Here is a 230,686-nt window from a genome sequence, read left to right as displayed (position 1 = left end):
CTTGCGAAACACAAAGGGATTGAACCTAAAACTCTGTTCAGCGATTTAAAAATTGCTGGCTATATAGTGCGCTCACAAGAACGTTGGGTGCTCACAGAGCGTGGAGAAAGCTTTGGTGGAGAGTATGTAGAACACAAAAAGTTTGGTGTCTTTATAGTATGGCCAGAAAAACTGCTCATCGACTTAGACTCATTCTCAGGAAAAACGCTAACCGCGACTCAGTTGGGTAGTGCCTTTCAGCTCAGTGCAAAGAAAATCAACTTATTGCTCAATGAGCTTGGCTGGATAAAGAAAGAAGAAGACGGCTGGCACGTCACCTCAACGGGACTGAAGGCCGGTGGGGAGCAGAGAGAAGATAAAGCGACTCAGAACTTATTCGTGGTGTGGCACGATTCGTTAGTCCGCAATAAACGATTAAAGCAATCTGTTGTCGAGTTTTTAGGACACGATGCTGAAAGCCATTCTACTGATGTATCGTTTTCTAGCTTTCGCCAGAAGTTTGAAGCGAAACACCGAACCTTAGATGGGCACTATGTTCGTTCAAAAGGAGAGCTGATCATCGATAACTGGCTTTATATGGCGGGAGTGGTTCATGCATACGAACGTCCACTACCGATATCCAAACAAGTGATTAGTGATTTTTATCTGCCAAGTGGCAAGGTGTACATCCAGTTTTGGGGAACCGATTCAGCTCCCATAGCTGAAGAAAAACGCATTGAAACGAGAGAAATATACGGTGAGCATGGCTTTAGCTTAATCGAACTGACACCGGAAGATATCCCGAACCTAGATAGCGTACTTCCACCATTATTGCGTCAACATGGCATAAAGGCGTACTAAGTCACTGATCTTAGCTTTCCACTGTACATCAAGATCACACTTAATCACTCATTATGGACATTAAATTCCATAGTGATTTGATGTGTTCGCTATTTTTCCCGAGCCAATCTTCTATTATCTTACACCCATCGACTTGAGCTACCGCAGATACTCGATTTATTGGGGCATGTTCGATAGCCATTTAAGCGTTCAGCCTTTTAGAGGCTGACTGTTCTAGAAACGACTTCTATAGAGATATAGCCTAAATGCGTTATCCGTTTATTGTTGACGTTACCGAACATTAAACCCTACAACATTTATATTAATAGATATTAGGATTCAACATGACTCATCCAATCATTTCAGATCTAAACACTCGCTACACAGCTAAAAAATACGATGCAGAAAAACGCATCTCTGCGGAAGACATGGAAGTAATCAAAGAAGCACTTCGTTTGTCAGCTTCTTCTATCAACTCTCAGCCTTGGAAATTCATCATCATTGAGAGTGACGCAGCAAAACAACGCTTCCACAATACTTTCGAGAACATGTTCCAGTTTAACCAACCACATGCGAAAGAAGCGTCACATACGATCTTGTTTGCTCACGATCCTAAGTACACGAAAGAGAAATTCGCTAAGCGTGCTGACACAGAAGTAAGCTCTGGTCACCTACCCGCTGAAATGTACGAGCAATTCTTGGGTGCTTACGCATTCGCAGAAATGAACACAGACGAAACGGGTTTTAACGGTAACTGGACTAAGTCTCAAGTTTACATCGCGCTAGGTAACACACTGCACACACTAGCTCGTCTTGGCATCGCTTCAACACCTATGGAAGGCGTAGACGCAGCTCTGATCGGCGAAGAATTTGCTGACGAACTAGAAGGTCACGTTGTTGATGTAGCACTAGCTATCGGCTACCACAAAGACGGCGAAGACTATAACCACGGTAAACCAAAAGCACGTCTAGCGCTTGATGAGGTGGTTACTACACTGTAATAAATCCAATACATATGCATTATGTACTGATAGCTACAACGCTTTAATTTTTAAAACGCTTTTTCGTTTTACAAAAATATAGTTTTAACAGCACTTTAGACTGTTAGATTACACTGCCTTGTTTTGGCCAGACATTCGTCTGGCCTTTTTTGTATCTGTTATTTATCCAAGCAACTACCAATTACCAACCATCAACAACTTAGTCATAAAGACACGTTAAGTTTATTTTGATTACACATATAGCAGTGTCATAAAGACACATCATGACAATTAAAAACCAAACAAACATCATAAAAACAAATACTTAAAAACATGGCACAACTAGTGCAATAGGAGCCTTAGATATTTAAATAAGGTATTATCATTATGACTATTCACGTTAAATCAAATGTTCATTGGGTCGGTGTCCACGATTGGGAAACCGAGCACTTCCACGGTAAGGAATACCACATGAACAAAGGTACGAGCTATAACTCATACCTGATCCGTGAAGAGAAGACAGTGCTTGTCGATACTGTCGATCATCGCTTTACTGAACAATTCCTTGCAAACCTAGAGATGGAAATCGATATCAACGAGATCGACTACATCATTTGTCAGCATGCAGAAGAAGATCACTCAGGCGCCCTCTCTGCGCTACTGGCTAAAATTCCGAACACACCCGTCTACTGCACAGAAGCTGGCGTTAACTCTATTGTTGGCCATCACCACCAGCCTGACTGGAACTTCCGAACCGTTAAAACAGGCGACACGCTCGATGTCGGTAACGGCAAGCAACTCATCTTTGTTGAGATGAAAATGCTGCACTGGCCAGACTCAATGGCGACTTACCTAACCGGTGATGAAATCCTGTTTAGTAACGATGCTTTCGGACAACACTACTGCGACGAGAACCTATTCAATGACCAACTAGACCAAGTAGAGCTGCATGACCAATGTCTGCGTTACTTCTCAAACATCCTCACGCCTTTCGCGCCTTTGGTGAAAGCGAAGATAGAAGAAGTCTTGAGTTTAGGCGTGCCAATCGATGTTATTGCTACTTCTCATGGCTGTATTTGGCGTGACAACGCGACTCAAATCGTTGAGCAATATTACGAGTGGTCAAAAGCCTACAAAGAAGATCGTATCACCATTGTCTACGACACCATGTCCAATAACACTCGCATGATGGCAGACGCGATCGCAAAGGGTATTCGTAAAGGCAGCCCAGAAACAGCCATCAAGGTCTTCAATATCTCTAAGCACGATAAGAATGACATCCTTGCCAATATCTTCCGTTCAAAGGGCGTGCTTGTTGGATCATCGACCATGAACAATGTGATGATGCCGCAAATCGCCGCACTACTTGAAGAAGTACACGGCCTGCGCTTTGCAGAAAAAAGAGCCGCAGCATTTGGCTCTTCAGGGTGGACTGGCGGCGCAGTAAAACGCATCGATGCTCGCTTACGTGAAGCTAACTTCGAAGTGAGCGCACCTCAGCATATTCACTGGAAACCAGATACAGACGCACTTCGCCAATGTATTGATTACGGAATGACACTTGCTGAAGTTTGGCGTGTAAATCCAGACGAAGTCAGCGCACCAAAGCAAGTATCACGCAATGTTACACCGCTTGAAGCCACACCAGCACCGGCAAACACCACTGCCGAGCTCAAAGACACGACAGAGCAAGAAACAGAAGTAGCTCAAGATAAGTCAAACCACAGCGCAGACTGCACTTGCTGGCGCTGCACTGTCTGTGAATGGGTGTACGACCCACAATTGGGTGAACCCTACCAAGGCGTTGAACCAGGAACACCTTGGGCACAAGTGCCGGATGACTTCCTTTGCCCAGAATGCCATTTAGGCAAAGAAGTGTTTGTGGAGAAGTAATATGGAAAATATTGTCATTGTGGGTGGCGGTTTTGCTGCCCTACAAACCATCAAGATGCTCCGTAAAGCTGACCAAAATATCGCGATCACTATGGTCACAGCTGATGCGGGTATTGAATACAGTAAGCCGAATCTTTCGCATGTGTTTAGTCAGGCTCAAACACCTCAGCAGCTTGCGATCAATACTGCTCAACAATTAGCTGAGCTGCATAACGTTGTCATTAAAACCAACATTTGGGTAAACGAGATTAACACCGAGCAACAGTTTATTGTCGCTGGCGATGATGTCATCCCATACTCAAAACTAGTGCTGGCGACCGGTGCTACGCCTTTCATACCTGCTGCTGAGGGGTTGAGTGTTCAGGCAACGATTACTCTCAATAGCTTGGAAGAGTTCGAAAAACACAAAGCTCAGATCGACGCTGCGCAACGAATCACCGTTATCGGTGGCGGGCTCATTGGCGTCGAGTTAGCTTTCGACCTTCAAACTGCGGGGAAAAGTGTCACGATCATTGAACCAGCAAGTTATCTATTAGGTAGTTTGGTGCCACCTTTTATCTCTTTAGAACTGGAACGAGAGCTTCGTAAAGCCGGTGTGACAGTTGAGACGGATGCAATGGTAAGCCATGCCACCTATCTCGCTGACGGAGTAAGGTTACAAACGACCTCTTCTCGATTAATCAAAACCGATGTGGTCATCGCTGCAGCTGGGTTAATGCCAAATACAGCACTCGCGCAACAGACAGGAATGGCAGTAAACAGAGGTATCATCGTTGATGAAGCAATGAGAACTAACATCAAAAATGTCTATGCCATTGGGGACTGTGCTGAGATTCAAGGACGAGTAATGGCTTACCTGCAACCCGCGATATTAGCGGCCAACGTATTAGCGAAACAACTCACTACGGGTGAAGGAAAGCTAAGCTTGCCGCATATTGTGACTAAAGTGAAAACGCCTAGTTATCCGATTCAACTGGCAGGCCGTGATATTCAAACTGCTCAGAGTTGGGAGACTCGGTTTGATCCAAAAGGGATTGTCGCCAAAGGTTTTAATGAGGCAAACCAACTCGTCGGATTCATTGTCACAGGGGAACACACTAAAGCAGCATTTCCTCTGCTTAAAGAACTACAGACCAGCTCACCGGCATAAGATAAAATCTATAAGTTCGTATACGCTAGACAATAAAAAAGCCAGTCAACAGACTGGCTTTCTTGTATTCATCTTAGTGCGATTAGCTCATCGCATTTAAGCAAAGGCGAACATTAACCGATAAACGAGATGTAACCTTGAAGGATGATCAGGTTAACGATATCGATAAAGAAGGCACCAACGATTGGCACAACCATGAAGGCTTGTGGCGACGGACCGAATCGGTTCACCAAAGAACCCATGTTCATTACCGCTGTTGGTGTTGCACCTAGGCCGAAACCACAGTGACCACCCGCCATAACCGCTGCGTCGTAGTTAGAACCCATTACTTTGAACGTCACAAAGTAAGAGAAGATACCCAACACCACAGCCTGAACCGCAAGGATAACCAAGAACGGAATCGCAAGGTCAAAGATGTTCCAAAGCTTAAGGCTCATTAGCGCCATAGCTAAGAACAGCGACAATGACACCGTACCAAGAATATCGACCGTTTCACTGTCGGTTTTATGCAGCTTAGTCACTTCAAAAACGTTAGTGATGAACACACCGATAAACAACGCGTAAACGAAGTCAGGAATCATCAACCAAGAAATTTCAAAAGTCGCTACCCACTCTTCTAAGTATTTCGCCCCCGAGATACAGATTAGAAGAATGAACAATACTTCAATCACCTTCTTCGCTGTTACTTTGTCTTCTTCATACTCGTTGTAAGTAACAAGTTCAGGAAAACGCTCGTGGGTTTGTGTGCCAGTGCCGTACTCAGATTCAAGCTGGTTTTTATCAATCAGCTTTTGTGCTACTGGGCTACCGATAATACCACCGATGATCAAACCAAACGTCGCTGAAGCCATCGCGATTTCTAGAGTATTGGCAATGCCAAACGTGTCTGAAAAAGTTTGAGACCAAGCTGCGCCTGTGCCGTGACCACCCGAAAGCGTGATAGATCCAGCAATCAAACCCATCAAGGGTTCAAGGCCTAGTGCCGTTGCAAGTGTTACACCTACACCGTTTTGGATAATGATGTAAACCGAAGCCACCCCTAAGAATAGGAATACCTTAGCGCCACCTTTTATCAGCTGCGTGTAGTTAGCCGCAAGACCGACCGTTGCAAAGAACATCAACATAAAAGTGTTCTGCAGGGGCAAGGAAAACTCAAGATCAAGGCCGTTAAAGTGCAGGGCTGTAATAGCAAAAGCGACAATCAAGCCGCCGACAATGGGCTCTGGAATATTGTACTTTTTGAGAACCGGAAGCTTTGCATTGACGAAATGACCTAGAAACAAAACACTAATCGCGATTAGGAAGGATTCTAGTGGTCCAATTGAAATTAATTGATTCATATAACCTCTATTTTTTTACGTTCTCATCTTCCTTAATGAGTCTAGTTTTATCTGTAATTATCTGTGCTGCTCTACCTATATTTATACAAACTGGAGAGAAATTGTAGATTCGAAAAGCGAACACATTACTGCGTTCACTTGGTGCCATGTTAGTGACACGTTAACTTTTATAGGAGATAAAAGGATTTGTGACAAAAATCACCTCCAAAAAGTTGATAACGGCGTGAGTATCCTTGCCGCTGACTCTGCTTTTTTAATACCTAAAAAAGCAAAAAGGAGCTATTACTAGCTCCTCTTTCATCACCATCACTGGTAATTAGAATTTTTTCGGTGCGTAACCAGTCATAACCTCAATGCGAAGCTCTTTACCGATCTTCGTCATTGGGTGAACAATTACGAGCCCTTTTACAGACTTCTTAAGTTTACCCATATCCGCTTGCTCAGCTTTTGTAATCTCACGGCTAAATGGCATATCAACCAAAGACTTACGCTCTTGATTTACATCGAAGCTTTCTTTGTGTTTCAACTGAGCAATTTTCTTGGTTAGCTTCTTAATCTCGTCTTCAAATTGACGAACAACAGGGCGATCATTACGAGTTTTAGCAGCCGCTAACTTGTTGCGACATTTGTCTAGACGGTTGTTAATTTGTTGAAGTTCGTTTTTAACACTCATAATAATTTCCTAAGATTTAACAAGCCAATTCGGATTGGGGCGCGGAGTATAGCACAAGGGTTCACTTGAACCGAAATTTATCTATCAATTACCAACAGAAACGAATCACATCACCGCTGGTCATTCAGCTCGCCAATTCTTTGTAGCCGAACCTCAAAGCGGATCACTCATTAATCAGCTCGTGTCGACTTCAAAAATTGCTGTCCTCGATGCTTCAAAATTCAGTCTAAACTTGTAATCTAACCACAGTAAATAACTCAATTAACTCAATTAACTCAATTAACTCAATTAACTCAATTAACTCAAACAGCTTAAACAGCTTAAGGTACATAACTTAGATCGCGTAACTTGAGTTACATGACTTAGGGGGATCACCTTAACACCGAGCCTGAATCGCAGCATAATCACAAGGATAGCCGATGACATTATTGAAACGAACACTGAGCTACAGCCTAGCCCTTAGCTCAGTGTTTGCCGCCACTTATGCATCTAGTGAACAAACAACCCAAAATAACCTGATCGTTGAGTTCTCTTCACCACAAAATACTGAAGAAGAGCAGCTCAAACGTGAAATTCAAAACAGTGGCGTCAATGACACTGTGATTGACCTGTCAAACCAACTCTTCATGTTTGAAAAGCCATTAACCATTCAATACGGCGGGGAAGAAGGTCCACTCTACGATCCACAAACGCATCAAGTGCTTATCCCGTATAGCTTCTACTCTGAGTCGCTTAATTACTTTGAAAAGAATCAATACGAAAAAGAGTATGGGAAGACCGCGCAAACTGGTGCTATCGATACCTTGCTTCATACTCTACTGCACGAAGCTGGGCACGCTTATATCGAAGACCAGAATATTGCCATACTGGGCAAAGAAGAAGATGCCGTTGATAACCTCGCGACAATGCTTTTACTTAACTACGTAGAACATGGAGGTGATGCCGCAATCAGCGCCGCTGACATGTTCGCTTTCGAGTCAGAAGACCGCCCTGAGTATTACGACTTGGGTGAATACATTGATGAGCACAGTTTTGATCTACAGCGCTACTTCTCCACATTATGCTTGGTGTATGGCAGCGATCCTGATGCCTACAAGAACTTGCTCGATGAAGTAGAAAACGACTATTTGAAAGATAGGAAAGAGTTCTGTGTGGAGCACTTTGATGTCATCAATGCCAACTGGCACCGTTACCTAAAAGAGAACGACGAGAGCTAATGGTTTAACCTTCTCTATTGGTCTTCTTCAATAACAAGCGGCTTAGTGTTTTTCTAAAGCCGCTCTCAGTAATCTATAAATCCAAGATTTGAAGTGGAATATATCTTAGTCCTGCGACCTTAGACCTTCACTTTATACTTCAGGTCTTGGGCTTCATCACCGGTCATGCCTCGAAATCCCCAACAGTGTGCAGGCTGTTCCTTGATGGTTATTTCAATATCAATCGGAGAGATAGCTAACTGCTTCTCTATTTCAGAGAATATCTTCTTAATTAAGCGCTTCTTGGTGTTGACCGCTCGACCTTCCATCATATTGATCTCTATAACGGTATAGGCTTCTGTTCTTCCTTCTGGATAAAAGAAATCATCTCGCTCCAATGGTACAAATCGATGCGCTCGCTTGTCATCGGGTAAACCCATTTCACTGTTTAAGCACTGTTGCAACACATTAGAGAGCTGCAACTTAATTGGATTCAAGCACTCTTTGATACCATATATAACAATCATGACCATTCCTTTGATGCGATGTCAGGTAAAGAAGAAGGATAGATAGAAGCATCGTTTGGCGACCACCCATCCGCTTACTATTCGTACATATATTACCTAATGACGCGTATGAAAGAAGGTAAAAACAATGAATTTATGAGCATGTGCAACAAAAAACAATCTGCTTTGGCTCATGTCTGTAGCTCATCACCCAATAACAACAACCACAATCAATTGATCGAACACCACCGACTCCGCGTATATCTTCTCAAATTACATTTGAACTAAGGAGTGCTATGTGCCGAATTCATCGAGCCAGACCACACGGACAGACGCCGAACCAGAGGCACTCGTAAAGTCTTCTTTCGAGCTCGCCGTATTTCCTCTTCCGATATTTCTTCTGCCCGGAGGTCGTCAGAGGCTACGCATCTTTGAACCAAAATATCTTGCTATGGTTGCACATGCGGCCCAAGGAGATGGGTTCATTATTGCCACCCAAGACAGCACCAACTCTGAACATCTCAGTTCTTGGGGAACCAAAGTGTCCATCGTTGATTTCAATATGTCTGACGACCAAATTTTGGAAATCGATGTCGAAGGTCAACAACTGGTTCAGCTTCACGGGTCATTTCGAGACGACGATGATCTGATAAAAAGCCAATTCAGGTTATTACCTCATTGGCCAGATCTAGAATGCAAAGTACCGAACGTATTTACTGCATTCTTAGTACAGCTGTTTCGAGAGCACGATTCAATCAGAACGCTCTACCCCACTCCAGACTTCGAAAGCCCACGATGGATTTGTGCGCGATTACTCGAAATGATGCCTATCCCATTGGAAAAGAAAACAGAATTTACCGAACCCGCTAGCTTTCCTTCTTTAGTTCCTTTTTTGAATCAAATCATTACGGGGCAATAAGCACTTTTCTTCACTATAATTTTGTATAGTGGAAATTAATTTAAATTAAAGTGATCCCGACCTTCTCCTTTCACGTAGTGCCACTCAAATTCGCATGATGGTTAAGTACTATGCAAGTCGAAAGCAGAAGTTCAGGGAACGGCAAGGAGCATGTCATTATTCCCGACAACAAATTACCTAATGAAAATAAGGTACCTACAGAGCTCTCAAGTTGGTTGATTTTGGTTGGTTCAGACCGAGACAAACAAGCCTTCACCTGTTTGTTCAAGTTCTTCGCACCCAAGATCAAGCGTTTTGGAATCAGCAAGTTGGGCGGCGAGGCAGCTGCAAACGAGCTAGTTCAAGACACAATGACTAACGTTTGGAAAAAAGCACACCTCTACAACGAAGAGAAAGGCGCTGCGACTACTTGGGTCTATACCGTGATGCGAAATGCGGCCTTCGACATGCTACGAAAGGTGAAAGCAAAAGCAGAACAAACCATCGCTGACGACATTTGGCCAATAGATGCAATGGTCGCGGAATCTCAAAGTGATGAATTACCGTTTGGTGATCATTTGATGAGCCGCCATGTAATGACTCAAATAGAGAAGTTGCCTTTGGCTCAGAAAACGATTGTTAAAGGCGTTTACTTTCAGGAGTTGTCACAAGAGCAACTCGCTCAACAACTTGGCGTCCCACTTGGAACCGTGAAATCACGTCTAAGACTCGCTTTAGCCAAACTTAAGGTTCACATGGGGGAACAAGATCATGATTAAACATCACCCAAATGCCGCAATTTTGACAGATTTTGTCGATGGCACACTCGCAGACTCAGTTTCTTTGATTGTCTCTAGCCATGTTGAACTGTGTGAACACTGCCAACAACAAGTAAACATGCTGACGGCGCAAGCTGCTGACTCAGTCTTTGAAAGTGATACACCTATCTTTAAAAGTGATACCTCAGGGCTTCAACTTTCTGACAGCGAAATGGATGCGTTCCTATCCGATGATGGGGAGTTTGATTTTGATGCGATTGCTCAAATCACTGCTGATTCATCTCAAGCTATCGAAGTGACACCCGAAGTTCAGCAAGTTACGGTTGCAGACACCACATTCACTATTCCTCGCGCGTTGAACTCAGTGGCGAGAAAAGACTGGATGAACTTAGGCAAAATTTCACGCGCAAGACTCGATTTTGACGACGAAGCACACCACACCAGCTTGCTGCACATCGACAAAGATGGACAAGTGCCTTGCCACACCCACAAAGGCTTTGAGATTACGCTTCTCTTGGAAGGCAGTTTCGAAGACGAAATGGGCGTCTACAACAAAGGCGACTTCATCTGGCTAGATGGTGACCACACCCATCAACCAGCTACCAAAGAAGGTTGTGTGTGTTTAACTGTTTCAAGTGATGCGCTTTACTTCACAAAAGGTGTGAGCCAGTTATTCAATCCACTCGGTAAATATATCTATTAACCCAGTTGCACGCTATAAATATACAGGATGGCATGAAGTTATCCTGTATATCGTCAAATACATCTGGCTTAAAACATCAACGGTGTTGAGACTTAAAACACACCCGGCTCTGTAAGTACGATTAGCAATGTTGAAATATAATAAATAGCTCAAAGCAAGAGCAAAGGAGTTGGCCAATGGAAAAGAAAATTAAAATAGGTATCAGTGCTTGTGTTGCAGGACATAAGGTACGCTTCGATACAGGTCACAAACGCTCTCGTTTTTGTACAGATGACCTTGCAGATTATGTTGAACTAGAACCAGTATGCCCAGAAATGGCAGTGGGTCTTCCAACACCTCGCCCAACCATTCGCCAAGTTCGTCAGCTAGACAATATCATTCACGTTTCTAGACCTGACGGTTCTGGTGATGTGACCAATGATCTGATCGAGTTTGGACAAAACTATTCAAAGAGCAACCAGCACATCGCAGGATTCATTGTGTGTCAAAAAAGCCCAACCTGCGGTATGGAAAGAGTAAAAGTGTACCACCACCACGGTCGCGGCTCTGAATCGACAGGCGTAGGCATGTTCACCAAACAAGTGATGGAAGGCAACCCATTACTTCCTGTTGAAGAAAATGGTCGCCTCAATGACCCTATTTTGCGCGAAAACTTCATGACACGTGTCTTCACTTATCAGAAGTGGCTCAACCTTGTTGACGAAGGCGTAACTAAACACAAGCTGATTCAATTCCACAGCGCTCACAAGTACTTGGTAATGTGTCACCACATTGAAGGCTATAAGAAACTTGGGAAATTATTAGCAAGCAACGATCTTGAAATCGATGAGTTGGCAAAACAATATATTGAAGGCTTGATGACGGCATTATCTCACCACGCGAACCGTGGTAGCCACGCCAATACTCTGCATCATTTGCAAGGTTACTTTAAGAAACAATTGAGCAGCGCGCACAAGCAAGAGCTTACCAATCAGATTTCATCATTCAGAGAAGGTCTTGTTCCTCTGTTAGTTCCACTAACACTGATCAACCACTACTTGATGGAATACCCAAACGAGTACCTTGAATCACAGGTTTACCTAAACCCGCACCCACAAGAACTTAAGCTGAGATACGGATATTGAGCGACATTCTATGGATAAGACGAGACCTGCGGATTCACGATAACCCTGCGCTCGTCGCGGCAGTTGAAAACGGTGTGACGACCGCCGTTTTCATTTCAACGCCACAGCAATGGCAGCAACACCACCTTGCGCCAATCAAAGCCGATTTAATCTATCGTCACCTGCAGCAACTTGAATCCCAACTCGCTGAATTTGGGATCGATCTTCTGCACCTCAAAGCCACAGACTTTAACGATCAAGCCACTCAACTCATCAACTTGTGCAAACAGGTCGATGCGACATGTGTGTATGCCAATTCAGAGCCGGAAGTGGATGAGCAGTTAAGAGACAAACGCTTAATCGCTACTGGTATAAAGCTGAAAATAACCGACTGCGATACGATTCTGCCATTAGGTAGCGTGCTGAATAAACAAGGTGAGATGTTCAAGGTTTTCACACCTTTCAAAAACGCATGGTTAAAAGAAGTGCAAGCGAAAGGCATCATTTGCAGTCGCGCTCCAGTGCATTCAACAGGATCAGCGCAAGCAGGTTCATCTGAAACGGATTCGCTTCAGAATCCATCACAACTGAAACAATCGTTAAGTGGTTTTTCTGGCGAGTACGATTTCGACTTTCCGCATGTTGATTCAAGCCGTTGGCCATTAAGCCAAGATGTGCTTGAGAGCGTGATCCCCAATTTCTTAGCCAATAAAGTTAACGACTATTCTCGCCTTAGAGACATTCCATCAGTGAAGGGGACATCAGGCCTATCTCCTTACTTGGCTATTGGTGCAGTCAGCACTCGTTGGTTAGCGATTCAATTGATTCAGCAACAGCCTGACTTGTTGTTTGATACTCAGTTGCCAGCCTTTTCTTGGCTTAATGAATTGATTTGGCGAGATTTTTATAAGCATTTGATGTTCCACCATCCTAAACTGGTTAAAGGTGCGAACTTTCAGCAGAAATACAACGGCTTAGATTGGTATCACGACAACCCTAGCTTCAAGGCGTGGTGCGAAGGAAAAACCGGATATCCATTGGTTGATGCAGCAATGCGTCAATTAGTTGAGACAGGCTGGATGCACAACAGGCTCAGAATGGTGGTGGCAAGCTTCCTAACCAAGCACCTGCTGATCGATTGGCGTTGGGGTGAGCGTTTCTTTATGTCGCACCTTATCGATGGTGATTTCAGCGCGAATAATGGTGGCTGGCAGTGGGCCTCAAGTACTGGCTGTGATGCTCAACCCTACTTTCGAATTTTCAATCCAATCACTCAGAGTGAAAAGTTTGATCCAAAAGGAATTTTTATTCGTAAGTACATACCAGAGCTGCAAAACATTCCTGATAAGCATGTGCATTTCCCACATGACTACATCGAGAAAAACGGAATAGACAGTGAATACTGGCAACCCATCGTTGAACACAAACAAGCACGATTGAGAGCCTTAGCCTTTTTCAAATAATTAGAGTGAAGATTATGGATAACTCTCTCTGGCTTAATAACTTTCTCAACATGTATCAAGAGCTCGGAACCGACAATTTCGACGTGTTAAAAACGGTTTATCACTCTGATATTGAATTCCAAGATCCGCTGCATCACGTCAGCGGCATTGATGCATTGACTCATTACTTTGAGAACATTTATACCCAAGTGACAAGCTGCAACTTTCACATCGAACACGCCTTCGAGGCGAATAACGAAGCATCGGTTTATTGGACCATGCAGTTTGCTCATAAACAGCTTAACGCTCAAAAGCCTATCGAAGTGCAAGGGCACAGCCACCTTAAAATGCTCGATGATCAAGTGGTCTATCACAGAGACTACCTGGACGTTGGCGCTATGTTGTATGAACACATCCCAGTGTTAGGCTGCGCGATCAAATCCATCAAAAAAAGAGCGAGCCGATAATGCGTATTATGATAACCGGCGCGACCTCTGGTATCGGCCAATCACTCGCTCTAGATTATGCTCAGCAAGGGCATCAAGTGATTGCTTGCGGGCGCAGCCCAGAAAAATTACAGGCGCTCGTTGATTCGCACGAGACAGACTTGTCTCACTCATCAATTACACCACTCTGTTTTGATTTAACTGACTACCATAATTTTCCAGAACTTAACCAAGATGAGCCTCTCGACCTACTGATCTTGAATGCGGGTGATTGTGAGTACATCGACGACCCGGTGAATTTTGACGCTGAGCTTTTCGAGCGCGTTATCAACATTAACCTGATCTCAATTGGCTACGCGCTTAAATCGTGGTTAAAAAATATTAAGCCCGGTGGCCGCTTGGTTTTAGTAAGTTCTAGCGCCAGTTTTTTACCGCTACCCAGAGCGGAAGCTTATGGCGCTTCAAAGGCGGCACTCACGTATTTAGGAAGAACACTCTCGGTTGATCTGGCCGAGCACAATATTCATGTCTCAATTGTGCATCCAGGCTTTGTTGAGACACCACTTACCGAGCGAAACTCTTTCTCTATGCCTATGATTATTAGTAGCGAAGCTGCAACTCAGCGAATCGTAACGGGTATTTCTCAAGGAAAGAGTGAAATCGATTTTCCAAGACGATTCATTATGTTGATGAAGCTACTCAGAATGCTTCCAACTTCAGTTTGGCAAAAACTCGCTTCAAGGATGGTATAACAATGAAGAAAATCGCCATTATTGGGTCAGGTATCTCTGGACTCACTTGCGCACACATATTAGACAAGCACCACGACGTAACAGTATTCGAAAAAAACGATTATGTTGGGGGCCACACCGCCACCGTTGATATTGAACATCAAGGCTCGGCGTTTTCGATAGATACAGGTTTCATCGTATTCAACGATCGAACCTACCCGAATTTCAATCAGCTTCTAGAACAACTCGGTGTCGAAAGGCAACCGACTGAGATGAGTTTCAGCGTCCACAACACCACGACTAAATTCGAATACAACGGCCACAGCATCAACTCTCTGTTTGCTCAACGAAGTAATATTTTCAAACCTCAATTTTGGTCTTTAGTCTCTGACATTCTCAAGTTCAACAAACTGTGTAAGGCTCAGTTTGAAAGTAATGAATTCACACCAGACGTAACCCTTGGCAATTTCCTACGTGAAAACCAGTTTTCCGACTTTTTCAGCCAGCATTACATCCTACCGATGGGCGCAGCTATTTGGTCGACAAGCTTAGAGGAAATGGAAGAATTTGAGCTTAAATTCTTCATTCAATTCTTCTACAACCACGGGCTACTCGACATCGCGAACCGCCCACAATGGTATGTAATTCCTAAAGGGTCGCGCTCTTACGTTGAAATCATCCTTTCACGCTTGAACAAATCCGTTGCTGTGAACACATCGATCAAACAAGTGACTCGTCAAGAAACGGGCGTCACGATTGAATTTGAAGATGGCGCTACACAAGACTTCGACGAAGTGATATTTGCTTGTCACTCAGACCAAGCGTTACGTTTACTTGGCGATGCGACCGAGCAAGAGCAACAGGTTCTAGGCGAGATCCCATACAGCCGCAATGAAGTGGTTCTGCACACTGATACCCGATTGTTACCAGACAGAAAGCTGGCATGGGCAAGTTGGAACTACATGTTGGATGGCGACAGTAAACGACCTGCCTGTGTGACTTACAACATGAACATTCTGCAAGGCATCGAAAGCCAAGACACCTTCTGTGTAACCTTGAATCAGAGCGAAGCCATCGACCCAGAAAAAATCATTCGCAGCTTTGTTTATCATCACCCGGTACTTAACTCGAACACGGTAGAAGCTCAGCACAAACGCGAACAGATCTGTGGCAAAAACCAGACTCACTTCGCCGGCGCATACTGGTACAACGGGTTCCATGAAGATGGCGTCCACAGTGCACTCGACGTGACCAAACGCTTCGGTTTAGATTTGAGTACGAGTTCAGCGCTATGAACAGTCAAACTCTGACATCCGAAATGGAGATCGCATCTGAAAAGAGTGAAGAGCTCAGCGGTATCTATTGGGGCAACGTCAGACACCGCCGCTTTGGCGACATCACTCATGAGTTCAGCTATCAGCTGTATATGATGGGGTTAGATCTCGATGAACTGCCCCAAACCACAGCGCGTAGTGTGCTGTTCGGAACTCGATGGTACAACCCGATTCGCTTCGTCGAATCGGATTATCTCGCTGAAAAAAAAGAAAATGCCACCACGGATGAACCAAAATCACTTAAACAACGTATAGCTTCCAAAGTGCAAAAACTTGGTGGGGTTTGGTCTGATTCAAACCGTGTGACGATGCTGGCTCAGTGCCGCTGTTTAGGTATCTATTTCAGCCCAATCAACTGTTTCTTCTGTTACGACGAAACAGGAGATTGTAAGTACATGTTGGCTGAAGTGAGTAACACGCCTTGGCGAGAAAGACACTACTACCTAATCGACATGCACCAAGAATTAAAGGTTAAGAAAGAGTTTCACGTTTCGCCGTTCATGGATTTGAATATGACTTATTTTTGGAAGATTAAGCCACCAGCGAAACGCACCTTGGTCCACATTGAAAGCCGCCGAGAAGACAAGCTTTTCGATGCGACACTGGCCTTGACGAAACAGTCAGTAACCAAGACAAACATTAGACAAACGGTATTCAAGATTCCGGCGATGACGATAAAAGTCGTGATGGGCATTTATTATCAGGCTCTCAAATTATTCCTGAAGAAAGTACCGTTTGTGGGGCACCCAGACTCAACGTCTTAAGTGTCTTCACAGCAACTAAATAATAGAACTCGACCTTAGCTTGGGTTCGCTCCAACCAAGGGCATAACCCAGCTTAGTTGGCACAAAATATTAGAATGAGTTATCAGCGAGGTTTACATGGAACAGCTTGCCAAACAAAACAACAACATTGAACAACAAGCTAAAGCCGTTGCTGTTTCAAGCAACTGTAAATATCGAGCTTTAATCTTTAAGGTTCTAGAAAGCCTGCAATTCGCGACGCTTGAGATCATTGAGCGCGACCAGCATTCGGTGTTCGGCGATCGAGAAGCCGACTTGAAAGGTCGAATCGTGATTCACGATGCAACCTTTTTTAGAGATGTCGTGATTGACGGCAGTATTGGCGCATCTGAGGCCTACATTGATGGAAAATGGACAAGCCCAGATCTCACCAAAGTGATTCAAATCATGGCTCGAAATCAATCTCAACTCGACGAGCTTGACGATAAAACACAATGGATTTCTCGCATCAAAAACCTATTGCTGCGTCGTAAGAATGCCAACACCGAGCAAGGTTCTAAGCGCAATATTCTTGCGCACTACGATATTGGCAATGAGTTGTACGAGCGCTTCCTAGACAGCTCGATGCAGTACTCTTCCGCTATCTACAGCGAAGAAGCAGAAACCCTATCCAAAGCTCAGCAAAACAAAATGAAAACCATCTGTGAGCGATTAGAGTTGTCAGAGAAAGATAACGTGGTCGAGATAGGCACAGGCTGGGGTGGCTTAGCGATATTCATGGCGCAACACTACGGATGCCATGTCACCACTACCACAATCTCAGATGCCCAACACGCGCTTGCAGAACAGAGAGTAAAAGCGCTTGGCTTAACAGACAAAATCACCCTGCTTAAAGAGGATTATCGTAACCTCACTGGTGAGTATGACAAGTTGGTCTCTATCGAGATGATTGAGGCGGTCGGTCATGAATATCTCCAGACCTTCTTTGAGAAATGTTCATCGCTACTTAAACCTTCAGGCAAGATGCTGATCCAAGCGATTACTATTGCCGACAGCCGTTACGATAAATACCGTAAAGGTGTCGACTTTATTCAAAAGTACATCTTCCCCGGCGGTTGCCTACCTTCGGTTTCAGTGATGACCCAACACCTTGCGACCAGTACAGACCTTGTTGTCCAAGAAATCGATGACATTGGCCTGCACTACGCTCGAACGCTTAATGATTGGAATGTTGCCTTTGAAAACAGTTGGGAAGAGTTAGAGTCTCTCGGCTATTCAGAAGAGTTTAAGCGCTTGTGGATCTTCTACTTCTGCTACTGTGAAGGTGCATTCAAAGAGCGCGTGATCAGTACTCATCACTTAGTTGCTAGAAAACCTCGTTACTTTGGAGCAAAAGATGAAACGGTTTTGGATTATTAATCTCGTTCTGTTTCAAGCGACCTGGGTTTGCAGCGCGTTCTTTACCGCGCAAGCCCCGTTCGTGGCGCCACTGATTGTGGCCGTTCACTTCCTTCTCTCCCCTACTCGTAGTAGCGATCTGAAAATACTCATTTTATTACCATTAGGGCTGTTGCTTGATAGCCTCTTTCTTCACTTCGGTGTGTTTGCCGTCGACTCTGAAATTTCTAATCAATCGTGGTTCCCGGTGTGGCTTGTTTGCCTGTGGATCATGTTTTTAATCAGTTTTAACCACAGCCTAAATTGGCTTTTAAAATGCTCGAAAGTGATCTTGTTTGTCATAGGGTTCGTAGCAGGTACTAGTAGTTATTGGGGAGGCATCAAAGCAGGCGCCCTTCTGACTACTTGGCCAGACGCATCGGTGTTAGCTGCCCTTGCAATAAGTTGGGGGATTTTGTTGCCCTTACTGGTGGCCGCTTACTCCAACTTAGTACAACCCAAAATGGCAACAACGAGGTGACTTATGGCTTTTCCACGCAACCCTACGCAAGCGTTCAAATCTGAGAGCAATGTTAGTCGCGTTCGCACTCAAACAAGCGAGCAATCAAGAAACCGACTATTTAGCTTAGTCACCCTAACCCTCATTTGCGCAGCACTCCTATTTACCGGGAATGCCAAAGCTTCTGCTGTCGATGATCTAAACAAGCGTGGCCAAGGTGAGATGAGTTACTTGTTTTGGACTTTGTATTCTGCAGAGTTCTACACCACTCCGTCTAACTCTGAGCGTGCTTTGAAACTTGAGTACTACCGAGCAATTGATAGCAAAGACCTTGTAGACGCAACCAAAGACCAGTGGAGCAAACTTGGTTACTCCAGCAACAATATCCAACGTTGGTTGAAGCCTTTGTACGCAATGTGGCCCAACGTTGAGGAAGGCAGCACGCTGACTATCCGAGTTGCTGAAGACAACGTAAGTCGGTTCTATTTCGATGAGCAACCCATCGGCACCATCCAAGACAAGCAATTTGGTGAAGCCTTTCTCGCGATTTGGTTATCTGAAAACACATCCGAGCCTGGTCTACGCAAGCAACTATTAGGTTTGAACAAATGAATCCAAAAACAACAATAATAAAATTTGCTTTGGCACTGTTTTCACTCACTTGGCTGACGGGGTGTGGCTCTGCGAGTTTAGAAAACCACGTAGACACTACGCCAGAGCTCAAGCTAGAAACCTTTTTTAATGGCGAGCTAATGGCTTACGGCATGGTACTAGACCGCTCTGGTAACCTACTACGCCGTTTTGACGCCAAGCTTGTCGCGACTTGGGACGGTGACAAAGGAGAAATCAAAGAGTGGTTCTCTTTTGCTGATGGCGAGCGCTCAACACGCGTTTGGAACCTGATAAAAACCGGCGAAAACACCTATTCAGGCACTGCTAATGATGTAGTCGGTACCGCTTATGGCGAGACTCTAGGTTCTGCTCTGTATTGGAAATATGACTTAGAAATAGAAGTCGACGGCAGCACCTATGAAGTCGTATTAGACGACTGGATGTTCTTGATGGACGACAAACGCCTGTTCAATAAAACCGAGATGTCTAAGTTCGGCTTTAAAGTCGGAGAGGTCATCTTATACATAGAGAAGATTTAATTTAACCGCTCTTTCATGTTCCCATTTTCATCAACGTTAACCGTTACCCCAAAAGACACTTTCAGCCCACCATATAATCTCAGCCCGCAAACAATCTCAGCCCACAATGCAATCTCAACCCACAACAGAAAATTGTGGGTTGTTCTGTTTAATCCCTCGAATAGCATACCTGCATGCTCAAGCCTTTGTGCTAAGATGCGCCACCAGCATACAAATGGGCTAAACTCAGTTGAGCGGATGTGATACACAGTTCCACCAATTCAGAGCTCTTCCCCATTGTTTCGCTAAGCGTAGATTCCCTACCATGAATAATTGAAAAGGCTTTAAAGCATGAGCAAGTTGACCTCAGCGGAGCGTAAAGCTCGCGACAATGAACGTTTCTCACAACGTGTAAACGACCGCAGAGAAAAAGGCGAAGACGTAGTTGCTTACGCACTGACCAACAAGAAAGCTGTAAAATTCCTGACTAAGTCGGAAAAGAAACGCTTCAATGAAGCGAAAGTCATTCGCCAAGAAGAACAGCGAGTGAAAGATCAAGAAGAACTCAACAGAATCGAAGACTCATTCACGACCAAACAGTTCGACGAAGAGTAATCTGATTTCAAAAGCGCTGGCTCTATGCCGGCGCTTTTACCTTACGCGCTTTACCTTTAGGCATTTTTTCCTTTCTGATTATCTTCCTATCTTCCTATCTTCCTACGACTTTCTCAAACCTCTGTTTTATCGATCTTACTCATGGATCTCTGCATCTTGGTCTTAGATCTCAGCAAACAGATATTCAAAGCCTTACTATCTCGATTCAATTCAACAATTCCGAGTCACCATGATTTTAATCACCGGATCAAGCAGCGGTTTAGGCGCAGCTTTAGCCAAGCAATATGCGAACACATCAAACAGCCGTCAGCGCTTGATGATCACTGGCCGCAGCTCCCAACGTTTAGCTGAATTAGCGAAAAGCCTGCCAGCGAATACTGTTAGCCAAGCCTGTGACTTGTGCGATCCACAATCAGTGAGCGAGTTATTGGATGCGTTGCCTGAAACACCAAAACTGGTGGTTCATAGCGCAGGCAGTGGGTACTTCGGTAAAATTGAACAACAAGATCCCGCCGCCATCAGCGACATGCTGAAAAACAACATCGAGTCTTCCATCTTTTTGATTCGCGAGCTTGTGCAGCGCTACAAAGATCAAGCCGTCACCATTGCGGTCGTGATGTCGACCGCGGCTCAAGGCGCTAAAGCAGAAGAATCCACCTACTGCGCTGCAAAATGGGCCGTTAAAGGCTTTATCGAATCGGTAAGGTTGGAGCTCAAAGGTCATCCGATGAAGATCGTTGCAGTTTACCCCGGCGGGATGGCAACCGAGTTCTGGGGAACCAGCGGCAAAGCGATGGATACCTCAAGCTTTATGACCGCACAAGAAGCCGCTCAAATGCTGCAGCAGGCGTTAACCAGCACCGAGCATGGATATGTGTCAGATATCACGATAAACCGCGGTTAACGGCTAATGAGAGCAGCGAACAGGTAAACCGAGCTATTCCGCTAATTATTTGTGAGGGTGAGCACGAAAGTGTGCGACAATGCTCGGCGTAAATTCATATTCAAGGTTTATTATGAAACTTCTAGTTCGTAACCTATCGCGCTCTACTGCAGAGCAAGACATCCGTGTTCTATTTTCTGAGTTCGGCTCAGTAAAAGAGTGCAGCCTAGTTTTAGACCAAGAAACTGGCGAATCTAAAGGCTTTGCTTTTGTTGAAATGCCAGAGCACGAAGAAGCTAAGGCGGCACTAAACAAGCTCAACTTGTCAAAGCTTGGCAAAAACACGATTCGTGTAAAAGTGGCTAACTCTTAATCGAGTAAACGCTTTATAAGCCACATGGCTTAGCTTAAGCAGCACAAGCACAGATGATAAAGCCCGTAACGATATTGCGCTGAAAAACGTAATATCGTTACGGGCTTTTTGCTGCTCGCAATTCTTTTTTACAACATTTCACAACACAACCTATTCACTTATAGTTTGCGCCTACAGCCCTTCATGTTCATCAATGGCACGCCTTGCTTCTGCCATTGAACATCCAGACTCCATCACCAGTTGAGCGACGGTCATTGAGGGTGTAGCGGCCAACAGAGATGCCAAACACACAACAGGTTTAGGCAGCACTTTATCGATTGCGATTGCTATCCAACCGTCTTTTTCGTGAGTTAACATCGTTTTAAATTCAACGAGTTGATGCTCTTGAGCGACCAACAGCCAATTGCGTGAACGACGAACTCGCTTCAACTGGCATCCACATTCTGCAGCATGCGCCATCACTTGGCTTTTATCACTCACACGATGTACAAAACTATTCAGTGGGACGCTAAACATAACTCTCTGCTAACCAATCTATTCCTACCATTCAAGAGATCGCTACCTATCTCTCAGTACTTTCTAACTGTCACTCAATAAAACCGTACGTAGGATTACACAGACATAAAAAAACCGCCAGTGATGCACTAAGCAGCCTCGCGGTTTTTTGTTCTTTAGAGCCTAACGCTCGATATCAGCAGCAGCTTTTTGAAGTACCGTTATCGCAACGGTTAGAACTCCCCTCACTTCCTCGCTCAAAACCGTCAATCGCTTCGGCTAAAGCCGTAAACGACTTCTCAATATTATAGCGCGAAGTGGCGATATTCATTCGCATAAAGTTAGGATTCTCAGCACCAAACCAACCGCCCGGCGTTAATCCCATTTTAGCCTGCTCAAACACCACGTTTTTCAATTCATCTTCCGAAAAGCCTAAGCCTGAGAAATCAAACCACACTTGGTAAGTCCCTTGCGGCTGAAAGACTTTTAACTGAGGAATTCGCTGCTCTGCAAACTCGGTAATCCACTTAACCGTGTCTTGCAGGTACACCAACATGCCATCTAACCACTCTTCACCCTTTTCAAAGGCCGCCACGGTTGCAAACGTGCTGAATGCATTCCCGTGATCAAGATACATTGCGACCACATTAGTTTTGAACGCTTCAAATAGCTCATCATTGTTGGTGTACACATAGCCGTTTGAGATGCTGTGCATGCCGAAGGTTTTCGCCGGAGAGCCAATCAAGGCAATGACCTTATCGTAGTCAAAACTGGTCAAGCTCGTAAAAGAGTGACCTTCAAAGATAATGTCTGAATGGACCTCATCACTGATGATCAATACATCATGGCGCTTGGCGATTTCGATGACTTGTTCAATTTCTTGAGGTGTCCACACTCGGCCTGTTGGGTTGTGTGGATTACAGAAAAGCATCGTCTTCACTTTTTGCTCGATGATCTGTTGCTCCATACCATCGAAATCAATCTGGTAACCCTGTTCATCATTGAGCAATGGGCTTCTCACTACCTGACGTCCTGCTTTATTCACCAAGTTAGCAAACTGGTGATACGCCGGCGTATGGATAAGCACGCCATCGCCTTCGTTAGTGAATTGGCGCAGTAACAGCGCGATACCAGAAAGCACACCCGGTACCTGAACAAACTTATCTGCTGAAAGAATCAAACCATGACGCTTTGAATACCATTGAGAAAGCGCTTCAAATACAGCCTGCTCATGAAATTCATAAGAGTACACACCGCGCTCAACCAAACGGTTCAACTCTTGAGTTATGGGTTCCGCCACCTGAAAATCCATATCGGCAACCCAATAAGGGAATACATCTGTGGTGTTATAAATGTTCTGTAGCATCTGCGGTTTGCTTTTGATAAACGCATTTTCACCATAGTTCGATGTACTGTTAAACGCTGTCATGGAGATGTCCTCAAATAGTGTGTTCGGTCTTTTTGCAATCAACTGAATTGCATGAATACCCTTAAGACGACGGCAAAATCAAAAAGACGAAGCTTTTAAAGAAATCTTGTGATTAATTTAAATCAATCTCGCATCTCGACCTTTATCTCTGTTTTTACCGAGTTCGCGATAAAGCAGTTTTTGTGCGCCAAGTGATGCAGTTTTTCGAGTTGTTTGGCGGTTGGTTGTTTAGTACCTAAAAAAACAATCTCAGGTCGCAGAGTCACCTTAGTGACCGATGAGCGGCCTGATTCATCTTCCTCAAGCACACCAATCGCATCATCCACATAAGAGTCGATCACATACTTCTGCTTCGCGGCGATTCCCAGAAAAGTCAGCATATGACAGCTAGAGAGTGCCGCAATAAAGGCTTCTTCTGGGTCAACATTCGCTTCCACCGAGAATGGGAGCGGCACAACATGAGGAGAAGATGAAGCAGGCACAGTGATTCCACCATCAAATTCCCACGTATGACCGCGGCTGTATTGATTGTCGCTAAAGGCTTCATCTGCCGCTTTTTGCCAACGAATGAGCGCACCATATTCAGACATAGAACCGTTCCTTTTTAATGTTCATTACTTAACGATCAGCAGGGTGATTCACACCATCGTTGGTCACCACATCACCAATATCAAAAGGGTTCACTCCTTCCAAACAGCCGATGTTAAAACCGTATTCATTTGGGCTTGAGCGGCGTTGGTGATGGGTATAGATACCGCAGTTTGAGCAGAAGTAATGCTTCGCGGTGTTGGTATTGAATTGATAAAGCTTAAGATGCGCCGCACCTTTGAGGATCTTGATGCCATCTAGCGCAACAGAGCCCACAATCGCTCCCCTGCGACGACAGATAGAGCAATCACAACGACGTGGTTTTTCTATCCCGTTAGGTAAGCTGAGCTCTAATTCCACCGCACCGCAGTGACAGCGTGCCTTATGAAAAGGTTGGATAACCGTATTGCCGACTACTTTCATTTTTCTCTCCAATCACATCCTTGTAATCGAACTATCTTAACGAGAACTATTTACCTTGTCCGTAACCTAGCATTGAGTTCGAGAGATCCGTCATAAGCTAGCTAGCGAGTGAGCGATTCTTCTTTATCTGGTTTATCTGCTGTATTTTCTTTATCTGACTGATCTGATTTCTCAACCAAATCGCCAAAATTTTCAAATAGAAAATCCAAAAACAGTCGAATACGCTTCGGCTGATATTTCTTGCTGATGTACACCACATTCAAGTCGGCACTGGATACAGACATCGCGGTATTGAAGTTCTTCATGTAGCCGTTAAGTAACGTCACAAGGCGCTGATTATTGATGTCATCTTGCACATCCAGAATGGATTTCAGTGCAATCCCTTCTCCTTGTAGCGCCCAATAACGGATCACTTCGCCATCATCCGAAAATCGCTTAGGAACCACCGTCACAGCCTTCTTCATGTCATGATCTTGGAAGTGCCAAGTTTTGAGTTCTTCGTTGCTACGAAGCATCGCCAGACACGCATGATCAACCAAATCTTGAGGTTTGATCGGCGTCCCGTGTTTGGCGAGGTATTCTGGGGAAGCGCACAGCACACGTCGGCTCGGTGATAAGCGTCTGGATATCAAACTGCTGTCGACCAACTCACCATATCGGATAACGATATCCATTCCCGACTCAGCGATATTCGACAGATTGTCGTTCAAATAAAGGTAGGGAATAACGTCGGGATATTGCTGACAAAACTCCGACAAAATAGGCAATATGTACTGCTTACCGATGTCTTTTGGCGCGGCGATTTTTAGTGAACCTTTGACTTCTTTTACGCCATTTTGAATCAGGTTTTCAGCTTCGCTAACGTTATCTAATATCTCAAGACACGCCTTGTAATACAGCTCCCCTGAATCGGTCAACGACACATGGCGAGTGCTACGGTTCAACAGCTTCACACCATATCGCTCTTCAAGCGCCTGCAGCCTTGCTGTCATTGTCGCAGGAGACAAGCCCAATTCACGCCCTGCCGCTGCTAGCCCGTGATGCTTCACGATACCCACAAACATTGCCATATCTGAAAATTTGTCCATTTCTCGCCCTTTCGCTTATTCACTTATTGCCTATTCCCCGTTACTCAATCTCATTATTCAGCCTAACCGAATAATGATTTTATATTTTAGCTAATTATCAAAATTAATCGAATAAATATAATAACAACCATCAGCAGAACAACGCAGGAATTCAGAACATGAACAACGAACTTAAAAACCAAGAAAAACACACATTCGTCATCATTGGTGGCACATCAGGTATCGGCAAAGCATTAGCAATGCAATTGAGAAACGAAAACAACACAGTACACATTGCAAGCCGACACACCGGCGTTGATATCACCGATGAAAAATCGATTTGTGATTACTTTGAATCAATTGGTGCCTTTGATCATTTGGTAGTAACGGCAGGCTCATACGCTCCGGGCGGAAAAGTCACCGACGTTGCCATCGAAGACGCGAAAACAGCCTTTGATACCAAATTCTGGGGAAGCCTAAACGTTGCTAAGCATGCTGCACGTTACATGACATCAAACGGCTCTATCACACTTACAACCGGCATGCTGTCACGCAAAGTTGTTGCTGGCACTTACGTAAAAACTGCGATAAATGCAGCGCTAGAAAGCGTCACTAAAGTGTTAGCGAAAGAACTATCACCGATTCGAGTAAACGCCGTCAGCCCCGGCCTTACCATGACGGAAGCCTACAAAAACATGGACGACTCAACTCGTTCAAGCATGTATGACAACGCCAAAAACAACCTACCCGCCGGCAAGGTTGGTGAACCTTCAGAGATAGCTATGGGTTACTTGTTCTCGATTAATAACCCTTACGTTACGGGCTCGATCATCGACATTGATGGCGGTGCACTGCTCGGCTAGTTCCCGATTTTTTTTCAAAATTTCAGGCTGTATAACTCACAGAAAAATTGAAGGCAGGGCGCGTAATTCAAGCGCCCTTAACAACCATATCAACACAGGTCACTCAACATGAAACAACAAGTCATGAAACAAGAAAAGATGCCGTTTCAGGTTTGGATACTGACACTCGCGGCTTTTGCCATAGGTACGGCTGAGTTTGTGATTGCAGGTATTCTCCCACAAATCGCCACATCGCTTTCGATCACGGAAGGTCAAGCAGGCTATCTAATCAGTGCTTACGCGCTTGCTATCGTTATCGGAGGGCCAATCTTAACCATCTACCTTGCTCGCTTTAACAAGAAGATGGTGCTAATCGGTTTAATGGCTCTGTTCATTATTGGCAATGTCTTATCAGCCCTTGCTCCTAGCTACCCACTTCTACTTGCAAGCCGTGTTATCGCAGGCTTAGTGCAAGGTCCTTTCTATGGCATAGGGGCAGTTGTCGCGACCAATTTAGTGTCTGAGAAAATGGCAGGTCGTGCCGTTGGCCAAATGTTCGCAGGCTTAACGCTCGCTAACGTTCTTGGCGTTCCCGCAGGTACTTGGGTGAGCTTGCAATTCGGCTGGCACACCACTTTCTTTACCGTGGCAGCACTTGGCACAGTTGCAATGATCTCTATCCTAACGTCAATCAAATCCACAGGTCACAGTGAAGCGAAAGACATCAAAACTCAGCTCATGGCATTCAAAAACCCAATGCTCATTCTCAGCTTAGCAATCACCGCTTTTGCTTGGTCTGGCTTCATGACGCTTTACGGCTACCTTGCGCCAATCGCCATGCACATCACAGGTTACAGTCAAGAATCAGTGACTTGGATCTTAGTGATTGTGGGTGTTGGCTTAATCATCGGTAACACCTTGGGCGGGCGTTCTTCAGATAAAAACCTAGGCAAAGCTTCAATGTTTTGGGCTGTCGCAATGATCGTGTCATTGGTGGTGATTGGCCTTGTGGTAGACAACAAAATCCTCTTCGTTGCAGCCGCATTTGTCTTTGGTATTGCATCATTTGCCAACGTTCCTGCCATGCAACTTCGAGTAATGAACCACGGTGGCGAAGGGCAAGAGCTAGCAGCAACTGCGAATATCTCAGCGTTTAACTTAGCCAATGCCTTTGGTGGATTCCTTGGCGGCATGGTACTCGACAGCCAACTAGGCGCAGGCATGATTCCGTTCGCAGCCGTTGTGGTTCCTATCGTCGGCTTGTTCTTAATCGCTAAAGCTAACCGAAACGAGAAACCACAAAGCAACTCAATATTTGCACCAACAGAAGCTAAATAATTTAAGAACTCCGTAACTTCAAAGTGCCAATTCATTATCGAACTGGAATTGGCACAGCACTAAAAATTCATAAAGGTAGAGATCATGAACAAGTTATTCGAAACATCAGAACTGAAAGGCCTAGAGCTGCAAAACCGTGTGGTTATGGCACCCATGACACGCGCTCGCACTAGCCAACCTGGAAACGTGCCAAACGACATGATGGCGACTTATTACCAACAACGAGCAAGTGCAGGGCTCATCATCACTGAAGCCACACAAATTTCAGATGACTCCCAAGGTTACTCATTCACACCCGGCGTTTATACCGATGCGCAAATCGAAGGTTGGAAATCAGTCACCACAGCAGCAAAAGAGCAAGGTGCCGCGATATTCTGCCAACTATGGCACGTAGGCCGCGTGTCTCACCCTACCTTTCAAAAAGGTGAACTGCCGATTGCCCCTTCTGCACTTGCTCCAGTCGAAACTCAAGTTTGGATTTCTGATGAGAATGGTAACGGCAATATGGTCGATTGCATCCAACCAAGAGAAATGACGCAAGTAGACATCGATCGCGTTGTTCAAGATTTTGCTAACTCAGCGAAAAAAGCAGTCGAGGCTGGATTCAACGGCGTGGAAATCCACGGTGGTAATGGCTACCTCATCGATCAATTTCTACGCACCAATTCAAACCAACGCACCGACAACTATGGTGGCAGCCGCGAGAACCGACTTCGCTTCCTAATCGAAGTGGTCGATGCTGTGATTGAAGCGATTGGTGCTGACAAAGTGGGCGTACGTTTGGCACCATTCATCACCTTCAAAGACATGAACTGCCCAGACATCGTGCCAACGATTTTAGAGGCATCAAAGGAACTGCAAGCTCGTAATATCGCTTATCTGCACCTATCAGAAGCCGACTGGGATGACGCGCCGGTTATTCCTGAAAGCTTCCGCGTAGAACTAAGAGAATTGTTCTCCAACACCATCATCGTTGCTGGCAGCTATACGCCAGAACGCGCCGAAGAAGTATTGAGCAAAGGCTACGCCGATCTCGTCGCATTTGGCCGCCCATTTGTTGCGAACCCAGATCTAGTTTCACGCCTACAAAACGGCAGCGAGCTATCCGATCTTGATGGAGCGACTCTGTTCGGCGGCAACGAAAAAGGCTACATCGATTACCCAGCGTTGTAATATATCGACATAACATCCCATAACCTTATTGTTAATTGCCAATCAATGTAATATCACATAGCGAATTGTGGATAAAACCTCTCGCTGAGAGCGTTAGTTCAAAAACTATGGTAGACTAACCAAGCCAAATTAAAGCAGAGCTAGCTCTTGCAGTTAGACGAAAAAAGCCACGTAATGTGGCTTTTTTATTTGACGCTAACATAGCCCCTTCCCTTAATCTCTACCAGTGAAATAACATACTCACCAACTAAAATAACCGATATTGCATGTAATTATATACAGTGGTATCATGCCTGGATTAAAACCGGACAAGTAGGTAAGCATGACGACAAATAACTTAGATAAACCTCAATATATCATAGACTTAAGAGAAAAACTTAGTCTTGGTTTAACTGAAATGGCCAATCTACTTGGAATGAGTTCCACCGGAGAAAGAACGATTCGAGGTTGGGAAAGCGGCGAGCATACTCCTACAACCTCAAAATGGAAATCAATCCTTGAGCTTGAAAATACGTTACAAGAGCACTATATCAACGCCCCATTTAAACAAAGTTCATTGGAAGAGTCGGACTTTACTTTCATCGATCTATTCGCGGGGATCGGGGGAATACGTCTACCATTTCAAAAGCTCGGAGGGCATTGCGTTTTTACCTCTGAATGGGATAAGTTTGCTCAAAAAACTTACCTTACAAATTATGGTGAAATGCCAAATGGAGATATAACTAAAATATCAGCTAAAGATATTCCCGAGCACGATATTTTATTAGGTGGTTTTCCTTGCCAGACCTTCTCTCAAGCAGGGTTAGGGAAAGGTTTTAGTGATACTCGTGGAACAATGTTTTTTGAGATTCAAAAGATATTGACAGAAAAAAGACCAAAAGCTTTTTTACTTGAGAACGTAAAACAACTACAAGGGCACGATAAGGGAAGAACATTAAAAACAATTACTGATATATTACAAGGCAAACATGAGCTAGATATGTCAGAAGAGATTAAAATGAGTGAGGAAGCTCGACATGCTCTATCTGAAAAACTAAATTACTGGGTCGATTTCAGAGTATTGAGAGCTGGAGACTTTGGAGCACCACAAAACCGAGAGCGAATATTTATAATAGGTTTTGACAAAGAGCAATTCCCAAATACTGATTTTAGTAAAGTATTTAATTGGCCAACGCCTCCCAAAACACCAACTAAAGTTGGTGACATCCTCCAAACGCAACATGAATTAAAACTAGACTTAGAACATTATGGTAAGGATAGATTTACTATCTCGGACAAGTTATGGGCTGGCCATCAAAAACGCAAAGAAGAGCACAAAACCAAGGGTAATGGTTTTGGGTATTCATTATTTAATGAAAGCAGTGTATATACTAATACAATAAGTGCCAGATATTATAAAGATGGCTCGGAGATTCTGATTGACCAATCTCATCTAAGCAAAAACCCAAGGAAACTCACTCCAAGAGAATGCGCTCGCTTACAAGGTTTCCCTGATAATTACATTGTAGATTCAGTGTCTCAAGGTCAAATATATAAACAATTCGGAAACTCTGTTTGTATGAAAGTAATCAATGCTGTTGCTTATGAGATAGTTTCCACTTTACAAAAGTCTGAACAAGAAAATTTTTCAAATCAAATGGCCAGTTAAACACAGCGTATGCCATAACCTCTCCTTGCTCTAGGAGAGGTCACAATCTATCCCTCTCTCTTCCTTAAGAACTTCTTAAAACAAACATGAACGAAACTTTTGTGTAGTCAGTTACCCCGACTAAAGGCGTCATAAGTCAAAAATAGAGTCGATGAAACCTTGAAGTGAGCGCAGAGATCGAGAGAATATACCCTCTAAATCGCTGTATCAGAACACTGAAAGCCTCCATCACGCTTACTGTGATGGTTTTTGCATTGCCATGCATATCGATCCCAAAAGTAACAGAACTGCGAGTGCGCAGAGCCTTATTTTATTCAGTCCAGTTAATAGTTTTCTTTTTGGCCTTCCCCATATCACTACCACTTTAAATCAAATCGCAGGACTTGGAAAAGGTTCAACTTATTTAAGCAACAACACTCCTCATCGATACAAGCTCAATGGTTACCTACTCCACAAACTAAATGTATTAGAAACGCACGGTTAACTATTTGAAATATCAAAATTTAATGCAAAACCATGAAAAAAGTGTTAGTAATTGCCTCCTTAATCACAAACTTAAGGGCTCTCATGACAAACAAAGATGAAATCATCGCTAGATTTAGAGAAAATGTGCGAGGTCTAAGATTCGACCCTGCAGGATTTAACTCACGCCACGACGGAAAAGAAGGGCACTGGTTAGAAATCCAAATGGGGATTGCTCCTAATGGCGACAATCGACCGGATTTACTCGGTTTCGAAATGAAAAATCAAACTAGTTCAGGCAAAACTACATTTGGTGATTGGTCTCCAGACTTAAACTTATGGGGTAGAAATACATCAGACTCAAGTATTGGAAGATTAAACAAAGATACTCAATTCCTTCCATATTTTGGGACACCTAACCCACAGAAAGACAACCGTATTTCGTGGTCAGGTTCAGTCGTCCCAAAAATTGGTGACTACAATTACTATGGGCAAAAATTAATTATTACAGACACTGAAGATATTCAGGCCATCTATTCATTTGAACATGATCAACGACCAGACAAAAGCGAAATTATTCCAGACAACCTACAACGAAATATCGTTTTAGGTCAATGGACTAAGGCTGTTATAAAAGGAAAATTAGAAAGAAAATTCAATGATCAAGGATGGTTTAAATGTCTTAAAGATCACAACGGGATTTATAGAGAAATAGTATTTGGCCGACCAATTAACTATGAATCTTGGCTAGGCCTTGTTAGACAAGGGATTGTTTATTTTGATTGCGGAATGTACCAAACGAATCCCAGACCTTACGCTCAATGGCGAGCAAATAACAATTACTGGGACTCGCTAATTCTAGATCGTCATCAATAATGGATATACGACTAACGTTATCGTTAGTCGTAATAAAATCAAAAAACACCCGAGTTCAATTTCTTTATTTTATCTATAATACCATGATCTAAATAACGATAACTTTGTCCAGGGCAAAACCCTTCAAATTCACTTCTAAGATTTTGTAATGATAACTCTTTCTCATAGATTATTAAATCTGATATCTCTAAAGCATGACAAGATTTTTTATCTGTAAGATATTTTGATATTCGATTTGAATATTCCTCCGTAGCGCCAATATCATACATTAGGCTGGAGAAATCAGAGTGGTGGTGATGCTTAACAACAAAGCTGCCAACGATAGCCATAACAGGCTTAGAACAATATATAATTACTTTTGATGATACATTTGATTTATATAAACTGGGGAACTTCTTTCTAAACTCAAATTTTTTAGCACCCGATATTATTTCCCTAACATAATGAGGTCTAATTGACAATAAAATGTACTTTTCCATAACAACTCTTAATTAATAAAAACTAACCATTTGCTTCATATACGGCTTTAGCAAACCCTCTTGGGGTAGCTGAACGAATATTTTTTGTTTTCAATGACTTACCTCCAAGCTTTTTGTGTTGATCCGAATAACCAGGAGAAATAGGCACGCTCTTTTTATTAGGCATGATAAAACCATTCCCCGACCAAATACATGTTTTTTTTGGATAAGCATCTTGTGGCCTAATATAATCAGGATACAACGGGTGATTATCACCAAGCTCAAGGTAGCCTCCGTATTCATATGGATGAAATATATGATTTGGTTTACGCCACATAGTACTAATTACACTAATTGGGTTCTCTAGTGCCCATGGACAATCAAAATGCTCACCAATAGCATCAACTAGCCGAACTAGTTTCATTGCATCATGTTGGAAGTTTGGATTATTTATTCTTTTTTTCTCAAAATGAGCAGCTCCAGACACTGCCAAATCTGTACATTCAGGAAAACCAAAAACAAAACTAATATCGCTTCCTGTAATACTTTCGATTTTAGATAGGTCATCATCAAGCCATATTCCTACTTGAATTACATTACCTTCCCTATGAGTTCCCTCTTTATGTTGAGCGTCAAAACAATAACAAAGATAACCAGCATCTGCCCATGGTTTTGCCATTATCCCCGTATAATCGAACAAAAATATCGCTTTCTTCATTGTATCTCACGTCTAAATTTAAGAATCCACTACCACAAGCACCATTCGAAACCTGTTCTACAGTCAATTCTCAGCGCCTTATGTCATTCTAAAAAACCTAATTGGCAACCAGTATATTATATTTGATGATTTTATTGTATTGAGATAACAGCAAGCTAGCCTCAGAGATACCATGAAGATATATTCATACGACAGGCTGATGGTGGCGCTGATTGCCCTGAAAATGTAATTGCACTCTGTCCGACTTGCCATCGTAAAACGCACTACTCAGTGGAAGCAGCAGATTTCAATGCGAAACTCATCGAGAAAGCTCTAAAGATTGAAGAGCAACTGTTGTAAACATTTCCTTCAGGCAAAAGAAAGGCTCGCATGACTAGTGCGAGCCTTATGCAGTTTAGGGGGTAAACCACAATCTGATATTAATTTGGGACTAATTATTTAACTTATGAGCTGTTATGCACTTGTGCGCATTGATATTCTATTTTTAAATGATTCACTGCAATTAATCAATCGATAAAAGTTAGCGTTTGGTCAATTTAAACCATATAAAGACTAGTGATTTAGTGAAGCTAGTCTCGAACATCATCACAAAACCCATAGAAATCAGACCTATAGGCTTCTCATTTGCCAATACCCTTCACCATTAGTCGCGAGTTGGCTGTGTAAATAATCAAGCGTATCCGCGACCGTTCCAGCAATGCCTTGTGGTGGATTGAACAACAGCAAACCGCTTCCGATGAGGCGATCATCACCCTTAGGATCACGAAGGCGAAGCTCCGACTTAATCGGACTTGGCAGCAAACCATCTTTCACTGCGGTCACACAGTGGTTCAGAATCAGTGAGCTCTTGTCATCCGTGTAGAGCGGGTACCAAATTAGTGCAGATACCTTCTCAGATTGCTGATACGCCTTAACTAAAGCATCAATCACCGCGAGATATTCTGAATCGGTTTCATAGGGTGGATCGATAACAATCAGATGGTGGTTGTCATGTTTAGCTACGTCATCAGGTAACGCTTTAAGCCCATCACCTGCGCTAATCGTAAGCTTGCTTGAAATATCTAAGTTACGCTGTAACCTCTCGATATTGGTTTGCAGTAAATCAGCTTCATCTTGCTGAATGTCTGAAAAATAGAAGCTATCTTGGCTTCGACCTTGTTGGTAAGTGATGGCCGCAGAGCCGGGGTACAAAGAGATAAGTTGATTCGGATTGTAGTATTCCAGTACCGACATAAAAGAAGCGAATGCCGGAGGAAGATAAGCCTTATTGCGCCACAAGTACCCGACCCCTTCAGCAAACTCACCTGCATGATTACTTGGTGCGGTGGTGAGGTCATAACACCCTGTACCTGAGTGCGTGTCGATAACATTGAGACGTGAATGCTGCTGCATTAATGACTGAACAAGTGCACTCAATACTGGATGCTTCAGTGCATCACCATGGTCGCCTACATGACATTGATGTCGATATTCCATTCCCTTGCCTCATTTCTACTAACGTCATCTAAACATACTTCATATCACACGCAGTTGCCTATTCAATCCATCGTTTTTTGAAATAGCTTCTCTTTTCGCTAACTGTCTGACTCTTTTAAAAATAAAGCCCTTCGTTTTATTACAAACGAAGGGCTTTACTGACGTTACTTGCTAACTTGTACTGCTAGAGCATAGACAACCTAAGGGTACTCTCCCTCAACTTCTACTGGCGCTTTCACTTGGTAGTGGCAAGGTTGTAGACCAAGTAGCTTAGGCAGTGTGATGCCGACAGACACTGAAGACCACGTACCGCTGACAATGCCGACAACCAATGCGATTGCAAAGCCTTGCAGCGCAGAACCGCCAAGTAGCCAAAGTGCCGATACAGTGATTAGCGTTGTACCTGAAGTCACCATGGTGCGTGAGAAGGTCGCTTTAACCGATTCGTTAAGCAGGTTATCAGTATCACCGTTTGGATTGCCGCGCAGCATTTCGCGTACACGGTCGGCGATGATGATCGAGTCATTCAATGAGTAACCGAGAATCGCTAGCACGGCCGCCAATACGGTCAGGTTAAACTCAAACTGAGTAAAAGCGAACAGACCCAAGATGAGCGTCACGTCATAGATGATCGCGGCAAGCGCACCCAGAGCCAAACGCCATTCAAACCGTACACTCAGGTACAGCATGATCATTAGGAAACACACCAATACCGCCAAGCCACCTTGGTCAACCATGTCTTGACCCACTTGAGGCCCAACCACGCTGCTGTTAAGCACTTTTACTTGGTCACTTACCGATGACAAAGCATCCACTAAGTTTGGCTGTGGAGCGTCTGTCAGTTGGCTGTAACGAATCGTCCAGCGATCCTGCTCTGCCATGCCGACCACTTGAACGTCTTGTTGGAAAGCCGTATCAAGTTTTGTTTTTAACGCATCTTTGGTTACTTGATCAGAGAGTTGAACCTCGGCAACCACACCGCCAGTAAAGTCCAAACCCCAGTTAAAACCTTTCACTGCCACCAGCATCACAGAGCTCATGAACAGCACAATAGAAATCACAGACATCACCTTACGAAGGCGAGTCATATTACTGTTTGAAAAATAGCGGTCTGAAATAGTCATTTTTGAAATACTCATGCTTAAATCCTTACATCGTGGCGTTGGTCACGCCCCCAAACCAAATTGATGATCGCTCGTGAAGCAAAAATGCCCGTAAACATACTGGTTAGAAGACCTAAGCCCAGTGTCAGAGCGAAGCCCTGAATCGGTCCATTACCAATGGTGTATAGGGCTACAGAAACAATCATGGTGGTGACGTTGGCATCGAAAATAGAAGAGAACGCACTGTCAAAGCCACGATCGATAGAACTCGCAAAGCTGCGCCCTTCTTTCATCTTGTCTCGAATACGCTCGAAGATAAGCACGTTGGTATCCACCGCCATACCGACGGTTAGTACCAAGCCCGCAATGCCCGGCAGGGTTAATACCGCACCTGGTAGCAAGGCAATCAAGCCAAACAATGTGGTCATGTTCACCACCAATGCACAGTTCGCGACCCAACCTAAGCGGCGGTACCATAGCGCCATAAACGTTAGCGTAAGGCCAAGACCAAGTGCTAAAGCAGCAAAGCCGTTAGTTACATTTTCAGCACCCAAAGATGGGCCAATAGTACGTTCTTCAATGATGGTCACAGGCGCAGTCAATGACCCCGCACGCAACAGTAATGCAAGCTCTTGTGCGTCTGCCAAGCTGCCTGCACCTGTGATTCTGAAGCGGCTACCCAGTTGAGATTGGATGTTTGCCACACTAATCACTTCACTGTCTTGCTTGCTGTTGCCCGCTCTATCACGACTGTATTCGCTGTACACCGTTGCCATTGGCTTACCGATGTTATGACGTGAGAACTCAGACATTTTCTTACCACCAGAAGAATCCAGCGTAATGTTGACTTCTGCACTGCCCATCTCACCAATGCCACTACGAGCATCGATAATGTGTTCGCCACTCAACACTGCCTTGCGGTCGACTACCACACGGTTGCCGTCTGAATCTTTCAGGGTTTGAGTGCTGCGCGTTGGGTTGTCGTACACAGAATAGAAAGCAAGTGATGCGGTTGCACCAATCACATCTTTCGCTGCTGCAGGGTCTTGTACGCCCGGCAGTTCAATACGAATACGGCTTTCACCTTGGCGTTGAATTGATGCTTCTGTGATGCCTAGCTCTTCAATACGGCTACGCATGATTTGCAGGTTTTGTTGAACCGTTAGGTTACGTAGCGTTCTTTGCTCTTCTTCAGATTGGGTTAACGTTAGCGATTTATCTGAACGATCACGTTGCCATTGTGGGAACTCTTCACGAATCAGCTTTTGAGCTTGTTCAAAATCAGCATCAGTGCGGAAATTAAACTTAACTTGGTTGTTCACCACTTCACCACGGGCATAACGCACTTCGCTAGTGATCTCGTCGACCACCGCTTGAGCTTGCGCGTGATAAACCGGTGCCATATCCACTTCTAGCAAGAACTGCACGCCACCGCGTAAATCAAGGCCTAGTTGAATCGGCGCAAAACCCATATCAGTTAGCCATTTAGGTGCAGCTGGCTCCATCGCTAGAGCAACGGTTGCGCTGTCTAGTAGACGCTCATTAAGTACTTCTTTAGCTTTCGCTTGCTGCTCTGCATCTTCTAAAATCACAACTAAGCGTTTGTCTTTTTGAAAGGCTGATGTCGCTTGGATGCCTTCGCTCGCGAGATATTGAGTAATTTGAGTGGCGTCGATCGTCTGTTCAGAACGGTTGCTAATTTGAACCGAGGCGTTCTCGCCATACCAAGAAGGTAAAGCACTCAGAACCATAACGATGATAGTGGCGATAAGCACCACGTATTTCCACTTTGAGTAGTGGTTGATTTGTTTTCTTGGAATGCGTTTTTTCACAGTCAAGATCTCTTCTTTTTACCAATCACAGTAAATAAGTGCTCGAAAATAGCGTAGGAAAAACGCAGTGATCGAGCATTTTAACCAGCGAGGGTGACCAGTTATTTACTACGATTGGTATAACTAATGTTTTGCGAACACGATCGATAGCTGAAACCAGAACAAGCTGATTGAACGGTAATGATGCTAAAGCTGATGTCGCTATGTTTGTCTTGGTTAACTGGCGAGCTCAACGGGCACAAGTGACCATCGATACGACCAATTTAGGGTCAAACGATTAGCTAAGAAGTTCTCGGAAATGCGAGTATTGGATGTTGCCCTCTTTCCACCCCGAAAGCCGGGAGGACGGAGAACCCACAATGCTGGTCCAATGCTGCTTAGTATCCAACATCGGCGTGTTGAAGAGCAGAGAAGCCAGTAATGATGGGGGAGAGAAATCGATCAATAGATGATAAGCAGGCTCAAGGTCGGCCACGCTTTCTTGCTCGTTGCTGAGCATACGTCTAAAGGTTACCGCTTGGAGACTCGATTCAGTGTCGTGATAATTGGAACTATCACCTAAAGACGCAGTGTCAAACTGAACCTGATCGCATTCCATGTAGCTCGACGGGTTATCCGCAGCAGCTTGTTTACAAAGATTATTCTGCGAAGGCTGCTCTTGAGCGGAGTGGATTTGGAATGGCTTAGAAGGGAACGAATAGCCGTTAGAATTCACTAAGCCAAAGCTCAGTAAAAACAACATTAAGACTAATCGGGTACCTAATTTAAGCAATCTAATATCCAAACAACATTCTCGTAGATCGCCAATCTACAATACAAATGAAATGCTGTCTTGATTTAAAACATTTTTTTAGAAAATGATTCGATGCAACCGATTAAGCGCTCTCGCAATTTAGATTTACATAGATCTAAAAGTACTTAACAACAGGTAATGTATAGGTGTTACGAATGGTGGAAACAAGAAAGCCAAGCGGTGCTCGCTTGGCTTTGGGTTAAGTGTTTCTGTTCGCTTTAGGCTTTAGGGCGCATGATGTTCTTAACCTTGCGGCTATTTTCACCAAAGATGCGTTGGACAAGTTGATTCATGTCTTCACGAGAAATCGAGTTAACCGTCGCTTTCACGTTAAACAAGGCTTCTACACCATAGTCGTGCAAAAGATAGCGAGACACGAACCATGCTTGGTCCACAACGCTAGTATCTAAAGGCGTAAAGTCCGCTTCTAATTGCTTGCCTGCCGCTCTAATCTCATCATGTGAGACGCCCTTCAGAAGGTCTCCAATCACTTTATCAATCGCGACCTCAATCTTATCGGCATTTTTAGGGTCGATCATCGCACCAATAAACCAGTCATGGCTTGTATCACCATCTTGAGATGCATAGTAAGCATAAGGTGAGTAATCTAGACTTAAATCTTCACGTATGTACGCGTCTAAACGAGTAACAAGCAGGCGTTGCAGCATGTCTTCCATAAAGATATCTTTCGCCGTTTGCCCTCTTACTATTCCAGTATGAGCTGAAGGCTCCGCAATGACTCTTAGCATGTACTCAGTGCTATTAGTAGTATTGACCGCTAAATCAATGCGCGCTTTAGATGGGTGCTTGTACGCGACGTTAAAGTCCGGCACAACGGCTTTTTCCAATAGAATAGAAGCCAAGTACTGGCGAACCAGAGGTTTCAGTTCACTTGGATCAATGTCGCCCACAATAACCAGCTGATTATTTCGGAATTGACCAAACAACTGCTGATGGACGCTCTTTATCTCTTCAGCAGAAACCGTTTCCACACTTTTACTATCGAGCAATACATGATCACTGTCCGCTTGATAGGTATTTTGGTTCATTGCATATGCGAACTGACCAGTCGGGCTTGCTAAGTAAGAATCTCGATTTTGAATGAACTCTTGTTTAACCGCCTCAAGTTGCTCTGGCGACACTTTAACTGATGTAACGATCGCGTTGAGTGCAGCAAAAGTTTCCGCTAAGCCACCACTGTTGAGCTTAAATTCGACGCCATGGCGGGTAAAATCGATAAACGGATAAACCTGAATATCTTCACGATCCAAATGCGCATCAAGCTCCGTTCCTGAAAAACTGCCAACACCACTTCTACCAATAGCAGGAAGGACTAACTCTGTCGCTGGGTATAAGCTAGGATCAATTGCTGCCTTGCCGCCTAAGCTTGTGTAGTAAATACCTATGTCATCACCTGCGTGATAGTCACGCAGATACCACATATCGATACCATTGCTAAGCGTCCACTTTTGAACATATGGGTCTACATACATCTGTTCAACTAACTCAATGTCGCCTTGCGAACTCGGTACAGCAAAAGCACTGCTGGTCACCGAAAACAACGGTTTGGCACCCTTTTCGCTATAAGTTGCTTTTAAGCTCTCGATGGCTTGGGTAATCGCGACTTTATCTTCACTTTCATTCATACCAACCACTACGAAATAGTCGCTAGAAAGCAAAGCCTTAATATTGGCATTAATCACATCAAGGTCGAGGTTTGCGACAAACTCTTCAAGGCTCGCTTCATAGTCTCGTTGTGATTGCACGACCTGTTCGTTCACTAAAGCCATCGCTTTCTGGTTAGCGTGCTGTACGCTGTCCATGTTGTCCCAGTCAATTTCTACATTATCGAGCAAATCTTGGTAATAGTGCTGTTCGCTGATGATCTCATTTTCAGAGACACCATAATCACGCAGAGATGCCAATGTCGCGATAAGCTCTTGTTGAGTCACCTCACGCGCGCCCACAGGGTAACCAACGCTGATCGATGAATAACGCTGATATTCCATAGAGTAATGTTCAGCCACCACCCATTGAGTCGCTAAGGCCGCATCATTGAACTTGGTATTGAGTCGTTGTCGAATCAGTTGCTGCGCGGTCTCATCTAGCCAAAGCTGATGTTGTTGTTCGCGAGTCTCTATCTCGCTTGAACCTCGGTTTATCATCAAAGAAATACTTGGGGTTTCCCCTTCTGCATACTCGATATAATCACCGTCATTGAAGTTTGTGATTCTTTGTTTTTCTGGCTTGGGAGTTTGTCCACGCTGCCAATCTGAAAACTTCTCTTCAATGAGTGGGATAGCGATTTTTGTGTCGATATCACCCGAGACAATCACTTCAACGTTCTGAGGTTGATACCACGTCTGGTAAAAACTATTTAGCCCTTGGGAAGTCGCGCTGAGCACAGACTCTTTAGTACCAAGTGCATCTTGGCCTTCATACTGACCACCCTCAATGAAGTGGTCAAAAAACTGTTCTGCGAATGGTTTGTCGTCTAAGCGTGCATAACGGAACTCACCAAGAATCACACCTTTCTCTTTTTCAACTTCTGAACTTGATAGGTCCAGAGCATCACCAATGTCTCGCATCCACGTCAGGGCTGACTGTAATTGGACATTGTCAGGTAAATCTAATTGATACACAGTTTCTTGGTAAGAAGTGTAGGCATTGATATCAGCACCAAAGCTAGCGCCTGCATCTTCGAATAGACGAATCACGTCATTTTGAGAGAAATTTTTACTGCCATTGAATGCCATGTGCTCCAAAAAGTGCGCATAACCTTCTTGTTGGTCAGTCTCTTGGAACGAACCCGCGTGCACGACTAAACGTACAGAGACAGACTCTTCATGATCTGGATAAACATGATAGGTAAGGCCATTTTCTAGCTGACCCGAAGTCCATGCCGGATCCGGTTGGATTAAGGTTTCGGTGATATTTGATGTTGAACTACAGCCAACTAAGGTGAGGCATACTGCCGCTGCTAAATAATATGTTTTCATAACAACCTCTTAATGTCATTCATCGACAATATACAGATTGAGTTAACGATTATTATTTAATATTGAACCGGATGAGTATCTTTGTGATCTGGATCTTTATTTTATAAATCGCTATACGTTATGTAAGATCGAATATACTCGTATAAAGCGGCGTTTTGATAAGAGCCTAAAACATCCATTTAAACTCGCTTACTCCACATACCTTTAAAATCAATGGCTATATCCCCTTAAGCTAGTTCTCTACATACCTTTAAAGAGCGCTTGCGAAGCGCGGCTGATCGGTAACTTCTCTCCAGAAACATACGCCGACATCTGGCCTGAGAGCCCTTTCTTCACCTTATCAATAGCGGAGACTTTCACCACCACGGAGCGGTGGATCTGCCAAAACTCATCAGGATTGAGCTGAGCGATCAGTTCTTTTAGCGACACGCGAAGAATAAACTCTTCTAACGAACCGCCTTGACCCTTTTTAAATATAGACACGTACTTATCTTCAGCTTTGAAGAAAGCCACATCATCGACGGCGATTAGGTGAATGTCTTCCCCAACACTGGCTTTAAGCCATGTGAGATGTTTCTTCTGCTGTTGATAAAGGGGCTGCGATTGATAAGGAGGTTGAGGTTGCTGTGAGGTTGACTGGGATAGCTGTTGAAGCTGACTCATTAACGCAGCAATATCAGGCTGCTCAGGCGTGCTACCTGATTGCGTTTGGTTGCTCGACAAGCGCGCTTGAACCTTCTGACAGGTAGCGAGTAGACGCTCTTCGTTGATTGGCTTCAGTAGGTAATCCATCGCATTGTGCTCAAAGGCTTTGACTGCATATTCGTCATAAGCGGTGATGAATACCACCAACGGCGGAGAGTCTAACTTGTTCAATTGTTTCGCCAGCGAGATTCCATCGAGCTCTGGCATGCGAATATCGAGAAAGGCCACATCGGGCTTAAGCTGTTGAATACTCTGCATCGCCTCTAAACCATTGGTTGCCTTACTGACGATCTCTAGCTCAGGCCAAACCTCAGCAAGGCTCTTGTCTAAATGGTGCCTTAACAGTGCTTCATCGTCTGCGATAATTGCCGTTACGTTCGGCTTTACTGCTGGGTTAGTCATTATTATTCCTTTAAATTCACACTGTAAATCGTCTGTTTGTAATCACTGATCTTAGAGGTTCGGCTCATCGTTCTCAGATCTAGTTTCGCTGATAAGCGGTAATAAGATTGTCGATACCACCCCACCCTCAGCTTGCTCAGTGATCGTCAAGCTAGCTTTCTCACCGTAAAGGGTTTCGATTCGCTGACGAATATTGCTAAGTCCCACACCATGGCCCGCACTAATAGAAGGGGAGTTCAGCCCAGCGCCACTGTCTGCAACTTCGATTTTTAACTGCTGCGCTTGTTGAGCTATGCGGATATTCACTTGGCCACCCGCGGCTTTAGGTTCGATACCGTGCGTGAGTGCATTCTCGACCAAAGGTTGAATCAAGAATGGCGGAATCACCTGCAAGTCGCTGATGCCATGCGCTTCAATCGAAAACTCCAATCGTTCTGCCAATCGAATTTTCTGAATATTAAGGTAAGCATCAATCAAATCGACTTCTTGAGAAACCGTAGATTGATCGGCACGACTATTTTTTAATGTCACGCGCAGTAAATCCGTCAGCTTTTCTAACATCAGCTTGGCTTTAGCGCCATCAGTCTCAATTAGCACGCTTATGGTGGCGAGCGTATTGAACAAAAAATGAGGTTCAATTTGGCTTTGAAGTTGCTTTAACTGACTCATCACCACGACTTTCTCTTGGTCAGCTTGACGGCGTTTAGCAATCTCCAACTCATTTTCGGCTCTGAGTTGTTCGCCTCTCGTATAAAAATAGTAGTAACAAACCGAGCAGAAAATAACACCCAACAACATCACCGATTTCAGCCCAGAGAAATTGTCACCAAAGAAACCATTTAACCAATAATGTGCGTTTAACGTACCAACCGTCATCGCCACCAACATCGAGATGCCCACTTCAAACACACGAGATTCGGTTTTGAACAACTTAACCAAAATGAAAGAAGAGCCGACCGCACTCAAACCAAAACCAAAGCTGATCGCGAGGTTGAGGATGAAATCGCCTCCCCATATGGTTTGCGTGGTCACAGCAATCAAAGCGCAGAAAATGGTGGTCAGAGTGAAACTCTTTGGCCACGAAAATTCACTTTTAGAAGAAGTACTCATTAAAACCGTCCTTTGATATTTAAGAGAATCATATGACTATCGGGTAAGTTGGCGTAAGCAGAATCACTTTTACCGCCTAGAAAGCGTGCAGCAAGTTCCAAATCCAACGATGAGTCGCCATTATCTAAAGCCTGATAGTTGAGCCACTGCGTAGCAATAAAGCCGCCGTCTTGTGGAGATAACATGACGTCGAATGTCGGCGTGATATCTTCAAGCCAGCCATGTGTAGAATCCAAAGACCAGTGAAACATGATGTTGTGTTGAACCAAATTGGCGTGTTGATAGCCCTGAGCGTAAGAACCTGCCAATGATGCTGTCATTGGATTAACCGACAAAGACTCGGCATTTTCTATTGCCCTTTGCCATTCAGAGTTACTCCAAGCTCGGCTATCAAACCAATATTCCAGAACCACATTGTGCCCCGAGTCATTGGCCCATGTTAGTCCTGCCAACGCTTGATAAGCCTCGCCCTGCTCTTCGAGATAAACAGGTTTAAGCATTGAGCTCGGCTGGCGATAGCCAAGGCTTTGTCTTTGATAAACCACAGAACCGTGAAACTCCCACGCGAGGTTTAATACCGAAACCAAACTAGCCCCGAGCAAGCCGTGACGTACATCATCGTAATAAGCAACCCATTGATATTCGTGATCACCTACAAGATTGTAACGACGTAACCCAAATCCTTGTTGCTGGTTCTGCTTTTCGAATTCATTTACGTCCTGATAAGTCCACGAAGAATCACTGTAAAGCAGTGTCCATTCTCCTGTCATATCGAACAGTGACGCCGAGGCCACACCCGCGCCCTCTTCTGCGACAATGCCTACCGGGTTTTGTCGATAAGGCTTGATGATGTCTAACGGTCGGTAGCCATAACCCACGCCCCAATCTAGTCGAACCTTACCGAGCGTGACATCAAGGTAGTGATCCCCGAAAGCAGAATTCGACAGTTCAATACCACCTTGCCAAAACAACTCACGTACAATGAATTCAGACTCAAAGCTCGCGTCTTGCTCTTGAGGGTTGTTGCTCACAATATCATTGGCTTTCACTGCGAACAGACCAAGCCAATTGCCATATCCAACCTCTAGATCCAGCAAACCATTGAGTGACTGACGATTATCTGATGCTAAAGGACTGAATGGCGACTCTCGCGATTCAACCGACTCAGCGCTCAGTTGCCAATCCCAGGCCAAGCTCAGATCGTCTGCTTGAATCGTGTTACTTACACAAGACAAAGCAAGCAAAGTAGTGATTGAAGACTTTATGTGGAGTCGGCGATTGGGCGCTCTCATACGATCACCTACAATCCAGATACACTGTTACGCGACAAATAAGCAGGGTTGTAGTATTTGTCTTCCAAGCTTTGTTCTATTACTTCGCGGTACTCAATCACGGTTTTCTTACTCGGCTGAATCTTATCGAGCAAGGTCATCGATACCACACTTGGCAAGCCATCTCGCACACCTTCAGTAAACCACGCTTGCTTCGCTAACTTTCCTGAACGCAGGTACAAATCCGCTTTAACTGGAAACGCTCGGTCTGCCGTTAACCACAGATCAATCGATTGATAGCTGGCACCCTTGGTTTTCGCCGCTAGCTTTAGGTGATGGGTATCAATTGTCTCGCCAGTCGGCATCTCAACCAGTTGATCGGCAACCCACTCACCTTGGTAATCTTCACTCCAAGTGAGTGTCGAGATATCGCCCACCGAGGCTTCACCCAATAACTTTTGCATCGGTGTGATACGAATTGGTCGGCGCGATTTCGGCATCAGTAACCAATAATTATCTTCAATCATCAGCATCTTTTGACCAGCTTCAACAGCTGATTTAAAGACGACCAACGACTCTCGGTTTGGTCTTGTGTAAACGTTGTATTCACGGGTTTTGTCCAGTTGCTCGTCTTGATATAACGCCACCAAGGACACTACCTTAGAGGCTTGTGCACTGTTCAAGCGGTAGCTATCCGCCTTGGCAATCATCTCAGTGACTTGTTGTGAATCGACTGCCCAGCTTGGCGTCGATGTTACAGTTAATGCTAAAACCGAGGCCAAAGCCAAAACAGAGCCCAACATTTTAATTGAACGAGTTAATTTACACATAAACCAGCGCCTCCGTGATTGGCTTGTTCACGCCTTTACGAGCAGAGAAATAAGCAGCGATTAAACATATTGTCAGCACACCTAAGGTGGCGTAACCAACCAATTCCAATGAGAAGTAAATGTTGAGCGGGTAACCTTCGGTTCTGCCGGGAGGCGGCGGCATTTGTATATCAACCACCAGCAGTAACACCGACACCAAGCCACTCACTAGCGCGCCAATCGCGCTACCAATCAGTGCCAGTAATCCCGCCTCTTTTAAGAAGCCTGCGACGATTTCAGAAGGGTAACTGCCGAGTGCTGACAAGGTGCCGATCTCTCGAGTACGTTCCGTCACCGACATAGTCATGGTGTTAAACAACGACACGAATACCACCAATGCCATCACTGCACCCATGATGCCGAAGATCCGGTCGTAAAGATCTTTAACCTTGGTGTAGAAAAACGCGCGATCTTGCCATGGAGTGATCTCGATCTCTGATCCTTGTTCGCTTTGGCTAGCGCTATTTCGATCTAAAGCCGTTTGGATGCGCTGTTGAACGGTCGAGGTTTTGCTTGTCTCAAATAGGAACACCGACAAGGTGCTGACTTTATCTGAGGCCAAAAGCTCTTGAGCGGCAGTGATATGAACATATAACTGACGCTTATCCAGCTCAGGAACCCCAGTCGAGTAGATGCCCTGCACCTTAAAATCAAAAGCGTTCAAAGCACCGTCACTTGTGGTCGCGAGCAGAGTCACCCAATCTCCTACCGCAACTTTAAGGTTACGAGCCAAGTCAGTACCCAGCATCACTTGGGGTTCTTGACTGTCGTATCTTGGGGATTGCACATCCGACAGGGTTTGCCCGCTGCGTACATCAAGGAAAGGACCTTTCATGTCGAATTCACGCTCATTCACGCCCGTTCCCATAAAAATGGTCGACTTGCTGCCGTTAGAAACCAAACCACTGAAATAGACTCGCGGCTGCACACCACGCACGTCACTGTCGCCAATAATGCTCTTGGTTAGCGCTTGCACGTTGTCCAGACCATTGCTCAGCGGCATGTCTTCATCTTGTTCAAAATAACCTGGCGTGCTCAAAGTAAGGTGGCCAGTATCACGCGCAGTCGATTCTCTCAGTGACTCATAGGTGTAAAGCCCATAACCACCGGCACTGGTCAGTGCAAATACCGCAATGGCGATGATCAACACTGAAAGCAGGCTGCGTCGACCGTTTCTCAATAAGTTCAACCACGCCAAACGCACCGAAGTTGGAAGTAAAAACGTGCTCATTCTTTGTGTTAACTTGCCCATGAGATCGCCTCCGTGGTTGCAGCTTGTGGAGCCAATTGACCATCGATTAACTCAATGATTCTGTCGCAACGCTGCGCCATTCTTGGGTCGTGGGTTGCGACGATAAAAGTCGTGCCCATTTCGTGGCCGAGCTCTTTCATAATGTCGATAACAAGGTTCGCGGTATGGCTGTCTAGGCTGGCGGTCGGCTCATCGGCAATCACTAAGCTTGGGCTGTGGATTAGCGCTCTGGCTATCGCAACACGTTGCTGTTGGCCACCAGAAAGGTTATCTGGACGGTGATGAACGTAATCTCCTAGCCCAACACGCTCTAACATGTCTTGTGCTCTGGTCTGCTGTTCTTGTTTCGAACATTGGTTCAACATCAATGGATACGCGACGTTTTCCAAAGCCGTCATCACAGGAACCAGATTGAAGCGCTGAAATACAAAACCCAGCGACTGACGGCGAAAGCGTGCAGCGGCGATTTGCTCTGTCGGATATGGTTGGCCATCAATATTAATCTGCCCTCTATAATCCATATCCAACAAACCAAGAATATTCAAAAGTGTGCTTTTTCCTGAACCCGACGGGCCGCACAGCGCCACCATTTCGCCGCGTTTGATCTGACCATCGACGCCCTTCAGGGCATCGACACGTTGACCGCCAATCACATACGCTTTGCCGATACCGTTAAATTCAATCATTCCATTTCCCTCTGATTACCAATTCATTCTTAAGCGTTTGCAAGCCAATATTAAGCTTTCGCGCTCATTATTTTGCTATCGCAGCTGTTATTTGGCTTTCGCTATTAGGGCCTTCGCAGTCATGGTCTCGATGTTTCCGGCATCGGTACTTTCCATTTTTTCAAGCCACACCTGTGCTTGCTTGAAGTCTTCAGCACGAATCGATGCAGTAATGGCGTAACGGTAAATCCACGATGTCGCAGAGAAATGTTGTTGTTGGAAATCATCTTCCGCGAGTAACGATAGGAACAGGTCATAACCACGGTCAAAATGGTTAAACATGTCTGGCAGAGAGGTGTAAGTCACCGCAGCCATTGCGCGAGTTAGGTAAGAATCGGGCAACCCTTGAACGCGAGGTTGTTCATGAATCGGTTGGACTTCGTCTTTAAGCAGCACCAGTGATTTATCAATGGTCGATAAGCCCTTTTCGACATACTTCATCTTATTCCAAGGCAAGAACGCATCACGCCCCATCAAGGTCTCTGTGCTTCCGAGGTAAACCAAGGTCAGTGGCGTAGCACCGTCTTGTTGCAGCGTGTCATTCAGGCGTTCATAAGCCACCTCAACCAAGTCTTCATTGCCTTGCGCGGCTTGGTTGTAGATATCAAGCACGTCTGAACTTGGGTTAGCCAAAGCTAATGACGGTACAAACGAAACAAGAGCAATCAGTAATGAACGCTTAAGCAGAGAAGTGGTAGAGCTTGAATTAAATGAGTGTGAAGTAGTCATGATTTCTAATCCCTTTCAAATGTTGACGTTGAAAGGTTAACTAGAATTTGTCATGCCGTTTTATCAATGCGACGAATGGTAATAGCGAGGAGTGAATGGTTGAGTTGGGGTGTGAGTGGAAAATTCAAAAAAGAAAGAGTAGCGAAAGAATAAAATGGATGGATCAAAGCGGGACTAAACTTGATTTCGACCTCCTCAATTAGACTTACTTACCTGATTATTATTTTCTAAGTGTTTGAGTGTCTATATTGGCAATTGTAATGAATTTTTCCCATTTATCTTAAGGTAAAGCAACTCACGCTCTGGAAACACCGCTTGTCGCAATGATAAGAACTGTAGATAAAACAGCCTTACCATAGAGCTTAAAACAACAGCACAAGGAAAGCGTCATGAATGGTAAGAACATAAGAATAATTTTGAGATGGATACACATAACTTTAGCGCTATTTGTTGGTGCAGCGTTCTATTCACCCTTAGGAAGCAATGAAGCATATCTTACCGCTACGCTATGGGGCTTAATACCAGCTCTTGCTTTAACAGGTATTGGTATGTGGAAACAGTCGTCAGTTATGAAAGTATTAAAGCCGATAAGCAAGAAGGCGCACCAGTAAGGTAAAAGATTACGCGAGAACCAATAGATCTCGCGTTTGTTCTTTTGGTTGCAACATATATAGGTATGAGAATATTGAAGTTACTTTTTAATCATAAGTTAACGAATTATGTGCAGCTTTCAATACTTGAAGTCTTCCTGCCTCGCGTAGTTTGGTTGCCAACTCAGAAATGTCCTGAACTTGGATAGTCCAATTTTTAACTCGTGGCACTTTATGACTCAAAGTGCGCTAAAACAAACTCATAATAGATAGCTCATCAAGATAAATACTTCTATAGCCTGATGAACTCATCCCAATACAGTGTCCGTTTTTTAGTACGCTGATTTATTTATATAATAATCAGCGACCTTGATGATCGATTTTTTTACCTGAGCAATCTGTTTTGAATGTGGACACCAAAGGGATATGGGAACCATTATTTCTTGTTTGATCTCGTCACATTTTATCTCTACCAAATTCTCTGTCATATATTCAGATTCAATTATCGACTTTGGTAAAAGAGCCCAGCCAAAATCATCTTGGACAAGCTTAACAATGACCGCTAATTGATCAACATATTCATGTTTTGAAGAAACAACAACCTTCTCCGTCATTTTATCATCGACCATAGATTTGAGTACAAACTGGCGTAAAGATTTCATCGTTGAGAGCGTTTCGTTTGAGGGCTTAGCCGATAATTCACTTCCTGCATGAGCAAATGGAACAAAAGGCATATTCCCCAAAAAGGTAAAATCAATACTATTAATCACTTTGCTTTCGTATATATTCACAATCCCAAAATGAATGCTTCCGTCTTCGATCCCTGCTTTTATTTCTGGTTTCGTTCTGACCAAAAAATTAACGCGCATGGATGGGAAGTCTTCATAAAGCTGTCGACGAATTTTAGAAACAACGTGATGAGGTAAAAAGCTCGCATAGGCTATCGTCACTGACTCTAGCCCGCCAAATGAAAGACTTAATGCAAATCGGTCAAGAGTTTTAGCCTGCTCTAAAATTTGCTTTGCGTAATGATAAAGGAGTATTGCATCTTCAGTGGGTTCAACACTGCGGCTCAATCTATCGAATAAAGTGATCGCTAACTGGTCTTCTAAACTGGTGATAACTTGTGCAACCGTTGTTCGGTGCTTATTCAATTTTATCGCCGCTTTACTAAAAGCCTGCTGTTCATATACCGCAACGAAAGTATTTAATTGTTCAAGACTAAAGTTCATATCATGCCCTGCGAGTCCTTATATTCGATAATAAATCTTACCACCAGAGTCTACATTAACCAATACAACGTATGTTTCTCTTATTAAGTGACACATTTTTATCAGCACGTTCTGACTTGAATTCAAATATCTTCCCAAATACACATTAAACATACGAATTAATATACTTTTTACCACGAGAAACCGCCCTCCCCCTTTACCGACGCTGTTTGGATGACAACGATGGTTCGAGCCCATCGCTAGAGAGTTAATGAGTCTAAAAACCTTGTGTAAAGTTGCGTCATTGCTTCGGCAACTTAACTTAAATAACTCAGGAACGTCCCATGAACACTCTAAAAATGACCGCTTTGTCTACGGCTTTACTTGCTACTATTTCTATTTCTGCATTTGCTGGCGATGACATTCAAAAAGTCGACCCATCCGATATGACTCGTGCCAGCTCTAATATGTATGTAGCAACCAACAACAAAGGTGACCTAAAGCTATCAGGGGCACTATCATACGCTTATGACAACGGGCAGATGTCTATGTTCACATTGGAAGGTTCGATGGATAATGAAGGTAAATATAAAGACAGCCGAGCTCAATATTTCCATGTGTTCAACATAAATAGTGCTATTACACCTCGTGTAGCCGCATCATTAGATATCATTGATAATGCAAGCTTTACTACTGCTGCAGTAGGTGGTGTCGCTATTTTTAGAACTCCAATCGACTCTCTGACCTTCTTTGGCCGTGCAGCAGTGATGGGCGGTGAATATTCAGACAGCACAACAAGTGCCTTCGGTGTGACAGACAATAGCATCGTAGGTGGTATGGCTGCTGCTTATGCAGTTTGGAAGCCGGGCGCCGATGGTACTTATTTTGCAGCCTACCCAGAATTTACATACATGGATGGTGATATTGAAACGAGTACCGTTAAAACCACTCTACTCGCAGCGACTCCTTTTTCGGCAGACAAAACACGTTGGGGACAAGTCAAGGTTGAAAATACTTATGGAAGCATGGAATCAACCAATCAAAAACTAGACATTGACGACACCGTGGTTTGGTTCCAATACAAAGTATTCTTCTAAAACGACCAAAAACCATAATACGTTAAAAGGTGAATCGAGAGATTCGCCTTTTTTGTTTTTAGCTTTGTTTTCCTTACACCCTCTCACTCTTCTTTATTAAAATAGCCACGATTGACTATTCAGTTCGGCCTTATCTCTCTCTCTCTCTCTCTCTCTCTAACAAGTTACGCCTACATCCCATATTGATTCAACACTCAAAACCTTATTCTAGCGGCCTATTTCAATACCGTTATTGATTGATATTTAACTGTTTACGTTTGCTAGTGCATACCTAACCCCATCAAGATAAGTGAATTCAAACGAAGCCACTCTTGAGCTTGCATAGCATCCCAACACTACGCGCATTGCCAATGAGTAGAGGGTAAGGAGATCGAATGTATCGTCTGAACACAATGAGTAACGGGAAGAAGCTCAAACAATCGTATCTATATAACGTGAACTTCTTTACGCCATGGCATCGGTGTGTAACCACGAGCCTAAAGCGCATAAAAGCGTTAACACAAGCGATAATGGATAGCTGTGTTGAGATGACCCAAAGATATCGTGGTACTTAATCACCCGCTCGCAGGGAATCAATAACCAAGCTCAACAAACAAAAAAACGCCAGTCAGGCGACTGGCGTTACAAAAAGATAAAACTCTATTCAATGATCAAATCTACCAATGATTAATCACATCAAGTGGCAATCACCGATTGCATAATTAGCGGCTAAAATATTTCGCAATCTCACGAGCATAAGTTTCTTCTTGGTTTTTGCCGTTACTGGTTGAAAAGAAAGATATAACTAAGTCTTTTTCTGGTGAAATATACACACCTTGACCGCCAACACCGGCCTTGAATAAGTCGCCATCCTCAAAGATTGCATCAAATTGATAACCATTCTTGATGTTTGTGTCGTTGTAGAAAGAGTTTTCCATCATCTTACCAACATAACCACCACCGTAAGCTTCTGGGTTACCAGAGTCTTGAATTAACGTAATGACTTCTTTGCTAACACCACCATTACCCAACTTTGTGGCTGACGGAGTAAGTAACATACCGAATTTAGTCATATCTTCAATTGTGGTATTCATTGAGAAAAACATTAAAGGGTATCCCCCTTGTGGAGAAACGACAGTGTAAGCGTCATTATTTGCCCCCATTTTCTGCCACATATCACGACTGACAATCTCATTCATGGGTAAGTTACGAACATTCTCAATAAGTCGAGCCAGAACAAACGTATTAATTGAATTGTATTCGAATGTTTTTCCGCCCGGTGCTCTTCGCTTCATTTCGGCCAGCACTTCAAGTGGGCTTTGGTTGCCTTCACCTTCAAACACGCCAATGGAAACCGCCCATTTAAACCAAGGTTGTTCTGGGTTTATACGTGAGTCTGCCTCTGGCTCATCGTGCTCTGTTGCGTTCAAGCCTGTCGCCATATTTGCAGTATCAGAAACAGATACTGTATCCCAGTCAGATCCCTTTAATTCAGGAATGTATTTAGAAATAGGGTCATTAGGGTTAACTTTGCCCTCATTGACTAACTTAGCCAGCTCTATACCTGCTGTAATTTTCGAGTTTGAAAACCAATTATGCTTATCTGTTTTTCGCATCGTGTTGTAACGTTCAAAGACAACCTCTCCACTCTTAACAACAAGAAAAGCATCGACAGGGTAAGAATCTAGGTGTTCATTTAATGTCTTGCTTTCACCGTGCACAGTCGCTGATATTTCACCAATTTCTTGGTCAATCTGATATGGGAATTGGTAGACAGGTCCATCACGTTCAATTTGAGCGGTAGGATAGAAACGGCTTAGGTTCTGCCAAGCAAACTTAGACTGTTCAATAGGAAACTGAAGTTTAACGCGATTGCCTTTTTGCAAGAAGAAGTCATGAGTGTTGTAAACATCTACATTTGTGGATGATTCATTAACGATCTCATTAGCAAACGCTGAGCCTGTAGATAGAGCCGTTACTATGGATATAGCGATTAAGCTTTTCATATTGGTTTTCCTATTGGTATATAAGTGCTGTAGTGCGAACTGCATGCAAAAGCTGCGAGCCAGTTGCCTTTGTTAATACAGACACGTTACAAGGAAAACGGAATAACGCCTCATCGCCTCCGATGGATTGGTCCCATCAAACATTGAAGTTAGAAACATGAATATTGTGTTTTCGGTGGTTTACCTACCCCAAGTGATTCTAATATTTACTATATTTAGTGTTGCTATGTGTAGAGCATGAAGAGAAGTGAATTAAACGGCACATACCGATCAGGTTTAGTGATAGAGCTCAATATCCGACGCGTCAATAACATATCCAGTTTCAATATCTTGATTGCCATCAGAAAGTGCAATCGACGTATCAACCGCCCCTGTTTTAATGTTCCCTGTCACCCATACTGGTGTGTATAAACTTTGTAATTCATGGCCTTCAGGAAATTCGACTAAAATCGTTTGGTTTACAGGTGGGGGAGGTGTGTGAATGCAAGCCCCTGCAGTTGGCACCAAAATAAACTGCTTTCCTATTAAACCTTCCATTTCGAGCGGTACTAAAAACCCGGCCAGTTTCATATCGTTAATACTAAGCTCGGGAACTATATCGTTCGCTTGTTGTGTTCTTTGTAAAAGCAGCTCACGTACGTTTAAGCCAAATTTTTCAGCCAATACCACGCGTTGATTGTATCCATCGTTTTCCATTGGACTTAACTGACGCGTTTTTTGAACGGCTTCGTAGGCGTAAATCTCAGAAAGTAGCGCCTTATTCCCAGGAGAAAGAACCTGATACTGATTTTGCACAGGTCTTAATGACTCCCAAGATATCGTTTCAGCAGCTTGTGTGAACAAACTAAAACAACAAGCCATAACCATTAATAATGTATTTTTCATGTCAATATTTTCTAATTAGAACAAGGGCTAATGAAAAAATGGCTAAGAAAGTCTTAGCCATCGTCTCGTTTTATATCAGTCAATAATATTTGAATTACAGACTTTCGAGGTTATCCATTAGTTGGTAGAAGAACCCAATAGAGCGACCGTATTCTTCAACTAAGATACGCTCGTTCACACCGTGGAAGCCTTCGAATTCTTTTACGCTTTCTAATTGTATCGCCGTCATTGTATATACATCAGGGGCAAAATCTCGTGCTTGAAAGTGCTTAGAATCTGAACCACCAATAACAAAGAACGGTGAGACAATCAGGTCATTTCCCCAAGTTTGGCGAATCGTTTTCTCCAACATGGCATAACCAGGACCGCTAGGATCCGCAACATTAGTTGCAGGCGTTGATGCTGAGATATCACGAATGGTCATTCTTTCGTCACCGATCGCTTTCTTCACATGCTCAATAATCACCTCAGGAGTGTCACCTGGCATTGGTCTAAAGTTTACAACTGCAGTAGCTGCTGGCGGTAATACGTTGTCTTTAATACCAGCATTAAACATAGTAACTGCCGTTGTGGTATGAAGCATGGCGCGAGTAACCTCATTTTTAGACATTACATCAATAAATTTTTTCTCTAAGTCCGTCACCGTGTCGTTTTCGCCATAGGCTACGGCTTTGTAAAGTGGTTGCTGCGCTTCTGGAAGTTCCGGCCCCATGTATCGGTATTGGTATCTCACCGCATCATGAATTTTGTAAGGGAATTGCGCTGCTTCAACTTTCCCAACGGCTTTTGCTAACGCGACAATATTCGATTCTTCACCCGGTTGTGATGAGTGACCACCAACACCATTGATGGCAATCTCTAGACTAACGAATCCTTTTTGAGCAATACCGATTAGTGCCGTGTTTTCACGGATGCCAGGGAATATACCAGGGACAAGAGGAGCAGATTCATCCATAACAAACGCAATTTTCTCATAGCGTTGTTCAATGATGTCAGCGGCGTGCTTAGCACCTTCTGGCCCACCAACTTCTTCGTCGTGGCCGAATACAAACAAAATGGTACGTTCAGGTTGGAAACCTTCTTTTAGCTTCATTTCAGTGGCTTCTAACAGTGCTTGAAGTTGGTTTTTGTCATCTAATGAACCACGGCCCCAGATATAACCGTCTTTAATTGCACCTGAAAACGGATCTTCTTTCCACTCATCACGAGACTCTTTTGCAATTGGTACCACATCTTGGTGCGCCATAAAAATAGCGGGAGCGAGTGATGGATCTTTACCTTCCCAAGTGTAAATCAAGCTGAAAGGGCGCGGGTCACCGACTTCTTCTCGCTTGAGTGTTTTGTGCACTAATGGGTATGATTCTTCAAGAAATTGGTGGTAGTCACGAAAAGCCTGTTCATCAAAATCACTGCGATCTTGGTTAGAGATAGTTTGAAACTGAACCGCTTGCGATAAGCGTTGCGCAGCGCCTTCTATATCAACTTGAATATCCACTTTTTCGACGCCTTGCATTTGCATCGAACTAAAGTCTTGCTCATCAGCCCATACTGAAACACTAGCGGTCAATGCCAAAGCAGAAGCGATACTGGTAAAGAGTTTTGATGGTTTTGTCATGATTTGACGCCTTAATTAGGTAGAAAGTAAATCTGTGTTTTTGGTTTATGCGGCAATTATTAATGAACAATACTGACCAAACCAATCTCTAGCGAAGGACTCAACCCATCAGAAGACGTTGGTAACAATTTGTAGTGGATGAGTAAATCGAGCATGACTTTCTAGGGGAGGAAGGTTTTTACAGTCGCGGAAATGATCCGAGATCACCCTGTGGCATTAAATTCGTAACAAAACTTTGTTCAATGGTGAGTTTCAGAACAAATGCTTCTCTGTATTTCTAAGTTATCTTAGGCAAAAAAATAGCCGCTAATCTGCGGCTATTTTTAAACTATTTAAACGAAGCTTCGATGACTTTTAGCCTCTTGTGCTTCGTATCTTCTACTTCTTAATTTCTTCTATTTCTTTGTCTCTTCAACCGCGGTTTTCCACCTGCCATGAACCTGCAGCGCCGTTTTTAAGGCAATCAACCAGCGTTGGGGTGTCCAAACCTGATTTTTCAGCAAGTACTAAACCTCCAGAAAGGCCATCCAATACACCTGCGATGCAGTTCTGATTAACCATTTTCGCGCGTTGGACTTGACCGACTTTACCCTTCAGAACCGACGATTTAAATTAGCCTACTTTTTTAATCATCGTCGCTGGATTGTAACCTTTCTCGCCTTTGCTAACTGGCTCACTCGGGTTGTAATGGCGTATAAGAACATTAAATTTACCGGTCTTATTACCTTCCATCGTTGGGATATTGTTTGGTTGACCTTCACACCCAAAACGGAGAGTGTAGGTTCCATCGCTGTTCATTACGGGGACCATTTCACTCGAAATATTGGCTTTATCGTTAAACATTCGCCCATCAGCGTTATATACGGTCGCGGACCAGAATGAGCCTGCCTTCGGATCTTTGAAAGTCGTCTCATAACATGCATTCGCATCGAAGTACTGGCTGGTTTGATAGATATTGTCTTCGACCATCGCGCCACCCCAACCACCAGCTGCGCCAACGTAATTCATATAATCAGTTTGGCCGCTTTCTTTGTTACCAAACGCCTTTGATTGGTCATATCCGTCACTGAAATCTATGTTGCCAGCTTTATCTGTGGCACTAAAAGACGCCATGTCCCACTCTTTTACTTCAAACGGCTTCTCACTGCCTGTTTCAATCTTCAGGTTACGGCGTGCGTCATCTTCAAGAGCGCGGACAATGACAAATGCGTGGTCGGTTTTTGAACTGATTTTATGACGACCGGAACCGTAGATCATTGGCTGTGTCTCGTGGTTTTCGTCTACGACTTGCAGTGACACATATTGGTCAGTTTCTGGAACAGTCACATAGACATCATCGTTCGACATATCGATGACAGAAACGGAATAAAAAGTGTCTCGATTCATTCGTACAACGAACTGCTCTTCTGGAACGCTGCTCGGCACTGGCATCTCAAAGAATGTATTAATACCACCGGCTTTCTCTACCACCGAGCCGAGACGCATGTTGGTGTATGCCTGAGCAAAATTATCTTCCGTGACGATAGTTGGCGCTGCAAAAACGCTGGTTGAGAATAAAGCGACAGCAGTAAGAGGGAATAGCTTTTTCATAATAGCGACCTTTATATTTCAAAGTGAATGTCATTTGGAAGAGTATTATTTGCTCTGCCGATAGTGATTACTTTATACTTCCCAAAAGGAAAGTGTGGAAAATAGGACTTGCCCAAATGGAAAGTATAGACCTGAATTTGCTGCGTACTTTTGTATTGCTGTGTCAGTCGAACAGCCTGAAAAGGGCGGGGATAAAGCTAGGGATCTCTGAGAGCGCAGTCAGCAAGCAAATGACCAAGCTCAGAGATCAATTAGGGCACCCACTTTTCGAACGCACCACTGAAGGACTAAGGCCAACACATTATAGCAAATCTATTTTGCCCAATATTGAACACGCCTTGTCCTTGATGCACTCTGCGACTTCACCTGTGACATTCGATTCTGCCACCTATGATGGGCCAATCACTCTTGCTTTTTTCGCCTACACACTGGAGTTTTCAGGTGTTGATCTATTTAGGGAACTCTCGAAAACGTTTCCCAAAGCGCAAATAGAACTGAAGACTTGGGCATCAGATACAGAGCAAAAGTTAGAAGAGGGTGACATCACTCTAGGCGTGCACTTTTTAAATGAAGACCGCAGTACGAATATCTTCCAGAAACGCATCATGGCCGATCAACTGGTGATTGCTGTTTCAAAGTCATTGGGGCAATTAACATGGGAAGAGGCGTTGCAATTGCCTTTTATCAAGATCCGAAGCCAAGGCTGGAATGAAGATCGTTACCGATATTTAGAAATGTTGAAAAGTAGTGGGATTGAGCCACACATCAGTATCACGGTAGACAACTTTTCAGTTGCGAGGCAAATTCTAGAACAGGGTGACCACGCCTGCGTATTAAGCGATAGTTGGAAGGACGCTTCGCTTAATACCATAGAGCCACCCAAAGAGTTTAGAATCGATCTAAACCTTGTGTCCTGCATGCGTCTTGTCGATCGCCAAAGCCCTCTAAACCTTGCCGTTCATGACGTGATTAAAAGGGTCATGCTTCAATCTAGATAGGCTTTAATCTAGATAGTTAGTGCCCCGAAACGAGTTAAAAAGGCTCGTTATCGTTTCACGCAAACAAAAATAGCCGCTAATCAGCGGCTATTTTTAGTTATCTAAGCAAAGCTTTTACTGCTTCTTCGCTGCGACTACTTCTTCGTCTCTTCTACTTCTTAGTTTCTTCAACGACAGCTTTCATCAATACCGAGGTATCCATGCGGCCTTGCCCTTCGGCAGACAGTGCCTTGTATGCGTTATTAGTTTTTTCCGTCAACGGAAGCTGGATACCTTGACGCTCTGCTTCATCTAAGCAGAATCCCAAGTCTTTGATCATCCAATCAATGGCGAAGCCGAAATCAAACTTATCTTGCGCCATTGTGGTGGCGCGGTTTTCCATCTGCCATGAACCAGCTGCGCCGTTTTTAAGGCAATCAACCAGAATTGGGATGTCCAAACCTGATTTCTCAGCAAGTACCAAGCCTTCAGAAAGGCCATTCAATACACCTGCGATGCAGATCTGATTGACCATTTTCGCGCGTTGGCCTTGACCTACTTTACCCATCAGAACCGACGACTTACCGTAAGCTTTGAACACAGGTTGAAGGTCATTGAATAGCGCTTGTTCGCCGCCACACATGATGGTTAGCACGCCGTTTTCTGCGCCCGCTTGGCCACCAGACACTGGTGCATCCATAAAGCGAACATTTGCTTCCTTCGATGCAACTTCAAGCTCTTCAGACAGTACTGCAGACGTTGTGGTGTGATCGACAAGAATCGCGTTAGGCTTCATTGCTGCTAGTGCGCCTGTTTCGCTGGTCGTCATGCTGCGTACGTCGTCATCGTTGCCAACACAGACAAGTACAACATCCGCATCTGCTACACATTCAGCTACGCTTTCTGCGGCTTTACCTTGGTGTTTATCAGCCCAGTCTAGCGCTTTACTATGAGTGCGGTTAAATACCGTTACTTCAAAACCGGCTTTGACTAGGTGGCCTGCCATTGGAAAACCCATAACGCCTAGCCCGATAAAACTTACTTTCATTCCTTTCTCCTTTTATTTGACCAAGTCATCACTATGGAAAGATCGAACACTCTCAATCAATGCATCGATAAGCAGGGTCAAAGCCTTTGGCTGATATTTTCTTTCTTTGTACACTAAATACGCTTGGCGATCACCCCGATGATACTCAGGGAGCACTTGAATCAAATTCATCTCAGGGGATACATGACGAAAAGGCAATGAAGCGAGCCCCAAGCCTTTTTGCGCTGCGGCCGCCACCGCATGAATATCGTTGACGATGAACTTGGGTTTAATCGTGATCATCTGTTCTAAGCGGTCGAACTTGTAGAGCGGCATATCAAACACATCATCGACATTAATCCAATCTTGCAGCTCCAGATCGTCCGGCTTTTCTATTGTTTCACGCGAATCCAAATATTCTTGGCTAGCGAAAAATCCGTGTTTGGCCTTGAAAAGCGGACGAGCAATCATGCCTTCCATATCCGAGATCTTAAACGTAATCAGTAAATCACGGTCGGTCTGCGGAATGAGCTGCTGCTGGCTCAGGGTTAGGTCGAGCTGAACGTTTGGATATTGAGTGAGGAATTGCTCTACTGTCGACCGTAGAAAGCCACTATAGAAGTTATGAGGCACTGCGAGCTTTATCTTGCCTTGGATAGCGTCACGCTCTTCCAGCAAGCTATTAAAGCCTTGATGAATCGACTCCATGCCACTGCTCAGTGCAGCAAAGGCCGCCTCACCGTCTTTGGTGGCCACCAACTCACGACCTTTCTTTTCTAAAAGTCGGATATTGAGGCGCTCTTCCAATGCGGTTAACCGACGCGACATAGTCGACACAGGCAATTGCAGCCGTTTAGAGGCCGATAGCAAAGAGCCCTCTTCAACCACTGCACAGAATAAGAACAGATCATCAATGTTTCCAAATATGGAATTCATGCTTCTATATATGCCTATTTTTCTCACTAATGGATAGATGTAACCTTATCTCATCAACAACAGAAAATCACGGGAGAACACTGTATGAACAACAAACAATTTTGGGTAACCGCGATTTTATCCTCCCTGACCATGGCGACCATCATGTCTGGGTTAATTTCTGGCTACAAAATGGGATTCAGCCACGAATGGCCGCCAATCTGGCTGCAAAGCTTTTTGATTGCTTGGCCGTGTGCCATCACGCTCAACCTCACCGTACTCCCTTTGATCAGAAAACTCTCAGCATGGATTTGTCGCCCGAGAACGCTTTGCGTACCAGAGATCACGGAACGATGATCAAGGGCTAATGTTCAGGAGCTATGACCTAGGTTCTTCCACCAAAGAGCTACGATAAAAAAGCTATGTTCACAGATAAATGCCTGAATTACGAGCATAAAAAAACCGAGCACTAGGCTCGGTTTTTTGTATTCTACATTCTACTCACAAGAGCAAAGCTATCAATTATAGATTGATATTATAGCTCAGCGTTGTGGTAAACCTGCTGAACGTCATCACAGTCGTCAAGCATGTCTAAGAACTTCTGGAACTTCTCAGAATCTTCTTCAGCTACTGGCGTAGTCGTTTGAGGAACGAAAGTGATTTCCTCAACGTCCAGAGTTAGCTCAGGGAACGCAGTGTGTAGTGCAGTCTTCGTTTTGAAGAACTCAGTCGTTGGAGCGAATACAGTGATAACACCGTCTTCTAGCTCAACGTCAGTCACGTCTACGTCTTCCATCATTAGCGTTTCTAGGATGATCTCGTCATCTTCGCCAGCAAACTGGAATACAGCTTGGTGAGCGAACATGTGAGAAACAGTACCTTCAACACCGATTTTCGCGCCAGTCTTAACGAAACATTGGCGAACGTCTTGGAAAGTACGGTTGCCGTTGTCAGTTAGACAGTCAACGATTACGCTTGTGCCACCAGGGCCGAAACCTTCGTAACGAGCTGGTTGGAAGTCTTCACCGCCGCCGCCGTTCGCTTTATCGATCGCTTTGTCGATAACGTGAGCGGGTACTTGGTCTTTCTTAGCTTTAGCAATCAGGTGCTTAAGAGGTAAGTTCATGTCTGGGTCAGAGCTGCCGTTCTTAGCCAGTACGTAAATCTCTTTACCGTATTTAGAATAAACTTTAATTTTTGCGCCTGCAGTTTTCGCCATTGAGGCCTTGCGCACTTCAAAACTTCTTCCCATCGGGATCTTCTCTCTGATTCAATTAACGGAGCAAATTCTAGCAAATTACTGTGTCATTTCAATTCTACAGCTTTGCTGGGTAAGGTTTATGTGCGTTTATGCGACACCCATTACCCGTTTGTATTTTTCTACAGACTGATCAAACCAAGCCTTTTCTTCTGGATCACCTAGCTTCATTGCTTCTTCAACAATGGCTTCAGGGCCACATTTCGCCTGCTTCAATTTCCATACAAGAAACGATGCCTGCTTATCCAGTTCGATTTTATTTTTCTCACTGGGTGGAAGGAGTGAAAGGTTGATAGACATTATTAGCCTTCGTCTGTAATACACTTGGCCGAGAAATATATCATAGAGCAGCCTCATAAAACCAATACTATGAGCAATAGAGGGGGTTGTGGGGCAAGAAACCAGCAAGTCGCTGATGCAGGTCAAGCTAGTTTTGGAGAAGTTACGCTCTATGATACGAAAGTATCGCTTATTCAACTCATACCATGAGCCGTTTAAGCAGTTATTCGACTCACCTTATGAGCCGAATAATAAGATAATCACATCACAGATGTCGGAAAAAAGCCTCATCTAGACCAAAAAAGACTATTCACTCACGGCGAACACATCGCAGCGTGAGGCACAGATGAAGTCATTCTTGTGGAGGCCTTTGATTGAGTGGCTCCACCACGTTACAGTGACTTTGCCCCACTCCAATAAAATCGAAGGGTGATGGAATTCTTCTTCTGCCAACTCTGACACTTTATTGCTGAATGCCCATGCTTGTTTGTAGTTCTTAAACTTGAACACCTTCTCAAGCTGTGGGATGCCGTCTCTTTCCATGATTTGCCAGTCAGACAACTCCAACAATAAAGACTGTTGCTCGTCTTTACTTAGGGCAATCGCGTCGATACTGCAGGCTTCGCATTTTTGTTCATTCAACATGTGTTGGTTCCTTAGGTTCAAAAAGTGGTGGTAGTAATCCCTCGTCTATCGCGAGATCTGCTTGCTGCAATAGGTTTTCCTGGCTGATTTTGAAGAGCTCAGACAACTCATCAATCACGTAATATTTCGGTTGTATGATGTCGATGCGATAAGGGGTTCTTAAAACCGTTTGCAGGTCAAACCGCTCACGAACGGCCAAGTCTCCTCCCAACGCATACATAGTTTCCGCCGGAGACGAAAGAATGCCACCGCCATAGATTTTCAGCCTATGACCTTCTTTTACTAAACCGAACTCAACCGTAAACCAATACAAACGGGCAAGATACGCACGCTGTTTAGGTGTGGCTGCTTGGCCAAGTTTTCCGTAATGCTCAGTGAATATCGCAAAATCGGCATTGGTGAGCATGGCACAGTGGCCAAAAATTTCATGGAAGAAATCGGGCTCTTGCAAATAATCGAACTCGTCTCGCGTTCTCAGAAATGTCGCGACTGGGAATTTCTTGTTGGCGAGCAAATCAAAGAAACGGTCGAAATCGATCAACGCAGGCACAGGCTGAACCTGCCAACCTGTTGTTTCCATTAGGACTTTATTTATCTCTGGAAGCTGGGGAACTCTGTCTAATGGCAGATCCAGCAGGGTCAAACCGTGCAAATAGGCATCGCATGCGCGGTCATTAATGACGTCCAGTTGCCTTTTCACTAAGTCGTGCCAAATGGCGTCTTCTTCGAGGCTCCACTCAACCCATCCCTCTTGGCTCACGGGCTTAGAATGATATTGAGTCATTACACACCTCCTTTCGAATGTCTCACTTTAAGCCTATCTCCACTCGTTATATCCGCCAATTTGCGCGACTTTTCGAAATAGGCGATCGTGTAACATTTTATTTACACAATTCCGGCAACCCCTTATTTTGCTGATCTTTTGACTTTGTAAAACCTAAATACCAGACTGAAATCGTTAACTTTTTGTTAAAGGTAAAGGAATGCACGAAAGCAATAAGCCAATTTGGCAACCTAGTGAGCAGCGTATAGCACAAGCCAACGTGACCCGATTCATGGATAGCCTTAATCAGCAGGGCATACTCGAGCAGGAATTGAAAAACTACACGGATCTCCATCAATGGTCTGTGGAACATCCAGAGTCGTTTTGGCAGAACGTATGGCAGTTTTGTGGAATGGTCGGCTCGCAAGACTGTATTAATAAAGCACAAGGCGAGCGCATCAAAACTCAAGGTGAGAGCCGCTGGCAACAGCCGAAATCGAATCGTGATGCGGTTTGGTTCCCGAATACGCAAGTAAACTACGCCGAGAACTTACTGCGTTTAGCGCAAATAATGCCTGACGAGCGTGCGATTTGGTTTGAGAACGAGCGTGGCGAACAACAGAGTTATACATGGAAAACCCTGTGTGAATCAGTCTCTAGCGTTCAACAATGGCTTGTTGATAGCGGAGTGAAGCAAGGTGATATGGTTGCTGCTTATACGCCTTATCTACCGCAAACCGTGATAGCGATGTTGGCGACCACCAGCTTAGGTGCGATTTGGACATCGACCTCTCCCGACTTTGGCGTTGAGAGTGTGATTGAACGATTTGGCCAAGTGAAGCCCAAGGTGCTGTTCACTTGTGACGGCTACACCTTCAATGGCAAGACGTTCGATATGGCGGACAAGAACCGTGAAATCATCGAGCACTTAAACGAATTAAAACAGGTGTGTCAGATCAGTTACTTGAAACCGAACAATGATTTAGATAAGAGCGATTTAGAGAAGAGTCATTTAGAGAAGAACAACGTTGAACACAATGTGTTAACCCAAAGCTGGCACAGCATCATTAATCACTATCAGCCAAAACCTCTTCGATTCACTCGTGTGAACTTCAATGAACCTCTGTTTGTACTCTACTCTTCCGGCACAACGGGCAAGCCAAAGTGCATTGTGCATTCTGTTGGTGGCACCATCATCAACCATCTAAAAGAACATCAGCTTCATTGCGATATTAAACCAAGAGATCGCGTGTTCTACTACACCACTTGTGGTTGGATGATGTGGAACTGGCACGTCTCTGCGCTCGCGAGCGGTGCTTGTTTGGTGATCTTTGATGGCAGCCCAGTTTATCCGCAACCTAACGTTCTGTGGGATTTAGCGCAGCGAGCTGATGTATCGACATTTGGCACTTCAGCCAAGTATCTAGAGGCGATTGAGAAAGCGGAACTCTCACCGCTCGACAGTCACAACCTTCCTAAATTAAGAATACTGTGCTCGACGGGTTCTGTGCTCTACCCAGAGCAGTTTGATTATGTTTACAAACACATCAAACAAGACCTGCATTTAGCGTCCATTTCTGGCGGCACGGATATTTGTGGCTGCTTTGTTTTAGGCAACCCTATCTCGCCAGTGTATCGCGGTGAGTGCCAACAGGCAGGGCTCGGGGTCGACATCAAGGTGTTCAATTCGTCTGGTCACAAAGTCAATCATGAACGTGGCGAACTGGTGTGTACAAACTCCCTACCCAACTTCCCTGTTGGCTTCTGGAATGACACCGGAGAGCGCTACCACAGCACTTACTGGGACAAGTTCGATAATGTGTGGCATCACGGTGACGAAGTCGCACAGAGCGTGCATGGCGGCTACCTGTTCTACGGGCGAGGCGACACCACACTCAACCCTGGTGGTGTGCGAATTGGTACCGCTGAGATCTATCAACAAGTGAACACCATTGAGGGCATCATCGATTCCATCGCCGTCGGTAAAGACATCGACCGTAATGAGCAGATCTGGTTGTTCGTTCAACTGCAGCAAGGTGTGAGTCTAGATGAGGCGCTACTGACAGCCATCAGGAGTAAACTCAAATCCTCTTGCTCACCAAGGCATGTGCCAAGCCAGATATTTGCGATCAGCGACGTGCCAAAAACACGCTCAGGAAAACTGGTAGAACTGGCGGTGAAACAGGTGATCAATGGCAAGAGTGTAGAAAATCTCGGTGCCATTGCTAACGCCGAGGTTTTGGAAGAGATAAAGCGTGTTGTTTCGCCTTAGTATTTAGACCAAGAACGTGGCGAGCTATCTCCAATTTTCACTTGGCTGTCAGATAACATCTAGAGTAAAGGCAGCCGATTGAAAACCGATGACTGAGTGAAGCAAGCAACGGGAGAAGCATTAAACACTGAACACTTTAAGCAGCCCTTGATTGGCCAATAAAAACCGAATCTAAACTACTCTTTAAGCTCGTGAACCCCCACCTCAGTTTTGCCCCGTACCGTTTCTAAATTTCTTAATGAGATCTGAACGTCATATTTAAAACAAAAATGTTAAATTATTCATTTTTTGGGCTGAGATAATATTCACTAAAGACGAATCATTTATACAAAAAAAGAGTCCGCCACTGGATTGTATCCCAGCTTATGGATATTTAATCGAATTATAATAATTCCCGTTTCCACAACTCTATTTCTAGTGAAATGATAATTTGATAGCTATCACATTTAGAACAGTTATTTTCCCATACTATCTCGGCATGTTAATTACTTAAGAGTAATTAAAAAACCTAGTCATTGTTATTAATAAGCTTGAATTTAATTAGAAACAAGCGGTTAATCCCTACGTAAAATAAATAAAATCATTATTAAATGATCGGAGACATTATCATGCGGATAGTATTAGCTTTAGGCGGTAACGCTCTTTTAGCAAGAGGCCAAGCATTAACGGCTGAGAACCAACGTGAAAATATAATCAAATCAGCGGCGAGCATTGCTGCAATCGCACGCGAGCATGAGATTGTTATCGTTCATGGTAATGGCCCACAAGTAGGTTTGTTGATGGAACAAAACGCGGCTTATAGTGAATATTCGCCAGAGACTACCCCATACCCAATGGATGTGCTCGGCTCTCAAACCTGTGGCATGGTGGGCTACATGTTACAACAAGAGCTCAGAAACATTGACCCTGAATTAGACGTAGCGACGCTAGTCACGCAAACTGAAGTATGCAAAAAAGACCCTGCGTTTGCTAACCCGACTAAGTTTGTTGGCCCTGTATATACAGAGCAACGAGCTAAAGAATTAATGGCTCAAAGCACAATGCAGTTTAAAGCTGATGGCGAGTACTACCGACGCGTTGTGCCTTCTCCTATGCCAAAAAGCATTGTTGAAATTCAGCAAATTGAAACTCTTCTAGATACAGAAAACCTTGTTATCGCTTGTGGCGGCGGCGGTGTTCCCGTGAGTATTGAGCAAGGTAAGAGTACTGGCGTAGAGTGCGTAATTGACAAAGATCTTACGGCTGAACTACTCGCTGAAAAAATCCATGCCGACTTATTTATTATCTTAACCGATGGTTCGATTTTCCGTAACTATGGTAAAGAAGACCAAGCAGAAATGAAGCAAGCAACGCCTGCTGGTTTAGCAGAATTTTCATTCCCTGCCGGTTCTATGGGGCCAAAAATTGATGCCGTTTGTAAATTCGTTGAAGCTGGATTGGGTAATGCGGCGATTGGTTCATTATTTGATTTAGATAAAATAATCACCAATGAAGCTGGTACTCTGATTACAAAAGGCGAAGGTATTGTTTATTACTAAGATTATCGAATAATAACCTTCACTAATATAGACCCATTAAACAAGCCTCTTAATTTAATTATAATGAGGCTTGTTTTATTAGTGCCCGTTTAATGCTAGATGAGATAAACATTCATAAAATTGGAAATTAAATATGAAAATAATGAATACATGATATCTTAAAATATACCAAAGAATAATTATAACGAGACTTAATCCAAATAACGTTTCCAGTTCATTAAAAAACAATTCAATGCATTCACATCGGTGCATTCGCATCCGCTTGGTTCTCTGGCATAGCCTCAATAAAAGCGGGTAACTGGTTACACGCTTCGACAATCGAATTAATTATCGGATAAGACGACAGATCAAGACCAAAGCGCAAGGCATTGTAGACTTGCGGCACTAAACAAATATCGACGATACAGGGCGAACCGGTGAGGCTATACTCCGAGTCACCATACGCTTTTCTGTGCTTCGCTAGCTTCTCTTCTAGAGCATGGAAACCCTGACTCATCCAATAGTGAATCCAATCCATTTTCACCTCTTGCCCGCATGATAATTCTCGCTCCAAATACTGCAACACACGCAGATTATTAAGAGGATGAATTTCCATCGCAATGTCCTGAGCCATCGCCAGTGCTTGATAGCGCAGTGGTGTTTGCTCTGGAATGAGCGAGGAGTCAGGGCTGCTCTCACACAAATAGTGTTCATCGAGATATTGAAGAATAGCCAGTGACTGATTAAGTTGAACTTCACCATCCACCAGCACCGGCACTAATTCACTGGCATTGAGATCGCGATATTGTGGATCATGTTGCTCGCCGCCATTACGCACCAAATGCACCGATTTCGACTCATAGTTGAGTTGCTTTAGGTTCAATCCAATACGCACTCGATAGGCTGCGGACGAGCGCCAGTAACCGTAAAGTATAATGTTCTTGTTTACGATACTCTCGCTCATACAGAAATCCTATTACGTGGATTATAGCGCTCGATACTGGCTCACTTTTTGGTCAATCGCACCAAAAATGGAGTCACCCGCTGCATCAAACATCTCAAGCTTAATCGAGTCACCAAACGACATGAATTGAGTCGACGGTTTACCATCACGAATCGTCTCAATCATTCGCACTTCGGCAATGCATGAATAACCCACACCGCCTTCGGTAATTGAGGTGCCGTGGTCAGTCCCTTGCTTATTAGAAACCGTGCCCGAGCCAATGATTGCACCGGCAGATAGTGGGCGAGTCTTCGCGGCATGCACGACCAACTCTGCAAAATTGAAGGTCATATCCACGCCCGCATTCGGACAACCAAAAGGCTGGTCGTTGTAGGTCGATATCAACGGTAGATGCACCTTGCTGCCTTTCCATTGATCGCCAAGTTCATCAGGTGTGACGGCAACCGGAGAGAACGCCGAAGACGGTTTAGACTGGAAGAAACCAAAACCCTTAGCGAGTTCAGCCGGAATCAAACCACGCAGCGACACATCATTCACCAACATCAGTAATCGAATCGACTCGTGCGCCTGTTTAGCGCTAGCGCCCATGGGTACATCACTGGTGACAATCGCAACCTCACCTTCGAAATCGATGCCCCACTCGTCGCTGGCAAATTCGATATTGTCACGAGGGCCGATAAACGCGTCTGAGCCACCTTGATACATGAGTGGATCGACCCAGAAGCTTTCTGGCATTTCAGCACCACGAGCCTTACGCACCAGTTCAACGTGGTTTACATAAGCGCTGCCATCAGCCCATTGATAAGCACGTGGCAGAGGTGATTCACAATGCTGAGGTGCAAACACTTCACTGCCTGTCACATGCCCGTTGTTTAACGAGGTGTATAACTCTTCTAACTGAGAAGCAACGCTATCCCAGTTATCCAATGCTACCTGCATGGTTGGCGCTAGATGCATCGCATGGAAGATTTCGGTGGCAGCTACACATTGTTTAAGATCTTTACTTACGACCATCAATAGACCGTCGCGAGTGCCATTTTTCTTGGTTGCTAATTTCATCCTTGTCCCTTACTTCTTATCGTCAGCCATGGTTTGAGAACCTGTCTCTTGCAAACCAGTGTCTTGCCAACTGTAGACATACTCTTTGTTTTCAACGCTATCGAGTTCATCAGAGAACTGCAGCGCATGGCGAGTATCGATCATCACCGCCACTTCATCGGTAAACTTCTTCTTATGCGCCTGACCTGCCTTAAAGGCTTTAGGGTGAGGTCCATGAGTGAAGCCAGCTGGATGGAAAGTCACCATGCCCGCTTCAATGTTGTCACGGCTAAAAAAGTCACCAGCGTGGTAGAACAGCACTTCGTCGTAGTCATCATTGTTGTGGTAGAACGGCACTTTCAATGCACCTGGGTCGCTCTCAATCGGGCGTGGTACAAAGGTGCACACCACAAAGCCTGCGCCAACAAAGGTGGTGTGTGCAGACGGTGGCAAGTGGTAACGATGTGACATCAGCGGTCTAATATCGCGCCAATTCACTTTCACCACCGCTAAGTCGCCATGCCAGCCAATTGCATCCAATGGATTGAACGGATAGGTGATCACACTGACTTTGTCGTGGCGTTTCACCTGAACCTGAGTTTGATTTTCTGAGTACTGAGCACGAAATTGATCGTTGATTGAAGGTATGTCGAGCACAGCAGGATCAAACACCGCGTGATTGCCGACCATGCCTTTCTCTGGCAAGGAGTAAGCCGCATCTGTGTTCTCAATCATCAAGATAAACATCGGCTCGCTTGGCTCTAAACGCCAGTTGGTCGAGCGCGGGATCATCACGTAATCCCCTTCACTCACCGCTAGATGACCATAGTCACAATAGAGATCGGCGCTGCCTTGGTGAATGAACAGCAGCTCATCACCGTCGGAGTTACGCACCAAGAAATCCATCTTCTCATCCATTCGCCACACACGAATTTTGCAGTCCGCATTGTGCAAAAGATGAGGCACCGCCCAGGGGGTTATCTGGCTGGCTTTTTCCACCAGCGTAAAATCAAAAGCGCGAGGACGTAAATCGCCCTCCCACTCCGACCAACCTGTTGGGGCATGTTGATGATGAAAGTGAGCAGCAGGGCCGAAGAATCCACTCCGACCTGCTTCTCGCTCATAAATTGCCTCTTCGGGAAAATCGGCGTGAGCTTGTTTAGAGCACACACCTTCCCGATGAGGAAACGAGATCCATTTATGCATCGTCTAATACTCCTCGACGAATCTGGTCCTCTTCAATCGATTCAAACAGCGCCTTGAAGTTACCTTCACCAAAGCCTTCGTTGCCTTTACGCTGAATGATTTCAAAGAACACAGGCCCGATTACCGTCTGCGTGAAAATTTGCAGCAAGATGCCATCTTTGGTCGGCGCACCATCAATCAAAACACGTAGGTCGCGCAGCAGATCGGTGTCTTCGCCGTGGCCTTTAACGCGCTGATCGACTTTATCGTAGTAGGTGTCAGGGGTTGGCATAAAGTCCATGCCGCGATCGCGCAGAGTTTTCACGGTTTTGTAGATGTCATCCGTGGATAACGCGATGTGTTGGATACCTTCGCCGTTGTATTCACGGATGAACTCTTCGATTTGTGATTTGTCGTCAGAAGACTCATTGATTGGGATACGGATCTTGCCACACGGAGAGGTCATAGCGCGGCTCACTAGGCCTGTCAGCTTACCTTCAATGTCGAAGTAGCGAATCTCGCGGAAGTTGCCAAGACGCTCATAGAACCCAGACCACACATCCATATTGCCTTGCTTCACGTTATGCGTGAGGTGGTCGATTTCATACAAGCCAACATTGGCTTCAGCCATACGCTCTTCCGCATCGTCATAGAATCGGAAATCGACGTCATAGATGCTCTGCTTGCCATAACGATCCACAAAATAGAGCAGGCTCTCACCGATGCCGTAAATAGCCGGAATGCTCAGTTCCATCGGCCCTATTTCTGTTTTGTACTCTTCACCACCGCCCTTGAAAGCTTGCTCCATTGCAGCCGTTGCTTCGTTGACACGAAAAGCCATGCCACATACCGATGGACCATGTACCTTGGCGAACGCTTCCGCTTGGCTGTGTGGCTGTTCATTGACGATAAAGTTGATGTCACCTTGTCGATACAGCCAAGCCTCTTTTGAGCGGTGCTTGGCGATCTCAGCAAAACCAAGTGACACAAACAGCGCTTTAAGTTGCTCAATTCCCTTGTGGTCAACGGCCGTGTATTCAACAAACTCGAATCCATCCGTGCCAAGCGGGTTGTATGTATCCACCATGAACTTTCTCCTTGTACCTATTGGTTTGTATTACGTGGTTTTTTATTACGTACTTTCTATTACGTGACTTTTTGTTACGTGCTTTCTATTACGTAAATAGATGTTGTGTGTTTTTTGCCCTTAATTAAATTTGGCCTACAAGCCGACAGATTGGAATGGATGGAAGGAAATGGGCAATAACGCTAAAACCCCATCAGTTTGTAAAATATTTGTTACACGCGAATTGCTAAAACAAGAAAGTGAGTGCTATCAAGGGATTGAAGAGTGGTGGTTTGATTTACAGCAGAGGAATAGATGTTATTGAATTGTTACATACATCCTTTTGTCAGCTAAGGTAATAAATCGAACATTAGACTGATGATGCAAAAAAGCCGCTGTAGTCAGCGGCTTTTTTCGTTCTAAAACGAACGTAGTTTAAAGGTGGGATCAGCGTTAATCCCAGTCGAGGATCGACCAGTTCGGTTGATCGGCTATTGCTTTTAAACGCGGACATGGGTTTACCAGGTAGGCAAAATCAGCGTATTCACACAAAGGTAAGTCGTTGATTGAATCGGTATAAAAGTGAATATTTGAGTAGTTGGTTTCTTGATTATCCAACCACTCTTTTAAACGGGTTACTTTACCTTCACGGTAGCTTGGCACACCTAAAATTTCAGACGTAAAACGACCTTGGCTTTCTACTAAGTCGATACCCAGTGCATTCTCGATACCCACCTTACGACCCACAGCTTCCACCAAGAAAGTTACACTGGCAGAGATGATCAACATATCGATGTTGTCGCGATCTAGCTGCTCAATCAAGGGTTTAGACTGCTTAAACTGCTTAGGCAAAATATGCTGTTCGACACACTCTTCGACCAATGCTGTAACTTGCTCTGTTGGCATATCGGCTAAAGGCTGCATGGAGAATGTTAGGTAATCTTCCATGTTCAGTTTGCCTTCCGAATACAGGCCCATTAAGCGCTTATCTTCTTCAATAAAGTTGGGCGCGGTGGCAATGCCCTTTTCAACCAAGAACGCATTCCAGAGCATCGCTGCATCTGCATTGATCAGCGTTTCGTCCATATCAAATACATACAAAGGTTTGAACATCTTAGGCTCTCACAGGTTGAATTTCGTTAAGGTTAAACAGAAGTTCAAGTTGGCTGCCGTTTGCCAACAGTCGTTCAGAAGAACGGTTAAGCAAGTCGACGGTTAATTCACACTCATCAACGTCCACTTGGTAGCGAATCACGTTACCCAAGAGCTGGTGGTTGCGAATGGTGCCCGTTTTCGGTGCAGAGATATGCTCACCATATTGTCGGCCTTGCTCTTTCACGTAGATAGATTCAGGTCGAATCGCCACTTTCCATTCCGTTTCAATGTTGAAAAGTTGCTTGGCTTTGTTCGCTTGCACCAAATTATAGTGCCCCATGAACCCAGCAACGAACTCATTGGCAGGTTGAGTGTAGATCTCTTCGGGTGTGCCGGCTTGCACGATCTCGCCTTTATTCATCAAGAAGATACGGTCAGACATGATCATCGCCTCTTCTTGATCGTGGGTCACGAAGATCGTGGTTAGATTCATCTCTTTTTGAATATCTCGGATCTGTTGGCGCAAATGTTTACGGATCTTCGCATCCAACGCCGAAAGTGGCTCATCCAACAACAAGATACGTGGTTTAACTACCAAGGCTCTTGCCAAAGCGACACGCTGACGCTGACCGCCCGATAACTGATGCGGGTAGAATTTCTCTTTGCCCGTTAAGTCCACCAGCCCAATCACTTTCGCGACTTCGCGCTTAATCTCATCGGCAGCAAGCTTTTTCATTTTCAGGCCAAACGCAATATTCCCTTCAACCGTCATGTTCGGGAACAGCGCATAAGATTGAAACACCATGCCGATGCCACGCTGTTGTGGCACTTGGTGAGTAATCTCTTCGCCGTTAACCCAGATCTCGCCACCATCAACAGGATTTAAGCCCGCCAAGCTGCGTAGCAAAGTCGATTTACCACAACCACTTGGGCCAAGAAGCGTGATGAATTCACCCTTTTCGATGGAAAATTCAATGTCCTCAAAAACCGTATTGTCACCAAAACGCTTGGTGAGGTTTTTCGCATTTACATAGCTCATTATTTTGTTCCTTGGCTGAAACGACTTGCCAACCAAGTCAGTAAGAAAATAAACAGGAAGTACGTCATCACAAGGGCTGACGTGAAGTGGCCACTGGTTTGACGCATGTTGTATAGGTAGATTTGCAGTGTCTCGTAGCGTGTTCCTACCAAGATGTTGGCAAACACGAACTCGCCCAATAGGAACGAGAACGACAAGAACAGCGACGCCATTAAGCCTTTCTTAAGGTTTGGCAGAATAATCAACAAGAACGCCTTGGTGGTACTTGCACCGAGCAGGTGAGCAGCGTCCATCAAGTCATGCAAGTTAATAGCTTCAAAGCTGTTGGCAATCGCGCGATACATGAATGGCAGCGCGATGGTGAAATAGGTGCCAATCAAAATCCACGGCGTGCCTATCAGTGAGATTTCGCTGTCTGCATACAATTGAAGTAAACCAACCGATGACACCACAGGCGGCACCGCGAACGGCAATAAGATCAGGATATTCATCACCTTATCGAGTTTCGGGAAATAGTAAAACACCACGAAAATCGCAGGCAGAACCAACACCACACTCAATGACAGTGCGGCCACGCAGATAAACAGTGAACGACCAAAGGCTTGCAAGAAGCGAGGATCCGTCAGCAGGTTGATGTACCAATCTAACGTAAAGCCATCCGGCAGGATCGTTGCGCCCCATCGAGAAGAGATCGAGTAGATAAAGGTCGCTAAAATCGGGATCATCATGATGCCGACAATCGAATAGACAACCGTTTTATGAAAGCGAGTATTTACGGTGTTCATTACTTTCTCTTCCCCGCGTAGCTTTTGCTGATCAGCCATTGGTTAATCACGGTGATGAAGGCCAGCATCGCCATCAGAATCACAGAAATTGCCGCGGCTAGGTTTGGTTCTAGGAACAAGTCGCCCGATACCAAGCTCGCGATACGAATCGTAATCACATTGTAGTTGCCCGAGGTTAACGCATACACGCTCGCATACGCGCCAATCGCGTTAGCAATCAAGATGATGAAGGTGCCAAGCAAGGCAGGCGACAACACAGGCAGCGCTATTTTGGTCCAGTACTGCCAAGTTTTCGCGCCAAGCAGTGCCGAGGCTGCTTGCCAGTCGTCACTCAAGGCATCGAACGCTGGATACAGCAACAACACCGCCAATGGGATCTGAAAATAGATGTAAATCGCCAGCAAACCCCACTTGCCGTACAAGTCAAAATCGCCCAGTAAACCGTACTGCTTGAGCAATAGGGTGATCGCACCGTTGGTACCCAAGATGATGATGAATGCGAACGACAAAGGCACACCAGAGAAGTTGCTGCTCATATTGGTAAAGGCAATCACCGCATCGCGGATTTTAGAATCAACGCGGCGCAGTGAAGAAACGAGCAAAGTCGCAATCGCTAAGCCAACAATGCTCGACCAAATCGACAACCATAAACTGTTGCCAAAAGCCTGCATCATAAAGGCAGAATCGAACACTTCAGCGTAGTTTTCTAGAGAGAGTTCGTCGTCATAGAAGAAGCTGTTGATCAGCACCCAAACCATAGGTGCCAGTTGGAACAGATAGAAAAACAATGCGAAAGGCGCAAGCCACAAAGCGGGCTTGAGGCGTTGAAACAAAGATTTGGTTTTGAGTTGAAGCGCAGAGCCATCGCTCTGCGTGATTACAGAACTGCTCATAAGGCCAACAATTCCTGAGTGTAAGATTTATCGTGTTCAAGGTTGAGTAACTGACAGACGCTGCCGCAGATGTCGGTCTGTTTCACTGAGCACGTTTGGTGTGTGAATTTATCGCCAATCACAAAGAATGGCACTTCGCGCTCTTCAGGCAGAATGCCACCATGAGACAGGTCATTGTTCATACCATGGTCACTGGTGATGATCACTTGATAACCATCGTCTACCCATTTCTCAAGATAGTTTGATAGGTAAATATCTGCACCACGTGCACTGTTGCGGTATTGGCGAGAATCCAGCCCGTGCTTGTGTCCCATATCGTCAATGTTCATTGGGTGAATCAACAAGAAGTCCGGCTGATGAGTCACGCGCAGGTGCTCGGCATCTAAGAACAAGGCTTCATCTGGATAGTGGTCCCAGTGATAGAAACAGCCATGTTGAATGTTCATGGTCTCATCGTTGGTAAAGCGGTCACGCACCGCATCAAATGGCGCTCGATTATAAAGCTCGCTCACCCAGTGATAGGCCGCTGCAGCCGTCACTTTGCCTTGCGATTTAGCCAAGCTAAAGATCGACTCGTGATTCGATAAACGCACGATTTGATTGTTAACGATTCCGCTTTCGACAGGGCGAACTCCCGTTAAAATGCACTCATACAGTGGGCGTGACATAGATGGCAGCTCACACTGCACAGGGTAAAGCGTGGCGCGCAGCTTGCTTTTTTGCGTGCTTTGCGAAGTGCCCTGTTTACTGTACGAATCGTCCTGTTTTTTCTGCAAATCGCCCTGTTTTTCATGCATATCACCTTGCTCTAGAAGACCGTTCAGGTAGCCCATGCAATCACGGGCTACCTGATAATTCAGTCCATCTAGAACAACAAGGATAACCTTATTGCTCATGGTCTATTCTCTATTGCTTGTTTCTAAAAGCCACCTATTAAAGGTGGCGTGTTAAGCGGGGTTATTGCTGGTGAATCAATACACTTTCTTGCCATTGACGTGGCAGGCGACGTGCTGATTTTTCCCATGCAGAGAAGTCAGTCACTGGGTGAACGTTGCTGTATTCATCGTTTGAGATCAGCTTGTCTTGTACTGATTTAGGCAGCGTAATGTTGCTACGGATTGGACGTGCGTAACCTTCTGCTAGGTTGATTTGGCCTTGGTCGCTAAAGATATATTCACGAGCCAACTTCGCCGCATTCGGGTTTTGCGCGTATTTGTTGATGATGGTGGTGTAACCAGAGATCACCGAACCATCTTGTGGAATGCTCACCGTGAAACGCTCACGGTCGATCGTGTCGCGGTAGTTCAGTGCATTGAAGTCCCACATGATTGCCACTTCCACTTCACCTTTTTCAAGGTTCGCGATGCTTGGGTCTGTGTAAGACAGACGGCCTTGCTTCGCTAGCTCGCCAAAGAATTTAATCGCCGGTTTTAGATTTGACTCGTCACCACCGTTAGCAAATGCCGCCGCTAGAATCGCGTTGTTTGCTTGCGCTGCTACGCCAACATCGCCCACTGTTACTTTGTAGTCGCCTTCTAGTAGGTCGCTCCAAGATTTTGGGGCATCTTCAACAAGGTTATTGTTTGAAATGAACGAGATTGTACCTGTGTAAGCCAGAGCCCAATGACCATCTTTGTCTTTTGCCCAGTCTGGAATGTCATTCCAAGTAGTTGGTTTGTATGGCTGAGTGACGTTTTTCTTTACAGCCACACGTGCGAATGCGAAACCCACATCACCAATATCAGCGGTTGCGTTTTTCTTCTCTGCTTCAAATTTCGAGATCTCTTGCGCCGAGCTCATATCGGTATCCTGATGCTTCAAACCGTAGTTTGCTTTCAGGTCTGCCCATGTGCCTTTCCAGTTTGCCCAACTGTCTGGCATACCCACACTGTAAACCGCACCTTCTTTTTGAGCGGCTTTTACCAGTGACTCAAGATCGGCATCCTTTGCCATCGCTGGCATTGAAAGTGTTGCCGTTATTAGCGTCGCACCTATTAGCTTTGTAGGTGAACCCATCAGTTTTCTTGGCGATACAGTTGAACGGCTAAGCAAAGTTTTCATTGTCTCTATCCCTCTGGACTAGGTCAGTAAGTTCGTTTTGTATGCTATCGCCGGAGTGTGACGCTTTCGCGCAACTTATTTGACAGTTCAGATGCATTTACATGGCAGTTATATTTCACTCATATGACAATAAGCCATTGTTTACTGTCACATTCCTGTTAACTCCGTGGTTTACCTTATTGAGCACACGAACTTATGGACTAGATCAGTAATGAGAACATTGGCAACAGGGCAGTCAGGGACACAGTTAGGAAGAATTAAGGCGAGTATTCGAGAGCAGCTTCAATCTCGCATTTTCACTGAGGGGCAAAAACTGCCATCAGAACGAGAGCTCAGCGAGCTATTTTCCACCACACGAATCACGCTCAAAGATGCGCTGGTGTCATTAGAAACCGAAGGCTTGATATACCGAGAAGAACGCCGAGGCTGGTATGTGTCACCCGAACGTATCCGCTACAACCCGTTGTCACGCTCTCACTTTCATCAAATGATTCGCGAACAGCATCGTATTGCTGAAACACAACTGCTGAGTACCCGTACAGAGATGGCGGCAGGCGATTACGCCAAGGCATTAGAAATAGAGCAGATAACGCCAATACACGTGATTGAGCGATTACGCTTTATTGATGGCCGAGCGGTACTGTTTGTTGAAAACGTTTTAAAAGCGCCGTTGTTTGAGAAGGTGTTGTCAGAAAACCTCACCATGTCACTGACAGGAATCTACCGAGAAAAGTATGGCTATGAGACCCAACGCTCTCGCTTTGATGTGATTCCCACTTCTGCCCCTGCCCATGTCGCTAAGGCGCTGAATTTAGCCGAAGGCCAGCCCGTTTTGAAGATCTGCCGAGTGAACTACAAACAGGACGGTGAATTAATGGATTGCGAGTTGGAGTACTGGCGCCCAGACTCTGTGGTCATTCATATTGATAGCATTGGTTAGCGTCACATGACTATTTGCCTAGGCTTAGGAAGAAAAATCGAGCACATACAAAAACTCCGACTGATTCAGTCGGAGTTTTTATTTTCAACGGTTACGTTTAATGAGGCACTAACTAAACAATCTTTTGCTCATCTTCTTCTTTGGTCGAATCGCTTTCCTTAGATAAAAAACTGGCAACGATCTCTCTCAGTTTCCCTTGATTAACCGGTTTTGGTAAAAACTCATCCATGCCTACATCGAAGCACAAATGCTTGTCTCGTTGCACGACGTTGGCCGTCAGCGCAACGATTGGAATATGTTGTGAAGAGCCCTCTTCTAACGCTCTGATCTGTTTAGTGGCTTCGAAGCCATCAAGAACCGGCATCTGGCAATCCATAAAAATCATCTCGTATTCGTTGGCCTGGAATTTCTCGACACCAATTTCCCCATTATCGGCAATATCAACCTCAAACCCAAGCTTCTTGAGCATCATCTTGGCGACTTGTTGGTTCACTCGCGAGTCTTCAACGACCAATACTTTGCCACTAAACGAAGCAGCCACTGGTTTTGGCTCTTCTTTGATTGGAGCTTGTTTGTCTGTTTGTGTGGTTGTGACAGAAGCCGTTGGTGTAGCTTCAACAGAACCCGTTGGTTTGGTTAATGGTACTGGTTCATTGTCTTTGAACGCGACCTCACCTCTGTTTGCATAGGTAAAGTTTGAGGTATCCGCTGCTCTCGCGAGAACTTCACTCAACGTCCATTTAAGTTGGTTATCTTGATAAGGACGAGCAATGTAGGCAACAAAACCCACTTGTTTGGCGCGCGCTTCATCTTGTTTTCGTGGGTCGGCAGAGATCATCACCAGCTTAGGACACGCTTTGTCAAAACGCTCAATCAAGCTTCTTGCTAACTGGAATCCATCAATAGACGGCATCACTTTATCAATCAGCACCAGATCATAAGGCAATGACTTCGCCACAGACTCCGAAACAAGCTCTAACGCTTGGGTCGCGGTTTCACAGCACTCAGACTTAACGCCGAATGATTGAAGCTGTGTTGAGGTAATACGCATATTCAGCTGACTATCATCAACCAGAAGTACCGAAACTTTATTAAAATCGATATTGCTTTCGTCAACGTCCAAGCTCGGGTCAAAGTCAGCGGTAAAGTAGAATGTACTCCCCTTACCTACGACACTGGTTAGCTCAAGCTTGCTGCCCATTAAGGTCACGATCTTATCGCATATCGTCAGACCAAGCCCGGTGCCTCCGTAAATACGGGTGGTGCTGCCGTCGGCTTGTTGAAACTTATCGAACACCGATTGTTGCTTGTCTTCAGCAATACCAATACCACTGTCAGTTACCTCAAATTTCACTCTGAGCTTTTGGTCTGGCTCTATGACTTCTTCCAAGCGAAGTGAGAGTGTGACATGACCATGCTCGGTAAATTTGATGGCGTTGCCGACTAGGTTATTAAGCACTTGTCTTAGCTGGGTGCCATCGCCAATCACCATGGTTGGGATCTTAGGATCAATCGCCAGTTGGAACCTGAGCCCTTTCTGCTCGGCTTTAACTCTAAACGTCGATTCAACATCGGCAGCAATACCCATCATCTTCATTGGTTCTTGTTGCAGTTCTAAACGACCCGCTTCTATCTTCGAGTAGTCGAGAATGTCGTTAATTAGATCAAGGAGAGTAAGCGAAGAGGTATTGAGCATATCGACATACTCTTTTTGCTCTTTCGGCATATCCATTTCAGAGAGTAGAGACGACAGTCCGATAATCCCATTCATCGGGGTGCGGATCTCGTGGCTCATGTTGGCAAGAAATTCACTTTTGTTGCGGTTGGCAACCTCAGCGACATCTTTGGCTTTTTCCAGTTCTTGGTATTGTTGACGAATACGTTCAACAGACTGGTTATAGCTACTCTCTAGTGTCGAGATCTCGTCTCTATAAGTAGAATCGGTTGGCGTTATGAAGCGTGGTTTGTTGTCTTCGACCTGTTGCTGATTGATCTGGGAAGACATAGTCATTAAGCGTTTGACCACGAGGCGATAGACGATCGTTAAGCAAACCAGAGACAATAAGAAGATTTTAACGGCTTCGAAGGCGAGCAATAGTAAAACTCGTCCTTCAAAGTCATTGAGGATCATGCTCAAATCAGATTGCACCGTGAGCGTCGCTAATGGGAAATCTGTCCCCCCCATCTGGTGCACCATTTCCCAAGACTGGGAATAAGACTGACCTGAGGTCTTTTGACCTAATTCTAGAATTTTTTCATCGGGACTTTCGATAAGAAGGTAACTAACCGAGGGTAAGCGGGAGATACCTTCGGCTTGCACAAACAGTTGCTCTCGATCTTCAACCCACAAACTGGACGTTAAACCCGAAAGATAGCCAGCCTTAACCTGTTCGATCTGAGAACTGATAAAAGAAACTCGACTTTGGTACTCCACATACAACCCTAGACCTGTCACTATAACTGTGAATAAGGTGCTGATTGCTATTATAGTCCCGATCAACTGTCGGGAGAGTCCAATATAGCGTTTTCCTTTTGTCACCATACACAAATTACCATTATTGTTATCCTAGCAAACTACAATTACTCAACTAGTATAATAGTAGTCATTCATCAAATAACTAGGGAAGGTTATGAAAAAACATCTTATATTTGCATCCATAGTCAGTTTGTTTTCAAGCAGTTATGCTTTTGCAAGCGAACCTGTTCACTACTACATTATTGCGAGCCAAGCGCAACCTTTTCAGATCGAAACTGACGGGTCATCTCACAGAGGAATGGTTTCGGATATTGTTGAGGCCGTATTTGATGACAGCCAATACGAGATCGATTACCACACCTACCCTTTCAACCGCATGATTGACAAGCTCGACGCGAGAGAGAATCCAAACTGGGTAACCTACGGCAGTCCTAGTTGGGGAAACATCCAATCTGTAAACCTGTCTAAAGATCCGATTTACAATGTAAAACACGTATTGCTCAGTAGTGGCAAGGAACCATTTGAGTTCAATACTATCGACGACTTAAACGGAAAAGCGGTGGTCTTGCTGGTGGGGTTTGAATATCCAAACCTAGAGCCTTACATCAAACAAGGTAAGCTCAACGAGATTCGAGTTAAAGATTACAGCGCGGCTTTTCGTGTATTAAACCGAACGCCTGGCGATACCGTTTTTGTTGAGATGGAATCGAGAATCAAATACAACCTAAACGAGCAGAAGTTAAGTATTGATGATTACCAGATGCAAGATTTTGGTTCAGTGATCAATAACTACCCTATCCATTTGGCGTTTGACCCTGAGATGGATCCTAAGCTGCAAAGCTTCATCAACCAACGTCTCGACCAAATGAAAGACGATGGTCAGCTCGATGACATCGTACAAAGTTACTTATAGATCCTTCATTTATCTGTAATAGCGCCTAGTTGACGTTATAGAGCACTTTTCTACTCTTAGTCACCTTAGCTCGATTTGCAACGAAAAGGCCGCTCTGCTTAGTCTAGCTTAATATTAAATTGCAGAGCGGCCTTTAAAATTTAACGTTTAGGGAAACTATCTTTGAACTTGTACTCGATAGGTTAGTGCGAAGCAATCAAATGCAGTTGTTGATTACGAAGCTGTTGTCGCACCGCCATCAAAATTTCACCTAAGCGGTTCTCACCAGTTCCATCACCACCATCGCCCCAAAAATGGTCTTTATGAGAATGCTCTTTGATCACCGAATCTCCGGTGTTAGTCAGAAACAGCGCAAACTGGGGGTTCTGTCTGAACTTCTCAGTCACAATGAACTGCATCACTTCAACACGAATGTCATACCAGTCTTCTCGAACTTGGTCTTCATAATCACGACTTAAAGAGAACGCTTCAGCAGGGGTACTGGCTTCCAAAATAGTATTGCGTAACGCTTCAGAAACAAATTTCATCGCTTGATAATAATGTTCGCTGGTTGCCCAAACCTGATCGTTAACCTTGATGGGACAAGCTGCAAAATTTGACAGGTATCCGTTTGGATCTTCAGGTTCATAAAACAGCACTTCTTTGGCTTTAGCCACAGAATTAGACATAGCCTTCTCCTTACCAACGACATCGCATATTTTTGCTTTAACTTTAAAATTAGTGGCGTTGCATATTGCTGTCAAACAACTTAGTTCAAGAGTATGCCATGAGCATGTTTTTAGTCGGGAACAAGCAATGTAAAGGCAGGACAATGGAGTTAAATGGTGGGAGACAAGGAGCATGGTTTACTTATAAAAAACTCACAGCCCTTTTAAAAAGTTATATAAATCAAAGGGTGGCGGTGCGCCACCCTCTTAAATGCAATAGGGGTCCTTAGTGAATAAGACCTAGTTCCCTCGCTTCTTCCAGACTAAAACCGCTTTCTCTAATTTCTCTTAGAGCTTCAATACGACGACGAGCTTCAGCGGACTTCATTTTCTTTTCTGGTTTGAAAGATACTTCTTCTTCAGCATCCCACTTGTTTGCAATATTTGTCATTTCATCATGGTTGATAGAATTAATGGACATGTTTTCCTCCGAAAAGCACCATGTAATGGACAGGTAATCTGTAGCAAATGCTATTTCACTTGTTAAGACATTCTGTACTGAAATGTGATGATTCCGACGCTTCACAAAGCTAATTAATAAATGCCTCATTTAAACTTTGCCAAAGCCATTTTCTGCAATTACATTTACAAGATTCCCCATAAGAAATGTGGTTTGATCCACCTCTCATTTTCCCCGTTCTCATTTATTGTTTCTCACTGAAACTTCGTGAAATAACCCAAGATAAATTTCGAGGCACTTCATTCTTTTTGTGCTCATCGCTTTCACTAAATTCACTTCATGTTAATGATAATAGTTATCAATATCATAACTGAGTATTTATCATGTCTAGGGAAAATCCAGATAAACCACTTCTCGAAGTGAAGAATCTATGTGTCGATTACATCACCGATGACGGCGATTTTAATGCCGTAAAATCCGTAAGCTTTAGCATAGGCCAAGGCGAAATTTTTGGTTTGGCTGGCGAATCAGGGTGCGGAAAAAGTACCATCGCGTTTGCCATTAACCGTTTACACAAACCGCCTGCTTTCATCTCTGGAGGGAAGATACTGTTCGACGGACAAGATCTGCTCGGTTTATCTGACGACCACTTGAACACCTTGCGTTGGAGCGAAATCGCCATGGTGTTCCAAAGTGCGATGAACTCACTCAATCCCGTACTGACCATTGAAGAGCAGTTCGCTGATGTTTTACGTCATCACAAAGGAATGACCAACGAACAAGCTAAAGACCGTGCAGAGAAGCTCCTCGACCTTGTAAACATTCCTCGTAACCGCCTCACCGAATATCCGCATCAGTTCAGTGGCGGCATGCGTCAGCGTTTGGTGATTGCCATTGCTCTCGCCCTTAACCCGAAGCTGATCATCATGGACGAGCCGACAACGGCGCTTGATGTGGTTGTACAACGCGAAATTCTGCAGCAAATACACCAACTCAGAGAAGAGTTTGGGTTTTCGATACTGTTCATCACCCACGACCTCGCACTAATGAGCCAGCTATGTGACCGCATTGCCATCATGCGCCACGGCCAGATCGTTGAAATCAACCAAGCCTATGAGATTCGTAACAACCCTCAGCACTCCTATACCCAAAAGCTATGGAGTTCTTTCCCTAACATTCACGAACATGCGCACGCGACTACGTGCTAGGAGAGCTCTATGTCACAACCTATTTTTCAAGTGAAAAACCTCGTTAAAGAGTTCACCGTCGGCGGTGGATTTGGCAAAGAAGCAATCTTTAGAGCACTACATGGGGTGAGTTTTGATTTGCATGCCGGTAAAACATTGGCGCTGGTTGGAGAATCAGGCTGCGGGAAAAGCACCTGCGCCCGATTGATGACCAAGGTTTACGCACCGACAGAGGGAGAGATACTGTTCAATGGCAGAGACATCTCTACCCTAAAAAGCCGTAAAGATATCTTGGATTACCGCAGCCGCGTACAAATGATATTTCAAGACCCATTTGGCTCACTTAATCCAACTCACACCATTGAGCACCACTTAACGCGCCCGCTTAAAATCCATAAGCAAGTTGCCACGAAACAGGCTCTCACAGAGCGTCTCAAGGAGTTATTAACGCTGGTGGAGTTACCCATAGAAACTCTCGCCAAATACCCACACGAGCTCAGTGGAGGCCAAAGACAGAGGGTTAACCTGGCAAGAGCTCTTGCGGTTGGGGCCGAGGTTATCCTCGCCGATGAACCGACCTCGATGTTAGATGTCTCGATTCGCCTTGGCGTGTTAAACCTAATGCAACGAATGAAGCAAGAGTTAGGAATTGGCTTTTTGTACATTACCCACGATCTTGCCACGGCACATTACATAGCTGAAGAGACAGCAGTGATGTACAAAGGCCAGATCGTCGAGTGGGGATCAACGCAGTCGATCTTAACCAACCCCCAACACCCGTACACTAAATTGTTGATCTCCGCGGTGCCGGATCCCGATCTACCATTTGGCGAACTGGTCAAAAATGAGCCAAACTATTCAATAGACGCTGATCGTATTCGAGAGCAAAGCAGTGAAATACAGCATGAAGTAAAGCAAGTTGCTGATAATCACTTTGTAAAACAGTGGGATAACGTTGCATGAATGAACTAGACACTTGGTTAGAGCGGATCGGAGATTGGTACAAAGACCGAAAGCATGATCAAGTGGACCGGTTAGAACCTTTGATCTTAACGCCTCCAGATGCACTCTGGGGGCCTTTGATCACGGATGAACAAAGCAAAGGCATCGCGTGTTGGTTGGATGGGTGCCTGAGAATCTTTACTTTCTATCGAAACTCAATCGAAAACCCGCACCATCAAGAAAAGGCCTATCAATACCTGATGTTTGCTTACGGTAAGCTTCAGGCGGTGTCTTGTGACCCAAAAGCGGAGCCCGGCCTACAAGAGTGGTGTACCAAGCGGGTACAACACTTATGTGTGCTGGCTTTGGAGTTTGCTAACCAACAACAAGAACCGCGCTGGAAGGAAGAATCAGAAAAACTGATCGAATCGCATGTGCGTTTTATGGCAAGCCAACACCAGAACGATGATCAAGGTGCAGCTCTACGTCAACGCCACTGATCCACTCCACGGTTTAACCCTGATCGATCAAACACCAAAGCAGAATCCTTTCACAAATAGGATCCGTAAAAAGCACGATCTAACCTTGATCATGCTTCAGGATTAGCAGTAAGGAATAATACGTAAGCTATTGAATTTTAATAATTATGCGAATTTCAGGCAAAAAAAAGCGAGTCCCTTAGGAACTCGCAAAAATCTATTCAGTATGATGTAACAAAATATGAGCCAATCTATTAATCATAAGAAAGGACAAAGGTTGTCTATTCGGAATAAATAATAATCAACTGGATGCGTTACATTGTCAGAACTTTGTCAGCGTTAGGTGCGGTTTTAATCAGCACCTAATGTGTTCAAACTATCCATTCATCGACCGTAAATAGCGGCTTCTTGCTACTGGGTATTTCTACTGCAAAAATCAGCTCGAAAGATCAACACGCCCTCGTGATTAATGGCCAATCGCCATTTCATCGAGCGCTAGAAACACATTCTCGTCCAAATGGCCTTCGTGAACTTGTTTACACACTTTACGACGTACAGCCAAACCAGAAATCAAACGTTCAATGGACAGGTGTCGATTGCTGGTGCTGTCACGGTCGTTGTACAGCTCAATTAAGCGACTCAGTGTTTCGTATGGGATAACATCCTCCCCTACTCTCAACCAATCAAGCTTCTCAATGAGCTCTGAGCACTCTTCTTTGATTGAGGCATGTGAATGCCCGGTCATAGCAGATAAAGCCGTTATACTGCGTTCTAGAGCCTCTGTGGAGGTATATTTAGAGAGAGTAATCATGATCTCATCAGCGTTGATCTCAACAGAATGTTTACGCTGCTTAACTCGACGTCCCAATTTGCCTCTTGGCGACGGAGCTTTACGTTGAATTGGCTCAAACTCACCATCGATAATCTCAGACAGCTCTTCCAGCTTCTGCTTAGACACCATCTCGTTACGCAGCGGGTTCGGTAACGTTGGGGCCATATTACGCTTACCGGCGTTGGTGGTACGCGCTCTTGAATAACGCAACACCTCTTCAACATTACATTTGATATCAACCTGATAATCGGTGGTTTTGCCTTTTTCGATCAACGCCGTGATCGTCAAGTGATAACCCCAAAGATTCACTAGGAAAGTATCTTCTTGATCCCCTACTTCACCCAATTTTCTTAGTTCGCGGATCAAATCCATCGAGAAGCGACGCCAATCGATATTACGAGCCAACTTCTGGTTCAGCTCGCTCAGCAACATACAATCTGAGTGGCGACGTGCCATACGGCTTCTAAAGTACGAATACATTTGGAAGACCAAGGTATGTTGTTTCAGGATTTCTGGCGGAAATAGGAAGAAATAATCACGCGTCAGGAGCTCTTCGTAGAACGAAGGTTCCCAGACAAGGATATACAGGTTCGGTTTAATGCGAATTTCGCCATCAGAGCCCTCTGTAGGCGCTTCTTCCGATGCCGTAATGGTTCTAGCTAAGAATCGGAAACGATCACTCTTGAAGCCTTCTGGCATGTTCTCGCTAAGCCAACGGCCCGTGAGCTCGTGCAGTTGGAAATCGGTAAATTCAATACGGTCAATACTGTCACGGATCGAATCGCGTGCAGGACCGCTGTCTTTCTTGCCACGCAAAGACAAAATATCCGTGATGTAGAGTGGTGTTTTGTTCGGTGTGTGTTTCGCGTCGAGATGATAATCATCTTGGTGGTGATCATGATATTGGACAGTAAGCGTGAATAACGCGAACAGCGTCATCAGATCGTCAACCGTCATGATGTTTTTAGAAGATCGTGTCTCGATCACCGCTCGAGTGCCAGAGATCGAAACCATAGATTTCTGGTAGCTCTTACGGGTTCTAGGTGGCGCCAACGCTTGATCAATAATCCCCGCCCAATTGGTTGGAGAAACAATGAATTGATCCGCTTCGTCTTTCATCGTCGGTGGCGTATTCAGTCCGTGTTCATTCAGTAAGCGCTTGTTTACTTTGGTTTGAGCTAGCGCTTTAGAACGCTTCTGTTTTTCATTTTGCTTGACGCTTTCTGTCACTAAACTGGTAGCACCCAGAACCGATATCAATTGGTTTGGGTTCACAAAGCGATGCAACATGGTTTTACCCGCAAGGCCTTCTTCAAAACGAACTGGGATTTGTTTGAACAGACCAATACTTACAGCGGCTCTCAGCCTTTGTTGCAAGGCAGCGCGAGTCACTTGACCATCAGTTGATTCAATGATCTCGGTGGTGGAGACGTATCCATCTTTGCTGCTAAACCCACGTAGTGAAATTAGGTTAAGAAGCTCAACGATGCTTTTGGTGACCCCTTTGAAGTGTTGATATTGTTCTATCCATTCAACGGCTGTTTCAGATACCTCAAATAAATGACCATCTTTGTGGCTTCGTGCCTTAATTAACAATTTCTCTTCTGGTTTCATTTTTGATCCGTATCACACTAACCGTAATTTCACTATAGTTCCTGAATGATAAAGAAAGAATGATCATAAATAAAGAGAATTTATTGGCTTTTAAATAACTGATCTTTTTGATTAATATGATCTTAAATGATTAAGTGATCTAATGATCTGGCTTTGAATTTGCTTTTAAGTGTATGAATTATAAGTGTTAAAAAAAATCCAATTGGAAAGCATGATCATAAAGAGCCCGAAACGATGATCATTAAATTAAAGAAAGCATGATCACAGAACTTCAGAACGATGATCATTAAGTCATTGTAAGCATGATCATTATCGGTTCGAAAGCATGATCATTATGCTTATACAGCTTATCCACAGTCCGTAATTGATCAAGTTGTATTAAGCGGCTTCTAAGTCACCTATGTGGATATTTTTGACAGCCAATTCATCGGAACAATGATCAAGTAATGGGGCTTTTATATCTTTCCTCCCCTTTTATGTTTAAAAATTGGTCGAGATTGGTCACACCGTCAGTGGTTGGGCACTTTTAGCTCGCAACACAATAAATCAGGAAGCATGATCATGAAATTGTCATGTTTCTGCATTTCCATTCTGTGTCGATTGAATTTCTAACCAATCAGGCCTTATAGAGCTTGAATCCCCATTGCAAAAGCATTTGTCCGTAAGTTAGCTCTAAATCTATATGCTTCCGGAACGATATTTACTTGATCATTTTTCCGGAGGTTGATCATTTCGAACGGGCATTCATACGGATCATTATTGATGAGTTTACACCTTGATCATGCTTCATAATATGGACTTATCAATTTTCTTACGAGTTATCTATCCCATGATCATTCTTCCGGTTGAGGCTCAATTTTCTTTTGTTTAGTGACATCTCACCTTCGCTTTGTTTCCTATTAACCAAGCGACTTTTTAGGTTTTACTCTTTGTTGGTTGAAAATCTATCAATTTAGAATGCAAATCACACCAACCGTAATCTATGCTTGTGTTTCAATCGTTCCGAAGATTTTTCTCTGAAATTCTATTTACATTGTAAATAAGTGATGCTGTAACATTTTAAATGTAAAGAAGAAATAGAACGGTTATACATGACCAAAAAGGTCATTTTTGTGTTTGTATTAGCCGTTGTTTCATCAAACTGTAAAAATACAGTCTATTTTGTGTGATTTTACTCATAAATGTATGTTCATGTTTTTGTTGTGTTTGTTGTTAATCGCTGTACAATTTGTTCTAGGTTAATCATTACGGAAACTGGCAATGAAAAGAGAACAAACGATTGATAAGCTCTATCAGCTAGCCGAACAAACTCAACAAGTTCAGGCTGACCGAATTGAGATTATTCTGGAAGAGCGAAGTGATGAACATTTCCCTCCAATGTCTAAAGCTATGATGGAGACGCGTTCAGGCTTAACTCGTCGAAAATTGGATGAGGCTATCAACAAGCTTGAAGCGGATGGTCATCAGTTTACAAAGAACAACGCCAATCATTACTCGATTTCATTGACTGAAGCTCACATGCTGATGGATGCAGCTGAAGTGCCGAAGTTCCACCAACGTAAGCAGCATGTAGACAATAAGCCATGGGTTATTAACGTACAGAACCAAAAGGGCGGTACGGGTAAATCAATGACAGCGGTTCACCTAGCGGCTTGTCTGTCTTTGAACTTAGATAAGCGCTACCGTATCTGCTTGATTGACTTGGATCCACAAGGTTCTTTGCGTCTGTTCTTAAACCCACAAATTAGTGGTGCAGAGCACGACAGTATCTATTCTGCTGTTGATATCATGTTGGACAACGTGCCAGAAGGCCAAGATGTTGATCTTGAATTCTTGCGTAAGAACGTACTTTTACCAACACAGTATCCGAATCTAAAGACGATCTCGGCGTTCCCAGAAGACGCGATGTTTAACGCTGAAGCGTGGCAAAGCCTATCTCAAGATCAGTCACTTGATATTGTTCGTCTTTTAAAAGAGAAGCTTATCGACAAAATTGCGGATGATTTTGATGTGATTATGATTGATACCGGCCCGCACGTAGACCCTCTAGTGTGGAACGCAATGTACGCATCGAACGCTCTTCTGATTCCATGTGCTGCCAAGCGTTTGGATTGGGCTTCAACGGTTAACTTCTTCCAGCACTTACCAACCGTGTACGAGATGTTCCCGGATGACTGGAAAGGGCTCGAATTTGTTCGTCTAATGCCAACCATGTTTGAAGACGACAACAAGAAGCAGGTATCAGTATTAACTGAGATGAACTACCTGTTGAATGACCAAGTAATGATGGCCACTATTCCAAGAAGCCGCGCTTTTGAAACCTGTGCAGATACTTACAGCACGGTTTTCGATCTAACGGTGAGCGACTTTGAGGGTGGTAAGAAAACTCTGGCTGTCGCTCAAGACGCAGTACAAAAAAGTGCTCTAGAATTAGAGCGTGTATTACATAGCAACTGGCCTTCACTTAATCAGGGATAACAAGAATGGCGATTAAAACATCTGACTTAAATGCAAAGCTATTTGGTAAAGCAAACAAACGTCGCGTAGCTACGCCACAAGAGGCTCAAACAGCGGCTAAAGAACAGGCTCAAGTGATCGAGCTTTCTGTTGCAGGCGAAGAATTGGTTTCATTTGAACTAGTTCGAATCCCGGCGGCTGACGTAGCAACTCAAACGGTTGTTTTCGAAGAAAATGCTCGTGAGCAATCTTTCTTAAACGAGCACGCGCTTTCTGATGTTCTTACAACATTGAAAGAACGTGGCCAGCAATACCCAGCGGTTGGTCGTAAAAACAAAGACGGTAAGATTGAAGTTCTTGATGGTAGCCGTCGTCGTATGTCGTGTATTTTGGCTGACAAAGAGTTCCTTATCTATGTTGCTGAAAACATCAACGGCGAACACGCTAAGTTCCTATCTGATGTTGCTAACGCTCATAAACCGCTTTCTCTGTATGAGAAGGGTAAAGAGATGCAAGCGAAGCTAGATAAAGGCGAAGCTGAAGACCAGAAAGCACTAGCGAAAATGTTCCAGTGCAGTGAAGCTTTGGTGAGTGGCGCGTTGAAAGCGGCGGCTTTGCCTCTTGAACTGCTACAAGCTTACCCAAATGTGAGCGATCTTGGTCGACCAACCATTGTTAAGCTACACAAACAATTCGGTGGCCTGACTGGCGAACAGCAGCAAATATTACTGACTAAGTGCGATGCTTCTGAAGGTTTTGTATGGCAGCGTAGCGAAGCACAAGGTGTTACGCGTTTAACTAAAGATGTTACTGAAACTTTGGAAGGTTGGATTCTTGAATTGGCGCCAGCGCCAGCGAAGAAAGCTTCGCCAAAAGTTGAGCTTATTAAAGGCCGCGCTTCATACAGCCGTAAGGGTTCAAACTTAGCGTTGAACCTTAAGAAAGTGGATGATGCGACAATGGAAGAGATTTTAGCCTTCGTTCAATCGAAGCTCGACTAAGTCGACGACTTTCCATTACGACTCTAAAGCCGCATTATGCGGCTTTTTATTTGGCTGTGATAAACTGTGTCTAGATGAATCTGGACGCTAATTATGAAGAACCCAACAAACACTTTCCTACATACTCTTTCCCAAACAGCCGAGCATAATCAGCATCGTTATGGTGTTGTCTTTTCTGGTGATAGTGGTTGGCAAGACGCTACGATTCAAAGCTTTCTTGATGCCTCTTCAGCACAAACAGTTTTCCAGATGGGTGGTTCGCCTTTTCTATCGGTAACACATGTTCCGGTTAAAAAGGGGCAACAACTCTTAGGCCGAGAATGCCAACTTCTTGTTTGTGATTTTAGAGAGCAGTTTGATGCCAACAGTTTTAGTGCTGCACTAGGTGCGTTAGTCGGTGGCGGTTTGTTGTTGGTTATCCCGCCCAAATCCGATGAATATGAAGAGGGTTTTAATTCTACTTTTGGAAAACGTTGGTTAGCGTCTAACTTCGCCAAACTGTTTTCTGTTTCACAAGACGATGAACAGCTAACGCAACTTTATACTCGTAATCCTTTGCCTGAAGAATTAACCCAACCGAATTTGTTCGATAGATTTGAGCAACAAAAGACGGCAGTAGAGTTAGTCAAGAAAGTCGTCTCTGGACATCGAAAGCGTCCCTTGATTCTCACTGCAGACAGAGGTCGCGGCAAGAGTTCGACATTAGGTATCGCGGCAGCGGAGCTTTTGGTTGAGCGTCACGGGCTTAACATCATTGTTACCGCTCCTTCTGTTAAAGCGGTTGAGCCGGTATTTGCTCACGCAAGCCAACGGCTAGGCCCTTGTGAAGTTATAAGTACTACTAACATCGGCCATCAAGGTGGCAGCCTAAGATTCGTCGCACCGGATGAACTACTTCAATCTAAGCCTGATTGCGATTTGTTATTGGTCGATGAGGCGGCTGCCATTCCAATCCCGATACTTAAATCTATGGTCGTCAGTTATCACCGTATGGTTTTTTCAACCACGGTACACGGTTACGAGGGTAGTGGCCGAGGGTTTGGGATTAAGTTTGAATCTTGGCTTTCTGTACACCGCCCTGGTTGGAAGGGCTTTAAGCTCGAACAACCTATTCGTTGGAATAACAACGACCCACTAGAAGCTTGGTTGTTTGACTGCTTCCTGCTTGGTAACGACGCGTCGCTAAGTGACTCGGCGATTCATGAGTTAGATAACTTTTCTGATAAGACAATCAACCAATTAAATTTAGTTGAACTATCAAAAGCAGATTGTTTGGCTAATCCACACAAGTTACAACGATGTTTTTCTCTTCTTGTGGATGCTCATTATCAGACGTCGCCCAATGACTTAATGCAGTTCCTTAACAATCCAGCAATCCACTTGTACGCAGCCTGGCAGCAAGATGAATGCTTAGGTTGTATGTTGGTCACTGAAGAGGGTGGTTTAGATAAAGATTTGATTGCTCAGATTCAAATTGGAAAACGCAGGCCTCAAGGACACCTTGCTCCTGTGTTGCTGGCAAACCAACTTGGCTCTACAGAAGCGGCGACCAGTCGCTGCCTTCGAGTGATGCGCATTGCAGTTTCAACTCGTCATCAAGGTTTGGGCATTGGTGGTTGGATGTTGGCTAAGTTATCAGAGCAAACCAGCCAAGCGGATTATCTGGCGACAAGCTTCGGTGCGACTAGTGAGTTGATTTCATTCTGGCGCGATAACGATTTTGTACCTGTCCATATTGGCCACCAGCGGGATCAGGCAAGTGGCTGCCACTCGGTATTGATGGTTAAGGCGCTTACCTCAAACTCCCAAAGCTGGATTAACCAAGCTCTAAGTCACTTCGAGCGTAGCTACTGCTTTCTTGTTTCAGGTTCTTTAGTTTCACTTGAAACCGAAATGGTGCGCGTACTGCTGCCAAAGAGTGTCGATACCGTTAGTGAATTTGAAACTCAGTTAGTTAGAAATTACGTGAACGGTGGCAACAGTTACGATGCGATTAGCTTCAGCGTACTGAACTTGATTCTACTTGGTAACGATCGAAACATAGGTATTTCTGACTTACTCATCGCAAAGGTCGTTCAGCAGAAAGAGTGGGGGACTTGTGTTGAACAGTTTAATCTTGTTGGTCGCAAACAAGCAGAAATTCAGTTTCGTAAAGACGTCGATGTTTTGCTGGCAAATTTACAGTGTAAATAGACAAGCCATCATTTAAAGAGACTGACCGTTACAAATTAGATTTACAGTGTAAATTAGAATCTTGGATTTACACTGTAAACTGAAGCTCCATATTGAAATCCGTTTTTACCCTGATTATCAGCTTCATCACTTCTGTTCCACCTCTCCATAACAGCCTTTAATCTTCTAAAGCTATTCGCCTTTACTATCTTGCTCTAATATCGAATCGACATTCAATCACACGAAATATTCTGAAAAATTTCCCTATGTATTTGTAAAGGCGAAGTAGATCATAAAATGTGTAAGTCTTATTTATGAGTCATGTTTGCAGAATCGAAAGTAAGTGATGTGACGCTGATTATTCTAATAATGTGATACTCAGCGCAGAACGAATTATATAGACTGAATAACAACTGAGTCATTAGGGATACTCAATTCGAATGTGGGATAACATTGTTACATTGTCAGAAGACAAGAAACAAGTGGTGGCATGTCTGCCGTCGGGGTTTGTGGTTGAAGCAAGCTTTGATAACACGACGTTGCCACCAACCTTGGAAGCTTTGGACGCATCAAACTATTTTCTTTTTGAAGAAGAGGTGTTGCGCTTCGTCACTCTTGCCAAAGAAGGTAAAGGGGAAGCTTACGAAGGAGTCTTGATTGCCGAAGTTCGTAACGCAAGCGTTGCCGTCGAACTGTCTGATGACGAGATGCTGGCGAGTCTGGTGGTGACGGGACCACATCATGGACACGCACTGCGCGGGAGCGACATCATTCATTGTTTAGCCCAAGCCCACATAACAAAGGGAATTAATAAGTTAGCGCTCAGAAAAGTGCTGATGATGAGTAACAAGCTTAAACCCGGTGAAAAGTTTACTCAACCCGTCGCGAAAGGGACGCAGCCAGTAAAGGGCAAAGATGCTAAGTTTGCCGCCTTGGTTGAAGACATTACTCGCCAAGTCTTGAAGCCTCGCAGTAAAGACGAAGGCAAGATTGATATGCGAGACTTGGGGCAAACCATTACTGTTGGTCAAAATGATCACTTGATGAAGCGTACTCCCGCGACCAAAGGCATCGCTGGCTTTACCGTCCAAGGTCGAATTATCCCACCGCTTCCTGGACAAGACAGTTTAATTAAGCCTGGAAAGGGCACCTACATCTCCCCTGACGACCCCAATTTATTACTCGCTTCATTTCCTGGATTACCCATAATCAAAGATAGAACTATTGAAGTAGATGACGCCTTGTGTGTTAGCAACGTAGATGTTTCAACCGGACACGTTAAATTCAAAGGCAATGTCTTTGTCTCTGGGAACATTGAACCGGGAATGATCGTTAAAGCGACAGGAAGTGTCACGGTTGGTGGCTTTATTGAATCGGCAGAAGTCCAAGCTCAGGGTGACATAAAAGTCGCGAAGGGGATTATCGGTCATACGACTAAAGAGGGTGAGCCGAAAAGCTGCAAGGTGTTTAGCAAAGGTTCTATCACAGCAAGCTACGCGCAGAACGCCGAACTCCAAACCGCCACCGACCTTCGACTGGGTGTGCACAGCATGAGTAATGATATTCGTTGTGGTAACAACCTTATCGTGATGGACAGTTTGAAGAAGCACGGTACGCTCAGTGGCGGCGAAGCTAGAGTCGGTGGGAAAGTGGAGTGTGTCTTTTTAGGCGTAGAAGGCGATACCGCAACCAAGGTACACGGATTTGCACGTTACGATGGTTACCGACAAAAGATAGCCGAGCTGAAAGAAACTTATAAACAAGCTCAAGAGCAGACCATGGATGTGATTCGCCAAGAGCTCGAATTTAAGAAGCGACCAAAAGCGGAACGAAGCGAAGAGCAAGCACTAGAAATTGAGCAGCAAAGAGAAAAAAATAATCTTGCGATCGAAAATACTAAATCACAGTTGGATACGCTTGAAGCTGAGTTTGAAACCAACCTTGCCGAGTGCACAGTTGAGGCGCATGAAAAGGTGTATACGCGAGTGACGATTCAATTTTGTGATGAGACAGTCACCACCAAGCGAACCCATGGCGGCAGCGTTTTCTCGTTCAACCAATACGAGATTCAATGTTCATTCAAAATGGAGCAAGAAGATATCTCGTTGTAATGAATTACTTTGAAATTGACCGACCCTGAATAGAGCGGCTCGAGCTATTTTCTACTCATTAGAACAAACAAAAAAAGGGGGAGCTGATGCTCCCCCTTTGCTTTTGCTGATATTGATTTAGTTAGATTCTTTAAGTCACATGCGCGCTTTAACTTGCTGCTCTTACCTTGCCTTGCTTCAAGTCTGACAGAACTTGTGCTTTCGGGCCGTCGGCAATAATACTGCCTCTCTCCATCACAATCACTCGATCTACAATATCCAACATCGATGTTTTGTGGGTGATAAGAATCAATGTCTCGCTTGGCAATAACTGGTTGAGTTGATGTTTGATGTGCATCTCCGAGCGATTATCCATCGCACTGGTCGGTTCATCCATCAAAAGCACGGGTGGACGTCCTAAGAAGGCTCTCGCTATGGCAATCGACTGACGTTGACCACCAGATAGCAATGCACCACCTTCGCCCACTTGGCGTTCTAAGCCTGCTGGATCTTGCTGAGTAAACGCGGTCACGCCTGCACGGTTGGCTGCGTCCATCACATCACGGTCATCGACCAACGGTCGACCTAAGGTAATGTTGTCTCTTACTGAACCGTAGAACAGGTTACTGTCTTGCGGTACACAGCCTATATTGCGTCGTACATCGACATGATGCAGTTGTTCCATGTCAGTGTCATCAATGCGCACATGGCCTTCTGTAGGCTTGTATAGGCCCATAATCAAACGTTCTAGCGTGGTCTTGCCTGAACCAATTCGACCAATGATAGCGACTTTTTCACCGGGTTTGATATTAAGGGTTAGGTCTCTGATAGAAGCGACAGGCGAGTCTGGGTAGTGGAACGTTACTTTATCTAGCGCAATATGACCCTGAATAATCGGACGGTGGATGTAGCGCTTACCTTCTTCCTGTTCATCAGGCATCGACATTACTTGTTCAATCAAAGTCATTGATGACTTTGCTTGGTTGTAACGTGTAGAAAGCAAAGACAGTTGAACAAGAGGGCCAATTGCACGGCCGCTCAACATGGTCGCGGCAATCAAGCCACCCATAGTGAGTTCACCTTCTGCGATGAGGTACACACCAAAAATGATCATTCCTACATTGGTACTTTGTTGAACAAAGCCAGCCGTGTTTTGGATGCTGTCGGTGATGCGGCGACTTTTGATATTCCAGTTTGCCATGTGCGCAACCGCTTCTTCCCAACGGAATTGGAACTGACTTTGTGCGCTGAATAATTTAACTGTCTCTAACCCAGCCAAACTCTCAATTAAGTTCGCGTACTTCTGAGAAGCAAGTCGAGAGCCTTCTTCAATCGTACGACGTAGTGGCCCTTGGATTAACAGCGCGTAGATAATCAAAATGACCACACCGACGACAGGAACAAACACAAGGTTTCCGGCCATCAGCCAAATTAACGCCAAGAACATCAGCGCGAATGGTAAGTCGATTAACGAGCCAATGGTTGCAGAGGTAAAGAACTCACGGATTGATTCAAATTCTTGCAGGTTTTTCGCGAAAGCACCGACCGAAGCAGGCTTTGCTTCCATACGAATTCCCAGAACTTTACTGAACAATTTAGAGGAAATTAGGATATCGGATTTTTTCCCCGCGACATCAATGAAGTAACTGCGCATTAACTTGAGAAGCAGATCGAAAAGGAAGACGACGAAAATACCACTCGCCAACACCCACAGAGTTTCAAAGGCAAGGTTGGGGACTACTTTGTCGTACACCAAACGAGTAAACATTGGCGCGGCAATGGCGAAGATATTGATCAGAATAGATGCAATCAACACATCACGATAGATGTTTTTAGATTCCCAAATGGTGCTCCAAAACCAGTGACCTTTGCGTGTTTTTAGAACCTCTGGTGAACGTTCATCATAACGGAATTGTTTTTTTACCAAGAAGTAGCGGCCGATGAATTGTTCTTTGAGTTCATCGATTGTAATGACGATAGGCACCATCCCGCTTTCTGCGGTGATGATCTCTGCTTCTTGTTTTTCTAAATCGATACTATTTAGAACACATGCTTCGCCCTGTTTGAGAAGTAGAATAGCAGGCAGAATCAGGTGAGGAATACTTTCCAACTCGGAACGGTTTTCTTTCGCCACTAACCCCGCTCGTTCAGCAGAACGAGGGAATAGGAAAGGGGTTAGCTTTCCATCGGATAGTGGCAGCCCATTGATCAACGCTTCGGGCGAGTTAGCTAACCCGTAATACCGACTAACGTAGATCAGTGAGTTTAATAGTGGATCTTGCATGCGATATAACCCTTACAACTATTTATCAACAATGAAGCCTTGGAACACTTCTACGTAGTTATCAGACAGGATATCTAGCTGAGTCTGAGTTTCTATTCGAGACGCAATGGTGGTTATGCCTAGGTTGTGAGCGGTTCTAGAGATCGACGTTAAGGTGAATTTCTGCTTTTCATCATCAAGGTTGTGCGTAAACAAGTAATCTAACTTCACATAGCTTGGGCGGTACTCGTTGATGTAATCCAACGATTGGAAATTACGTCCGTAGTTATCAACCCCGAATACGGACTCAGCGTTACGAATGGTGTTACACAGCAGCGCCGTGTAGTGCGGAACATTGATGAAACAATTTTCTGGAATCTCAAAATGCAACAGGTGAGCAATTGAGGCATTGTGTTCAAGAGTTTTACCAATCCAGCGGATGAAGCTCGGCTGAGAAATACTGCTTGGCGAAATATTGATAGCAACGGGGCTAGTTATTTCTTTCGCATTCAGTTTCTCAATCATTTTCTCGATAACGTATTGGTCGAGAATGTGGCTCATTTCTAACTGTTCTAGTGCGTATAGATATTGGTTTGCACTGTAACGAACTCCGTCTTTTTCAATCGCAGAGAACACTTCTTGGTGATACGTTTTGCCAAAGCTATTGTTTGCAGCTTGCAGACGGAAGGTGACAAGGTCGTTGATGATTGCTTCTTCAACCAACATACGCCATTGTTGTTTGCCCATCACAGCACCATGATCGTCTGCCGTTACGTAGCCGTAAGTCAGTTCACGGTTCGCCTTCGCACTTGAGAGCGCGTTATCGACCAACGACATGATTTCGGTACTGGTTTTTCGCGTATTGCTGTATGTCACACCTAGCGCGATGTGTGGATTCGCCGTACCTGTTGGGTCTGAACCTAGGTTTTGAATGCAGTTTACGATGCTGCCAGCAACAAGTTTAAGTTCGCTTTCATCAATGTTTGGCATGATGAAACCGAATTCGTCACTAGAAATACGGGCGATGGTGATATCTGGTGATGAGATTGAAGCTTGCAGCTGTTCAGCCAGTTGATGAACCAAGGCATCACCTTCTTGATAGCCTTTTTCGTCGTACTCTTCACTAATAAATTCGGCTTTTAGTACGGCTAAACCACCTAAACTGGACTCTTCTAACCACTGAGTTAACTGAGACATGTAGTAAGCGCGGTTGCCTAGCTGAGATACAGGGTCGATATACGCTCTTTCACGCAGCTTTTGAGCTTCTTTCGCTTGGTTTTTAAAGGCCAGTTCAACTTGGGTCGACATGTGGTTGATACCATCGACAACCAAGGTGAGATCTTTTGTCTTTGGACGAGCCAGTGGTTCACCAAACTGATTCTTCGCGATCTGATCCATCTTAGTAATGATCAACGAGAGCGGGCGTAAAGCACGCTTAAGGATCCAAGAGATAGACACTAAACCGAGCAAGAAGATCGTGCCAAAGATGCTCAGTAAGCGGATGAACGCTTGCCAAAGCTGATCGTAGGCAGGACCAGGGTGACTTACGATCTCGACTTCTGCCAGTTGCATCCAGCCACTGGTAATTACGCGGCGGTCATGAACAGGCTCAAATAGGTTAAGGTTAGTAAACCACTCTGGTACGCCAGTTGGCTTTACAGGGTATGAACGGAGAATGTCATCTCCGGTGTCTAGGAAAATCAATCGCACGACGGAATAAGAACTGCCATCAAATAGGGCGTTGATAACAGACTCCACTGCCACCTTGTCCTTTTCTTCTAGGTAAGGGGCGAGAGCCAGTCCAACAGTATTAATGGTATTACTTACCTCAGAGCGTTGCTGCTCCTCTAAGTATCCACGGGTGGTATTGAATTCGATCATAAAAACTGACGTCATCAGCAGTATGAATACCGCAACCATCCCGACCACAAGCTGTTTATATAAAGTCATTGTACCTACTCATCGTAATTGATAATGGGTTTGTTTAAATTTAGAGAGCGCTCACGAGAACGTAGGTCGTTCCATAAGCTCAATCTTGAAGATTTCCCTGCCAGCTTACCGCTGCCTGCTGCCGACTTAATTAACCAAAGGTTTTTACCATTGAAACTGTATATCGGTCGCAGGTCTCCGCGTTTAGAACCGCGTTTTATTTCAGGGTTTAAGTTATCTAAAATTAGTGGTTCTGCACTGGGTGTTGAGTAGTACGCCAACACCATATGGAATTGGTTTAACTCAAGTGCTTTTACGTACACCAATCGTAATTTTTTATCTGGGACGCCGAGTTCAAGTAAAGAGAAGTATTTTGCGATAGTGAAGTCTTCGCAATCACCCGCGTTGCTGCCTAAAAACTCCAGTGGTGTCGCCCAGTAGTCATTCTTTCCCCACAGTATGTTGTCATCGACAAAGTACATTTGGTTGAAGAACCGGTTTACCGAATCAAGCTTTTCCGTTTCACTTAGCCCTTCGTACGACGTCATATTGGAGCGCCATGTTGCCACTCGTTTTCCGGCTCTTTCCCCGTAGGTTGCAGTAACCGCGTCTATCCACCTTTGGTCGCTCTTGTTGAGCGCCACTGAGGTAAAAGAGGTGAGGACCAGCAACAATAACGAAACCCGAGATTTCATAGCCTCTGCTCTTGTCTGTTCACTGTGTATTGAAAGGCGCTATCAAGCATCAAACGTCCTTACTCTTTTAATGCGTTGTTTTGAGCGCTTAATAGTGGCTTCAACATGTACTCAAGTACGGTTCTCTTGCCCGTGATGATATCGACAGAGGCTGTCATACCAGGAATGATCGGCAACTCTTCGTTGTGTCCAAAGCTGTATTTATCGGTACGTACACGCACGATGTAGAAGCTATTGCCTTCTTCATCTTGAGTGGTATCGGCGCTGATGTGTTCTAGCACACCTTCCAAACCGCCATACTTTGTGAAGTCATAGGCACTAAATTTAACAATGGCGGTCAGTTCTGGGCGTAGGAATGCGATATCTTGCGGAGCGATTTTAGCTTCAACCAATAGCGAGTCTTCAGTCGGTACAATCTCAACAATGTCCATACCCGGCTGAATAACACCACCCACGGTATTAATCCCGAGCGTTTTGACTGTGCCCGTTACGGGAGAGACCACGATGGTACGGTTTACTCTGTCTTCAAGGCCAACCGAAGATTCGGTCATTGCAGAGAGCTTGTCTTGTGCTTGGTTCAGTTTTTCTTGTTGTTCTGAGCGGAAGCTCAATGCAGCATCGATACGGCTGAGCATCGCTTCTTTGATGGCGGAACGTAGAAGAGGGATTTTGAGTTCGCTCGAAGTCATTTCTCGGCGAGTGTCATTCACTTGTCTTTGAAGCTTGAGGAGTTCAATTCTTGGCACAACGCCTTCATCGGCAAGCGGTTTTGTTATATCTAATTCTTGGCGGGCAAATTTGTAACTTTGTCTTAAGTTATTGACGCGCGATTTTATTTCAACAAGGTCTTGTTGCTTCTGTTCAACTTGTTGATCAAAAACGGAAAGTTGGTTTCTTAAATTGTTTAGGTCTTGACGATATTCGGCTTTTTGGCGATTAACCAGTTTAGGTTGAAGTTCGTATAGCTTTGGTGGGAAGGCGAGTTTGCCGTAGTCGAGTAACACACTTTGTTTCCAGTTTTCGACGGAGAACTCTTCGTTGATGACCACGCTGTTAAAGGAAGCTGAAAGCATTAATACGCTGGCAGTTAAGTTTGCCACTTGTTGTTCGCGCTCTCGGAAGTCAGAACGGAATCGAGTGTCATCGATCAACAGCAGCTGTTGACCTTTTTGAACGCGTTGACCCTCCCTTACTAATATCTCTTTTACGAGGCCGCCCTCAAGGTTTTGCACCACTTGGATTTGGGAAGAGGGGATGACCTTGCCTTGGCCAACGGTGACTTTATCGATCTCAGCCCAAGCGGACCACCCAATAGCAGCAATAAAAAACAGAACGATCACCCATAACATAATACGCGCACTGGTGGGCGTATTGAGTAGTAGTGCCGCTGTTTTATCATCGACGTACTCAAGTTCGGTTTCGTTCAATTTGCTGTAATTCTTCTGGCTCATGACTGTCCTTGTTTGCTAAATAAAAGTGCAAGCCTATTGAGTGTATTCTTACTTTTGATAAATGTTAAGATTTTGCTCCTTTAAATCTTTGAATTTATATATTTTTTAAGACTTATCGGTTCTTGAAATCTGTTTTATCCAATTGGTGCTTTCTCAGCTTGTCATACAGTGTCTTTCGCGACACTTGCAGCTCTTGTTGCACTTCTTTTAAACGCCCTTGATGGCGATGTAGTGCCTCAATTAAGATAATTTGTTCAAAGCTATCAGTGCGTTGGTTCAACGACTGTTGCTGCTCCTCAATGCTCACGTCACGTTCATCCGCGTCACTTTGCTCACCAGTATCACCGTCGAGCGACGGCTGCTTAATTTGAGTCAGCACTCTGAGTTCGGCATGTTGGCGAAGCTGACGAATGTTTTCCGTCCAATGAGTCGCAATGAGTCGTTGAATCTCTTTTTCTGTAATGACAGGTGGCGGCAGCTGATATCGACTTGCCGCACCACGAGCAAAATGCTTAAACAAGGAGCCAATATCTTCGGTTCGTTGCGCCAAGGTTAGCAAATCAAATCGGCGGAACTCACCTACAATTGTAGTTGGAACTATTGTGGTTGCGATAATGATACAAGTTGCATTGGTCTTGCATGAGTTTTCACGAAGTAGAGTGGGTTTTAGAGCTGCTAACCAGCGCCATTGTTGTGAAGTTAATGCTTCTGTTTCATGGATATAAAGTGTTCCGCCCTGATGTTTGCTGAATAATTGCACAACAAACTGATCAAACGTAGCTTGGTCATTGCGTGGTAAATTGAACGCAGCGACAGGGCAAAGTTCTGCGGATTGATGGCTGTGTAGATCGTGCGTGTACTGCGCCGTGACCCTTTTACCTGTCCCTAGATCGCCGACAAACAGTAGAAGAGGGTGAGTTTTGGTATCTAAGGTGATCAGTTCTCGGCGTAATGCCTGCATGGATGGCGATTGACCAATCAGTTTTGGTCCCACCTGATTCTGCATCGCCAACTCTTTACGTAATAAGTTGTTCTCTTCAACCAGTGCGAGTTTATCTGCGGCTTTTTTTACCGCGGTGAGCAGGGCATCGACCACAAATGGCTTTTCCAGAAAATCGTAAGCGCCGGCTTTCATTGCGGACACCGCTGTTTGCACGTCACCATGCCCAGTAAGGACGATGAGCTGAAAATTAGGATTTTGGCTCAGCAACTTTTGTGTCAATTGAATGCCATCCATCACAGGCATGTGAATATCGGTGATGACAATTCCAGCTTGCGCGGTATCTATTTTCTTTAGTGCCTCAATAGCATTAGGAAAGCAGACGATATCGATGCCTTCAATGAGCATGGCTTGTTCTACGGAGTCTCGGATTGCGGGTTCATCGTCGACAAAATAGAGTTTAGGCATAGAGTGCAAAAGTCGAGTCCTTAACAGTATGTGATTTGCTGTATGTCAGATCAGCAGTATGTAACGTTCGTTTTCTAATCAACAATAACAACGGCCCGTCAGCCCTTATCGTTATATAACGGGATGTTTAGCGAGAATACCATGCCTGAAGGCTCTAATCGGTTCGCGCTGATCGTGCCGTGATACGCCTCAATAATCCGTTTCGATATTGAAAGGCCTAGTCCTAAGCCTTCCGGTTTAGTGGTAAAAAACGGGTCGAACAACTTTTCTAATTTGTCGTCCTGCATGCCAATTCCGTTATCCCAAATGATCACCTGACAAGAGTCATGATGCAGTTGCCATTCGATGCCTATCTGTGGGCTAGCCTGTTGGTCTACGTTTTCCAGGTTTTGTTGCTGCTGCAAGACTTTCTGTTCAAGAACTTGTTGTTGAAGCGCTTGAGTCGCGTTGTGAATCAGGTTAACCAGTACTTGTTCGAGCTCGGTTGGGTGAATCGCAATGTTAATGTCGTCTGGCACTGTGCTTAACCTTAACGTGATGCCTTGTTTGATCATTAGCGCACTAAGAATACTGGTCGCGTTGTTGATCGATTGATGCAGGTTTGCGACGTGGTGTTCTTGCTTGGTGACCTTGCGAGTGAAGACTTTAAGACGCGCGATGATCTCGGTAATTGAGGTATTCAAAGCAATCATTTTATCGAGATTGCTTTTGACCAAGTCAGTCCGTTCCATTTCAAGCAGCTTTAAGCTGTTCTCACTGTATGTTCGCAGCGCTGCAAGTGGTTGGTTGATTTCGTGGTTAATGCTGGCTGACAGCTCACCGAGTACCGCTAATTTTGCGGTTTGTGTCAGCTCTTGTTCTGTCTGTTTCAACTTCGACTGCGACTCTTGGTATTGAAAAAGGGTTTGTTGCAGCTGTTGATTGGATTGCTTCAAGTAGTGAGTGCGTTTATCAACGGTTTGCTCTAGGTTTTGGTTGAGTCGGGTCAACGCCACTTTCGCGAGATAAGTCTGGCGCCACGACCAAGCGATTAGCATCACCAAGCTGTAAATCACCACGAAGATGACATCGATTTGCAAAACTTTAATAAGCTCAGCTCTGGTCTCTTTTAGTGCGACGACTTGGTATTGGTTGTTGCTGACCGTTGCAGGATAAAGATTAAAAACACCAAGCTTGAATAGCTGGTTAGCCGTGAGTTCTTTTTGCACTTGATTTGGTTGAGGATCATTAGGCTGATTGGTGCTGCTAACTTCTTGTTTAGATTTGAAAGAACGAAAGGCTTCGATGATCGAAATTTCGCTTTGACCGTATTGGCGTTGAAGTGCGATATCCGTTTGTTGTTGCTGAGTTAATGGCAACAATGAATGGTAAAGCCATGGAGCTTGGCTTGATAAAAAGACTACTTGGTTAGAGTCGAGTACTACGATCTCAAAGTCGTCGCTGGTTAGGATGTTTTCGAGGTTCTCTAAACTCACCTTTACGGTGATAACACCAACAATGTCATTCTCAACATACAGTGGTGAAGATAAAAAATAACCGCGTACATTCGAGCGAGCGCCTAGCGCGACATATTGTGTATTGTTGCCTTGAATGGCTGAAGCAAAGTAGGGGCGAAATGAGAAGTTCTCGCCTACAAAAGTGCGAGGCTTTTGGTAATTACTGGAAGCGACTACAGTACCGCTCGGGTCATGAATATAGATGGTGTCAGCTTGGCTTTGATTAGACCATTCAAACAGTAATTGATTGAGTTGAGTGGCGGAAATCTTGTCTGTTTGTGGTGATGAGTCAAAATAAGAGAGCAGACGCGGGTCATGGCTGAGTAAATCCGGGATCTGTTTGAACTTATCCAGTTCAGAATCGATTTGTAGATTGGCTTTATTGGCCGCTTCATTGAGTTGCTGAGTGACGATTTTTTCTTGGAATTGTACTGCCATAAAGTGGGTTGCAGTCAGTCCTGCCGTTCCCAATAATAATGAGAATAAAACAAAAGGAGTCATTAGGTTAGGCAGTATCTTGGTCACTTGGATCTCAGCGAGTAATCGGTTTGTATAAAGATTATCAATATGATGGATAGAGTACCGAGATCTTGTTAACACCGAACACCTTCTGTGAGACAAAACCATGGCTTAGACTTGTGTTTCAAAGGATTACAGCGCAAAATCACAAAAAATTGAAAGGAGCAACGAAATGGAACTGACAGATATTCGTCGTGAATACGCTAAGGGTGGATTGAGACGTAAAGACTTAGCCGCAGACCCTATTGAGCAATTCAATCTATGGTTAGAGCAAGCCATCGAAGCTAAGATGACTGACCCTACTGCCATGACAGTTGCCACGGTTGATGAAAATGGTCAGCCATTCCAACGAATTGTTTTGCTAAAGAATGTTGATAAAGACGGTTTCGTTTTTTATACCAACTTAGGTAGCCGTAAAGCGCATCAGCTTGAGCACAACAGCAAAATCAGTTTGCACTTCCCTTGGCATCCACTTGAACGACAAGTTCACATTACTGGCACCGCTGAAAAGTTGACAGCAATGGAAAACATGAAGTACTTCTCGTCACGCCCAAAAGAGAGCCAATTGGCCGCGATTGCAAGTAAGCAGAGTAGCCGTATCTCAGCTCGTGGCATTTTAGAAGGTAAGTATCTAGAGCTTAAACAGAAGTTTGCTAAAGGAGAGATTCCGGTGCCTTCTTTCTGGGGTGGCTTCCGAGTTCGCGTGGATAGTATTGAGTTTTGGCAGGGGGGTGAACACCGCTTGCATGACCGTTTCTTGTTCTCACGCCAAGACAACAGCTGGGATATTGATCGCCTAGCGCCTTAGGCTTATGGATCTTAAGTGGTCTACACCGAATAGAACATACAAAAATACCGCTAACTTGGTGATTAGAAACATCAAGCAGCGGTATTTTTTTATCTGTACATTCCCAGATTCATCGACGAGTTGGTCATTCAACTCATTTATCACTGTGCAGCACAACGGAGATCTGTTTATTGAGCAGAGTTTCTGGGATCACGGACCCTAAGCCCGAGTCCAGTGCATACTCAATTAATTGGCTTTTGCTGCGCGCATCGAACTTCTGTTTCAATCTCGCGACATGACCTTCGACCGTTTTGATTGAAATGTCTAACGTAGACGCAATGTATTGAGGCTTCTTGCCGAAAAGCAGTAAGAACAACACCTCTGATTCTCGCGAAGTCAGCCGCTTTTGCAGCTTAGACACACGCGGCTCTGATCCCGCAAGTGATGCTTGATTACCTTTCGCTCCTGTTGCCTGACAAACCCAATGACCGACCTCTAAGATTGCAGTATCAGTGAGCTCTTGCCCATAGAAGATAGTGCCTTGGACATTGTCATTATCATCAAGCCAAGGGGTTTTGGTAAAGATATGGGCGTGCCAGCGTCCGTCTGGATAAGGGTGAATATCGAGGATTTTAAGGGTACTGCGTGTATCCATCACATGTTTGTCTTGAGCTCTGAAATCTTGCGCGCACTCAATGGTTTGACTGGGCATGTCGAAGTCGGTCAAACCAGTACAAGTCTCATCGGGTTTTAAGCCAATCAGTTTGTTGTAGGCAAGGTTTGCGTACACGAAGACCGAATCAGTATCTTTGCAGCCCCAGCAACCTGGTAGTTGTTCAAATAAAGAACGATGTATGGCGTTGAATGGATCTGGCAAGGTTTTATCTCGTAAGCAGAGGTATAGCAATAATATCAGTTTCTTATAGCGCTGCAATGGCAATTAGAGTTTGTACTCTGTTCGAAAAATAGGGTGGTGAATGACAGTTAAACAGATTGCTGACTAACTGCTTCAATCACGGGGAATAGGTGGTCAGAAAGAATGATAAACAGGCAAAAAAAAGCCAGCCTGAAGAGGGGCTGGCTAAAGACAAGATATGCCTTGTCGACATGTAGAAGATTTTCAGCTTAATTTACGAGGGTCAGGTAAATTAAACTGAGGCATCAATTTGATACCCAGAGTGACTTACTACTCTATCGACGAATCTACTCCTAGGAATGCTTATGCATAAGGGGGGAATTCCCCTATAAATGCTGCTCAATGTGATAATTGAGAACTTAGAGTAAATATTTGAGATTCTGAGCCTGTGATTGGGAGCCTACAGCTCTCGCACGACTCGGAATCCTAGATAGTTCGCTGCCGTTGAAGGCGGTACATACAGTTCGTTAAACACTTTTGCTTCTTCTGGAGAGAAGCTCCACGCGCCACCTTTCGCTAAACCTTTCTGAATGGTTGTCCATTCCCATACGTTACCCACCATGTCGTAGAAGCCTGTTGGTGTTGGCAGGAATGATTTAACTGGAGATGTGCTAACGTTTGACCAAGGCGTACCCGCCCAGCCAGTGTTGGCCTTACCTGAGCGGAACTCGTTACCCCACCAGAAGTTGGTGTCTTGGCCTGCTCTTGCTGCAGCTTCCCACTCTTGTGGTGTAGGTAAACGGTAAGTGAAGCCGGTGTTTTGAGATAACCAACGAGTATACGCTTTTGCATCATTTTGGCTGACACATACAACGGGTGAGTTATCTGCTTGTTTAAAGCCAGGGCTTAGCCAGTCATTGTCTGAAACGGTTGTGATCTCTGCATTCACGAACGTATCGCAGGTGTTCATCAGTTCTGCGTCTGTTTGGTAGCCAGTGCTGTCAACAAATGTTCTAAAGTCTTGAACACGGGTTGGTGTTGCGGCTAATGCGAACGGCTGTTTGATCGTCACTTGCTGTGCGTTGTTTTCACCGAGTAGGTAGCGACCCGAGCCGACAACAATCATTTCAGGGCTCTGAATGTTGTTTCCCATCGGGTCTGCAAACTTGGTACCGACATTCAATGAGTTCTGCTTGGCCTGTAATACGGCTCGTAGGTTGTGATCGCGGGCTATCTTCAGCTCTTGGTGGAAAGAAAGGTAACCCTCTTTCTCAATCGTGACCATGTGCTGGCCTGTTGGTAACATCACTTCAACGGGTGTGCTGCCATAGTTCACGCCGTTGATAGAAACCTTGTCGTTGTATTGATTTGAACGAACCACCAAGTTAACCCAAGCGACTTCTTTTTGCTGGTCGTTGGCTTGTTGTTCGCTTTGAGTGAAACAGTTTGATGACTGAATACCAAGCAGACGACAAGGTGTGTTCTTATCTGGACGAGTTTCTAGGTTCGCCGCAATCACCGCTCGGTAACGGTTATCTTCAGAGAAGCCCGAGGATTTCACTTTGTGTTGCAGAACGTGAATATTCAATGAAGCAGACGCAAGGTGCTCTTTCACTGTTTTCGATTCGGTCGCGTTGTCTACAAGGCTGTGCTGGAATTGTTTTACCGCTTTTTGAAGTGCTAAGGTCACCGTTTGGTCTGAACATTGCGCCAGTGTCATATCGCTGCTGCAACGGTTCGTAAAGCTAACGGTTTGCTCTTCCGTCTGAGTGATCTCGTTTCTGAGTCGCTCAGCTCTTGCTCTTAGCTTATTTTGGTTCAGATTAGCGATTGAAGCTTCTGCTGCTGCTTTCTCGGCTTGGATAGCCTCAAGCTCCATCATCAAGCCTTGCTGCTTCTGCTCTGAATCTGAAATCGCAAGCTTGCCTTCTTTTACTGTTTTCCAAGCGTCTTGGAAGCGGTTTTGAGCCGGTGAGATATCGAAATCGGGCTCATCAATCATGCGCGTGTAATCTTGCTCTAGGCTGGCTTTCGCCTTTGCGAGTGTTAGCTCTGCTTGAGACGATAACTTGGCTAGACGTGCCGTTTGCTGCGCTTGATTGTCGACTTCATTTTGTTTGTCAGCTAGTTTCTTCTCAACTGCCGTTAACTCGGCATGCTTTTCGAAAAGTGAGCTTTCAATGTCGCTGACAGAAGACGCGATTGCTGGTGGTGTCGCCTCAGCGAAAACAGCAGGAGTCATTAGGCAGGGAGCAAGTGCAAATAGTAGAGTAGGAAGACCTTGGCGCATGATGGGCTACTTCAATCGTAATTTAGGTTAATCGAATATTCTAAACGAAAACGCCATTTCGTCTGCAGCTACTGTTTATAACTACCAACAAAATGGCGAGTATTCATTCAGCTTTGTGAAATAGGCACGGCTATCTTAATTAGAGCGCTGAGCTATTCATACTGGACTTAGCTTTCCTTGCTAGGAAGAAGCTTAACCCAAATAGTGTCGCTACCGTTGATGGTCACTGTGCGGTTGTAAGACTCGTAACCTTGTTTTGAAATGGTTACTTGGTGACGACCACTTGGTAGCGCAACCTCAAGAGGGGTGCTGCCATACTTAATGCCGTTGATGGTCACTGAGTCATTGTACTGATCAGAACGTACCGTCACGTTAGCCCATTGTTTGTCACTCTTCTTAACGACTGCTGCGTCACTGCCCGTTAAACAGTAGCGCGTTGACACGTTCAATAAGTTACATGCTGCAACCGCTTCAGGTTTTGCTTGAAGCTGAGCCTGCATCTGCATGAAGTAAGAGTTGTTACCAGAAAAGCCACTCTTGAGCGCTTGGCTGTCTTGAACATGGATGTTCAGTTGAACACCTTGCAAGTTCTGTTTTGCTAATGAACTTTCCGTGAGCTGCTCAAGTAATTGGCTCTTGAACGTTTTCACCGCTTTTTGATTGGTCAGGTGTTTACCTTGAGCAGTACATTCACCCAATGTCATCGTTGATGAACATGTGGTGGTGTAGCTGGTTTCAAGAACGGCACTTTCGCGAAGTTCTGATGCAATACGTTTAACGCGAGCTTCAACTTTCGATTCTCTCAAGTTTGCCAGCTCATTATTCAGGCGAGCTTGCTTTTGCTTGATTTGAGAAAGGTGAATTTCGCTCTCGTTCATCGCTTGTTCGTTATCTAGTTGAGACGATTGATTCTCTTTAACCGCAGCCCAAGCGTCTTGGTAACTTTTCTGGAAAGAGACCAAATCCGTTTCTGGATCTTCAAGCAAGCGACTGTACTGTTTGTCGAGTACAGACTTGGCTCTGTTACGTTTTGCCTTAAGTTCTTCACCTTCGCGCAACAACTTGCTGTTCTTATTTTGAAGTTGTTTTAGGTTTTCAGTCGCCGATACTTTGGTTGCTGAAATACGCTCAATATCTGAGTTTTTCTCTGTTAGCTTTGCATCGATAGCTGAAACGGGATCGACTTGATTCAGTTCTTCAGCGGATACCGATGCAGATACCCAAAGTGGGGATAGCGCGAGTAAAAGCGCTGAAATTCGAAAGTTAGTCATAGGTCCCTGCAACTTGTAGATTGAAAATTGGCTCGTTAATAAAGTGTCTACTTCCTAGTTGTGAGTCACTAGTTATTAGCAATTAACACAGTACCCGTCTTTATACCGTTTTATTGCTATCCAATCTACTCAAAAGCCAAGTTTCGGTACTTCGGATACACTTTTTGCAGGTTTATCGCCAATTATTTGAGCTATATAAGAAAATTTATTCATTATGCTGGGGCGACAAAGTATTTATTGGTGGCATGGTTTGCTTGTCGGTGCGATTGCTTGTGAAGCCCCTAAACTCACCGGAACGATTGGTTTTACAATGCCCGTAGTTTGTGCACTCTTGATCATCTTTCCGGAGGCATGATCAAGAGGATCTCGATAATGATCTTTTGTTTAAGGCGAGGAAATGACTCTCATGATCATTTACAAATTCATCTTATGCAGATTTCAGAGTATTATTCTTACTATGTCGACCTGAGTATTTTGATGTTATGCCTAAACCGTTACCCTTTCCAAACTTTGACTTGTCCCCGCTAAGCCTTACTGGCCCTCGCCCTGCGGAGATTATTACTTTGCCTTCGCATATGGATTGTCACGATCACCATTATTCGCAGGTAGTCATTGGTTTAAAAGGTCAGGCGGAATTTGAAGTGAGCGGTAAAGGTAATCTTGTCGGTCCAGGGCAAGGCTGTGTAGTCACGGCTCGCTCTGATCATGCTTTCGGTGGAGTGGTTGGTCAGTCGGATATTCTCGTACTCAATATGCCTATGCCAACCGATGATGACCCTCTGATGCTAGAGAAGATTAACCAGTTAGAATCCTCGAACGTCTACTTCCAATTAGATGCGCAAATTCAAAAGCTTATCCATATGTTGGTGCAAGAGATGCAGGCCAGTCCTGATGATCTGTTGTTGAGTCGAGCTTGTAATGACACGGTGATTGCGTTGATGCAAAGACACATCTCGGCATTTGAAACCTCGATTAAAGATTCGCGTTTCGATCTTGAGTCGTTGGATCGCTACATCGAACAACACTTGGCTAATAAGATCTCAGTCGCGCAGCTTGCAGGCAGTGTGTTCTTGGGCGAAAGCCAATTCCACATGCTATTTAAAGATCAAATGGGCATTACCCCTCACCAATATGTTTTAGGAAAGCGTATCGACCGCTCTCGACGCCTTATCGAACAAGGTAATTTAAGCCTTGGACAGGTTGCAGAACTTGCTGGTTTTTCCGGTCAATCTTCCTTTACTCACACCTTTTCTCGCCTTCAAGGCATGTCACCATCTCAATACAAAAAGCAAATTTCTGTTAAATAAAAAAACAAAACGGCATATTATATTAAAGTTTCATATGTGACCTTGTGTTTGTTTTGTTAATAAAGCGAGTTTTTAGCAAAAAACTCGGAGTTTTTGACAAGTAATCCTTATATACTCTAAATACACTGCAGCCATTGTAGAGATCCCGAACTCTTTTCGGGTGTGAGATTAAGGAAAACGCATGTTTACAGCTACTGATGTGTTAAAGCCAGAATTCAACGAGCAGTCGCTTGCTGATCTTTGGACGCTTATCTCACCATTATATATGGTGGATGAAACCCAATGGCTAGAGCAACTTCTGCCGCTAGCTACCCCTTCTGAGTCTGAAAAGCAGCAAATCGCAGACAAAACGACATCATTGATCGAAGCTATCCGCGCGGATAAGACTTCTATCCAGATGATCGATGCACTGTTGCTTGAATACAGTCTAGATACTCAAGAGGGCATCTTGCTGATGTGTCTGGCGGAAGCCTTGATGCGTATTCCTGATTCAGCAACCGCTGATGCACTGATTCGCGACAAACTCAGCGTTGCGGATTGGAAATCTCATCTAAAGAATTCTGACTCAGTGTTTGTTAACGCATCCACTTGGGGCCTAATGCTAACAGGCAAGGTGGTTGGACTTTCATCTAACGAGCAGAGTGCGGGTCAAGCCGTTAATCGCTTAGTGAACAAGCTTTCTGAGCCGGTGATTCGTAAAGCGATGCACCAAGCAATGAAGGTGATGGGTCACCAATTCGTTCTTGGCCGCAGCATTGCTGAAGCGCAAAAGAACGGTAAGTCTATGCGTGACAAAGGTTTTACCTACTCATACGACATGCTAGGTGAAGCGGCACTGACTACTGCAGACGCAAACAAATACTTCAAAGATTACCTAATGGCGATTGAAGCCGTAGGTCGAGACACATACGTCTCTTCAAAATCTAGCCCAGCACCGTCTGTTTCTATCAAGCTTTCTGCGCTTCACCCACGTTATGAAGTGGCGAACGAAGACCGCGTATTGACGGAACTTTGCGACACGCTAGAGCAGCTATTGCGCCGCGCAGTAGAGCTAGACGTTGCGATTACGATTGATGCGGAAGAAGCGGATCGCCTAGAGCTTTCTCTTAAATTATTCGAAAAACTGTACCGCACTGACCTTGTAAAAGGTTGGGGTAAATTTGGTCTGGTTATTCAAGCTTACTCAAAGCGTGCACTACCGGTTCTAGTATGGCTAAACCGCCTAGCGAAAGAGCAGGGTGATTTAATCCCGCTTCGCCTAGTGAAGGGCGCGTACTGGGACAGCGAAATCAAATGGTCACAGCAGGCTGGTTTCACTGATTACCCAGTTTACACTCGTAAAGAAGCGACTGACGTAGCTTACCTTGCTTGTGCGCGTTACCTATTGAGCCCAAGTGTTCGCGGCAATATCTTCCCGCAGTTTGCGAGCCACAATGCCCATACAGTTTCTGCTATCGCTGTAATGACCGAGCATAAAGACTTTGAATTCCAACGCTTACACGGCATGGGTGATTCTCTTTACAACCACGCGATGGAAGCTTACCAACAGTCGGTACGTATTTACGCACCGGTTGGTAGCCATAAAGACTTACTGCCATACCTAGTACGTCGCTTGCTAGAGAACGGCGCAAACAGCTCGTTTGTCCACCGTTTAGTTGATGCACGTTGCCCTGTAGCAGAGCTGACTCAACACCCTGTCGATATGCTTCTGGCGTTCGATACGCTGCACAACACTAAGATTCCTCTGCCTCCAGCGGTATTCCCTGAGCGCAAAAACTCTTACGGTGTGAACATCGATATTGAAAGTGAAGCGCATCAGTTTGAAGAGCAGGTTAAAGCTTTCCTTAATAATCAATGGACTGCTGGCCCTGTGATCAACGGTGAATCTCTTGCCGAAAGCATGATCAAGGCTGATCAGAATGTTGAGCAAGTGACCGCACCTTACGATCGTCGTATTAATGTGGGTCAGGTGGCTTTCGCTAACCTTGATCATGTTTCCGCAGCGATCACTGGCGCAGATGCAGCATTTGCTGATTGGAACGCAAGTTCAGTTGAAACCAAAGCGGCAGCACTTGATAAGCTGGCTGACCTGATGGAAGACAACCTTGCTGAGCTGGTGGCAATTTGTCATCAAGAAGCAGGTAAGACGATTCACGACAGCGTTGATGAAGTGCGTGAAGCGGTCGACTTCTGTCGTTACTACGCAAAACAAGCGGATAACCTACAAGGTTTCGAACTAAAAGGTTTTGATGGCCAAACACGAATCGCTTCACGACAAGGTCGTGGTGTGTTCGTTTGTATTAGCCCTTGGAACTTCCCTCTGGCCATCTTCCTTGGCCAAATTACAGCAGCTTTGGTTGCGGGTAACACGGTTGTGGCTAAGCCTGCCGAGCAAACAAGCTTGATTGCAGCTCGCGCGGTTGAATTGATGAATGAAGCGGGTTTCCCTGCTGGCACCATTCAGTTACTACCGGGTCGCGGTGCTGAGATCGGCAGTGCACTAACCAGCCATGATGCAATTGCTGGCGTTGCTTTTACGGGTTCAACACCAACAGCACAACGCATCAACGTTTCATTGGCAAGTCGTAACGCTAAGCCTGTTCCGTTTATTGCGGAAACCGGTGGTCAGAACGCGATGATCGTCGACAGTACCGCACTGCCTGAACAGGTAGTTCGTGATGTTATTCGTTCTGCATTCGCTTCAGCAGGTCAACGTTGTTCTGCGCTGCGTGTGCTTTACATTCAAGAAGACATCGCAGACCGCGTGGTTGCATTGATTCACGGTGCAATGGACGAATTGAGTGTGGGTATTCCACATCTTCATAAAACGGATGTTGGCCCTGTTATCGACCAAAATGCGAAACAGAAGTTGTTGGCGCACTTAGAAAACATGACCAATACCCAGAAGAAGGTGGCTCAACTTTCTCTAGGTAGTGATTGTGAACATGGTGACTTTGTTCCACCAAGTGCGTTTGAAATCGATGACATCAGCTGCTTGAAAGAAGAACAGTTTGGCCCTGTGCTACACATCGTTCGCTTCAAAGCGAGTGAGTTGACGCAAGTGGTAGACCAAATTAACCAAACGGGCTTTGGCCTAACCATGGGTATCCACAGTCGTAACGAGACAACTTATCGTTGGATCGAAAAACACGTTCGCGTGGGTAACTGCTACATCAACCGTGACCAAGTGGGCGCCGTTGTTGGGGTTCAGCCATTCGGCGGCCAAGGTTTGTCAGGTACTGGCCCTAAAGCGGGTGGTCCTCACTACCTATACCGTTTTACAGATGTTCATTTCTCTCAATCACAAGACAAGGCATAAGGAGCAGTATCATGGTTCATCAAGTGACAGGTTTTTCTGATGCTTTGCTAGCGTGGGAACAATGGAATCTTACCGACTTTGATTACAAGAGTGCTCAGGTACTTGCGCTGAAATCAGAGATCGAAAGTCAATCTGTGCCTTTGGCTGCAGTGGCAACTTATCATCTAGAGCAAGCGTCTGCGCTGCTTTCTGAACATCACCTAATGGCAGGTCCTACGGGCGAAACCAATGAGTTGTATGCCGCAGGCCGCGGTGTGGCTTTGGTGATTGTTGGTGATTGTGAAGAGAAAGTGCCCGCACTGCAAACTGCAACAGCGATGATTACTGCAGCACTATTGGCAGGTAACAGCGTTCAATTGTGCAGTGATGACGTGCAGTTCAATACCTTAATTGCAGATGCCGCGAAACAAGCGAATCTACCAACCAACTTGGTGCAGGTTGCCTCGTACGACGCTGCTCAACAGTTGTTGTCTTGCGATGTGCGAAGCGCGGGTTACGTAGGTAATTCACAAACGGCACAAGCTATCAATTTACAGCTTGCTAAGCGTGACGGTGCAATCGTCGGTTTAGTGGCTGAAACGGATCTGGCGACAATGAATGTTGCCAATGATCCACACCTATCGCTGCGCTTCATTACCGAGCGTACGCGAACTATAAATATAACAGCCGTGGGCGGTAACGCGACCTTGCTCGAACTTGGAAGCGAAGCTCACTAACCTTCAGTAAAATTGGCTCTAAAGACTTTTGGTTTTCCCATTTTTGGATTTAACCCTGAGTGCTTTGGAGCCTCAATACCTAACTCAATGCACTTGCTTGCCTTTACGGTGAGTACCTTGCATTGAATTAGGCATGGAAGGCTTTCTACAAAATGAGGACTATCAAATGATAGAAAACAGTTTTGCAATAACGACGACGTTCATTGCGTATCTAATTATGATGCTAGCGATCGGTGTTATTGCTTACAAACGTACATCTAACTCAACTGACTACTTCCTAGGTGGTCGTTCGTTAGGCCCATGGCCTGCTGCACTTTCTGCTGGTGCATCAGACATGAGTGGTTGGTTGCTACTTGGCCTGCCTGGTTACGCTTACGCTGCTGGCTTTGAAGCATTTTGGCTTGCTGGTGGCCTACTTGTAGGTACTTGGGCAAACTGGTTAATCAGTGCAAAACGTCTACGTACTTACAGCATTACGACTGAATCACTGACGCTGCCTGAGTTCCTATCTCGTCGTTTCAATGATAATTCTAAGCTGATCCAAACAATTTCTGCTTTCTTTATCCTTTTATTCTTCCTTTTCTACACAAGTTCAGGCTTGGTAGCAGGTGGTAAATTGTTTGAAACGGTATTCGGCCTAGATTACACAACAGCGGTAATCATCGGCACGGTATGTGTGGTTTCGTACACCCTGTTTGGTGGCTTCCTAGCGGTATCTTGGACTGACTTAGTTCAAGGCCTGCTAATGTCTGCTGCGCTATTGATTGTACCAATCGCGGCAATGAACGGTGGCCTTGGTCAGCTATCTAGCGACCTGCACAACATCAACCCAGAGCTTCTAACGCTATGGAATGATGCGAAAGGTGAGCCACTGTCTGCTATTGCGATCATCTCGCTAGCGGCATGGGGCTTGGGTTACTTCGGTCAACCACACATCTTGGCTCGTTTTAAAGCAACTCGTTCAAACAAAGATCTTGTGACAGCACGCCGCATTGCGGTTATCTGGACTGCATTGTCTATGGTTGGTGCAATGCTAGTCGGTCTTGTTGGTCTAATCTACGTGACTAACTCTGGCGCACCTAAACTAGACGATGGCGAGAAGATCTTCATGCTTCTTGTTAACGCGATGTTCCACCCAGTAATCGCAGGTATCCTACTTGCTGCAATCCTAGCGGCAATCATGAGTACTGCAGATTCACAACTTCTTGTTTCTTCATCTGCAATGGCAGAAGATCTGTACAAGCAAATTCTGAAGAAAGACGCAACGTCGGAAGAGATTGTTCGTGTAGGACGTTTCGCGGTTATCCTAATCTCTCTGATTGCACTTGTTCTAGCGATGACACCAGACAGTTCAGTTCTTGGCCTTGTATCTTACGCATGGGCAGGTTTTGGTGCTGCGTTTGGTCCAGCTATCGTGTTGAGCCTTTACTGGTCTCGTATGAACCGTAACGGCGCTCTAGCGGGTATCGTGGTTGGTGGTGTTACGATTGTTCTTTGGAAACAGTTCACGGGCGGTTGGTTCGATGTTTACGAAATCGTACCGGGAATCATCCTATCGACTCTTTCTATCGTTATTGTGAGCCTAATTACGGGCGAACCAGAAGACGAAGTTAAGAAGCAACACGCTGAATTTAAGAAGAACCTAGTTGAGCTAGACTAATTTACATTGTAAAACAGATGTGAATTAGCAACGGACATTAGCTAAAAATAATAGAGTCACTTCGGTGGCTCTATTTTTTTGACTATACCCCAATGCTTTGACCTTTCGAGCTTTGTTGCGTCTGGCAAGTTGAGTGTATTGAGCATGATTACCTTGTTGGTGACGCTGGCTAAGTCATACTTCTAGGCTCGGAGCATTTCAGTTCCCACAGGGATACATTACTCTTGCTAAGAGCTGTGAGTAAATGAATAGGAAGGTAGTAGTGCCTCAAGTAATCCCGAATATTGGCTTTAACCATGAAAAAACGGCGCAGGCTGAGCTGGAGTTGGTGCCCTTGTCTCGGCTCTATTCAGAAAGCAATATTTATCATGACCCTCAACTGCCCCATCGTGTCAGCTTCTTCCTGATTTTGTTTATCGAGCAAGGCTCTGGCACGCACATGGTCGACTTTGAGGACTACCCTTTTAGCCAAGGGAGCGTGTTGTTCATTCAAAGAGAGCAGGTGCACGCCTTTGATTTTAGTAATAAGCCACAAGGCACTGCGGTTTTGTTTACTCAAGCGTTCTTAGACAGCGTTCACGCTAATATGAAGTTGCCGAACTACACGCCTACTCATTTGAACAAGGCGCACTCGGTATTATTGTCACTAGACGAGTCCCACCAAGATCGGACGCGAAGTCTCATACAGCAAATTAAGACGGAACTGAAACAGTCAGAATCCGATCCCTTGATTGTGATGTACCTGTTCTCAGCACTAGCACTGATTCTTCATCGCCTGCGACCAGAAGTGAAGCAAGACGCCTTGAGCTTGCAGCAGAACATTAAGTTTGCCCGCTATTTTGAGCTTCTTCAAAACAACTACCTGCGCGTGCGTGATGCAAACTGGTACGCCAATCAAATTAACACCACCTACAAGACGTTGAACCAAGTGTGCAAAGTCGCAACGGGGTTAACTGCCAAGCAGATCATCGATTCTTTTACCGTTTTAGAAATGAAGCGTCAGCTGGTGGTAACCAATATTACGTCTCAAAAAATGGCGTCGGATTTTGGTTTTGAAGACGCCAGTAATTTTGTTAAGTACTTTAAAAATCATACTCAAATGACGCCGAGCGAGTTTCAAAAGAAATATTCCAAGCCTTCCCTCTCTGAATAGTGAATGGGTCGACACGAATCATCTAAGGTTCGATATCTACCATTTTTCTGCCTAAATCCACTCTGCCGTGAGTCTCTCTCGTTGATTAATATAGTTTCCAAGCCAACGAGAGGACTTTAAAAATGAAAACAATAACTAAATCTACATTACTAGCGGCAAGCGTATTTAGCGCTTCTACTTTCGTAACCATTGCGACTGCCCAAGAGCTGTCTATTCAAGAAAAAGCGGTAGCGGTTATTTCGAGCATTGAAACGGGCGACGCAAAAGCGGTGAGCTACATTAACCCTGAAAAGTACATTCAACATAACCTAGCTGTTGGCGATGGCTTAGCGGGCTTTGGTGAAGTGCTACAAATGCTGCCTGAAGGCTCTGCGAAAGCACAAGTGACGCGCTCATTTCAAGATGGCGACTATGTTGTCATTCATACCGAATATAACTTCTTTGGTCCGAAAGTCGGCTTTGATGTGTTCCGCTTTGAAGATGGACAGATAGTTGAGCATTGGGACAACTTGCAAGAAATTGCCAAGCCAAACGCCAGTGGACGAACTCAATTAGATGGCACGACTAAAGTCGTAGATCTCGATCAAACGGACAAAAATCAGCAGTTGGTCAGTGGTTTCGTTAAAGACATCCTGATCGGCGGTGATATGGCGAAGATTAATAACTATATCGATAATGAAGACAGTGCTTACTTACAGCACAACCCAGGAGTAGCCGATGGTCTAAGCGGTTTGGGTGAAGCTTTGGGTGCGCTAGCAGAAGCGGGTATGCCAATGGTTTATACCGCCAACCATAAGATTTTAGGCCAAGGTAACTTTGTGTTGTCGATCAGTGAAGGCCAGTTCATGAATAATCACGTTGCTTTTTATGATCTATTCCGTGTTGATAACGGAAAAATCGTAGAGCACTGGGATACCATCGAAACCATTCCTGCTCGTTCAGAGTGGAAAAATGACAATGGTAAATTTGGCTTTTAAAATGTGAGCTAAATTCAACCAAACATGGTTTGCTTAAGCGGTACTTTCGCAGAGGAAGTGCCGTTTTTTTATCGATCAATTTGATGACTAAGACGGGGGAAGTACTGTCGTTATGGGGTTTTACAATGTAAATCGAAACCGCATGAACGAGGGAGGATAAATGGAAGAAGAAGGATCTTGATGGCGTTTGATGTCAAAAAACGAAAGAGAAAAATGGCTATTTTTTGAACTTGGCGCTCACTTTTGTAATTAGCTCGGTGAATAGTGAAACCAAATTCGACATGATGTGTCAATTGTCAGTAACCACTAAAGACCTATAGGACAAAGGTATGCCTGATCTCTATTGCAAAGGATGTAAAAAAACAACACTACATAAGTCTATAATGAAACGTTGTGAATCTGAGCCCGAGACAACCTCTGGTCGTATGATGCAATGGACGTCAAAGCTATTTAGTGGAAACCTGTATTACGATATGGAAACTCAGCACTTCTGTCGAACGTGTAATTGTCGTTGTGAAACAGGAAGTACAGTTCCCCAAGTTGGAATGGCTTAACTTATAGTAAGTGCTTACCAACCTAGATAAAAAAACCTCCTTTATGGAGGTTTTTTTCGTTTCTATGCGGCTTTGAGTGCAAGTTTTGTGTCAATGGCGTTGCCATCAATCTTCACTTCCCATCCATAGTTCGAGTATTCACTTGCGAGTGCTTCAGCAACATCTTTTGATACCGTTACGTGTGTCCATGAGCCAATACCGTATGGTTTGTACGCGAGTTCTTGTGTCTTCATAATAGAGTTATCCTTTCTCTTTGATAATCCCATTATTCACTTTGGCCTATATCCTTTCTTTCGTTTCTGGCTCAACTTATTTGTTATTCGGGTCATTTCTATAATAATTTGTTAATAGTCAAAGATTGATTTATAAGGGGTATTATCGTTTCATATTGATTTATATTTGATGTGAATACTAATGGCGTATTTAGTTTTTTAAATGTGTGAGCGAGGTTTTCTTCGATTGTTCGTGGTATGGAATATACTGAGCGGAATTTAGAATGTTTAAGGAATGTTATGTCTCAGCATCAACTCGATCGTATCGATAAAGAGATACTAAGAATTCTGCATATGAAAGGGCGTTTGCCTGTTGTTGAGTTGGCAAAGCAGGTCAACCTAACGACGTCCCCTTGTTCTGATAGATTGAAGCGATTGGAGAAAGAAGGCTATATAACGGGCTATCATGCCGAGCTCTGTTCAGAAAAGCTGGGACTCGATGTCCAGGTCTTTATCCATATTCGTCTCGACCAGACCAGCTTTTCGATTTTCGATAAATTCGCCCAAGCGGTTGAAATGATGCCTGAGGTGGAAGAGTGTTATTCGCTGTCGGGTGATTTTGACACCATGATCAAGGTTCGAGTGAAAGACATGAAGGCATACCAAGCGTTTATGGCAACCAAGCTGGGTACACTGCCGGGCGTGATTCAGACTCGCAGCGAAGTAGTGATTGAAGAGCATAAGAAAGGCTTTGGTGTTAACCCTGAGTTGTTGGCCACCCTAAAATAGTGGCCTGCTTTCGCCTTACCAAGGTTATTTAGATATAAAAAATGGAAGCCGATAAGCTTCCATTTTTTGTTGAGCGTCAGATGAGGGCATCAGATTAAGTTAGAGCAAATAAAGTGAGAACAGATAAACTGCTTATAGCGTAATTGCCGCAGAAATTAAGCCAATCACACCACCGAATACTCCGCCCCAAACGACCAACCAGCCAAGGTGTTTCTTGATCATGGTTTGAACCATCTCTTTAACCAGCTTTGGTGTCAGTTCATTCAAGCGCTGATCGATGATCGCTTCAATATTCTCTTTGATTTCATCCATCATTGCAGGCGATTCAAGTTCATCCTTGATGGCATTTTTTACAGAATCACTCTTGCTGATTTCAATCACAGACTCTTGCATCTTTTCCACGAATGGCGTTTTCATTGGCTGTAGTGCTTCAGTTCCGCCAACCATCGCTAGCATGCCACCAAATTGTGAGTTCTCGATAACATGCACCAGTGAATCGAATGCAGGGTTAAAGTCGATCTTCTTAATCACGGGTTCTAGGTTGAGTGACTTACCGCTCATCTCGCTGCTTAGGAAGCGGTCGATATTACCTTCGGTAAAGAACTGTTCCATCATCAGTTGTTTAATAGCCGCCTTGAACTCTTCAAAACGAGCTGGAATAACGCCAGAACCGTATAAGCCGGGTACTTTTTCGAACAACATGTGAATCGCAAGCCAGTTGGTGATGGCACCAGAAAAGGCGAATAGGCCTGCATAAAGCAAGTATTGGTTTGCCGTCGCATAGCCGCCAGCAAGCAGTGCTAACGCGATTACGTTAGTTAAGACACTTTTGTTCATGGTTGATCTCTAGAAAGAATACTGCGCGCATTTTAAGAAAAAAACGCCAAGAAAAAAACAAAAGGATCGATGAAGTTTATGGAGCAGACGAAAATAGATGAGAAAGGAGCGAAGAATAACAGGTATAAAAAAGGCTAGCCTCCCCCCGAAGTCTAGCCTTATTCCAGAACGCGCAAGCGAGGCGTCTTTGGTGTTAATGTCATTATATAATTACGACATAACATTCTGCCACGTGTAATTTACCATTAATTAACAAATTGGTGTGAATTACGCCGCACTTTTAAAGTAGCACATAAATTAAGCACTCGACGCTTGGTCAAGATTATCGGCAATAAACCCACCGGTCTGGTGATTCCACAATTGAGCATAGATGCCATTTTGTGTAATCAGTTCTTGGTGAGTACCTTCTTCAACGATATTGCCTTGGTCGAGTACGATTAAGCGATCCATTGCTGCAATCGTCGATAAACGGTGTGCAATTGCAATCACGGTCTTGCCTTCCATAAGCTCAATCAAGCTCTCTTGAATTGCGGCTTCTACTTCTGAATCAAGTGCTGATGTTGCTTCATCCAGAACCAACAGCGGTGCATTCTTCAGAAGTACGCGTGAGATAGCAACACGTTGACGCTGACCACCCGAAAGCTTAACGCCTCTCTCACCAACTTGAGCATCGTAACCAATGTTACCAAACGGGTCGGTGAGCGTTTCAATGAACTCGTGCGCGTGCGCTTGTTTGGTTGCGGCATACACCTCTTCATCTGTCGCGTCAGGTCGACCGTAAAGGATGTTCTCTTTGATTGAACGATGAAGCAATGAGGTGTCTTGAGTCACCATGCCGATGTTGCTGCGCAGTGAGTCTTGCGTGACATCTGAGATCACTTGGTCATCAATCAAAATTCGACCATCTTCTACATCGTGGAAGCGCAAGAGTAAGTTAACTAAGGTTGATTTACCTGCCCCTGAACGGCCAACTAAGCCGACTTTTTCGCCCGGCTTGATATTGAGATTCAGGTTGTTAATCACGCCCTTATTTTCACCGTAGTTGAAGCTCACGTTGTCGAAGTTGATACCGCCTTGTGGCACATCCAAAGGTTTCGCATCTTTTTTGTCTTCGATAGCAATGGGCTTAGACAGTGTTTTAATACCATCAATCACGGTACCTAGGTTTTCAAACAGACCACCAATTTCCCACATGATCCATTTCGACATACCGTTAATACGCAAAGCCAAGCTGACCGCTATTGCAATTGCACCAACAGTGATTGCGTTGTCTAGCCATAAGTAGATAGAGATGCCGGCAATACTGAACACCAACAAGTAGTTAGCGAACTCAACGCAGATGTTGAAGCCGGTCACTAAGCGCATTTGGCGATGGACGGTATCTAAGAAGCCTTCCATGCCTTCTTCGGCGTATTCTGTTTCTCTTTTGCTGTGTGAGAACAGTTTGACCGTTGCGATGTTGGTGTAGCTATCCACAATACGACCCGTCATCAACGAGCGAGCATCGGCTTGCTCAGAAGACACATCTTTGAGTTTCGGTACGAAGTGCAGCTGAATGCTGACGTAAATGAACAACCAAACCAGCATCGGAGCCATCAAGCGCCAATCTGATTCTGCGAGTATGAATAACATTGCCGTAAAGTAGACCGTCACATAGACGAACACATCGACCATTTTGGTCACGGTTTCACGTACTGCGAGCGAGGTTTGCATCACCTTGGTGGCGACACGTCCGGCAAAATCATCTTGATAAAACGACAAGCTTTGCTTCAAAAGGTAGCGGTGCGCTAACCAACGAATCGACATTGGGTAGTTGCCCAGCAAAGTTTGGTGAAGCAATAGCGAGTAGACGCTGATCAAGATTGGCATCACGACCAACAGTAGAACGCCGAGCCCCATCAGTGTTGATTTATTATCAGCAAGGAAGGTTTCGGGATTGCTTGTTGATAGCCAGTCAACCAGTTGTCCCATGTAGCCGAACAGCGCGACTTCGATGATCGCGATGGTCATGCTCATCAACCCGAGCAAGATCAACGGTTTTTCGAAACCTCGAGTGTAATGGCGGCAGAATGCCAGTATTCCAGTAGGAGGTTGTATCGGCTCTCCCTTTGGAAAGGCTTCAGTAAAGCCTTCAAATTTCTTGTACATAGATTTCCCTTTATAAACTAGTGCATCTATAAGCGACTGCATCGTTGGTGCAGCTTTGTTTTTATAGTCTTGATTTGAAATTTTACCGTCTTAGTTTGAAATTATATAAGCGCCCATGGGTTCTTATAAGCATTGAGTCATTCGATGGGTGTTGTTCAAGCTCTTATCTAAGTACTTGGTTTAAGCGCTTAGCTTTAATTACTTGGCTTTAATCACTTGGTTTTAAGGTTAAATGCTTAGTTTCAACGTTAATGCTTAGTTTTAAAGTTAATTACTTAGTTTAAGTGACGAAGGAAAGATCCAAAGAGTGTCTTTCATGACGCTTATTTTAGATTGAATTAGACAGGAAAGGTTAAGCTTATTTCAAACGTAATTGATGGTTATGCAACGATGATAATCCTAACGTTAAATGGATTGAATTGTAACCAAAACTCGTGGTAAGCGAGAAAATGAAATCGGAATATTTATCCATAAAGCGACTTAACGAATATGCATACAGTTGGTTCTTTCTGATGTGCTGTTATCTCGCAGTAAAAATTACCGATTAATCTAAGATCTGCAGTGATTGTTTGGGATAAATATTCAAATCATTATTATTTTCAGTGAATCTTGTCGTAACAAGTTGTTTACAATTCTGAGGTAAATAAAAGATAGGGACGGTTGAAATGTTAAACCTACACAAAAAATCACTTCATATTACTAATGTTCAAAACGCCAATTGCGTTGTTATGGTTCCGCCAAAAGAGTTTCGATTTAACGAAGAAACAGCACGTGATAATGAGTTTCAGCACAGAGTCAATCTGACCGAAGCTGAGGTGAAGCTAGAAACGATGGCCGAATTTAAGGCTATGGTGGCTTCGTTGCGTAAAGAAGGTGTGCAAGTTGTAGAGTTTGATTACCCAGAATTGGGTGTCGAAACCCCTGACGCAGTGTTCCCAAACAACTGGTTCAGTACTTGTAGTGATGGAAGTTTATTCACTTTCCCTATGGCCTGTGAAAACCGTCAGCATGAAGTTAAGCCTACTGCTCTTATTGAAGTGTTGGAAGCGTCTGGTCGCATTGTTAACCACAGTGAGTCTATGGAGTCGTACGTTGCTCAAGGTTCTTATCTAGAGAGCACCGGTGTGATGGTTATCGATCACATCAATAAGACGATCTATGCGGCGCTTTCTCAGCGTTGCGACCGTGAAGTATTAGAAGATTATGCGAAGCGTATTGGTTATTCTCGCGTGGTTTCGTTCCAAACGGCATTACCGTCTGGTCAGCCGATTTATCACACCAATGTGATGATGGCGATTGGTGATAACTTCTGCGTGATCTGTGATGAAGTGATTCCTGAGTTTGAACGCCGCTTTGTGGTGAAATCTCTTGCCAAAGACAAGCAAGTTATCTCGATCTCGATCGATCAGATGAACCGATTCTGCGGCAACATTCTGCAATTGGAAACCGTGAATGGCGATAAGGTAATCGCGATGTCTCAGTCGGCTTACGATGCATTTTCTCCAGCTCAGTTAGCTCAGCTTTCGACACACGGAAAACTGCTGCCATTTAACGTGAAAACGATTGAAGACATTGGTGGTGGTTCGGTGCGATGCATGTTGGGTGAGGTGTTCCTACCAACGCGAGTGAATCGTCTGTAATAAGTATAGAAAGTATAACAAGCACTCACTTCCAGCATTGAATTTTTGAATACCACTCTCATCGCAGAGTGGTATTTTTGTTTTTATCTATCTTTGTATCGGTCTACCAGAAGTAAGAAAACAGCAATAAGAGAACCAGAGCTAGATACACGAGCTAACGCGCACAAAAGTTAACGGAAAACAGCTAACGCAAAAGCTATGAAGCGTCCTTAAAAGCTCTGTGTTCGATAAACTGAGCCGACAGTGCCACGACTTCCTTAGAGTAGACAAGCGCCGTGTGGTTGAGTTTGAGAGCGTAAGTATCCGTTGCCCCTCGCAGGTTTGCGTCTTCGAGTGTTACCGTGCCATCCCCCGGATTTTTTCCCAGTACAATACGTCCAACTCCGGCGTCGTAAGTGCCTGTAATCACGCCAATCGGCACATCAATATCGTAATCACCCAAGCCATCACTTAAGATCATTTTGCTCGAACCAAATATAAATCCAAGACCATGATTCGAAAGCGTTTTGGCGATGGTTGCCCCATTGTGCGGAGTGCCTGCGGTAATAATGCAGGTGTCTGCAAAGTCGGGTTGGTAGAACTTAAAGTAGTGGCGAATCAGCAAGCCACCCAGTGAGTGACCAAAGAAGTAGACTTCATCGTATTCATTAAAGCGAGCATTCACGAAGCGATTGAGGCGTTTGGCGGCCGAAGGGAAGCGCAGCGAGTTGTAGGCAAATTTGTGCGTTGTAAAGCCGCGTTTTTTAAAGTTTCTATCCAGATATTGCATGATCAACGCAGGCATATATAGACCATGAATTAAAACTATATGTTTGTTTTTATTATTCATTTCTGTCCTCCGTCTGATGATGTCCCCAGTATATTTAGTCGCAAATCTAAACTCAATAAAACTTGCTACTAATGGGACACAAAAGGCAGAGAGTGCTTGATGGGTAAAGGTAAAGGTAAAGGGTAGGTTAGTCCGATCTCACTCCACCATAAACATCAATAGTTAAACCGCCTTGTTTAGCGTAAGTATTGGGTGTTAGACCGATGGTTTTCTTTAGGTAACGAATCAGGTGCGGTTGGTCGCTAAACCCAAATTGAAAGGCAACGTCCATCCAGTCGATGTCATCCAAATTTCGCTTATACAAATATTCCAACATCGCTTCGAGTTTGTTCATCGATTGGCACTGTTTTAATGTCAGCCCAGTTACCTTGTTGAAGCTTCTTTCCAGTGTTCTTTGCGAGCAAAACAGCTTGTCGCCAAGCTCTGCAATCGGTGTCGAACCAAGCACACCCAACACCTTACGTGTCAGTTCGCTGTGCCTATCCGTCTTACCTGTCAATATCCAAGGAAGTAGAAAATCATCTAACTGCTGACAGCAGGCCTCAACATCAGTTTGAGCGAGTTTGATCAGTAGCGTTGCATCGGCGTTTGGGTTGTTTAGTAAACCTGCGAGATTGACTGGACTAACCCTGTCCAAGCTAGGGTGAGGACTCTCTGGGAGAGCCAATGAATACAAGGCTCCGACATGGAATTTAATGCCCAAGTGAACAAAGGGCTTCGAGTGATCCAATTCGATGGCTTTATGGTGTGGTAACAGCAGATGGCTGCCAACGCCTTGATCGACCTGTTGCTCAATCGTGTAGTGATATACCTGCTCGCTTGGCGATAAGATCAGGTGTGCCGATGGATCGGGATTGAGTATCGGAAATTGATGAGTTTGAGCGTCGGGCGTTTTTTCAATCAGCCAGTAGCAATCAATGAACTGAGCAACTACAGGGGATTTTGGAGACTGTAACCAATTGATCATTAGACCTTCTATTTCAGATGATTGTCACCTCCAACTATATGTGGATATCGTTGGAGGTGACAGTTTTTATCAGTATCAATTGTTAGAACTTAGTCTTGATGTTTGTTAATCCGAATCAAGGCTAATCAGTTTCCTTTAATTCGCTAAAATCAAACTGCAAGATACGATGCTTTGATGATAACCCAGCGCGTTTGATGGCCTTTTGTGCGCCAATATTACTGCTTTCCGTAGAGCACATAGCTTCTACCCCTTGGCTATTAGCGTGTTGCTTTAGAAAGTGAATAACACGCGTTGCTAAGCCTTTACCGCGTTCTTCTTGTGCGACAATCATACCTAGGTCGGCAAACTGTGTTTGATGCTCATCGAACTTACGGCACTCTCCAGTAGCGAGAATGTCGTCACTCTCCCAGTAGCCCCATAGCTCTTGGCGGGCAATCAAATTACCGTAGTAATCGGTGAGCCACTCTTTTGGTGCGCCAATCGCTAATGAAGCAAACTCAACGAACTGCTCCAGTTGTTCTTCTGTCGCGAGGCTCATCTCTATCTCTTCAATGCGGTCTGAATCACAATCAGATCTGGCTTGAGATTTTTGGCGGTACATCATCGCGTTCACTTTAAATGACTCTGTGTTGTCGACACACAGTGATAAATATTGTGGTTCAGCGGTGCTCACGAATGCGCCTTTCACCTTACCAATCACAGAGCTGTTGTTCTCTACGATTAAGGGGAGCAAGTCTTCAATATGAGTACTGGCTGTTGGTGCTAGATAGAACTGAAGCAAGTAGCCTTCGCCATTCAATACGCAATAACCGACAAGATTACCGTTTTCGTAAAAACCAAAATGGTCAGACATTGGCACAAAGCCAAAGTGCCACATGCCATCGAGTGGCGCTGTTGACTCAGCAAAGTAAGCCGTTTTAAGTTCGTTTAAGTTGCTAAGTGCGGAGATTTTTTTGATGTCTAACATCGCTTGAATTCCTGCTGTCTTGATTCGATAGAGTGCGCGGTCGTCATCTTGTTCTCAGATACGTCAATTGACGATGAGATAATTGACGTATCTGAGCCACGTATCAATGACAGCAATTGTAGGCGACTGCTTGAGGTCGGTATTGAATAAAAACGACAGTTTTGAAAGGTATGTGGGTGTTAACAGAAGAGCTGATGTTAATTGAAAGAGGGCAAGATATTTTGCCCTCTGCTGAACTTATTGATTGGGACGTTGAATAGGGCGCATTATTTTCCTGAGTCTTCAGCTTTGATGAGTTATGTATCGACAGTTTCACTGTTTAACTCAGGTTCAACTAAGACCTTTATCACGCCCTTTTGTAGAATCAGGTTGTTGGGGTAGGTGATAATGTTGCCCGAACTGTGTCGAAGAATAACGTGGAACATGGTGATATCGATGATCACACCGCTGATGTCTTCGTCTTTCTCCGCGACTCTTACTCTGTCGCCAATGCGATAAGGGAAGACGAAAAATATTAGTACGCTGGCTGTGAGGTTACTTAGAATCGACCATTGCGCGAATAAAGCGACACCCAGCACCGCAAATATGGATGACAAGAACAGCGAAATATCACCAAAACCCAAGTTAAGAACAATCGTAAACACAGCGATGAAGAGTAGAAACAGAACGATATTGAAACACTTAATCACGAACTGCTTTCGCTTCAATTCGACGCGCTTATTTTCCGCTAATGTTTCTATCCAGTTTTTCCCCAAGCGTTTTATCACCCAATACACAGTGATAAGAAGTAAACCTAAACCCACTTGTTTAAGCCACATATTGGATTGCAAAAACTCAACCATTAAATAAACCTCAATTTTTTCAAAATAATGACCTCTGCCGCTATGACCACGAGCAGCCCAATGCAAAATAGTGGGAATGCTATTGGGTTATCTGTTCCGGGTATTCCTGCAATATTGACACCCAGCAAACCGGTGAAAAACCCAGCAGGGAGGAAAATACCCGCAATGATAGAAAATAGGTACGTATTTCTATTCATTTTTTCAGCTTGTTGCTGACTTAGGCTCGCTAAAAATACATTAATTTGTTCGATGTAAAACTCAACAGACTCATTAATTCTCAGGATGGTATCAAGGCTGTTCTTTATATGACTGTTGTGCTTACTCAATGGTGCAGGCAGGTCACTCATTAAGTCCTCAAAAACGTATTTCTGTGGCTTCAAATAGCGCCTTAGTCTAAGTAGCCTTGAATGCAGAGCGTTAATCGATCTTATGTCGATATTGGATGTAGATTCTAACTCGTCAATCAAGAGTTCGACGGGTACTAGGAAGGTTGAAATGCTGTGGTTGATTCCACGTATCATGCCCAGTAATACATCAGGTAATGATGTCGGGCCTTGGTTTTGTTTGAGATCGGATATCAGATTACTGACCGCTTTTGAAGGAACTTTGCGTGTCGATATTAAAGTGCCTTTGTACCATAAGATGCGTAGGCTAAGCATGTCGTCAGGGTTAGCACCTTCGTTTAGATTAATGCCTCGCAGAATCATCAAAAAACAGTCGTGGCCAAATTGTTCAAATCGAGGGCGGGTGTCATCGGTGAGTAATGAATCGATTATGGCATTTGGAACCGTATTACTGTGGAGCCATTCTCTCAAACCGTCAGCATCTCTTTGGCAGTGATACCAAGTTGATTGCTCGAATGAGGCTGGGCTGGTGGTGTGTTCATGTGCCACACCCTCAGAAAATTGCCAGCTTGAAATTATGAAAGCGTCCATTCATTTGTCCTTAATGATATGACGTAAACATTGATATTGCGGCGCCATTCAGGTGCCGTATTGAACTGAGCTTAATCGTGGTAAGTTCAATGAGCGATGTGAGTGAGATAAAGTCTAATAAGACAGGTTGGTCTTTGGAGCACGACGGACTGTTCCATTATTGTCTCTATTAAATGTAGCTCATTGTTTCGTCGTTATAAATTAACACTCTGGATCCATGTTAGCGACGAAAAAAAAAGAAAAGACCGAGGTCTTTTCTTTTTCGGGGAAGTTGAGGAGAGCTTGCTCAGGCAACTCGAGTTTTCCGATGATTTACATAAGCAAAAACACTACCGACACGAAGCAAAAATATCTTGGTTCTCTCGGTATTCTTTGGTTTGTACATCCATTAGGCCGAGTAAAGAGTCGAACAGGTTGTCTTGGGAGAAGCTCTGTTCTTTGCCTGCCTTTCTTAAGCAGGTTTGGTTTATCCCTTTCTGCTCGGCGAAACCATCAGACATCCACATGATCATAGGCACATGGGTTTGCTCTTTCGGTGCCAATGAATAAGGCATGCCGTGTAAGTAGATGCCATTTTCTCCCAATGATTCTCCGTGATCGGAAATGTACATCAGCGCGACATTGTACTTGTCGGTGAGTTTCTCTAGCTTCTGAATAGCCTGTGATAGAAAGAAATCTGTGTACAAGATGGTGTTGTCGTAGGTGTTGACCACTTGCTCTTTGGTGCAGTTTTCGATGTCAGAACGTGGGCAATCGGGCATGAACTTCCTATGTTCTTCAGGGTAACGTTCATAATAAGTTGGCCCGTGAGAACCGGAAATATGATAGAAAAGGATGTTATTTTCAGTTAGATCTTGGGTATCTTGTTCGAAGTTCTCTAGCATGGCTGTGTCGTAACACACCTCTTTATTACACAAAGGGTCGCTGTCTTTGGCAACCAGTGTCATTTCTTTGATTCGGTGTGCGATTGCTTTATCCCCGCCATCGTGCTCTCGCCAGATAGAGTGAATCCCCGCGCGATTCATAATGTCGACTACGTTATCTTGGTTATAAGCCCTGTCTCGGTCGTAGTTGCTGCGATTCATGTTAGAAAACATACACGGCACAGAAACCGCAGTGGCAGTTCCACACGACTGAACATCAGAGAAAAATATCGGGTTGTAAGGCTTGGTATGAGCATTGGTTTCTTTCTCATAGCCATAATATTGGTAGTTATACACACGCGCTGTTTCTCCAAGAACAAAGACCAATAGCGTTGGTTTAGTTGCTTGTTTAGCTTCCGGTTTTAGCTGCGCGTCTAAGCCGATCTCTTGGTAAGGAATCGGTTTTTTGATGTAAGTATTGTTAATGTACTTTGCAGTTGAAGCGACGTATTCGGTCGGAATGATCATCTTTTTAAGGTGAGAGTTGTTACGACCAATCGAGACATAATCTTTGTAAAATAACCCTGCAATAATCGCGATTACGATCAATGAACTTAACAGACCGATACTTTTCCAAATAGCAAAATCTTTCCAAGATTCCCTCTTAAGGTTTGTGAATAAAAGCATAAGTGATGGGAGACCACCCATTAGAACAAACCATAAAATCGAATACAGACTTAGATAACTTGCTGCTTCTCCGCTGTTGGTTTCAAAAACGTTTTCTATCATTCCATAGTCAACAAAAATGCCATAGCTGAACATGCTATAGCTGACCAAGGAGGAAGTAAGCAGTAATAAGATGAAAAAGGCTTTGGCGAATATCGGCCAGTTAAAAACTTGAAAGATAAAGTTGAATGCAGCGAGAAAGAAAAAGGGAATTGAGATTATGAACCCAATACTCTCCGCTTTTGAGGCGATCAGAATGTTGAATAGTTCGCGCGAAATAGGCAGGTTAATGACAAGTAGGTAATACACAGCCAGCACGAAAGGGAGTTTGTTTATCGACATATTTAAGCGTGGTAGATTCATCGTAGTTGAGTTCCTGCGTCTCTTATTCCTTTATTTTAGTCTCGCTACCAAGAAAGCTCTAATATCAACGCATAAATCTCAATTAGGCGTGACGAGCGATAAACTGGTTAAAGTGAAATGACGCGGTAGGGCGTGTAGAAACAAAAAATTCACTTTACTGAGTGACCTTCATGACAAGGTGGAACAGCAAAGTGAATTAGTATGTTCAGCTTATTCTATGTGGTTCAATCACATTAGAAGTTGTATGAACCACCGAAGCTAATGCTGTTGAAGGCAAGCGTTTTGTCTTCTTTCTTAAAGCCGTAGTCGTTCTCAACACTCACTGCGTCTGCTTGAGAAATTAGGCGCAATGTTAGATGTTCGATTGGCGTGTATTCAACACCCACACCAAAGTGGAAACCCGTACCGCTATCGTCATCGTAACCCGCGCTCTTGTTTGCGTTTAGGTCAACAGAGCTTAAACCAGCCAATACGAATGGGCGGATTGTGTTGTCGAATGTGTAACCGATGTTTGCAGATGCAGAGATAGATGTCGGCGACAGTTTTGTAGTCCCCTTTTTGTAGTCTGCGTAATCATTGTAGCCAAGCTCAACACCAATGATGCGGTTGAATTGGTAGCCGCCGTATAGGTTGTAGCCCATGCCATCTGAATCTAAACTACCTTGACCATCTGTATCAGAATCTTGGTAGATACTAAGACCACCACCAATGTAAGCACCGCCGTCAGTACCTGCTGCTAAAGCTGGAAGAGAAACTGCGCTGATTAAACCCAGTGCTAATGCTGATTTCGTTATCTTGTTCATTTTTCTTACTCACTCTTTAATGTCATGCCAGTATCAATTATTTTTGTTTTGCGACCTTTCGACCGTTGATGACCATTATTCCGTAGTCTTGTATGTATTACTGTATGGCTTTGTAAGTTGAATCGTTACATAGATAAAAAAATTCACTTTACTGAGTTACCTTTAAGATAAGGTGGTACAGCAAAGTGAATGAGTATATTCAGTTTATTCTATGTGGTTCAATTACATTAGAAGTCGTATGAACCACCGAAGCTAACACTGTTGAATGCTAGTGTATGGTCGTCGGTTGAGAGCGTAGATCCATTAAATTTGTAAGAGTCTTCTACACTTACCGCATCCGCTTGAGAAATCAGGCGAAGTGTTAGGTGTTCAACCGGTGTGTATTCAACACCAACGCCAAAGTGGAAGCCTGTACCACTATCATCATCGTATCCTGCAGCGCTATTCGCATTGAGGTCGACAGAGCTTAAACCTGCTAACACAAATGGGCGAATAGTGTTATCGAACGTATAACCGAGGTTTGCTGATACAGAAATAGACGTTGGTGAAAGTTTGTCTGTGCTGTTTTTGTAGTCTGCATAATCGTTATAGCCAAGTTCCACGCCAACGATACGGTTGAATTGGTAACCGCCGTATAGGTTATAGCCCATGCCGCTAGAATCTAAGCTTGGCGCGCCATCTGTATCCGAACCTTGATAGACACTAAGTCCGCCACCTACATACGCACCGCCATCTGTGCCTGCTGCAAAAGTTGGAAGTGAAACTAAACCGATTAATCCGAGTGCTAATGCTGATTTTTTCATGATGATACCTTGTTAATTCATCCTGTGATGCAAATCACGGTATCGCTGATTTTTGATTTATAAAACCCTCACAAATGAAACCTATCTTTTCATTGATAGTGCGATTGTATGTACTCCTAGAGTTTTCAAGCATTAACGGAGTTTTTGTTGGTTATATCGTTTATAAATAAAATTCATATATTGACAAATAGTTAAATTTGCTAAATAAAACGATGTTTTTTATGGTCTGGGTAGAATTGCATTTATCTAACCTATTGATAAATAAGGCTCAATAAATGAGGTTAACATCGTATTGTAGTATTTATTGGTTTGAGTCAGAGAGTTGATTCTAGTGATAACAAGGAGAGTTGGATGTTAAACAGAGCAAACACAGGTTTGGTGGTTGTGGACGTACAAGGCAAGCTCGCACGCCTTGTTGATGAGAGCGATATACTGATCTCTAACTGCGGAAAGTTGATTGAGGGTGCGCAGATTTTAGGTCTTCCTATTGTTAGCTTGGAACAAAACCCTGAGAAGTTAGGTGCTACGGTCGATGAACTTAATGACCTATTGAGTGATGCTAAGCCGATACCGAAATTTACTTTCAATGCGTGTGACGAACCTAAATTTGTTGGAGCTGTGCAAGCCAAGGATGTGAAAACTTGGCTGGTGTGTGGCATTGAGGCTCATATTTGTGTCTATCAAACCGCAATCGGTTTATTGGAGCTTGGGTACAAGGTTCAGGTGGTTGGTGACTGCGTTAGCTCGCGAATGCTGCTTAACAAGAATCTGGCTATTAGCCGGTTACGAGATGCTGGTGTCCAAATTACAGGGTTGGAAATGAGCTTATACGAGCTAGTGAAAGATTGTCGAGCACCAGAATTTAAGCCCATTCTGTCCTTGATTCGTTAATCACCGAGAGGCTGTCTATCGCCACCGCCTCGGTAAGAATCGAGCGCAACTTTCAAGCGGCGCAGTTTGTCGCGCGAACGGTTCTTGTGATTGACTGCGATTCCCATAGAAAGCACATCCACTAATGCCAACATAGCGTAGCGAGAAGCCGATGGTTTGTAGATGAAGTCGGTTTCCATATGCTTGATTGGCAATAAGATATCGGCGATTTTTGCTAGCGGTGTATCTTGTGGGGTAATCGCGATGATCTTAAGTCCATACTGCTTAGCTAGCTCTGCGGTTTCAGTGATCACGGGCGTAAAACCGGTCGCTGAGATCATCACCATCACGTCATTGGCATCTGCCGTGGCGGCAACCATACGTGACATCAAGCCGTCGTTGTACGACACCACTGGGTAGCCTAAACGAAACAGTCTATGTTGCAGCTCTTGAGAAGCAATGGTTGAACCGCCACCCATGCCGATAGCAATGATCTGCCTGGCGTTATGCAGCCAGCTGACTGCGGTTTCAACGTCTTGCTCTTTGAACAAAGTGCGGTTGATGTCTAGGCTTTGCTTGATCGATTCGTAGATACCTTGATAACCCGTTTGGTCAACAGGTTCGAGGATAAAGCGCTGGCCAACGGTTAGTGTCTGAGCCAACTTAATCTTCATATCACGTACGTTATTGCAGCCGATCGCCTTAGCAAAGCGTGTGATGGTGGCTTCACTGACTTGAGCACCTTCAGCAAGTTCTGTGATACTGGCATTGGCAGCAAAATTAATGTCATCCATGATCAGCTTGGCGACTTTCTTTTCTGCATCACGAAGAACAGGAAAACGCTCTGTTATCTGTGAAATGATATCTACTTCTAAACTCAAGAATCCTGATCCTTTGTTGATGGGGCTAATCGTATTGCTTAGTTTTTAAGAACCTAGCTCTTAAAACTAAGCCTTAGCCCCGTTAGTATATCTTATTGCTTCGCTGATTCTAGCTTATTGAAAAATCGACCTAGAAGCAGGTTTCTACCCATTTGGTCACCTGATGTTCGTCATCGCTGATGGCAATGTAGCGCCATTTGTCGAAGGTTAAACACGGGTGTGAGGTCGAGAAAGCAATAATGTCGCCCACTTCAATTTCAGAAGAGCCATCGGTTTCAACAAAAGTGTGCTGATCCATCACCGCAGTAGAGGTTAAGCCTTTCACTGAAATAGCTTCGCCATTGCGATAGCCACGCTCAGCAATTGGTAAGCCTGCATCAAAGGCCACATCACGCTTGCCTAGCCCAACCACTAATTTGGTCGGCTCTGGACGAGAGATTACATACGCCCATACCTCAAGTGCCGATTCTAAATCACCACCCAATTCGCACGCGTAGCCTTGGTTTACTTGGGCGCGTTGCAACACCTTGCTTTGTGCGTCTAGGTAAATACCTGTGTCGTGAATGGCATAACAGCCCGGGCGGATGATCGCCAAATAATCGGTTAGGTTCGCTAAACATTCTGCGACTACATCGTACCAAGCAGATCCTGCGCCCGTGATGATAGGTTGCTCTGCAATTAGGCCATCTGATACGAGGCTTTCGACCGAAGTGAGCGCCTGATTTAAGAAGGTTCGAATGTCTTGTTCTGCATTGTCACCGTGAATCACACCCTCGTACACCTCAATACCTGCTAGCGAAAGGGCTGGTGTGTCTTGGAGAGTTTGAGCCAGTTCTAGAACTTCTTGTGGTGAACGACATCCACAACGACCGCCCGGTACACCAAACTCGATCAGTACTTTTAGCGTCTGCTTTGTATTAGAGAAATATTGGTTAAGTTGCTGCACGTTTATCGATGAGTCCACACAACAATAGAAATCGACATCAAACTCGCGAATAAGCTGTTCGATGATCGCCATGTTGGTTTTACCCACCAATTGGTTGGCCATGATGATTCGTTTCGCACCCACCATAGCGGCAACTTCTGCCTGTGCAGGCGTTGCTACTGTTATGCCCCAAGCGCCATTTTCTAGCTGTTGGCGGAAAAAAGCAGGAGTCATGGAGGTTTTGCCGTGTGGCGATAATTTAACCTGGTGATGATCAGCGAAAGATTGCATCCAATCTAGGTTATTGGTCAATGCCGATTGTTTGATAACTGCAACCGGAAGTGAAACATCTTCATCAACCAGTCGATAAATACCGTTCTCAGATTGTGATATTGCTCTCCCTTTTTGGCCTTTTTCAGTCAAGACAAAACTATCGTCTTGATACTTTATAACATCTTTTTGTGCCGAGTTATGTTTCATGGCTGATTCCTAACATGATTTAAGTTGTTGTTATTTATTGTTTAAATATATCCACAAACTGTTTTGTGGTAGAAACTATCACACAAATTAAAATATTATGTGTGTTTTGTCACTGAAAATAATCGGCTGAATTTCTAATATAGCTCCATCAACACAGTGGATTGAGAGAGTGAAAAATGTTGTTCGATACGATAATCAAAAATGTAGAGGTGTTTGACGGCACCGGCGAACAATCGTTTTGTGCCGATGTAGCAATCCGAGATGGAAAAATAGCCGAAATTGGTCAAATAGATCACGAAGATTGTGGCCAGTTGGTTGAGGGAGCAGGCTTAGCATTGGCTCCTGGTTTTATCGATGTACACACACATGACGATACCAATGTAATTCGTTACCCAGACTGCCTGCCTAAGATCAGCCAAGGTGTCACAACCGTGATTGTTGGTAACTGTGGTATCAGCGCATCACCAACCGTTTTGGCTGGCGATCCACCTGACCCGATGAATCTATTAGGCGCGCAGGCTGATTTCAAATACCCAACCTTTGCCGCGTATGCACAAGCGGTAGAGCAAGCTCAACCCGCAGTGAACGTTGCCGCGTTAGTCGGCCATACGACATTGCGTAACCAAGTGATGGACGACCTGCAGCGCACTGCAAGCGAAGACGAAATCGCAGCGATGCAAACCAACCTTGATTTAGCGATGGCGCAAGGCGCATTAGGTTTGAGCTCGGGTTTGGCTTACGCCAGCGCGAAACAAGCGAATGCCAACGAAGTGATGCAGTTAGCGAAAGTGCTTTCTAGTCACGGCGGCATCTATACCACGCATATGCGTACCGAATTTGAAGAGATCTTAAGCGCGATGGAAGAGGCGTTTGAGACAGGACAATACGCGAAAGTGCCGGTTGTTATTTCACACCTTAAATGTGCAGGTGCGGGTAACTGGGGCAGAACTGTTGAAGTACTCGACTTAATGGACAAGGTTTCTGAGCACCAAGATGTGTCTTGTGACTGCTACCCATACTCAGCGAGCTCTTCGACATTAGATTTGAAACAAGTGACTGACGATTTCGACATCTTCATCACTTGGTCTGAAGCAAAACCAGAACACGCAGGCAAAACGCTGAAGCAGATTACTGATGAAATGAACCTACCCCTGATGGACGCAGCTAAAGCGCTTCAACCAGCGGGCGCGGTTTATCACTGCATGGATGAGAACGACGTAAAGCGCGTATTGAAGTACAAACTGACCATGGTCGGCTCAGACGGTTTACCTAATGACCCGCATCCACACCCAAGATTGTGGGGCACCTTCCCGAAAGTGTTAGGTCACTATTGCCGAGACGAAAAACTGTTCTCGTTGCCAGAAGCGATTCACAAGATGACCGGAATGTCGGCTCAGCGTTACAACTTAGCGGGTCGAGGCGAAGTTCGCTGTGGTGCCTTTGCCGATTTAGTTTTATTTGATCCAAAGAATATTAAAGACACAGCAACATTTGAAAATCCTATTTCAGTTGCTGAAGGAATAGAAAGTGTATTTGTAAATGGTGAGTTAACTTACCAGCAAGGAAAAGTAAGAAATAACCGTTCAGGCGTTTTTATTTACCGAAACTAGAATTTAAATTATTTATTAAATTCAGGTGATTATAAAAACGGCGAATTAATTTAAATATATTGGAATAGAAACTGTTTTATCTATAAAGCCAATGTTATCTATAAACCCAATATGATCTATAAATAAGTGGAGTTAAAAAATGACTATTAAACGTTACGGTGTTGAAGGCGGTACAGGTACAGGCGGACAACATTTACCATTTGCACGTGCAACTGAAGCAGGTGGTTTCCTATACGTTTCTGGCCAGACACCGATGACAGATGGTGAAGTGGTTGAGGGTGGTATTGTTGACCAGTCTCGCCTAGCGATCCAAAACTGTGTCGATATCATGACTGAAGCGGGCTACGGCCTAGAAGACGTAATGCACGTAAAGGTTGTGCTAACGGATTCTCGTTACTTCCAATCTTTTAATAAGGTATTCAAAGAGTTCTTCGGTGCTAACCCACCGGCTCGTATCTGCATGGTTTGCGACTTAGTTGTAGACGTGAAGGTTGAAGTAGATGTGACTTGCTACCGCGCCGATCGCGGATAGTAATAACCTAATCACAATTACCTACTTAGAGAGTATTAGGGGTTAGTCATCCCTGTTATTATCCTTTAATACTCTCACCCTACATTTATAAAAATTACTTTAATTAAAAAAGATAAAATCAATAAAGTAATTATATGAAATATAAAATGAATGAATCATAAATAAAGTTCAAGAATGAACTCAATATTTCACTGAGAGGTGTCAAATGAACAGCACACTTTTTCTTACAGGCTTCGGCGTGTACGTATTATTTTTAATTTGGTTAGGCTGGTTCGTCTCGCGTAATCAAAAATCTGGCGAAGATTTCTTATTAGGTGGCCGTGGCCTACCTATGTTCTTAGTACTTGGTACAACAGTAGCGACGATGGTTGGTACGGGTTCAAGTATGGGTGCGGTTGGCTTCGGCTACGCAAATGGCTGGGCAGGTGCTCTGTACGGCATTGGTGGTGCGATAGGCATCCTATTACTTGCACTTTGGTTTGCTCCGGTTCGTAAATTGAATTTCATGACCATGAGTGAAGAGCTGGCTTACTATGTTGGCGCTAACCGCATCGTGAAAAACGTTGTAGGTGTACTGATCTTTGTCGCTTCAATTGGTTGGTTAGGCGCTCACATTCTGGGTGGTGGCATGTACTTAGCGTGGATTGCAGACATCGATCTTAACCTAGCGAAAATCATTATTGCAGCGGCATTCACTATTTACGTGGTGATCGGTGGTTACACAGCCGTTGTGTGGACCGATACCATTCAAGCTGTCATTCTTTTTGCTGGCTTCATCTTGATGGCGGTTATGTCAGTCGATTACATCGGCGGCATGGATAACCTTTACGCTGCCATGGAGCCTGCTGCTACGAGCTTTTTAGCAATCGATAAACTGGGTCTTCTTCCAGCTGTGTCTCTGGCTGTGGTTATTGGTGTTGGTGTACTAGCTACGCCTTCATTCCGTCAACGTATCTACTCGGGTAAAGATGTATCAACCGTTCGTCGCTCATTTGTTGCATCGGGTGTGTTGTATCTTTTCTTCTCAATCATCCCTGCAATCATTGGTATGGCAGCACATGCCATTGATCCATCATTGGATAATCCGAACTACTCGTTCCCTTATGTTGCAGCAACGGTTCTTCCGGTTGGTGTTGGCATGATTGTTCTTATCGCGGGTCTTTCTGCAACCATGTCGAGCGCAAGTTCAGATGCGATAGCTGGTGTGTCTATCTTACTGCGTGATGTTTACGTGATGTTCACTGGCCGCGTACCAAACAAAGAGTCAATGGTGAACTATTCTCGCTTGGCATTGATTGTGGTGATTGGTTTTGCACTGTTGTTCGCATTAACCTCAAACGACATCATTGGCTACATCACGAAAATGATTTCAACCGTAATGTCGGGCATGTTTGTGTGCGGTATGTTGGGTAGATTCTGGAAACGTTACAACTGGCAGGGTGCGCTTGCTACGCTAGCGGGTGCATCTGTGGCTTCATTTGTTGTAATGCTCAATGCAGACTACACGGCTTTCTGGGGCAACCCTGTGATTCCTTCTTGTCTAGTCGCTCTAACGGCTGGTGTGCTGGTAAGCCTATGTACTCCGGCTAACCAAGTGACACCAGAAATGGCGAAAGCAATTCTTGATGACGAGCGCGCTCTGATGGAAATGGAACTGTCAGACTCGGGTGTGCTTGAAGAAGAAGAGTCTTCTCAACGTCCTGCTAATCAAACAAGCTAATCTAAAACGCTCTACAGCTAGTTAGTACAACAAACTCAGTACAACAAGCTGTGGAGTGGTTTAGCTAGCTCAGGCCCTGCTTAACTGTAGGGTCTTCTTCCCCATTTATCTCTCTATTTTAGGATCGGCTATGCCTGCATCTTCTAACTTCAATATTGCTTTCTTTGGCGAGTGCATGGTTGAAATCAGCGGCTCTCCATTAACCAAAAAATTCGGCGGTGACACGCTCAATACCGCGCTTTACCTTTCTCGCTTAACCCAACATCAAAACCTCTCTGTTCATTACGCGACGGGCCTTGGTAGCGATGAATTGTCTCAGAACATGGTTGATAACTGGCAGTTAGAAGGTATTCAAACCAATTTCGTTGAACGCATCGCGAACAAGCTTCCTGGGCTCTACATGGTCGAAACTGACGAGACAGGCGAGCGACATTTTCATTACTGGCGCAACGATGCGGCAGTAAAATCTTACTTCCAAATCGATAACTTAAACAAGCAAGCCGATGACTTGAATAAGCTTGAAATCGCTCTGACAGAGAAGCAAGTCGGTGCGATTTACATCAGCGGTATCAGTATCGCGATCTTGGATGATGCCTCTCGCGAGCGTTTATTCAAAGCCATTAGCGTGTTCTCAAACCAAGGCGGCAAGGTGATTTTTGATAATAACTATCGCCCGCAACTTTGGAGCACTGAGCAAGCTCGACATTGGTACGCCAAGTTACTGCCATTGGTAGACATCGCCTTAATTACCGAAGACGACGATCTGCTTGTATGGGGTAACTCAGAGAGCGTTCAACAACGCTGCCTTCGTTTGGGTTGCCAAGAGATCGTTATCAAACGTGGCTGCGAGCCATGCAAGATTGTTCAAGTTGAACTGGGCAACATTATTGAGAATTATGTCTCAGCAACTCGTGTTTCTAATGTGGTTGATACCTGTGCTGCGGGCGATTCATTCGCCGCGGGTTATTTAGCTGCGCGTCTTACTGGCGAGAGCGCCACCGACGCAGCCGAACTTGGCCACCAACTGGCTTCCATAGTTATTCAATACTCTGGCGCAATCATCCCCGTGAGCGCTATGAGCCAACTGATTAAAAAATAAAATAAAAAGCGGAATTATTATGTCTCAAGAAATGATCAACAAACTTAAGCAATTCAAAGTTATCCCTGTTATCCAAATTAACAAGGTTGAACACGCGATTCCACTGGCAAAAGTGTTGGTAGAAAACGGCCTACCAGTTGCTGAAGTGACATTCCGTACTGAAGCGGCAGCAGACGCGATTCGTGCGATGCGCGATGCGTACCCAGAGATGTGTATCGGTGCTGGCACAGTATTAACGCCAGCGCAGATCGACCTTGCGAAAGAGTCAGGCAGCGAATTCATCGTAGCTCCGGGCCTGAACCCAAACACCGTAAAACGTTGCCAAGAAATCGGTATGCCAATCGTTCCGGGCGTAAACAACCCAAGCCAAGTAGAGCAAGCGTTAGAGCTTGGCCTTAACTTCTTGAAGTTCTTCCCGGCAGAAGCGTCTGGCGGCATCAACATGGTGAAGTCTCTGTTAGCGCCATATGTTGATGTGTCTTTAATGCCAACGGGCGGTATCGGTAAACACAACGTGAATGACTACTTAGCCGTGGATCGCGTGGTGTGCTGTGGTGGTACTTGGATGGTGTCGCCGAAAATGATCGAGAATGAGCAATGGGACGAGATTGCAGTATTGGTTCGTGAAGCGGTCGCTCTTGTTAACGAGCAATAAGCTTTTGAACTAGCGATAACAAGCTTTCGAATTAGCGATAACGAGCAACAGCAGTGGCTGATGGTTCTGTTTTGTGAATCGCCTCCGATAAACAAAACAGAACCGTATTTATATAGGAAAACTAATAATGAAAAAAACTATATTATCCCTATTGATTTCAGGTTCAGTAGTGTCCCCAATGGCGTTAGCAATGGCTCCAAATACCGATCTAAATTTAATGCCGTACCCACAAACGGTCGAGCTGAAAGCTGGGCAAGTTAAGGTCGACGGTAACTTCAAGGTTTACATCAAAGGCTTTAATTCTGATCGCGTTGAATACACGGCGAAACGCTTTATTGATCGTCTTGAGCGCCAGACAGGTGTGCCGATTCTAAATTGGCAGGTGGATAGTGCAGACCAAGCGAACCTGATCATTGATATCGACGCAGCACCAAAGTCTGAAATACAAAATATCGACTCTGTAGAGTCCTACAAAATTACCACTCAGGGTGAACAAATCACACTGAGCTCTCCAAGCCCATACGGCACGATTCACGGCATCGAAACCCTTTTACAGCTCGTTGAAACCACGGCGACTGGCTACCATATTCCTGCCGTAACCATTGTCGATGAGCCTCGCTTCCGCTGGCGTGGTGTTTCTTACGATACTTCACGTCACTTCATTGAATTCGATGTGCTGATTCGTCAATTAGATGCGATGGCATCGGCGAAGATGAACGTATTCCATTGGCACTTCTGGGACGACCAAGGTATTCGTATTCAAACTGAATCTTGGCCGCGTTTGTGGTCTGAAACCGCTGATGGTAATTACTACACCAAAGACCAAGTTCGCTACTTAGTTGAATATGCCCGTAACCTTGGTATTCGTGTGATTCCAGAGGTGTCTCTTCCGGGTCACTCTTCTGCAGTTGCTCACGCTTACCCACGCTTGATGTCTGGCGGTGAAGGGCAAAACTATGAGCAAGAAAGAGGGTGGGGCGTATTTGAACCGCTCATGGATCCACTGAACCCAGAAGTCTATGAGATGCTTGGTGATGTGTTTGACGAAGTGACCGAACTCTTCCCAGACGAATACTTCCATATCGGCGGCGATGAGCCGAATTATGCACAGTGGAAAAACAGCGAAAAGCACCAACAGTTCATTGAAGAGAACAATATCGATGGCGAGCGTGGTCTGCAGTCTTACCTCAATGTAAAAGTTGAGAAGATGCTCGAAGAGCGCGGTAAGAAGATGACCGGTTGGGATGAAATTTGGCATAAAGATCTGCCGACTTCAATCGTGATTCAAAGCTGGCAAGGGCACGACAGTATTGGTCGTGCGGCGAAAGAGGGCTACCCAGGTATTCTTTCTACGGGTTACTACCTAGATCAACCTCAGCCGACGAGCTACCATTATCGCAATGACCCAATGCCAAGCGGTATCACTGTTGACGATAAGCTGCACAGTGGCGAGAAATTCGTGACGTATCAATGGGAAAAGCCACGTTCAAAAGGCGGCCCACGTAAGGGAACACTGACCATCATTGAAGCGAAAGACGGTACTTTCCGTGCTTTCAGTGATTACAACGGTAAGTCTCGCGAAGAGATCTTTATCCTTGATTATGTGCCGGGCAAAACCTTTGTTGGCCACTTCGATAACTTCATGTCGTACACTGAATTCAACCTAAACCTGAATGCAAAGGGTTTTGCAGAAGGCAGTTACCAACTGGTCGGTAACGTGCGTTGGCCAACCACAGGTGAAGTGATTGCGAGCAGTGATGTTGAAGGCAGCGAGATTCCTGAACCGAATGGTGGTTATCCTGCGGAATTAACAGATAAAGAAAAAGAGCTTATCTTGGGCGGCGAGATCACCATGTGGCTAGAGAACAAAGACAGCCTCACGGTCGAAAACTACCTATGGCCACGCAGCTATGCGATTGCAGAGCGCTTCTGGTCTGATGCAGAATTGACGGACGAACGCAGCATGTACAAGCGCATGAAAGCGATGGATACATGGTCTGAAGTGTCGGTTGGCCTACGTCATCATGCGGATGCTGACATGTTGTTGAAGCGTATTGCAAAAGGCCAATATATCCACGACCTACGCGTGCTTGCAAAGTACACCGAGCCAGCACAGTACTACGCGCGCAACTGGGAGAAGTGGAATTCTACTGAGCCTAAGGGTACTTTATATAGCCAATACGAGCGCCTAAACCGCTTTGTTGATGCGCTACCAGTGGAAAGCTACGCCGTGTATGAGATGCAAGATTTAGTCAACGACGTTGCGACGGGTAATCTACAAGCGCTTGAGCAACTTGCAGAGCATTATCAACAAGCAAAAGCGGCTGCACTCGCGGCTAAAACTGTCTTCGCCGGAAATGTATCTTCGGTAGAGACTGTGGTTGTCGCAGAGAAAACTGCGGAAGTCGCAGACTTGGCGTTAACCTTGATTGACAAAGCACAAGCGGGTGAAAAAGTTCGAGCATCAGATGCGAACGCCTACCAAGTGATATTGTCTGATTCAGCGAAGATCTATGATGAATCGATCATCGCGATTGTTCGCCCGACAGAGCTACTGTTGAAGCAGTTAGCTGAGTAAGCCGTTAACGGATTAGCGAATAAGTCACACGCCAACAAGTGAATCAAAACCGCTCTTTTGGGGCGGTTTTTTAGTTTTAGTTTTTCAATAGTGTGTGAACTCTAAACTCTATGTAAGCGGCTACTTACAATCACCATCACTATCACTATTCTGTAGCGTTAACGTGAATGTCATGCCTTGGTCTGGGTTGTTTTTCGCTATCAAGGTACCTTGCATATCCCGAACATTGTTTGCTGTTATAGCCAGCCCGAGTCCTAAGCCTTCGCCCATCTTTTTGTTGGTATGGAAGGGTTCGAAAATGGTTTCGAGTTGGTCTTCTGATACGCCACAGCCATTATCTTGCACTTTGATGATCACGCGTTGTTGATCGGTATGTGCGCTGATAACAATGGTCGCGGGTGTTTGATTTTGAGTGGCGTCTATTGCGTTTCGAATCAGGTTTCCAAGAACTTGGCTTAGCCTGGCTTCTTCACCCATCACCATAGAAATATTGGAGGCGATTCGTACTCGAATATCGACGTTTTCGAGATCGGCTTGGTGAATGCGTAGGGTTTCTTGCAGTGCGTCTGTCAGTGACACTGGGTATGGCTTTTCAAGTCTTTTAAAGGCGAATGACTTCAATTGGCTGGTCATGTTTGCCATTCGGTCGATAAGACTCATCACTAAGTCCATGTTCGCTTTCAACATCTTGGTCTCGCCTCTTTCCATCAGTAGTTGATTACTTGAAAGCAGGGTTTTTAGACCAGTAAGCGGTTGATTAAGCTCATGAGTGATCGCACTCGACATCCGCCCTAGTGCGGCAAGTTTGCTTGATTCAACCAGTTCTTGTTGTGCGTCTTTCAGGTCTTGTGTTCGCTCTTCTACACGTAGTTGAAGCGTTTTATTAGCGTTTTGCACTGCAATTTCTGCTTTTTTGCGCTTACTAATATCGATCACGGTACACAGATAATAAGTGGTCGCATGCCAAGGAAAGGCACTTATAGAAAACAGTACCGGAAAGTAGCTACCATCGCTGCGTCTTGCCATGGTTTCGACGCTGGTTATTTCGGCCAGTTCTTGGTGTTGCTCTAGGTTCTGAAGCAACTGCAAGGTGGTTGAATTTGGATTGCCTGCCTCAAATAACTGCCAAGCTTTGATGTTACTGATCATTGAATCGGATAGTGAGAAGTAGTTTTTGGCCATGAGGTTAATATCATGGATATGACCATGTTTGTCGATCAGCACTAGCCCAACGTGCGTTTTATTGATCATCCCAGACAGACGCTTTTCCGACTCTTCGATGAGTTTTTGTATTCGTAAATTGCTGAGCTTTTTCTGACGTCTTTGATAAAGAATAACCAGCAATAACAGAATGAACAGACAACCTACTGCGACGCTCCAACTTATCCAACTTGTGGTTTGGTTTAGGCTGGTTAACGGCGTTAGGTAGGTTAAGCGCCAATTCAGGTCGTCTAACTTTATGGATTGAATAAGGTAATCTTTATCTTTCAGTCGCCATACGCGAATGTGGGTTTGGTCATATAGCTCACGCTTTGTAGCGAGCGGTTGTGAAGTGAAATTTTCATTGAACCAATCTGCATTCAATCGGTGATCACTCGATAGAAAAAACTGATCGCGAGGGTTTTGAAACAAGATGGCTTCACCATCGGCAAACCATTGGTCGATCAGTAATGATAAATCAATTTGTACTGCAACAATGCCTACCACATCGGATGCTCGATAAACGGGTGCAGCAATAAAATAATCGGGTGTGACGCCTTTATTTTTGGTTACTAGGGAGATCGCACCGCCTTGCTGGTGGATCTTAGCGACAATAGTGCTGGCGCTTTTTTTACTGAGTTTGTTCCTTTCTACGCTAGAAACAAGCAAATCACCGTTTGCAGAGAGTAGATACCATCCTTTGGTGTTAGCCGCTTTGTCTAACTGAATCAGCTGTTTTTTAATGTGTTTTTGGAGGCGAATGTCACCATCAATAAAACGCACGCTGGTTTCATCGTTCGTCACGAGATAAGGCAAATAGTAAAAACGTTTGAGCGTGCGTCTTGCTTCGGCAATGTATCCAAGGAAGCGCTGTTCTGCGTAACGCTGAGCTTGTTCTAGCTTCCATTGGCTTATGCCACTTTTGGTAGTTACCTGAACTAAACCAATCAATAAACAGGCAAACAGGAACAACCAATATCGATTTTTGTTAACCATTCTTGATTAAATCCTTTTTAAATTATTGAGTTGAAAAGCTGCGTTTTATTACCACATGGAAGGTTGAATCTGGAACAAATTGAAGCTAGCAAACATTATAAAACTGTTAAAGGAGTGTTATTCAAAGTGGGAGCTAGCTCCTTTTAGTCTGCGGCTTTTTTACATACCGTGGTCGATATTATTTAGGTGTAAGCGATGGGAAGAGATCATGCAACGTATTGCTTTGATTGAAGATGATGCTATTGTGCGTCAAGCAACCAGCCAATGGTTGCAGTTGGCAGGCTTCGATGTCACCGCATTTGAGGTTGGACAAGACGCGTTAGATGCGGTCGTGGAAGGTGATTTTCAGACCATCATTAGCGATGTGCGCTTACCTGATATTGATGGTGTTGAACTGTTAAGTCGCTTTAAAGATTTGGTGCCAGAAGTACCTGTTATCTTGATCACCGGACATGGTGATGTCGATATGGCCGTTAAGGCATTACAGCAAGGCGCGTATGATTTTATAGAAAAGCCGTTCGATCCAGAGCGTTTGTCTCAAACGGTATCGGAAGCGGTAGATAAACATCAAAGTGGTCAAGATAGGATAAATCGTCAAAGCTATTTGGATAACCTGAAGGGCATTGAACAAGTTCTGATTGGCCGCAGCAGAGTGATGTGTGCATTACGAGAACAAATACAAAAGGTCGCTTCAATTGATACCAACGTGATCATTTATGGTGAAACTGGCTGTGGGAAAGAGCTCGTTGCCTCTTGTTTACATAAATTTAGTCAGCGTAAACCTCATCCTTTTGTGCCACTAAACTGTGGTGCGATTCCAGAGAATCTATTTGAAAGCGAGCTGTTTGGTCATGAAGCCGGGGCATTTACTGGTGCTGCTAAACGACGCATTGGTAAGCTTGAATTTGCCGACAAAGGTACGGTCTTTCTTGACGAAATAGAAAGTATGCCGTTGTCGATGCAAGTAAAAGTGCTACGTACTTTACAAGACAATGTTGTTGAACGTGTCGGTGGTAATCAACAGCAACATGTTGATTTAAGAATAGTTTCAGCTTCGAAATGCGACCTTTTAAATCATCCTGACTTTCGCCAAGATCTTTTCTATCGTTTGAACGTTGCTCAACTGCATTTACCTCCCCTTAGTGAACGAGAAGACGATGCTCTTATCCTTTTTGAACACTTCACTCAAGAAGCGAACAGCGAAACCCGAGCGGCCAGTGAAGCCGATCGCTATGCCTTGTTGTCGTATGCATGGCCGGGCAATGTGCGTGAACTGCGTAATGTTGCGATTCGTTTTGCGCTGGATGAAAGCCTGACCGTTGGTGATATTTTGGCGTGTCGTCCTAATTCTGTCACAGAGTCCACAGCGGCAGGCATCCCGTTGGCGGTTCAAGTGCAGAGCTTTGAACGGAAAGTGATTCATGATGCGCTAGTGCGTTATCAGGGACGCATCAATGATGTTATGCAAGACTTGGATTTACCTCGTCGAACATTGAACCAAAAGATGGTGCGTTATGGGTTGAATCGAAGTGACTACGTCGATTCTCAATGATCGGTTTGACAGTCGTGTTTATTGGATATTGATGAGCAATAAATGGCTCAGCGTATATTTATCACTTTATAAACATTGATCACATAAATATAACATGATGTGACCTGACCACCTTTAAGGGGATGTTAACTGCGGCTTTGGATAAGCAAAAAATAGCTTACTCATTAGTAGTGAAATAAGCAGAAAATGGCTTACTTTAGGTGGCTTTTAAAATAAATTACAATAAAAACAGTAGTTTAAAAACTGGCATTGTGCTTGCTATCTAGTGATTGTTGTTAACAAAAATATAACGTGAATAACCCTACATGGAGAGTAACAATGAAATACAACAAGCTAGTTAAAACTTTAGCGATAGCAATGGCTTCTCTTGGCCTTATCAGTCATGCGTCAGCTGAAGAAGATCGCAGCTATATTTTAGCGACGGCCTCAACGGGTGGTACTTACTATCCGGTAGGTGTGGCCTTAGCGACATTGAGTAAAGTTAAGCTTGCGCCTAAGCAGCACTTTTCTTTAGCGGCTATCAGCTCTGCGGGCTCGGGTGAGAACGTAAAGTTGTTGAACGAGAACGAAGCTCAGTTCGCTATTCTACAAGGTTTGTATGGTGCTTGGGCTTGGCAGGGTTTAGGGCCATATGAGAAATCTGGCAGACAAACTCAACTGCGTTCAGTTTCCATGTTATGGCAAAACGTAGAACACTTTATTGTGCGTTCAGATCTAGCAAAAACAGGTACGGTAAGCGATCTAGAGAACCTAAACGGTAAGAAATTCTCTATCGGTAAGAAGAACTCTGGGACTGAAAACTCAGGTCGTCAAATCATGCAAGGCTTATCCGTGGACCCAGAACAATTTAAACTCGCCTTTATGGGTTACGGTGGCAGTGCGAGCGCATTACAAAATGGCACAATTGATGGTATGAACACGCCTGCTGGTGTTCCTGTTGGTGCGGTGACGCAAGCCTTTGCAGCACTGGGTGAAGATATTCAAATCTTGTCGTTTACCGATGCACAAATCAAACAAGCGAATGGTGATTACAATATTTGGACCAAGTATGAGATCCCAGCAAACACTTATCCAGGTGTCGATAAACCAATTACTACGATTGCCCAACCTAACTTCCTAGCGGTTCGTGAAGACATTTCTGAAGAAGATGTGTATCAACTGACCAAAGCTATCTATGAAAACCTACCTTTCCTACAAGGTATCCACAAAGCAACCAAAGCAATGGCACTTGAGAAAGGGATCGCAGGCCTTCCTGTTCCGCTTCACCCTGGTGCTGCTCGTTACTATAAAGAAGTGGGTATAGAAATCCCTTCTGAGTTGATCGTCGACTAACCCTTTGTCTTCGATTAGCCATTTATCTTTAACTCGCTATTTGGCGTGAACTGAATATTCGCGTTAATTAATTGCTTGGTGCGTTTTCATCTGTTTCGGCTACTTTGTCTGATTTGACCGTCTCCGACTCGTTCGATTATTTGAAGTGAAAACGCACCACCTTACTTTATGGATTTTCTCTGCGCGTTTGGCTGTGGAGAGCAGGAGTTTTCTATGAGCGATTCGCTGCAGCAGGAACTGAAAAAATTCGAATTGCCTACCCGAACAGATTTCCCTTGGGTAGGCAAAGCAATAACGACAATGGGAGTGATACTCTCCCTCCTACATATTTGGTTTAATACCTTATCTACCTTGCCAGAGCTTTGGATTTCGGCGACGCATTTCGCTGGTTTCGCAATCATTTGCGCACTTTGGTATCCCGCCCATGTCTCGCTTAAAAAAAGCAAAATAGCATTAGCTATCGATATTGGGATTGCCTTGGCTGCTTTAGCTTGCCTTATCTACATTCCCTTTGCCGAAGATGCGTTGTATGACCGAGGCGTAAAATTTATCGCCAGTGATTGGTTTTTCTCTATCTTGGCGATTGCCATCGTCATTGAGCTGATTAGACGCACTATGGGCTGGTTCATTCCAGTGCTTATCTTAGTGTGTTTAAGTTATGTAGTGCTTTGGGGACAATGGACCAGCGGTATTTTTCATTTTCCGGGTTTAAGCCTAGAGACGTTACTTTATCGAAGCTTTTATTCATCAGAAGGGATGTTTGGTTCGATCTCAAGAATCAGTTGGACCTTCGTGTTCATGTTCATCCTATTTGGCGCATTTTTAGTTCGATCTGGTGTCGGCGACTACATTATTGATGTATCCCGTGCCGCGGCGGGCAAAGTGATTGGTGGCCCTGGTTTCATTGCCGTTATTGGCTCCGGCTTGATGGGCTCTGTCTCTGGGTCGAGCGTAGCAAACACAGTATCGACGGGCGTGATCAGTATTCCCTTGATGCAAAAGGCAGGTTTCCCTTCGCGTTTCGCGGCAGGTGTTGAAGCGGCTGCATCTACTGGCGGGCAGCTGATGCCACCTGTGATGGGTGCGGGCGCGTTCATCATGGCCTCTTACACGCAGATCCCTTATGTCGATATTATTGCGGTTTCCTTTGTTCCTGCGCTTATCTACTTTTTGTCTGTGGCCTTTTTCGTGCGTATTGAAGCGAAGCGTAGTGGTGTACAAAAGGTGACCTCAGGCTGTGAACCTTTGTTAAAGGTATTGCTGTCGGGTTGGCACAACCTGATCCCATTGGCCGTGTTAGTGACTTTGCTCGTTCAAGGTTTTACGCCGACTTACGCTGCGGGTATTTCGATTCTTTCTGTGGTGGTGGCATCATGGTTCTCTAAAAATCACAAAATGGGACCGAAAGCGATCATTGAAGCTTTGTCTCAAGGCGCAAAAAACATGGCGACAACGGCTGTGCTATTAGTTGGTATTGGTCTAGTTGTTAATGTCATTAGCACTACGGGAATTGGTAACACCTTCTCTTTGATGATCAACAGCTGGGCGAATGGCGAGTTACTGGTGATGATTGCGTTGATCGCACTGGCGTCTTTGATTCTGGGTATGGGGTTACCAGTAACGGCGGCTTATATTGTGTTGGGAACATTGTCTGCTCCTGCCTTGTATAAATTGATTGCTGAAAGTCAGTTGCTCGACTTGTTGGTGTCAGGGCAGCTTCCTGAGCAAGCTAAAGCCATCTTTATGTTGGCTGCGCCAGATAAGCTTGATCTATTGAACGCACCGATGGCGTTGGAAACGGCGAAAGAGATGATTGCGTTGGTTCCTGCTGATTTTGTGGAAACTCTGCTTGAACAGAGCCTTGGCTTAGAAGCAATCAGTCTCGCACTGCTTTCGGCTCACTTAATTATTTTCTGGTTATCGCAAGACAGCAACGTGACTCCGCCTGTTTGTTTAACTGCATTTGCGGCTGCAACCATTGCTAAAACACCCCCGATGAGAACAGGCTTAATGGCATGGAAGATCGCCAAAGGCTTGTATTTAGTACCATTGTTGATTGCCTACACTAACTTGGTAAGTTGGGATGTGACCTCCGTTTTAGTCACGGGTGGCTTTGCTGTTATTGGTACTTACGCGTTTATCGCGGCGATTGAAGGTTATCTAGAGAGCGAAGTTAATATTATTACTCGAGTAGTGTTGGTTGCGATAGGTGTAGCTCTAGTATGGCCTGATGTTTCAGTCGTGATCCGTTTGGTATGTGTTGCCATTTTTGTTGGCATCTTTATCTACAGCGGTCGTAAATACGATGCTAATCAAGTGAAAAAGGAATCAGAAATTGAGGAAAAAAAGTTACCTCAAACCGGGTCTAACACTGTCGCGTCTTCCCTATAATTAAAGGATTGAATGTAGGAATATTATGAACTCAACATACGACTATATTATCGTTGGTGGTGGCATTGTTGGTGTGTCGACGGCATGGCAATTACAGCAAGCTCACCCTTATAAAAGTATCCTTTTAGTCGAAAAGGAGCGTGGCTTCGCGCTGCACCAAACGGGTCATAACAGTGGTGTGATTCACGCAGGCGTTTACTACGCTCCGGGCAGTTTAAAGGCGGATTTTTGTAAGCGTGGCGTAGAGCGCACCATCGCCTTTTGCAGCCATCACGATATCCCTGTCGAAAACTGCGGTAAGCTGTTGGTCGCGACCAATGAGCAGGAAGTAGAGCGCATGAATGCGCTCTATCAACGTTGTCATGATAACGACATTGATGTCGATTTGTTGGACCAAGCGCAACTGAAACTTGCCGAGCCTAACATCACGGGCTTGGGCGCGATTTATGTCAAAACCACCAGCATCGTCGACTACAAAAAAGTCACCGAAGTAATGGCTCAAGAGTTTGTTGAGGCGGGCGGCAAGCTCAGTCTAGGCACAGAAGTGATCATGGCGGATGAGCAAGAAGATGAAGTGCAGTTAACGTGCAAAGTAGATGGTCAAACTCTACAACTGAACAGCCGATTCTTGATCACTTGCTCTGGTTTGATGGCCGACAGAATGACCAGTATGCTTGGCATTGAAACCGACTTCCAAATCGTCCCTTATCGCGGTGAATATTATCAGTTGGACGCCAAACACAACCAAGTGGTGAATCACCTTATCTATCCAATCCCTGACCCAGAACTGCCTTTCTTGGGCGTGCATTTAACACGCATGATTGATGGTTCCGTAACAGTAGGGCCAAATGCAGTTCAAGGCTGGAAGCGAGAAGGTTATGGCAAGCTTAACTTTAGTTTCAAGGATACTTGGCAGATGCTGAGCTTTGCGGGCTTTTGGAAGGTGACTGCGAATAATCTGAAAACCGGTTTGGTCGAGTTTAAGAACTCGTGGTGGAAACCGGGCTATCTAAAGCTAGTGAATAAATATTGCCCGAGTATTACGGTGTCAGATTTCAAACCTTACCCAGCAGGCATTCGTGCCCAAGCGGTACTCAAAGATGGCACCTTGGTTCATGATTTTCTGTTTGCCGAAAGCCCAAGAAGCTTGCATGTATGTAACGCGCCATCGCCGGCAGCGACTTCGGCAATGCCGATTGGTGAGTACATTTGTGGCAAGGTGATTCGTAAAACCGCCAGTTAATAGCGCTAGATTAGCGAATATCAGTAATAAAAAAGACCATCATAATGATGGTCTTTTTGTATTTAATCGCTCGTTAAGAACATAACCTGAGAAGACGGTGCATTACGCTATAGACAAGTGCATTACGTCATCGACAGGTGCATCACGCTACAGGCAGTAGAGGGAACTGCGATTTCGAAGGGAGACTTCTTCACCATTAAAGCTGTCGTATATATGGATATCGGGTTCAGCCTTAAGATAACGACTAGGGTTTTTTACCTCTCTCATCTTGATGTAGTTTTTGTGTGGCGATATTTTTTCAATCGCTTCTACTCGATAGTAAGTGTTGGGTTTAGCGAGTATTTCAGCTTCATCCGGTTTGAACGTGTAAGCATTGATCGCCCGACCTGCTGACTTTAATTCAATTTTGAATTGAGCGGCAGAGGCGCCTTCGTAAACACCAGCCGACGAAAAGTTCTTGGCAACACTCGGTAATGTCGAAGTCGATAAAAACGCTTTCTCGTGCAGAATGTCACCGATGTTGAGCTTTTCCAGTAGCGAGTTCTTGATTGATGAACCTCGATAAACGGTACCCTTGTAGTTGGGTAATTTATTCATCACATTCCGCATATGAAAGACTCGCGACTTTAATGTACGACCAAACATTTCTGACAAATACCCTTCAGGTTCTCCCGCCCTCATGTATTCATTGACCACGTCGTGATCCACTCGGCCATAGTTTTTGATTGCGGAATACTCTTCTGGCACCATCTTTTTTTCTGCTTTTACATGGTGCGTCGTTGCCCAATCCATCAAGTCATCCGCAATTTGTTGCTGCGCCTGATAGGAGAGTGAACGCCCTTTAAACTCAGGAAACTCCTCACTTTGTGCCGAAAAACTTGTCATTAAAGAGAGACAAAGCACTCCAATAAATTTTTTCATTGCTTGATCCTTAGTTTATGTGCAAACGAGAGAGTGCCAAAATGATGCTTCTACTTCTTCGCCTGAATAGAGGTTATATTTCTGAGTATTTTTGACGGCAGACGCCTTCACTGTCTCAACGCCGATGTAGGTATGGTTAGAAGTTCGCTCTATCTGGGTGATTCGAAAGTGTGCATTTGGCGCAAATAGAACCTCTGCTTCTTTGCTGTATTCCGAAAGCCCTGCAATGGTGTGACCCCCTTGATTGATCTTTACTTCAAACAGCACTCGCTTGAGCCTTTGTGGGGAGTTGGGATGCACTACCGAAAAACGCTTAGCGACTTCTGGGAGAGTAGAGGTTGAAGTAAATGCTGGCTCGACCAACACGTCCCCCTCTTCGAGCTTGTTAAGCAGAGATAGTTTTACCCAAGTCCCTCGATAGGCGGTCCCTTTGTATTTTGGCAGCTTGTTGAGAGCCGATTTAACCGTGCGAATGTACTGCCTCGCATCCGCCCCCGCGACACCCCATGTTGAGGTGTCAGTTGCTCTTAGGTAGTCATTAGCGGTCTGATAGCCGGAAATTGAAAAGTCTTCCACAGCTTCCTTTTCATTGGCAGTTATGAAGGAGTAGCGCCAACCATTGGAAGCCTTTGACCAGTCGTTGAAGTCTTCTGCTAGCTGGGTGACCTCTTCCTCTGAGCGGTTTGGCTGTTTGAGCGCATCAAACGGTTGAGAGAAGGCAGTAAAGCTCAGACAACAGAGCAGTAATAAAAAACGAGTATTCATAATGTCTGCCCTTTATTGGTATTGATAGCTGTTAGGGCTTAAATCACATGGAATGCCGAAAGTGTTCTGATTGATTACGGCAGACTGAAGTGCACGAAACGTATTAAGTTGTTGTCGAGTGACTGCGCCGTACCATTCTGAGATAGGTGAAAGCCAGTACAGATTTTCTTCTTCAGCCACACTGAGAAGAGCGCTCTTAAGGTGCGGATAGTAGATCAAGCAGCTGCGACCCGGTTTGTTGGTAAAGCTTTCATTGGTGCGGCTTAAGTTGTCTAGTTTTTGGTTGAGTTCTGAGTCTGGATTAAACAGTGCCTCAATTGAGCGCTCCAAACGGGCATCATAGCTATCAGGGATAATGTCTGAAATTAGGTATCGCATTAGGTGCGCGGGTAGCATTTCAGAGAATAGAGCGGGAACATCCTCTGATCCAGAAGCGTAATGCCCTGTAGAAATGTGCTGTGAGTGGATGATTGACGTGTAACGTTGGAATTGGCCCACTTGTGAATGTAGCCACTCAATACCGTTGCTGTCTGACACGCTTATCGCCTCGGCAAGTCGAGTTTTCACTATTCCTTTAGCCAGTTGTAGCGTATTACCTTGTAGGTCCGTAATGTCTAGCGATGAAGACTTGAGTGCTGAGTAAATTAATGGTGCGTTAGTTTCGAGATCGGCACTACCTGGATAAGTAAAACTAAAAAATTCTACTGCTTGCTTGGCCTGCCATTCACTTGCCAGCGCAACTGCGATGAGGCTTTCGAGCTTTTGATAACGCTTTGAGTGTACATTTGCGTATTTGCCCGAATAGTTAGCATGCCAATTGTTGATGTAATGCAGCGACGATTGACGTGATAGGTTCACTGTTTGTAGGTAAGAAGGGCTCCAGCCTGCGCATGAACTGCCACCTGTACATTTACCTCCTAGTTGCGCGGTTGAATCTAACAGCCAATGATAAACCTGCTGTTTATCGAATTCGGCTTGTTGTTTTAGGCGCTGCTGTGCAGAAAAGTTCAAGATCTGTTGCTCTAACCAATGCTCCTCGTTGTCTGCGTTCCAGCCATTGGCAATCAAGGTGCTTAGCGTATCGAAAAGAACTCGCTTCACCGCTTCTTTATTCGGCGGATAGATTTGCGCAATAACCGTATCTTCAGATGGATTAAACGGGCGAGTTTCCGCTGGTATCCAAGCATATTCGACACAGCCGCGAAAATTCGGGTCTCCTCCGAGAATACCAATACGGACGCACTTTCTGTAACCGCTTTGGAGAACAATCTCTTTGTTGCGTATTTCTTGTGTGGTCGCAGGGCGGCCTAGAATGCTGCGTGTCATTTCGTCGATAGCGTTTCGTTCCGCTTGCGCCTTGAAGAAGTTATGCATGGTGTCTACAGAGCCTGAACTAAATAGTTGTTCAACGGCGATTTCACCTTGTGTAAACATCTCTTTTTGCAACTTACTCTTGAGCAAATTGACATGGTTGTCCGCGGTTTCAATGATCTGCGTCTTTGCTGCTAATGTTCGGGTATAAAGTTGTTCCACAGCGGCTTGGTCAAGGCCAGGAATTTGTCCCGCTCGTAAGGCATCAAGTTTGGCAATAGCTTCATCCAATAGCTGCTGCTGGCAGTGTTGGAGTTTGGCAAGAGCTCGATTGGCTTGGCGCTTTGACGGCACCGCTGGTGGACGGTTATTGTTTTCTTCAACATCTTGTTGAGGGTACAGCTCTGCCAATGCTTGGGCTTCTTCGTTACAGCTTAAGGCAATGTCTGATGCGAAAAGGCGAGAGCCTTGATGATCGACTGCAAGCTCGCTAAAGAGGGTTTTGCGCAGTTCATGCTCGACACCTGTAATCAGCTCTTCTGCCATGATGGTTTGAGCTTGAACGACTTCTTGATAATGCTGTTGGTATTTGAGTGCAAGATCGGTCGCGAAGCCTTGTGCTACTGCGTTTAACATAGCCTGCTGTTTGGATGCGAGTTCAGCCCAATGGTTTTTGTCTCTCAGATCTTGCTGAGTAATCAGGTCATCATGGATGCGGTAACTATAATGGTCTCCCGCCGCAATCCTATCCCAACGGCTACTCAATATTTGACGATCTATTTCTCTGGCTGGAAGCTTTAATACGCCAAACCAATCGACCAACTCCATAACGGTGGCGAACCTGTCATAAGAGGTGCGCGATTCGTCCTGAAAGCTATTGGCCACGTCATTTGCCCAAAGGCCGACCGCAACCGCATCACCAATTGGGCCCAAAGCTTCTAACGCGCCTTTTGCCAGGCTACTGGTTGAACGTCCCAAGGTTTCCATTAATCGTGTCGCTTCTACCGGTTCAATTGCAATCGCCGAGGCTGGCCCTGTATCCAGTAATGTGGCGGTTTCTGGCAAAATATCACTGGCTTCGGATAGAGATGGTTTTAAGTCGATAATGTGTTCCGGCGCCGATGGAAAAAGGTTTTCAGGGGTAATGCCATCACTAAATGCATCGTAATTTTTTTGGCGGATTTGGTGGAAGCTTTCACTATCTAAGACGTTATATTCGTCCCCGATCTTACAGATTTCAAAAGCGCCGGCGCTAGATGAAATTATGGCCGAAATGAGCGCTAATCTATTTAATTTCATAGAGTTATCCTTATTGTTTGTGGAGTTGTTTGCTTATTTTAGAAAGCAAAAAGCCTCTCCTTGCCAATATGGCAAAGAGAACGCTAGGGATTTAGTTTGTTGGTTGATGCGAAAATTCGTTGAATCAAGCCTCCTTAGAGGTGGCTTGATTGTTTAACTTCGATGTTGTCAGTAGGGGGAACTGCTTCTCCTACTTAGCGTTAAATGAACACAGGTTTTAACCGTTTATCTTGAACGTGCTTACCGCTTACGGGAGCCTTGTGATGGATGTCCGCAAGACTCTGATTAATTTCTCCAGCGACAAGCGTTTGCTCTACCGTCGCGGTGGTAATTTGAGACTTCCTATCTTCAACAGTGGTGATTGAGTTGCTGGTCTCGTGTTGAAGTGAGGTGATAACGTCTTTAACTTTGGTGGTACTTTGTTGAGTACGGTTAGCGAGGTGGCGAACCTCATCGGCTAAGATGGCAAAGCCAAGTCCTTGAACACCAGCGAGTGCAGCTTCTATGGGGGCATTAAATTTGTACCCCAACGGTTTTCTGTTACTTACGGTTGACGATTTTTTGAAATTTTTCCAATTTAATAAGCTCGTCGTCATGATTAAAATGACAGTTAATCCCGTAAAAGAAATAATGTTTTTTAGTTTATTACTCATAACTAATCCCAATATAAGTAGTGTTTGATTTGTATAATTCAGGGTTGTCCTCGCTGAATTGAAAACAAAACTTATAAAATGCACGTATAAACTCGAATGATTTATAGATAATATACATCCGTTTGATATATGCAATATTTATTATATGTATTGGTTGTCTGCCTTTATGATTATGTGGAGTGCTGGATTTAATTGAACCAGTTCTTCCTTATGCCGCTGATCTGGTCTTACTTGTTGTTTTTGTTGGCTATGTGTTTGTTATCGCTTACTCCGTTTTTAGTATTTATCCTCTTTTATTACATGGGTATGATGTTGAGCCTCGTTAAATAAGTAATTAAATGAGCGTTTGTGAAATTATATTTAAATAGACGTTTGGATTTGGGCGATAGGTATTTGTTTAACGGGTTAGAGAGCAATAGAATAAGCATTAACTAATTAAGTAATCGCTTTATTATTCGTGTTGGTTATTTATAGAATTGAATATAAGGTAGGCGTGTTGGGATTAAGGGATTAAGGGATTAAGGGATTAAAATTCCTTAATTAAAATATAACTTTTGATTTGTATTTAGAGATGCTTAATTAGATTTTGGTGAAGTAACTATTTTCATTTACATCTACATCTACATCTATGTTGCCACTGACAAAAAACGCAGCCAGTCAGCTGCGTTATGTTTTTTGCCTAAGTGGTTAGCCAATTGGTTGGCCGAGTAAACCTAGTGATTAGTTACAGCCAATCCGGCACAAAGTTAGCGACGATGGTGACATCGTTAAAGTTACGGTAGCCGCGCACCATGATGTTGAATTCCCCCGCAGGCATGTCTAATACACACTGTTCGTTGCTGCTGTTCTGGTATGGACGACAATCGTAGCTTGCTTTCGATACGGTGCCATTGTGTTTCACGTAAAGGTCGGCATCGCCACTACGAGGGCCTGTCATGGTTACGGTTAACTGACCAGAGTACTCCGTTGTTACGGTAAAGAATTGCTCTTCACCGTAACCAGCGGATAGCCCTTCTACAGGGACGTCATATTGAAGTTCTGTTGGCCCTGCAACGGGCGAATCAAGGCTGGTTTCGACAAGGTAAGCAATGGCCAGTTTGGCGAACTTGGTCGCGTGTGTCGCCGTAGGATCGGAGTTCTCAAGCGTGTCGTGCTGGGTATGAATACTTGGGTTGTAATCATTGAACATGCTCTCGAATGGCATGGCGGCTGGGTAGCCAACATTGTGCCAAGAAGCGTGGTCAGAACAGGCATAGCCACAATCATCGAAACCGTAACTGATGTCACTAGCATAAGTGTCGATCAGCTCGCTCAGGTAGGCGGTTAAGTTACTATCGGTATAGTCTGTAATGAAGGTAATATCGTGCGCTGAACCGTTGTAGTTGGTCATGTCTAATTGCAATACTGACACAACGTTTGCTTGCTCGTCTCTTAATGCATTGGCGACATCTTGTGAACCGCGCAGTCCCACCTCTTCTGCGGCATAACCATAGAACTTAATGGTTTTGTCTGGCTGAATGCCACTGGCGATCATCAGGCGAAGCGACTCTGTTACCGTTGCAATACCAGACGCATCATCATCGGCTCCCGGAGAGATGGTGCCTTCGCTTGTCCAAGCTCCAACTGTCGAATCAAGGTGTCCACCAACCACGACGATCTCTTCAGGATATTTAGCGCCAAGCAGTGTCACTTCAACGGATTTTTGTGGATATTCGGCATGCGTGATCTGGCGTGCAGATGCGTACGGTACATCTTTAATCTCGGTTTCCCAACGTTCTAAAAGCCAATCTGAAGCAGCGACACCAGTAGAAGTAGTATAAAAACGGTTGGTGAAGTTGGTTAGATTTTCAATGGTCGTGACCATGTTGTTCGGTTCGACCTGAGATAGCAGATCGTTCACTGTGTCTTGATGGCTGATCACCGGTTTTTCGAAGGTGTTCATTGTCAGTGGCATCGCTGCGGCTTTGAGTGCACTTGCTTTGTCTTCGTGCACCATGTAGCCACCACAACGGTGGGTTTCTTCGTGCATGTGGCTGGATAGTTTCGCCAGCTCTTTCTGGTTGATTTTCGCGACGATGGAATGCTTGTTTCCAGTCACGCTTGGGTAAACTGTTGCACCATGTTGAGTCATTATATGCTTTGCGTCAGCATCGGTGGTGATCCAAACTTCTTCGTTCGCTGGTGGTGTAATACCTAGGGATGCGTAAGCCGAAGTACTGGTGGTTAAGGCTAAAGAACCTCCGAGTACAGCCAAAGCTAGCATGCTTTTTTGAATAGCCATTTGTCGTCCTTTTTATGGTGAGTATTGTTGTGGTGATTGGTGTGAATTTTGTTTAGTGCGTGGATGTTTTTGTGTAGATGTTTCATTTTCTAAACAGATAACCGCGAAAAGGGCCCCTTTCGGAGCCCTGAATTTACTATCGATTATTGTGTTTTAATGAAACGGTAGTGCTTGGTTTCTGAACAGATATCGCTTGAGGTACACACTTGGTACTCCACATCCACTGTGCCGTTGTGACGGAACTTGTCGACGTATGAGTTAAAGTCTGTAGCACCAACATTCTTGCCATTACGCTTAATCACGAAGTAGTCGTTGGTGTCGTAATCCCATGCCAGCTTAACGCGAGCTTTGCCATTCGGGTTTTTGTTACCAAACTTCAGTTTTAATGGGAAGCCTTCCGCTGAGTCACCTTCAATCGTAATCGACTTGCTTGTTGATGTTGCAACGCCTGCATCGTCAGTCACGGTTAGAGTCACCACGTAGTCGCCAGCTTCAGCGTAGGTATAACGAGTCACTTCACCGGCTTGTGTGTTGCCATCGCCAAGGTTCCATTGGTAAGAGACGATCTGACCATCGCTGTCCGAACTTGTGCTGCGCAGTTCTACTTCTTTGCCGACAATGGTGTGTTCGAAAGAAGAGACTGGCGGTACGTTAGCGTTGCCTGATTCGTATGATGCTTTTAGGTTTGCACCTGCGTAATCTGAGTAACCCAGAATGTTCACCGTGTAGCGACCAGCTGTTGGGTTTTCAATTACACATACTTCATCGGTTACGCTTTCACTCTTACAGATATTCTCTTGAGAGCTTGGCGCATAATCTAGACCAACATACATATCCGGATCACCAGTAGACACAGCAAGATCAATCGTTAGCTTGTCTTGGCCTTCTGGTACTTCGATATCGAAGTAAGTTTTAGAGCCTGTTTCACCAGCAACTGCGGCTTCAACACCGTTTTCAAGGCGTTGATATTCCGGTTCTGGCGGCAGTGGTGGCTCTGCACATGGGGTAACACCCACCAGACCGAACGCAGAAACAACGTCATCGGCATTGTAGCCAAGGTCGTTTGCTGAGTTTTTCACGCCACAAGCACCCTGCCAGAAGTCACTATTTTCCGACCAGTAAATTTGGTTAGATAACACGAAAAGCTCGAATGCTTTTTTGGTATCCCAACCTTGCGTGGTTGCAAGATGGTAGAAGGCTTTGTTAAACACACCAGAGCTGTAGTGAACATTCAAGCCATCGTAGTACTCGGATGCATTATTGATTGAAGAACCATCGCGTGATGGATCGTCCATGTAACGCAGAGCCCCGTCGCCTTTAAATATATTACGGCCGACCATCCAGTCGTTGGTACCTTTCATGTAGTATTCTGCCGCTTCACCTGCCATATCAGAGAAAGCTTCGTTCATACCACCGGATTGATTTGCGTAAACCAAACCTGAGTTTTGCTCAGTGAAACCGTGGCTCACTTCGTGCGCTGACACATCTAGACTTACAAGTGGGTAGAAGAAGCTTTCACCATCGCCAAAGGTCATTGCCTTGCCGTCCCAAAATGCATTCTCGTAGTTAGTTCCGTAGTGAACACGCATCATGAGTTTGAAAGAGAGCGGCGCTGTGTCGAACCAGTTCTTATACATGTCGAACACGATGTTACCGAAGTAGTGCGCATCGTTGAGTGGAGAGAAGGCTCCATTCACTTCTTTATGCTCGTTACGAGGACATTCATAACTGTAAGTGGTGTCGCCGTCTGTCGCGCCATTTAGGTCAACGGTGACAACATTTTCCGATTCCATCACACATTCTGTGCCATTTTCTACCACATCAAGGTAGTGGTAGTCGGTACCGTACTCGTACATGCCCGTTTTTTCGTTACCACCGGGACCTGTACCGATCTGTGCGTGAGCAATACCTTCCCAACGGTCGATAACTTCGCCGGTGTGTGCGTCTAGCATGGTGAATGGTCGAGTCGGCTGTTCGCTACCTTCGACAAGATAAGAGACAACGTAGACAAGGCGTGTTTTGTCATGTCCTTGTTTTCCTGAACCTTGATAAATAAACAGTTCATGCTGGACGTTGTCTAAAGATTTACTGGTTAAGCCCTGAACCTTGAGATCTTTACTCGCAAGCTCAACCGCTTGAGAGCTGTTGATCGATGGCTTAACAAAAGATCGCTCTAGGGTCGTCGTTTTAAGGTAGTTGCCTTGAACAGACTTAAGTGCGCCACCTTGTACACTTTGGGTGGCATTTAGGTAATGTCCCCATACTGGCGTTCCCCAGATGTTTTGTTGGATCTTAACTTTGTAGATGCCACGCTTTTTGAGGTTAACTTCCTTTACCATCTTAAAGCTAGAGGCGTTACTGACACCTAACTGAGTGTTCAACCCAGAAAAGCTAGTAAAGTTGATCGGTTGATCGATGCTAACTGATTCACTTGCATGTACTGATAAAGACATAGCACTGGCTATAGCAACGGCAACTAAACGCTTTTTCATTTTCATTGTTATTTTCTCTTTCCATGTAAAATCCATGAAAAAGTAACAAAATTTTCACAACGAATTTACATTATTCGATCTGATTAATTAGTAGCATGGCAATGATCCCTTTTATTCATGAAACTTATATCTTGCACATTTACAGCTAGTAATCATTTCTGTTTATTTTTGAACCAATTTACCTTTTTCATTTATAAAATGATGACACTTTTATTAAGTATTAATTTTTCAAGAGAATTAAGTTTTTTGCGTAAATTGAACTGTGCCGCAATTTACGTGTGATGGGTTGATAGAAGGATCAACGATTTGGGGAGTTCAGTTTGAGCGAAAGACTCTTAAGCGAATTTAAAGGCAATTTTGATAAGGAATTGACGACTTTTGGGCTTATTTTCTGAATTGTTAGTTACAAGAGAGTTAGCCAAATAGGGCTTTATTTGGCACAGAGCACAAAAACGGCTGGATGAAAAAAGCCAGTGACGAGGTCACTGGCTTAGATGCACTTAGTTTGTACAGGCTAGCGTGTAAAGGCACACAAGCTTTAGCAAATTACTGCTTTTTAACGAGCTATTGTTTTTTACGAATTATTGTTTCTTACCGCCAACTTGAACGTAGTCGATACCGATAATACGGTTGATAATACCTAGCACAGAGCTTGTATCAGAGTTTGTTGAACGAATAGTATCAACCGTTGCACCTTCAGGTACTAATTCCATTGCACGATCTTGTGTGTTACCAGGAACTTGGAAACCAACAATGTTGAAGCTCTCAGCGTGCGCTGTGTAAACTTCTTCGTTGTGGCTGATACCTGAACAACCTGCTAGAGAAACAATGCCTAAAACAACTAATAACTTTTTCATAAAAATACCCTAAGAATGATTGGAATCGAGATGGCAAGCCACAAAGGCAGTGTCGTAATTATCTAGATTCAATAAGTTCATGGGAGACAGCATCTCCCGACCGATGTTGAACATTATTCCAGAGGTGTTTTGTAGTTACTGTATGGGTTTGTCAGCTGAAACATTACATAGCTGAATGGTTATGGTGAATACCGCACCTTTTAAGGCTTGGCTCTGACCAACTTCCACGGTTGCGTTGTGTTGAGCACAGATCTTCTCGACGATAGACAGCCCTAAACCATGGCCGCTCTTGGCTTTATTACGCGCTTTGTCGCCAACGTAAAACGGTTCAAACAGGCGAGCCTGATGTTCTTGAGCCACACCATCACCATCATCATGTACTGCAATCTGCAGTTGTTCTTGATGCACGCTGGCTTCAATCAACACTTGAGAGCGTGCGAATTTCATGGCGTTACGGACGAGGTTATCTAGGGCGCGGTTCAGCAGTATTTCATCCGCCAGTATCGAGCTAGGTTGCTCTGGCAGTGATAGGTCGATGTTGAGCTGAGTATCCTTGTTCCAACGCGTCATCGCATGATCGAGAAGGTCTCTTATCTCTAATGGTTGTTGTAGATTTTCGAGGTCGCAGCTATCCAGTTTGGCGTAACACAACAGCTCATCAACCATTTTCTCCATCTCTTCGGTATCTTCGACAATGCTTTCTACGGTGTCTTGCTGAGATTCGTTGAGTGGCGTGTCTTTGAGCATTTCAGCTTGCCACTGAATACGAAATATTGGCGTGCGCAGTTCATGAGCGACGGCATTGGTGAGTGAGCGATTGCTCTCAATCAAGCGGTGAATGCGGTCGGCCATTAGATTAAAGGATTTGTTGAGTGATCCAATTGCGATGCCACTAGAGGTTTCGGCTCGCGCAGAAAGGTCGCCTTCTGCAAAGGCGAGAGTCGCAGCTTCAAGTTTCTTAACTCGGCGGAAGATAATAAATAGGTGACATAAACCGTACAAGATAAAGCTTGCTAAAAAGAACAACCAAATGAGGTCATCCTCTAATTCTATCTTTTGCCTAACGAACGCTTCACTGTTGGGTAGATAATGATAGGTATTGTCGCTGCTTGCTAAGCGAAACCAAAGGTCACGTTCATCATCGTGAAAGATAAAGGTATTTGGGTTGGTAGAGAAGAACTCTGAAACTGGGCTTGGTATTTCATCTTTTGGGTTGAACGTCACCAGTTTATTGCGAGTGGTTTCGACAAACTGGTTCATTGCTTGTTGAGCCGCTTCAAGGCCTTGATTCTTAGCGATGTTCTCTATCAGTTGCTGGTGGGCTGTCGCTTCGTAATCTTGTAGTACATATTCGTAGTCGGTATTGAGCTGATAGACACAGATCTCGTAGGCGACAAGGCCGGTCATAAAGCAAACTAACAGCCCTAACAAGGACTCCAAATAGATACGTCGCATAATCGATCTCTTTCATTACGCTCGTTTAGAGCGAAGTTAATGCCAGGCGGTTGAAACAAATAAATAGCCTTTACCGCGAATGGTCTGAATTTTTTCTGCTGGTGTGTGGTCGTCGCCCAGAATTTTTCTTAGACGTACGACTTTGTTGTCTATCGTCCGATCGATCCCGTCGTACTCAATGCCACGTAGTGTTTGCGTCAAATAGTCACGTGATAACGGCGTATCAGGGTTGCTCGCTAACAACCAAAGTAGGTCAAATTCACTGTCGGTGAGTGACAAAACTGCACCTGAAAGTTCACACTTCTTATAGGTGTTTTTCAGAACGAGTTGATCAAACTGAAGGTTGTCTGAGTCATCGACTGAAGCGGTATTGGCGTCTTGGCGGCGTAATAGCGAACGAACTCTGGCCAGCAGAACTCTTGGTTTGATTGGCTTGGTGACATAGTCATCAGCCCCTGTCTCTAAACCAGCGACGTGATCAAAGTCGTCATCGCTAGCGGTGAGCATCAAGATTTTACCTTTATAGTGCGTACGCGTCTGTCGGCAGATTGTAAGCCCATCAGTTACAGGAAGCATCAAATCCAGCAGCACGATGTCAGGTTGCTCCGCGAGGATGGTCTGTGCGGCATCGCTGCCATCATCCAATACGGTGACATCAAAATCTTGCGCGACAAAGTAGTCTTGCAGCATTTTCTGAAGTTTCAAATCGTCTTCCACGATGATCATTTTAGGTTTTGTCATTCCATTATCAGCCTTGTCGTGCGTTTCATTTATTGAGATTACGTAAGGGAGCCTTATCTAGTGGTTAGCTATTGTGGCATCTCCAGTTTTCATGCTTTACGTAAAATACCTGACATGAATGATTAAACACTTTCCACGCCAGTTCAATGATGATTTTGAATTTGTGCGAAAATAAAAAACAATGTTCAAAAAGACATACATTCTCATACATTCGCACGACAGATGTTTTCTTCTTTAAATAATAGAATTTTCCCATCAAACATTTTTGGGAATTACCATATGAATAGCTATAGAAAAACGTTATTGGCATTACCTTTGATTCTTTTAGCTGGCTGTAACTCAAGCTCCAACTCGGGTAAATCGGCAGGTAACGCTGCCACTAAAGCGCAAGTGAAACCTAAGGCGGATTATGTATTCTCATCAGTGAAATTAGGCAAGTTGTATCAAGAACGAGAAGAACTTCAAGAGTCAATGAAGCTTGATTACGATGGTGTGCAATATGAAACAATTCAGTTTGCTGAAGAGCTCAGTGATGAGCAAAAGGTGGTTAGGCTAGCAAGTCGCTTAGGTCAGAGTGTTGATCTGTATCTTCCTGATGCGGGGTTTGATAGCTGCGGTATCTACACAGAGAGCAAGGGCTTGGACGTGTTTGATTGTAGCGCCGTACTACGCTCTGTTTCTAACGAGACCACGTTAATCCAAACAACAGCGAATAGTGCAAAAAAGGTTAAGCTTGAGTACCAAAACGAGTTGTCGCAATACGTGACGAGCCTAGGTTCGACGATTCTAAGTAAATCCAAAAATGGTAATAAAGTCACTATCACCACATCGTTTGCCTTCAACGCTTTTTACCGCGATGTGCTCAACGAGACTGGCGCTGTTGAGCGCATTACTTCCACTCTAGGCGCATCAACCTATTCTCAGCTTTTTGATATCGTGAAGTTATACCGAGGCAGTGAGATGACGTTGAAGTTTACTAACCATATCGGTGGCAGTGCTGATGACGAAATCAACATGTACACCGGGCGTATGATCAATAACAACAAGATGACGACGGTTGTGACTCCAACGGGTTCGGTTTTCTCGGGAGGTACGGATCTATTCGCTGCTGGCAACCCACGCATATTGCAACGCGCGGATACCACCAAAGCCATTGAGCTGAATAAACAGGTGGGTGTGCATAGTTGGGCTGAAGGGGATAAAACGGCCAAAGAATTCCCATACACCGACGTGGGTCATCGTAGACAAGCGACCTATTTTCAAAAGGTGATGGGAGAGAAAGGGATCGATTTCTATATCTTCACTTTAGATTCTGCACCTGCTGCTGGTGAGCACTGGATGACTAAAGCAGACTCTGATAAGTACGGTTTCATTACACGTATTGAGTAGTCAAAGAAAGTAGCAATAACGACTCCGCAAAGGTTGGTGATGGCTCTGTCATTATCGGCCTTTTTTGTGCCTGTTGTTTCTGCATTGGTTCCGGGTTGTTAGGCTAGTGGTTCCATCGCTCGAATTGGAATTTTTCTATCGGTAGAATTCATTGATTAGGTTGTCACATCGGAATGGTGAATAAATTCTTCATTTAACACTCATGTAACAATTAATTCCCGCAGATCGCGTGATAAGAATGTGTAATCACGGCACTTTTTTGTCGATAGAATTTATTATCCGCAGCCTTACTCGCTGATAGGTTTCTATAATCTAACGATGTAAGGAGCATGTGAATGACTAATAAGGACGATCATTTATGCAGTTACTGGCAGGCACTCTGACACACTACGCTAACCCTCAAGCACGCCCTGAATTGGAATACTCGAGTGAACAGCGTGACATTTTAAGTGTTGCGAACTCTCAACAAGCGATTAAAGATATTTCTCAATGGCCTGGCTACTCTGTTACTCCTTTGCATGAGCTGAATGCAATCTCTGCTGAGATCGGCGTAAACAAGTTTTGGTACAAAGATGAATCGCAGCGTTTTGGCCTAAAGAGTTTTAAAGCACTGGGCGGCGCGTATGCCGTTGCTCGTCAGCTTCAGATTGAGATCGCCAATCGCTATGGGAAGAACCCGACCATCAGTGAGTTGCTCAACGGAGAGTGGAAATCTGAGGTTGCTGAAATTGTTGTCAGTTGTGCAACAGACGGAAACCATGGTCGCTCCGTCGCATGGGGCGCACAAATGTTTGGTTGTGGTTGTGTTATCTACATTCACCGTGACGTATCGGAAGGCCGCAAGCAAGCCATGGAAGCGTTCGGTGCAGAAGTGGTACGCATTACCGGTAACTACGATGAGTCTGTTCGTTTGGCCGACTCAGAAGCTAAAGCGCAAAATCGCGTGATTGTTTCGGACACTTCTTACGAAGGCTACATGGAAATCCCTAAAGACGTTGCTTTGGGCTACACCGTGATGTTGGCTGAAATTGTCGATCAATTGAATGGTGAAATTCCAACCCATGTCTTTGTGCAAGGGGGAGTGGGTGGTCTAGCTTCAGCAGTTTGCGGCTATTTCTGGGATCTATGGGGCGCCGATCGCCCACGCTTTGTAATTGTCGAACCTGAGCAGGCTAACTGCTTACAGAAGAGTGCTCAAGCGGGGAAACCTATCGTGGTTACGGGCGACCTAGAGACGCTGATGGCAGGACTCGCATGTGGTGAGGTTTCAAGCTTAGCCTGGACGATTCTACAAAATGGCGCTGATGACTTTATGACGCTGAGCGAAGAGGCCATTCCGCAAGCGATGCGTATGCTGGCAAGTGGCGAACAAACGGAAGTGTCGATAGAAGGGGGGGAATCTGCAGTACCAGGTTTTGCCGCTGCGATCATCGCCAAACAAGATCCGAAATTCGCTGAAAAATTGAATTTGACTCAAGACAGTCGAGTGTTGGTTATTGGCACTGAAGGGGCAACCGACCCTGAGCTCTACCAACAGATCATCGACAACAAAATCTAATAACTAAAAGTACATAGCTAATAATTAATAGCTGATAGTTAACAGCGAATCGCTAACAACGAATAACAAAGCAAGCCCCAAGGTTGGCGGTATGTAAGATTTCTTCATACCGTCTTTTTTCCTCTCTTTTTTGACTTCATTTCATGACACGCCTTGCCTTTTAATCGCGCTGATCATCAATCGGAATTGTCAGCCCTACCTTAACGTTATCCATCACCACATTGGTTTGAAAACTCTTGATATTGGCATTATCGAAGAAGGCTTCACGAGTAAAGTTGTCGTATCCCTCCATGTCTGCTGCTGTGACAATCATGATGAAATCTGAACTGCCGGTCACGTAATAACACTGCTGTACTGAGCGGTTTGAACTCATTTCTTTTTTGAAGTTGTGCATCAAATCCACACGCTCGCGTTCTAATGTCACCTGAACGATAAACGTCATCGCATGACCGACTGCTTTTGGGTTGATAACGGAGACATCAGCTTGAATGACACCTTGCGCCCTCATGCGTTTTAAACGGCGCTGAACGGCAGCAGGAGACAGCCCGACCTTTTCTGCAATCTTGTCTGAGGTAGCTCTATTTGAGTCTTGTACGATGTTGAGGATCTTCTTGTCGAAACTGTCGACCACCAATGCAGGTTGCTGTGTCATACCCATACTTCCCAATATCTGTTTGTAAATTAATTGTTTCTTTTGAACCAGTGTGTGATCGAGTTAAAGGTATTTAGCCTTAATAATTAGCCCTCGATGAATGAGAACAAAAAATCACTATAACGCAGAAAAAATGCGGAATTTCTGCACAACAAGGTAATCATTTAATGATAATCCTTAAAGTTATCGGTGCATTATTAATCTTGTGAACGAAATGTAAAGATCAAATCAACAGAGTTTGAAATTTATATGAAACATGTTGTTAACATCATTTTGCGGTGTTAACTCTCGCTCAAGGAGTTGGAAAGTATGAAATCTGCAACCGCTACTTTACAGTTTGAATTAGAAAAATTAGCACCAGCAGGACGCGTCGGTGTGATTGCGTTAGCGACAGATTTCAATATTGAGCGTGATTTAAACGCGCTGTATCCAAACGATGTGCAATCGTTCACCAGTCGCCTGAGAAACTACAATCCATTGACGATAGAAAACCTACGCAAGATGGAACCGGGAATCGAAGCTTGTGCTGATACCATCTTACCGGGCACTGAATTGGATGTGGTGATTTACGCTTGTACCTCCGGCACCGTAGCGATTGGCAGTGAGCGAATTACGCAGCTCATTCACCAGTCTCGCCCAAACGCTGCGGTAACGAATCCGGTGACCGCTGCCTTAGCGGCTTTCGACAGCTTTAAGGCAAAGCGCATCTCGGTATTAACGCCTTATACGGAAGCCGTGAATAAAGACGTGGCGGCATTTTTTGTATCGCAAGGCATTGAAGTGTTGAGCATCGCAGGCTTTGGTTTTGAAGATGACACCGCGATGACGTTCATTTCTCCAATGGATATTAAGCAAGCCGCGATACAAGTCTGTGACCCTGAAGCTGACCTGCTGTTTATCTCTTGCACGGCATTGCGTGCTGCATCGGTGATTGAATCCATTGAAGCGGAATTAGATAAGCCCGTTGTTAGCAGTAATCAGGTGTTGGCTTGGCATTCGCTTCAGTTGATGAACTACCCCATACCCATAAAAGGCTTCGGTGCACTGCTAGAGCACCATCTTGAGCCAACCTCAGATAATTACCGAAGGTCGCAGTCGTTGTAACGACCTTTGATTAAGGCTGCTCGCTTTGCGTTTACATTCAGCAGCCAATCTAACTCCATATTTTACGTTAATACAAAGAATTGCACTTTGGGACTACTACTATGCCGTCTACTTTCTCGATCAAACCAGACCAACTGTCTTCGCAGCTTATTCAAAGCATGACGGAATGGCGTCAACACTTACACCGTTTCCCTGAGTGTGGCTTTGACGTCAATCTCACCTCTGATTTCATCGCCAGTAAGCTTGAGAGCTTTGGCATCGAAGTGGTGCGTAACATCGGTAAAACAGGATTGGTAGGGATACTTCGTTCAGGATCAAGTGAAGCGAGCATCGGTCTTCGAGCTGATATGGATGCTCTGCATATTCATGAGCAAAACAGCTTCGCACACTGTTCACAACACGATGGGAAGATGCACGCTTGTGGTCACGATGGACACTCTGCAATGCTGCTTGGCGCAGCAAGTTATTTGGCTCAAAACCTATTATCAGGGAACCCAACTTTTGATGGCACGGTGTATTTCATTTTTCAACCCGATGAAGAGCACGGTTGTGGTGCTCAAGCGATGATTGATGATGGCTTGTTTGAGCGATTCTCGATTGATGAAGTGTATGGCGTACACAACTTTCCCGGCTTAGCGGAAGGTGAATTGATGGTTCGCCCCGGATCATTAATGGCCAGTGAGAGTAGCTTTGAGATCACCATTAATGGTGTGGGTGGGCATGCTGCTCTGCCGCATCAAGGGGTCGATCCTCTCGTTGTTGGCTCACAAGTCATTCTTGGTCTGCAAACCATCGTGTCTCGTAATCTCAGTGCGATTCACGACACCGCTGTAGTCTCTGCGACCGAATTTATTACTGATGGCACGGTTAACGTCATTCCTACTCAAGTGGTTATCAAGGGTGACTGCCGCTGCTTTACTGAATCTTCTCTCGAGCGAATCAAGCAAAGTATGGAGCGAATCGTGGCGGGCATTTGTCAGGCAGCAGGGGCAACTTACGACTTTGAGTTCATCAATACCTTCTACCCAACCATCAACAGCGAGCAACAAACCCAATACTCGGTAGCTGCTGCGCAGAAGGTGCTTGGTGTAGAGAACGTTAATGACGCCTGCGACCCACTGACAATTTCGGAAGATTTCTCAAGCATGTTACGCGTTAAACCGGGCTGTTATGTGCTGCTGGGTAATGGCACGGAATCGGTCGGCGGCTGCGCATTGCATAACCCCGAATACGACTTCAACGACGGCATCTTAAAGCTCGGTGCGAGCTACTGGATTCAGTTGGTGAACGATCGTTTAGCACGATCAATTTAGAAACATTTATTTAGAAGTAACAACTCAATTAGAAGCATAAGTAAAGAAACAGATTCAGCAGTGACGCATTTGGCACTGCAAGATGGCTGACTTTAAACGGAGTTTATTGTCGACACAGCCAAAACTGAAGCGCGTGAAGTGACCAAGGTCATCAGCGTGTAATTAGGATAATAAAAAGGAAAGACAGGATGAAACGATTAGGCGTAGCACTGCTAAGTTTGAGCATGGTTTTTGGCGTTCATGCCGAAACATGGAAGTTTGCTTCAGAAGAGGACAAAACAGACGTTCAAGACATCTATGCGCAAAAATTTGCGGAAGTGATTAAGAAAGAATCTGATGGTGACATTCGTGTTCGCATCTATTACTACGGTCAACTGGGTACAGAAAACGACATCGTAGAACTGGCTGCTAAAGGCACGATTCAATTTGTGTCGGTAGGCGCGGGTCACTTAGGGTCCTATGTTCCTGAAGTACAAGCGGTGAGCTTACCGTATGTTCTGGGTACTAACGAAGCGATCACGCATAAGGTCTTAACGGAAAGCCCAACCATCTACAACAAGCTGGCTCCTAAGTTTGAGAGCGTAAACCTAAAGCTGTTGTCGATGATGTCTGAAGGCGAAATGGTATGGGGTGGCAACAAACCTATCCGTACACCTGAAGATTTTGCGAACCAGAAGATCCGTACTTTCACTTCAACCATTCCTGTTGAAACCTACAAAGCGTTTGGTGCAACACCTACTCCTCTTTCTTGGGGTGAAGTGTACGGTTCACTGCAACTTAAGACCATCGATAGCATGGTTAACCCGATCTACTTCATCTACAACGCGAAGTGGCATGAGGTTCAAGATTACCTAATGTTCCCAGGTCAGCAACCTTATGTGAGTACGGTTTCGACCAACAGCAAGTGGTACAACGGCTTGTCGGAAGAGAAGCAAGCGATGGTCGACAAAGCGATCACCGCGGCAGACCAAGCGGCTTACGACTATCAAATCCGCATCAACAAAGAGAACATGGACAAGATCTTGAAAGAGCGTCCAAACATGCAAGTGGTTGTGTTAACCGAGGAAGAGCGTGAACGCTTCAAGGTACTTAGCCAAAAGCTGCACACGACTTACTATGACGTGGTAGCAAATGCTTATCCTTCTGGTGAGCAAAGTGAAGCACGTGAGGGTGCGAAAACCATTCTCGAAGAAATCCTAGATGAAGTGAAGGCTGCTTCAGCGACGCAATAGAAAGCGTTGTTAGGATGAATGCTATCCGTTGTTTATTGGCAGCGGGTAGCTTATCCCCACCTTCTCCAAATTGTGGCAATGGACCCCTGTCACTGAACGAAGTATGGAGCACTGCCTGTTATGAAAGAACTGCTACATAAAATAAGCGTCGCGACAGAAAAGCTAGAACGCTTTTTAATCATGACCGCTATTCTCGCGATGATGACCAACTCCACTGCCAATGCGATTGGTCGGTATGCCTTTAACAAAAGCCTATTTTTCTCAGAAGAGCTCAATCAGTTTTTGATTGTCTCAGTCACCTTTATTGGCTTCGCTTATGCGGTACGCCAAGGTCGAAATATTCGCATGACCGCGGTTTACGATTCATTGAGCACTAAAGCTCAGAAAGTTCTCACAACCATTATTGCGCTACTCACCGCCATGTTGATGTTTTATCTCACTTACCATGCGTTCTTCTACGTCAAAGAGCTGAAAGATATCAATCGATTAAGTCCAGCTCTACAGTTCCCGGTTTATTGGGTATACGCGATCATTCCAATTGGATTTTTTATTGCCGGATTGCAATACAGCATGAGTTTTTTGATGAACTTACTGCACAAAGAAATCTACGTGTCATTTGACGTGATTGAAAACAGAAACACAAAAGTAGGTGAGTTCGAATGAGCGATGTTGCACAGTTTTTCTCGGACATTATTGCCGGTGAATTAGATATCTATGTCATTACCTTTACTCTTGTCTCTGTGATGGTGATTCTGCTTTTTTTGAGCTTCCCGATGATTGTGCCGTTAGCGGTCGGGGCTTTAATTGGCTTGATTCATTTCTCTCAGGTTGAGCCGGGCGTGCTGATTCAGCAGATGGTCACGGGCATTTCGCCTAACGCATTGATTGCGGTGCCCATGTTTATCTTGGCGGCCGATATCATGACGCGCGGCCACACAGCCTATAACTTACTTGGTTTAATCCAAGCGTTTGTCGGACACTTACGTGGTGGCTTGCCGATTACGACGTGTATCAGTTGTACCTTGTTTGGTTCTGTTTCTGGTTCGACCCAAGCGACCGTGGTGTCGGTTGGCCAAATCATGCGTCCGAAGTTGCTGCAAGCAGGCTATAAAGACAGCTTCGTGATGGCGCTGATCATCAATGCCAGTGACATCGCGTTTCTTATCCCACCGAGTATCGGTTTGATTCTTTACGGCACCTTAGCCAACGCCAGTGTGGGTGAATTATTCATTGCCGGTATTGGCCCAGGTTTAGTGCTCGCAAGCCTGTTCTCGTTGTACAGCTATGCCTACAGCGTAAAACACAGCGACACCATCACTTTGGTTGAAAAAGCCAACACTGCAGAACGTATTGAAGCGATCAAGAAAGCGATTCTGCCTCTTGGTTTCCCTGCTTTGATTATCGGTGGAATTTATTCGGGCATTGTCACGCCAACCGAAGCGGCTTCGTTTGCAGTGCTGTATGCGATTATTGTCGAGTGCATTTTTTATCGCAAACTTGGCGTAAAAGACATCTGCGATGCGGCGTTAAACACCGGCTTGATTACTGCGGTGGTATTTGTGCTGGTGGGTGTTGGTCAGGCGTTCTCTTGGTACATCTCGTTTGAGCAAATTCCTCAAGAGTTATTGGCTCCCCTCAATCTAGAAGACGCTTCGCCTGAATTCATTCTGTTTGTTATCGCACTGACTTTCTTTGTTGGCTGTATGTTTGTGGATTCATTGGTGGTTCTACTTATCTTGACGCCCATCTTCATGCCGATTGTGGATGCAGCAGGCATCGACCCAATCTTGGTCGGTGTGATGGTGACGCTACAAATGGCAATTGGGTCGGCAACGCCGCCATTCGGCTGTGACATCTTTACCGCAATTGCGATTTTCGAGCGTCCTTATATGGAAGTTATTCGCGGAACATTGCCGTTTTTCCTCATCTTGATATTGATGTCTGCGTTGTTGATTTTCTTCCCAAGCATCGCTCTGTTACCAAGAGACATTTTATTCAATTAATCCGTCGAGTTACCCTTATTCAATCAAGGATAGAGATATGAGTATATTGCCATTAACACCTCCGCAGAGAGGGTTTGAATCAGCAGAACTAGAGCAACGTACTGTCGAGTTGCAACAACGTCTTCGCGCGCAAAACATCGATGCTGCGTTTTTCACGACCGAGCCTGAATTCCGCTATTTCAGTGGCTTCAAATCGCAGTTCTGGGAAAGCCCAACTCGACCTTGGTTTTTGGTGGTGCCAGCGGTTGGTAAGCCCATAGCGGTAGTGCCAGAGATCGGTGTGGCTGGTTTTGACGAGACATGGATTGACGATGTGCGCAGTTGGCCTTCACCAAGGCCAGAAGATGACGGTATCTCTTTGTTAGCTTCTACTTTATCTGAAGTCTCCAAGGGTTCTCGCAGAATCGGTTCTATGATTGGCCCTGAAACACATCTGCGTATGCCTGCCACTAACTATGCGTTGTTACAGCAGAAGCTGAGCCAACACAGTGTGGTTGATGTGTCACTGATGGTTCGCGATCTTCGCAGTGTTAAGTCTCAAGCGGAGATCGATAAAGTACGCTTTGCTTGCCAAGTCACGGCGGCGGGCTTTGAGTATCTTCGTCATCATCTCGCGATAGGGATGACAGAACGACAGGCGTGTAAAGCCATGCATTTGGAGATGCTGCGTTTGGGTGCCGATGCGTGTCCTTACTTGATCTCCGCATCAGGCCAAGGTGGCTATGACAACATCATCATGGGACCAACGGATCGTGTACTTGGTGAAGGTGACGTGTTGATCATCGACACGGGGGCTAACTTTGATGGCTACTTCAGCGACTTTGACCGCAATTTTGCGTTTGGGCATGCGCAGTTAGATACGATAGCGGCTTATGACGCCGTTTATCAATCGACAGAAGCAGGGCTCGCGATTGCAGAGCCGGGACGAACAACCGGAGACGTGTGGCAAGCCATGTGGTCGGTACTCGAAAAGAACGGTGCACTCGGCAACGATGTGGGTCGAATGGGGCATGGTTTGGGCATGCAGCTAACCGAGTGGCCATCACATGTGCCCAATGGTGACGTGATATTAAAACCCGGTATGGTGCTAACCCTTGAGCCGGGGATGGCATTTGCGAAAAACCGCATGATGGTGCACGAAGAGAACATCGTTATTACCGAATTTGGTTGCGAAATGTTGCACCAAAGGGCATGGCAATCGATGCCGATTATCGGTTAGTTACGCTTAGAATCTAGCCATAATGTTGAACCCTAGTAGAGGAGGGCGTTCAAGCACTTTGTTGGACGCTCTGTTCTATTTTTTACTGCATCATACCCCTTCATTTTTTACACCCAAAGACCTCTAATTGTTGAATGCCTTCTTGTTTCTAGAATCTCTCTTTCTGTTTAAATATTATCCTTATTGAGCAAAAACATTTGACCAATAACTATCACACCTCAAATCTTTAATTAATTTCATTAGCGGTCTAAATGATATTCAACCTTTTGTTTTTATGGGTTATTTTTGTTTTTGAACGCTGTATTGTTACAGGTTTGTTTTAAATAATCATTTGAACCCTAATTAAATTTCTGTCATTTTATACTTAACTGAACGTTCAATATAAAATAAAAGGACTAAGAAATGCCGAAGGTTGGGATGCCTGACATACGTAAACCACAGCTTGTTCAAGCCACCATGACGGTGATTGACCGAGTGGGTTTACATGCCGCGAGTATTGCGTTAATCAGCAAAGAAGCGGGCGTGTCTACAGGTATCATTAATCACTATTTTGGTGGGAAGCACGGCCTGCTCGAAGAGACGATGCGTGAAATCCTTCGCCAATTATCCAACACCATCACGACTTCACTAAAAGCGCTTCCTGTTGATGCTCACCAACAGAGAATTAACGCGATCATCGACGGTAACTTCGAAGGTTACCAAGCCGAAAATAAAGTCGCGAAGGCATGGTTGGCATTTTGGTCCTATTCAATGCATGACCAACAACTGAAAAGACTGCAGCGTGTGAATGAAAAACGTTTGATTTCGCATTTACGTCTTGAGTTGAAAGGTATTTTGAATCATGAACAGGCGGATCTCGTTGCTCACGGGATTGCTTCTCTGATTGATGGGTTATGGCTGAGAGGCACGTTAAACCCTGAAGGTATCGATGCTCAAAAGGCTCGCGCCATCATCAATGATTATCTTGATAAACAACTGACGTTCTACTCGTGTAACACCGCATAGAACGCGGTCGTAGCATTGCAATCATAGTACCTGAACGGCAAACACTCACATATAGACCAGCAGAGTCTAATAACAATAATTAAGTCAGAATCTCAAATGGAAATGAACTCGTTATATATTGATGGCGCAGCGGTTAAAGCTACGTCTGGTGAAACCTTTGATAGCATCAACCCAGCAAACGGCGAGCCTAATGCAACGCTAGGCCAAGCTTCTTCAGCGGACGTGGATAGCGCTATTGAATCAGCGAAACGTGGATTTGCGGTATGGTCAGCAATGACAGCCGTGGAACGCAGTCGTATTCTTTTGAAAGCAGTAGCAATACTTAGAGCTCGAAATGATGACCTTGCAAACCTTGAGGTTGTTGATACGGGTAAGCCACTGCAAGAAGCGATTGAAGTGGATGTGGCATCTGGCGCCGATGTGATTGAATACTTCGCAGGCCTTGCGCCTACGCTACAAGGCGATCAACAACCCCTTAGTGAATCTCAATTCTTCTACACTCGTCGTGAACCGCTTGGCATTTGTGCAGGCATTGGCGCGTGGAACTACCCGATTCAAATCGCGATGTGGAAATCAGCTCCTGCATTGGCTGCGGGTAACGCGATGATTTTCAAACCTTCCGAAGAAACCCCGCTAACTGCGCTTAAGCTTGCTGAGATATTTACCGAAGCTGGCCTTCCTGATGGCGTATTTAACGTGGTTCAGGGTGACTACCGTGTCGGCCAAATGCTAACGGCTCATCCCGATATCGCTAAAGTGTCTTTCACAGGTGAGACGGGCACGGGTAAAGCAGTAATGGCAGATAGTGCTAAGACGCTTAAATCGGTCACCATGGAGCTTGGCGGCAAATCACCAATGATTGTGTTTGATGATGCGAAATTGGATGATGCGGTTTCCGCTTCTATGGTCGCAAACTTCTACACCCAAGGTGAAGTGTGTACTAATGGTACTCGTGTTTATGTACACGAAAACATCTACAACGATTTTATCGACCAACTTAAAACACGCACTGAAAAGCTGATCATTGGTGATCCAATGGATATGGAGACTCAAATTGGTGCGTTGATTTCTAAAGAACATCTTTCAAAAGTTCTCGAAGCGATTGAGCTAGCAAAACAGTCTGGCGCAACATTGCTGACTGGCGGTTATCAAGTGACTGACAACGGGCTAGCGAAAGGCAACTTTGTTATCCCAACCGTGTTTGTGGACTGCGAAGACAACATGCCACACGTTCAACAAGAGATCTTTGGCCCTGTAATGTCGGTTCTAAAATTCAGTGATGAAGACGACGTTATTCGCCGTGCTAACGACACCAAATATGGCCTTGCGGCTGGCGTGTTCACGCAAAACCTTTCTCGTGCTCACCGCGTGATCCATCAAATGCAGGCTGGTATTTGTTGGGTTAATACGTGGGGTGACTCACCTGCAGAAATGCCTGTTGGTGGCTACAAGCTTTCGGGTGTTGGTCGTGAAAATGGCCCAGAAACTCTACTCCACTATACGCAAACTAAGAGCATTCTTATTGAGCTAGGCGACTACGCCAGCCCTTATGCCTAACGCGTAACACTTAATTCAACGGGCTAGCTTAAAAGAGTTAGCCTCACTGACTCATCTCAGGGAACTTAAAATATGGAACAACGCTACGATTATATTATCGTCGGCGCGGGTTCGGCCGGCTGTGTGTTAGCGGATAGGCTAACGGAAAGCGGTGAACATAGCGTTTTATTACTGGAAGCGGGTGGTACGGATAAGAGTATTTTTATCCAAATGCCAACGGCGCTTTCTTACCCGATGAATACCGAAAAGTACGCATGGCAGTTTGAGACTCAACAAGAGCCAGGCCTTGATGGACGCGAACTGCACTGCCCACGCGGCAAAGTGTTAGGCGGCAGCTCATCAATCAATGGCATGGTTTACGTGCGTGGTCATGCTTGTGACTTCGACCAGTGGGAAGAAGAGGGTGCTGCCGGTTGGAATTACCAAGCGTGTTTGCCTTATTTCCGCCGTGCTGAATCATGGAGTAAAGGCGGCGATCAATACCGTGGCGACAATGGCCCAGTCGGCACTTGTAATGGTAACGATATGGAGCTCAACCCGCTTTACCAAGCATTCATTGATGCAGGTAAAGACGCGGGTTACCCAGAAACACAAGATTATAACGGCTACCAGCAAGAAGGCTTCGGCACCATGCATATGACGGTAGACAAGGGTGTTAGAGCCTCAACCTCTAACGCTTATCTACGTCGAGCATTGAAGCGTTCAAACCTAACCTTGAAGAAAGGTATTGTGGCGCGTCGTTTCTTACTTGAAGCACAAGACGCACAAGACCAGTCATCAAAAGGTCAATCAAGGCTGAAAGCTGTTGGTGTCGAGTTTGAAAAGTCAGGCAATACCCAAGTGGCTGTAGCGAACAAAGAAGTGATCTCGTCTGCGGGTTCTATCGGTTCCGTTCAACTGCTTCAACTTTCTGGTATCGGCCCGAAAGCCGTGCTTGAAAGGGCAGGCGTTGAGCTTAAACACGAACTCAGTGGCGTCGGTGAAAACCTTCAAGACCACTTAGAAGTGTACTTCCAATATCACTGCAACGAACCCATCACGCTCAACAGCAAGCTTGGCTTGGTCAGCAAGGGCATGATTGGCGCGGAATGGATTCTGACTCGTAAAGGCCTTGGTGCCACTAACCACTTTGAATCGTGCGCGTTCATTCGTTCTCGCAAAGGATTGAAGTGGCCAAACATTCAATATCACTTCCTGCCAGCAGCGATGCGTTACGACGGCCAGGCAGCTTTTGATGGCCATGGTTTCCAAGTACACGTTGGCCCGAACAAGCCAGAAAGCCGCGGTACGGTTGCGATCACTTCTGCTGATCCGCATGCTAAGCCAGAGATCATTTTCAACTACATCTCGACCGAGCAAGACCGCCAAGACTGGCGTGATTGTATTCGTCTGACGCGTGAGATTTTGTCTCAACCGGCGATGGATATTTACCGAGGTAAAGAGATTCAGCCGGGTTTAAATATTACTTCTGATGAAGCGATTGATGAATGGGTTAAGCAGAACGTTGAAAGTGCTTATCACCCTTCTTGTGGCTGCAAAATGGGTTCAGATAACGACCCAATGGCGGTGCTTGATGAAGAGTGTCGCGTTCGCGGTATCGACAGCTTACGTGTTGTTGACTCATCGGTTTTCCCAACTATTCCAAACGGCAACTTGAATGCCCCGACCATCATGGTTGCTGAGCGAGCTTCGGACTTGATTCTTGGTAAGCCAATGCTTAAAGAACAAGACGCTCCAGTGTGGATTGCACCTGAGTGGGAAGAGAAACAAAGAATAAACAAACCAGTAAGAGAAGCGTAAGTCTCTGTTATTAGTTAAAAAATAGAAAATATTTCAAAAATAGAAAAAGCAAAAAGTAACAACAAAAATTAGTCAAAAGTCAGAAGAACTGCTCTTTATCGGTGTTGATATCGAGCAGAAAAAGGAAAGATAAAAAGGAACCATTATGACGACTCTAAATATTCAGAACATGACCACGAAAACGTTAACAGCACTAGCCATTAGTTCATTTGCATTTGGTGCTAACGCTTCTTTTGAACCACAGCAATGTGAAAATGTTCGCTTCGCTGATGTAGGCTGGACTGACATTACCGCAACAACCGCCGTTACTTCTGAACTATTAAAAGGCCTTGGTTATAAAACCAAAACCGACCTACTTTCAGTACCGGTGACTTACTCTTCAATGGCGAACGGCGATATTGATGTATTCCTAGGTAACTGGATGCCAACCATGGAAGGCGATATTGCTAAGTACCGTGAAGCGGGCACGGTTGAAACCGTTCGTGCCAACCTTGAAGGCGCAAAATACACACTAGCTGTACCAAAATATGTGTACGACTCTGGCGTAAAAAGCTTCGCAGACCTAGCAAAACATGCCGACAAATTTAAAGACCGCATCTACGGCATCGAACCGGGCAACGATGGTAACCGCTTAATCCAATCAATGATTGATTCTGACGCGTTTGGCTTGAAAGATTTCAGCCTAGTGGAGTCAAGTGAAGCGGGCATGGTATCGCAAGTATCTCGCGCTGCTCGTCGTAGCCAGTGGATCGTTTACCTTGGTTGGGCACCGCACCCAATGAACAGCAATGTTGAGATGGAATACCTTTCTGGCGGTGACGACTTCTTTGGCCCTAACTACGGTGGCGCGAATGTCTACACCAATGTTCGCTCAAACTATCTGTCGGAGTGTTCAAACGTCGGTCAACTTCTACAAAACCTAGAATTCACTCTAGAGATGGAAAACCAGTTGATGGAAGAGATTCTTAACCAAAAAGTGAAGCCAGAAAAAGCGGCTCAACAATGGTTGAACAACAATTCTCAACAAGTGGAAGCTTGGTTAGACAACGTAAAAACACATAAAGGTGAATCAGCGACTCAAGCCGTCACTGAATACCTAAAGCAAGTTAAAGCTTAGTTCTACCTATCTCAACAGCTACATAAATAATAAAGGTGGGCTTGCCAATTTATCGATTGGTTTGAAGTAGCCCACCCATAATAAAAGGCAATATTGTGAATTTTATTACGGAAAACAAAATCCCTGTCGGACAATGGATGGAAGCGGGTGTTGATTGGCTAACAATCAATGCAGCAGGATTCTTTGACGCTATTTCGATTTTTCTAGAAACCGTCATTATGTTTTTAGTCGACGTATTTAAGTGGATGCCACCGGCTTTACCAATCGTGATGACCGCGGCGATTGCATGGTATTTACACCGTAAACCCTCGCTTGTGATTTTCGTGGTTGCAGCTTTGCTGACTATTTTAAACCTTGGCTACTGGCAAGAAATGCTGGAAACCTTTGTCCTCGTGTTTGCAGCGACAACGATTTCCGTATTAATTGGTGTTCCAGTTGGCATTATGGCCGCGCATCGCCCTTGGTTATATACAGTTTTGCGTCCAATCCTTGATTTGATGCAGACGGTTCCAACGTTTGTGTATTTGATTCCGACTTTGGTTTTATTCGGCTTGGGTATTGTTCCTGGCTTAATCTCGACCATTATCTTCGCCATTGCCGCGCCAATTCGTTTGACCTACTTAGGGGTAACTAAAGTCCCTGAAGAGTTGATTGAAGCGGGTAAAGCGTTTGGTGCGAGCCGCATGAAATTACTGATGAAAGTGGAATTACCGGCTGCCTTACCAAGCATTATGGCGGGTGTAACTCAATGTATTATGTTGTCGCTTTCGATGGTGGTTATAGCCGCACTTGTCGGTGCAGACGGCCTTGGTAAGCCTGTTGTTCGCGCATTGAACACAGTGAACATCTCACAAGGTTTTGAAGCCGGATTAGCGATTGTTTTAGTCGCAATCATCCTTGATCGCTTGTGCAAAACACCAAACCAGAAGGAAGCGTAGCTATGTCTCTAGTAAATAAAGCGATGTCTCAAGAAAACAAAGCTGTATCTCAAGAACAGACAGCAATGGACGCGATTACCATTAAAAACCTCGATGTTGTGTTTGGTAATAAATCGAAACAAGCGCTTGAGCTACTCGACCAAGGTAAAACTCGCCAAGAGATCATCGATGAAACAGGTCAAGTTGTTGGTGTGGATAATGTGTCGCTGACGGTTAAAGAGGGCGAGATATGTGTATTGATGGGTTTATCGGGATCGGGTAAATCTTCACTGCTTCGCGCTGTAAACGGTTTGAATGAAATTAGCCGAGGTTCTTTAGCAATCAAAGATGGCGACAAGTTGGTGGATTTAGGCGAACAATGTGATGAAGCGACCTTGCGTCATCTTCGTACTCACCGCGTATCAATGGTTTTCCAAAAATTTGCTTTGATGCCATGGCTTAACGTATTAGACAACGTGGCATTTGGTCTTGAAATGCAAGGCGTAGCCAAAGACGTTCGTCGTGAAAAGGCGCGTGAACAGTTAGAGATGGTGGGTTTAGCTGAATGGGAAACCAAATATCCCCACGAGCTTTCTGGCGGTATGCAGCAACGTGTTGGTTTGGCGCGTGCATTTGCGATGGATACAGATATCCTCTTGATGGATGAACCTTTCTCTGCACTTGACCCTTTGATCCGTGCACAGCTTCAAGATGAATTGCTTACATTACAAAGTAAACTCAATAAAACGATTCTGTTTGTGAGTCACGATCTTGATGAAGCGCTGAAAATTGGTAATAACATCGCAATCATGGAGTCAGGTAAACTGATTCAACACGGTAAGCCAGAAGACATCGTATTAACGCCAAAAACGGAATACGTGAAGGACTTTGTTGCTCATACCAACCCATTGAATGTACTTAAAGGTCGTTCACTCATGCAGCCTCTTGATTCACTGACACAAGATAACGAGAGCTGGAAGATCTGTGAATCAAAAGATTTATGGATAGAACAGAGTGAAGGTATATTATCTGTAAAAGGTGAACCAACGTTGGCTCTTGTTGAGTGGAACGAAACTGACGATTTAACCGCAATCAGCGCATCGAGTGTTGTGGTGGCAAGCCCAGAGATCGGTATGCGTGATGCGATTAAGCTAAAGCAGATCAGTAATCATCCGATTTTACTTGTCGAAGACAATCAATTGGTTGGGATCTTGGATAACAGTGAGTTTTATAATGCGCTCACAGGCAATTTCCAACTTAATAATGCCGCTTAATCATTTGAGCTAAAATATAAATTGTCGAAACATTAAATAGGTAGTGGGGTTCAGTCGTTCTCTCTACCTATTTGACTACTCTGCCTTTTCTTTGTTCACGACTTCTGGCTTTTTGTTCCCTTGTTAGCCGATATAAGCCCCAAAATCGGTACTCATTGAGCAAAAGTGTTGGCCTGCGCAAATTCAGATGCATAGAAAAGATTGAGAATAGTATGAACATCAGTACAATGCGGAAAAATCAATGAAGTAATTTATCAATTTACAGTGTAATTCGAGCGCGCGTGACGTAATCACTCGAGACATTTTATCGCTTCGACACTGTAAAACCATTCACAGTATATTAGTACAAAGGTCTGCATCTTGGACAAACATGACGAAATCCTGGTCGCTATTCGCCAAATTATTCGCGCTATCGATTTACACTCGAAGAAGCTGAGTAAAGAGTATGGTTTGACTGGCCCTCAATTAATCTTAATGAGAGCAATCCAAGAGATGGGTAATGTGACGATCAAAGAGTTGTCTAATCAAACTAATGTGAGCCAAGCAACCACCACGACAATCATCGATCGCTTGGAATTGAACGGTTATGTACAACGAGTGCGCAGTGAGTCAGATCGACGTAAAGTGCACGCAAACTTGACTGAAAAGGGTCAAGAGTTGTTAAGTAATGCGCCACCACCGCTACAAGATAACTTCGTTAAAAAGTTCCAAAACCTCGAGACATGGGAGCAAAGCTTGCTGCTTTCTTCAATGCAACGTGTGTCGGCAATGATGAACGCAGAAGACATCGATGCCGCTCCAGTGCTTCAGCTTGAAGGCATTGCAAACGTAGCCAAAAGCTAACGTTAGTTTTAAATTGTTTATTTAAAACAAAAACTTAAATAGTTATTAAATGGTCGCATTAAGCGGCCATTTTTGATCTCATCATGTAAAGTTTCTAGTTATACTGCCTGTTCGCTACGCCCTTCTATTTTAAATCTCCCTGGGTTTTAACCCTACGTTGTAATCACCTTATTTATTTGTATTCAAAAATGCATTGACGATTCTCTGACAATAAAGATATAGACCGACCGGTCTGGTTTGTATTATTGTGTGCTCATCTTAACCACGAGGTGATGTATGAAATACGAATTGACGCCAACACAAATGACCATGACGTTGAACAACATGCAGGGAGCTTTTGCACAGAACCCGATGCCAGCGGTATCGGTGAGAATTGAGCAGTTGCTTGCACTTAAATCTGCGCTTATCGATTACACAGATCGTTTGTGTTCAGCCGTGAGTGAAGACTATGGTCACCGCAGTCGACAAGACACTTTGATGGCCGACATATTGCCTTGTATCGGAAATATTGATCACAGCATTGAGTGTTTACCTCATTGGTCGACATCTTCGATTCGTCATTCCGGCCCTTTGCTTTCAACCTCTCGTGTTGAAGTGGTTTATCAACCCAAAGGCGTTGTCGGGATCATTGCTCCGTGGAACTTCCCGATCATGTTATCCGTCGGCCCGCTTATTTCGGCGTTGGCAGCGGGCAATCGCGCCATGATCAAGATGAGTGAATTTACCCCTGCGACGAACCAAGTATTAAGATCGCTATTGGCAGAAGTTTTCCATGCCGATGAAGTGTGCTTGGTTGAAGGTGAGGTAGAAATCGCAGCCGCATTTTCGGCATTGCCGTTTGATCATCTTCTGTTTACGGGGTCAACCCAAGTGGGTCGCCAAGTGATGAGGTCAGCGGCTGACACGCTAACTCCAGTTACGCTAGAGCTAGGCGGTAAGTCACCGGTTATCGTTGCAGAAGACATGCCAATTGATATCGCGGTTGAGCGAATCATTTATGGTAAGAGCCTCAATAACGGGCAGGTGTGTGTGGCTCCTGACTATGTATTGCTACCTGAAGGGAAAGTTGAATCTTTCATTCAAGAGTATAAAAAACAGTACCAATTGCTGTTCGATGAAGGGGTGTATTCCGAGAGTTTGACGTCCCTAATCAATCCTCGTCAATGCGACCGCATAGTTGGTTTGTTGAATGAAGAACGACAAGCTGGAACGCGAACCGTCGCTTGCCATGACGAAGCGATGGACTTAGATAACCACCGTTTGGTGACGCACCTGATTGTTGAACCAAGCCTGTCATCCAAGGTGATGAACGAAGAGATTTTCGGCCCACTATTACCCTTGATTACGTATCGCAATATCGAAGAGGCGCTCCAAGTCATCAATAGCAAACCAAGGCCGTTAGCACTCTACCTGATGAGCTTTGATTTGAGTTTACAGGCTCAGGTTAAGCACCAAGTTCATTCCGGCGGAATGTGTATCAATGACTGTGTTTTCCATCTAGCGGTTGATGACGCGCCGTTTGGTGGCATTGGTGAATCAGGGCAGGGCAATTATCACGGTAAAGAAGGTTTCCTTACCTTCTCCCATGCCAAAACAGTCTTGGAAACAGGCTTAGACCATCGAGTTAAGTATCTGTTTTCAAAAGAAGACAACGAATTAAAGACCGCAGTGATGAGCATGCTTGGTAAGTAAATCATTTCTGTTATTACTCAGTTTATCTACACGAAGTTATTTATAAGAAATTATTTTTACGACGTTATTTTAAGAGGTTATTTTTATGTTAGAACGATTTTTTGAACGAACGATGAAAGCGTATTTGATGGTTACAGGATTCTTAACCGCAACCGCTTTCTCTACTTTCCTTGCGCCTGATTGGAGTATGCAAACGCTGTTCTCGTACAACGATACGATGATGGTGAACAAAGAGTATCTTATGGGCACCTATCAACACTGGGGAGTCATGGTTGGCTGTATTGGTGTTTTGTTGATGTTCTCGGCGAAGTACAAATCGCTGCGTACTTCGACCATGATTTACAGTGCATTTGAGAAGTCGATGTTTGTGGGCATATTCTTATACAACGTATGTATCAACGATTATGAGTGGTTTTACGGTTGGAGCGGTGTGTTTGCGCTCGATGGATTTGTGACTGTCTACTCTTTAGTTTACCTGTATTACTACCTCACTAGAGACAAAAGCAAGGTGCCTGCTCATCTTCGTTAATAGTTAATAGTTAATAAGTTGCTCATGGTGAGTCAATGACACTTATTTAATGATCACTCACTAACTTATTACTACAGCCCGCATTTGCGGGCTTTTTTCGTTTTGGGGCAATGATCCATAAAGATCTTAATTGACATATCTTTGACATTAACACTCTAGACCGACCGGTTTGTATTGGTTATTGTTTAGTCATCAACTAGAAATGAGGTAAATACCATGACAACCAATAATTTTAACTTTCAACTTAAAACCATTGTTCATGCTCAAGAGAATGGCATTGAAAATATCCCTTCTCTTTTTGGTCGCTTAGGTGCGCAAAGAGTCGTGCTCTTTTCTGATAAAGGCTTGGAGTCTCTTGGCTTTGTTGAGCAGTTCTCGGCGTTGTTTGTAAACCAGAATGCGAATCAGGAAGCGAACCAACAAGCGGTTCAGCTTGTTGGCGTGTACACCGATATCGCGCCAGACGCGACTTGCGACAACATCAACGCTGCCATTGAGTTTGCAAACAGCGTCAATGCTGATGCGATCTTGTCTGTTGGTGGTGGCAGTGTGATTGATGCTTCTAAAGGCGTGAAATACGCATTTCATAAACAGATAGATGATATCCGTACGGTGATTGCGGGCGGCGGTCATATGGATGTGTGGCCAAACAATGAAGATATTCGAGTGCCACACATTGCGGTTCCGACAACGGCTGGCACGGGCGCAGAAGCCTCTCCGATTGCTGTTTTTTACAATGAACATGAAAACATTAAGGCAAGTCTAGTCGCGTCTGGATTGGAAGCTGATATCGCGATCCTTGATCCAACGGTGACCACTAAGCTGCCTGATCATCTGACTCGTTCTACCGCCATGGATGCACTAACACACGCTGTTGAAGCGATTGTCTCGCCAATGAGTAATGCATTCACCGACGCTTACGGTATTCAGGCTGCAAAATTGATTGTTGAAAACTTACCCTTGGCATTGAAAGAGCCAGAAAACCTAACGGCACGCGGCAACCTTCTTCAAGCAAGCACCATGGCGATTTCTGCTTTCTATTCGTCTTTGGGCGGTATTCCGATTCACAACTGTGCTCATGCCTTTGGTGCGATTAGCCACATTCCACATGGCGATGCCAACACGGTATTAATGCCGGTTGTGATTGAAGCACTGCCAGAGTTCTACATGCCGAATGCGGCGAAGTTAGCTCAAGCATTCTCTGTCGACACTACGGGAACCGATGAGATGGTTTACCAGAGAGTGTTGGATTTCTTAAATAACTTCCAAACCAGTGTGGGTGCGATGAAGCGTTTCAGCAGCTGGGACTTTGATGAGCAAGAGAAGAGCAACATTGCAGAAGCGATTGAAAAAGACATCTGTTTTCAGTTCTACCCAATCTCGAAACAGACGATTGAAACCATCATAGAGAAAGCGATTTAAGTCTCTGTTTTAATCGACTGAATGTTATGACCATTTAATTCAGTCGATGATTCACTCAACAATCATTACTCGAGAGCCAATTATGAAAATTGAAAACGTATTGCTATCAAGCTTGTGCATCATCGCGCCATTCCTACTTTTCACCTAATTCATTCAACAGGGACGTCGAGACCTTTATTCCCGAGGAGGAAATAAATGCTCAATAAACGTTTAACTACCGTGATTTTGGCGGGTGTTTTGGTTGTTCTGTTTTTTGCCAAGGCAAGCTTTGGAAGCGAGAGCTTTGAGAATGAAGCAACAATGGCGAAAGCGCAGCAGCATCAAGACGTCGTGCAACTGTTGGATGAAGCTTACCAAGGGCAATTGGATGCCCAGCTCTCTGTCGCTTACTTATATCTGAGCGGAGAGGGCGTAGATCAGAATGATGAAAAAGCCGCGGAGTGGTTCGTCACCGCAGCCAATAACGGTAGCCCTGAAGCTCAAACACAGCTTGGGTTGATGTATATCTCTGGAAGTGGTGTTCAAGCCAGCCAAGTGGAGGCTGTCACCTGGATTGGCATGGCAGCAACTCAAGAGTATGACCCCGCGCTCGACTTATTACATTGGATGTCGCAAGCCGCGCACTAATTCAAATCCTAACTCAGGTTAATTACAGAAAGGTTAGCCTCAGAAAAAGTTATTCGCAGAAAAGTTAATTACTGAAAAAGTTAATCACAGAAATTGGAGAACGTCTTATGCAGACATTCAAGAAATCGTTAGTCTTCACTGCAATGGCCGCGGCAAGCAGTGCTGCTCTGGCCGCAGAATCAGAAAAACCGAATATTGTTGTCATTGTTGGCGATGATGTGGGCTTTGCCGATACTCAGCCTTATGGCTCAGAAGCCAATACACCAAACCTAATGGCGCTGGCTGAAGAGGGGGTTAAGTTTACTAACTTTCACGCGTCACCAACCTCATCGGTAACGCGCTCTATGATGTTAACCGGAGCAAATAGCCACGAGGTTGGGCTAGGCACCTTCGACTATGCTGTCTATCCGGGTGCGATTGGCAAGCAGGGTTATGAAGGTTACCTCACCAAGAAAGGGGTTACGGTCGCAACGCTGCTTAAAGAGAGTGGTTATAACACTTACCTCTCTGGGAAATGGCACTTGGGGCACGACGATGGTTTCTTACCTGACGATCGAGGTTTTGAAGAGAGTTACGGTATCTTAGCGGGCGGCTCGAATCACTTTAATCGAGATATGATGTTCCCGGCCAAAAATGCCGCGACAGCGGATGCGCTGCAAAAAGGGGATATTCCCGGCGTCGAAGTTGAGCCAACTTACCGTAACGGTGAAGTGGTTGAGGACAAGTACAAAGGCGAGTACTCAGACCAAGTTTACACCAACGAGATCATCAAGATGATCGACAGCAAAAAAGACGACGGTAAGCCTTTCTTCGCTTACGTCCCATTCACCGGTATTCACCTGCCATTGCAAGCGCCTGAGTCTGCCTATCAAGATAAAGTTGATTACTACGTCGAGCATGGTTGGGACTCGGTTCGAGAAGATCGTTTCCAACGCATGAAAGAGATGGGCGTGATTCCAAAAGACGCCGATATTTCAGATCGTAACGCATTAAGCCGCCCTTGGGACTCGCTTTCTGAGAAAGAACAAAAGTGGTACGGCAAGAAAATGGCTGTCGCGATGGGCATGATGGAAATGCAGGACCAACAAGTCGGTCAGATAGTCGATTACCTGAAAGAAATCGGGGAATACGATAATACTTACATCATGTACCTAGCGGATAATGGCCCAGAAGCGGCGGATATTACCGGTGAAAATATCAGTGATTTGATCCGAACGTGGACTGCTCATCATTTCGATAATTCGACTGAAAACTTAGGTAAGGCGAACTCCAGTGTGTCACTTGGTCCTGAGTGGGCAAGCGCTTCAACCGGTGGCCTATCTTGGTACAAAGCTTATACAGCAGAGGGCGGTATCCGTGTGCCATTTATCGTTAAGCCAGCCAAAGCGCTTTTAGACGGTGAAGATGCGTTGCAACCGGGAACTCAGACAGACGACTTATCTCAAGTGAAGGACATTGCAGCCACGATTCTTGAGATTGCAGAGGTCGATCATCCAGGAACCGAATATCAAGGTCGAGAAGTGGCGCCGATGAGTGGTGTGAGCTTGTTGCCTTACTTCAAAGGGGAAACGGCAGACGTGCACAGTGCCAACAATGCGATTCCATTTGAATTGTTTGGTAGCGGAATTCTGCTTCAAGGTGATCATAAGATTATCCGAATTTCTACGGGAATGGGCGGCGACAGTGAGTGGCACCTATACAACACCAAGAAAGATCCAGCTGAGCAACATGACTTGAGAAATGAAATGCCAGATCTGTTCCTTGAAATGGTCGCTGAATATCAAGAATACGAAAAAGCGCAAAATATCGTCCCAGTTGACGAAGCGTGGAACCCGTTTGAAAACGTGAAATAGAGGAAAAAAACCACTCGGCCAACCTTATGCCATCAAGCTTGGTTGGTCGATGAACACCGTGTAAAGGAATTACGAATTGTTTTAGCTAATACAATAACTTTTACATCGAGGCACTCTTCATGACGACATTATCGCTATCAAACTTGAGTTCAGTTCCGCAGTTCAATGGCAAAGCACACAGCAAGCTTCAAGCGCTAGCAAAACCGATTGGGGCGGTGTGTAATATCAGTTGCACCTACTGTTATTACTTAGAAAAACAGCAGCTGCTTGAATACCCAAAAGGCTCTCAATATACGATGGATGAAGTTCTGTTAGATCGTTATATCAAGCAGTACATAGAAGGGCAGAATACGCCTGAAATTATCTTTTCTTGGCACGGTGGAGAGCCTACCTTGTTGGGGATTGAGTACTTTCAAAAAGTCGTCGAGCTGCAGAAAAAATATTGTCCTAGCTACAGCAAGATTAGCAATGACCTTCAAACCAACGGCACCTTACTGAATGATGCTTGGTGTGAGTTCTTCAAAAAGAATGACTTTATCATTGGTGTGAGCATTGACGGCCCAGAGCACTTACACAATCACTACCGAGCCAATCGTGCAGGCAAAGGCACTTTTTCTCAAACAATGCGTGGCATTCGCTACTTGAAGCAGCATGACGTCGAGTTCGCGACCCTAAGCTGCGTGAATGATGTGACAGGAAAATATCCATTAGAGGTCTATCGCTTTCTGCGTGATGAAGTGGGTTCGAAGCAATTGCAGTTTATTCCTGTGGTCGATAAGCGTGAGGCTCATACCAACAATAAATGGTTAAGCAACCAACAAGCGATCATACCCGTATCAGGCGAGGTTGAACCTTGGAGTGTCGATTCAGTGCAATGGGGAGAATTCCTCACTACCATTTTTGACGAGTGGTTCGAACGCGATTTTGGACAAATATTAGTGCCGTACTTTGAAAATTTTGTCGGAGTATGGATGGGCAGAGAAAGCACCATGTGTACCTTGAGTGAGATCTGCGGCAAAGGGTTAGCGGTTGAGCCCAATGGCAATGTGTATTCATGTGATCATTATGTTTTTCCTGAATTTCAGCTGGGTAATATTCAGGAACAAGCACTTTCAACTTTAGCCTTCTCGCCAAAACAGCAGCGTTTTGGGTTCGCCAAACAAAAGTCTCTGCCGAAACAATGCCAAGCCTGTGAGTTTAAATTTGCATGCCATGGCGAGTGCCCTAAAAACCGCATCATCAAAAGTCGAGATGGTGAGGCTGGGTTAAATTATCTCTGTGAAGGATGGCTGAGCTTCTTCAAGCATATCGACCCTGTTATTAAGGGCTTACTCAAAGCTAATAATATTCCGTCTCGTCTGGGGTGAGGGAGTAAGCGTGAATCGATTTAATCAATGTTTACAGTAAGACAGAAGGCTCACATAAATTATGCGAGCCTTTTGGTATTTGGTAACGGGTATCTAGTCAGCCGATTCTTGGGCTGGGTTCATGGCGAGAAGAGTCTCTTCCATGGCATTGTTTAGAATCGAACGGTTACGCTGCATGGCGGCCATGAGCGTTGAGCCTAGCCATAGACCATAAAGCATTCGAGACAGCGATTCGGGCTCTGCGATCGTGAAATCACCGGTCTCATTGCCTTCTTCAAATAGCTTCGCCATACGCAGGATGATCTTTTCTGCGCCTATTGCCATTGTGGACTGTAGCGGGTTAGCAGACCCAGATACTTCTCCCGCCAGTTTTACGACAAGACATTGGATATTGAAGTCTTCAGTCAGTTTCGATGCACACCAAAACTCGAAATAGGCTTTTACGCGGTCCCGACGAGAAAGCGACTCATCACTTAAAAAGTCATCTAGCTTAGCGAGATGCTCATCAAAGTAGTTAGTAAGAAGGATCTGACCAAAGTGTTCTTTGGATTTGAAGTAATGGTAAAAAGAACCCTTCGTGCCTTCCGCTTGGTTGATGATTTTCATCAGGCCAACACCAGCAAACCCGTGTTCATTAATAAGGCTAAACCCTGCATCGAGCATAGCTTGTCGCATGTCTTTCATTGTTCTTACTCTTTATGCTGAGAATGAGGAATAGTGTAACGAGCAACATACCAACCGTCCAGTCTAGCGCGTTAGGACGCGGTCAATAATTGACTCGTTTCGTCAAAGTAACATTTTCTCTTATTGGCACTTCTAAGCGACAAAACTTTTTTCAAGATAAGCACATCCTATAAATCGAAAATAACAACCTTAAAGGGCTTGTTTGGTGCCTTAAAATGGCTAAATCAGGGTGTTTTAAGTTACTGTTTTTGTTGGTTTTTAATTTGGTGTTTTCTTGAGATCGCAATGGTAGTCTTAGCTTAATTTCTTTAGGGGGCTAAATGGACACCAATAACAGCACTTATCATCAGCACAGTTTTGCTCAGCAAGATTTATCAGAGCTTACATTTACAGCCTGCACGTTTATCCGTTGTGATTTCAGACGTTCGAACTTACGTGATGCAACGTTCATTAACTGTAAATTTATTGAGCAAGGCGATATTGAGGGATGCCACTTTGATATTGCCGACTTACGAGATGCAAGCTTCCAGAATTGCCAGTTGGCGATGGCGAATTTTAGTAACGCGAATTGCTATGGTATTGAGCTACGTGAATGCGATTTGAAAGGGGCGAACTTCACTCGTGCTAACTTTGCTAATCAGGTAAGCAATAGAATGTACTTTTGCTCAGCTTATATTACGGGCTGTAACCTGTCATACGCCAATTTTGAACAAGCTTGTTTAGAGAAGTGCGAGCTGTTTGAGAACCGTTGGATAGGCACTTACCTTGGTGGCGCATCACTGAAAGAGTCTGACCTCAGCCGGGGTGTGTTCTCGGAAGATGTATGGGGGCAATTCAGTATGCAGGGGGCTAACTTGTGTCATGCTGAATTAGAAGGGTTAGATCCTCGCAAGGTAGACACATCGGGGATTAAAATTGTCGCTTGGCAGCAAGAGCAACTGCTTGAAACCATGGGTATTGTGGTCATGCCCGATTGATAGCTGTAATTTCCAACTGCAGGCTATAGAAGAAAAGCCCAAAGCTAATAACTTTGGGCTTTTCCGTACTTGGTCGCATGCATTTTATAATGAAGTTTAGAAAAGAGAATGCTTGGCGAATATTGAGCTGATTAGTGCATACCTGAGCGCATTTTATCGGCAAGCGCAAAGAAGGCAAACAACACAAAACATACTAGAGCAACACCCAGTGAAACTAAGATTGTTGTTGCATCTTTTGAGATCAATGGGATAACGATAGAGGCTAACGCTACTAACATAACAAGGATATGAACGATTCGTCCGACGATTGGATTCTTATGACAAAATGAAGCCCATAGGTAACGCATTTTTAACACCAGTATAAAATTAGTGGTTTTATTCTATTTGCTTAATGAGTGTTTTGTAAATAAGTTTTAGTTGCAGGTGACTGTAAATATGATCTGGGTCGTTCTAGTATAAAACTGATTAAATAACAGAGGTTTATTTTCTTTTAAAGAATATTTCTCGTCTAAATGACAACTATAGTATTCCGTATTCTTTAGAATAGTAAGTCAAATATTATTCGATTTTCACTTTCTTGACTGAATGTCTCATTTATTGAGCCTTCTGTTAAGAGGCTGGTTGCTTACTCCTATTCCTCTTATAAATGTCACGCAAGCTACAAGCAGGTTTCTAGCCTATTATCCCTTTTTGTTATTTATCAAAGCGACCCCTCAAACTGAGAACGAAGTAATCTTTCGAATTTTTCTGTTTGATATACTCAACGCTTATTCGATGAAGATGATGGAGATGATATGTCGAAAACCGCGAAGATCATTAATGAAGATAAGCTGGTAAAAAAAGCAGTTGAGGTCGGTTTTAAGATGGCAAAACTACAAGGTTTTGATTTGCCACATTCATCCCAACCGATAAAGGTTAAAGCGGTGTATTTGTTCCTTGTAGAGGTTAATCAGATCACACCGTTACCTGACGATAAGCTTGATGGTGCCAACATTAAAAAACGTTTGGCGCTATGGATTCACAAAGCATTGCCTGATAATGACCCATTGAAGTAAGGGCGCCTTCGCCTTTATCGTCTTCAATGAGAATTCATATGTGTTTCTAATTGAAAAAGCCTAGCGATCCCTCGCTAGGCTTTGTTGTTTTTAGGGCCTGTTTTTCAACGACAAATGTTTATGTTCTCGTTTACACAGCCTGTACTGGTTCTGTTGGTTTGTGATTTTCTGAGCCATCGTTGGTGATGTGGTCATACTTTTCAGTGAGGTGATCTTGAATTTTTTGGTGATACGCGCCGTTCAGCTTGTAGAAGCGGAAGTAGATGATTAATGCAATGGCAAAGAAGAAAGCAGGTAGGCCGACCATGATGCATTGCATGCCAAATACGGTTTCAGGGCTTTGCACTACATTAGGTACATAGTCGACGGCAGTGAGCGAGATACCGATGAAGAAAGCGGCAAATGCAGAGCCTGCTTTTACGACTAAGGTTTGCACAGAGTAAGCAATGCTTTCACAACGAGAGCCTAGTTTAAATTCACCATAGTCGACGGTGTCTGCCACCATAATGACGTTAAGAACCCAGAATAAAGCGGTACCGATTTGTAGGAATACACCCGCCGTTGAAATCAACAAAATGCTTTGTTTGTCGTACATGCCAACGTAGATAAGAACAGCGCTGCCTAAAATAGGGAAAGTGGAAGCACAAGCCCATAGAGTGCGGCGTGAGAACATTTTTGCGAGTTTAGGAAACAACACCAGTGTGATGAGGTTTGCGATGCCTGCATAAGCCATGTAGTAAGGGAACAACTCTTCGTTGCCTACAACATAAGTGAAATAGTACACCGCGAAGGCTGTGATGATGTTGGTCGCCAAGTTGTAAGACAGTGCCATGCATAGAACGCTGGTCAATTGGTCGTTTTTGTAGATAAGTGACAGTAGCTTTTTCAGTGATACTTTTTCTTCCGGCTGTGTGGCGTCGAGGTTCGCGGTTGAATAGCGTTCTTTGACATTACGCAGGGTGATAAACGTCGAGACTAAGAAACAGGCAATCAACAGTAACGTAAATATTTGAAACCCAAACCCCTTGTCGTCACCACCTACATAGTTGACGAAGGGCATTGCAATGGCAGCGGTTACTATCCACGCGAGGCTCGCAAAGAAGCGAGGATATGGGACTAACTCTTCGCGTTCGCGCTTATCTAAGGTGAGTGTTGGGACTAACGACCAAAAAGGAATATCCATTAGTGTGTAAGTCATGCCCCACAAAATATAAGTGACAGCGGCGTAGGCGATGAGCCAAGGGCCTTCGATGTAATGCGCACTAAACACCATGAGTAGCACGACAGAGTTGGCGAGCGTGCCAATTAAAATCCAAGGTTTGAATTTGCCCCAACGGGTGCGCGTATTGTTGACCAACCAGCCCATGATTGGGTCGTTGACCGCATCCCAAATACGGGCGACGAGGAAGATGGTTCCGACGGTAGCGGCAGAAATACCGACTACATCCGTGTAGTAAAACATTAGGTACATATAGACGATGGTGATTGCGAAGTCTTTACCAAACGCCCCAAAGCCATAACTTAGCTTGGTATTCATAGAGATACTCATTGCCACTCCTTACGCCTCCTCTGTGAGAAGGCGCTAATATTCACGTTATTGTATTTTTTATTAGTATGAAATTACTTGTTAACCCACTCTGGTAACCAACCGTCATGAGCCTCAATCAAGTCGTCAACCAGCGCGTATATCTCTTCTATTCCAAGTACAGCGGCAGTATGTGGGTCTAGCATTGCAGCATGATAAATACGGTCGCGGTTTTCAGTGAGAATGGCTTCGGTTAATAGAGTTTGGACGTTGATATTGGTTTGCATCAATGCGGCTAAGTGGTTTGGTAGACGTCCAGCTTTGATTGGTTGAACACCATTAGCATCAACTAAACAGGCGACTTCAACACAGCAACCTTGCGGTAAGTTGTCTATTAAAGCTTCGTTTTTAACGTTGCCATAGATGACGCTCGGAGTACCTGTCCAGATAGAATTCATTATGGTGCTGGCGTACTCATGAGACTCATCAACGGTAATTTTGTCAGCTGTTTTGAGTTCTTGAAGGTCGCGCTTCCAATCGGCTATTTGCTCGACACAGCGCTTCGGGTACTCATCAAGTGGCACTTTATAACGTTCAATTAAATCTGGGCGATTCGGTTTGATAAAGTAGGGGGTGTATTCCGAAAAATGTTCAGAAGACTCAGTCACAAAGTAGCCAAGCTTCTTAAACATCTCATAGCGAACTAAGTTGGTGCAGCGACCATTGTGATAAATACCCGGTTTAGGCGCTTGCCCACTCTCAAAAGCTTCAAGTAGATCTGGATAAATATCGATGTATTGACCACTTTCTGTTTTCTTCTCAAGAGTGAGGTAGTAAGCCATGTGGTTGATGCCAGCGCAGGTATAGCGAAGGTCTGAATAATCTAAGTCCAGGTCGCGCGCTAATTCTTCTGCTGTGCCTTGTACTGAGTGGCATAAACCGACTTGTTTGATGTGCGGGTATTTCTCGTACATCGCCCACGTGTTCATCGCCATAGGGTTGACGTAGTTGAGCATAGTGGCGTTCGGACAAACCTCGGTCATATCTTCACACACGCTCCAAAGGTGCGGAACCGTGCGTAGCGAACGCATGATACCGCCAGGGCCTAGTGTGTCTGCGATGGTTTGTTCCAGGCCATGGCGTTTACACACCTCGAAATCCGTGACCGTACAAGGTTCATAACCGCCGATTTGGAAAGCGATGACAACGAAGTCTGCATCTTGTAGTGCCTCTTTTTGATTTAAGTGGCATGAAATAGAGCCAGTAGCACCAGATGATTCCATGAGTTTACTGACGACTAGGTGTGACTCTTCTAATCGGGTCTCATCAATATCCATCAAGGCGACATGAGCGTTTTGTAGTGCAGAACGATGGAAAACGTCACCAAGAATGTTCTTAACAAAAATGGTTGATCCTGCGCCGATGAATGTGATCTTAGGGCTTTGCATAGTGGAATCCTTTATCTCTCTGAGTTCTTTGTTGATACAGACAAAGTACACCTAGAACCCACGTCGATTCGTCTCAGATAATCAAATAGCTCTCCCGTTTTCTAATATTTTTAAATCATTGAATGGAAATCTTAGGAAATGGGATAACTTACTGGCTTTTGAGGAGAGGGGTTGTGCAATGAAGCGAGTTTTGCACTTAAGATGCTGACTCTAATCACATTGTGCTGATCTTATGAAATGGGGTATTTCGGCACTATGATCGCCTTCAGAGTTTTATTATCGAGGAATTGCTAAAGTCATTTATACGATTTCCTAAGGAACGAGATATGCCGCAATCAACCCCTGATGCGCTGAGAATTATCACTTTAGATAAGTACTCATCCGAGACCGTGTCGGTAAGCCCGCTTTCTCTCTATTCGTCCTATGAGAAAATTGATATCGAACTTAGAGCTCCTCACTCCATGCCCGGCTATCATTGGCATGGTCAAATTGAGGTGAATATTCCTTTTGGGGACGATGTGGAATACATCATTAACGGCAGCCCAATCGTGGTTAAGAGTGGATCGATTGGCTTGTTTTGGGCATCGGTACCTCATCGACTCACCAATCCCGGCCAAAGCCATAATATGGGGATCATCAACATACCGATTCACCATTTTATGTCGTGGACTCTCAGTCGGGATTTAGTCAATCAGGTAACTCACGGCAGTGTGTTGCAATCGAATTCTTGTTCGTTAGTGAGTGAATTTGAAATTGCCCGTTGGGTACAAGAGATAAAGCATTCGTCAGAAAGTCGCCAGCAGTTGGCGATCGATGAAATTGGCTTGATGCTTAAGCGAATCTGCCTTGATGGTTGGCAACAACTGCTCGTAAATCGACAGGAAAAATCGACTTCAAAAGGGGTGTCGAAACACTCCCAATTCTATGTAAGCCAAATGTTGGAATACATCGCCACGCATCATAACCAACCATTAACCGTGAAAGATATCGCAGAACATATTGGATTACATGCCAACTATGCAATGAACGTATTTCAACGAACGATGCAGATGACCATCAAGCAGTACATTACTGCGATGCGCATCAATCATGCTCGTGCTTTACTGAGTGATACCGACAGAACCATTCTCGATATTTCACTCACGGTGGGCTTCAATTCGAGTAGCCGATTCTATGAAACTTTCCAAACGTACATTGGCGTCACGCCGACGCAATATCGAAAAATAGCGAGGGAAGATCATCGGTGGAGCAGTCATGGAGCCAGCCCCGTCTACGACCTTGAGAAAGGCGCGTGTGATGGTAAAAGGCCGCTAACGGTCACCGATAATTTAAAGGAAAAGTGGTGAGTGTTTATTCCGTTGCGTAAAGATGGCTAATACCCTGAACTAGGGGCTAAGGGGCTAAGGGGCTAAGGGGCTAAGGGGCTAATAAAGCAGAAATAGCCCTTGATACCCCCCAAGCTTAACTTCTGTCACATACTCACCAACCTTGCCATTCATATCGACGGGCCTCATTGGCTTGTTTAATGGAATACTGAGTTTCGGTGCCGAATAGAAGTCACGATTTTTACCATAGAAATCGGTTCGATAAAGTACGCGCCCATGCTCAAACTCTCTTGAGAGCACCATCTCTTGAGGGCCTCCCTCTACGATGTTTGTTTCCGAACGATAAAGAAAATAGGTATAGGTTGGTAACAGCTGAACCTTACCGTTTGGCAGATCAGCATGCACAACTTGATGCTTGGTTGAATCGCCGACAATGGTGTAGTCACTGGGTGTTGAGTGTGTGGTCGAAAGCATTAACGGAATGGGCTCTAATTTATTCGGAATCCGGTTGGCTGGAAAGCCTAGGTCGACCTTGAGCAGCTGTGTCGGTCGGTAAGCCATGTTTTTCGGCACACCACTCTTCCAAAAATTCTCTTCGGTAGTATTGCCACTGCCATACACATAACTGCTATTCCACTGGTTAAAATAACTATGTTGTGGCTGATAGCTGAGGTAATAAATAGCGAGGGTTGAATACTGATCTTGTTGCCAGTTATCTTGGCTGTTACCTAGGTATTGAACGCGCCCATAGCGAGTAGTGGCTTGGAATATAACGCTTGAATCAGTGTTAGCTAACGCTGAGTTATCCCAAAACTTAGACAATCCGGCATAACCACTAAAGCCTGTAGAGGGGAATAAGTAGTGCTCCCTAAAGTACAGGTTTCCTGAGTCAATTAAGTGTGATTGCCCGTTTCGGCCATAAAGGTTGGCCGTTCCAATATTAAGGCCAATTGAAAGAGTATCGTCGTTAGCTGATAACTGTTTGAGAAAGGCGGCGAAGTGCGTCTTGTATTGCTTATCCGCTTCATTAGACCCTACGACAAGACCAAGCTCTTGAATGGTTCCTCCTGAATGAACCTCAAATTGATTGCTGCCAAGGAGTTTGTTGGTATCGTCGTTGTAGGCGCCATTGAGCCCTTGTTGCCCCCAATGTTTGGAATAGTAGTTTCGCATCAACATCAGTAGATCTGGGTTAGCAAGGTTGGTCAATGACCATGATGAGTTTTGGTTCCACATTCGGCCGAAAGGAATGACGCGAGACTCCCAGCGAAATCGAGCTGTAGCTAATTTGTTATTCCTATTTTCATATTCAGAAGGTGATAAATAGTTGTCTTGGTCGAGATCGGCTGATTGGTCAAAACCACGGATCTTGCGCCAATACTTGGTTTCGTTTGGTGGTTGTGAATCTGTCTTTGAAGTCTGCAGATCTTTGAGTTCGATTTTCGGGAAATGGTCCTTCAATTGAACTTGATTTAAGCGAGGGCGAATATCATTTTGGTTCCCTTGCCAGCGTACCCTAACAACGTATAAACGCCCGCCATCGCGAATAAACGTAGAACCAAAATACTGACCCCCACCATAACTCTGGCCACTTCCATCATGAGTATTTGCTCTTACCCAGTTAGATGGGACTCGCCAGTTTACGGCTTGGTTTCGGGTCATGTTGCTTGTGTTATCTTCCATTATAACGACGCTAGACCATGCCGTGACTTTGCCCTCAACGTTCATCGATGATGGATACTCAATCTGAAACTCTCCGCCCTGTGCAAAGTGTGAAAATTCAAATGCTAAGTGATTGAATTTCTCAGAGTGATAAACGTAGAGAGCACCACCTTCGTCGAAATGTTCAAACACATCAGCATCCCAAGGTGGTGGTTGATAAAGAGAAAAGCCCGCGTGCTTTTCATCAGCGGTATAGCCGATAATTATAGGTTTGCGATTTAAAGTGGTATTGGCACCGTGACTCGTATCACGCTCTGCCAGAATCGTGTCTTCTGAAAAGTGTAGGAAAAAATCTTCGTAATCAATGCTATTTCGCTCTGCGGCATTTCTAATTTCGTTTTCTAATTCTCCTGAATTCAGATCCAATTTTTGGTTGTACATATAACCAATCACGCTGACGCTTTCGTTATCATTTTTATCGGCGTAAGCCCCAAACACCAAGTCACTATTGTTGACCTCCCAATCGATCACCTCTCTGGCTGATAAGGAGGAGCCATGTAAGTTGAACCCATTCTCATGTTGGCTTGGTAGCACAATGGTATAGCTTGCCAAGCTGGTGTTTGAAGACACAAGGCATGTAAAGGGAAGGGCCAATAGTAGTCGAGTACGGTGTTTTTTCATCAAGCTTCCTAGTCACAATGGGAGCGATTTTATATCAGCCAAATTAAGCATCTCACGCTATGTCAGTGTAGCAAAGCACGGTATTGGGGTTGGGTTTACCTCTGGAGGTTAGCTCGAATAGATATCAGAACGTAGCTTCTAACTTGACAGTTTGGAGGTTACTAACAACTATTAAGTTGATGATTTTTAATCCGTAATCCATTGGTTCACCTAAGTTGAATGACTAAGGACGTAGGTGCGGGTGTTTTGTGATGTTCAATATGACTGAACTCGATAAATAAGGAGGGGATTCCCGTTATGATGTCTTTACTGTTTTTGTTATTACTTGTGGCGATGGTGTGCGGGTTTTTCGGCAAGAAGACCGCCGCGTATGGCTTTTTCGCTGGCTCAGTGATCTTGGGTTTGTACTGGTTTAACCACCATGCGACTGATCCACTATCTATCTTATTGTAAGGAGCTAGCATGAATCGAAATCAGTTAACTTTTCTGAATACGCTTGGCTTGCTGGGGATGACAGCCGTTTTGTTGATCGGCTTCATTCTTCAGTTTGTTCTCAATGAGCTTCCTTGTCCATTGTGTCTATTGCAACGGATTGGCTTTGTGATGGTCGCTTTTGGCTTCATGTTGAATGTGGTTTACGGGCCTCAACCGCGTCACTATGGGGTTGTGCTAATTGGCGCTTTGTATGGTGTCGCCACATCGTTAAGACAAGTTTCCCTACACGTGATTCCGGGCACTCCTGGTTACGGTAGCCCTATTTTGGGGATGCATTATTACACTTGGGCCTTTGTGTTGTTCGCTGCAACCATATTGGGTGTTGCCGTGATCTTGATACTAACCAATAAGGCCGAGTCTCACGAACCCTACAAAATGAGCAACTTTGGACGTATTGTGTGTTTATTAGCAATCGCGGTGGTGGCCTTGAATGCTATTGCTACGTTTGTGGAGTGTGGGCCATATCAGTGTCCGGATAATCCGGTGAGCTATTGGTTGCTCAATCAAGGTGCTAGTGGATAATTTCTGTGTTTAGAAAAAAGAGCGAGAGGCAAGCCTCTCGCTCTTTTTGTATGTAACACATTTCCAAATCTGCGAACAGTTTAGACTAACTACTTAACTACTTAACTACTTAACTACTTAACTACTTAGCGATTCACCTGCTCAACAATCTCTCTTGTTAGACGGGCAATCTCGTCCCACTCTTTGTTTTCGACGAGCTTCTTATCCACCATCCAGGTGCCACCACATGCCAATACCTGAGGCACTGCTAAGTAATTGTCGATGTTTGATGACGTAATGCCGCCTGTAGGCATCAGTCGAATATCGCCATAAGGTCCGACTAACGATTTCACCATACTGATACCGCCAGAAGCTTCTGCTGGGAAGAACTTCAAGGTTGTTAAGCCCATCTCTAATGCCGCTTCAACAGTGCTTGGGTTGTTCACGCCTGGGATAATATCAATGCCGATCTCTTGGCATGCTTTAACCGTGTTTGGATTGAATCCCGGTGATACCACAAAGGTTGCGCCTGCTTCTTTCGCGGCCAGTGCTTGCTCACGGTTTAAGATGGTGCCCGCGCCGATCAGCATGTTAGGCTGAGCTTCGCGAAGCAGTCGGATAGCTTCAACAGCGGCGTCTGAACGGAACGTAATCTCAGCAGCTGGAAGGCCATTATCAGCCAATACTTTGCCTAGAGGGATAATATCTTCTGCGTTATCAATCGCGATAACAGGGATAACTTTAATTGCTTTTAGCTGTTTGTTAATTGTAGGCATTTGTACTTCTTAATATCAGTTTGAAAGAGTGTCTGTGATGGATTTTGGGATGATTGCGCCATGATGTTGAATCACCAATCCAGCTAATGCATGACCTTGGTGGCAGGCTTTTTCAATAGAACCTCCAGCGAGATAGCAAGATAAGAAACCACCGTTAAAAGAGTCGCCAGCAGAGGTGCTATCAACCACAGTCTCGACAGGTGTCGTTGTGATTTTTACTGGCTCATTTTCGGGGCTTTCGCTGATCAGGCAGCCTTCAGCACCAAGCTTCACAACAACGGTTTTGACGCCGAGTGCATGCAATCTTTTTATGGTGTCTTGTGGGTGTGCGTCTTGCCACAAAAGTTGCTCATCGTCGAAGGTAACCAAGGCGACATCTGTAGCTTTATAGCCCAATAGATAGCATTCTTTGGTTGCGTCTTCTGAGTCCCATAACTTTGGTCGATAGTTACTATCAAAGGCGATGGTAACGCCACGTTCACGTAAGCCTTGGATGATAGTGAGTAATTTGAGTTGATCGCTATGTGGCAAGATGGCAAGAGAGATTCCGCTCAAAAACACCATATCAACATCGCAAAGTTGGGCAGTTATCTTATCGAAATCAGGGTGCTGCACCATGTAGCGAGCAGCAGAGTCATTACGCCAATACAAGAATGTGCGTTCGCCAACGTCGTCTAATTGAATCAGATACAGGCCTGGCGAGCGCTGCTCGTCAATCAGTACGAAATCAGTTGATAGCCCTTCATCCTGCCATCGGTTAAGCATCTGCTGACTGATAGCGTCTGAGCCTAGCGCTGTGACATAACTGGTACGAATCATAGGTGTATCTGACGAACAGGAATGGCTGGTGGCACTTCGGTTCAAATAAACAGCGGCGTTGAGCGTATCCCCACCATAGGTCTGTTGCATGGTACCGAATGGAGCGCCGTTCAGTTCTATCATGCACTCGCCGATAATCGCAATGTGGCTCATAGTGTGCCCTTACAGAAAGATTGGTATTGCTAGGTATAAATGATGGAACGTGGCTACAAGGAAAGTAGCCACGTTGATTCTTTTCCCAATAGCTTGAGAGGAGGTCTTACTTGTTGTCTAGTTTCACGAACAATAGCGTTAGAACATAAGACAGTGCGAACACACCAACCACGCCCATTAGTGCTTGAATGAAGTTTTGCGTACCGCCTGCAAGGTAAGCTGGCAAGCTGAATACAGAAGAAAGAATGTAGCTCGTTAAGTGCGTATCGATTGTTACCGAGATTGCACCGAACACACCTGCAGCCAAACTCGCGGTCATCATCGCTTTGGTGTATTTCGTTAGGACACCAAATAGAGCCGGCTCCGTGATACCTAAGATAGCGGTAACACTTGAGCCCATCGTTATTGAAGATTGCTCTTTAGAAACTGTTTTGCGTTGCTTGTGCCAGATAGCCATTGTCGCGCCAGCAATTGCCATGTTACCTAAACACATGATCGGCATTAGTAAATCCTTACCATACAGAGCAAAGTTGTTCAGGCTAATCGGCGTCATGCTGTGGTGAATACCAAATACGATGGTAATCGGGCGAGTTAGACCAAACACAAAGCCCGTTAATGTCGGAGAGATCTCCAGTAGCGAGCTCATCACCCAACCTGCGCCATTACTTAGCCAAATTCCTGCAGGGCCAACAAATGATAGCGTGATGGTCGAAGTTACCGTAAAGGCAAGCAGTGGTGTAAATACAGGCTTCGCAGAAGAAGGAACTAGACGGTCAACTAACGGAGTCACTTTAGACAATAACCAGATTGCTAGAATCGCAGGAACAATTGCGCCGCCGTAGTTGAGCAGTTCAATCGGAACCACGCCAAGAACCGTCAGCTCCGGAGCCGCGCCAGCATCTTTTAGCATCGCCGCTTTATCTACTAGCTTGGGTGCTAACATTGCGGAGGAAACAGCAAGCGCAATGTATTCGTTTACTTTGAATACTTTAGCTGCAGAGAAAGAAACCAGCATAGGTAAGAAGAAGAACACAGCAACAGAGATTGAGCGGAAGAAATAAACTGTGTCTGAGGCTTCAGAGATAACATTGGTCGCAATAAGACCAGACAGCAGGCCCATCAACATACCAGCGCCAGCAATTGCAGGCACGACAGGACCAAAGATGCCTGCGACAATGCGCATCACACCCTGGAACAGCTTGCCTTTCTCTAGCTCATCAGCCGGATTAGCGTCAGCTTGTTGAGTGTTTGATAGCGCGTTGAACCATTTCTCGACCTCAACTCCAATGATAACTTGAGTTTGGCCTTGTTGAAGTACCACACCTTTCACATCAGCGATCTGCTTGATAGCCTCTTCGTCTACCAGAGACTCGTCTGCCAATTTGAATCTTAGTCTTGTCATACAGTGCGTGAGACTCACAATATTATCTTCACCACCAAGTGCAGTGACTAATAACTGTATATTTTCTCTGAAATTTTTCTTTTTAGACGATGACTTAGAGTTATTCATAACAGCATCATTATTTTCAACAATTTGCATACTACACCTGTTACTGGGATATATTTAACTTCAGTAATCATATCGATAACTTATTTAAAGCCAATGGGATAAAAAGAGACTTCAATCACACTTAAAATTCGAATAAATTATTTTCGACCGTTTTGGGCCAATTGGTATGTTTTGTTTGTCAAAAAAAAACACTAAACGTACCAATTATTTTTGCATGAAATTTAACGCTTGAAATGTGCTTTTTAACACGGTTAGATAATAAGAGTTGAAGTTAGTTTAGGTTATTTAATTGTGAAAGAAACTATTATATCTGATATCCATTGTATTATTACCAAGCCAGATAGGCATAACCTCATCACGGTTGTTGTTGAAACCAATGAAGGTGTAACAGGCTTTGGTTGCGCGACCTTCCAACAACGACCGCTTGCTGTAAAAACAATGGTCGATGAGTATCTAAAACCTCTTCTAGTTGGTAAAAATGCCAATAATATTGAAGACTTATGGCAAATGATGATGGTCAATGCTTATTGGCGAAATGGCCCTGTTATCAATAATGCAATTTCCGGTGTTGATATGGCACTGTGGGATATTAAAGCCAAACTAGCGGGTATGCCGTTACATCAATTATTTGGTGGTAAGTCTCGTGATGCTATTCCTGTATACACACACGCGACTAGCGACACAATGGAAGGTATTTATGAGTTGGTTGAATCTTTCCTAGACAAAGGTTACAAGCATATTCGTTGTCAGCTTGGTTTCTATGGCGGTGTTCCAACCGATTTGCATACCACAAAAATTCCAACTGAAGGTTCGTACTACGACCAAGATCAGTACATGGACAATACACTAACGATGTTTAAGTCGCTTAGAGAGAAATACGGTAATAAATTCCATATTCTTCATGATGTTCATGAGCGCCTTTTCCCAAATCAAGCAATACAATTTGCTAAAGAAGTCGAGCAATATAAGCCTTACTTCATTGAAGATATTCTGCCGCCAAATCAAACGGAATGGTTGGATAATATTCGTAGCCAAAGCTCAGTTTCATTAGGCTTAGGGGAGTTATTTAACAACCCTGAAGAGTGGAAGTCTTTGATTGCCAACCGCCGTATTGATTTTATTCGTTGCCATGTTTCACAAATTGGCGGCATTACTCCAGCTCTGAAACTAGGTCATCTATGTCAGAACTTCGGTGTTCGTATTGCATGGCATTGCCCGCCGGATATGACGCCAATTGGCGCTGCGGTAAACACGCATTTGAATGTACATTTGCACAATGCGGCAATTCAAGAGCATGTTGAATACAACGAGAATACACATAAGGTATTCCCGAACGCTGCTGAGCCAATTAATGGCTACTTATACGCTTCTGAAATCGCAGGTATTGGTGTAGAGATGGATCGAGAGGTTGCAGCCGAGTTTCCTGTGATGTACCGCCCTCATGAGTGGACTCAAAGTCGACTACCAGATGGCTCAATTCATACGCCATAGTTTGTTGTTTCAATTAAAATTTAGCCGCACTAGCGGCTATTTTTATCTCTGAAATTCATGCTCTCGTTGTTAAAAGGCGTGTGATAAGTGCATTGATAGTTGATGTCGATAATGTCACTGACGATGAACAATTCGCCAGAGGTAAGGAAGCCACGGTTGGTGATGTTCATTGCCGCGACATTCTTCTTACAGCCCAGTAAATCGGCATCATCTTTGGATACGTTGATGGCTTGATAAGTCGTTAAGTAACTGTCGATCTCTAAGCTTTGAGCGAGTGCGTGTTTTTGAAGCGAACTCTCGATGATGTCTGTGTTCATTTCATGAAAGATACTGACAGGTATTTTTGTTTCTTCAATTTGAACGACTTTATTATTAATTAACCTAAGACGTTTGATCTTCCAAATATATTCATCGTCACGTAGAGAAAATATTTGTTGTTCGTGGTTGTTTGGTAACGCTTTATTTAATTTAATCTTTTTATAAGATATTTCTTCAAAGCTGTTTTCAGTAATCGAGTTATAAACTAGAGGGGTTCCAACCAAAGATGTATTAACAAAGTACCCTGAGCCCACCTTAGATGTCACCATGCCAATCGCTTCTAGTTTGGCTAGCGCTTTTCGAATAGTAAATCGAGATAAGCCATATATTTCAGAGAGTTCCCTTTCTGCAGGAAGCTTATGATTGATACTGTTTTGACAGATCTTGCTAACAATATCTTGGACAACTAATTCATATTTTTTCATTCTAAAAACTTAAAAAAGCACTCATGGTGATTAAATTATAGTTAACTAAATCAGATACTCAGCGCAATCCGAACTAGCCGTTAATTCTAACATAGAAGGCCGATTAGATGATGGGATATAGGGTGTTTTGGAGGGCGAATTTGAGTATTACTTCTGGGTGTGTGACTTCATTCTCTTTCTTGATTAGATAAGCGTTAAGGCGAGGTCACTGACAAGCAGTTAATAAAAAAGCACGCCCAATAGGACGAGCTTCGAATGCTTGAGCTTTGTTAGTTACGAGCTACATGGCTAAGTTTTCATTTCTTAACTTGGTGAGTTCTTTTAGGCGTTTTGTATACTCTTTTTGGAACTTGTCGGGGTCTGCACCTTCAGAAACTTGAGCGTAAACTCTCATCTTGTTACCGCCATAGATCTTCGCAAGATCATCATTGCTGTAGCCGCGTTTCCACAGTTCATCGGTGATTGCCGCAAGGATCTTCGCCAATTCACCATTACCTGTCGCGCCTTTGTTGAACGCCTCAATCATGTAGCCGCCATCGTCGTACATTTTCGCGTTCTTGGTTGCGAAATCAACCACCATGTCAGTTGAGAACATGTCATCGGTGGCGATACCTACGTGGTCAACGCCGACCAATTTTACGTAGTAGTCGATCATATCGGCAGCTTGAACTGGAGAGATATCTTCAGGCCAAACGCCGTCCATCATCCATTCCGTGAAGGTTGGAGCAACGTAGCCTCCTGATTTAGCTGCGCGTATTGCTTCATCATCAGGAATGGCACGGTAACAGCCTTTTGGTGTCGCATTCGCTTCGTTTTTGTATAAACCGGCAGGCACAGAGTGGGTGTATACAAATGGCACATCAGGGTAGTTTTCTTCCATATAACCCATGGCATCATTAGCCGTTTTTGAGCCTGTGTGGCTGAGATCTAGAATCACCTGATACTCGACCATCGAATCGATAACAGACTCTCCCCAAGATGTTAAGCCGATGTCTCTGCCATTATATGCAGCAAGTTGGCCCGAACCTGTTCTGAAAATGTCGTTATAAGACAAGATCATGCTTTTGAGACCCATATCTTTAAGGATCGCCATCTTGGTGACATCTTCTTCCAAAATTGTCGCAGTTTGGCTATTCCATAGAACGGCAGTCTTTCTTTCTGTATGGGCTTTTTCAATATCGTGATTAGAGTGGGCAACGATGAACTTATCAGGTTGTTTTGCCATCACAGAACGATGCTTGTGATGGTGGAACAAGAAGTCATCAAAGTTGTGGTCGGCAGCAGTAATGGTGTATTCATGCCCTGTAATACCCGCGTCACGTGCACCTTGGAAGTAATCCAATAATTGTTGGTCGTCACTCCAGCCCGCTCCATATGGGCTCGCGAGCATACCAATGACGATCGTGTCTTGAACGAATGTTTTGGCTTTGTCTGATGCTGGCCAAGTTTTGCTTTCAACACTGGCGTTAGCAACACCAAAACTCATTGCTATACTCGCTGCTACTAACGTGATCTTTTTAAACATGAAAACCTCTCAATTATTGGTTTAAGTCCATTTATTCAATATCTATATTTAATAGTAGACCCTGACGGTATCTCGGGATTATTTAAAATTGATAACCCTGTCATACTTTGCAATCAAAGCTGCTCTTGTTGGCTATGTGGTTCACTTTATTAGTGAAAACTGTAAGTGAACCTTGTTAACTTGAGATAATTGTAGCTAAGCTCTGAAATGAAAATGTGCATTTTGCGTCACTAGTTAATATGGAAAAGGATAGAGTGATGGGGCTTGATATTCCTCTGATTGATAAGCGTGTGGTGAACCACTTTCAACAGTGTTTGCAAGAAGATAACTCGCTTGCTCTCGGCCGTTCATTGGTTGTAGATCTGGCGTTAGAAGTGAAACTTCCATTCAGTATGGATACGTCATCGGCTAGCTATGTTCCGTATAACGTTTTTTCCCTCTTCTTACACCATATCAGGGCTAACCTAAGCCCGAATGACTTCATTGCTGTGCTGTTAGAGAGTGCAACTCGAGCAGCTAAAGAACTTCGATTTCCTGCTCTTTCGATGCAAGATTTCCTTGATTCTTTCCCCATTGAAAAGATATCTGTGGAACAAAGTGGGGCAGAGTTTTCTGTCTCGTTTACGACGTCAATGCAGTCAGTTAGTCACGTTGAATCTGAGTTGTTTCTTATCGCTTATACTCACGCTTATTTGAAGGCGCAATATGCTGAGCTCGGTAACCCAATTCGATATGATTTAGTGACAACGAAGTCGCAGGCATTAAGCGAGTTAAAAATCCAAACTGAGACACCTCAATACCTTGGGCAAGAGAATACGCGTATTCAATACGATCGGTTAGAAGTGGAACATTTGCTGGAAACCAAAGTGAAACCCATGGCCGATGCTCGCAAAGTCACTGAGGCTTTGTCGCCATATATTGGTCGAGTCGATATCGACTTAGATACATTTTGCGATTTGATCGGGATTGGAAAGCGTACTATTCAAAGAGCGTTGAATAAAGAAAATACAACCTTCAAAGCGATAAAAGAGACGCTCGCGTTTGATTTCGCTAAGCGGGTTATTTCACAGCAAACCTATACTATTTCTGATGTCGCACTTCACTTAGGTTATGCCGATTCATCGCAGTTTATAAGAGCATTTAAGCGAGTAAATGGGATTACACCTTATCAATGGAAGAAAGGCCATGTTGAGTGATAAACATGGCCTTTCTTAGATTGTTGCTGAATTAGTCGCTCTGTTGCTCAGTATTCAAGTGTCGAATCAACTTGGCTGGCGTACCACCGTATAAGCAGTCTGGTGGTACATCGCTGTTGACCACAGAGTTAGCTGCGATGACTGAACGAGCCCCAATCGTCACGCCTTGGTTGATCACTGAGTTACCGCCAATCCACACATCATCTTCGATTGTTATTGGTAAACAGAAGGTTTCCCATTTACGGCGGCTACGATAATCAAGGGAGTGTGATGGCGTATAGAATTGGGCACTTGGTCCAATTAGAACATTGTTACCGATCTTGATATTCGCACCATCCAACATCACCACGTTCATGTTGATGAAGGTGTCGTCACCAATCTCAATGGTTTTACCAAACTCACAATGAAAAGGGGGCTGGATTAAGCTGCTACTGCCAACCTTACCGAATAGCGGCTCTTGCAATGTGTGTTGTTGATCTGGGGTTTGGTGGTTGTTGAAAGCCATTAGCGCCTTTTTTGCATTGGAACGCATGGTATCAATTTCTTGGTCTGCACCATCATACACTTGCCCAGATAGCATCTTTTCCAGTTCAGTTTTATCGCTTGTATTACTCATGCTTGCCCACTTTCCGAGAGTCTCGGTCTAAATGACGAATACTGCAAGATTAGCGATTTTTGGACATAAAAAAAGAGAAAAGCCTCAGCCTTTCTCTTCCTATTTTGTGCTTTAAGCACTAATGCTAAGTGAGCCCAGCTATTCAGCAAAAGGCGCGCTTTGCCAAATTAGATTTGCTCAACGAAACCCATTAGGTGCTGTTTCACTTCGTCTGAAGCAAAAGCGCTGTCTACAGAGTATTTGTAGATCTCTGCGTAGTCTTCTTTAGTTAGGCCGAATGTTTCACACACACGCTTCACTTCGTTAGTCATGGTTGTGTTCGACACAGTACGGTTGTCTGTGTTGATCGTAACAACGATGCCGTCTTTCTTGAATTCAGCAATTGGGTGGTCGCTGAATTTGTGAATACATTTAGTTTGCACGTTACTTGTTGGGCAAGTTTCAAGCGCAACTTGCTTCTCTTTAACGATGTTGTATGCGTCCTCGTTGCCTTGGATGTGAACACCGTGGCCGATACGCTCAGCGTCTAGCAAAGTAACTGCATCGTAAACGTTTTGACCATGCCATTGCTCACCAGCGTGCACGGTAATGCGGTAGCCTTTTTCAAGAGCGTACTGTGTGTACTCAGGGAATTCAGCGCAGAAGCCTGGCTTTTCACCGCCAGCGATATCAAATGCTACAACACCTTTACCTAGGTAAGGTTGACCTGCATCGATCACGTCTTTGATAGAGTCTTTAGGGAACATACGAAGCACAGACATGATGTAGTTGCCTTTGATGTCGTATTTCTCTTCAGCACGCTTCATGCCTTTAACTGCACTAGCGATTATTGCATCAAGAGACAGACCTTTGTTTACGTGCAGGATTGGTGCAAAGCGAACTTCTAGGTACTTAACGTTTTCTAGTGCAGCGTCTTCGTAAAGCTCGAAAGAGATACGTTCAATCGCTTCTTCAGTCTGCATTACTTGTAATGGCAGGCTGAAACAAGCCAGGTACTCATCTAAGTTTTTACAATCTTCTGGCACCGTTAGAGATTGAACAACCGCATCGCGATCTTCAGGTAGTTCGATATTGTATTGTTTTGCTAGGTCAATAATCGTATCTGGACGAACACTTCCGTCTAGGTGGCAGTGTAAATCAATCTTTGGTAGTGCTAGAAAATCCATGAGTATTCCTTAATTCTATTATTATTTGAGCGTGTTAACTCACATGCGCTAAATTTACCAAGACAATGATATGATTTAAAGTGACAATTAATCATCATTAACCTGAATTTAGGGAATATCATGGTAGATGTGAAAAGCTTACTTAAATGCGATATGAATTTGCTGCTTTGCTTACACGTTCTTATTGAAGAACGGAGTGTGAGCAAAACGGCAGATCGACTCTTTTTGAGCCAGTCAGCGGTAAGTAAACAGCTCACTAAACTCAGAGCTTTGTTTGATGATCCGCTGTTTGAGCGAGAATCAAAGGGGTTGTTCCCAACGCCCAAAGCACTCGCTTTGGCACCTAAAGTCCACCAAATCCTACTGCAAATTGAAAAGCTGACCGTTCCCGAAGTTTTCGATCCTAAAGCCAGTGAGCGTACCTTCACTATAGACCTTGTCGAAACCGCCTACACCGCGATTTATCCGCACTTCATGCCGACTGCTCTCGCGGAGGCGCCTCACATTACCATCAACAGCTCAACGTGGAGCAGCGACAGCTTCAAGCGTTTGCTAAAACGTGAAGTGGATTTTGGCATCGGTATTTTTGAGCTAGATGAGCGAGCATCTACCCATGTGCAGTGTATTCCCGATGATCTGGATTACGTAGAACTGTGCTTGGACTATTCTGTGTGTTTGATGCGAAATGACCATCCGGCGTTAAAGGAAGAGTGGAACCTCGACACCTTCTTGAAGTATCGACACATACAGTTGGTGACGGGCGGAGCGGGGGATTGGCTATTGATGGAAGTGCTGAACTCTAAGCAGTTGGAAATCAATAAAGCCGCTAACGTGTCAGACATCACCAGCGCCATTAAATTGTGTAAGCAGAGTGATTTGCTGATGTGTTATCCATACAACTCGGTACGTGATTACATTGATAGCGGTGAACTGGTGATGAAGCCTGTTCCAGTCGATTTGGTGCCGGGAGGTCTATTCTTGCTGTGGCACAAATACTTCGATTCAGAGCCGAGCCATAAGTGGCTTCGCGATTTGATCATCGAACAGATTCAATAATAAACGATAAAGTAATTAAGAGTTAGTATTGGTTACTTATTGAAAATTAAAAGAAAAATATCGAATTAGAAACTAGTTGGATATTTTTTTGTTTTTATTTCGTCTTTTTATCATGAGCCTCGTCTTAATTACGTTGCTATAGCTTTTTTAAGACGAAACAATGAAAAATAATCAAGTATTAAAAATTGAAGCCAATCTCGCTTCCTTCCTACAAAATGAACAAGTTCATGCTTCTTTGGCGGGTATCCGTCGCGGTATTGAACGTGAGCTAATTCGCACACAAGCGACCGGTGGTATCTCAGATAAAACTCATCCAGTCGAACTTGGTTCTGCGCTCACACACCCTTATATCACCACTGATTTTGCCGAGGCTCAATTAGAGTTAGTGACTCCTGCGATGGATGACCGAACTGCGACATTCGATTCGCTTGCTTCACTGCATCATTTTGTTGCGACTCGCCTACCTGAGGGTGAAACCTTATGGGGCGCGAGCATGCCACCACAACTGCCGAATGATGAGGCGGAAAGTGAGGACGCGATTAGAATCGCTAGCTATGGCACTTCGAATGCTGGCCTACTGAAAAAACGTTATCGAGAAGGGTTAGCCAATCGTTATGGCAAACGCATGCAGCTTATCTCTGGAATTCATTACAACTTTTCTCTGCCGGAAGCATTTTGGATTGCGCTGTACTATCACCAGAAGAGCATCGATAGCAGTGTCGCTCAAATACCTCTGGAAGCATTCGTTTCTGAACGCTACTTTCATATGATTCGTAACGTGCTGCGTCATGGTTGGTTAGTACCCTATTTATTTGGTGCTTCCCCTGCGGTAGATAACAGTTATTTGCAAGGCAAAGCACATGCGCTTGAAGTGTTTGATGACGAGACCTGTTACTTACCGTGGGCGACATCATTGCGTCTGAGTAATCTCGGTTACAGCAGTGATGAGCAGTCATCGTACCCAATCAGTTTTAATAACAGGCAGCAGTATTTATCTGATTTGCATAACGCTTTGACTCGTCCAAGTGAGCGCTACTTACATCTAGACATCGATCAGCAAATGAATGGTTCTGTGTTACAGCTGGAAAACGAATTGTATGGCTCGGTGCGACCAAAAATCGTTAACGATACATTGCGTCCGTTGTATGCGATGTGTCATTACGGTGTGCAGTATGTTGAGCTGCGCAGCATGGATAACAATCCATATTTACCACTTGGTATTGCGCAAGAGCAAAGCCACTTTTTGGATCTTTTTCTGGTTTACAGTGCATTAGCGCCAAGCCCCAACTTGACCGAAGAGGAACGCGCCATTGTCGTTCAACGTCAAGAAGTCGTGGCAACACAAGGCCGAAAACCGGACTTAACACTTCCTACATTAGAAGGCGAAGTGTCATTAGAAACTTTGGGGCTTGATCTGTTGGACGCTATCCAAGAAATAGCAGCGCTGTTTGATGATGCTTTTTCTACGGATTCATACCAAACCAGTATCTTCAGTGAACGTATGAAACTGCAAAACAGTGACTTAACCCCTTCGGCAAAACTGTTGGCACAAATGAAAGACCAAGGACTGAGTCATCAAGGCTTAATGCAACGTCTTTCTGATGAGCACTTGTTAGTGCATTTGCAACACCAAGTTGAGACGGAAAAAATGGACAACTTAACAGCGTTGGTTGATGAATCGCTTTCCAAGCAGCAACAAATGGAAAGGCAGCCAGACATCAGCTTTGATGATTTTTTGAAAAAGCAAAATCAACTACAGCGCGACTGCAAACAACAAGAAATGATGGTTTAACAAGTTATGGATATTCTTTGGAAATTACGTGGCTACATTAAAATGTTCAGCCGCCAATATTTGATCGCCTTTGTTGTTTTACAAGTGGTCGCATTGTTCAACCTAGTACCTTCATGGCTGATTGGTCGCATCGTTGATAGCATCAGTGATGGTGAACTGACTCTATCATTGCTCATGTTTTATGTGGGTGGTATAGCGGGTTCGGCATTTGCCATGTACGGGTTGCGTTATGTATGGCAGAGCAAACTCTATGGCGCGGCGATTGGTATTACACGAGTCATGCGTAGCGAGCTTTTCCATAAGTTCTCACGCTTATCGCCATCATTTTATTCTCGTCGCAGTACGGGAGATTTGATGGCGCATGCGACTAATGATCTTAATGCCGTGGAAGAGGCGACAGGCATGGGCATCATGACGCTGGTTGACTCTCTTATCGCTGGTTTTACCGTGATCTTCGGGATGATTTTTGTCGTCAGTGGTCACTTAACCGCTGTGGCGTTATTACCATTCCCGCTGTTGGTTTACTTTACTCGTCGTTATGGTGCTCGTTTACATACCGCCTTTGGACATGCGCAAGCGAGCTTCTCTGAACTAAGCGAAGAGACTCGTGAAACCGTTGCTGGTATCCGTGCCGTCCGTTCACATGGTATTGGTCAACGACAAGAGCAACGTTTTGGTAAGACGTTAGATGAGACGTTGGAAGCGAACCTTAAAGTGGCAAAGGTGGATTCGGCATTTGCTCCAACGATCCAATTGGTTTATGGCTTGTCGTTTGTTATTTCATTAGGTTATGGCGCTTGGTTAATTGAGCAAGGCAGCATTACGGTGGGCTTGTTCACAACGTTCACTTTGTATCTTGGTCAGTTGCTAGGACCATTCTTACAGTTTGGTTGGCAGTTCAATGTATTCCAACGTGGCAGTAAATCATGGGAACGCCTCGACAGCCTATTGTCAGAGCCAGAAGACGTAACGGAAGGGACGATAACCCTATCAGACGACGTGAGATCAAGCCTTGACGTCAACATTCATTCATTTACTCACCAAGGTGCAAATAGACGAACGTTAGAAGCGATCAAATTCAGCGTGAGTGAAGGCGGTTTAGTCGGCATTACGGGCCCGACTGGTGGTGGGAAGAGTACGCTGTTGCAATTGTTGATGAGGCAGTTTCCGTTGGACGGAAATTCGAAGATGGCATTGGACGGTAATTCGATCGATGACCTGACGTTTGATTCGTTGCGAAGCAAAGTGACGTGGGTTCCTCAAAAACCATTTTTATTCTCAGGGACGATTGCTGAAAACATTGCGTTAGCAAAGCCGGACGCTACCGATGAAGAGATTAAGCATGTGGCGAAAATGGCTGGTATTCAAGCTGAGATTGAAGCTATGGCTGATGGGTTTGATACTGAACTACGAGAAGGTGGTAATAATTTGTCTGGAGGTCAAAAGCAAAGATTAACCCTTGCGAGAGCATTGCTTTCAGGTGCCGATATTTTATTGCTTGATGACCCGTTCAGTGCGTTGGACATGAAAACAGAAGTGGTGGTTCGCCGAAACTTAAAGGCGTATTACGGCCACAAAACGATGTTGTTGGTCACTCAACGCTTAACCAACTTGATAGAAGCTGACCATATTCTGGTATTGAACCAAGGTCAAATTGAAGAGCAAGGCTCTCACCACGAACTTGTTGCTAAGCAAGGTTGGTATTCAATGGTTTATCAACGTCAAAGCCAGCTCGGTAAAGACGATATTCAGACCACTACCGATGTTACAGAAACGGCTCACACGTTTAATTCTAAGGCTGTTGAAACGGGAGCAAGTTATGTTTAAGCCAACACAAAAAACTCAACGGTCTCAAAGCCAAACAGATATGAAGGCCAATTCAATGTACCGTCGGTTGTTGGCTTATTCATTGCCACATAAAGCACGTTTTATCTTAGCCTTTGCGATGTTGACCGTTGCCGTGAGTGCGGAGATGGCGATCCCATGGCTCGCTAAAATTATCTTGGACGATGTGATTGTTCCTCAGACATTTGAGTTGCAACACCTTGCTATATTAATTGGGGGAGTGATGATGTTTTACGTCATTGCCGCCCTGTTTACTTACCTGCAGGCTGTCACATTCCGTCATAGTGCACTGCTGGTGGTTAATGATATTCGCCGAGAATTGTTTAGCCATGTGCTCAACTTTCCAATCAATACTTTTGATAAGTTAGCGGCGGGTAAACTGGTGTCGTACATCACCAATGATACCGAAGCGATGCGCAACATGTTTGTTTCTACGTTTCCGACTATTATCCAAGGTGCACTACGTATTACGGTGATCTTCATTGCTATTGCACTACTTGATTGGCGTTTGATGCTATTGAGTTTAGTGCTGATCCCAATTCTGCTGATGACCATGTATTTGTATCGAAAAATTTCGATGCCAGTATTTGATGGTATTCGCATTCAAGTGAGTAACATCAACGGTCGATTGAATGAATCTTTGCAGGGAATGGCGCTCATTCAAGCTTTCCGCCAGCAAAAGTCATTTAAAGAAAAGTTTGAAAAAGAAAACCAAAGCTGGTTTGAATTTAGAGCTAAATCGATCGCAATAGACAGCTTCATGCTGATCCCGCTCACTCGTTTAGTCTCTACATTAACGGCTGCGGGCATTGTGGCTTGGTTTGCTGGCGCTTCGTTTAGCACGGTCGTTGAAGTCGGTACTTTGTATGCTTTTCTTAACTATATAGAACGATTTTTCGACCCATTCCGCCAGTTATCCATGGAACTAAGAAAGTTACAAGTGGCGACGGTTTCTTCTAAGCGTGTATTCGAGCTGCTGGATGACGAATCGGAACATCATCGATATTCTTACCGGTTGGTCGAGGTTTCAGATCCGTATGACATTGAGTTTAAAGATGTTCAATTAAGCTATGAAGAAGGTTCGCTAGTACTCAACGACGTTAGTTTTACGGCTAAAGGTGGCCAATTCACAGCGATTGTTGGTCATAGCGGAAGTGGTAAAAGTTCGGTGATAAACCTACTGATGCGTTTCTACGATCATCAAAAGGGTGCAATTTTGGTGGGTGGACAACCTTTATCGGCATTCCCAGAGGAGCAACTGCGGCAACTGTTTGGTTTAGTGTCTCAAGACCCGACCATATTCAGTGGTTCAGTGCTTGAGAACATAGACCTGTCTGGAAGCTACCTAACTGAACGTGAGCGAGCAGTAAGAACCAAGGTTATCGATGCTGCGAAACAAGTCAAAGCGCACTCATTTATTGAACGTTTAACCAATGGTTATGACCATCAACCTAGTCACGGTGGAGCTTCGTTTTCCGTTGGTGAGAAACAGCTGTTGGCGTTAGCAAGAGCGCTCTCGCATGATCCTAAAATCTTCCTGTTAGATGAGGCCACCGCTAACATTGATAGTGATACGGAAGAGGCAGTGAAGATAGCATTAGAGAAAATCCAAGAAGGCAGAACGGTTATAACGGTGGCGCACCGACTTTCAACGATCAAACACGCTGACCAAATTTTGGTGATGAACAAAGGGCGAATTGTTCAAAGCGGCACGCATCACGAATTGGTTGCTCAAGATGGCGACTACCGTGATTTATATCTAGCCCAAAAGGCGCAAGAAGAACAAGAACATCTAAGCAGCAAGCTAGGATTGTCGGCTGCCACAGCATAGTTGATGGGCGTGTTATTAGAAGAATGACACGGCTAATCATTAATACTTGAGAGTAAAAATAATGAATATCGAAAAAGCATCATTGATTTCACAACAAACGATTGAAGACGCTTGCGAATGGGCAATTATGCATGGTGTCGCTTTCCGTCAGGCCGATAATACGGCGAGGCATTGTCCTTTCAGTATCGCGCCAATGACAATGGAACGTAAGGTATATGAGCACTTACGTAAGGTTACGCCTCTGATGACTAAGTTGGTGAGTAACGTATCTGAGGATCATGATTTCTTGCAGTCATCATTGAGCGATATGGCTAAGGCTGACCCGTTTTTTGGTCGTTTGATGGAGCTGCACTTACAAGCGCATGGCAGTGCTGATGAACGCTTGAATCCTGCTCGTCAGCCACTGTTGTTAATGCGCACTGATTTCATGGATGACCGTCAACACGGCGCAAAAGTGATTGAGTTTAATGGTATTGCGGCAGGCATGGCTCCGTTTGGCCAAAAAGCGACAGAGTTTCATGCCTATATGCAAAATCAATGGCCTGAAACTTACCAAAAATGGTTGGAAGATAAATCGGCGACTCCGGCAGGAAACCAAGGTCTCGAGCAACTGGCTTTCGGTATTGCGACTTCTGCGAGAAAGGTGAGAGCGGACTTCAATTGTTCAGACAAAAATGCTCCTGAAAAACCAACATTTTTGATGGTGGTGCAGAAGAATGAAGACAATGTGTATGACCAACACTTACTAGAAGTGGAACTGCAGAAGCAGGGTATTCGCACGGTTCGACGTACCTTTGAGCAGCTCAGCTCTCAGCTTTCTTCAGGCGATAACAAGCGTTTATTGCTCGAAGGCATTGGCGCTATTGATGTGGTGTATCTGCGCGCCGGCTATCAGTATTCTGACTATTGGGCTCCAGAGCTAAACGAGTCTATTTGCTGTCATACGCTTAGCCAAACTCGCTTGTTCATAGAGCAGCACCATGTGGCAATGAATGCGACGATAAGCCAACAACTCGCCACCAGTAAAACCATGCAAATGTTGCTGACCATGATGTCTGCGTCAGAATACGCACGTTGGGGTTTAACCCTAGAAGAGGCTGAATTGGTGAAGAGTGTATTGGCGGACATGAAACCAATCACCAGTGAATCGATTGAATGGTTTAACACGCAAGCCGACAAGCAAGAGTGGGTGCTGAAAAACCAAGGCGAGGGCGGTGGCCACTGTGTATTCGGTGACGATATCAGTGAAAAACTTAGCCAACTTAAGCCAGAAGAATACGATGCATGGGCATTGATGCAACGCTTGTACCCACATGAACGAGACGTACCTACCATTGCAGTTCGTGACACTCAGCAAACGCTAGTGACAGACTTAGTCAGCGAAGTCGGCCTATTCACCGCTTACTACCAAGGCAAACCCGTTACCGAATTAGACGGCTACGCGGGCTACTTAATCCGCAGCAAACCAGCCAGCGAAAACGAAGGCGGGATCCACAGCGGAAAAGGTATTCTCGATTCATTGGTGTTGATTGATTAACTCTTGGTCCTGATAAATAATAAAAAGGCCAACGTGTGAACGTTGGCCTTTGTGGTATTTTCAAAATGTTCATTACTTGTGTTCTTCAAAATACGATGAATAATTTAACTCTAGGTTTAAATCGTAGGTATTGTTTCTCAGAATATTGACTATTTTACAGTTAACAAACTGCGTTGATGTAAACGGTAGATAGTGATGATATTGGTGATAATAAATGTGATTTCGACAAAAGACCCTCCAATCGAACCAATCCAAATATTGTGGCTAGCCCAGCAGAAGGAATTGAATAATATTAAGGTTCTCAGCGTGATACCTTGCTGAGAGAAGAGTGCCCATGTCGCGACAGAAGAGCCCACGACAGTGATGAACTCAAAGAAATGATTCATGTTGGGTAAAGTCATGCACCACATCAAGCCAATAAAGAACCACATAACTTTGCGGGATTGAGTTTTTATTGATACGTAGCTTCGAATAGCATTGATAATTACGCCAATGGCGGCAACCATAGCGCCCATTAATATGAAATGGATGCTCATTACAAAGCAAAATATCATCATTTGATAGCGAAAGCGCATATCATCTTTTTGCCAAAATGCCATTACACCGATACAGAAAGCGAGACCTCCCACTCCCTGTGTTATCCAGTCTTCCATATTTAGCCTTTATTATTAAGATGATATAGGTTGTCGTTAAATATTAATTTTTTAATGACTTCTAACTATAAAATAGCCCTCCGAAAGGAGGGCTAGGTATAAAGTTAAAGACGCCTTTAGAATTAGGCTTAATTGACTAATTTAACCGCTTCACGAGTTAAATGAGCGAGCTCTTCCCAATTGCCTTCTTCAATAAGCTTCTTATCCACCATCCAAGTACCACCACATGCGAGTACTCGAGGTATCGCTAGGTAGTCTTTAATGTTGTTCGGATTAATGCCACCTGTCGGCATGATCTCAATATCCGTGTAAGGCGCAAGAAGTGACTTAACCATGTTGATGCCACCTGATGCTTCAGCTGGGAAGAACTTCAATGTGGTTAAGCCCATTTCTAGAGCGGCTTCTACTGTACTCGGGTTGTTGACCCCAGGAATGATATCAATACCAATCTCTTGGCAGGCTCTTACCGTGTTTGGATTAAAGCCTGGAGATACTACAAACGTTGCGCCTGCTTCTTTAGCCGCGATAGCTTGCTCACGATTGAGCACAGTGCCCGCGCCGATCAACATATCTGGTTGTGATTCACGAAGTAGACGAATCGCTTCTACAGCAGCCTCAGAACGGAACGTAATTTCTGCTGCAGGTAAACCATTCTCAGCTAACACTTTACCCAGAGGGATGATGTCTTCAGCGTTGTCGATAGCGATCACAGGGATAACTTTCAGTGTTTTCAGTTGTTGTTTAATGTTAGACATTGGTATTCCTTAAATGGCTGTGATGGCCGTTTGAGTCAGTTCTTTTGCAATAATGGCACCGCGATGTTGGATGACGACGCCTGCCATGGTATTGCCGCGCTGGCACGACGTTATTAAGTCTTCGCCAGCAAGATAAGCAGATAAGAATCCGCCATTGAATGAGTCTCCCGCTGAGGTTGTGTCAACAACGCTGTCAATGGGTTGAGTAGGCACTGCTCGTGGAGTCGAACCGGTACCAAAATCTTGATTTATGTCACCTTGAGTGGTGGTGTCTTGAATGAGACAGCCATCAGCACCCAGTTTGACGATGCATCGCTTAACCCCAAGTTTTGTCAGGCGCTCAATGGTTTGTTCAGGTGAAGTATCTCCCCAAATCAACTGTTCATCATCGAACGTTACTAAAGCTAAATCTGTAAGCGTATACATGGCTTGGTAGCTGTTCTTAACGGCTTGGTTTTCGTCCTGTGGCCAAAGTGCCGGGCGGAAGTTACTGTCGAAGGCGATCTCAACACCTTGTGTCTTCAACTCAACCAAGATGTTCAATAGCTCGATACGAACTTGCTCGGGAAAAATCGCTAATGTGATACCGCTGAGAAAGACCATATCGACATTGCGCAGTGCCTGCTTTATCTGATTGAAATCTGGGTGCTGCAATAAGTAACGTGCTGCTGACTGATTACGCCAGTACAAAAAGGTACGTTCACCTGCGTCATCAAGCTGAATTAGGTATAGGCCTGGAGTACGTTGGTTGTCTTGTAGAACAAGGTCAGTCGACACCCCTTCTTGTTGCCAGCGTTCTAACATTCCCTTGCTAATCGGGTCTGCGCCCAAAGCCGTGACGTAGGACACTTTGATGTCATCTTTATTGAGGTTGGCCTCGCAGCCGCGGCTTAGATAGACCGCAGTATTGAGTGTGTCTCCGCCAAACGTTTGATGCATTGAGCCGAACGGTTTGCCGTTAAGCTCGATCATGCACTCACCAATAATGGCGATATGTTTCATGGGTTACGCCCTCTCTTCGAAGTAGCGCTTTGCGTTGCCAAAGCAGATGTCTTCGACCATAGGGCCGAGCAGTGACATGTCGTTTGGCACCTCGCCGTTTTCAGTCCAGCGACCAAGCATATCGCACAGAATTCGGCGGAAGTATTCATGACGTGTGTAAGACAAGAAGCTGCGAGAGTCAGTCAGCATTCCGACAAACTGGCTAAGCAGACCAAGTTGGGATAACTGCTCCATTTGGCGTTGCATGCCGTCTTTCTGATCGTTGAACCACCAACCAGAACCAAACTGAACTTTGCCCGCGATACCGCCACCTTGGAAGTTACCAATCATGGTTGCCATCATCTCGTTATCGCGAGGGTTTAAGCAGTAAAGGATGGTGCGAGGTAGTTCATTGCTTTGGTCCATCTCGTCTAATAGATGAGCCAGTTCGAAGGCAAATGTCTTGTCGCTAATCGAGTCAAAGCCTGCATCAGCGCCTAACAGTTGGAACATACGTGTGTTGTTATTACGCTGAGCACCAATGTGAAGCTGCATTACCCAACCCATTGCCGCGTAACGCTTGCCTAACCACACTTGAACGGCTGTTGAGAACTGTGCACATTCTAAATCTGTGAGCGTTTCCCCGCTGAGGCGTCGATTCAACAATGCATCTAAATCCGATTCTGATGGAATAGGTGCGTAGCGAACCACTTCAATACCGTGGTCTGCTGCACGGCAACCATGAGCGTTGAAATGTTCTAAGCGATTGTCCAATGCACTGAGTAGATGGTGGAAACGAGTGATCTCCACGTTAGATATCATGCTGAGTTTTTGCAGATAATCAGTAAAGCCATCGAGTTCAATTTTGAATGCTTTATCTGGGCGCCAGCTTGGCAAAACCTTCACATCAAAGGTGCTGTCTTGAGCGATCGCTTTATGGTACTCAAGAGAGTCAATTGGGTCATCCGTTGTACCAGCCATTACAACGTTCATTTGTTGCATGATGCCGCGAGCACTAAATTCCGGTGTCGCTAATAGCTCGTTGCTTTCGTGCCAAATTTGGTCGGCTGTCTCTGGGCCAAATAGAGTGCCAGTAATACCAAATGGGCGACGAAGTTCTAAGTGAGTCCAGTGATAAAGAGGGTTACCTAAGGTTTGAGGGACAGTTTTAGCCCATGCCATAAACTTGTGATAATCACTCGCGCCTCCAGTAATCAGGCGCTCGTCGATCCCTGCTGAACGCATGCCTCGCCATTTGTAGTGGTCACCTTCAAGCCAGATCTTAGACATGTTTTCGAACTGACGATTTTGAGCCACTTCTGCTGGGTTTAGGTGGCAGTGATAGTCATAAATCGGCTGGTGGCTTGCGTGTTCATGGTACAAACGGCGTGCTGTCTCATTCGACAGTAAAAAGTCTTCACATAAGAAATTCTTCATTGTTTATACCCCTTATAACGCAGCAACGGTAGCAACGGCACCGTGTTCAATTAATGATTGGTACGCTGAACTTACTGCATCAATGACCTGGGGGTTTTGTCCTAGATCGGCGGGGAACACCGCTTCAACAGCAAGTAGTGCAGGAACGACAGAAACATTGAGTCCATGCTCGTCGCAGATCTGGCGAAGTGTGTCTGCCATTGGATCGCGAACATCGATTTCATTGCCTTGCTCATCAACACCCGATACATAACGCATCCAGCCAGCGATGGCCGTTGCAATCCATGAGAAGTCTGAGCCTTGCCCTAGATGGAAACGTAAGCTTCCTCCCATACGTTGAGGGATTTTTTGGCTGCCATCCATCGCTATTTGCCACGTTTTGTGTTTGAGGCTTGGGTTGGTAAAGCGGTCGATAAGTAAAGTTGCGTAACTTTCTAAATCCGTACCTTCAGGCATGTTTAGAGATGGGGCTTGTGCTTTCATCATCATGTCGAATGCGGCTTTGCAATATCCGTGATCAGTCATGGTGTCAGAAATGTGCGCGTAACCGCCAAGATATCCAAGGTAAGCTAAGAAAGAGTGGCTGCCATTGAGCATACGCAGTTTCATTTCTTCGTAAGGCACCACATCTTCTACGAACTCTGCGCCAGCAACATTCCAGTCTGGGCGGCCTGCCACAAAGTTATCTTCAATCACCCATTGGCGGAATGGTTCACATGCGATACCACATGGGTCTTCACAACCAATCAACTCAGCAATTTCTGTCAATGTCTCTTCGGTTGCTGCGGGTACTATGCGATCAACCATCGTGCATGGAAAAGTGACATTAGTTTCAATCCAATCACGCAGTTCAGGATCGAGCAGTTGAGCGAATTCAATAACTGCGGATTTAGCGACGTGTCCGTTCTCTTGTACGTTATCGCAAGACATTACCGTGAATGGCGGCAGCTTACGTTCGCGGCGTATCTTTAGCGCCTGCACAATGTAGCCAAGCGCTGATTTTGGTTGAGTAGGGTTAGCTAGATCCGCGATGACTAGGGCATTATTTTTATCGAGTTTGCCTGTCGCTGGGTCAGCGCAGTAGCCTTTCTCTGTGATCGTCATCGACACGATCGCCACTTGAGGCTCAGCCATTTTTTCTAAAACAGCTTCGATACCGTCTAGGTTTGGATGCAGTGATTCAGTCACTGAGCCGATTACTTTAACGTCTGTGGATTCAGCGCCTTTTTCAGCAACGGTGTAAAGGTGGTCTTGCGCGCGAAGTGATTCAATCAAATCTTCGCCGCCGAATAGGTTAATTTCGCAAATACCCCAATCAGTGTTGGTTTTGCTTAGCATTTCATTGGTGAATAGCGCTTGGTGCGCTCGGTGAAATGCACCGAAACCAAGGTGCACAATACGGCTTTGGAGTGCTGAACGGTCGTAGTCAGGTCGTAATACAGTGTTTGGCAGCGTAGAGTTAGCAACAGTCTTCATTATTCAGTTCCTTTTCCCGCCAGCGAACCAGCGGGATTTTATTATTTGATAAAGCGTTTGAGTGTTTAGTAGTCTTAGAATGTATCTGTGACCAAATTACGAACCATAGCCCAGTACTAATTCAGGTAGGAACAAGCTCAGCTCAGGGATAAAAGTAACGGCCATTAGGGCTGCAATCAGTGCAGCATAGAATGGCAGCAAAGGTTTGATGACTTTGTCGATGGCAATGTTGGCAACCGAACAACCGATGAATAGAGCGCTACCTACTGGCGGCGTACAGATACCGATAGCAAGGTTGAAGGTCATCATGATGCCGAAGTGCACAGGGTCGATGCCTAGGTCTAGCGCGATTGGTAGGAAGATTGGTGTGAAGATCAGTACCGCTGGTGTCATATCCATGAAGATACCCACAATCAGCAGAATCACGTTGATAATCAATAGGATCATTAGCGGGTTATCAGAAACCGCCAGTAATGCATCAGCAATCATGTAAGGCACATCGGCGTTCGCCATTGCCCAAGACATACCCATTGACGCACCTACTAATAACAAAACAATAGATGTTGTTACTGCAGACTCAAGGATGATATTTGGAATATCGCGCCATTTTACTTCACGGTAGATAAGCACGGCTAAAACAAACGTGTATACCACGGCAATCGCAGAAGCTTCAGTTGCAGTAAAGATACCGCCAATGATGCCACCCATGATGATGCCGATCAGTGCCAGAGAAGGCGCTGCTTTTAGGAAGGTATCCCAAACCATTGATAGTGAAGGACGAGCTGCAACAGGGTAACCACGACGTTTTGCAATAATACCCGCCACAATCATGATACTTAGCCCCATGATGAGACCTGGGATGTAACCTGCTAAGAACAATGCCGCGATTGAAGTACCACCAGAAACCAAAGAGAAAACGATCAGCGTGTTACTTGGTGGAATCAATAGACCAGTAGGACACGAAGTAATGTTAACCGCCGCAGAGAAGTTTTCGTCGTAGCCGTCTTTCTTTTGCAGAGGAGACATGGTGCCACCAACTGCAGCTGCCGATGCTACCGCCGATCCTGAGATAGAGCCAAACATCATGTTTGCCATCACGTTTACGTGTGCCAATGAACCCGGCAGACGACCACCCAACACTTTCGCGAAGTTAATCAAACGCAGCGCAATGCCGCCTTGGTTCATGATGTTGCCCGCCAAAATGAAGAACGGGATTGCCAGTAATGCAAAGTTATCAAGGCCAGCGGCCATGCGTTGAGCAACCACCGCGATAGCCGGCTCAAGCGGTAAGCTCATTAAGATGGTTGCTAGTGACGATAAACCAATCGCAAAAGAGACCGGTACACCGATTGTAAGCAGTACAGCGAAACTACCGAATAAGGTCAGTATTACTTGCCATTCCATTGTGAAATCCTTCTATCAATCAAGTTGTGAGTCGGTGATCAAATCGTCACCTGACATTAATTGTTTAACGCGTTCGTAAGTAAACACGACGGAGTAAAAAATCATTAAAGCGCCACTGATAGGCAAGCAGAAGTAGATGTAGCCCATTTCTAAACCTAGAGCGGGAGTCAGTTGTCCCATCGCAAGCGTTTTAGCAGCAAGTTGGCTTCCACCGTGCACCAGAACGATATAAGAGAAAGAAGCGATGGCTATTTGGATAACGATTTCGTTGATTAATTTACGTTTGCCAGTCAGCTTCATTGTAAGCAGGTCGATGGCAAGATGGCGTTTCAGACCCGTTGTATAGGCGGCACCAATTAAGGCTACCCACATAAAGAGATAACGCGCGAGCTCGTCGGTAACAGTACTTGGTTTGCCAATAACATAGCGGGATAAAACCTGCCATATCACACATAGCACTAAGAAAGACGATAGAGACACTGTAAAGGCGGCCAACCCTCTATTTATGTAACTGACCAATTTATTCATGTTTATTTCCTTTCAACAAAATTGCGTATCTCATAACAATTGGTTTACCAATGTAAGAAATTGTTTCTATGTAGGGATGGTATGTTCAAAAATCTGGCTGAATCATAAGCTATTCATTTTTTGGTTGGCGTGAGCAACTTCACAAATGATTTTGGTTGACCAATTTATGGGTTTTTATTGTGATATTGGTCAATCAATTTTAATTTCAGCTTTGACGGTTCCTTTTTTGAGCCCCAATATGAGCCCATAACAAAAAACACCCTACATTTTGGATAACCAATCCACGGAGAATAAGAATGATGATGACGCGTAAAACTTTGATTAGTGCGGTTGTCGGTGCTGCTTTCACTTTTGGAGCAACAGCTTCTGCTTATGCAGCGACAACATTGAAACTGAGCCATAACCACCCTCGTGACCATGCAGTACATGAAGCGATGACGTTTATGGCGAAAGAAGTACGTGAATTGACTGATGGTGAGGTGCGTATTCGTATTTACCCTGACGCTCAATTGGGTACACAGCGTGAATCTATGGAGCTGATGCAGAACGGCGCTTTAGATATGGTGAAAAGTAATGCTGCTGAGCTAGAAGCTTTTTCTCCTGCTTATTCATCATTCAACATGCCTTACTTATTCCGCGATCAAGCGCACTACTACAGTGTGACTGATGGTGAAGTAGGCCGTGACATTCTTAACTCTTCTCGTGATAGCGGCTTTATTGGTGTGACTTACTACGACGCTGGTGCGCGTAGCTTCTATACCAATAAGCCAATTAACACGCCAGAAGATCTGAAAGGTTTGAAAGTTCGTGTTCAACCAAGCCCATCAGCAATTGCTATGGTGAAAGCGTTAGGCGGTAACCCAACGCCACTAGCTTACGGTGAGTTGTACACAGCACTGCAGCAAGGTGTAGTGGATGCGGCTGAAAATAACATTCCTTCTTTCAGCTTGAGCCGTCACAGTGAAGTGTCTAAATACTTCAGCTTAGATGAGCACACGATGGTTCCGGATGTGTTGGTTATCTCAACCAGAGCATACGATAAACTGACTACAGAACAACAAGATGCGCTAATGAAAGCGGCAAGTGATTCATCTGAATTGATGAAAAAATTGTGGGCTGAATCGGAAGCAAAAGAGCGCGCTAAAGCCGAGGAAATGGGCGTTACTTTTGTGGAACCAGACAAGGCTGCGTTCGCACTCGCGGTTCAACCTATGTATGACGCGCTAGATAAAACGGATCCAGAATTGAGCGCATTGATTGATCGTATTCAGTCTGTTGAATAACGAGCAAATATAGAAAAAATAGTAATACAAAAACAAGGTGTTACTGCATTTTAAGATATAGAGGTTGACCAATTATATTTGGTCATTATGATGGCGAGAGAAATACAATGGAAAGAAGTGACAATATCATCATGATGCCTTTCGAGCCGAAAAGACCTTATCAGGAGATAGGGTTAGTACTAAGAAGAGAACTGATTGAAGGCCTGTATAAGGTTGGAGATCGATTACCTCCAGAACGCGATATTGCTGATCGTCTAGATGTAAGCCGCACAGTGGTGCGTGAAGCGATCATCATGCTGGAGCTTGAAAACTTAGTTGAGGTGAAAAAAGGGTCGGGTGTTTATGTCCTGAACATTCCAACTCATTCTCGCGAGAATGTGGTCAGCGATGACGCAGGTCCATTCGAGATGCTGCAGGCCCGCCAATTACTGGAAAGTAATATCGCGGAGTTTGCGGCAACTCAGGTCACTCCGGGCGACATCATTAAGATGCGCTCTGCACTCGAACTCGAGCGCGAAGAGCTTGCAAGCGGCACCACCGATTGCAGCGGAGATGAAAGATTTCACATGTGTATTGCAGAGGCCACTCAAAACTCTGTTCTGGTAGATATGTTGAAACAATCCTGGGATCGACGCGAAAAGAGTCCAATGTGGAATAAACTCCACTCTCACATCAGTGGTCAAGATTACCGTGA

At 44.6% G+C, this 230,686-nt stretch carries 196 protein-coding genes and 4 pseudogenes (2 of these 200 cut by a window edge); 99 read left to right on the top strand and 101 right to left on the bottom strand.

Annotated elements, in window-relative coordinates; all coding sequences use genetic code 11:
- From L3V35_RS05250 to norW, 4 genes are all read left to right on the top strand, one after another.
- A protein-coding gene (locus L3V35_RS05250; RefSeq protein WP_017075533.1) for a hypothetical protein crosses the window boundary here: on the top strand, positions 1 to 840 show its 3' portion. It extends 27 nt beyond the left edge of the window; only the last 840 of its 867 coding nucleotides appear in the window; its start codon lies off the left edge, out of view; it ends in the stop codon at positions 838 to 840.
- 323 nt (positions 841 to 1,163) lie between these two features.
- Positions 1,164 to 1,820, top strand: coding sequence for an NAD(P)H-dependent oxidoreductase (locus L3V35_RS05245; protein WP_017075534.1), 657 nt, complete (start codon positions 1,164 to 1,166; stop codon positions 1,818 to 1,820).
- A 366-nt stretch (positions 1,821 to 2,186) separates the two neighbouring features.
- Positions 2,187 to 3,692 carry an anaerobic nitric oxide reductase flavorubredoxin gene (gene norV, locus L3V35_RS05240; protein ID WP_102561840.1) on the top strand — a complete coding sequence of 502 codons (1,506 nt, stop codon included), beginning with the start codon at positions 2,187 to 2,189 and terminating at the stop codon, positions 3,690 to 3,692.
- A 1-nt stretch (position 3,693) separates the two neighbouring features.
- A complete protein-coding gene (gene norW, locus L3V35_RS05235) occupies positions 3,694 to 4,842 on the top strand; it encodes an NADH:flavorubredoxin reductase NorW (RefSeq protein WP_171314222.1) in 1,149 nt (382 codons plus the stop codon).
- A 113-nt stretch (positions 4,843 to 4,955) separates the two neighbouring features.
- Here norW and gltS read toward each other — a convergent pair whose 3' ends face one another.
- Both gltS and L3V35_RS05225 read right to left on the bottom strand, forming a co-directional pair.
- Positions 4,956 to 6,182 (bottom strand): sodium/glutamate symporter, encoded by a 1,227-nt coding sequence (gene gltS / locus L3V35_RS05230; RefSeq protein WP_004732723.1) that lies wholly within the window; start codon positions 6,180 to 6,182, stop codon positions 4,956 to 4,958.
- Positions 6,183 to 6,498: 316 nt separating this feature from the next.
- Positions 6,499 to 6,855 (bottom strand): YibL family ribosome-associated protein, encoded by a 357-nt coding sequence (locus L3V35_RS05225; RefSeq protein ID WP_004732722.1) that lies wholly within the window; start codon positions 6,853 to 6,855, stop codon positions 6,499 to 6,501.
- Positions 6,856 to 7,274: 419 nt separating this feature from the next.
- Here L3V35_RS05225 and L3V35_RS05220 point away from each other — a divergent pair, with 419 nt between their 5' ends.
- Positions 7,275 to 8,072 (top strand): DUF4344 domain-containing metallopeptidase, encoded by a 798-nt coding sequence (locus L3V35_RS05220; RefSeq protein ID WP_237298733.1) that lies wholly within the window; start codon positions 7,275 to 7,277, stop codon positions 8,070 to 8,072.
- A 119-nt stretch (positions 8,073 to 8,191) separates the two neighbouring features.
- On the opposite strand, the gene L3V35_RS05215 is transcribed toward L3V35_RS05220, so the two are convergent.
- Positions 8,192 to 8,578, bottom strand: a complete 387-nt coding sequence (locus L3V35_RS05215) for a tautomerase family protein (protein ID WP_004732720.1) — start codon at positions 8,576 to 8,578, stop codon at positions 8,192 to 8,194.
- A gap of 277 nt (positions 8,579 to 8,855) precedes the next feature.
- Between L3V35_RS05215 and L3V35_RS05210 the strand changes: the two genes are divergently transcribed.
- From L3V35_RS05210 to L3V35_RS05135, 16 genes are all read left to right on the top strand, one after another.
- Positions 8,856 to 9,476, top strand: a complete 621-nt coding sequence (locus tag L3V35_RS05210) for an LON peptidase substrate-binding domain-containing protein (protein ID WP_237298732.1) — start codon at positions 8,856 to 8,858, stop codon at positions 9,474 to 9,476.
- A gap of 110 nt (positions 9,477 to 9,586) precedes the next feature.
- Complete coding sequence (locus tag L3V35_RS05205; protein WP_065206472.1) at positions 9,587 to 10,234, top strand: sigma-70 family RNA polymerase sigma factor; 648 nt, start codon at positions 9,587 to 9,589, stop codon at positions 10,232 to 10,234.
- On the top strand, positions 10,227 to 10,937 hold the full coding sequence (locus tag L3V35_RS05200) for a ChrR family anti-sigma-E factor (protein WP_237298730.1): 711 nt from the start codon (positions 10,227 to 10,229) through the stop codon (positions 10,935 to 10,937). Before L3V35_RS05205 ends, L3V35_RS05200 begins: the two co-directional genes overlap by 8 nt.
- A gap of 176 nt (positions 10,938 to 11,113) precedes the next feature.
- Complete coding sequence (locus L3V35_RS05195) at positions 11,114 to 12,061, top strand: DUF523 and DUF1722 domain-containing protein (protein WP_054546099.1); 948 nt, start codon at positions 11,114 to 11,116, stop codon at positions 12,059 to 12,061.
- The gene (gene phrB / locus L3V35_RS05190; RefSeq protein WP_237298728.1) at positions 12,058 to 13,503 is read left to right on the top strand and encodes a deoxyribodipyrimidine photo-lyase; all 1,446 of its coding nucleotides are present in this window, start codon (positions 12,058 to 12,060) and stop codon (positions 13,501 to 13,503) included. Before L3V35_RS05195 ends, phrB begins: the two co-directional genes overlap by 4 nt.
- Positions 13,504 to 13,517: 14 nt before the next feature.
- Positions 13,518 to 13,949, top strand: a complete 432-nt coding sequence (locus L3V35_RS05185) for a nuclear transport factor 2 family protein (protein ID WP_017075546.1) — start codon at positions 13,518 to 13,520, stop codon at positions 13,947 to 13,949.
- Entirely contained in the window at positions 13,949 to 14,680 is a 732-nt protein-coding gene (locus L3V35_RS05180) for an SDR family NAD(P)-dependent oxidoreductase (protein WP_237298725.1), read from the top strand. Before L3V35_RS05185 ends, L3V35_RS05180 begins: the two co-directional genes overlap by 1 nt.
- A 2-nt stretch (positions 14,681 to 14,682) precedes the next feature.
- Positions 14,683 to 15,954 (top strand): FAD-dependent oxidoreductase, encoded by a 1,272-nt coding sequence (locus tag L3V35_RS05175; RefSeq protein ID WP_237298724.1) that lies wholly within the window; start codon positions 14,683 to 14,685, stop codon positions 15,952 to 15,954.
- Entirely contained in the window at positions 15,951 to 16,757 is an 807-nt protein-coding gene (locus tag L3V35_RS05170) for a DUF1365 domain-containing protein (RefSeq protein WP_237298722.1), read from the top strand. The genes L3V35_RS05175 and L3V35_RS05170 overlap by 4 nt, the downstream gene beginning before the upstream one ends.
- A gap of 117 nt (positions 16,758 to 16,874) precedes the next feature.
- On the top strand, positions 16,875 to 18,155 hold the full coding sequence (locus L3V35_RS05165) for a cyclopropane-fatty-acyl-phospholipid synthase family protein (protein ID WP_102533956.1): 1,281 nt from the start codon (positions 16,875 to 16,877) through the stop codon (positions 18,153 to 18,155).
- Positions 18,133 to 18,654: a DUF2878 domain-containing protein gene (locus L3V35_RS05160; RefSeq protein WP_237298720.1), complete on the top strand. Its 522-nt coding sequence runs from the start codon at positions 18,133 to 18,135 to the stop codon at positions 18,652 to 18,654. The genes L3V35_RS05165 and L3V35_RS05160 overlap by 23 nt, the downstream gene beginning before the upstream one ends.
- 3 nt (positions 18,655 to 18,657) lie before the next feature.
- Complete coding sequence (locus L3V35_RS05155) at positions 18,658 to 19,245, top strand: chalcone isomerase family protein (protein ID WP_237298718.1); 588 nt, start codon at positions 18,658 to 18,660, stop codon at positions 19,243 to 19,245.
- On the top strand, positions 19,242 to 19,784 hold the full coding sequence (locus L3V35_RS05150; protein ID WP_065206481.1) for a DUF3833 domain-containing protein: 543 nt from the start codon (positions 19,242 to 19,244) through the stop codon (positions 19,782 to 19,784). Before L3V35_RS05155 ends, L3V35_RS05150 begins: the two co-directional genes overlap by 4 nt.
- Positions 19,785 to 20,114: 330 nt before the next feature.
- The gene (locus L3V35_RS05145; RefSeq protein ID WP_004732701.1) at positions 20,115 to 20,378 is read left to right on the top strand and encodes a hypothetical protein; all 264 of its coding nucleotides are present in this window, start codon (positions 20,115 to 20,117) and stop codon (positions 20,376 to 20,378) included.
- Positions 20,379 to 20,607: 229 nt separating this feature from the next.
- Complete coding sequence (locus L3V35_RS05140; protein ID WP_237298716.1) at positions 20,608 to 21,282, top strand: SDR family NAD(P)-dependent oxidoreductase; 675 nt, start codon at positions 20,608 to 20,610, stop codon at positions 21,280 to 21,282.
- 112 nt (positions 21,283 to 21,394) lie between these two features.
- A complete protein-coding gene (locus L3V35_RS05135; protein WP_004732698.1) occupies positions 21,395 to 21,634 on the top strand; it encodes an RNA-binding protein in 240 nt (79 codons plus the stop codon).
- Between the two features lie 171 nt (positions 21,635 to 21,805).
- On the opposite strand, the gene L3V35_RS05130 is transcribed toward L3V35_RS05135, so the two are convergent.
- The 5 genes from L3V35_RS05130 to L3V35_RS05110 form a co-directional block, all read right to left on the bottom strand.
- On the bottom strand, positions 21,806 to 22,150 hold the full coding sequence (locus L3V35_RS05130; protein ID WP_004732696.1) for a ribosome recycling factor family protein: 345 nt from the start codon (positions 22,148 to 22,150) through the stop codon (positions 21,806 to 21,808).
- Between the two features lie 175 nt (positions 22,151 to 22,325).
- The gene (locus L3V35_RS05125) at positions 22,326 to 23,558 is read right to left on the bottom strand and encodes a PatB family C-S lyase (RefSeq protein ID WP_237298714.1); all 1,233 of its coding nucleotides are present in this window, start codon (positions 23,556 to 23,558) and stop codon (positions 22,326 to 22,328) included.
- A gap of 122 nt (positions 23,559 to 23,680) precedes the next feature.
- Entirely contained in the window at positions 23,681 to 24,148 is a 468-nt protein-coding gene (locus tag L3V35_RS05120; RefSeq protein ID WP_237298712.1) for an OsmC family protein, read from the bottom strand.
- A 28-nt stretch (positions 24,149 to 24,176) separates the two neighbouring features.
- Positions 24,177 to 24,569, bottom strand: a complete 393-nt coding sequence (locus L3V35_RS05115; protein ID WP_237298710.1) for a GFA family protein — start codon at positions 24,567 to 24,569, stop codon at positions 24,177 to 24,179.
- A 101-nt stretch (positions 24,570 to 24,670) separates the two neighbouring features.
- Positions 24,671 to 25,657, bottom strand: coding sequence for a LysR family transcriptional regulator (locus L3V35_RS05110; protein WP_237298709.1), 987 nt, complete (start codon positions 25,655 to 25,657; stop codon positions 24,671 to 24,673).
- Between the two features lie 158 nt (positions 25,658 to 25,815).
- On the opposite strand from L3V35_RS05110, the gene L3V35_RS05105 reads away from it, so the two are divergent.
- From L3V35_RS05105 to dcm, 4 genes are all read left to right on the top strand, one after another.
- Positions 25,816 to 26,499, top strand: coding sequence for an SDR family oxidoreductase (locus L3V35_RS05105; protein WP_237298707.1), 684 nt, complete (start codon positions 25,816 to 25,818; stop codon positions 26,497 to 26,499).
- 108 nt (positions 26,500 to 26,607) lie between these two features.
- The gene (locus tag L3V35_RS05100; protein ID WP_146455278.1) at positions 26,608 to 27,816 is read left to right on the top strand and encodes an MFS transporter; all 1,209 of its coding nucleotides are present in this window, start codon (positions 26,608 to 26,610) and stop codon (positions 27,814 to 27,816) included.
- Between the two features lie 84 nt (positions 27,817 to 27,900).
- Positions 27,901 to 28,989 carry an alkene reductase gene (locus L3V35_RS05095; RefSeq protein WP_146455277.1) on the top strand — a complete coding sequence of 363 codons (1,089 nt, stop codon included), beginning with the start codon at positions 27,901 to 27,903 and terminating at the stop codon, positions 28,987 to 28,989.
- Positions 28,990 to 29,311: 322 nt separating this feature from the next.
- Positions 29,312 to 30,637, top strand: a complete 1,326-nt coding sequence (gene dcm / locus L3V35_RS05090) for a DNA (cytosine-5-)-methyltransferase (protein WP_237298705.1) — start codon at positions 29,312 to 29,314, stop codon at positions 30,635 to 30,637.
- A gap of 135 nt (positions 30,638 to 30,772) precedes the next feature.
- On the opposite strand, the pseudogene L3V35_RS05085 reads toward dcm, so the two are convergent.
- A pseudogene (locus L3V35_RS05085) lies at positions 30,773 to 30,938 on the bottom strand (IS5/IS1182 family transposase); the annotation flags it as partial.
- A gap of 215 nt (positions 30,939 to 31,153) precedes the next feature.
- Between L3V35_RS05085 and L3V35_RS05080 the strand changes: the two are divergent.
- On the top strand, positions 31,154 to 31,975 hold the full coding sequence (locus L3V35_RS05080; RefSeq protein WP_237298703.1) for an LlaMI family restriction endonuclease: 822 nt from the start codon (positions 31,154 to 31,156) through the stop codon (positions 31,973 to 31,975).
- A 38-nt stretch (positions 31,976 to 32,013) separates the two neighbouring features.
- Here the strand turns inward: L3V35_RS05080 and L3V35_RS05075 are convergent, their stop codons facing one another.
- Both L3V35_RS05075 and L3V35_RS05070 read right to left on the bottom strand, forming a co-directional pair.
- A complete protein-coding gene (locus L3V35_RS05075) occupies positions 32,014 to 32,454 on the bottom strand; it encodes a hypothetical protein (protein ID WP_237298701.1) in 441 nt (146 codons plus the stop codon).
- A 22-nt stretch (positions 32,455 to 32,476) separates the two neighbouring features.
- Positions 32,477 to 33,151 carry a Dcm methylase gene (locus L3V35_RS05070; RefSeq protein WP_237298699.1) on the bottom strand — a complete coding sequence of 225 codons (675 nt, stop codon included), beginning with the start codon at positions 33,149 to 33,151 and terminating at the stop codon, positions 32,477 to 32,479.
- A 168-nt stretch (positions 33,152 to 33,319) separates the two neighbouring features.
- Between L3V35_RS05070 and L3V35_RS05065 the strand changes: the two are divergent.
- A pseudogene (locus L3V35_RS05065) lies at positions 33,320 to 33,490 on the top strand (HNH endonuclease signature motif containing protein); the annotation flags it as partial.
- A 270-nt stretch (positions 33,491 to 33,760) separates the two neighbouring features.
- Here the strand turns inward: L3V35_RS05065 and rlmJ are convergent.
- The 12 genes from rlmJ to L3V35_RS05005 form a co-directional block, all read right to left on the bottom strand.
- Positions 33,761 to 34,627 (bottom strand): 23S rRNA (adenine(2030)-N(6))-methyltransferase RlmJ, encoded by an 867-nt coding sequence (rlmJ, locus tag L3V35_RS05060; RefSeq protein ID WP_237298697.1) that lies wholly within the window; start codon positions 34,625 to 34,627, stop codon positions 33,761 to 33,763.
- 200 nt (positions 34,628 to 34,827) lie between these two features.
- A complete protein-coding gene (gene secF / locus L3V35_RS05055) occupies positions 34,828 to 35,766 on the bottom strand; it encodes a protein translocase subunit SecF (RefSeq protein WP_237298696.1) in 939 nt (312 codons plus the stop codon).
- A gap of 2 nt (positions 35,767 to 35,768) precedes the next feature.
- The gene (gene secD / locus L3V35_RS05050; RefSeq protein ID WP_237298694.1) at positions 35,769 to 37,568 is read right to left on the bottom strand and encodes a protein translocase subunit SecD; all 1,800 of its coding nucleotides are present in this window, start codon (positions 37,566 to 37,568) and stop codon (positions 35,769 to 35,771) included.
- 271 nt (positions 37,569 to 37,839) lie between these two features.
- Positions 37,840 to 38,304 (bottom strand): hypothetical protein, encoded by a 465-nt coding sequence (locus L3V35_RS05045; RefSeq protein ID WP_237298693.1) that lies wholly within the window; start codon positions 38,302 to 38,304, stop codon positions 37,840 to 37,842.
- A gap of 269 nt (positions 38,305 to 38,573) precedes the next feature.
- Positions 38,574 to 41,354: a M16 family metallopeptidase gene (locus L3V35_RS05040; RefSeq protein WP_237298691.1), complete on the bottom strand. Its 2,781-nt coding sequence runs from the start codon at positions 41,352 to 41,354 to the stop codon at positions 38,574 to 38,576.
- 240 nt (positions 41,355 to 41,594) lie between these two features.
- Entirely contained in the window at positions 41,595 to 42,461 is an 867-nt protein-coding gene (locus tag L3V35_RS05035; RefSeq protein ID WP_145563309.1) for a response regulator transcription factor, read from the bottom strand.
- Positions 42,462 to 42,512: 51 nt separating this feature from the next.
- Positions 42,513 to 43,571 carry a histidine kinase gene (locus tag L3V35_RS05030; RefSeq protein WP_237298689.1) on the bottom strand — a complete coding sequence of 353 codons (1,059 nt, stop codon included), beginning with the start codon at positions 43,569 to 43,571 and terminating at the stop codon, positions 42,513 to 42,515.
- Positions 43,571 to 44,863: a hypothetical protein gene (locus tag L3V35_RS05025; protein WP_237298687.1), complete on the bottom strand. Its 1,293-nt coding sequence runs from the start codon at positions 44,861 to 44,863 to the stop codon at positions 43,571 to 43,573. The genes L3V35_RS05030 and L3V35_RS05025 overlap by 1 nt, the downstream gene beginning before the upstream one ends.
- A gap of 8 nt (positions 44,864 to 44,871) precedes the next feature.
- Complete coding sequence (locus L3V35_RS05020) at positions 44,872 to 45,672, bottom strand: outer membrane lipoprotein-sorting protein (RefSeq protein ID WP_237298685.1); 801 nt, start codon at positions 45,670 to 45,672, stop codon at positions 44,872 to 44,874.
- Positions 45,665 to 46,963 (bottom strand): FtsX-like permease family protein, encoded by a 1,299-nt coding sequence (locus L3V35_RS05015; RefSeq protein WP_237298683.1) that lies wholly within the window; start codon positions 46,961 to 46,963, stop codon positions 45,665 to 45,667. Before L3V35_RS05015 ends, L3V35_RS05020 begins: the two co-directional genes overlap by 8 nt.
- A complete protein-coding gene (locus tag L3V35_RS05010) occupies positions 46,951 to 47,649 on the bottom strand; it encodes an ABC transporter ATP-binding protein (protein ID WP_237298681.1) in 699 nt (232 codons plus the stop codon). Before L3V35_RS05010 ends, L3V35_RS05015 begins: the two co-directional genes overlap by 13 nt.
- Before the next feature lie 87 nt (positions 47,650 to 47,736).
- Positions 47,737 to 48,417, bottom strand: a complete 681-nt coding sequence (locus L3V35_RS05005; RefSeq protein ID WP_237298679.1) for a hypothetical protein — start codon at positions 48,415 to 48,417, stop codon at positions 47,737 to 47,739.
- Between the two features lie 389 nt (positions 48,418 to 48,806).
- On the opposite strand from L3V35_RS05005, the gene L3V35_RS05000 reads away from it, so the two are divergent.
- Positions 48,807 to 49,028 (top strand): hypothetical protein, encoded by a 222-nt coding sequence (locus tag L3V35_RS05000; protein WP_054546072.1) that lies wholly within the window; start codon positions 48,807 to 48,809, stop codon positions 49,026 to 49,028.
- 311 nt (positions 49,029 to 49,339) lie between these two features.
- Here L3V35_RS05000 and L3V35_RS04995 read toward each other — a convergent pair whose 3' ends face one another.
- Positions 49,340 to 50,239 (bottom strand): LysR family transcriptional regulator, encoded by a 900-nt coding sequence (locus L3V35_RS04995; protein WP_237298678.1) that lies wholly within the window; start codon positions 50,237 to 50,239, stop codon positions 49,340 to 49,342.
- A gap of 323 nt (positions 50,240 to 50,562) precedes the next feature.
- Here L3V35_RS04995 and L3V35_RS04990 point away from each other — a divergent pair, with 323 nt between their 5' ends.
- Positions 50,563 to 51,315 carry a hypothetical protein gene (locus L3V35_RS04990; RefSeq protein WP_065206503.1) on the top strand — a complete coding sequence of 251 codons (753 nt, stop codon included), beginning with the start codon at positions 50,563 to 50,565 and terminating at the stop codon, positions 51,313 to 51,315.
- A gap of 701 nt (positions 51,316 to 52,016) precedes the next feature.
- On the opposite strand, the gene L3V35_RS04985 is transcribed toward L3V35_RS04990, so the two are convergent.
- The 5 genes and pseudogenes from L3V35_RS04985 to L3V35_RS04965 form a co-directional block, all read right to left on the bottom strand.
- Positions 52,017 to 53,300 (bottom strand): serine hydrolase, encoded by a 1,284-nt coding sequence (locus L3V35_RS04985; protein ID WP_171327609.1) that lies wholly within the window; start codon positions 53,298 to 53,300, stop codon positions 52,017 to 52,019.
- Between the two features lie 276 nt (positions 53,301 to 53,576).
- Positions 53,577 to 54,185 carry a DUF3299 domain-containing protein gene (locus L3V35_RS04980; protein ID WP_017075586.1) on the bottom strand — a complete coding sequence of 203 codons (609 nt, stop codon included), beginning with the start codon at positions 54,183 to 54,185 and terminating at the stop codon, positions 53,577 to 53,579.
- Positions 54,186 to 54,279: 94 nt separating this feature from the next.
- Positions 54,280 to 55,800 (bottom strand): M20 family peptidase, encoded by a 1,521-nt coding sequence (locus L3V35_RS04975; RefSeq protein WP_171327610.1) that lies wholly within the window; start codon positions 55,798 to 55,800, stop codon positions 54,280 to 54,282.
- Between the two features lie 417 nt (positions 55,801 to 56,217).
- Positions 56,218 to 56,409, bottom strand: a pseudogene (locus L3V35_RS04970) (NAD-binding protein); the annotation flags it as partial.
- Between the two features lie 3 nt (positions 56,410 to 56,412).
- A complete protein-coding gene (locus tag L3V35_RS04965; protein WP_065206506.1) occupies positions 56,413 to 57,390 on the bottom strand; it encodes a DUF1254 domain-containing protein in 978 nt (325 codons plus the stop codon).
- A 116-nt stretch (positions 57,391 to 57,506) separates the two neighbouring features.
- Between L3V35_RS04965 and L3V35_RS04960 the strand changes: the two genes are divergently transcribed.
- Positions 57,507 to 58,388, top strand: coding sequence for a LysR family transcriptional regulator (locus L3V35_RS04960; RefSeq protein ID WP_237298676.1), 882 nt, complete (start codon positions 57,507 to 57,509; stop codon positions 58,386 to 58,388).
- A 151-nt stretch (positions 58,389 to 58,539) separates the two neighbouring features.
- Here L3V35_RS04960 and L3V35_RS04955 read toward each other — a convergent pair whose 3' ends face one another.
- Both L3V35_RS04955 and L3V35_RS04950 read right to left on the bottom strand, forming a co-directional pair.
- Positions 58,540 to 59,415 (bottom strand): NAD(P)-dependent oxidoreductase, encoded by an 876-nt coding sequence (locus tag L3V35_RS04955; RefSeq protein WP_237298674.1) that lies wholly within the window; start codon positions 59,413 to 59,415, stop codon positions 58,540 to 58,542.
- 12 nt (positions 59,416 to 59,427) lie between these two features.
- Positions 59,428 to 60,330, bottom strand: a complete 903-nt coding sequence (locus L3V35_RS04950; protein WP_237298672.1) for a LysR family transcriptional regulator — start codon at positions 60,328 to 60,330, stop codon at positions 59,428 to 59,430.
- An 84-nt stretch (positions 60,331 to 60,414) separates the two neighbouring features.
- On the opposite strand from L3V35_RS04950, the gene L3V35_RS04945 reads away from it, so the two are divergent.
- On the top strand, positions 60,415 to 60,666 hold the full coding sequence (locus L3V35_RS04945) for a DUF2798 domain-containing protein (RefSeq protein WP_017084971.1): 252 nt from the start codon (positions 60,415 to 60,417) through the stop codon (positions 60,664 to 60,666).
- Between the two features lie 178 nt (positions 60,667 to 60,844).
- Here the strand turns inward: L3V35_RS04945 and L3V35_RS04940 are convergent, their stop codons facing one another.
- The 4 genes from L3V35_RS04940 to phhA form a co-directional block, all read right to left on the bottom strand.
- Positions 60,845 to 61,561, bottom strand: a complete 717-nt coding sequence (locus tag L3V35_RS04940) for a YebC/PmpR family DNA-binding transcriptional regulator (protein WP_004732617.1) — start codon at positions 61,559 to 61,561, stop codon at positions 60,845 to 60,847.
- A gap of 96 nt (positions 61,562 to 61,657) precedes the next feature.
- Positions 61,658 to 61,867, bottom strand: a complete 210-nt coding sequence (locus tag L3V35_RS04935; protein ID WP_004732615.1) for a DUF3283 family protein — start codon at positions 61,865 to 61,867, stop codon at positions 61,658 to 61,660.
- Between the two features lie 285 nt (positions 61,868 to 62,152).
- Positions 62,153 to 62,491: a 4a-hydroxytetrahydrobiopterin dehydratase gene (locus tag L3V35_RS04930; protein ID WP_017102223.1), complete on the bottom strand. Its 339-nt coding sequence runs from the start codon at positions 62,489 to 62,491 to the stop codon at positions 62,153 to 62,155.
- Entirely contained in the window at positions 62,481 to 63,275 is a 795-nt protein-coding gene (gene phhA / locus L3V35_RS04925) for a phenylalanine 4-monooxygenase (protein WP_065206512.1), read from the bottom strand. Before phhA ends, L3V35_RS04930 begins: the two co-directional genes overlap by 11 nt.
- A gap of 199 nt (positions 63,276 to 63,474) precedes the next feature.
- On the opposite strand from phhA, the gene L3V35_RS04920 reads away from it, so the two are divergent.
- Together L3V35_RS04920 and L3V35_RS04915 are read left to right on the top strand one after the other, a co-directional pair.
- Positions 63,475 to 65,526, top strand: coding sequence for an acetoacetate--CoA ligase (locus L3V35_RS04920; protein ID WP_237298670.1), 2,052 nt, complete (start codon positions 63,475 to 63,477; stop codon positions 65,524 to 65,526).
- A 608-nt stretch (positions 65,527 to 66,134) separates the two neighbouring features.
- Positions 66,135 to 67,064: a carbamate kinase gene (locus tag L3V35_RS04915; RefSeq protein ID WP_012601290.1), complete on the top strand. Its 930-nt coding sequence runs from the start codon at positions 66,135 to 66,137 to the stop codon at positions 67,062 to 67,064.
- A 238-nt stretch (positions 67,065 to 67,302) separates the two neighbouring features.
- Here the strand turns inward: L3V35_RS04915 and maiA are convergent, their stop codons facing one another.
- From maiA to hppD, 4 genes are read right to left on the bottom strand one after another with little or no spacing between them, the layout of a single operon-like run.
- Positions 67,303 to 68,007 (bottom strand): maleylacetoacetate isomerase, encoded by a 705-nt coding sequence (gene maiA, locus L3V35_RS04910; protein ID WP_237298668.1) that lies wholly within the window; start codon positions 68,005 to 68,007, stop codon positions 67,303 to 67,305.
- Between the two features lie 21 nt (positions 68,008 to 68,028).
- On the bottom strand, positions 68,029 to 69,066 hold the full coding sequence (locus L3V35_RS04905) for a fumarylacetoacetate hydrolase family protein (RefSeq protein WP_237298667.1): 1,038 nt from the start codon (positions 69,064 to 69,066) through the stop codon (positions 68,029 to 68,031).
- Positions 69,067 to 69,075: 9 nt separating this feature from the next.
- Positions 69,076 to 70,251, bottom strand: coding sequence for a homogentisate 1,2-dioxygenase (locus tag L3V35_RS04900; protein WP_102482409.1), 1,176 nt, complete (start codon positions 70,249 to 70,251; stop codon positions 69,076 to 69,078).
- Positions 70,244 to 71,317: a 4-hydroxyphenylpyruvate dioxygenase gene (gene hppD, locus L3V35_RS04895; protein WP_237298665.1), complete on the bottom strand. Its 1,074-nt coding sequence runs from the start codon at positions 71,315 to 71,317 to the stop codon at positions 70,244 to 70,246. The genes L3V35_RS04900 and hppD overlap by 8 nt, the downstream gene beginning before the upstream one ends.
- 155 nt (positions 71,318 to 71,472) lie before the next feature.
- On the opposite strand from hppD, the pseudogene L3V35_RS04890 reads away from it, so the two are divergent.
- Positions 71,473 to 71,655, top strand: a pseudogene (locus tag L3V35_RS04890) (hypothetical protein).
- Between the two features lie 94 nt (positions 71,656 to 71,749).
- Here the strand turns inward: L3V35_RS04890 and L3V35_RS04885 are convergent.
- From L3V35_RS04885 to L3V35_RS04860, 6 genes are all read right to left on the bottom strand, one after another.
- Entirely contained in the window at positions 71,750 to 72,409 is a 660-nt protein-coding gene (locus L3V35_RS04885) for an HAD family hydrolase (RefSeq protein WP_171311115.1), read from the bottom strand.
- A 1-nt stretch (position 72,410) separates the two neighbouring features.
- Positions 72,411 to 73,430 (bottom strand): ABC transporter ATP-binding protein, encoded by a 1,020-nt coding sequence (locus L3V35_RS04880; RefSeq protein WP_004732593.1) that lies wholly within the window; start codon positions 73,428 to 73,430, stop codon positions 72,411 to 72,413.
- Positions 73,430 to 74,215: an ABC transporter permease gene (locus L3V35_RS04875; protein WP_004732591.1), complete on the bottom strand. Its 786-nt coding sequence runs from the start codon at positions 74,213 to 74,215 to the stop codon at positions 73,430 to 73,432. The genes L3V35_RS04880 and L3V35_RS04875 overlap by 1 nt, the downstream gene beginning before the upstream one ends.
- Positions 74,215 to 75,108 carry an ABC transporter permease subunit gene (locus L3V35_RS04870; protein ID WP_237298664.1) on the bottom strand — a complete coding sequence of 298 codons (894 nt, stop codon included), beginning with the start codon at positions 75,106 to 75,108 and terminating at the stop codon, positions 74,215 to 74,217. The genes L3V35_RS04875 and L3V35_RS04870 overlap by 1 nt, the downstream gene beginning before the upstream one ends.
- Entirely contained in the window at positions 75,105 to 76,004 is a 900-nt protein-coding gene (locus tag L3V35_RS04865; protein ID WP_237298662.1) for an alkaline phosphatase family protein, read from the bottom strand. Before L3V35_RS04865 ends, L3V35_RS04870 begins: the two co-directional genes overlap by 4 nt.
- A gap of 61 nt (positions 76,005 to 76,065) precedes the next feature.
- Positions 76,066 to 77,169, bottom strand: a complete 1,104-nt coding sequence (locus L3V35_RS04860) for an ABC transporter substrate-binding protein (protein WP_237298660.1) — start codon at positions 77,167 to 77,169, stop codon at positions 76,066 to 76,068.
- A gap of 211 nt (positions 77,170 to 77,380) precedes the next feature.
- On the opposite strand from L3V35_RS04860, the gene L3V35_RS04855 reads away from it, so the two are divergent.
- The gene (locus L3V35_RS04855) at positions 77,381 to 78,109 is read left to right on the top strand and encodes a UTRA domain-containing protein (protein ID WP_171327624.1); all 729 of its coding nucleotides are present in this window, start codon (positions 77,381 to 77,383) and stop codon (positions 78,107 to 78,109) included.
- A gap of 112 nt (positions 78,110 to 78,221) precedes the next feature.
- Here L3V35_RS04855 and L3V35_RS04850 read toward each other — a convergent pair whose 3' ends face one another.
- Positions 78,222 to 80,651 carry a response regulator gene (locus L3V35_RS04850; RefSeq protein ID WP_237298658.1) on the bottom strand — a complete coding sequence of 810 codons (2,430 nt, stop codon included), beginning with the start codon at positions 80,649 to 80,651 and terminating at the stop codon, positions 78,222 to 78,224.
- A gap of 88 nt (positions 80,652 to 80,739) precedes the next feature.
- Between L3V35_RS04850 and L3V35_RS04845 the strand changes: the two genes are divergently transcribed.
- Positions 80,740 to 81,498 carry a transporter substrate-binding domain-containing protein gene (locus L3V35_RS04845; RefSeq protein ID WP_237298656.1) on the top strand — a complete coding sequence of 253 codons (759 nt, stop codon included), beginning with the start codon at positions 80,740 to 80,742 and terminating at the stop codon, positions 81,496 to 81,498.
- Positions 81,499 to 81,680: 182 nt separating this feature from the next.
- Here L3V35_RS04845 and L3V35_RS04840 read toward each other — a convergent pair whose 3' ends face one another.
- Positions 81,681 to 82,241 carry an NADAR family protein gene (locus tag L3V35_RS04840; RefSeq protein ID WP_237298654.1) on the bottom strand — a complete coding sequence of 187 codons (561 nt, stop codon included), beginning with the start codon at positions 82,239 to 82,241 and terminating at the stop codon, positions 81,681 to 81,683.
- 190 nt (positions 82,242 to 82,431) lie between these two features.
- Positions 82,432 to 82,626 carry a hypothetical protein gene (locus L3V35_RS04835; protein WP_004732575.1) on the bottom strand — a complete coding sequence of 65 codons (195 nt, stop codon included), beginning with the start codon at positions 82,624 to 82,626 and terminating at the stop codon, positions 82,432 to 82,434.
- Positions 82,627 to 82,988: 362 nt separating this feature from the next.
- Here L3V35_RS04835 and L3V35_RS04830 point away from each other — a divergent pair, with 362 nt between their 5' ends.
- The 3 genes from L3V35_RS04830 to L3V35_RS04820 are packed head-to-tail and all read left to right on the top strand — an operon-like array spanning position 82,989 to position 85,234.
- A complete protein-coding gene (locus tag L3V35_RS04830) occupies positions 82,989 to 83,813 on the top strand; it encodes an ABC transporter ATP-binding protein (RefSeq protein WP_054546040.1) in 825 nt (274 codons plus the stop codon).
- 9 nt (positions 83,814 to 83,822) lie between these two features.
- Positions 83,823 to 84,755, top strand: a complete 933-nt coding sequence (locus L3V35_RS04825; RefSeq protein WP_237298652.1) for an ATP-binding cassette domain-containing protein — start codon at positions 83,823 to 83,825, stop codon at positions 84,753 to 84,755.
- Complete coding sequence (locus L3V35_RS04820) at positions 84,752 to 85,234, top strand: hypothetical protein (RefSeq protein WP_054546038.1); 483 nt, start codon at positions 84,752 to 84,754, stop codon at positions 85,232 to 85,234. The genes L3V35_RS04825 and L3V35_RS04820 overlap by 4 nt, the downstream gene beginning before the upstream one ends.
- 445 nt (positions 85,235 to 85,679) lie before the next feature.
- Here the strand turns inward: L3V35_RS04820 and L3V35_RS04815 are convergent, their stop codons facing one another.
- Positions 85,680 to 87,659 (bottom strand): replication initiator protein RctB domain-containing protein, encoded by a 1,980-nt coding sequence (locus L3V35_RS04815; protein WP_004732568.1) that lies wholly within the window; start codon positions 87,657 to 87,659, stop codon positions 85,680 to 85,682.
- Positions 87,660 to 88,919: 1,260 nt separating this feature from the next.
- Here L3V35_RS04815 and L3V35_RS04810 point away from each other — a divergent pair.
- From L3V35_RS04810 to L3V35_RS04795, 4 genes are all read left to right on the top strand, one after another.
- Positions 88,920 to 90,137 (top strand): ParA family protein, encoded by a 1,218-nt coding sequence (locus L3V35_RS04810; protein WP_004732566.1) that lies wholly within the window; start codon positions 88,920 to 88,922, stop codon positions 90,135 to 90,137.
- A 5-nt stretch (positions 90,138 to 90,142) separates the two neighbouring features.
- The gene (locus L3V35_RS04805) at positions 90,143 to 91,117 is read left to right on the top strand and encodes a ParB/RepB/Spo0J family partition protein (protein ID WP_065206531.1); all 975 of its coding nucleotides are present in this window, start codon (positions 90,143 to 90,145) and stop codon (positions 91,115 to 91,117) included.
- Positions 91,118 to 91,210: 93 nt separating this feature from the next.
- On the top strand, positions 91,211 to 93,310 hold the full coding sequence (locus tag L3V35_RS04800; RefSeq protein WP_237298650.1) for a GNAT family N-acetyltransferase: 2,100 nt from the start codon (positions 91,211 to 91,213) through the stop codon (positions 93,308 to 93,310).
- Positions 93,311 to 93,729: 419 nt separating this feature from the next.
- Positions 93,730 to 95,400 carry a FapA family protein gene (locus L3V35_RS04795; RefSeq protein ID WP_237298649.1) on the top strand — a complete coding sequence of 557 codons (1,671 nt, stop codon included), beginning with the start codon at positions 93,730 to 93,732 and terminating at the stop codon, positions 95,398 to 95,400.
- A 148-nt stretch (positions 95,401 to 95,548) separates the two neighbouring features.
- Here the strand turns inward: L3V35_RS04795 and L3V35_RS04790 are convergent, their stop codons facing one another.
- The 6 genes from L3V35_RS04790 to L3V35_RS04765 all read right to left on the bottom strand — a co-directional run bounded on the left by L3V35_RS04790 (position 95,549) and on the right by L3V35_RS04765 (position 105,146).
- Positions 95,549 to 97,663, bottom strand: coding sequence for a type I secretion system permease/ATPase (locus tag L3V35_RS04790; protein WP_017084947.1), 2,115 nt, complete (start codon positions 97,661 to 97,663; stop codon positions 95,549 to 95,551).
- A gap of 18 nt (positions 97,664 to 97,681) precedes the next feature.
- Positions 97,682 to 99,592, bottom strand: coding sequence for a LapD/MoxY N-terminal periplasmic domain-containing protein (locus L3V35_RS04785; RefSeq protein WP_146455219.1), 1,911 nt, complete (start codon positions 99,590 to 99,592; stop codon positions 97,682 to 97,684).
- 5 nt (positions 99,593 to 99,597) lie between these two features.
- On the bottom strand, positions 99,598 to 100,266 hold the full coding sequence (locus L3V35_RS04780) for a transglutaminase-like cysteine peptidase (RefSeq protein WP_237298647.1): 669 nt from the start codon (positions 100,264 to 100,266) through the stop codon (positions 99,598 to 99,600).
- A gap of 59 nt (positions 100,267 to 100,325) precedes the next feature.
- The gene (locus L3V35_RS04775; RefSeq protein WP_017082895.1) at positions 100,326 to 101,717 is read right to left on the bottom strand and encodes an HlyD family type I secretion periplasmic adaptor subunit; all 1,392 of its coding nucleotides are present in this window, start codon (positions 101,715 to 101,717) and stop codon (positions 100,326 to 100,328) included.
- 112 nt (positions 101,718 to 101,829) lie between these two features.
- The gene (locus tag L3V35_RS04770; protein ID WP_237298958.1) at positions 101,830 to 103,125 is read right to left on the bottom strand and encodes a response regulator; all 1,296 of its coding nucleotides are present in this window, start codon (positions 103,123 to 103,125) and stop codon (positions 101,830 to 101,832) included.
- Between the two features lie 98 nt (positions 103,126 to 103,223).
- Positions 103,224 to 105,146, bottom strand: a complete 1,923-nt coding sequence (locus tag L3V35_RS04765; RefSeq protein WP_237298956.1) for an ATP-binding protein — start codon at positions 105,144 to 105,146, stop codon at positions 103,224 to 103,226.
- Positions 105,147 to 105,312: 166 nt separating this feature from the next.
- Between L3V35_RS04765 and pdxH the strand changes: the two genes are divergently transcribed.
- A complete protein-coding gene (gene pdxH / locus L3V35_RS04760; RefSeq protein WP_004732548.1) occupies positions 105,313 to 105,948 on the top strand; it encodes a pyridoxamine 5'-phosphate oxidase in 636 nt (211 codons plus the stop codon).
- Between the two features lie 133 nt (positions 105,949 to 106,081).
- On the opposite strand, the gene L3V35_RS04755 is transcribed toward pdxH, so the two are convergent.
- The 3 genes from L3V35_RS04755 to L3V35_RS04745 form a co-directional block, all read right to left on the bottom strand.
- Entirely contained in the window at positions 106,082 to 106,867 is a 786-nt protein-coding gene (locus tag L3V35_RS04755) for a helix-turn-helix transcriptional regulator (protein ID WP_065206539.1), read from the bottom strand.
- Positions 106,868 to 107,243: 376 nt separating this feature from the next.
- Positions 107,244 to 109,073, bottom strand: a complete 1,830-nt coding sequence (locus L3V35_RS04750; RefSeq protein WP_171311138.1) for a formylglycine-generating enzyme family protein — start codon at positions 109,071 to 109,073, stop codon at positions 107,244 to 107,246.
- A gap of 167 nt (positions 109,074 to 109,240) precedes the next feature.
- Entirely contained in the window at positions 109,241 to 110,344 is a 1,104-nt protein-coding gene (locus L3V35_RS04745; protein ID WP_065206541.1) for a PEGA domain-containing protein, read from the bottom strand.
- Between the two features lie 482 nt (positions 110,345 to 110,826).
- Here L3V35_RS04745 and L3V35_RS04740 point away from each other — a divergent pair, with 482 nt between their 5' ends.
- From L3V35_RS04740 to L3V35_RS04710, 7 genes are all read left to right on the top strand, one after another.
- A complete protein-coding gene (locus L3V35_RS04740; RefSeq protein ID WP_017075637.1) occupies positions 110,827 to 111,651 on the top strand; it encodes an AraC family transcriptional regulator in 825 nt (274 codons plus the stop codon).
- 181 nt (positions 111,652 to 111,832) lie between these two features.
- A complete protein-coding gene (putA, locus tag L3V35_RS04735) occupies positions 111,833 to 114,970 on the top strand; it encodes a bifunctional proline dehydrogenase/L-glutamate gamma-semialdehyde dehydrogenase PutA (protein WP_237298645.1) in 3,138 nt (1,045 codons plus the stop codon).
- Between the two features lie 11 nt (positions 114,971 to 114,981).
- Positions 114,982 to 115,686, top strand: coding sequence for a 1-pyrroline-5-carboxylate dehydrogenase (locus tag L3V35_RS04730; RefSeq protein ID WP_102569572.1), 705 nt, complete (start codon positions 114,982 to 114,984; stop codon positions 115,684 to 115,686).
- Between the two features lie 169 nt (positions 115,687 to 115,855).
- Positions 115,856 to 117,346: a sodium/proline symporter PutP gene (gene putP, locus L3V35_RS04725; RefSeq protein ID WP_029203037.1), complete on the top strand. Its 1,491-nt coding sequence runs from the start codon at positions 115,856 to 115,858 to the stop codon at positions 117,344 to 117,346.
- 262 nt (positions 117,347 to 117,608) lie between these two features.
- A complete protein-coding gene (locus tag L3V35_RS04720) occupies positions 117,609 to 118,499 on the top strand; it encodes a helix-turn-helix transcriptional regulator (protein WP_146455590.1) in 891 nt (296 codons plus the stop codon).
- 122 nt (positions 118,500 to 118,621) lie between these two features.
- Positions 118,622 to 119,476: a nuclear transport factor 2 family protein gene (locus L3V35_RS04715; RefSeq protein ID WP_237298643.1), complete on the top strand. Its 855-nt coding sequence runs from the start codon at positions 118,622 to 118,624 to the stop codon at positions 119,474 to 119,476.
- A gap of 329 nt (positions 119,477 to 119,805) precedes the next feature.
- On the top strand, positions 119,806 to 120,030 hold the full coding sequence (locus L3V35_RS04710) for a hypothetical protein (protein WP_004732530.1): 225 nt from the start codon (positions 119,806 to 119,808) through the stop codon (positions 120,028 to 120,030).
- Positions 120,031 to 120,092: 62 nt separating this feature from the next.
- Here L3V35_RS04710 and L3V35_RS04705 read toward each other — a convergent pair whose 3' ends face one another.
- Entirely contained in the window at positions 120,093 to 120,263 is a 171-nt protein-coding gene (locus tag L3V35_RS04705; protein WP_017078425.1) for a hypothetical protein, read from the bottom strand.
- Positions 120,264 to 120,542: 279 nt separating this feature from the next.
- Here L3V35_RS04705 and L3V35_RS04700 point away from each other — a divergent pair, with 279 nt between their 5' ends.
- Positions 120,543 to 121,031 (top strand): Lrp/AsnC ligand binding domain-containing protein, encoded by a 489-nt coding sequence (locus L3V35_RS04700; protein ID WP_004732526.1) that lies wholly within the window; start codon positions 120,543 to 120,545, stop codon positions 121,029 to 121,031.
- 132 nt (positions 121,032 to 121,163) lie between these two features.
- Here L3V35_RS04700 and L3V35_RS04695 read toward each other — a convergent pair whose 3' ends face one another.
- Together L3V35_RS04695 and L3V35_RS04690 are read right to left on the bottom strand one after the other, a co-directional pair.
- Positions 121,164 to 121,868 carry a DUF445 domain-containing protein gene (locus L3V35_RS04695; RefSeq protein ID WP_237298642.1) on the bottom strand — a complete coding sequence of 235 codons (705 nt, stop codon included), beginning with the start codon at positions 121,866 to 121,868 and terminating at the stop codon, positions 121,164 to 121,166.
- A gap of 297 nt (positions 121,869 to 122,165) precedes the next feature.
- Entirely contained in the window at positions 122,166 to 124,016 is a 1,851-nt protein-coding gene (locus L3V35_RS04690) for an ABC transporter ATP-binding protein (protein ID WP_237298640.1), read from the bottom strand.
- Positions 124,017 to 124,681: 665 nt separating this feature from the next.
- Here L3V35_RS04690 and L3V35_RS04685 point away from each other — a divergent pair.
- Positions 124,682 to 125,656: an arginine deiminase-related protein gene (locus L3V35_RS04685; protein WP_004732521.1), complete on the top strand. Its 975-nt coding sequence runs from the start codon at positions 124,682 to 124,684 to the stop codon at positions 125,654 to 125,656.
- Between the two features lie 196 nt (positions 125,657 to 125,852).
- Here the strand turns inward: L3V35_RS04685 and L3V35_RS04680 are convergent, their stop codons facing one another.
- The 8 genes from L3V35_RS04680 to L3V35_RS04645 form a co-directional block, all read right to left on the bottom strand.
- Positions 125,853 to 126,485 carry an acetyltransferase gene (locus tag L3V35_RS04680; protein WP_017091975.1) on the bottom strand — a complete coding sequence of 211 codons (633 nt, stop codon included), beginning with the start codon at positions 126,483 to 126,485 and terminating at the stop codon, positions 125,853 to 125,855.
- 127 nt (positions 126,486 to 126,612) lie between these two features.
- Complete coding sequence (locus tag L3V35_RS04675) at positions 126,613 to 127,452, bottom strand: AraC family transcriptional regulator (RefSeq protein ID WP_237289966.1); 840 nt, start codon at positions 127,450 to 127,452, stop codon at positions 126,613 to 126,615.
- Between the two features lie 121 nt (positions 127,453 to 127,573).
- Positions 127,574 to 128,419 carry a GNAT family N-acetyltransferase gene (locus L3V35_RS04670; RefSeq protein ID WP_237298639.1) on the bottom strand — a complete coding sequence of 282 codons (846 nt, stop codon included), beginning with the start codon at positions 128,417 to 128,419 and terminating at the stop codon, positions 127,574 to 127,576.
- A 296-nt stretch (positions 128,420 to 128,715) separates the two neighbouring features.
- Positions 128,716 to 129,261, bottom strand: coding sequence for a mechanosensitive ion channel domain-containing protein (locus L3V35_RS04665; protein ID WP_054546021.1), 546 nt, complete (start codon positions 129,259 to 129,261; stop codon positions 128,716 to 128,718).
- Positions 129,261 to 130,196, bottom strand: a complete 936-nt coding sequence (locus tag L3V35_RS04660; protein WP_054546020.1) for a CorA family divalent cation transporter — start codon at positions 130,194 to 130,196, stop codon at positions 129,261 to 129,263. The genes L3V35_RS04665 and L3V35_RS04660 overlap by 1 nt, the downstream gene beginning before the upstream one ends.
- Before the next feature lie 329 nt (positions 130,197 to 130,525).
- A complete protein-coding gene (locus L3V35_RS04655; RefSeq protein ID WP_237298637.1) occupies positions 130,526 to 132,148 on the bottom strand; it encodes a phosphoethanolamine--lipid A transferase in 1,623 nt (540 codons plus the stop codon).
- A 233-nt stretch (positions 132,149 to 132,381) separates the two neighbouring features.
- Positions 132,382 to 132,951 (bottom strand): porin family protein, encoded by a 570-nt coding sequence (locus L3V35_RS04650; RefSeq protein ID WP_237298635.1) that lies wholly within the window; start codon positions 132,949 to 132,951, stop codon positions 132,382 to 132,384.
- Between the two features lie 227 nt (positions 132,952 to 133,178).
- Entirely contained in the window at positions 133,179 to 133,754 is a 576-nt protein-coding gene (locus tag L3V35_RS04645) for a porin family protein (protein WP_237298633.1), read from the bottom strand.
- A 351-nt stretch (positions 133,755 to 134,105) separates the two neighbouring features.
- Between L3V35_RS04645 and L3V35_RS04640 the strand changes: the two genes are divergently transcribed.
- On the top strand, positions 134,106 to 134,645 hold the full coding sequence (locus L3V35_RS04640) for a hydrolase (protein ID WP_237298631.1): 540 nt from the start codon (positions 134,106 to 134,108) through the stop codon (positions 134,643 to 134,645).
- Here the strand turns inward: L3V35_RS04640 and L3V35_RS04635 are convergent.
- On the bottom strand, positions 134,642 to 135,505 hold the full coding sequence (locus L3V35_RS04635; protein WP_017075657.1) for a MurR/RpiR family transcriptional regulator: 864 nt from the start codon (positions 135,503 to 135,505) through the stop codon (positions 134,642 to 134,644). The two genes, L3V35_RS04640 and L3V35_RS04635, sit on opposite strands and share 4 nt — an antisense overlap.
- Positions 135,506 to 135,635: 130 nt before the next feature.
- The gene (locus L3V35_RS04630) at positions 135,636 to 136,910 is read right to left on the bottom strand and encodes an amino acid deaminase (RefSeq protein WP_237298630.1); all 1,275 of its coding nucleotides are present in this window, start codon (positions 136,908 to 136,910) and stop codon (positions 135,636 to 135,638) included.
- A 176-nt stretch (positions 136,911 to 137,086) separates the two neighbouring features.
- Here L3V35_RS04630 and L3V35_RS04625 point away from each other — a divergent pair, with 176 nt between their 5' ends.
- The 6 genes from L3V35_RS04625 (at position 137,087) to L3V35_RS04600 (ending at position 145,104) form a co-directional block, all read left to right on the top strand.
- Complete coding sequence (locus tag L3V35_RS04625; protein ID WP_237298628.1) at positions 137,087 to 138,520, top strand: D-aminoacylase; 1,434 nt, start codon at positions 137,087 to 137,089, stop codon at positions 138,518 to 138,520.
- Positions 138,521 to 138,659: 139 nt separating this feature from the next.
- Positions 138,660 to 139,052: a RidA family protein gene (locus L3V35_RS04620; protein ID WP_004732497.1), complete on the top strand. Its 393-nt coding sequence runs from the start codon at positions 138,660 to 138,662 to the stop codon at positions 139,050 to 139,052.
- A gap of 205 nt (positions 139,053 to 139,257) precedes the next feature.
- Positions 139,258 to 140,772: a sodium:solute symporter family protein gene (locus tag L3V35_RS04615; RefSeq protein ID WP_237298626.1), complete on the top strand. Its 1,515-nt coding sequence runs from the start codon at positions 139,258 to 139,260 to the stop codon at positions 140,770 to 140,772.
- A 130-nt stretch (positions 140,773 to 140,902) separates the two neighbouring features.
- Positions 140,903 to 141,871: a sugar kinase gene (locus L3V35_RS04610; RefSeq protein ID WP_237298624.1), complete on the top strand. Its 969-nt coding sequence runs from the start codon at positions 140,903 to 140,905 to the stop codon at positions 141,869 to 141,871.
- A 19-nt stretch (positions 141,872 to 141,890) separates the two neighbouring features.
- On the top strand, positions 141,891 to 142,526 hold the full coding sequence (locus L3V35_RS04605) for a bifunctional 4-hydroxy-2-oxoglutarate aldolase/2-dehydro-3-deoxy-phosphogluconate aldolase (protein ID WP_017084927.1): 636 nt from the start codon (positions 141,891 to 141,893) through the stop codon (positions 142,524 to 142,526).
- 127 nt (positions 142,527 to 142,653) lie between these two features.
- Positions 142,654 to 145,104 (top strand): family 20 glycosylhydrolase, encoded by a 2,451-nt coding sequence (locus tag L3V35_RS04600; protein ID WP_237298623.1) that lies wholly within the window; start codon positions 142,654 to 142,656, stop codon positions 145,102 to 145,104.
- Between the two features lie 120 nt (positions 145,105 to 145,224).
- On the opposite strand, the gene L3V35_RS04595 is transcribed toward L3V35_RS04600, so the two are convergent.
- Positions 145,225 to 147,300, bottom strand: coding sequence for an ATP-binding protein (locus L3V35_RS04595; protein ID WP_237298621.1), 2,076 nt, complete (start codon positions 147,298 to 147,300; stop codon positions 145,225 to 145,227).
- A 208-nt stretch (positions 147,301 to 147,508) separates the two neighbouring features.
- Between L3V35_RS04595 and L3V35_RS04590 the strand changes: the two genes are divergently transcribed.
- From L3V35_RS04590 to lhgO, 4 genes are all read left to right on the top strand, one after another.
- Positions 147,509 to 148,852 carry a sigma-54 dependent transcriptional regulator gene (locus L3V35_RS04590; protein WP_016789977.1) on the top strand — a complete coding sequence of 448 codons (1,344 nt, stop codon included), beginning with the start codon at positions 147,509 to 147,511 and terminating at the stop codon, positions 148,850 to 148,852.
- Between the two features lie 318 nt (positions 148,853 to 149,170).
- Positions 149,171 to 150,184: a TAXI family TRAP transporter solute-binding subunit gene (locus L3V35_RS04585; protein WP_016789976.1), complete on the top strand. Its 1,014-nt coding sequence runs from the start codon at positions 149,171 to 149,173 to the stop codon at positions 150,182 to 150,184.
- Between the two features lie 213 nt (positions 150,185 to 150,397).
- Entirely contained in the window at positions 150,398 to 152,575 is a 2,178-nt protein-coding gene (locus L3V35_RS04580; protein ID WP_019824545.1) for a TRAP transporter permease, read from the top strand.
- Positions 152,576 to 152,600: 25 nt separating this feature from the next.
- Positions 152,601 to 153,818: an L-2-hydroxyglutarate oxidase gene (lhgO, locus tag L3V35_RS04575; RefSeq protein WP_237298619.1), complete on the top strand. Its 1,218-nt coding sequence runs from the start codon at positions 152,601 to 152,603 to the stop codon at positions 153,816 to 153,818.
- A gap of 147 nt (positions 153,819 to 153,965) precedes the next feature.
- Here the strand turns inward: lhgO and L3V35_RS04570 are convergent, their stop codons facing one another.
- The 9 genes from L3V35_RS04570 to L3V35_RS04530 form a co-directional block, all read right to left on the bottom strand.
- A complete protein-coding gene (locus L3V35_RS04570) occupies positions 153,966 to 154,739 on the bottom strand; it encodes an ADP-ribosyltransferase (RefSeq protein ID WP_065111637.1) in 774 nt (257 codons plus the stop codon).
- Between the two features lie 15 nt (positions 154,740 to 154,754).
- Positions 154,755 to 155,504 (bottom strand): ADP-ribosyltransferase, encoded by a 750-nt coding sequence (locus tag L3V35_RS04565; RefSeq protein WP_237298616.1) that lies wholly within the window; start codon positions 155,502 to 155,504, stop codon positions 154,755 to 154,757.
- A 12-nt stretch (positions 155,505 to 155,516) separates the two neighbouring features.
- The gene (locus L3V35_RS04560) at positions 155,517 to 158,114 is read right to left on the bottom strand and encodes a hypothetical protein (protein WP_237298615.1); all 2,598 of its coding nucleotides are present in this window, start codon (positions 158,112 to 158,114) and stop codon (positions 155,517 to 155,519) included.
- Between the two features lie 200 nt (positions 158,115 to 158,314).
- On the bottom strand, positions 158,315 to 158,767 hold the full coding sequence (locus L3V35_RS25505; protein WP_276574048.1) for a methyl-accepting chemotaxis protein: 453 nt from the start codon (positions 158,765 to 158,767) through the stop codon (positions 158,315 to 158,317).
- Positions 158,768 to 159,491: 724 nt separating this feature from the next.
- Positions 159,492 to 161,048: a M28 family metallopeptidase gene (locus L3V35_RS04550; protein WP_237298613.1), complete on the bottom strand. Its 1,557-nt coding sequence runs from the start codon at positions 161,046 to 161,048 to the stop codon at positions 159,492 to 159,494.
- Positions 161,049 to 161,191: 143 nt separating this feature from the next.
- Positions 161,192 to 163,546 (bottom strand): M4 family metallopeptidase, encoded by a 2,355-nt coding sequence (locus tag L3V35_RS04545; protein WP_237298611.1) that lies wholly within the window; start codon positions 163,544 to 163,546, stop codon positions 161,192 to 161,194.
- A 575-nt stretch (positions 163,547 to 164,121) separates the two neighbouring features.
- The gene (locus L3V35_RS04540; RefSeq protein WP_017065177.1) at positions 164,122 to 164,397 is read right to left on the bottom strand and encodes a hypothetical protein; all 276 of its coding nucleotides are present in this window, start codon (positions 164,395 to 164,397) and stop codon (positions 164,122 to 164,124) included.
- 135 nt (positions 164,398 to 164,532) lie between these two features.
- Positions 164,533 to 165,852 carry an ATP-binding protein gene (locus L3V35_RS04535; RefSeq protein WP_102297014.1) on the bottom strand — a complete coding sequence of 440 codons (1,320 nt, stop codon included), beginning with the start codon at positions 165,850 to 165,852 and terminating at the stop codon, positions 164,533 to 164,535.
- Between the two features lie 36 nt (positions 165,853 to 165,888).
- The gene (locus tag L3V35_RS04530; RefSeq protein WP_017088801.1) at positions 165,889 to 166,593 is read right to left on the bottom strand and encodes a response regulator; all 705 of its coding nucleotides are present in this window, start codon (positions 166,591 to 166,593) and stop codon (positions 165,889 to 165,891) included.
- Between the two features lie 279 nt (positions 166,594 to 166,872).
- Here L3V35_RS04530 and L3V35_RS04525 point away from each other — a divergent pair, with 279 nt between their 5' ends.
- Together L3V35_RS04525 and L3V35_RS04520 are read left to right on the top strand one after the other, a co-directional pair.
- Positions 166,873 to 167,982 carry an alpha/beta hydrolase gene (locus L3V35_RS04525; RefSeq protein WP_237298610.1) on the top strand — a complete coding sequence of 370 codons (1,110 nt, stop codon included), beginning with the start codon at positions 166,873 to 166,875 and terminating at the stop codon, positions 167,980 to 167,982.
- A 358-nt stretch (positions 167,983 to 168,340) separates the two neighbouring features.
- Positions 168,341 to 169,540 (top strand): diaminopropionate ammonia-lyase, encoded by a 1,200-nt coding sequence (locus tag L3V35_RS04520; RefSeq protein WP_237298608.1) that lies wholly within the window; start codon positions 168,341 to 168,343, stop codon positions 169,538 to 169,540.
- Positions 169,541 to 169,700: 160 nt separating this feature from the next.
- Here L3V35_RS04520 and L3V35_RS04515 read toward each other — a convergent pair whose 3' ends face one another.
- Positions 169,701 to 170,192, bottom strand: coding sequence for an Lrp/AsnC family transcriptional regulator (locus L3V35_RS04515; protein ID WP_029225134.1), 492 nt, complete (start codon positions 170,190 to 170,192; stop codon positions 169,701 to 169,703).
- A 309-nt stretch (positions 170,193 to 170,501) separates the two neighbouring features.
- On the opposite strand from L3V35_RS04515, the gene L3V35_RS04510 reads away from it, so the two are divergent.
- The 19 genes from L3V35_RS04510 (at position 170,502) to L3V35_RS04420 (ending at position 193,066) form a co-directional block, all read left to right on the top strand.
- A complete protein-coding gene (locus L3V35_RS04510) occupies positions 170,502 to 171,296 on the top strand; it encodes an Asp/Glu racemase (RefSeq protein WP_237298606.1) in 795 nt (264 codons plus the stop codon).
- Positions 171,297 to 171,397: 101 nt separating this feature from the next.
- Positions 171,398 to 172,609, top strand: coding sequence for a M20 aminoacylase family protein (locus tag L3V35_RS04505; protein ID WP_237298604.1), 1,212 nt, complete (start codon positions 171,398 to 171,400; stop codon positions 172,607 to 172,609).
- A gap of 188 nt (positions 172,610 to 172,797) precedes the next feature.
- Entirely contained in the window at positions 172,798 to 173,841 is a 1,044-nt protein-coding gene (gene dctP / locus L3V35_RS04500; RefSeq protein ID WP_017105430.1) for a TRAP transporter substrate-binding protein DctP, read from the top strand.
- 120 nt (positions 173,842 to 173,961) lie between these two features.
- A complete protein-coding gene (locus L3V35_RS04495; RefSeq protein WP_054545996.1) occupies positions 173,962 to 174,504 on the top strand; it encodes a TRAP transporter small permease in 543 nt (180 codons plus the stop codon).
- Positions 174,501 to 175,844, top strand: coding sequence for a TRAP transporter large permease (locus L3V35_RS04490; protein ID WP_017111212.1), 1,344 nt, complete (start codon positions 174,501 to 174,503; stop codon positions 175,842 to 175,844). Before L3V35_RS04495 ends, L3V35_RS04490 begins: the two co-directional genes overlap by 4 nt.
- A gap of 37 nt (positions 175,845 to 175,881) precedes the next feature.
- Complete coding sequence (locus L3V35_RS04485; protein ID WP_237298603.1) at positions 175,882 to 177,063, top strand: Xaa-Pro peptidase family protein; 1,182 nt, start codon at positions 175,882 to 175,884, stop codon at positions 177,061 to 177,063.
- Between the two features lie 402 nt (positions 177,064 to 177,465).
- Positions 177,466 to 178,068, top strand: coding sequence for a transcriptional regulator BetI (betI, locus tag L3V35_RS04480; RefSeq protein WP_017075682.1), 603 nt, complete (start codon positions 177,466 to 177,468; stop codon positions 178,066 to 178,068).
- A 96-nt stretch (positions 178,069 to 178,164) separates the two neighbouring features.
- On the top strand, positions 178,165 to 179,625 hold the full coding sequence (betB, locus tag L3V35_RS04475) for a betaine-aldehyde dehydrogenase (protein WP_102551005.1): 1,461 nt from the start codon (positions 178,165 to 178,167) through the stop codon (positions 179,623 to 179,625).
- 72 nt (positions 179,626 to 179,697) lie between these two features.
- Complete coding sequence (gene betA / locus L3V35_RS04470; protein ID WP_237298601.1) at positions 179,698 to 181,425, top strand: choline dehydrogenase; 1,728 nt, start codon at positions 179,698 to 179,700, stop codon at positions 181,423 to 181,425.
- A gap of 145 nt (positions 181,426 to 181,570) precedes the next feature.
- Positions 181,571 to 182,542 (top strand): choline ABC transporter substrate-binding protein, encoded by a 972-nt coding sequence (locus tag L3V35_RS04465; RefSeq protein ID WP_114634473.1) that lies wholly within the window; start codon positions 181,571 to 181,573, stop codon positions 182,540 to 182,542.
- Positions 182,543 to 182,637: 95 nt separating this feature from the next.
- Positions 182,638 to 183,480, top strand: coding sequence for a choline ABC transporter permease subunit (gene choW, locus L3V35_RS04460; RefSeq protein ID WP_009845976.1), 843 nt, complete (start codon positions 182,638 to 182,640; stop codon positions 183,478 to 183,480).
- 2 nt (positions 183,481 to 183,482) lie between these two features.
- Entirely contained in the window at positions 183,483 to 184,733 is a 1,251-nt protein-coding gene (choV, locus tag L3V35_RS04455; RefSeq protein WP_237298600.1) for a choline ABC transporter ATP-binding protein, read from the top strand.
- A 360-nt stretch (positions 184,734 to 185,093) separates the two neighbouring features.
- A complete protein-coding gene (locus tag L3V35_RS04450) occupies positions 185,094 to 185,576 on the top strand; it encodes a MarR family transcriptional regulator (protein WP_017075687.1) in 483 nt (160 codons plus the stop codon).
- Between the two features lie 276 nt (positions 185,577 to 185,852).
- Entirely contained in the window at positions 185,853 to 187,268 is a 1,416-nt protein-coding gene (locus L3V35_RS04445; RefSeq protein WP_237298598.1) for a coniferyl aldehyde dehydrogenase, read from the top strand.
- 85 nt (positions 187,269 to 187,353) lie between these two features.
- Positions 187,354 to 187,797, top strand: a complete 444-nt coding sequence (locus tag L3V35_RS04440; RefSeq protein WP_004732424.1) for a hypothetical protein — start codon at positions 187,354 to 187,356, stop codon at positions 187,795 to 187,797.
- 216 nt (positions 187,798 to 188,013) lie between these two features.
- Complete coding sequence (locus tag L3V35_RS04435; RefSeq protein ID WP_171315187.1) at positions 188,014 to 189,219, top strand: iron-containing alcohol dehydrogenase; 1,206 nt, start codon at positions 188,014 to 188,016, stop codon at positions 189,217 to 189,219.
- 195 nt (positions 189,220 to 189,414) lie between these two features.
- Complete coding sequence (locus tag L3V35_RS04430) at positions 189,415 to 189,846, top strand: tetratricopeptide repeat protein (RefSeq protein ID WP_237298596.1); 432 nt, start codon at positions 189,415 to 189,417, stop codon at positions 189,844 to 189,846.
- A 107-nt stretch (positions 189,847 to 189,953) separates the two neighbouring features.
- On the top strand, positions 189,954 to 191,699 hold the full coding sequence (locus L3V35_RS04425; protein ID WP_237298594.1) for an arylsulfatase: 1,746 nt from the start codon (positions 189,954 to 189,956) through the stop codon (positions 191,697 to 191,699).
- Between the two features lie 119 nt (positions 191,700 to 191,818).
- Positions 191,819 to 193,066, top strand: coding sequence for an anaerobic sulfatase maturase (locus L3V35_RS04420; protein ID WP_171327673.1), 1,248 nt, complete (start codon positions 191,819 to 191,821; stop codon positions 193,064 to 193,066).
- 93 nt (positions 193,067 to 193,159) lie between these two features.
- Here L3V35_RS04420 and L3V35_RS04415 read toward each other — a convergent pair whose 3' ends face one another.
- Positions 193,160 to 193,750 (bottom strand): TetR/AcrR family transcriptional regulator, encoded by a 591-nt coding sequence (locus L3V35_RS04415; RefSeq protein ID WP_237298592.1) that lies wholly within the window; start codon positions 193,748 to 193,750, stop codon positions 193,160 to 193,162.
- 320 nt (positions 193,751 to 194,070) lie between these two features.
- On the opposite strand from L3V35_RS04415, the gene L3V35_RS04410 reads away from it, so the two are divergent.
- A complete protein-coding gene (locus tag L3V35_RS04410; RefSeq protein ID WP_054545985.1) occupies positions 194,071 to 194,727 on the top strand; it encodes a Qnr family pentapeptide repeat protein in 657 nt (218 codons plus the stop codon).
- Positions 194,728 to 194,858: 131 nt separating this feature from the next.
- On the opposite strand, the gene L3V35_RS04405 is transcribed toward L3V35_RS04410, so the two are convergent.
- Positions 194,859 to 195,074, bottom strand: coding sequence for a hypothetical protein (locus tag L3V35_RS04405; protein ID WP_054545984.1), 216 nt, complete (start codon positions 195,072 to 195,074; stop codon positions 194,859 to 194,861).
- A gap of 447 nt (positions 195,075 to 195,521) precedes the next feature.
- Here L3V35_RS04405 and L3V35_RS04400 point away from each other — a divergent pair, with 447 nt between their 5' ends.
- The gene (locus L3V35_RS04400; RefSeq protein WP_004732406.1) at positions 195,522 to 195,782 is read left to right on the top strand and encodes a DUF5062 family protein; all 261 of its coding nucleotides are present in this window, start codon (positions 195,522 to 195,524) and stop codon (positions 195,780 to 195,782) included.
- 130 nt (positions 195,783 to 195,912) lie between these two features.
- On the opposite strand, the gene melB is transcribed toward L3V35_RS04400, so the two are convergent.
- Complete coding sequence (melB, locus tag L3V35_RS04395) at positions 195,913 to 197,331, bottom strand: melibiose:sodium transporter MelB (protein ID WP_114634477.1); 1,419 nt, start codon at positions 197,329 to 197,331, stop codon at positions 195,913 to 195,915.
- Between the two features lie 71 nt (positions 197,332 to 197,402).
- Positions 197,403 to 198,755: an alpha-glucosidase/alpha-galactosidase gene (locus L3V35_RS04390; RefSeq protein ID WP_171313302.1), complete on the bottom strand. Its 1,353-nt coding sequence runs from the start codon at positions 198,753 to 198,755 to the stop codon at positions 197,403 to 197,405.
- A 326-nt stretch (positions 198,756 to 199,081) separates the two neighbouring features.
- On the opposite strand from L3V35_RS04390, the gene melR reads away from it, so the two are divergent.
- Positions 199,082 to 200,101 carry a transcriptional regulator MelR gene (gene melR, locus L3V35_RS04385; protein ID WP_054545981.1) on the top strand — a complete coding sequence of 340 codons (1,020 nt, stop codon included), beginning with the start codon at positions 199,082 to 199,084 and terminating at the stop codon, positions 200,099 to 200,101.
- Between the two features lie 78 nt (positions 200,102 to 200,179).
- On the opposite strand, the gene L3V35_RS04380 is transcribed toward melR, so the two are convergent.
- Positions 200,180 to 202,423 carry a hypothetical protein gene (locus L3V35_RS04380; protein ID WP_237298591.1) on the bottom strand — a complete coding sequence of 748 codons (2,244 nt, stop codon included), beginning with the start codon at positions 202,421 to 202,423 and terminating at the stop codon, positions 200,180 to 200,182.
- 297 nt (positions 202,424 to 202,720) lie between these two features.
- Between L3V35_RS04380 and L3V35_RS04375 the strand changes: the two genes are divergently transcribed.
- Both L3V35_RS04375 and L3V35_RS04370 read left to right on the top strand, forming a co-directional pair.
- Positions 202,721 to 202,876: a DUF5993 family protein gene (locus L3V35_RS04375; RefSeq protein WP_017075701.1), complete on the top strand. Its 156-nt coding sequence runs from the start codon at positions 202,721 to 202,723 to the stop codon at positions 202,874 to 202,876.
- Positions 202,877 to 202,885: 9 nt separating this feature from the next.
- Positions 202,886 to 203,440: a disulfide bond formation protein B gene (locus L3V35_RS04370; RefSeq protein WP_237298589.1), complete on the top strand. Its 555-nt coding sequence runs from the start codon at positions 202,886 to 202,888 to the stop codon at positions 203,438 to 203,440.
- 125 nt (positions 203,441 to 203,565) lie between these two features.
- On the opposite strand, the gene L3V35_RS04365 is transcribed toward L3V35_RS04370, so the two are convergent.
- From L3V35_RS04365 to L3V35_RS04355, 3 genes are all read right to left on the bottom strand, one after another.
- Complete coding sequence (locus L3V35_RS04365) at positions 203,566 to 204,195, bottom strand: bifunctional 4-hydroxy-2-oxoglutarate aldolase/2-dehydro-3-deoxy-phosphogluconate aldolase (RefSeq protein ID WP_237298587.1); 630 nt, start codon at positions 204,193 to 204,195, stop codon at positions 203,566 to 203,568.
- A 15-nt stretch (positions 204,196 to 204,210) separates the two neighbouring features.
- A complete protein-coding gene (locus L3V35_RS04360; RefSeq protein ID WP_237298586.1) occupies positions 204,211 to 205,167 on the bottom strand; it encodes a sugar kinase in 957 nt (318 codons plus the stop codon).
- 106 nt (positions 205,168 to 205,273) lie between these two features.
- Entirely contained in the window at positions 205,274 to 206,707 is a 1,434-nt protein-coding gene (locus tag L3V35_RS04355; RefSeq protein ID WP_237298584.1) for a PTS transporter subunit EIIC, read from the bottom strand.
- A gap of 261 nt (positions 206,708 to 206,968) precedes the next feature.
- Here L3V35_RS04355 and L3V35_RS04350 point away from each other — a divergent pair, with 261 nt between their 5' ends.
- Entirely contained in the window at positions 206,969 to 208,168 is a 1,200-nt protein-coding gene (locus L3V35_RS04350; RefSeq protein ID WP_237298582.1) for an enolase C-terminal domain-like protein, read from the top strand.
- A 29-nt stretch (positions 208,169 to 208,197) separates the two neighbouring features.
- Here L3V35_RS04350 and L3V35_RS04345 read toward each other — a convergent pair whose 3' ends face one another.
- Together L3V35_RS04345 and L3V35_RS04340 are read right to left on the bottom strand one after the other, a co-directional pair.
- Positions 208,198 to 208,911, bottom strand: a complete 714-nt coding sequence (locus tag L3V35_RS04345; protein ID WP_237298580.1) for a GntR family transcriptional regulator — start codon at positions 208,909 to 208,911, stop codon at positions 208,198 to 208,200.
- Between the two features lie 280 nt (positions 208,912 to 209,191).
- Positions 209,192 to 210,436 carry a membrane dipeptidase gene (locus L3V35_RS04340; protein ID WP_054545973.1) on the bottom strand — a complete coding sequence of 415 codons (1,245 nt, stop codon included), beginning with the start codon at positions 210,434 to 210,436 and terminating at the stop codon, positions 209,192 to 209,194.
- 239 nt (positions 210,437 to 210,675) lie between these two features.
- On the opposite strand from L3V35_RS04340, the gene L3V35_RS04335 reads away from it, so the two are divergent.
- Positions 210,676 to 211,632: an AraC family transcriptional regulator gene (locus L3V35_RS04335; RefSeq protein WP_237298578.1), complete on the top strand. Its 957-nt coding sequence runs from the start codon at positions 210,676 to 210,678 to the stop codon at positions 211,630 to 211,632.
- A gap of 31 nt (positions 211,633 to 211,663) precedes the next feature.
- Here L3V35_RS04335 and L3V35_RS04330 read toward each other — a convergent pair whose 3' ends face one another.
- Complete coding sequence (locus L3V35_RS04330; RefSeq protein ID WP_237298576.1) at positions 211,664 to 212,248, bottom strand: sugar O-acetyltransferase; 585 nt, start codon at positions 212,246 to 212,248, stop codon at positions 211,664 to 211,666.
- A gap of 167 nt (positions 212,249 to 212,415) precedes the next feature.
- Positions 212,416 to 213,414 carry an adenosine deaminase gene (gene add, locus L3V35_RS04325; protein WP_054545970.1) on the bottom strand — a complete coding sequence of 333 codons (999 nt, stop codon included), beginning with the start codon at positions 213,412 to 213,414 and terminating at the stop codon, positions 212,416 to 212,418.
- Between the two features lie 120 nt (positions 213,415 to 213,534).
- On the opposite strand from add, the gene L3V35_RS04320 reads away from it, so the two are divergent.
- The 5 genes from L3V35_RS04320 (at position 213,535) to L3V35_RS04300 (ending at position 221,475) form a co-directional block, all read left to right on the top strand.
- A complete protein-coding gene (locus tag L3V35_RS04320) occupies positions 213,535 to 214,470 on the top strand; it encodes a LysR substrate-binding domain-containing protein (RefSeq protein WP_017075712.1) in 936 nt (311 codons plus the stop codon).
- A gap of 160 nt (positions 214,471 to 214,630) precedes the next feature.
- A complete protein-coding gene (gshA, locus tag L3V35_RS04315) occupies positions 214,631 to 216,262 on the top strand; it encodes a glutamate--cysteine ligase (RefSeq protein ID WP_237298574.1) in 1,632 nt (543 codons plus the stop codon).
- Between the two features lie 6 nt (positions 216,263 to 216,268).
- Positions 216,269 to 218,089: an ABC transporter transmembrane domain-containing protein gene (locus L3V35_RS04310; protein WP_237298572.1), complete on the top strand. Its 1,821-nt coding sequence runs from the start codon at positions 216,269 to 216,271 to the stop codon at positions 218,087 to 218,089.
- The gene (locus L3V35_RS04305; protein ID WP_237298570.1) at positions 218,082 to 219,938 is read left to right on the top strand and encodes an ABC transporter ATP-binding protein; all 1,857 of its coding nucleotides are present in this window, start codon (positions 218,082 to 218,084) and stop codon (positions 219,936 to 219,938) included. The genes L3V35_RS04310 and L3V35_RS04305 overlap by 8 nt, the downstream gene beginning before the upstream one ends.
- 61 nt (positions 219,939 to 219,999) lie before the next feature.
- Positions 220,000 to 221,475, top strand: coding sequence for a glutathione synthase (locus tag L3V35_RS04300; RefSeq protein ID WP_237289792.1), 1,476 nt, complete (start codon positions 220,000 to 220,002; stop codon positions 221,473 to 221,475).
- Positions 221,476 to 221,624: 149 nt separating this feature from the next.
- Here L3V35_RS04300 and L3V35_RS04295 read toward each other — a convergent pair whose 3' ends face one another.
- From L3V35_RS04295 to L3V35_RS04265, 7 genes are all read right to left on the bottom strand, one after another.
- Positions 221,625 to 222,128 carry a YgjV family protein gene (locus L3V35_RS04295; RefSeq protein ID WP_237298567.1) on the bottom strand — a complete coding sequence of 168 codons (504 nt, stop codon included), beginning with the start codon at positions 222,126 to 222,128 and terminating at the stop codon, positions 221,625 to 221,627.
- Positions 222,129 to 222,256: 128 nt separating this feature from the next.
- A complete protein-coding gene (locus L3V35_RS04290; RefSeq protein ID WP_017068137.1) occupies positions 222,257 to 222,883 on the bottom strand; it encodes a bifunctional 4-hydroxy-2-oxoglutarate aldolase/2-dehydro-3-deoxy-phosphogluconate aldolase in 627 nt (208 codons plus the stop codon).
- A 9-nt stretch (positions 222,884 to 222,892) separates the two neighbouring features.
- Positions 222,893 to 223,885 (bottom strand): sugar kinase, encoded by a 993-nt coding sequence (locus L3V35_RS04285; protein ID WP_237298565.1) that lies wholly within the window; start codon positions 223,883 to 223,885, stop codon positions 222,893 to 222,895.
- Positions 223,886 to 223,888: 3 nt separating this feature from the next.
- Complete coding sequence (gene uxaC, locus L3V35_RS04280) at positions 223,889 to 225,301, bottom strand: glucuronate isomerase (RefSeq protein ID WP_237298563.1); 1,413 nt, start codon at positions 225,299 to 225,301, stop codon at positions 223,889 to 223,891.
- Positions 225,302 to 225,313: 12 nt separating this feature from the next.
- Entirely contained in the window at positions 225,314 to 226,777 is a 1,464-nt protein-coding gene (locus L3V35_RS04275) for a fructuronate reductase (protein ID WP_237298561.1), read from the bottom strand.
- Positions 226,778 to 226,873: 96 nt separating this feature from the next.
- Complete coding sequence (locus L3V35_RS04270) at positions 226,874 to 228,181, bottom strand: TRAP transporter large permease subunit (RefSeq protein WP_237298559.1); 1,308 nt, start codon at positions 228,179 to 228,181, stop codon at positions 226,874 to 226,876.
- 15 nt (positions 228,182 to 228,196) lie between these two features.
- A complete protein-coding gene (locus L3V35_RS04265; RefSeq protein ID WP_048609952.1) occupies positions 228,197 to 228,709 on the bottom strand; it encodes a TRAP transporter small permease in 513 nt (170 codons plus the stop codon).
- Positions 228,710 to 229,008: 299 nt separating this feature from the next.
- Between L3V35_RS04265 and L3V35_RS04260 the strand changes: the two genes are divergently transcribed.
- Positions 229,009 to 229,992: a TRAP transporter substrate-binding protein gene (locus L3V35_RS04260; protein WP_054546316.1), complete on the top strand. Its 984-nt coding sequence runs from the start codon at positions 229,009 to 229,011 to the stop codon at positions 229,990 to 229,992.
- 107 nt (positions 229,993 to 230,099) lie between these two features.
- Positions 230,100 to 230,686, top strand: partial view of an FCD domain-containing protein gene (locus L3V35_RS04255; RefSeq protein WP_054545960.1) — the 5' portion only. The gene runs 196 nt beyond the window's last position; the window shows 587 of its 783 coding nt (coding positions 1-587); the start codon lies at positions 230,100 to 230,102; its stop codon lies off the right edge, out of view.

The organism is Vibrio sp. L5-1 (assembly GCF_021728315.1).
Lineage (GTDB): Bacteria > Pseudomonadota > Gammaproteobacteria > Enterobacterales > Vibrionaceae > Vibrio > Vibrio splendidus_K.
Note: the sequence above shows the minus strand (reverse complement) of the source record. Positions and strands in the feature narration are given on the sequence as shown.

Coding starts and splice junctions, on each gene's coding strand:
- L3V35_RS04260 (WP_054546316.1), top strand. CDS start 229,009: ATGATGACGCGTAAAACTTTGATTAGTGCGGTTGTCGGTGCTGCTTTC.
- L3V35_RS04990 (WP_065206503.1), top strand. CDS start 50,563: ATGAACACTCTAAAAATGACCGCTTTGTCTACGGCTTTACTTGCTACT.
- L3V35_RS04975 (WP_171327610.1), bottom strand. CDS start 55,800: ATGACAAAACCATCAAAACTCTTTACCAGTATCGCTTCTGCTTTGGCA.
- L3V35_RS05080 (WP_237298703.1), top strand. CDS start 31,154: ATGAAAAAAGTGTTAGTAATTGCCTCCTTAATCACAAACTTAAGGGCT.
- L3V35_RS04505 (WP_237298604.1), top strand. CDS start 171,398: ATGCCGTCTACTTTCTCGATCAAACCAGACCAACTGTCTTCGCAGCTT.
- L3V35_RS05125 (WP_237298714.1), bottom strand. CDS start 23,558: ATGACAGCGTTTAACAGTACATCGAACTATGGTGAAAATGCGTTTATC.
- L3V35_RS04495 (WP_054545996.1), top strand. CDS start 173,962: ATGAAAGAACTGCTACATAAAATAAGCGTCGCGACAGAAAAGCTAGAA.
- L3V35_RS04580 (WP_019824545.1), top strand. CDS start 150,398: ATGAGCGATTCGCTGCAGCAGGAACTGAAAAAATTCGAATTGCCTACC.
- L3V35_RS04820 (WP_054546038.1), top strand. CDS start 84,752: ATGAATGAACTAGACACTTGGTTAGAGCGGATCGGAGATTGGTACAAA.
- L3V35_RS04775 (WP_017082895.1), bottom strand. CDS start 101,717: ATGAGCCAGAAGAATTACAGCAAATTGAACGAAACCGAACTTGAGTAC.
- L3V35_RS04390 (WP_171313302.1), bottom strand. CDS start 198,755: ATGCAAAGCCCTAAGATCACATTCATCGGCGCAGGATCAACCATTTTT.
- phhA (WP_065206512.1), bottom strand. CDS start 63,275: ATGACTCAATATCATTCTAAGCCCGTGAGCCAAGAGGGATGGGTTGAG.
- L3V35_RS04810 (WP_004732566.1), top strand. CDS start 88,920: ATGAAAAGAGAACAAACGATTGATAAGCTCTATCAGCTAGCCGAACAA.
- L3V35_RS04530 (WP_017088801.1), bottom strand. CDS start 166,593: ATGACAAAACCTAAAATGATCATCGTGGAAGACGATTTGAAACTTCAG.
- L3V35_RS04300 (WP_237289792.1), top strand. CDS start 220,000: ATGAATATCGAAAAAGCATCATTGATTTCACAACAAACGATTGAAGAC.
- L3V35_RS04850 (WP_237298658.1), bottom strand. CDS start 80,651: ATGGTGACAAAAGGAAAACGCTATATTGGACTCTCCCGACAGTTGATC.
- L3V35_RS04335 (WP_237298578.1), top strand. CDS start 210,676: ATGGAAAAGGATAGAGTGATGGGGCTTGATATTCCTCTGATTGATAAG.
- L3V35_RS04995 (WP_237298678.1), bottom strand. CDS start 50,239: ATGAACTTTAGTCTTGAACAATTAAATACTTTCGTTGCGGTATATGAA.
- add (WP_054545970.1), bottom strand. CDS start 213,414: ATGGATTTTCTAGCACTACCAAAGATTGATTTACACTGCCACCTAGAC.
- L3V35_RS04870 (WP_237298664.1), bottom strand. CDS start 75,108: ATGAGCAGTTCTGTAATCACGCAGAGCGATGGCTCTGCGCTTCAACTC.
- L3V35_RS04855 (WP_171327624.1), top strand. CDS start 77,381: ATGAGAACATTGGCAACAGGGCAGTCAGGGACACAGTTAGGAAGAATT.
- L3V35_RS04570 (WP_065111637.1), bottom strand. CDS start 154,739: ATGAAAAAATTTATTGGAGTGCTTTGTCTCTCTTTAATGACAAGTTTT.
- L3V35_RS04960 (WP_237298676.1), top strand. CDS start 57,507: ATGGAAAGTATAGACCTGAATTTGCTGCGTACTTTTGTATTGCTGTGT.
- L3V35_RS04265 (WP_048609952.1), bottom strand. CDS start 228,709: ATGAATAAATTGGTCAGTTACATAAATAGAGGGTTGGCCGCCTTTACA.
- L3V35_RS05175 (WP_237298724.1), top strand. CDS start 14,683: ATGAAGAAAATCGCCATTATTGGGTCAGGTATCTCTGGACTCACTTGC.
- melR (WP_054545981.1), top strand. CDS start 199,082: ATGCCGCAATCAACCCCTGATGCGCTGAGAATTATCACTTTAGATAAG.
- L3V35_RS04845 (WP_237298656.1), top strand. CDS start 80,740: ATGAAAAAACATCTTATATTTGCATCCATAGTCAGTTTGTTTTCAAGC.
- L3V35_RS05000 (WP_054546072.1), top strand. CDS start 48,807: ATGAATGGTAAGAACATAAGAATAATTTTGAGATGGATACACATAACT.
- L3V35_RS04770 (WP_237298958.1), bottom strand. CDS start 103,125: ATGCCTAAACTCTATTTTGTCGACGATGAACCCGCAATCCGAGACTCC.
- L3V35_RS04560 (WP_237298615.1), bottom strand. CDS start 158,114: ATGAAATTAAATAGATTAGCGCTCATTTCGGCCATAATTTCATCTAGC.
- L3V35_RS04605 (WP_017084927.1), top strand. CDS start 141,891: ATGTCTCAAGAAATGATCAACAAACTTAAGCAATTCAAAGTTATCCCT.
- L3V35_RS05135 (WP_004732698.1), top strand. CDS start 21,395: ATGAAACTTCTAGTTCGTAACCTATCGCGCTCTACTGCAGAGCAAGAC.
- L3V35_RS04485 (WP_237298603.1), top strand. CDS start 175,882: ATGAGTATATTGCCATTAACACCTCCGCAGAGAGGGTTTGAATCAGCA.
- L3V35_RS04340 (WP_054545973.1), bottom strand. CDS start 210,436: ATGTTTAAAAAGATCACGTTAGTAGCAGCGAGTATAGCAATGAGTTTT.
- L3V35_RS04445 (WP_237298598.1), top strand. CDS start 185,853: ATGAAATACGAATTGACGCCAACACAAATGACCATGACGTTGAACAAC.
- L3V35_RS04270 (WP_237298559.1), bottom strand. CDS start 228,181: ATGGAATGGCAAGTAATACTGACCTTATTCGGTAGTTTCGCTGTACTG.
- L3V35_RS04310 (WP_237298572.1), top strand. CDS start 216,269: ATGGATATTCTTTGGAAATTACGTGGCTACATTAAAATGTTCAGCCGC.
- L3V35_RS05105 (WP_237298707.1), top strand. CDS start 25,816: ATGAACAACGAACTTAAAAACCAAGAAAAACACACATTCGTCATCATT.
- L3V35_RS04355 (WP_237298584.1), bottom strand. CDS start 206,707: ATGCAAATTGTTGAAAATAATGATGCTGTTATGAATAACTCTAAGTCA.
- L3V35_RS05150 (WP_065206481.1), top strand. CDS start 19,242: ATGAATCCAAAAACAACAATAATAAAATTTGCTTTGGCACTGTTTTCA.
- L3V35_RS05095 (WP_146455277.1), top strand. CDS start 27,901: ATGAACAAGTTATTCGAAACATCAGAACTGAAAGGCCTAGAGCTGCAA.
- gltS (WP_004732723.1), bottom strand. CDS start 6,182: ATGAATCAATTAATTTCAATTGGACCACTAGAATCCTTCCTAATCGCG.
- L3V35_RS04715 (WP_237298643.1), top strand. CDS start 118,622: ATGAAAACAATAACTAAATCTACATTACTAGCGGCAAGCGTATTTAGC.
- rlmJ (WP_237298697.1), bottom strand. CDS start 34,627: ATGGAATATCGACATCAATGTCATGTAGGCGACCATGGTGATGCACTG.
- L3V35_RS05045 (WP_237298693.1), bottom strand. CDS start 38,304: ATGTTGTTTTTACTGAGCTTTGGCTTAGTGAATTCTAACGGCTATTCG.
- uxaC (WP_237298563.1), bottom strand. CDS start 225,301: ATGAAGAATTTCTTATGTGAAGACTTTTTACTGTCGAATGAGACAGCA.
- L3V35_RS04285 (WP_237298565.1), bottom strand. CDS start 223,885: ATGAAACATATCGCCATTATTGGTGAGTGCATGATCGAGCTTAACGGC.
- L3V35_RS04525 (WP_237298610.1), top strand. CDS start 166,873: ATGAATAGCTATAGAAAAACGTTATTGGCATTACCTTTGATTCTTTTA.
- L3V35_RS04360 (WP_237298586.1), bottom strand. CDS start 205,167: ATGAGCCACATTGCGATTATCGGCGAGTGCATGATAGAACTGAACGGC.
- L3V35_RS04565 (WP_237298616.1), bottom strand. CDS start 155,504: ATGAATACTCGTTTTTTATTACTGCTCTGTTGTCTGAGCTTTACTGCC.
- L3V35_RS04785 (WP_146455219.1), bottom strand. CDS start 99,592: ATGACTTTATATAAACAGCTTGTGGTCGGGATGGTTGCGGTATTCATA.
- gshA (WP_237298574.1), top strand. CDS start 214,631: ATGAAAAATAATCAAGTATTAAAAATTGAAGCCAATCTCGCTTCCTTC.
- secF (WP_237298696.1), bottom strand. CDS start 35,766: ATGAGTATTTCAAAAATGACTATTTCAGACCGCTATTTTTCAAACAGT.
- L3V35_RS05010 (WP_237298681.1), bottom strand. CDS start 47,649: ATGATTGAATTTAACGGTATCGGCAAAGCGTATGTGATTGGCGGTCAA.
- hppD (WP_237298665.1), bottom strand. CDS start 71,317: ATGGTGGATACATACAACCCGCTTGGCACGGATGGATTCGAGTTTGTT.
- norV (WP_102561840.1), top strand. CDS start 2,187: ATGACTATTCACGTTAAATCAAATGTTCATTGGGTCGGTGTCCACGAT.
- L3V35_RS04490 (WP_017111212.1), top strand. CDS start 174,501: ATGAGCGATGTTGCACAGTTTTTCTCGGACATTATTGCCGGTGAATTA.
- L3V35_RS04420 (WP_171327673.1), top strand. CDS start 191,819: ATGACGACATTATCGCTATCAAACTTGAGTTCAGTTCCGCAGTTCAAT.
- L3V35_RS04930 (WP_017102223.1), bottom strand. CDS start 62,491: ATGTTGAATGAACAAAAATGCGAAGCCTGCAGTATCGACGCGATTGCC.
- L3V35_RS04585 (WP_016789976.1), top strand. CDS start 149,171: ATGAAATACAACAAGCTAGTTAAAACTTTAGCGATAGCAATGGCTTCT.
- melB (WP_114634477.1), bottom strand. CDS start 197,331: ATGAGTATCTCTATGAATACCAAGCTAAGTTATGGCTTTGGGGCGTTT.
- L3V35_RS04730 (WP_102569572.1), top strand. CDS start 114,982: ATGGTTCATCAAGTGACAGGTTTTTCTGATGCTTTGCTAGCGTGGGAA.
- L3V35_RS04940 (WP_004732617.1), bottom strand. CDS start 61,561: ATGGGAAGAAGTTTTGAAGTGCGCAAGGCCTCAATGGCGAAAACTGCA.
- L3V35_RS04440 (WP_004732424.1), top strand. CDS start 187,354: ATGTTAGAACGATTTTTTGAACGAACGATGAAAGCGTATTTGATGGTT.
- L3V35_RS04865 (WP_237298662.1), bottom strand. CDS start 76,004: ATGAGCAATAAGGTTATCCTTGTTGTTCTAGATGGACTGAATTATCAG.
- L3V35_RS04695 (WP_237298642.1), bottom strand. CDS start 121,868: ATGAACAAAAGTGTCTTAACTAACGTAATCGCGTTAGCACTGCTTGCT.
- L3V35_RS04275 (WP_237298561.1), bottom strand. CDS start 226,777: ATGAAGACTGTTGCTAACTCTACGCTGCCAAACACTGTATTACGACCT.
- L3V35_RS04595 (WP_237298621.1), bottom strand. CDS start 147,300: ATGGTTAACAAAAATCGATATTGGTTGTTCCTGTTTGCCTGTTTATTG.
- L3V35_RS05075 (WP_237298701.1), bottom strand. CDS start 32,454: ATGGAAAAGTACATTTTATTGTCAATTAGACCTCATTATGTTAGGGAA.
- L3V35_RS04885 (WP_171311115.1), bottom strand. CDS start 72,409: ATGTTCAAACCTTTGTATGTATTTGATATGGACGAAACGCTGATCAAT.
- choV (WP_237298600.1), top strand. CDS start 183,483: ATGTCTCTAGTAAATAAAGCGATGTCTCAAGAAAACAAAGCTGTATCT.
- L3V35_RS04465 (WP_114634473.1), top strand. CDS start 181,571: ATGACGACTCTAAATATTCAGAACATGACCACGAAAACGTTAACAGCA.
- L3V35_RS05100 (WP_146455278.1), top strand. CDS start 26,608: ATGAAACAACAAGTCATGAAACAAGAAAAGATGCCGTTTCAGGTTTGG.
- L3V35_RS04860 (WP_237298660.1), bottom strand. CDS start 77,169: ATGAAAACTTTGCTTAGCCGTTCAACTGTATCGCCAAGAAAACTGATG.
- L3V35_RS05035 (WP_145563309.1), bottom strand. CDS start 42,461: ATGACTAACCCAGCAGTAAAGCCGAACGTAACGGCAATTATCGCAGAC.
- L3V35_RS05180 (WP_237298725.1), top strand. CDS start 13,949: ATGCGTATTATGATAACCGGCGCGACCTCTGGTATCGGCCAATCACTC.
- L3V35_RS05110 (WP_237298709.1), bottom strand. CDS start 25,657: ATGGACAAATTTTCAGATATGGCAATGTTTGTGGGTATCGTGAAGCAT.
- L3V35_RS04900 (WP_102482409.1), bottom strand. CDS start 70,251: ATGCATAAATGGATCTCGTTTCCTCATCGGGAAGGTGTGTGCTCTAAA.
- L3V35_RS04805 (WP_065206531.1), top strand. CDS start 90,143: ATGGCGATTAAAACATCTGACTTAAATGCAAAGCTATTTGGTAAAGCA.
- L3V35_RS05140 (WP_237298716.1), top strand. CDS start 20,608: ATGATTTTAATCACCGGATCAAGCAGCGGTTTAGGCGCAGCTTTAGCC.
- L3V35_RS05040 (WP_237298691.1), bottom strand. CDS start 41,354: ATGAAAACATATTATTTAGCAGCGGCAGTATGCCTCACCTTAGTTGGC.
- putA (WP_237298645.1), top strand. CDS start 111,833: ATGTTTACAGCTACTGATGTGTTAAAGCCAGAATTCAACGAGCAGTCG.
- L3V35_RS05245 (WP_017075534.1), top strand. CDS start 1,164: ATGACTCATCCAATCATTTCAGATCTAAACACTCGCTACACAGCTAAA.
- L3V35_RS04750 (WP_171311138.1), bottom strand. CDS start 109,073: ATGCGCCAAGGTCTTCCTACTCTACTATTTGCACTTGCTCCCTGCCTA.
- L3V35_RS04365 (WP_237298587.1), bottom strand. CDS start 204,195: ATGCCTACAATTAACAAACAGCTAAAAGCAATTAAAGTTATCCCTGTT.
- L3V35_RS05205 (WP_065206472.1), top strand. CDS start 9,587: ATGCAAGTCGAAAGCAGAAGTTCAGGGAACGGCAAGGAGCATGTCATT.
- L3V35_RS05020 (WP_237298685.1), bottom strand. CDS start 45,672: ATGTGTAAATTAACTCGTTCAATTAAAATGTTGGGCTCTGTTTTGGCT.
- L3V35_RS04370 (WP_237298589.1), top strand. CDS start 202,886: ATGAATCGAAATCAGTTAACTTTTCTGAATACGCTTGGCTTGCTGGGG.
- L3V35_RS05025 (WP_237298687.1), bottom strand. CDS start 44,863: ATGAGAGCGCCCAATCGCCGACTCCACATAAAGTCTTCAATCACTACT.
- L3V35_RS04545 (WP_237298611.1), bottom strand. CDS start 163,546: ATGAAAATGAAAAAGCGTTTAGTTGCCGTTGCTATAGCCAGTGCTATG.
- L3V35_RS05225 (WP_004732722.1), bottom strand. CDS start 6,855: ATGAGTGTTAAAAACGAACTTCAACAAATTAACAACCGTCTAGACAAA.
- L3V35_RS04780 (WP_237298647.1), bottom strand. CDS start 100,266: ATGAAATCTCGGGTTTCGTTATTGTTGCTGGTCCTCACCTCTTTTACC.
- L3V35_RS04815 (WP_004732568.1), bottom strand. CDS start 87,659: ATGAAACCAGAAGAGAAATTGTTAATTAAGGCACGAAGCCACAAAGAT.
- L3V35_RS04915 (WP_012601290.1), top strand. CDS start 66,135: ATGCGGATAGTATTAGCTTTAGGCGGTAACGCTCTTTTAGCAAGAGGC.
- L3V35_RS05220 (WP_237298733.1), top strand. CDS start 7,275: ATGACATTATTGAAACGAACACTGAGCTACAGCCTAGCCCTTAGCTCA.
- L3V35_RS04535 (WP_102297014.1), bottom strand. CDS start 165,852: ATGCGACGTATCTATTTGGAGTCCTTGTTAGGGCTGTTAGTTTGCTTT.
- L3V35_RS04745 (WP_065206541.1), bottom strand. CDS start 110,344: ATGACTAACTTTCGAATTTCAGCGCTTTTACTCGCGCTATCCCCACTT.
- L3V35_RS04520 (WP_237298608.1), top strand. CDS start 168,341: ATGCAGTTACTGGCAGGCACTCTGACACACTACGCTAACCCTCAAGCA.
- L3V35_RS04800 (WP_237298650.1), top strand. CDS start 91,211: ATGAAGAACCCAACAAACACTTTCCTACATACTCTTTCCCAAACAGCC.
- L3V35_RS04410 (WP_054545985.1), top strand. CDS start 194,071: ATGGACACCAATAACAGCACTTATCATCAGCACAGTTTTGCTCAGCAA.
- L3V35_RS04650 (WP_237298635.1), bottom strand. CDS start 132,951: ATGAACAAGATAACGAAATCAGCATTAGCACTGGGTTTAATCAGCGCA.
- L3V35_RS04435 (WP_171315187.1), top strand. CDS start 188,014: ATGACAACCAATAATTTTAACTTTCAACTTAAAACCATTGTTCATGCT.
- L3V35_RS05005 (WP_237298679.1), bottom strand. CDS start 48,417: ATGACTACTTCACACTCATTTAATTCAAGCTCTACCACTTCTCTGCTT.
- L3V35_RS25505 (WP_276574048.1), bottom strand. CDS start 158,767: ATGAGTAATAAACTAAAAAACATTATTTCTTTTACGGGATTAACTGTC.
- L3V35_RS05115 (WP_237298710.1), bottom strand. CDS start 24,569: ATGAAAGTAGTCGGCAATACGGTTATCCAACCTTTTCATAAGGCACGC.
- L3V35_RS04305 (WP_237298570.1), top strand. CDS start 218,082: ATGTTTAAGCCAACACAAAAAACTCAACGGTCTCAAAGCCAAACAGAT.
- L3V35_RS04945 (WP_017084971.1), top strand. CDS start 60,415: ATGAACAACAAACAATTTTGGGTAACCGCGATTTTATCCTCCCTGACC.
- L3V35_RS05155 (WP_237298718.1), top strand. CDS start 18,658: ATGGCTTTTCCACGCAACCCTACGCAAGCGTTCAAATCTGAGAGCAAT.
- L3V35_RS05145 (WP_004732701.1), top strand. CDS start 20,115: ATGAGCAAGTTGACCTCAGCGGAGCGTAAAGCTCGCGACAATGAACGT.
- norW (WP_171314222.1), top strand. CDS start 3,694: ATGGAAAATATTGTCATTGTGGGTGGCGGTTTTGCTGCCCTACAAACC.
- L3V35_RS04405 (WP_054545984.1), bottom strand. CDS start 195,074: ATGCGTTACCTATGGGCTTCATTTTGTCATAAGAATCCAATCGTCGGA.
- L3V35_RS04935 (WP_004732615.1), bottom strand. CDS start 61,867: ATGTCTATCAACCTTTCACTCCTTCCACCCAGTGAGAAAAATAAAATC.
- betA (WP_237298601.1), top strand. CDS start 179,698: ATGGAACAACGCTACGATTATATTATCGTCGGCGCGGGTTCGGCCGGC.
- L3V35_RS04880 (WP_004732593.1), bottom strand. CDS start 73,430: ATGAGCTATGTAAATGCGAAAAACCTCACCAAGCGTTTTGGTGACAAT.
- L3V35_RS05185 (WP_017075546.1), top strand. CDS start 13,518: ATGGATAACTCTCTCTGGCTTAATAACTTTCTCAACATGTATCAAGAG.
- L3V35_RS04980 (WP_017075586.1), bottom strand. CDS start 54,185: ATGAAAAATACATTATTAATGGTTATGGCTTGTTGTTTTAGTTTGTTC.
- betB (WP_102551005.1), top strand. CDS start 178,165: ATGGAAATGAACTCGTTATATATTGATGGCGCAGCGGTTAAAGCTACG.
- L3V35_RS04740 (WP_017075637.1), top strand. CDS start 110,827: ATGCCTAAACCGTTACCCTTTCCAAACTTTGACTTGTCCCCGCTAAGC.
- L3V35_RS05165 (WP_102533956.1), top strand. CDS start 16,875: ATGGAACAGCTTGCCAAACAAAACAACAACATTGAACAACAAGCTAAA.
- L3V35_RS04515 (WP_029225134.1), bottom strand. CDS start 170,192: ATGACACAGCAACCTGCATTGGTGGTCGACAGTTTCGACAAGAAGATC.
- L3V35_RS04430 (WP_237298596.1), top strand. CDS start 189,415: ATGCTCAATAAACGTTTAACTACCGTGATTTTGGCGGGTGTTTTGGTT.
- pdxH (WP_004732548.1), top strand. CDS start 105,313: ATGGAACTGACAGATATTCGTCGTGAATACGCTAAGGGTGGATTGAGA.
- L3V35_RS04590 (WP_016789977.1), top strand. CDS start 147,509: ATGCAACGTATTGCTTTGATTGAAGATGATGCTATTGTGCGTCAAGCA.
- L3V35_RS04790 (WP_017084947.1), bottom strand. CDS start 97,663: ATGCAAGATCCACTATTAAACTCACTGATCTACGTTAGTCGGTATTAC.
- L3V35_RS04330 (WP_237298576.1), bottom strand. CDS start 212,248: ATGAGTAATACAAGCGATAAAACTGAACTGGAAAAGATGCTATCTGGG.
- L3V35_RS04985 (WP_171327609.1), bottom strand. CDS start 53,300: ATGAAAAGCTTAATCGCTATATCCATAGTAACGGCTCTATCTACAGGC.
- L3V35_RS04965 (WP_065206506.1), bottom strand. CDS start 57,390: ATGAAAAAGCTATTCCCTCTTACTGCTGTCGCTTTATTCTCAACCAGC.
- L3V35_RS04905 (WP_237298667.1), bottom strand. CDS start 69,066: ATGAAATTAGCAACCAAGAAAAATGGCACTCGCGACGGTCTATTGATG.
- betI (WP_017075682.1), top strand. CDS start 177,466: ATGCCGAAGGTTGGGATGCCTGACATACGTAAACCACAGCTTGTTCAA.
- L3V35_RS04950 (WP_237298672.1), bottom strand. CDS start 60,330: ATGAATTCCATATTTGGAAACATTGATGATCTGTTCTTATTCTGTGCA.
- L3V35_RS04345 (WP_237298580.1), bottom strand. CDS start 208,911: ATGAAAAAATATGAATTAGTTGTCCAAGATATTGTTAGCAAGATCTGT.
- L3V35_RS04320 (WP_017075712.1), top strand. CDS start 213,535: ATGGTAGATGTGAAAAGCTTACTTAAATGCGATATGAATTTGCTGCTT.
- L3V35_RS04680 (WP_017091975.1), bottom strand. CDS start 126,485: ATGAATAATAAAAACAAACATATAGTTTTAATTCATGGTCTATATATG.
- L3V35_RS04835 (WP_004732575.1), bottom strand. CDS start 82,626: ATGTCCATTAATTCTATCAACCATGATGAAATGACAAATATTGCAAAC.
- L3V35_RS04665 (WP_054546021.1), bottom strand. CDS start 129,261: ATGGTTGAGTTTTTGCAATCCAATATGTGGCTTAAACAAGTGGGTTTA.
- L3V35_RS05015 (WP_237298683.1), bottom strand. CDS start 46,963: ATGGGCAAGTTAACACAAAGAATGAGCACGTTTTTACTTCCAACTTCG.
- dctP (WP_017105430.1), top strand. CDS start 172,798: ATGAAACGATTAGGCGTAGCACTGCTAAGTTTGAGCATGGTTTTTGGC.
- L3V35_RS05170 (WP_237298722.1), top strand. CDS start 15,951: ATGAACAGTCAAACTCTGACATCCGAAATGGAGATCGCATCTGAAAAG.
- L3V35_RS04615 (WP_237298626.1), top strand. CDS start 139,258: ATGAACAGCACACTTTTTCTTACAGGCTTCGGCGTGTACGTATTATTT.
- L3V35_RS04375 (WP_017075701.1), top strand. CDS start 202,721: ATGATGTCTTTACTGTTTTTGTTATTACTTGTGGCGATGGTGTGCGGG.
- L3V35_RS04550 (WP_237298613.1), bottom strand. CDS start 161,048: ATGGCTATTCAAAAAAGCATGCTAGCTTTGGCTGTACTCGGAGGTTCT.
- L3V35_RS04955 (WP_237298674.1), bottom strand. CDS start 59,415: ATGAAAGTAAGTTTTATCGGGCTAGGCGTTATGGGTTTTCCAATGGCA.
- L3V35_RS04645 (WP_237298633.1), bottom strand. CDS start 133,754: ATGAAAAAATCAGCATTAGCACTCGGATTAATCGGTTTAGTTTCACTT.
- L3V35_RS04630 (WP_237298630.1), bottom strand. CDS start 136,910: ATGAAACATAACTCGGCACAAAAAGATGTTATAAAGTATCAAGACGAT.
- maiA (WP_237298668.1), bottom strand. CDS start 68,007: ATGAGCGAGAGTATCGTAAACAAGAACATTATACTTTACGGTTACTGG.
- L3V35_RS05160 (WP_237298720.1), top strand. CDS start 18,133: ATGAAACGGTTTTGGATTATTAATCTCGTTCTGTTTCAAGCGACCTGG.
- L3V35_RS04660 (WP_054546020.1), bottom strand. CDS start 130,196: ATGGACGCTTTCATAATTTCAAGCTGGCAATTTTCTGAGGGTGTGGCA.
- lhgO (WP_237298619.1), top strand. CDS start 152,601: ATGAACTCAACATACGACTATATTATCGTTGGTGGTGGCATTGTTGGT.
- L3V35_RS05070 (WP_237298699.1), bottom strand. CDS start 33,151: ATGAAGAAAGCGATATTTTTGTTCGATTATACGGGGATAATGGCAAAA.
- L3V35_RS05200 (WP_237298730.1), top strand. CDS start 10,227: ATGATTAAACATCACCCAAATGCCGCAATTTTGACAGATTTTGTCGAT.
- L3V35_RS04700 (WP_004732526.1), top strand. CDS start 120,543: ATGTCTCAGCATCAACTCGATCGTATCGATAAAGAGATACTAAGAATT.
- L3V35_RS04610 (WP_237298624.1), top strand. CDS start 140,903: ATGCCTGCATCTTCTAACTTCAATATTGCTTTCTTTGGCGAGTGCATG.
- L3V35_RS04400 (WP_004732406.1), top strand. CDS start 195,522: ATGTCGAAAACCGCGAAGATCATTAATGAAGATAAGCTGGTAAAAAAA.
- L3V35_RS05130 (WP_004732696.1), bottom strand. CDS start 22,150: ATGTTTAGCGTCCCACTGAATAGTTTTGTACATCGTGTGAGTGATAAA.
- L3V35_RS05215 (WP_004732720.1), bottom strand. CDS start 8,578: ATGATTGTTATATATGGTATCAAAGAGTGCTTGAATCCAATTAAGTTG.
- L3V35_RS04380 (WP_237298591.1), bottom strand. CDS start 202,423: ATGAAAAAACACCGTACTCGACTACTATTGGCCCTTCCCTTTACATGC.
- L3V35_RS04685 (WP_004732521.1), top strand. CDS start 124,682: ATGTTAAACCTACACAAAAAATCACTTCATATTACTAATGTTCAAAAC.
- L3V35_RS04690 (WP_237298640.1), bottom strand. CDS start 124,016: ATGTACAAGAAATTTGAAGGCTTTACTGAAGCCTTTCCAAAGGGAGAG.
- L3V35_RS04625 (WP_237298628.1), top strand. CDS start 137,087: ATGTTGTTCGATACGATAATCAAAAATGTAGAGGTGTTTGACGGCACC.
- dcm (WP_237298705.1), top strand. CDS start 29,312: ATGACGACAAATAACTTAGATAAACCTCAATATATCATAGACTTAAGA.
- L3V35_RS04710 (WP_004732530.1), top strand. CDS start 119,806: ATGCCTGATCTCTATTGCAAAGGATGTAAAAAAACAACACTACATAAG.
- L3V35_RS04600 (WP_237298623.1), top strand. CDS start 142,654: ATGAAAAAAACTATATTATCCCTATTGATTTCAGGTTCAGTAGTGTCC.
- L3V35_RS04675 (WP_237289966.1), bottom strand. CDS start 127,452: ATGATCAATTGGTTACAGTCTCCAAAATCCCCTGTAGTTGCTCAGTTC.
- L3V35_RS05195 (WP_054546099.1), top strand. CDS start 11,114: ATGGAAAAGAAAATTAAAATAGGTATCAGTGCTTGTGTTGCAGGACAT.
- L3V35_RS04795 (WP_237298649.1), top strand. CDS start 93,730: ATGTGGGATAACATTGTTACATTGTCAGAAGACAAGAAACAAGTGGTG.
- L3V35_RS04290 (WP_017068137.1), bottom strand. CDS start 222,883: ATGTCTAACATTAAACAACAACTGAAAACACTGAAAGTTATCCCTGTG.
- L3V35_RS04295 (WP_237298567.1), bottom strand. CDS start 222,128: ATGGAAGACTGGATAACACAGGGAGTGGGAGGTCTCGCTTTCTGTATC.
- L3V35_RS05120 (WP_237298712.1), bottom strand. CDS start 24,148: ATGTCTGAATATGGTGCGCTCATTCGTTGGCAAAAAGCGGCAGATGAA.
- L3V35_RS04920 (WP_237298670.1), top strand. CDS start 63,475: ATGCACGAAAGCAATAAGCCAATTTGGCAACCTAGTGAGCAGCGTATA.
- L3V35_RS05030 (WP_237298689.1), bottom strand. CDS start 43,571: ATGAGTACTTCTTCTAAAAGTGAATTTTCGTGGCCAAAGAGTTTCACT.
- L3V35_RS04415 (WP_237298592.1), bottom strand. CDS start 193,750: ATGAAAGACATGCGACAAGCTATGCTCGATGCAGGGTTTAGCCTTATT.
- L3V35_RS04825 (WP_237298652.1), top strand. CDS start 83,823: ATGTCACAACCTATTTTTCAAGTGAAAAACCTCGTTAAAGAGTTCACC.
- L3V35_RS04540 (WP_017065177.1), bottom strand. CDS start 164,397: ATGAAAAAGTTATTAGTTGTTTTAGGCATTGTTTCTCTAGCAGGTTGT.
- L3V35_RS04670 (WP_237298639.1), bottom strand. CDS start 128,419: ATGTTAGACATCAAAAAAATCTCCGCACTTAGCAACTTAAACGAACTT.
- L3V35_RS04640 (WP_237298631.1), top strand. CDS start 134,106: ATGTTAAACAGAGCAAACACAGGTTTGGTGGTTGTGGACGTACAAGGC.
- L3V35_RS04705 (WP_017078425.1), bottom strand. CDS start 120,263: ATGAAGACACAAGAACTCGCGTACAAACCATACGGTATTGGCTCATGG.
- L3V35_RS04425 (WP_237298594.1), top strand. CDS start 189,954: ATGCAGACATTCAAGAAATCGTTAGTCTTCACTGCAATGGCCGCGGCA.
- L3V35_RS04620 (WP_004732497.1), top strand. CDS start 138,660: ATGACTATTAAACGTTACGGTGTTGAAGGCGGTACAGGTACAGGCGGA.
- L3V35_RS04655 (WP_237298637.1), bottom strand. CDS start 132,148: ATGAATCTACCACGCTTAAATATGTCGATAAACAAACTCCCTTTCGTG.
- L3V35_RS04830 (WP_054546040.1), top strand. CDS start 82,989: ATGTCTAGGGAAAATCCAGATAAACCACTTCTCGAAGTGAAGAATCTA.
- L3V35_RS04510 (WP_237298606.1), top strand. CDS start 170,502: ATGAAATCTGCAACCGCTACTTTACAGTTTGAATTAGAAAAATTAGCA.
- L3V35_RS04875 (WP_004732591.1), bottom strand. CDS start 74,215: ATGAACACCGTAAATACTCGCTTTCATAAAACGGTTGTCTATTCGATT.